This window comes from Nonomuraea sp. WAC 01424, from assembly GCF_003947315.1.
GTDB classification, from domain to species: domain Bacteria; phylum Actinomycetota; class Actinomycetes; order Streptosporangiales; family Streptosporangiaceae; genus Nonomuraea; species Nonomuraea spiralis.
Window position 1 is genome coordinate 1 of the sequence record NZ_QHHZ01000015.1, and the last position, 225972, is coordinate 225972.

At 71.8% G+C, this 225972-nt stretch carries 206 protein-coding genes, 2 rRNA genes and 2 pseudogenes (1 of these 210 only partly in view); 131 read left to right on the forward strand and 79 right to left on the reverse strand.

Going from position 1 to position 225972, the window contains the following annotated elements; genetic code table 11:
* The 4 genes from DMB42_RS35495 to DMB42_RS35505 all read left to right on the forward strand — a co-directional run.
* A 23S ribosomal RNA gene (locus DMB42_RS35495) occupies positions 1-129 on the forward strand; the annotation flags it as partial.
* A gap of 141 nt (positions 130-270) precedes the next feature.
* Positions 271-387, forward strand: a 5S ribosomal RNA gene (gene rrf / locus DMB42_RS35500).
* Positions 388-1177: 790 nt separating this feature from the next.
* Positions 1178-2506, forward strand: coding sequence for a hypothetical protein (locus DMB42_RS53610; protein WP_185845056.1), 1329 nt, complete (start codon positions 1178-1180; stop codon positions 2504-2506).
* Positions 2404-3435 carry a hypothetical protein gene (locus DMB42_RS35505; RefSeq protein WP_260478142.1) on the forward strand — a complete coding sequence of 344 codons (1032 nt, stop codon included), beginning with the start codon at positions 2404-2406 and terminating at the stop codon, positions 3433-3435. The genes DMB42_RS53610 and DMB42_RS35505 overlap by 103 nt, the downstream gene beginning before the upstream one ends.
* 89 nt (positions 3436-3524) lie before the next feature.
* On the opposite strand, the gene DMB42_RS35510 is transcribed toward DMB42_RS35505, so the two are convergent.
* On the reverse strand, positions 3525-4478 hold the full coding sequence (locus tag DMB42_RS35510) for an MBL fold metallo-hydrolase (RefSeq protein ID WP_125642065.1): 954 nt from the start codon (positions 4476-4478) through the stop codon (positions 3525-3527).
* A gap of 83 nt (positions 4479-4561) precedes the next feature.
* Here DMB42_RS35510 and DMB42_RS35515 point away from each other — a divergent pair, with 83 nt between their 5' ends.
* The gene (locus DMB42_RS35515) at positions 4562-4954 is read left to right on the forward strand and encodes a single-stranded DNA-binding protein (RefSeq protein WP_125642068.1); all 393 of its coding nucleotides are present in this window, start codon (positions 4562-4564) and stop codon (positions 4952-4954) included.
* A gap of 285 nt (positions 4955-5239) precedes the next feature.
* Here DMB42_RS35515 and DMB42_RS35520 read toward each other — a convergent pair whose 3' ends face one another.
* The gene (locus tag DMB42_RS35520) at positions 5240-6841 is read right to left on the reverse strand and encodes a DUF1015 family protein (protein WP_260478143.1); all 1602 of its coding nucleotides are present in this window, start codon (positions 6839-6841) and stop codon (positions 5240-5242) included.
* 122 nt (positions 6842-6963) lie between these two features.
* Between DMB42_RS35520 and DMB42_RS35525 the strand changes: the two genes are divergently transcribed.
* Entirely contained in the window at positions 6964-7389 is a 426-nt protein-coding gene (locus DMB42_RS35525; RefSeq protein WP_125642073.1) for a tetratricopeptide repeat protein, read from the forward strand.
* Positions 7390-7896: 507 nt separating this feature from the next.
* On the opposite strand, the gene DMB42_RS35530 is transcribed toward DMB42_RS35525, so the two are convergent.
* On the reverse strand, positions 7897-8334 hold the full coding sequence (locus tag DMB42_RS35530) for a TipAS antibiotic-recognition domain-containing protein (RefSeq protein WP_125642076.1): 438 nt from the start codon (positions 8332-8334) through the stop codon (positions 7897-7899).
* A gap of 124 nt (positions 8335-8458) precedes the next feature.
* Between DMB42_RS35530 and DMB42_RS35535 the strand changes: the two genes are divergently transcribed.
* Positions 8459-9430 (forward strand): HAD-IIA family hydrolase, encoded by a 972-nt coding sequence (locus DMB42_RS35535; protein ID WP_125642080.1) that lies wholly within the window; start codon positions 8459-8461, stop codon positions 9428-9430.
* A 711-nt stretch (positions 9431-10141) separates the two neighbouring features.
* Here the strand turns inward: DMB42_RS35535 and DMB42_RS35540 are convergent.
* The gene (locus tag DMB42_RS35540; RefSeq protein WP_125642083.1) at positions 10142-10489 is read right to left on the reverse strand and encodes an SCP2 sterol-binding domain-containing protein; all 348 of its coding nucleotides are present in this window, start codon (positions 10487-10489) and stop codon (positions 10142-10144) included.
* 127 nt (positions 10490-10616) lie between these two features.
* On the opposite strand from DMB42_RS35540, the gene DMB42_RS53615 reads away from it, so the two are divergent.
* From DMB42_RS53615 to pssA, 12 genes are all read left to right on the forward strand, one after another.
* Positions 10617-10790 (forward strand): hypothetical protein, encoded by a 174-nt coding sequence (locus DMB42_RS53615; RefSeq protein ID WP_185845028.1) that lies wholly within the window; start codon positions 10617-10619, stop codon positions 10788-10790.
* Positions 10787-11599, forward strand: coding sequence for a TlyA family RNA methyltransferase (locus DMB42_RS35545; RefSeq protein WP_125642088.1), 813 nt, complete (start codon positions 10787-10789; stop codon positions 11597-11599). Before DMB42_RS53615 ends, DMB42_RS35545 begins: the two co-directional genes overlap by 4 nt.
* Positions 11596-12498: an NAD kinase gene (locus DMB42_RS35550; RefSeq protein WP_125642091.1), complete on the forward strand. Its 903-nt coding sequence runs from the start codon at positions 11596-11598 to the stop codon at positions 12496-12498. The genes DMB42_RS35545 and DMB42_RS35550 overlap by 4 nt, the downstream gene beginning before the upstream one ends.
* Positions 12499-12589: 91 nt before the next feature.
* Positions 12590-14299: a DNA repair protein RecN gene (gene recN, locus DMB42_RS35555; protein WP_125642094.1), complete on the forward strand. Its 1710-nt coding sequence runs from the start codon at positions 12590-12592 to the stop codon at positions 14297-14299.
* A 73-nt stretch (positions 14300-14372) separates the two neighbouring features.
* Positions 14373-15569, forward strand: a complete 1197-nt coding sequence (gene steA, locus DMB42_RS35560) for a putative cytokinetic ring protein SteA (RefSeq protein WP_125642097.1) — start codon at positions 14373-14375, stop codon at positions 15567-15569.
* Complete coding sequence (locus tag DMB42_RS35565; protein WP_125642100.1) at positions 15566-16540, forward strand: copper transporter; 975 nt, start codon at positions 15566-15568, stop codon at positions 16538-16540. Before steA ends, DMB42_RS35565 begins: the two co-directional genes overlap by 4 nt.
* 1 nt (position 16541) lies before the next feature.
* Positions 16542-17393, forward strand: a complete 852-nt coding sequence (locus DMB42_RS35570) for a hypothetical protein (RefSeq protein WP_125642103.1) — start codon at positions 16542-16544, stop codon at positions 17391-17393.
* Positions 17394-17465: 72 nt separating this feature from the next.
* The gene (gene murJ, locus DMB42_RS35575) at positions 17466-19058 is read left to right on the forward strand and encodes a murein biosynthesis integral membrane protein MurJ (protein ID WP_125642106.1); all 1593 of its coding nucleotides are present in this window, start codon (positions 17466-17468) and stop codon (positions 19056-19058) included.
* Between the two features lie 257 nt (positions 19059-19315).
* Complete coding sequence (locus DMB42_RS35580) at positions 19316-20416, forward strand: glycosyltransferase family 4 protein (RefSeq protein ID WP_125642109.1); 1101 nt, start codon at positions 19316-19318, stop codon at positions 20414-20416.
* A 175-nt stretch (positions 20417-20591) separates the two neighbouring features.
* The gene (locus DMB42_RS35585; RefSeq protein WP_125642111.1) at positions 20592-21575 is read left to right on the forward strand and encodes a TerC family protein; all 984 of its coding nucleotides are present in this window, start codon (positions 20592-20594) and stop codon (positions 21573-21575) included.
* A 108-nt stretch (positions 21576-21683) separates the two neighbouring features.
* Positions 21684-22325: a phosphatidylserine decarboxylase gene (locus DMB42_RS35590; RefSeq protein WP_185845030.1), complete on the forward strand. Its 642-nt coding sequence runs from the start codon at positions 21684-21686 to the stop codon at positions 22323-22325.
* Positions 22312-23139 carry a CDP-diacylglycerol--serine O-phosphatidyltransferase gene (gene pssA / locus DMB42_RS35595; protein ID WP_125642117.1) on the forward strand — a complete coding sequence of 276 codons (828 nt, stop codon included), beginning with the start codon at positions 22312-22314 and terminating at the stop codon, positions 23137-23139. The genes DMB42_RS35590 and pssA overlap by 14 nt, the downstream gene beginning before the upstream one ends.
* 112 nt (positions 23140-23251) lie before the next feature.
* Here the strand turns inward: pssA and DMB42_RS35600 are convergent, their stop codons facing one another.
* Positions 23252-23908 carry an MBL fold metallo-hydrolase gene (locus DMB42_RS35600; RefSeq protein ID WP_125642120.1) on the reverse strand — a complete coding sequence of 219 codons (657 nt, stop codon included), beginning with the start codon at positions 23906-23908 and terminating at the stop codon, positions 23252-23254.
* On the reverse strand, positions 23905-24696 hold the full coding sequence (locus DMB42_RS35605; RefSeq protein WP_125642123.1) for a maleylpyruvate isomerase family mycothiol-dependent enzyme: 792 nt from the start codon (positions 24694-24696) through the stop codon (positions 23905-23907). Before DMB42_RS35605 ends, DMB42_RS35600 begins: the two co-directional genes overlap by 4 nt.
* 216 nt (positions 24697-24912) lie before the next feature.
* Here DMB42_RS35605 and uvrA point away from each other — a divergent pair, with 216 nt between their 5' ends.
* Positions 24913-27753 (forward strand): excinuclease ABC subunit UvrA, encoded by a 2841-nt coding sequence (gene uvrA, locus DMB42_RS35610; protein ID WP_125642126.1) that lies wholly within the window; start codon positions 24913-24915, stop codon positions 27751-27753.
* A 1-nt stretch (position 27754) separates the two neighbouring features.
* Here the strand turns inward: uvrA and DMB42_RS35615 are convergent, their stop codons facing one another.
* Positions 27755-28471: a DUF2306 domain-containing protein gene (locus DMB42_RS35615; RefSeq protein ID WP_125642129.1), complete on the reverse strand. Its 717-nt coding sequence runs from the start codon at positions 28469-28471 to the stop codon at positions 27755-27757.
* 220 nt (positions 28472-28691) lie between these two features.
* On the opposite strand from DMB42_RS35615, the gene DMB42_RS35620 reads away from it, so the two are divergent.
* The 7 genes from DMB42_RS35620 (at position 28692) to whiA (ending at position 35123) form a co-directional block, all read left to right on the forward strand.
* Complete coding sequence (locus DMB42_RS35620; protein WP_260478144.1) at positions 28692-29108, forward strand: Rieske (2Fe-2S) protein; 417 nt, start codon at positions 28692-28694, stop codon at positions 29106-29108.
* A gap of 118 nt (positions 29109-29226) precedes the next feature.
* On the forward strand, positions 29227-29682 hold the full coding sequence (locus DMB42_RS35625) for a Rieske (2Fe-2S) protein (protein ID WP_125642132.1): 456 nt from the start codon (positions 29227-29229) through the stop codon (positions 29680-29682).
* A gap of 76 nt (positions 29683-29758) precedes the next feature.
* Entirely contained in the window at positions 29759-30181 is a 423-nt protein-coding gene (locus DMB42_RS35630) for a Rieske (2Fe-2S) protein (protein WP_260478145.1), read from the forward strand.
* An 82-nt stretch (positions 30182-30263) separates the two neighbouring features.
* Positions 30264-32192 carry an excinuclease ABC subunit UvrC gene (gene uvrC / locus DMB42_RS35635; protein ID WP_396984645.1) on the forward strand — a complete coding sequence of 643 codons (1929 nt, stop codon included), beginning with the start codon at positions 30264-30266 and terminating at the stop codon, positions 32190-32192.
* A 43-nt stretch (positions 32193-32235) separates the two neighbouring features.
* Positions 32236-33102, forward strand: coding sequence for an RNase adapter RapZ (gene rapZ / locus DMB42_RS35640; protein ID WP_125642141.1), 867 nt, complete (start codon positions 32236-32238; stop codon positions 33100-33102).
* Between the two features lie 11 nt (positions 33103-33113).
* On the forward strand, positions 33114-34070 hold the full coding sequence (gene yvcK / locus DMB42_RS35645; protein WP_185845049.1) for a uridine diphosphate-N-acetylglucosamine-binding protein YvcK: 957 nt from the start codon (positions 33114-33116) through the stop codon (positions 34068-34070).
* 72 nt (positions 34071-34142) lie between these two features.
* Complete coding sequence (gene whiA, locus DMB42_RS35650) at positions 34143-35123, forward strand: DNA-binding protein WhiA (RefSeq protein WP_125642144.1); 981 nt, start codon at positions 34143-34145, stop codon at positions 35121-35123.
* A gap of 84 nt (positions 35124-35207) precedes the next feature.
* On the opposite strand, the gene DMB42_RS35655 is transcribed toward whiA, so the two are convergent.
* On the reverse strand, positions 35208-35855 hold the full coding sequence (locus DMB42_RS35655) for a hypothetical protein (RefSeq protein WP_125642146.1): 648 nt from the start codon (positions 35853-35855) through the stop codon (positions 35208-35210).
* A 182-nt stretch (positions 35856-36037) separates the two neighbouring features.
* On the opposite strand from DMB42_RS35655, the gene gap reads away from it, so the two are divergent.
* The 5 genes from gap (at position 36038) to DMB42_RS35680 (ending at position 39800) form a co-directional block, all read left to right on the forward strand.
* A complete protein-coding gene (gene gap / locus DMB42_RS35660) occupies positions 36038-37042 on the forward strand; it encodes a type I glyceraldehyde-3-phosphate dehydrogenase (RefSeq protein ID WP_125642149.1) in 1005 nt (334 codons plus the stop codon).
* Positions 37043-37079: 37 nt separating this feature from the next.
* Positions 37080-38267, forward strand: coding sequence for a phosphoglycerate kinase (locus tag DMB42_RS35665; protein WP_312024782.1), 1188 nt, complete (start codon positions 37080-37082; stop codon positions 38265-38267).
* 1 nt (position 38268) lies between these two features.
* Entirely contained in the window at positions 38269-39051 is a 783-nt protein-coding gene (tpiA, locus tag DMB42_RS35670; protein ID WP_125642155.1) for a triose-phosphate isomerase, read from the forward strand.
* A 99-nt stretch (positions 39052-39150) separates the two neighbouring features.
* Positions 39151-39381 carry a preprotein translocase subunit SecG gene (gene secG / locus DMB42_RS35675; RefSeq protein ID WP_090942947.1) on the forward strand — a complete coding sequence of 77 codons (231 nt, stop codon included), beginning with the start codon at positions 39151-39153 and terminating at the stop codon, positions 39379-39381.
* Positions 39382-39455: 74 nt separating this feature from the next.
* A complete protein-coding gene (locus DMB42_RS35680; protein WP_103961760.1) occupies positions 39456-39800 on the forward strand; it encodes an RNA polymerase-binding protein RbpA in 345 nt (114 codons plus the stop codon).
* A gap of 49 nt (positions 39801-39849) precedes the next feature.
* Here the strand turns inward: DMB42_RS35680 and DMB42_RS35685 are convergent, their stop codons facing one another.
* Both DMB42_RS35685 and DMB42_RS35690 read right to left on the reverse strand, forming a co-directional pair.
* Positions 39850-41454 carry an amidohydrolase gene (locus DMB42_RS35685; RefSeq protein WP_125642158.1) on the reverse strand — a complete coding sequence of 535 codons (1605 nt, stop codon included), beginning with the start codon at positions 41452-41454 and terminating at the stop codon, positions 39850-39852.
* A 25-nt stretch (positions 41455-41479) separates the two neighbouring features.
* Positions 41480-42856 carry an FAD-binding oxidoreductase gene (locus DMB42_RS35690; RefSeq protein ID WP_125642160.1) on the reverse strand — a complete coding sequence of 459 codons (1377 nt, stop codon included), beginning with the start codon at positions 42854-42856 and terminating at the stop codon, positions 41480-41482.
* A 108-nt stretch (positions 42857-42964) separates the two neighbouring features.
* Between DMB42_RS35690 and DMB42_RS35695 the strand changes: the two genes are divergently transcribed.
* Entirely contained in the window at positions 42965-43984 is a 1020-nt protein-coding gene (locus tag DMB42_RS35695; RefSeq protein WP_125642163.1) for a GNAT family N-acetyltransferase, read from the forward strand.
* Positions 43985-44170: 186 nt separating this feature from the next.
* Here DMB42_RS35695 and DMB42_RS35700 read toward each other — a convergent pair.
* Positions 44171-44587 (reverse strand): annotated as a pseudogene (locus DMB42_RS35700) (Clp protease N-terminal domain-containing protein); the annotation flags it as partial.
* A 74-nt stretch (positions 44588-44661) separates the two neighbouring features.
* Between DMB42_RS35700 and DMB42_RS35705 the strand changes: the two are divergent.
* Genes DMB42_RS35705 through DMB42_RS35715 form a run of 3 tightly spaced genes read left to right on the forward strand, consistent with a single transcriptional unit; the run spans position 44662 to position 46959 of the window.
* A complete protein-coding gene (locus DMB42_RS35705) occupies positions 44662-45444 on the forward strand; it encodes a hypothetical protein (RefSeq protein ID WP_125642169.1) in 783 nt (260 codons plus the stop codon).
* 37 nt (positions 45445-45481) lie between these two features.
* Positions 45482-46363: an oxidoreductase gene (locus DMB42_RS35710; protein ID WP_125642172.1), complete on the forward strand. Its 882-nt coding sequence runs from the start codon at positions 45482-45484 to the stop codon at positions 46361-46363.
* Between the two features lie 11 nt (positions 46364-46374).
* Positions 46375-46959 carry a TetR/AcrR family transcriptional regulator gene (locus DMB42_RS35715; RefSeq protein WP_125642175.1) on the forward strand — a complete coding sequence of 195 codons (585 nt, stop codon included), beginning with the start codon at positions 46375-46377 and terminating at the stop codon, positions 46957-46959.
* Here the strand turns inward: DMB42_RS35715 and DMB42_RS35720 are convergent.
* The gene (locus DMB42_RS35720; protein ID WP_185845031.1) at positions 46939-47682 is read right to left on the reverse strand and encodes a class I SAM-dependent methyltransferase; all 744 of its coding nucleotides are present in this window, start codon (positions 47680-47682) and stop codon (positions 46939-46941) included. The genes DMB42_RS35715 and DMB42_RS35720 overlap by 21 nt on opposite strands.
* Before the next feature lie 99 nt (positions 47683-47781).
* Here DMB42_RS35720 and add point away from each other — a divergent pair, with 99 nt between their 5' ends.
* From add to DMB42_RS35740, 5 genes are all read left to right on the forward strand, one after another.
* Positions 47782-48801, forward strand: coding sequence for an adenosine deaminase (gene add, locus DMB42_RS35725; protein WP_125642181.1), 1020 nt, complete (start codon positions 47782-47784; stop codon positions 48799-48801).
* Positions 48802-48942: 141 nt separating this feature from the next.
* Positions 48943-49194: a hypothetical protein gene (locus tag DMB42_RS35730; RefSeq protein WP_125642183.1), complete on the forward strand. Its 252-nt coding sequence runs from the start codon at positions 48943-48945 to the stop codon at positions 49192-49194.
* Positions 49191-49358 (forward strand): hypothetical protein, encoded by a 168-nt coding sequence (locus DMB42_RS53620; RefSeq protein WP_185845032.1) that lies wholly within the window; start codon positions 49191-49193, stop codon positions 49356-49358. Before DMB42_RS35730 ends, DMB42_RS53620 begins: the two co-directional genes overlap by 4 nt.
* A gap of 148 nt (positions 49359-49506) precedes the next feature.
* Positions 49507-51294 carry a hypothetical protein gene (locus DMB42_RS35735; RefSeq protein ID WP_125642186.1) on the forward strand — a complete coding sequence of 596 codons (1788 nt, stop codon included), beginning with the start codon at positions 49507-49509 and terminating at the stop codon, positions 51292-51294.
* A complete protein-coding gene (locus DMB42_RS35740) occupies positions 51287-51874 on the forward strand; it encodes a hypothetical protein (RefSeq protein WP_125642189.1) in 588 nt (195 codons plus the stop codon). Before DMB42_RS35735 ends, DMB42_RS35740 begins: the two co-directional genes overlap by 8 nt.
* Positions 51875-51876: 2 nt before the next feature.
* Here the strand turns inward: DMB42_RS35740 and pgl are convergent, their stop codons facing one another.
* From pgl to tkt, 6 genes are read right to left on the reverse strand one after another with little or no spacing between them, the layout of a single operon-like run.
* The gene (gene pgl, locus DMB42_RS35745; protein ID WP_125642192.1) at positions 51877-52650 is read right to left on the reverse strand and encodes a 6-phosphogluconolactonase; all 774 of its coding nucleotides are present in this window, start codon (positions 52648-52650) and stop codon (positions 51877-51879) included.
* A 27-nt stretch (positions 52651-52677) separates the two neighbouring features.
* Complete coding sequence (locus tag DMB42_RS35750; protein WP_125642195.1) at positions 52678-53592, reverse strand: glucose-6-phosphate dehydrogenase assembly protein OpcA; 915 nt, start codon at positions 53590-53592, stop codon at positions 52678-52680.
* On the reverse strand, positions 53592-55193 hold the full coding sequence (gene zwf / locus DMB42_RS35755) for a glucose-6-phosphate dehydrogenase (RefSeq protein ID WP_229824823.1): 1602 nt from the start codon (positions 55191-55193) through the stop codon (positions 53592-53594). Before zwf ends, DMB42_RS35750 begins: the two co-directional genes overlap by 1 nt.
* A 1-nt stretch (position 55194) precedes the next feature.
* Positions 55195-56811 (reverse strand): glucose-6-phosphate isomerase, encoded by a 1617-nt coding sequence (locus DMB42_RS35760; RefSeq protein WP_125642198.1) that lies wholly within the window; start codon positions 56809-56811, stop codon positions 55195-55197.
* The gene (tal, locus tag DMB42_RS35765) at positions 56808-57899 is read right to left on the reverse strand and encodes a transaldolase (RefSeq protein ID WP_125642201.1); all 1092 of its coding nucleotides are present in this window, start codon (positions 57897-57899) and stop codon (positions 56808-56810) included. Before tal ends, DMB42_RS35760 begins: the two co-directional genes overlap by 4 nt.
* A 7-nt stretch (positions 57900-57906) precedes the next feature.
* A complete protein-coding gene (gene tkt, locus DMB42_RS35770) occupies positions 57907-59937 on the reverse strand; it encodes a transketolase (RefSeq protein ID WP_396984787.1) in 2031 nt (676 codons plus the stop codon).
* Positions 59938-60272: 335 nt separating this feature from the next.
* On the opposite strand from tkt, the gene DMB42_RS35775 reads away from it, so the two are divergent.
* Positions 60273-61217, forward strand: coding sequence for a heme o synthase (locus DMB42_RS35775; protein WP_125642207.1), 945 nt, complete (start codon positions 60273-60275; stop codon positions 61215-61217).
* Positions 61218-61495: 278 nt separating this feature from the next.
* Complete coding sequence (locus tag DMB42_RS35780) at positions 61496-62686, forward strand: PrsW family intramembrane metalloprotease (RefSeq protein ID WP_125642210.1); 1191 nt, start codon at positions 61496-61498, stop codon at positions 62684-62686.
* On the opposite strand, the gene DMB42_RS35785 is transcribed toward DMB42_RS35780, so the two are convergent.
* Positions 62662-63381: a vancomycin high temperature exclusion protein gene (locus tag DMB42_RS35785; protein ID WP_260478147.1), complete on the reverse strand. Its 720-nt coding sequence runs from the start codon at positions 63379-63381 to the stop codon at positions 62662-62664. The two genes, DMB42_RS35780 and DMB42_RS35785, sit on opposite strands and share 25 nt — an antisense overlap.
* 23 nt (positions 63382-63404) lie before the next feature.
* Positions 63405-64391 (reverse strand): heme A synthase, encoded by a 987-nt coding sequence (locus DMB42_RS35790; protein WP_125642212.1) that lies wholly within the window; start codon positions 64389-64391, stop codon positions 63405-63407.
* Positions 64392-64532: 141 nt separating this feature from the next.
* On the opposite strand from DMB42_RS35790, the gene DMB42_RS35795 reads away from it, so the two are divergent.
* Genes DMB42_RS35795 through DMB42_RS35805 form a run of 3 tightly spaced genes read left to right on the forward strand, consistent with a single transcriptional unit; the run spans position 64533 to position 67120 of the window.
* Entirely contained in the window at positions 64533-65501 is a 969-nt protein-coding gene (locus tag DMB42_RS35795; RefSeq protein WP_125642215.1) for a proline racemase family protein, read from the forward strand.
* Positions 65498-66439, forward strand: a complete 942-nt coding sequence (locus DMB42_RS35800; RefSeq protein WP_125642218.1) for an ornithine cyclodeaminase family protein — start codon at positions 65498-65500, stop codon at positions 66437-66439. The genes DMB42_RS35795 and DMB42_RS35800 overlap by 4 nt, the downstream gene beginning before the upstream one ends.
* A gap of 12 nt (positions 66440-66451) precedes the next feature.
* On the forward strand, positions 66452-67120 hold the full coding sequence (locus DMB42_RS35805) for a GntR family transcriptional regulator (RefSeq protein WP_125642220.1): 669 nt from the start codon (positions 66452-66454) through the stop codon (positions 67118-67120).
* A gap of 204 nt (positions 67121-67324) precedes the next feature.
* On the opposite strand, the gene DMB42_RS35810 is transcribed toward DMB42_RS35805, so the two are convergent.
* From DMB42_RS35810 to DMB42_RS35820, 3 genes are all read right to left on the reverse strand, one after another.
* Entirely contained in the window at positions 67325-68248 is a 924-nt protein-coding gene (locus DMB42_RS35810; RefSeq protein WP_125642224.1) for a DMT family transporter, read from the reverse strand.
* Positions 68249-68343: 95 nt separating this feature from the next.
* Positions 68344-69114: an ABC transporter permease gene (locus DMB42_RS35815; RefSeq protein WP_125642227.1), complete on the reverse strand. Its 771-nt coding sequence runs from the start codon at positions 69112-69114 to the stop codon at positions 68344-68346.
* Positions 69111-70019, reverse strand: a complete 909-nt coding sequence (locus tag DMB42_RS35820) for an ABC transporter ATP-binding protein (RefSeq protein WP_125642233.1) — start codon at positions 70017-70019, stop codon at positions 69111-69113. Before DMB42_RS35820 ends, DMB42_RS35815 begins: the two co-directional genes overlap by 4 nt.
* 170 nt (positions 70020-70189) lie before the next feature.
* Here DMB42_RS35820 and DMB42_RS35825 point away from each other — a divergent pair, with 170 nt between their 5' ends.
* The 11 genes from DMB42_RS35825 (at position 70190) to DMB42_RS35875 (ending at position 80972) form a co-directional block, all read left to right on the forward strand.
* Complete coding sequence (locus DMB42_RS35825) at positions 70190-70966, forward strand: VOC family protein (protein ID WP_125642235.1); 777 nt, start codon at positions 70190-70192, stop codon at positions 70964-70966.
* Between the two features lie 93 nt (positions 70967-71059).
* Positions 71060-72286: a multidrug effflux MFS transporter gene (locus DMB42_RS35830; RefSeq protein ID WP_125642238.1), complete on the forward strand. Its 1227-nt coding sequence runs from the start codon at positions 71060-71062 to the stop codon at positions 72284-72286.
* 91 nt (positions 72287-72377) lie between these two features.
* Entirely contained in the window at positions 72378-73076 is a 699-nt protein-coding gene (locus DMB42_RS35835) for a metalloregulator ArsR/SmtB family transcription factor (protein WP_125642241.1), read from the forward strand.
* On the forward strand, positions 73073-74485 hold the full coding sequence (sufB, locus tag DMB42_RS35840) for a Fe-S cluster assembly protein SufB (protein ID WP_125642244.1): 1413 nt from the start codon (positions 73073-73075) through the stop codon (positions 74483-74485). The genes DMB42_RS35835 and sufB overlap by 4 nt, the downstream gene beginning before the upstream one ends.
* Complete coding sequence (gene sufD / locus DMB42_RS35845; RefSeq protein ID WP_125642247.1) at positions 74485-75606, forward strand: Fe-S cluster assembly protein SufD; 1122 nt, start codon at positions 74485-74487, stop codon at positions 75604-75606. The genes sufB and sufD overlap by 1 nt, the downstream gene beginning before the upstream one ends.
* Positions 75603-75920, forward strand: coding sequence for a non-heme iron oxygenase ferredoxin subunit (locus tag DMB42_RS35850; RefSeq protein ID WP_125642250.1), 318 nt, complete (start codon positions 75603-75605; stop codon positions 75918-75920). The genes sufD and DMB42_RS35850 overlap by 4 nt, the downstream gene beginning before the upstream one ends.
* A gap of 4 nt (positions 75921-75924) precedes the next feature.
* The gene (gene sufC, locus DMB42_RS35855) at positions 75925-76671 is read left to right on the forward strand and encodes a Fe-S cluster assembly ATPase SufC (RefSeq protein ID WP_125642253.1); all 747 of its coding nucleotides are present in this window, start codon (positions 75925-75927) and stop codon (positions 76669-76671) included.
* Positions 76668-77924, forward strand: coding sequence for a cysteine desulfurase (locus DMB42_RS35860; RefSeq protein ID WP_125642256.1), 1257 nt, complete (start codon positions 76668-76670; stop codon positions 77922-77924). The genes sufC and DMB42_RS35860 overlap by 4 nt, the downstream gene beginning before the upstream one ends.
* 2 nt (positions 77925-77926) lie before the next feature.
* Positions 77927-78364 carry a Fe-S cluster assembly sulfur transfer protein SufU gene (gene sufU / locus DMB42_RS35865; RefSeq protein WP_125642259.1) on the forward strand — a complete coding sequence of 146 codons (438 nt, stop codon included), beginning with the start codon at positions 77927-77929 and terminating at the stop codon, positions 78362-78364.
* Positions 78365-78420: 56 nt separating this feature from the next.
* Positions 78421-78720 carry a metal-sulfur cluster assembly factor gene (locus tag DMB42_RS35870; RefSeq protein ID WP_229824829.1) on the forward strand — a complete coding sequence of 100 codons (300 nt, stop codon included), beginning with the start codon at positions 78421-78423 and terminating at the stop codon, positions 78718-78720.
* 308 nt (positions 78721-79028) lie between these two features.
* Positions 79029-80972, forward strand: a complete 1944-nt coding sequence (locus DMB42_RS35875) for a DEAD/DEAH box helicase (RefSeq protein WP_125642265.1) — start codon at positions 79029-79031, stop codon at positions 80970-80972.
* A 75-nt stretch (positions 80973-81047) separates the two neighbouring features.
* On the opposite strand, the gene DMB42_RS35880 is transcribed toward DMB42_RS35875, so the two are convergent.
* On the reverse strand, positions 81048-82079 hold the full coding sequence (locus DMB42_RS35880; protein ID WP_125642267.1) for an aminotransferase class V-fold PLP-dependent enzyme: 1032 nt from the start codon (positions 82077-82079) through the stop codon (positions 81048-81050).
* A gap of 150 nt (positions 82080-82229) precedes the next feature.
* On the opposite strand from DMB42_RS35880, the gene DMB42_RS35885 reads away from it, so the two are divergent.
* The 6 genes from DMB42_RS35885 (at position 82230) to DMB42_RS35910 (ending at position 86818) form a co-directional block, all read left to right on the forward strand.
* A complete protein-coding gene (locus DMB42_RS35885) occupies positions 82230-82493 on the forward strand; it encodes a phosphoribosyl-ATP diphosphatase (RefSeq protein WP_125642269.1) in 264 nt (87 codons plus the stop codon).
* Positions 82494-82551: 58 nt separating this feature from the next.
* Positions 82552-83397, forward strand: coding sequence for an ATP phosphoribosyltransferase (gene hisG / locus DMB42_RS35890; RefSeq protein ID WP_185845034.1), 846 nt, complete (start codon positions 82552-82554; stop codon positions 83395-83397).
* A gap of 70 nt (positions 83398-83467) precedes the next feature.
* The gene (locus tag DMB42_RS35895; protein ID WP_125642274.1) at positions 83468-84352 is read left to right on the forward strand and encodes an ABC transporter ATP-binding protein; all 885 of its coding nucleotides are present in this window, start codon (positions 83468-83470) and stop codon (positions 84350-84352) included.
* Positions 84352-85086, forward strand: coding sequence for an ABC transporter permease (locus DMB42_RS35900; RefSeq protein WP_125642277.1), 735 nt, complete (start codon positions 84352-84354; stop codon positions 85084-85086). Before DMB42_RS35895 ends, DMB42_RS35900 begins: the two co-directional genes overlap by 1 nt.
* Complete coding sequence (locus DMB42_RS35905; RefSeq protein WP_125642280.1) at positions 85083-86216, forward strand: sensor histidine kinase; 1134 nt, start codon at positions 85083-85085, stop codon at positions 86214-86216. The genes DMB42_RS35900 and DMB42_RS35905 overlap by 4 nt, the downstream gene beginning before the upstream one ends.
* The gene (locus DMB42_RS35910) at positions 86213-86818 is read left to right on the forward strand and encodes a response regulator transcription factor (protein WP_125642283.1); all 606 of its coding nucleotides are present in this window, start codon (positions 86213-86215) and stop codon (positions 86816-86818) included. Before DMB42_RS35905 ends, DMB42_RS35910 begins: the two co-directional genes overlap by 4 nt.
* Positions 86819-86837: 19 nt before the next feature.
* Here DMB42_RS35910 and DMB42_RS35915 read toward each other — a convergent pair whose 3' ends face one another.
* Positions 86838-87863: an EAL domain-containing protein gene (locus DMB42_RS35915; RefSeq protein ID WP_260478148.1), complete on the reverse strand. Its 1026-nt coding sequence runs from the start codon at positions 87861-87863 to the stop codon at positions 86838-86840.
* A 119-nt stretch (positions 87864-87982) separates the two neighbouring features.
* Here DMB42_RS35915 and DMB42_RS35920 point away from each other — a divergent pair, with 119 nt between their 5' ends.
* Positions 87983-88636, forward strand: a complete 654-nt coding sequence (locus DMB42_RS35920) for an acVLRF1 family peptidyl-tRNA hydrolase (protein WP_125642286.1) — start codon at positions 87983-87985, stop codon at positions 88634-88636.
* Between the two features lie 25 nt (positions 88637-88661).
* Here the strand turns inward: DMB42_RS35920 and DMB42_RS35925 are convergent, their stop codons facing one another.
* Positions 88662-89489 carry an NAD(P)H-binding protein gene (locus DMB42_RS35925; RefSeq protein ID WP_125642289.1) on the reverse strand — a complete coding sequence of 276 codons (828 nt, stop codon included), beginning with the start codon at positions 89487-89489 and terminating at the stop codon, positions 88662-88664.
* A gap of 86 nt (positions 89490-89575) precedes the next feature.
* Between DMB42_RS35925 and DMB42_RS35930 the strand changes: the two genes are divergently transcribed.
* From DMB42_RS35930 to DMB42_RS35950, 5 genes are all read left to right on the forward strand, one after another.
* On the forward strand, positions 89576-90163 hold the full coding sequence (locus tag DMB42_RS35930) for a TetR/AcrR family transcriptional regulator (protein ID WP_125642292.1): 588 nt from the start codon (positions 89576-89578) through the stop codon (positions 90161-90163).
* Positions 90164-90330: 167 nt separating this feature from the next.
* Positions 90331-91929: an ABC-F family ATP-binding cassette domain-containing protein gene (locus DMB42_RS35935; RefSeq protein WP_125642295.1), complete on the forward strand. Its 1599-nt coding sequence runs from the start codon at positions 90331-90333 to the stop codon at positions 91927-91929.
* Positions 91930-92042: 113 nt separating this feature from the next.
* Positions 92043-92258, forward strand: a complete 216-nt coding sequence (locus tag DMB42_RS35940; protein WP_125642298.1) for a helix-turn-helix domain-containing protein — start codon at positions 92043-92045, stop codon at positions 92256-92258.
* Between the two features lie 145 nt (positions 92259-92403).
* Positions 92404-93231, forward strand: coding sequence for an enoyl-CoA hydratase/isomerase family protein (locus tag DMB42_RS35945; RefSeq protein ID WP_125642301.1), 828 nt, complete (start codon positions 92404-92406; stop codon positions 93229-93231).
* A gap of 130 nt (positions 93232-93361) precedes the next feature.
* Positions 93362-95251, forward strand: coding sequence for an ABC transporter ATP-binding protein (locus DMB42_RS35950; RefSeq protein WP_125642304.1), 1890 nt, complete (start codon positions 93362-93364; stop codon positions 95249-95251).
* Here DMB42_RS35950 and DMB42_RS35955 read toward each other — a convergent pair.
* On the reverse strand, positions 95223-96107 hold the full coding sequence (locus tag DMB42_RS35955; RefSeq protein ID WP_125642307.1) for a sulfotransferase: 885 nt from the start codon (positions 96105-96107) through the stop codon (positions 95223-95225). The genes DMB42_RS35950 and DMB42_RS35955 overlap by 29 nt on opposite strands.
* A 100-nt stretch (positions 96108-96207) precedes the next feature.
* Here DMB42_RS35955 and DMB42_RS35960 point away from each other — a divergent pair, with 100 nt between their 5' ends.
* Together DMB42_RS35960 and DMB42_RS35965 are read left to right on the forward strand one after the other, a co-directional pair.
* Positions 96208-97101, forward strand: a complete 894-nt coding sequence (locus DMB42_RS35960) for an LD-carboxypeptidase (protein WP_125642310.1) — start codon at positions 96208-96210, stop codon at positions 97099-97101.
* 44 nt (positions 97102-97145) lie between these two features.
* Positions 97146-98021 (forward strand): hypothetical protein, encoded by an 876-nt coding sequence (locus DMB42_RS35965; protein WP_125642313.1) that lies wholly within the window; start codon positions 97146-97148, stop codon positions 98019-98021.
* A gap of 67 nt (positions 98022-98088) precedes the next feature.
* Here the strand turns inward: DMB42_RS35965 and DMB42_RS35970 are convergent, their stop codons facing one another.
* From DMB42_RS35970 to DMB42_RS35985, 4 genes are all read right to left on the reverse strand, one after another.
* Complete coding sequence (locus tag DMB42_RS35970; protein ID WP_125642316.1) at positions 98089-100404, reverse strand: excinuclease ABC subunit UvrA; 2316 nt, start codon at positions 100402-100404, stop codon at positions 98089-98091.
* A gap of 74 nt (positions 100405-100478) precedes the next feature.
* Positions 100479-100850, reverse strand: coding sequence for a hypothetical protein (locus DMB42_RS35975; protein WP_125642319.1), 372 nt, complete (start codon positions 100848-100850; stop codon positions 100479-100481).
* A gap of 168 nt (positions 100851-101018) precedes the next feature.
* A complete protein-coding gene (locus DMB42_RS35980; RefSeq protein ID WP_125642322.1) occupies positions 101019-104003 on the reverse strand; it encodes an AfsR/SARP family transcriptional regulator in 2985 nt (994 codons plus the stop codon).
* Positions 104004-104157: 154 nt separating this feature from the next.
* The gene (locus tag DMB42_RS35985) at positions 104158-110223 is read right to left on the reverse strand and encodes a phospholipase A2 (RefSeq protein WP_125642325.1); all 6066 of its coding nucleotides are present in this window, start codon (positions 110221-110223) and stop codon (positions 104158-104160) included.
* Between the two features lie 230 nt (positions 110224-110453).
* On the opposite strand from DMB42_RS35985, the gene DMB42_RS35990 reads away from it, so the two are divergent.
* The 5 genes from DMB42_RS35990 to DMB42_RS36010 all read left to right on the forward strand — a co-directional run bounded on the left by DMB42_RS35990 (position 110454) and on the right by DMB42_RS36010 (position 115777).
* Positions 110454-112259, forward strand: a complete 1806-nt coding sequence (locus DMB42_RS35990; RefSeq protein ID WP_125642328.1) for an ABC transporter ATP-binding protein — start codon at positions 110454-110456, stop codon at positions 112257-112259.
* The gene (locus DMB42_RS35995) at positions 112256-114046 is read left to right on the forward strand and encodes an ABC transporter ATP-binding protein (protein WP_125642332.1); all 1791 of its coding nucleotides are present in this window, start codon (positions 112256-112258) and stop codon (positions 114044-114046) included. Before DMB42_RS35990 ends, DMB42_RS35995 begins: the two co-directional genes overlap by 4 nt.
* Complete coding sequence (locus DMB42_RS36000; protein WP_125642335.1) at positions 114043-114423, forward strand: VOC family protein; 381 nt, start codon at positions 114043-114045, stop codon at positions 114421-114423. Before DMB42_RS35995 ends, DMB42_RS36000 begins: the two co-directional genes overlap by 4 nt.
* A gap of 47 nt (positions 114424-114470) precedes the next feature.
* Complete coding sequence (locus tag DMB42_RS36005) at positions 114471-115319, forward strand: NAD-dependent protein deacetylase (RefSeq protein ID WP_185845051.1); 849 nt, start codon at positions 114471-114473, stop codon at positions 115317-115319.
* 170 nt (positions 115320-115489) lie between these two features.
* Positions 115490-115777, forward strand: coding sequence for a YchJ family metal-binding protein (locus tag DMB42_RS36010; protein WP_308427342.1), 288 nt, complete (start codon positions 115490-115492; stop codon positions 115775-115777).
* On the opposite strand, the gene DMB42_RS36015 is transcribed toward DMB42_RS36010, so the two are convergent.
* From DMB42_RS36015 to DMB42_RS36035, 5 genes are all read right to left on the reverse strand, one after another.
* Positions 115747-116811, reverse strand: a complete 1065-nt coding sequence (locus tag DMB42_RS36015) for a DUF917 domain-containing protein (RefSeq protein WP_125642341.1) — start codon at positions 116809-116811, stop codon at positions 115747-115749. The genes DMB42_RS36010 and DMB42_RS36015 overlap by 31 nt on opposite strands.
* Positions 116804-118321 carry a hydantoinase/oxoprolinase N-terminal domain-containing protein gene (locus tag DMB42_RS36020; RefSeq protein ID WP_125642344.1) on the reverse strand — a complete coding sequence of 506 codons (1518 nt, stop codon included), beginning with the start codon at positions 118319-118321 and terminating at the stop codon, positions 116804-116806. The genes DMB42_RS36015 and DMB42_RS36020 overlap by 8 nt, the downstream gene beginning before the upstream one ends.
* A gap of 17 nt (positions 118322-118338) precedes the next feature.
* Positions 118339-119658: a cytosine permease gene (locus DMB42_RS36025; RefSeq protein WP_125642347.1), complete on the reverse strand. Its 1320-nt coding sequence runs from the start codon at positions 119656-119658 to the stop codon at positions 118339-118341.
* A gap of 121 nt (positions 119659-119779) precedes the next feature.
* The gene (locus tag DMB42_RS36030; protein WP_125642350.1) at positions 119780-121096 is read right to left on the reverse strand and encodes a hydantoinase/oxoprolinase N-terminal domain-containing protein; all 1317 of its coding nucleotides are present in this window, start codon (positions 121094-121096) and stop codon (positions 119780-119782) included.
* Positions 121093-122166: a DUF917 domain-containing protein gene (locus tag DMB42_RS36035; protein WP_125642353.1), complete on the reverse strand. Its 1074-nt coding sequence runs from the start codon at positions 122164-122166 to the stop codon at positions 121093-121095. Before DMB42_RS36035 ends, DMB42_RS36030 begins: the two co-directional genes overlap by 4 nt.
* A gap of 89 nt (positions 122167-122255) precedes the next feature.
* Here DMB42_RS36035 and DMB42_RS36040 point away from each other — a divergent pair, with 89 nt between their 5' ends.
* From DMB42_RS36040 to DMB42_RS36060, 5 genes are all read left to right on the forward strand, one after another.
* Entirely contained in the window at positions 122256-123662 is a 1407-nt protein-coding gene (locus DMB42_RS36040) for a CdaR family transcriptional regulator (RefSeq protein WP_125642357.1), read from the forward strand.
* A gap of 86 nt (positions 123663-123748) precedes the next feature.
* Complete coding sequence (locus tag DMB42_RS36045) at positions 123749-124681, forward strand: alpha/beta fold hydrolase (protein ID WP_125642360.1); 933 nt, start codon at positions 123749-123751, stop codon at positions 124679-124681.
* A 71-nt stretch (positions 124682-124752) separates the two neighbouring features.
* A complete protein-coding gene (locus DMB42_RS36050) occupies positions 124753-126792 on the forward strand; it encodes a M14 family zinc carboxypeptidase (RefSeq protein WP_221762509.1) in 2040 nt (679 codons plus the stop codon).
* Positions 126793-127152: 360 nt separating this feature from the next.
* Positions 127153-127749 (forward strand): hypothetical protein, encoded by a 597-nt coding sequence (locus tag DMB42_RS56115; protein WP_125642363.1) that lies wholly within the window; start codon positions 127153-127155, stop codon positions 127747-127749.
* 132 nt (positions 127750-127881) lie between these two features.
* The gene (locus DMB42_RS36060) at positions 127882-132030 is read left to right on the forward strand and encodes a serine protease (RefSeq protein ID WP_260478164.1); all 4149 of its coding nucleotides are present in this window, start codon (positions 127882-127884) and stop codon (positions 132028-132030) included.
* Between the two features lie 3 nt (positions 132031-132033).
* Here the strand turns inward: DMB42_RS36060 and DMB42_RS36065 are convergent, their stop codons facing one another.
* On the reverse strand, positions 132034-132864 hold the full coding sequence (locus DMB42_RS36065; RefSeq protein ID WP_221762510.1) for an SAM-dependent methyltransferase: 831 nt from the start codon (positions 132862-132864) through the stop codon (positions 132034-132036).
* A 130-nt stretch (positions 132865-132994) separates the two neighbouring features.
* Between DMB42_RS36065 and DMB42_RS36070 the strand changes: the two genes are divergently transcribed.
* The 4 genes from DMB42_RS36070 to DMB42_RS36085 all read left to right on the forward strand — a co-directional run bounded on the left by DMB42_RS36070 (position 132995) and on the right by DMB42_RS36085 (position 136208).
* Positions 132995-133645: a nitroreductase family protein gene (locus DMB42_RS36070; protein ID WP_125642370.1), complete on the forward strand. Its 651-nt coding sequence runs from the start codon at positions 132995-132997 to the stop codon at positions 133643-133645.
* Positions 133646-133680: 35 nt separating this feature from the next.
* Entirely contained in the window at positions 133681-134142 is a 462-nt protein-coding gene (locus tag DMB42_RS36075) for an Rrf2 family transcriptional regulator (protein WP_125642373.1), read from the forward strand.
* Positions 134143-134207: 65 nt separating this feature from the next.
* Positions 134208-135356: a globin domain-containing protein gene (locus DMB42_RS36080; protein WP_125642376.1), complete on the forward strand. Its 1149-nt coding sequence runs from the start codon at positions 134208-134210 to the stop codon at positions 135354-135356.
* A gap of 90 nt (positions 135357-135446) precedes the next feature.
* Complete coding sequence (locus DMB42_RS36085; protein ID WP_125642379.1) at positions 135447-136208, forward strand: GNAT family N-acetyltransferase; 762 nt, start codon at positions 135447-135449, stop codon at positions 136206-136208.
* A gap of 6 nt (positions 136209-136214) precedes the next feature.
* Here DMB42_RS36085 and DMB42_RS36090 read toward each other — a convergent pair whose 3' ends face one another.
* A complete protein-coding gene (locus DMB42_RS36090) occupies positions 136215-136649 on the reverse strand; it encodes a MarR family winged helix-turn-helix transcriptional regulator (protein ID WP_125642382.1) in 435 nt (144 codons plus the stop codon).
* 79 nt (positions 136650-136728) lie between these two features.
* Here DMB42_RS36090 and DMB42_RS36095 point away from each other — a divergent pair, with 79 nt between their 5' ends.
* A complete protein-coding gene (locus DMB42_RS36095; protein ID WP_125642385.1) occupies positions 136729-137100 on the forward strand; it encodes a nuclear transport factor 2 family protein in 372 nt (123 codons plus the stop codon).
* A gap of 504 nt (positions 137101-137604) precedes the next feature.
* On the opposite strand, the gene DMB42_RS36100 is transcribed toward DMB42_RS36095, so the two are convergent.
* Complete coding sequence (locus tag DMB42_RS36100; RefSeq protein ID WP_125642387.1) at positions 137605-139608, reverse strand: sigma-70 family RNA polymerase sigma factor; 2004 nt, start codon at positions 139606-139608, stop codon at positions 137605-137607.
* Positions 139608-139922, reverse strand: coding sequence for a YciI family protein (locus tag DMB42_RS36105; protein WP_125642390.1), 315 nt, complete (start codon positions 139920-139922; stop codon positions 139608-139610). Before DMB42_RS36105 ends, DMB42_RS36100 begins: the two co-directional genes overlap by 1 nt.
* A gap of 63 nt (positions 139923-139985) precedes the next feature.
* Here DMB42_RS36105 and DMB42_RS36110 point away from each other — a divergent pair, with 63 nt between their 5' ends.
* The 3 genes from DMB42_RS36110 to DMB42_RS36120 are packed head-to-tail and all read left to right on the forward strand — an operon-like array spanning position 139986 to position 141909.
* Entirely contained in the window at positions 139986-140636 is a 651-nt protein-coding gene (locus tag DMB42_RS36110; RefSeq protein ID WP_125642393.1) for a DUF998 domain-containing protein, read from the forward strand.
* Positions 140637-140677: 41 nt separating this feature from the next.
* On the forward strand, positions 140678-141661 hold the full coding sequence (locus DMB42_RS36115) for a sugar-binding transcriptional regulator (RefSeq protein ID WP_125642396.1): 984 nt from the start codon (positions 140678-140680) through the stop codon (positions 141659-141661).
* Complete coding sequence (locus tag DMB42_RS36120; protein WP_125642398.1) at positions 141658-141909, forward strand: hypothetical protein; 252 nt, start codon at positions 141658-141660, stop codon at positions 141907-141909. The genes DMB42_RS36115 and DMB42_RS36120 overlap by 4 nt, the downstream gene beginning before the upstream one ends.
* Positions 141910-142080: 171 nt before the next feature.
* Here the strand turns inward: DMB42_RS36120 and DMB42_RS36125 are convergent, their stop codons facing one another.
* The 3 genes from DMB42_RS36125 to DMB42_RS36135 are packed head-to-tail and all read right to left on the reverse strand — an operon-like array spanning position 142081 to position 144205.
* Positions 142081-143166: a DUF5685 family protein gene (locus tag DMB42_RS36125; protein ID WP_125642401.1), complete on the reverse strand. Its 1086-nt coding sequence runs from the start codon at positions 143164-143166 to the stop codon at positions 142081-142083.
* A gap of 7 nt (positions 143167-143173) precedes the next feature.
* On the reverse strand, positions 143174-143671 hold the full coding sequence (locus DMB42_RS36130; RefSeq protein ID WP_125642404.1) for a hypothetical protein: 498 nt from the start codon (positions 143669-143671) through the stop codon (positions 143174-143176).
* 3 nt (positions 143672-143674) lie between these two features.
* Positions 143675-144205, reverse strand: coding sequence for a hypothetical protein (locus tag DMB42_RS36135; protein WP_125642407.1), 531 nt, complete (start codon positions 144203-144205; stop codon positions 143675-143677).
* A gap of 475 nt (positions 144206-144680) precedes the next feature.
* Between DMB42_RS36135 and DMB42_RS36140 the strand changes: the two genes are divergently transcribed.
* Complete coding sequence (locus DMB42_RS36140; RefSeq protein ID WP_125642410.1) at positions 144681-145277, forward strand: hypothetical protein; 597 nt, start codon at positions 144681-144683, stop codon at positions 145275-145277.
* Between the two features lie 92 nt (positions 145278-145369).
* Here the strand turns inward: DMB42_RS36140 and rraA are convergent, their stop codons facing one another.
* The 3 genes from rraA to DMB42_RS36155 all read right to left on the reverse strand — a co-directional run bounded on the left by rraA (position 145370) and on the right by DMB42_RS36155 (position 147868).
* Positions 145370-145840 (reverse strand): ribonuclease E activity regulator RraA, encoded by a 471-nt coding sequence (gene rraA, locus DMB42_RS36145; protein WP_125642413.1) that lies wholly within the window; start codon positions 145838-145840, stop codon positions 145370-145372.
* 52 nt (positions 145841-145892) lie between these two features.
* The gene (locus DMB42_RS36150) at positions 145893-146738 is read right to left on the reverse strand and encodes an LLM class flavin-dependent oxidoreductase (RefSeq protein WP_125642415.1); all 846 of its coding nucleotides are present in this window, start codon (positions 146736-146738) and stop codon (positions 145893-145895) included.
* 161 nt (positions 146739-146899) lie between these two features.
* Positions 146900-147868: an NAD(P)-dependent oxidoreductase gene (locus DMB42_RS36155; protein WP_125642418.1), complete on the reverse strand. Its 969-nt coding sequence runs from the start codon at positions 147866-147868 to the stop codon at positions 146900-146902.
* 151 nt (positions 147869-148019) lie between these two features.
* Here DMB42_RS36155 and DMB42_RS36160 point away from each other — a divergent pair, with 151 nt between their 5' ends.
* The 3 genes from DMB42_RS36160 (at position 148020) to DMB42_RS36170 (ending at position 151549) form a co-directional block, all read left to right on the forward strand.
* Positions 148020-148766, forward strand: coding sequence for an SDR family NAD(P)-dependent oxidoreductase (locus tag DMB42_RS36160; RefSeq protein WP_125642421.1), 747 nt, complete (start codon positions 148020-148022; stop codon positions 148764-148766).
* A 16-nt stretch (positions 148767-148782) separates the two neighbouring features.
* Positions 148783-149928: a galactonate dehydratase gene (gene dgoD / locus DMB42_RS36165; protein WP_125642424.1), complete on the forward strand. Its 1146-nt coding sequence runs from the start codon at positions 148783-148785 to the stop codon at positions 149926-149928.
* 85 nt (positions 149929-150013) lie between these two features.
* Entirely contained in the window at positions 150014-151549 is a 1536-nt protein-coding gene (locus tag DMB42_RS36170) for a serine/threonine-protein kinase (RefSeq protein ID WP_125642427.1), read from the forward strand.
* A 63-nt stretch (positions 151550-151612) separates the two neighbouring features.
* On the opposite strand, the gene DMB42_RS53625 is transcribed toward DMB42_RS36170, so the two are convergent.
* Positions 151613-152668 carry a hypothetical protein gene (locus tag DMB42_RS53625; RefSeq protein ID WP_185845035.1) on the reverse strand — a complete coding sequence of 352 codons (1056 nt, stop codon included), beginning with the start codon at positions 152666-152668 and terminating at the stop codon, positions 151613-151615.
* 257 nt (positions 152669-152925) lie between these two features.
* Between DMB42_RS53625 and DMB42_RS36180 the strand changes: the two genes are divergently transcribed.
* Positions 152926-154518, forward strand: coding sequence for a glycoside hydrolase family 27 protein (locus tag DMB42_RS36180; RefSeq protein WP_125642430.1), 1593 nt, complete (start codon positions 152926-152928; stop codon positions 154516-154518).
* A 28-nt stretch (positions 154519-154546) separates the two neighbouring features.
* Here the strand turns inward: DMB42_RS36180 and DMB42_RS36185 are convergent, their stop codons facing one another.
* Positions 154547-155506, reverse strand: coding sequence for an NADP-dependent oxidoreductase (locus DMB42_RS36185; RefSeq protein WP_125642433.1), 960 nt, complete (start codon positions 155504-155506; stop codon positions 154547-154549).
* A gap of 102 nt (positions 155507-155608) precedes the next feature.
* Between DMB42_RS36185 and DMB42_RS36190 the strand changes: the two genes are divergently transcribed.
* Positions 155609-156187 carry a TetR/AcrR family transcriptional regulator gene (locus DMB42_RS36190; protein ID WP_125642436.1) on the forward strand — a complete coding sequence of 193 codons (579 nt, stop codon included), beginning with the start codon at positions 155609-155611 and terminating at the stop codon, positions 156185-156187.
* Between the two features lie 10 nt (positions 156188-156197).
* On the opposite strand, the gene DMB42_RS36195 is transcribed toward DMB42_RS36190, so the two are convergent.
* From DMB42_RS36195 to DMB42_RS36210, 4 genes are all read right to left on the reverse strand, one after another.
* Positions 156198-157046 carry a dioxygenase gene (locus DMB42_RS36195; RefSeq protein ID WP_125642438.1) on the reverse strand — a complete coding sequence of 283 codons (849 nt, stop codon included), beginning with the start codon at positions 157044-157046 and terminating at the stop codon, positions 156198-156200.
* 67 nt (positions 157047-157113) lie between these two features.
* Positions 157114-158127: an NAD(P)/FAD-dependent oxidoreductase gene (locus tag DMB42_RS36200; protein WP_125642442.1), complete on the reverse strand. Its 1014-nt coding sequence runs from the start codon at positions 158125-158127 to the stop codon at positions 157114-157116.
* A gap of 4 nt (positions 158128-158131) precedes the next feature.
* On the reverse strand, positions 158132-158653 hold the full coding sequence (locus DMB42_RS36205; RefSeq protein WP_125642445.1) for an isoprenylcysteine carboxyl methyltransferase family protein: 522 nt from the start codon (positions 158651-158653) through the stop codon (positions 158132-158134).
* A 41-nt stretch (positions 158654-158694) separates the two neighbouring features.
* Positions 158695-159747 carry a type III polyketide synthase gene (locus DMB42_RS36210; protein ID WP_125642448.1) on the reverse strand — a complete coding sequence of 351 codons (1053 nt, stop codon included), beginning with the start codon at positions 159745-159747 and terminating at the stop codon, positions 158695-158697.
* 127 nt (positions 159748-159874) lie between these two features.
* Between DMB42_RS36210 and DMB42_RS36215 the strand changes: the two genes are divergently transcribed.
* Positions 159875-160747, forward strand: a complete 873-nt coding sequence (locus DMB42_RS36215) for a UbiA family prenyltransferase (RefSeq protein ID WP_260478149.1) — start codon at positions 159875-159877, stop codon at positions 160745-160747.
* Positions 160748-160813: 66 nt separating this feature from the next.
* Here DMB42_RS36215 and DMB42_RS36220 read toward each other — a convergent pair whose 3' ends face one another.
* The 3 genes from DMB42_RS36220 to DMB42_RS36230 all read right to left on the reverse strand — a co-directional run bounded on the left by DMB42_RS36220 (position 160814) and on the right by DMB42_RS36230 (position 164458).
* A complete protein-coding gene (locus DMB42_RS36220; RefSeq protein ID WP_125642454.1) occupies positions 160814-161965 on the reverse strand; it encodes an NAD(P)/FAD-dependent oxidoreductase in 1152 nt (383 codons plus the stop codon).
* 52 nt (positions 161966-162017) lie between these two features.
* Positions 162018-163778, reverse strand: coding sequence for a glycoside hydrolase family 15 protein (locus DMB42_RS36225; RefSeq protein ID WP_125642457.1), 1761 nt, complete (start codon positions 163776-163778; stop codon positions 162018-162020).
* Positions 163779-163855: 77 nt separating this feature from the next.
* Positions 163856-164458, reverse strand: coding sequence for a YitT family protein (locus tag DMB42_RS36230; protein ID WP_125642459.1), 603 nt, complete (start codon positions 164456-164458; stop codon positions 163856-163858).
* Positions 164459-164521: 63 nt separating this feature from the next.
* On the opposite strand from DMB42_RS36230, the gene DMB42_RS36235 reads away from it, so the two are divergent.
* Positions 164522-165952 (forward strand): PLP-dependent aminotransferase family protein, encoded by a 1431-nt coding sequence (locus tag DMB42_RS36235; protein ID WP_125642462.1) that lies wholly within the window; start codon positions 164522-164524, stop codon positions 165950-165952.
* A gap of 4 nt (positions 165953-165956) precedes the next feature.
* On the opposite strand, the gene DMB42_RS36240 is transcribed toward DMB42_RS36235, so the two are convergent.
* Together DMB42_RS36240 and DMB42_RS36245 are read right to left on the reverse strand one after the other, a co-directional pair.
* Complete coding sequence (locus DMB42_RS36240; protein WP_125642465.1) at positions 165957-166574, reverse strand: trimeric intracellular cation channel family protein; 618 nt, start codon at positions 166572-166574, stop codon at positions 165957-165959.
* A gap of 11 nt (positions 166575-166585) precedes the next feature.
* Positions 166586-168076 (reverse strand): peptide MFS transporter, encoded by a 1491-nt coding sequence (locus tag DMB42_RS36245; protein WP_125642468.1) that lies wholly within the window; start codon positions 168074-168076, stop codon positions 166586-166588.
* Positions 168077-168223: 147 nt separating this feature from the next.
* Between DMB42_RS36245 and DMB42_RS36250 the strand changes: the two genes are divergently transcribed.
* The 3 genes from DMB42_RS36250 (at position 168224) to DMB42_RS36260 (ending at position 171890) form a co-directional block, all read left to right on the forward strand.
* Complete coding sequence (locus DMB42_RS36250) at positions 168224-170065, forward strand: long-chain fatty acid--CoA ligase (RefSeq protein WP_125642471.1); 1842 nt, start codon at positions 168224-168226, stop codon at positions 170063-170065.
* A gap of 91 nt (positions 170066-170156) precedes the next feature.
* A complete protein-coding gene (locus tag DMB42_RS36255; protein ID WP_125642474.1) occupies positions 170157-171248 on the forward strand; it encodes a hypothetical protein in 1092 nt (363 codons plus the stop codon).
* Between the two features lie 150 nt (positions 171249-171398).
* Positions 171399-171890, forward strand: coding sequence for a hypothetical protein (locus tag DMB42_RS36260; RefSeq protein WP_125642477.1), 492 nt, complete (start codon positions 171399-171401; stop codon positions 171888-171890).
* A gap of 79 nt (positions 171891-171969) precedes the next feature.
* Here DMB42_RS36260 and DMB42_RS36265 read toward each other — a convergent pair whose 3' ends face one another.
* A complete protein-coding gene (locus DMB42_RS36265; protein ID WP_185845036.1) occupies positions 171970-172623 on the reverse strand; it encodes an NAD(P)-dependent oxidoreductase in 654 nt (217 codons plus the stop codon).
* A gap of 117 nt (positions 172624-172740) precedes the next feature.
* Here DMB42_RS36265 and DMB42_RS36270 point away from each other — a divergent pair, with 117 nt between their 5' ends.
* The 3 genes from DMB42_RS36270 to DMB42_RS36280 all read left to right on the forward strand — a co-directional run bounded on the left by DMB42_RS36270 (position 172741) and on the right by DMB42_RS36280 (position 175041).
* Complete coding sequence (locus DMB42_RS36270; protein WP_125642480.1) at positions 172741-173118, forward strand: helix-turn-helix domain-containing protein; 378 nt, start codon at positions 172741-172743, stop codon at positions 173116-173118.
* 140 nt (positions 173119-173258) lie between these two features.
* The gene (gene moaA / locus DMB42_RS36275) at positions 173259-174248 is read left to right on the forward strand and encodes a GTP 3',8-cyclase MoaA (RefSeq protein WP_125642483.1); all 990 of its coding nucleotides are present in this window, start codon (positions 173259-173261) and stop codon (positions 174246-174248) included.
* 1 nt (position 174249) lies between these two features.
* A complete protein-coding gene (locus DMB42_RS36280; protein WP_125642485.1) occupies positions 174250-175041 on the forward strand; it encodes an NTP transferase domain-containing protein in 792 nt (263 codons plus the stop codon).
* A gap of 314 nt (positions 175042-175355) precedes the next feature.
* On the opposite strand, the gene DMB42_RS36285 is transcribed toward DMB42_RS36280, so the two are convergent.
* Positions 175356-175670 (reverse strand): DUF3099 domain-containing protein, encoded by a 315-nt coding sequence (locus tag DMB42_RS36285; RefSeq protein ID WP_125642488.1) that lies wholly within the window; start codon positions 175668-175670, stop codon positions 175356-175358.
* Between the two features lie 99 nt (positions 175671-175769).
* Here DMB42_RS36285 and DMB42_RS36290 point away from each other — a divergent pair, with 99 nt between their 5' ends.
* Positions 175770-175982: a dodecin gene (locus DMB42_RS36290; RefSeq protein WP_125642491.1), complete on the forward strand. Its 213-nt coding sequence runs from the start codon at positions 175770-175772 to the stop codon at positions 175980-175982.
* 155 nt (positions 175983-176137) lie between these two features.
* Here DMB42_RS36290 and DMB42_RS36295 read toward each other — a convergent pair whose 3' ends face one another.
* Positions 176138-177496, reverse strand: coding sequence for a metallopeptidase TldD-related protein (locus tag DMB42_RS36295; RefSeq protein WP_221762518.1), 1359 nt, complete (start codon positions 177494-177496; stop codon positions 176138-176140).
* A 14-nt stretch (positions 177497-177510) separates the two neighbouring features.
* Complete coding sequence (locus DMB42_RS36300) at positions 177511-179004, reverse strand: TldD/PmbA family protein (RefSeq protein ID WP_125642497.1); 1494 nt, start codon at positions 179002-179004, stop codon at positions 177511-177513.
* 77 nt (positions 179005-179081) lie between these two features.
* Here DMB42_RS36300 and DMB42_RS36305 point away from each other — a divergent pair, with 77 nt between their 5' ends.
* Together DMB42_RS36305 and fabI are read left to right on the forward strand one after the other, a co-directional pair.
* The gene (locus tag DMB42_RS36305) at positions 179082-179777 is read left to right on the forward strand and encodes a beta-ketoacyl-ACP reductase (RefSeq protein ID WP_125642500.1); all 696 of its coding nucleotides are present in this window, start codon (positions 179082-179084) and stop codon (positions 179775-179777) included.
* A gap of 1 nt (position 179778) precedes the next feature.
* Entirely contained in the window at positions 179779-180543 is a 765-nt protein-coding gene (gene fabI / locus DMB42_RS36310) for an enoyl-ACP reductase FabI (protein WP_125642503.1), read from the forward strand.
* Between the two features lie 7 nt (positions 180544-180550).
* Here the strand turns inward: fabI and DMB42_RS36315 are convergent, their stop codons facing one another.
* Both DMB42_RS36315 and DMB42_RS36320 read right to left on the reverse strand, forming a co-directional pair.
* Positions 180551-181399, reverse strand: coding sequence for a hypothetical protein (locus DMB42_RS36315; RefSeq protein WP_125642506.1), 849 nt, complete (start codon positions 181397-181399; stop codon positions 180551-180553).
* Between the two features lie 127 nt (positions 181400-181526).
* Positions 181527-182474: an aldo/keto reductase gene (locus DMB42_RS36320; RefSeq protein ID WP_125642509.1), complete on the reverse strand. Its 948-nt coding sequence runs from the start codon at positions 182472-182474 to the stop codon at positions 181527-181529.
* A 145-nt stretch (positions 182475-182619) separates the two neighbouring features.
* Here DMB42_RS36320 and DMB42_RS36325 point away from each other — a divergent pair, with 145 nt between their 5' ends.
* Genes DMB42_RS36325 through mshC form a run of 5 tightly spaced genes read left to right on the forward strand, consistent with a single transcriptional unit; the run spans position 182620 to position 186527 of the window.
* Positions 182620-183306, forward strand: coding sequence for a histidine phosphatase family protein (locus DMB42_RS36325; protein WP_125642512.1), 687 nt, complete (start codon positions 182620-182622; stop codon positions 183304-183306).
* Positions 183307-183315: 9 nt separating this feature from the next.
* Positions 183316-183864, forward strand: coding sequence for a DUF3090 domain-containing protein (locus tag DMB42_RS36330; protein ID WP_125642515.1), 549 nt, complete (start codon positions 183316-183318; stop codon positions 183862-183864).
* Positions 183861-184625, forward strand: coding sequence for an SCO1664 family protein (locus tag DMB42_RS36335; protein WP_125642518.1), 765 nt, complete (start codon positions 183861-183863; stop codon positions 184623-184625). Before DMB42_RS36330 ends, DMB42_RS36335 begins: the two co-directional genes overlap by 4 nt.
* Positions 184626-184656: 31 nt before the next feature.
* The gene (locus tag DMB42_RS36340) at positions 184657-185313 is read left to right on the forward strand and encodes an NRDE family protein (RefSeq protein WP_125642521.1); all 657 of its coding nucleotides are present in this window, start codon (positions 184657-184659) and stop codon (positions 185311-185313) included.
* Entirely contained in the window at positions 185310-186527 is a 1218-nt protein-coding gene (gene mshC, locus DMB42_RS36345; protein ID WP_125642523.1) for a cysteine--1-D-myo-inosityl 2-amino-2-deoxy-alpha-D-glucopyranoside ligase, read from the forward strand. Before DMB42_RS36340 ends, mshC begins: the two co-directional genes overlap by 4 nt.
* A gap of 148 nt (positions 186528-186675) precedes the next feature.
* Here the strand turns inward: mshC and DMB42_RS36350 are convergent, their stop codons facing one another.
* The 8 genes from DMB42_RS36350 to DMB42_RS36385 are packed head-to-tail and all read right to left on the reverse strand — an operon-like array spanning position 186676 to position 194485.
* Positions 186676-187638 carry a UDP-glucuronic acid decarboxylase family protein gene (locus DMB42_RS36350; RefSeq protein WP_125642525.1) on the reverse strand — a complete coding sequence of 321 codons (963 nt, stop codon included), beginning with the start codon at positions 187636-187638 and terminating at the stop codon, positions 186676-186678.
* Complete coding sequence (locus DMB42_RS36355) at positions 187635-188507, reverse strand: glycosyltransferase family 9 protein (protein ID WP_125642538.1); 873 nt, start codon at positions 188505-188507, stop codon at positions 187635-187637. Before DMB42_RS36355 ends, DMB42_RS36350 begins: the two co-directional genes overlap by 4 nt.
* Positions 188498-189055: an SDR family oxidoreductase gene (locus tag DMB42_RS36360; RefSeq protein ID WP_125642541.1), complete on the reverse strand. Its 558-nt coding sequence runs from the start codon at positions 189053-189055 to the stop codon at positions 188498-188500. The genes DMB42_RS36355 and DMB42_RS36360 overlap by 10 nt, the downstream gene beginning before the upstream one ends.
* 13 nt (positions 189056-189068) lie before the next feature.
* Complete coding sequence (locus DMB42_RS36365; RefSeq protein ID WP_396984724.1) at positions 189069-189488, reverse strand: adenylyltransferase/cytidyltransferase family protein; 420 nt, start codon at positions 189486-189488, stop codon at positions 189069-189071.
* A 2-nt stretch (positions 189489-189490) separates the two neighbouring features.
* Complete coding sequence (locus DMB42_RS36370; RefSeq protein WP_125642544.1) at positions 189491-190678, reverse strand: glycosyltransferase; 1188 nt, start codon at positions 190676-190678, stop codon at positions 189491-189493.
* Entirely contained in the window at positions 190675-191823 is a 1149-nt protein-coding gene (locus tag DMB42_RS36375; RefSeq protein WP_125642547.1) for a glycosyltransferase family 9 protein, read from the reverse strand. The genes DMB42_RS36370 and DMB42_RS36375 overlap by 4 nt, the downstream gene beginning before the upstream one ends.
* Positions 191820-192857: a glycosyltransferase family 2 protein gene (locus DMB42_RS36380; RefSeq protein WP_125642549.1), complete on the reverse strand. Its 1038-nt coding sequence runs from the start codon at positions 192855-192857 to the stop codon at positions 191820-191822. Before DMB42_RS36380 ends, DMB42_RS36375 begins: the two co-directional genes overlap by 4 nt.
* Positions 192854-194485 carry a carbamoyltransferase C-terminal domain-containing protein gene (locus DMB42_RS36385; protein WP_125642551.1) on the reverse strand — a complete coding sequence of 544 codons (1632 nt, stop codon included), beginning with the start codon at positions 194483-194485 and terminating at the stop codon, positions 192854-192856. Before DMB42_RS36385 ends, DMB42_RS36380 begins: the two co-directional genes overlap by 4 nt.
* A 172-nt stretch (positions 194486-194657) precedes the next feature.
* On the opposite strand from DMB42_RS36385, the gene DMB42_RS36390 reads away from it, so the two are divergent.
* The 3 genes and pseudogenes from DMB42_RS36390 to DMB42_RS36400 all read left to right on the forward strand — a co-directional run bounded on the left by DMB42_RS36390 (position 194658) and on the right by DMB42_RS36400 (position 196127).
* A complete protein-coding gene (locus DMB42_RS36390; RefSeq protein ID WP_125642554.1) occupies positions 194658-195251 on the forward strand; it encodes an HAD-IIIA family hydrolase in 594 nt (197 codons plus the stop codon).
* Positions 195248-195809, forward strand: a pseudogene (locus DMB42_RS56460) (glycosyltransferase family 4 protein). Before DMB42_RS36390 ends, DMB42_RS56460 begins: the two are co-directional and overlap by 4 nt.
* A gap of 33 nt (positions 195810-195842) precedes the next feature.
* The gene (locus DMB42_RS36400; protein WP_221762519.1) at positions 195843-196127 is read left to right on the forward strand and encodes a WhiB family transcriptional regulator; all 285 of its coding nucleotides are present in this window, start codon (positions 195843-195845) and stop codon (positions 196125-196127) included.
* On the opposite strand, the gene DMB42_RS36405 is transcribed toward DMB42_RS36400, so the two are convergent.
* Positions 196063-196527 carry a peptide deformylase gene (locus tag DMB42_RS36405; RefSeq protein ID WP_229824449.1) on the reverse strand — a complete coding sequence of 155 codons (465 nt, stop codon included), beginning with the start codon at positions 196525-196527 and terminating at the stop codon, positions 196063-196065. The genes DMB42_RS36400 and DMB42_RS36405 overlap by 65 nt on opposite strands.
* 308 nt (positions 196528-196835) lie before the next feature.
* On the opposite strand from DMB42_RS36405, the gene DMB42_RS36410 reads away from it, so the two are divergent.
* Together DMB42_RS36410 and DMB42_RS36415 are read left to right on the forward strand one after the other, a co-directional pair.
* Entirely contained in the window at positions 196836-198011 is a 1176-nt protein-coding gene (locus DMB42_RS36410) for a uroporphyrinogen-III synthase (RefSeq protein ID WP_125642862.1), read from the forward strand.
* Complete coding sequence (locus DMB42_RS36415) at positions 198008-198829, forward strand: sirohydrochlorin chelatase (protein WP_125642559.1); 822 nt, start codon at positions 198008-198010, stop codon at positions 198827-198829. Before DMB42_RS36410 ends, DMB42_RS36415 begins: the two co-directional genes overlap by 4 nt.
* Here DMB42_RS36415 and DMB42_RS36420 read toward each other — a convergent pair.
* Together DMB42_RS36420 and DMB42_RS36425 are read right to left on the reverse strand one after the other, a co-directional pair.
* Positions 198730-199221, reverse strand: a complete 492-nt coding sequence (locus DMB42_RS36420) for a hypothetical protein (RefSeq protein ID WP_125642563.1) — start codon at positions 199219-199221, stop codon at positions 198730-198732. The two genes, DMB42_RS36415 and DMB42_RS36420, sit on opposite strands and share 100 nt — an antisense overlap.
* Positions 199222-199447: 226 nt before the next feature.
* Positions 199448-200302: a PAC2 family protein gene (locus DMB42_RS36425; RefSeq protein WP_125642566.1), complete on the reverse strand. Its 855-nt coding sequence runs from the start codon at positions 200300-200302 to the stop codon at positions 199448-199450.
* Positions 200303-200583: 281 nt separating this feature from the next.
* On the opposite strand from DMB42_RS36425, the gene metH reads away from it, so the two are divergent.
* From metH to DMB42_RS36465, 8 genes are all read left to right on the forward strand, one after another.
* The gene (gene metH / locus DMB42_RS36430; protein ID WP_125642569.1) at positions 200584-204048 is read left to right on the forward strand and encodes a methionine synthase; all 3465 of its coding nucleotides are present in this window, start codon (positions 200584-200586) and stop codon (positions 204046-204048) included.
* Between the two features lie 20 nt (positions 204049-204068).
* Positions 204069-204713 carry an HAD family phosphatase gene (locus DMB42_RS36435; protein ID WP_125642572.1) on the forward strand — a complete coding sequence of 215 codons (645 nt, stop codon included), beginning with the start codon at positions 204069-204071 and terminating at the stop codon, positions 204711-204713.
* A 93-nt stretch (positions 204714-204806) separates the two neighbouring features.
* A complete protein-coding gene (locus DMB42_RS36440) occupies positions 204807-205304 on the forward strand; it encodes a cellulose synthase (RefSeq protein WP_125642575.1) in 498 nt (165 codons plus the stop codon).
* Positions 205305-205580: 276 nt separating this feature from the next.
* Positions 205581-206579: an ABC transporter permease gene (locus DMB42_RS36445; RefSeq protein WP_125642578.1), complete on the forward strand. Its 999-nt coding sequence runs from the start codon at positions 205581-205583 to the stop codon at positions 206577-206579.
* Between the two features lie 63 nt (positions 206580-206642).
* Positions 206643-208412, forward strand: a complete 1770-nt coding sequence (locus DMB42_RS36450; protein ID WP_125642582.1) for an ABC transporter substrate-binding protein — start codon at positions 206643-206645, stop codon at positions 208410-208412.
* Positions 208413-208505: 93 nt separating this feature from the next.
* Entirely contained in the window at positions 208506-209519 is a 1014-nt protein-coding gene (locus DMB42_RS36455) for an ABC transporter permease (protein ID WP_125642585.1), read from the forward strand.
* Positions 209516-210544 carry an ABC transporter ATP-binding protein gene (locus tag DMB42_RS36460; RefSeq protein ID WP_125642588.1) on the forward strand — a complete coding sequence of 343 codons (1029 nt, stop codon included), beginning with the start codon at positions 209516-209518 and terminating at the stop codon, positions 210542-210544. Before DMB42_RS36455 ends, DMB42_RS36460 begins: the two co-directional genes overlap by 4 nt.
* Positions 210541-211572 carry an ABC transporter ATP-binding protein gene (locus DMB42_RS36465; protein WP_185845037.1) on the forward strand — a complete coding sequence of 344 codons (1032 nt, stop codon included), beginning with the start codon at positions 210541-210543 and terminating at the stop codon, positions 211570-211572. Before DMB42_RS36460 ends, DMB42_RS36465 begins: the two co-directional genes overlap by 4 nt.
* Before the next feature lie 37 nt (positions 211573-211609).
* Here DMB42_RS36465 and DMB42_RS36470 read toward each other — a convergent pair whose 3' ends face one another.
* From DMB42_RS36470 to DMB42_RS36480, 3 genes are all read right to left on the reverse strand, one after another.
* Entirely contained in the window at positions 211610-212293 is a 684-nt protein-coding gene (locus DMB42_RS36470) for a response regulator transcription factor (RefSeq protein WP_125642594.1), read from the reverse strand.
* Positions 212290-213465 (reverse strand): sensor histidine kinase, encoded by a 1176-nt coding sequence (locus DMB42_RS36475; RefSeq protein ID WP_125642596.1) that lies wholly within the window; start codon positions 213463-213465, stop codon positions 212290-212292. The genes DMB42_RS36470 and DMB42_RS36475 overlap by 4 nt, the downstream gene beginning before the upstream one ends.
* 73 nt (positions 213466-213538) lie before the next feature.
* Complete coding sequence (locus DMB42_RS36480; RefSeq protein ID WP_125642599.1) at positions 213539-214399, reverse strand: RecB family exonuclease; 861 nt, start codon at positions 214397-214399, stop codon at positions 213539-213541.
* A 116-nt stretch (positions 214400-214515) separates the two neighbouring features.
* Between DMB42_RS36480 and DMB42_RS36485 the strand changes: the two genes are divergently transcribed.
* On the forward strand, positions 214516-215652 hold the full coding sequence (locus DMB42_RS36485) for a site-2 protease family protein (RefSeq protein WP_125642602.1): 1137 nt from the start codon (positions 214516-214518) through the stop codon (positions 215650-215652).
* Positions 215653-215969: 317 nt separating this feature from the next.
* Positions 215970-217487, forward strand: coding sequence for an FHA domain-containing protein (locus DMB42_RS36490; protein WP_125642605.1), 1518 nt, complete (start codon positions 215970-215972; stop codon positions 217485-217487).
* A gap of 219 nt (positions 217488-217706) precedes the next feature.
* Here DMB42_RS36490 and DMB42_RS36495 read toward each other — a convergent pair whose 3' ends face one another.
* Positions 217707-218204, reverse strand: coding sequence for a hypothetical protein (locus tag DMB42_RS36495; RefSeq protein WP_125642608.1), 498 nt, complete (start codon positions 218202-218204; stop codon positions 217707-217709).
* A gap of 182 nt (positions 218205-218386) precedes the next feature.
* A complete protein-coding gene (locus tag DMB42_RS36500) occupies positions 218387-219478 on the reverse strand; it encodes a GNAT family N-acetyltransferase (RefSeq protein WP_125642611.1) in 1092 nt (363 codons plus the stop codon).
* A 55-nt stretch (positions 219479-219533) separates the two neighbouring features.
* On the opposite strand from DMB42_RS36500, the gene DMB42_RS36505 reads away from it, so the two are divergent.
* From DMB42_RS36505 to DMB42_RS36525, 5 genes are all read left to right on the forward strand, one after another.
* On the forward strand, positions 219534-220385 hold the full coding sequence (locus DMB42_RS36505; RefSeq protein WP_125642614.1) for a tRNA (adenine-N1)-methyltransferase: 852 nt from the start codon (positions 219534-219536) through the stop codon (positions 220383-220385).
* A 194-nt stretch (positions 220386-220579) separates the two neighbouring features.
* Positions 220580-222352: a proteasome ATPase gene (arc, locus tag DMB42_RS36510; protein ID WP_221762511.1), complete on the forward strand. Its 1773-nt coding sequence runs from the start codon at positions 220580-220582 to the stop codon at positions 222350-222352.
* A 181-nt stretch (positions 222353-222533) separates the two neighbouring features.
* On the forward strand, positions 222534-224792 hold the full coding sequence (gene hypF / locus DMB42_RS36515; protein ID WP_260478150.1) for a carbamoyltransferase HypF: 2259 nt from the start codon (positions 222534-222536) through the stop codon (positions 224790-224792).
* Between the two features lie 88 nt (positions 224793-224880).
* Complete coding sequence (locus DMB42_RS36520; RefSeq protein ID WP_125642620.1) at positions 224881-225900, forward strand: pyridoxal-phosphate dependent enzyme; 1020 nt, start codon at positions 224881-224883, stop codon at positions 225898-225900.
* A gap of 67 nt (positions 225901-225967) precedes the next feature.
* Positions 225968-225972: the start of an acyltransferase gene (locus tag DMB42_RS36525; RefSeq protein ID WP_260478151.1), read on the forward strand. It continues 1075 nt past the right edge of the window; only the first 5 of its 1080 coding nucleotides appear in the window; it begins with the start codon at positions 225968-225970; the stop codon falls past the right edge of the window.

The following is a 225972-nucleotide window of genomic DNA, read 5'->3' on the forward strand; positions in this document are numbered from 1 at the left end:
CCTTGAGATGAGGTCTCCCACCACGTGAGTGGGTAAGGCTCCCGGTAGACGACCGGGTTGATAGGCCGGAGGTGGAAGCATGGTAACGTGTGGAGCTGACCGGTACTAATAGGCCGAGGACTTGACCACAAAGCATATTGCTTTGGTGTGTGCTGCGCTCTGTTACTCTTCGCCGGGTCCGGAGCTGCGCCACACCAAGGAAATTCTTGCCCGCGTCCACTATGCAATTCTGAAACAGCAAGCGGCACACGCTTGACAGTTTCATAGAGTTACGGCGGTTATTGCGGGAAGGAAACACCCGGTTACATTCCGAACCCGGAAGTTAAGCTTCTCTGCGCCGATGGTACTGCACTCGGGAGGGTGTGGGAGAGTAGGTCACCGCCGGACAATCTTTCAAAGAAGGCCCCACACGGCTAGGTGTGGGGCCTTCTTTGCGTTGGGATGCCAGCCGTCCCGGTGCTGGTCGTGCGCGTCCTAGGGGTAAGACGGTTCGGGTAGTTGCGGCCTGGCGGTCGCTCGGGTGTGAGCGTCCTCTCGCAAGCTTCGGTGTGTTTGGCATTGTCGTTTCGCCTAGCGATGTGAATGGCCGGCCAATCGTCCGGAGGGTGCAACATCATGTCTTCCTCGAAATGCAGCCAAGTGCTCTTCCCGGTAAGTCGTTCGCGAAATCGCGTGCCAAATTCTTGGGCGAGAGTGGTGCGGTGGCGGGTGAGGTTGTTGACCAGGTTCTCGCTGGCCGGAAGGTTTGTGCGGAGGTCTGGTGGGCTCGTGAACGTTCGGGGGCTTGCTAGGCTGGGGGGACCGGGCCACCTCCACGGGTGGCCTTCGTCGCGTAAGGCCCGAGGGCGGGCAGCGACCAGCCACGGTGGACCGCCGTTGTGAGTCCGCTGAGTGAGCCAAGGAAATGGACCAGAAGTGAACAGAGATAACGGATCGGACGGCGGACAGCGCGGGCGCGGCGACTACGGGGACAGGCGCTCTGGCGGCGGCAGGACTGGGGGATACGGCTCTCGCGGGCGTGATTCCGGTGGCGATCGTCCGTTCCGTTCCGAGGGCCGGCCGCGTCCGTACAACCGCGAGGACAGTGCGCCCCGAGGCGGAGAGGGCTCGAGCGGCGAGCGCGGGCCGCGTCGTGAGGGTGGTTCCCGGGACGAGGGCCGCTCCTACCGCGACCGGGATGACCGCGGGCCGCGCCGCGAGGGTGGTTACGGCGAGCGCCGCGAGGGCGGTTTCGGCGAGCGCCGCGAGGGCGGCGAGCGTCGCGAGAGCCGGTACGGCGATCGCGGGCCGCGTAGAGAAGGTTTTGATCGTGGTCCGCGTCGTGAGGGTGACGACCGAGGGCCTCGTCGTGAGGGCTTCGATCGCGGGCCGCGCCGCGAAGGTGACGAGCGTCGTCCCTTCCGGGATCGTGACGACCGCGGGCCGCGCCGCGAGGGCGATGAGCGTCGTCCTTACCAGGACCGCGGGCCTCGGCGTGAGGGCGGCGGTTACGGTGACCGCGGTCCGCGCCGCGAAGGGTACGACCGTGGCCCGCGCAGGGAGGGCTTCGACCGTGGCCCCCGTCGTGAGGGTGACGAGCGTCGTCCTTACCAGGGGCGCGTTCCTCGGCGAGAGGGCGGCGGTTACGGTGACCGCGGTCCGCGTCGTGAAGGTGACGATCGCGGTCCGCGTCGTGAGGGCTTCGATCGGGGGCCGCGTCGTGAAGGTGACGACCGTGGTCCGCGTCGTGAGGGCTTCGATCGTGGTCCGCGCCGCGAGGGCTTCGATCGGGGGCCGCGTCGTGAAGGTGACGACCGTGGTCCGCGTCGTGAGGGCTTCGATCGTGGTCCGCGTCGTGAGGGCTTCGATCGTGGTCCGCGTCGTGAGGGCTTCGATCGGGGGCCGCGTCGTGAAGGTGACGACCGTGGTCCGCGTCGTGAGGGCTTCGATCGTGGTCCGCGTCGTGAGGGCTTCGATCGTGGGCCGCGTCGTGAGGGTGACGACCGTGGTCCGCGTCGTGAGGGCTTTGACCGTGGTCCGCGCCGCGAGGGCTTCGATCGCGGGCCGCGTCGTGAGGGTGACGACCGTGGTCCGCGTCGTGAGGGCTTTGACCGTGGTCCGCGCCGCGAGGGCAGTGGTTACGGGGAGCGCCGTGACGACCGCTTCGGCGATCGTGGTCCGCGTCGGGAAGGCTCCGACCGGGGGCCGCGCAGTGAGGGTTTCGACCGCGGTCCTGGTAGGGAGGGCTTCGACCGTGGCCCGCGTCGCGACAACTCCTACGGGCCTCGTCGTGAGGGCGGTTACCGCGAGTCGCGTCCGTTCTCGCGTGATGACCGTGGGGAGCGTCCGGGCGGGGGCACCCGTGCCAGGTACGGCCGGGACGACCGCGAGTCCGAGGCTCCGCAGCGCGAGAGGCTGCCCGAGGTGGCGCCGGACATCACCGCGGAGGAGCTCGACAAGGAAGTGCGTGAGGAGTTGCGTTCCCTGCCGGGAGACCTCTCCGACCTGGTCGGCAGGCACCTGGTAGCCGCGGAGCGCGCCCTGGAGGAGGACGATCCCGACAAGGCTCACGAACACACCAAGGTGGCGCGCCGGTTCGCCGCGCGCATCGGTGTCGTACGTGAGGCCGCGGGCATCGTCGCCTATCGGGCTGGACACTTCTCGGAGGCGCTCAGCGATCTGCGCGCCGCCAGGAGGATGACGGGGTCGGAGGCGTACCTGCCAGTCATGGCCGACTGCGAGCGCGGTCTGGGCCGTCCGGAGCGGGCCATCGATCTCGTACGTTCGCCGGAGGCGGAGCGCCTCGACCGGGCCGGACGCATCGAGCTGACCATCGTCGAGTCGGGCGCCCGGCGTGACCTCGGCCAGCAGGACGCGGCCGTGATCACCCTCCAGCGCCTGCCCGAGCTGCGCGACCCGCAGCCCAAGCCGTGGTCGGCGCGGCTCGCGTTCGCTTACGCGGACGCGCTGGCCGACGCCGGTCACCAGGAGGCGGCGACCGACTGGTTCGCCCGGGCGATGGCCTTCGACGAGGATGGTGAGACGGAAGCTGCCGAGCGGTACGCCGAGCTGACCGGTGCCGTCATCGAGGACGTCGAGGAGGACTTCGACGAGGAGGACGACTTCGACGACGCCGGCGTCGCCGAGGAGGGCAACCTGGCTGAGGAGGAGGAAGAGGACGCCGAGGCCCTGGCCGAAGCGGGCGACCTCCTGAGCGCCGAGCCTGAGCCTGAGCCTCAGGCGGAGGCCGAGGCTCCGGCTGAGGCTGAAGATTCGCTGGACGAGGATGCCGTCCAGGAGGAGGAGCCGGCGGCGGCCGAAACCGAGGCCGAGGTCGAGGTCGAGGCCGAGACTCCGGGGATCACGCCGGCGTTCATCGAGCCGAACTTCGGTGACGTACTGGACGACGAGACGGATGAATCCGCTCAGGACCAGCCGAAGAAGAAGGACGACTAGGTGTTGCTGCTCCGCCGTACCCCTGCTGGTTTGGGGTGCGGCGGAGCTTTTGTCTTGTCTGGGGTCTGGTCAGTTGGTTGTGCGGGTCGTCATCGTTCGACGCGGTTGAGCCAGTGGAGGATTCCCGCGACGTTGGAAGGCGCGCCACTCAGCAGTTCGAACTGCTCGGCCGTCGCGTCGTCCGACTGCAGGGCGACGTAGCGCTCCTTGGTACGGTCGGCGACCATCGCGACCGCGTGGTCGAGGTCCAGGCCCTCTGAGTGTGCCTGGCGGGTGAAATCCACCCAGACGCGGAGCTCTTCTGCGGATCGCTCAAGCGTCTCCTGTACGGCGCCGACCGGGCCGTAATGGCTGAACAGCAACCGTTGCGGGCCAAGTGCCTTGAACAGTGCGATCGAGTCGAGTGCCGTCTTGAGGTCGAAGTCCGGCGGCGGCGTGGCGGGGCGCAGGTCGCCGGTCTGCGGCAGGTACACGCCCGCGGCGTCGCCGACGTACAGGTCGCCGGTGGCGGAATCGATCAGGCCGACGTGGTGCTTGGCGTGACCGGGCGAGTAGTGGCTGCTCAGCGTGCGGCCGTTGCCCAGGTCGATGGCTCCGGTGTCGCCTAGGGCGACGATGCGCTCGGCTTCGGTGGGGGACAGTTCGCCGAAGAGGGTGTCGAGCTGGTCGCCCCAGACCATTCGGGCGCTCGCCATGAGACGTGACGGGTCTGCCAGATGGCGCGCACCCTTCTCATGTACGACGACCTGCGCCGAGGGGAAGAACCTCGCGATGTCGCCCACACCGCCCGCATGATCCAGGTGGATATGGGTCACGACCACGGTCGCCAGGTCGTCGGGGCCGACACCGAGCGAGGCGAGCGCGTCGCGTACGACAGGCGCCGAAGTCGAGGTGCCCGTCTCCACCAGGCACGGCCGGTCCCCCAGGATCAGGTAGCCGGCGGTGATGCCCGAGTATCCGGCCATCTTGGTGTCGATCTCATAGACGTCGCCGCCTAGTGCGGTGATGTTGTCCACAGGCACTCCCGCGCGTACATCCGTCATCCCCAGAACGACGTTCGTATCGATCCGGGCTTCCCCTCATCGTAGAGAGTGATCTCCACCGGAACACAAACGGGAGGACGACAATGGATCGGAACGAGGTCGTGCTGGTGGGGCGGCTGTCCGCGGCTGTCGAGGAATACGAGATGCCGAGCGGCGACACGGCCACGAAATGGCGCGTCATCGTACGCCGCCGCCGGAGGCACAGGCGAGGCCCGGCCCTCACCGACAGCATTCCGTGCATCACCTTCGATCCCGAAGTGGCGGAGATCGTACGAGGTCTCATGCCTCGCGACTTCATCGAGGTCACGGGGGCGTTCCGCTGCCGCGTCTTCGGCCCGGCCGCCGCCAAGACCTTCCGGTACGAGGTGGAGGTGAGCACCGTAACCCCGGTCGAGGGCGCCATGTCCGAGCCGTCCGAGGAGGCGGTTCCGAGCCGGGGGCCGCGCAAGGTGGCTCAGTTGGCTGCGGCGGGGTGAGTTCGCTCACGGCGCCGGCGCCGGCGATGGCGTTCTGAGCTGTCTCAGGGGACGTGGGCCTGTGCGAGGTGGGTTGCTCACGTCCCCGCGCTGACAGAGGACAGAGGGCGTGAACTCGCTCTGGCCCTCCCCGCGGGTGCTGCGGCATGCGTGGGGAGGGGCGGGAAGACGGAGGGGCCGGTGAGATGGCTCGCCTCCGTGACGGCAGGGCGGGGCGGGGCGGGCAGGCGCTGCGGAGCGGGACGGAGGCGGGTGCGGGGCTAGGGCGCGAGTCAGGGGGGTGGGTCAGTCGATGGCGAAGGTGCGTAGGACGAGGCCGGTTCGTGGCTTCGGGCCGAAGGAGGTGGACTTGCGGGGCACTCGTTCGCCGCCTGCGGCGACCGCGAGCCCGTCGTCGACCTTCAGCGGCTTGAGGATGACCGCTGTGCCGCCCGTACGGATCGCGAGCCGCAGTGCCGCCTCGGTGTCATGGTGGACGATGCGTACGGCCTGGTCGTCGTCCCTCATTCCCCACACCTTCGGCATGATGAACTCCGTGAGGATGGAGGTGTTCAGCGAGTTCCAGCGGTCCGAATGTCGATCGGGCATCGCCAGGTTGAGCTGCACCGGGTCGGGATCGGTGAGCAGGTGGGCGCCGCCTTCTCCAGCGAGCAGGAAGGCGGGTTCGGCGGTGTTCTCAAGCGCCTCCAGGCCCTGCGCCAGGTCGTCGTAGTCGTGCACCTGCCACGAGCCCCTGGCTCTGGCTGTGGCCTCGGTCAGGGGGAGACCGGGGATCACGCGGTGGATGGCCTTGAGGTCCGGAGGGTAGGCGGCGGAGTCGACGATCAGGGCCAGGCCGAAGTCCCACGGGCCCAGCGCCTGGCGGGGTGCGTTCGCCGTGGGCTGGTCGGGGGAGGCCGGCTCATCTGACGGATGAGCCAGGTGGTCGGTCAGCTCGTGGCGGATCGAGGCGACTGGGCTGGGAGAAGGGCTTACGGAGCGTTCTGAGGGGGTGGCGGGTTCGTCCGGCGGCGTGGGGGGCTTGTTGTAGTGCTGGTCTGGGGAGGCCGAGGGCTCGGTTGACGGCTCGCGCAGAGGTTCGTTCTGGGGGGTTCCGTCGCGCAGAGCTTGGCGGGCGGCGTGTTCCTGGCGCTGGAGGACGCGGTAGGTCGCGTATCGGTGGTGGCCGTCGGCGATCAAGGCTTGGCGGTTGCGGAGGTCGGCGTTGATGGCGGCGATCTCGGCCTGGTCGGTGATCGCCCAGAGCCGGTGGGTGAGGCCGTCCTCGGTTTCGGCCGCGATGAGAGGCGGTCGCTTGCCGGCTACCTCGTCCACCAGGCGGGTGGCACTGCCGTGCTCGCCGTTGTAGAGGAGGAAGATGGGTTCGAGGTTGGCTTCGGTGGTGCTCATGAGGGCCAGCCGGTCGGCGATGGGGCCGGGCATGACGTCTTCGTGGGGAAGGATGACCCGCTGGGTGGGGTCGATCAGGCCGACGTCGCCGATCAGGCCGCGCTGAAGGACGTGAGGGCCGCTCTGTTCGTACACGTACAAGGCGGGGGTGTCGTCGGCGACCAGGACGCCGGCATCCAGCCAGGCCCTCAGCGTGTCCCTGGCCTCGGCGTACCGGGCTTCGAGTGGTACGTCGGTCCGGTGGTCGAGCTTGAGCGGGGTACCGGTTGGGCGACCGGGGGCGCTGCCGTCAGCGGAGGGTGTCGCTCCGGGGTTGCAGGGAAGGATGAGGCGGACGACGTTGTTCGGGTGAGAGGCGAGGAGGGATTCGACGTCCGCGTCGCTGATCAGGTCGTACGGTGGGGAGGTCACCTTGGCGGGATCTTCGACAGCGAAACGTACGCCTCGGAAGGGCCGTAGCACCAGCCCGTCCGGCACCGGCAGTTCAGGAATCCCCATACCGGGCATGCTCCCATAAATGCTTGCGCCTTCCGGAAGTTGCCCCAATCGTTCCCTGCCGCGCCCCTCCGCGGCGACGTGGCAGCGTGGTTCGTCGTCCAGCGATGAAGGAGTCCTCACGCATGGTTCAGGGCGGAAATGGTCACGATGAGTCCTTGGGCGGCGCTCCCGGGGGCGGCGTTTACGACTGGTACCAGCGTGGTGTGAAGCTGCTGAAGGAGGGGAGCCCGGCGGCTGCGGCGGCGTTGCTGGAGCGGGCGGCTGCGGCTGAGCCCCAGTCGCGCAGCATCCTTGAGGCTCTGGCACGGGCGCAGTTCAACTCCCGCCAGTACGCGGAGGCCGCGGCCAGCTTTCGGCAGATCGTGGATGCGAATCCGGCTGAGGATTATGCGTACTTCGGGCTCGGGCTGTCGTTGTGGCGTACCGGTGATCTGGAAGGGGCTCAGGAGCCGCTTGCCATCGCGGTGGCCATGCGGCCGGATGAGCGGCACTATGTGTCGGCTTTGAAGAGTGTTCGTGCGACGTTGAGGGCTCGTCGGGAGATGTAGGTGTTGTAGGCCGGGGGCGGGCGCTTGACGGTCCGGGCGATCGTGAGGCGGGAAGGTCTGCGAGGGCCGCCGGGCGATCGGGTGATGTCCGTGACACAACTGCCTTGGATCGAGACAGGGCTGTCCGTCGTTGTTAGCGGCTGTCGGTTGTCGTGATGCTCAGGGGCATACCGTCGCGATCGCTCGGGGGCTTGGGGGACGAGTTCCCGGCCGCGGCGGAAGTGTTCACTGTGGTGGGGCGGTCGTTCAGGGGCCAGAGCGCGCCCCTTTCAGGGGGCCTTGCGATACGAGGCAAGGGGGGCACGGCTGGGTCATGACCGGTGGCTCGAACGCGAAGAAGTTCGTCTGCGGTCGTTGTCACGTGAACCGAGGGCCGGATGCTTCTGTCGGGATCCCTTCTTACCTCTCCTGTCTTGTATGGGGGGGGCCGGATTTGAGCTGTCTCGTTGCCTCCGCGGGAGGGTGGCCGTGGGGGCGGTGTTGCGGGAGAGGCTGCGGTGCGGAGGGTCAGGTGTGGCGGTCGGTGTTGGTGAGGATGGCGGTTCGGAGGTAGGCGGCGAGGCCGGAGGAGGTGCGGTCGAAGGCGGCGGTGAAGCGGGGGTCGGAGACGTACAGGTCGGCCAGGCCGCGGTGGATCTCGTACGTGCAGTCGTAGAACCAGCGGGAGATGTGGGCGCGGTGTTCTTCGGCCAGGTCCATCGCATGGTCGCTGTCGGCGGGGACGCCGGCGTTCATGGCGTCGGAGAGGCGGGCCGAGAGGGCGGACGCTTCCGCCTTGTACCGCTGCCAGTCATCCTTCGTGTACGACGACATGCGGCGCGCGGATTCGGCCCAGGCCTGCGTGCCGCCCCAGCGTTCCTCGGCCTCCGCCGCGTTTGCGTCATGGGCGAAGTCGCCGAAGACTTCTGCGTGTTCCTCGGCTGTGAGGTTGAGCTTGCCGGACATGGTCGTCCTTTCGGTCGGGCAGAGGAAGAGGTTTCCCGCCTTCGGGTGCGAGGGCGACCTGTGGCGGGGTACGAACGCGACGCTAAAGTCTCACGCGGCGTGAGAGTCAACGGGAAGAGGCGCTGTGCTGATTGACGGCTATGACACCCTGCTGCTCGACCTTGACGGCGTGGTCTACCTCGGACGTCATGCGGTGCCCGGGGCCAGGCAGGCGCTGGAGGAGGCGCAGGGCAAGGGGATACGGCTCGCGTACGTGACCAACAACGCCTCGCGGACGCCCGCCGCCATCGCCGCCCACCTGCGGGAGCTCGGCGTTCCGGCTACGGCGGTCGATGTCGTGACCTCGGCGCAGGCGGCCGCGCGACTGGTCGCCGAGCGGGTGGCTCCCGGAGCCGCCGTGCTGGTCGTGGGCGGGTCGGGGTTGCGGATGGCCGTACGGGACCGGGGGCTCAGGCCGGTGTCCACCGCGACCGAGTCGCCTGTCGCGGTGGTTCAGGGGATCGCCCCCGGCTTGTCGTACGGGCTGCTGTCGGAGGGGGCGCTGGCCGTACGGCAGGGGGCGTTGTTCGTGGCGTCCAACGGTGACAGCACCATGCCGACCGGGCGGGGCGAACTGCCGGGAAACGGGGCGATGGTCCGGGTCATCGCCGCTGCCACCGGGGTTGAGCCGGTTTACGCGGGCAAGCCGGATCCGCCGTTGCACCGGGAGTCGATGATCCGTACGGGTGCCCGGCGGCCGCTGGTGGTGGGGGATCGGCTGGACACTGACATCGAGGGGGCGTCCAACGCGGGGGTGGAGAGCCTGCTGGTGCTCACCGGGGTGGCCACGCCGCTCGACGTGCTGACCGCCGCACCTCGGCATCGGCCGACGTACCTCGCCGAGGACCTCGGCGCGTTGCTCCAGCCCTATCCCGAGGTGCGAGAGGGGGCCTGCGGAGGGTGGCGGGCCACGTGGCGGGACGGCGTGCTGCGGCTCGAAGGGGAAGGCGCCCGGATCGACGGGCTGCGCGCGGCCTGCGACGCCGCCTGGACGGCCGCGGGAGAGGGGCAGGTCGAGGAGGATGCGGTCAAGGAGGTTCTGGAGCGCATCGGGTGAACGCTGCCGGGTGTCTGCGGCGTCGAGTGAAGGCTTCCGGGCGTCGGCGGCATTGGGTGAACGCTGCCGGGCCTCTGCGGCATCGGGTAAGGCTGCCGCGTGTCAGCGGCGTCGGGTAGAGGCTTCCGGGCCTCTGCGGCGTCGAGTGAACGCTTCGGGTCGTTTGCGGTATCGGGCGAAGCCACAGGGTGGTGCTCTGTGGGCAGGGTCCTCCGGGCATCGATGGGGGTGCGGGGCTGTTCGGGGGTGGATGAGCGGGGCCGGATCGTCTGCGGTGTCGGGTGAAGGTCGCTGGGGAGCCGCTGTGATGAGAGACGACGCTGGGCAGGTTGAGGGGTCTCTTCGCACCGCCCGAGCTCTTCTGGAGCAATCCGTCGGCCATTTCGCCAGCAGGCCGACGATTGTGGCGACGTGCGGCTTCAGCGTCGGCTGCCGGTAGCACGCGAGAGACGGCTCGTCTCGCTTTCGGGCTCTCTTCTGCCGTTCAGCAGACCGTGGCCTGCACGTACCGGCGTACGTCCGGACCAGCGCATACATGCGGCGTGGCGTGGACGGCGTCCGATCGTCTGCCCTCTGGGGGCGGGCAGACGCGGGAGGAATCGTGAGGGGCGGCGGCCTTTGGCGAGCCGGTCGGTGTTGGTGGCCGGGGCAAGTGTTCGCTCGTCGCCTAATGGTTAATGAACGCATTAAATGGCTCGGGACGTCCGGCTCTCAGATCAGCTTACGCAGGCGCAGCAGGTCGCCGAAGCTCGCGTCGATCTTCACCCGGCCCCCGAGCAGGGCACGGGCCAGGTCCAGTTCGCCGTCGACGAGCGCGATCAGGTCGTCGCTGACAATAGTGATCTTGACGTCGGCCGGTCTGCCGCCCGCGGGCGGGTCCTCGGTGAACGGGTCGAGCCCCCCGTGGTGCAGCCGCCCGTAGAAGATCATGTCGAGGTCGGACACCCGGGCGCTGACCGTGCGCTCGACCACGTGTTTGGCACGATCCTCCGCGCCGATCTCGTCGAACTGGGCGACGAGCCTGGCGAGTGCCGCCCGGCACTCCTCGACGCTTGCCATGTTGGGCATCCTTTCTTTCCCTTTGCGGTCGGTAGCGTTCCACATCACTAGCACCCCCGTATGAGCTTCAACGTGTGACACGCCTGCCAAGGTCCCGGGCGCTCGCCCGAGGCGTTACGGTCGAGTCATGACTGAGCTGCCGGAGGAGACCGGTGACGAGCGGGTCGACGCCATCGTGGCCGATCTCGGTCGTGTGGGCGAGCTGCCGGTGCACGAGCACGTGGCGGTCTTCGACGAGGCTTTCGCCGGGCTGGAGTCCACGCTCGCGGGTGCGGGCGACGAGGCGCTGGGCGAGCGGTGAGCCGGAGGATTCGTCTCGACAGCGAGCTGGTGCGGCGGGGCCTGGCCAGGTCGCGTGAGCAGGCCGCCCAGCTCATCGAGGACGGGCGGGTCAGCGTGGGCGGGCAGCAGGCGCGCAAGCCCGCGACGCAGGTCGACACCGCCTCGGCCATCGTCGTCGCCGAGTCGGCCGACGGGCCCGATTACGTTTCGCGGGGAGCGCACAAACTGCTCGGGGCGCTGGAGGCGTTCAAGAGCCTGTCGGTGGAGGGGCGCAGGTGCCTCGACGCGGGCGCCTCCACGGGGGGGTTCACCGACGTGCTGCTGCGCCGCGGCGCGGCGCAGGTGCTCGCCGTCGACGTCGGCTACGGTCAGCTCGCCTGGTCGTTGCGCACCGACGAGCGGGTGACGGTGATGGAACGCGTCAACGTCCGCGACCTGACCCCCGAGATGGTCGGCGAGCCGCCCACGCTGGTCGTGGGCGACCTGTCGTTCATCTCGCTGCGGCTCGTGCTGCCCGCGCTGGCGCAGGTCGCCGCGCCGCGGGCCGATTTCGTGATGCTGGTCAAGCCGCAGTTCGAGGTGGGCAAGGAGCTTGTGGGCGCGGGCGGGGTGGTGCGCGATCCCGAGCTGCGGGCCCGCTCGGTGCGTGACGCCGCGGCCAAGGCGCGGGAGCTGGGGCTGAGCGTGCGGGGCGTGACCGCGAGCCCGCTGCCCGGCCCTTCCGGAAATGTCGAATATCTGCTCTGGTTGGGCAAAGGAGAGGGTGAGCCGCCCGTCGCCGAGCTCGACGCCGAGATCCAGCGTGCCGTCGCGGAAGGGCCGCAATGAACCGGACCGTGCTGGTAGCCGTCCACACCGGGCGGGGTGCCGCCGTCGAGAGCGCCCGCCTGGTCATCAACCGGCTGGTCGACGCGGGCATCAACGTACGTGTCCTGGACACCGAGGCCGGTGACATCGGCTGCGGCGGGGTGGAGGTCGTGCCCAGCGACGACCCGGGCTCGGCCAAGGACGCCGAGGTCATGATCGTGCTCGGCGGCGACGGTTCGCTGCTGCGCTCGGCCGAGCTGGCCAAACCCGCCGGAACGCCGCTGCTCGGGGTCAATCTCGGTCATGTCGGGTTCCTGGCCGAGGCCGAGGTGGCCGACCTGGCCTCGGCGGTCGACAGCGTGGTCGCCGGGCGCTACGACGTCGAGGAGCGTATGACGATCGACGTCCTGGCCAGGCAGAACGGCCGGATGATCGCAGACACGTGGGCGCTCAACGAGGTCACCGTGGAAAAGCAGGAACGCATGCTGGAGGTGGTCGCCGAGATCGACGGGCGGCCGCTGTCCCGGTGGGGCTGCGACGGCGTGATATGCGCCACTCCTACGGGTTCGACCGCGTACGCGTTCTCGGCCGGCGGGCCGGTGGTCTGGCCGGAGGTGGAGGCGCTGCTCCTGGTGCCGATCAGTGCCCACGCGCTGTTCGCCCGCCCGCTGGTGGTCTCGCCCCGGTCCACGATGGCCGTGGAGATCCTTCCGGACACTCCGGGCGGCGTCCTGTGGTGCGACGGACGCCGCCGTTTCGAGCTGCCCTCGGGTTCACGCGTGGAGGTTCGCCGGGGCGCCGAGCCGGTACGCCTGGCCCGCCTGCACGGCGTGGAGGCCACCGGCGCGCCGTTCACCGACCGGCTGGTCGCCAAGTTCGAACTACCGGTTCAGGGATGGCGCGGGAGAGTGCGACCCTGAATGAATGGGGGGCAGACCGCGTAGGATCACGTGGGCAACAGGTGACCGGAGACACCCCGGCCATCAGGCACGGCAGTGACGGGAGTGGGCAGTGCGACCAAGGGTCGAGGAGGTCCGCATCCAGGGGCTCGGCGTCATCGACGAGGCCGTTCTCGAGCTTTCGCCGGGCTTCAACGTGGTCACCGGCGAGACCGGCGCGGGCAAGACGATGGTCGTCACGGGGCTCGGGCTGCTGTTCGGCGGGCGGGCCGACCCCTCGCGCATCCGTCCGGGAGCCGACCGGGCGACCGTCGAGGGCACGCTCGTCATCGAGTCCGGCGGCCGGGTCGCCCAGCAGGTCGAGGACATCGGCGGTGAGGTCGAGGACGGCGAGCTGATCATCTCCCGCGCCGTCTCCGCCGAGGGCCGCTCCAGGGCCTGGCTCGGGGGCCGTACGGTGCCCGTCGGCACATTGACCTACCTGGCCGACGACCTGGTGGCGGTGCACGGGCAGATGGACCAGCAGCGGCTGCTGCAGGCCGCCAGGCAGCGCGGCGCGCTCGACCGCTACGCGGGCAACGAGCTGGTCAAGCCGTTGCGGGCGTACTCGCAGGCGTACAAACGGCACAAGCAGGTGGGGGCGCTGCTCGACGAGCTGACCACCAAGGCCAGGGAGCGCGTTCAGGAGGCCGACCGGCTGCGGTTCGGCCTGGAGGAGATCGAGAAGGTCGACCCCAAGCCGGGCGAGGACGTCGGCCTGCGGGAGGAGGAGGAGCGCCTCTCCCACGCCGACCCGCTGCGCAGCGCCGCGACCACGTCCCACACCGCGCTGCTCGGCGACCCGATGGAGGCCGCGGGCGGCGCCCGCGACGTGGTCTCGCTGCTCGGCGAGGCCCGCGCGGCCGTCGAGGCCGTGCGCGACTACGACGCCCAGCTCGCGGGCGTGGCCGACCGGCTCGCCGAGGCCGGATACCTCATCTCCGACGTGGCCACCGACCTGGCGGCCTACGCCGAGTCCATCGAGGCCGATCCGGGCCGTCTCGCGGCGGTGCAGGAGCGCCGGTCGGTGTTGTCCAGCCTGATCAGGAAGTACGCCGAGGACAGCGCCGGGGTGCTGGCCTGGGCCCAGCAGGCGGCCACCCGCCTGACCGAGCTCGAAGGCGACGACGAGCGCATCGAGGAGCTCACCCGCGAGTACGAGGAGCTCACCGCCAGGCTCACCACCCTGGCCGCCGAGCTCACCAAGGTGCGCGAGACCGCCGCCGAGCGGTTCGGTCAGGCCGTGACCGAGGAGCTGACCGCGCTGGCCATGCCCCACGCCAGGGTCGTGGTCCAGCTCACCCAGAGCGACGAGTTCGGCCCGGAGGGCGTCGACGAGGTGGAGCTGCGGATGGCCGCCCATCCGGCCGCCCCGCCGCTGCCGCTCAACAAGGGCGCCTCCGGCGGTGAGCTGAGCCGGGTCATGCTCGCCATCGAGGTCGTGTTCGCCGGCGCCGATCCGGTGCCGACGTTCGTGTTCGACGAGGTCGACGCGGGGGTCGGCGGCAAGGCCGCGGTCGAGATCGGGCGGCGGCTGGCCAGGCTGGCGCGCACCGCGCAGGTGATAGTCGTCACCCACCTTCCCCAGGTCGCCGCCTTCGCCGACCAGCATCTGGTCGTCGAGAAGGCGAGCGACGGCAGCGTCGTACGCAGCGGCGTCGTCACGCTCAACCACGAGGGGCGCGTACGCGAACTGTCCCGCATGCTGGCCGGTCTGGAGGACTCCGAGCTGGGCCGGGCCCACGCGGAGGAGCTGCTGGGGCTGGCAGCGGCTGACAGGTGATTCGGTGTGACATAGTGGACACGCCGTGTAGTGCTTGGCCTCCGCGCTGTTTCCCTCTGGCAGGATGGTCTTGATGAAGGTTCCGGGGAGCAAGTTGCCGGGCCTCCGTGGCAGGAAGGTCGGGGACCTTCCCGGTGTAACGGCAGTGGCGAGAATCGACCGGCGTACCAAGAGGCTCACGAAACGCCTCCAGCCCGGGGAAATAGCGATTATCGACCATGTCGACGTTGACCGGGTCAGCGCGGAGGCGCTCGTCGCGTGCGGCGCGGCGGCCGTGGTGAACGTCGCCTCGGGCATCAGCGGCCGTTACCCCAACCTGGGGCCCCAGATTTTGCTGGACGCGAACGTGCCGTTCGTCGACAACGCCAATCCCGAGCTGTTCGAGCGGGTCAAGGACGGCGACGTCATCCGCGTCCACGAGGGCGTGATCTACCTCGACGACGACGTCGTGGGCAAGGGCGACGAGCAGACGACCGAAGCCGTCGAGGCCGCCATGGCCGAGGCCCGCGCCGGGCTGGCCGTCCAGATCGAGGCTTTCGCCGTCAACACGATGGAGTACGTCCGCGGTGAGGGCAAGCTTCTCATCGACGGGGTCGGCGTGCCTGAGATCCGCACCTCGATGGAGGGCAGACACGTCCTCATCGTGGTGCGCGGGTATCACTACAAGGAAGACATCGCCACTCTTCGCCCGTACATCAGGGAATACCGGCCGGTCCTCGTCGGCGTCGACGGCGGCGCCGACGCGCTCCTGGAGGCCGGCTACCTCCCCGACGTCATCGTCGGCGACTTCGACTCCGTCTCGACCAAGGCACTGACCTGCGGCGCCGAGCTCGTCGTGCACGCCTACCGCGACGGGCGCGCGCCCGGCCTGGAACGGGTGCATCAGCTCGGCCGCGAGGCGGTCATCTTCCCGGCCACGGGCACCAGCGAGGACATCGCGATGCTCCTGGCCGACGACAAGGGCGCCGAGCTGAACGTCGCGTTCGGCACCCACGGCACCCTTGAGGAGTTCCTCGACAAGGGCCGTTCCGGCATGGCCAGCACCTTCCTGACCCGGCTGATCATCGGCAGCAAGCTCATCGACGCCAAGGGCGTGAGCAGGCTCTACCGCAGCCGCATCACCACCTCCCAGCTCCTGCTGCTCGTGATCACCGCGCTGATCACCATGGGGGTCGCGCTCTTCCTGTCGCCGCTCGGCCAGACCTGGCTGAACGGCCTGCAAGACGTCTGGAACGCATTCATCTTCTGGCTGGTCGGACTCTTCTCGTGATCGATTTTCGCTACCACCTCGTCTCCATCGTCGCGATCTTCCTGGCGCTCGCCGTCGGGATCGTCCTGGGGACCACGCTGCTGCAGGAGCCCGCGGTCAAGTCCGCACAGGAGCTGACCGCGCAGCTCACCAAGACGAAGGACGAGCTGCGCGTGCAGATCGACCAGTTGCAGGGCCGCGAGGCCGGCAACGACGCCTTCGTCACCAGCGTGACGCCGAAGCTGGTGGCCGGCGAGCTGACCGGCCAGCGCGTGCTGCTGGTCGAGACGCCGTCGTCGAGCACCACGTTCCGCGAGGCCGAGCAGCAGGTGCTGGAGGAGGCGGGCGCCGAGGTGAGCGGGCGCGTCACGCTGACCGAGAAGTTCTTCGACCCCGACCGCAGCGGCGTGCTCGACGGCCTGGTCAACCAGCTCAAACCGGTCGACATGGTCTTCCCGTCCACGGCGACCGTCTGGGGCAAGGCCGCCACGCTGCTCGCGTCCACCCTGCTCACGCCCGACCAGGCGCAGGCGGGCACCCCCAACGCCGCGACCGCGGCCGTGATCAGCGGGTTCGAGACCGGCGGGCTGATCGGCACCGACGGCGACCCCGCCAAACGGGCCACGCTGGCGGTGATGTTCGCGCCGGAGAAGGCGTTCGAGGGCGAGCAGGCCGAGACCCAACTGGCCGCGCTCGTGTCGGTCGCCGACCGGCTCGACGCGGGCGGCAAGGGCGAGGTGCTGGCCGGCACCGCCGCCAACGCCGGCGCCACCGGCGGAACCATCACCGCCCTGCGCGACGATGGCGAGGTCGCCAAGCGCGTGTCCAGCGTCGATACCGTGGATATGCCCGCGGGCCGGGTCGTGGTCGTCTACGCTCTCCGAGAGCAACTGAACGGGCGCGTCGGCCAGTACGGCGTCGGCAGGGGAGCCTCGACCACCCAGCCCGCGTTGCAGACCGCCACACCCTCACCGACCCAGTCTGGGAGCTGACATGGCCCGTGGCCTGCTCTACGCGCTGGCCGGCGCCGCGATCGGCGCCGCCGCCGCCCGCGCCGCCTACTCCGCCTTCACCCGCAACCGGCCGGCCGACCTCGGCGGGCGCTGGACGCGCAAGAACCACCGCGGTGAGCCCATCACCCTGCTGGAGGGGCCCGCGTTCGTGGCGGGCGCCGGGGCGGCGGCCGCGCTCACGCCCGGCCTGACGCCGCGTACCCGGCTGGCCGCGGCGCTGGCCGGCGTCGGCACGGGCGCCCTCGGCGCCTACGACGACCTTTACGGCACCACCTCCTCCAAGGGCTTCAAGGGCCACCTGACGGCCCTGGCCCGCGGTGAGGTCACCAGCGGCGCCGTAAAGATCCTCGGCATCGGCGCCACCGGGCTCGGCGCGGCCGCCCTCGTCTCCGACGGGCCCCTCGACACGCTGGTCAACGGCGCGGCCATCGCGGGCGCGGCCAACCTGGCCAACCTGTTCGACCTGCGTCCCGGCCGGGCGATCAAGGTCGGGCTGCTGGCCGGCGGGCCGCTGCTTGCCGTCTCGCTGCTGCGGTCGTCGCCCTCGGCCGCCGCCCTGGCCGCCGTCCCGCTGGGGGCCGCCGCGGCGCTGCTGCCCGACGACCTCGGCGAGCGCGCGATGCTCGGCGACGCGGGCGCCAACTCCCTCGGCGCCCTGCTCGGGCTGGCCGCGGTCACCAAGCTCGGCAGGCCGGGCAGGCTCGTCCTGCTGGGCACGGTCGCGGCGCTGACCGCCGCCTCGGAGAAGGTCAGCTTCACCAAGGTCATCGCCGCGAACCCGGTGCTCAACCGCATCGACATGCTCGGGCGGCGTCCCGTCGACCACGTGTGACCCTCCGCGCACGATTGTCGGTGGCACCTGCCAGGATGTCGGCGTGACCGGATGCTGGGCGGGGGAGGCCGCGTGCGGGGTGTGACGGCGCGGGGCGTGGCGGGTGGCGCCGTGCTCATCGGGGCGCTCACCGTGCTGGCGCGCATCGCCGGCTTCGCCAAGCAGTACGCCTTCGCCCAGACGGTTGGCACCAACTGCCTGTCCACCGCCTACATGACGGCCAACCAGATCCCCAACATCGTCTTCGAGGTGGTCGTCGGCGGCGCGCTGGCGGGCATGGTGGTGCCGGTGCTCGCCGGGTCCGCCGCCTCGCGCGAGCGCACCGGGCCCATCAGTTCGGCGCTGCTGACGTGGGTGGTCGTGGTGCTGGTGCCGCTGGGGGCGCTCACCGCGCTGTTCGCCGGGCCGATCATCGGGCTGTTCTTCGGCGAAGCCGTCAAGGGGTGCGATACGGCCAGCGTCGTCGCCCTCGCCACGCGGATGCTGGTCGTCTTCGCCCCCCAGATCCCTCTGTACGGCGTGGCCGTGGTGCTCTACGGCGTGTTGCAGTCGCACAAGCGCTTCGCCGGGCCCGCGGTCGCGCCGCTGGTGTCGAGCATCGTGGTCATCGTGGCGTACCTGCTGTTCGTGCCGCTCAGCCTGGGCAAGGTCGATCCGGCCACGGTGCCCGGGCCCGCCGAGCTGGCCCTGTCGGTGGGCACCAGCCTGGGCGTGCTCGCGCTCGTGCTGACCGTGGTCGGGCCAGTGTCGCGGCTGGGGCTGCGCTGGCGGCCCACCTTACGTTTCCCCGACGGTGTGGCCGGGCAGGTGCGCAGGCTCGCCCTGGCCGGGGTCGCGGCGCTGCTGGCCCAGCAGGCCGCCATGATCGTCGTGGTGCTGCTGTCCAACAAGGCGATCGGCAACGGGGCCATCACCGTCTACAACTACGCGTGGGCGATCTACCTGGTGCCGTACGCGGTGCTGGCCGTGCCGATCGCCACCAGCGCGTTCCCCCGCCTGTCGGCACAGGCCGGTGACGAGGTCGCGTTCTCGGCGCTGGCGGCCCGTACCACGCGGGCCGTGGTGCTGGTGAGCGGGCTGGCCGCCGGGGTGCTGGCGGCGGCGTCCGGGCCCGGGGCGGTGGTGTTCCTGGGGGGCAAGACCCAGGTGCCCCCGGCTCAGCTCGCCCTGGCGGTCGCGCTGTTCGCGCCGGGCATCGTCGGCTACGGGCTCATCACCCATCTGAGCCGGGTGCTCTACGCGGCCGGGCTCGGGCGGGCGGCGGCGACCGGGACCGTGGCGGGGTGGCTGGTCGTCATCGTCGCGCAGACGGTCCTCGTGCTGGTGCTGCCCCTGGAGTGGAAGATCGGCGGGATGGCGCTGGGGATGAGCGTGGGCATGACCGCCGGTGGGGTGCTGCTGCTCGCGTCCGTGGTGCGGGCGCGGGGGAGCGGGGCCGCGGCGGGGCTCCTCAGGGCCTCGGGGGCCGCGGTGGGCGGCGGCGTGCTGGGGTATCTGGCCGGGGCGAGGGTGGTGTCCTGGCTCGGCGCTTCGGGCATCTGGCCGAACGTGGGGGCGGCGGTGCTGGCGGCGGCGGTGGCCGTGGTCGTCGGGGTGGTTGTCGTGGCGGTGGTGGACCGGGCCGACGCCAGGGGTGTGGTGGGGCTGCTCCGTAGGGGTGGCTGATCCGCGTAGGGTCCCGGGGGCTGATCCGCGCAGGGCCCTGCTGCGGGCGGGTGGTTTTCCCGGAGGTCTCGTTCTTCTGTGATGGCGGGTGTGGTGGCTTTCGACGGCCCGAAAGCTGACCGGCTTCCTGGGTCCTTCCGTCTCGGGGAGCGGCGGGGCCGATGGGCTTCGGGGGTGGCAGTGAGGGGATCGGGCTACGGTTCTGGTTCGGGCTGCGGGTGTGGCTCGGGGTTCTCGTGAGGGCGAAGGAGCGGGGCGTGCGGGTGGCTTTTGTGGTGGGGACCACATCGGGTGGTACGGGACGGCACGTACGCATGCTGGTCGAGGGCCTGGTACGCCGCGGGCACCAGGTGGCCGTGGTTGGGCCGGGGAGCGTAGAGAAGGCGTTCTCCTATCGGGAGGCCGGGGCCGCGTTCGCCGAGGTGCCGGTCTCCGATCGGCCGCATCCGTTCAACGACCTGCGGGCGGTGTTCGCGATCCGGCGGCTCACGCGGGATGCCGACGTCGTGCACGCCCATGGATTGCGAGCCGGGGCCCTGGCGGGGCTGGCGCTCAGCGGGGCAGGACGCCGGCGGGCGGGCTCTGGGAGATTGGTGGTGACGTTGCACAATGCGTTGACCGCTGGTGGATTTGTCGGGTTCGTCTACGGGGTGCTGGAGCGGGTGGTCGCGCGGCGGGCCGATCGGGTGCTGGTGGTCTCGCCGGACCTGGGGGAGCGGATGACCGCCCTGGGAGCTCGACAGGTGGCGGACGCGGTCGTGCCCGCGCCCGCGTTGCGGCCCGCCCGCCGTACCCCCGACGAGGTCCGGGAGGAACTGGGGGCGGGAGATCGGCCTCTGGTGCTCACCGTCGGCAGGCTCGCCCAGCAGAAGGGGTTCGACACCCTGCTGGAGGTGGCGGCGGGGCCCTGGGAGGCGCCGGTGCCTCTGTTCGCCGTCGCGGGGGAGGGGCCGCTGCGGACGGAGCTCCAGGAGCGGATCCGGGAGCGGGGGCTTCCGGTGCTGCTCCTGGGCGACCGGGACGACGTCCCCGACCTGCTCGCGGCCGCCGCCGTCGTGGTCAACTGCAGCCGGTGGGAGGGGCTGCCGCTCAGCCTCAGCGAGGCGCTGATGGCGGGCAAGCCGGTGATCGCCTCCGCGGTCGGCGGGATCCCGTGGCTGGTCGGCGACGCCGGGACGCTGGTCCCGTACGGAGACGCCGAGGGGATGCGGGGCGCGCTGCGGAAGGTGCTCGCCGAGCCCGGGATCGCGCGGACGATGGCGGAGGCGGCGGCCAGGCGAGGGCGCGAGTTGCCGGACGGTGACGATGCCGTGGAGAGCGTGCTCGGGGTGTACGAGGCCGCAAGATCGATTGGATGAAAGGTCAAGATGTCGGCGTATACTGCGTGGGTTAGGGAGGGGAGTATCCCTTCGCGACAGCCCCGTCATCACGGTGCAGCCCCGATCCACGGGGCCCCCGGGGCTGCCGGTCCGCGTTCTCGGCGGGCGGGAGAGACCTCCGGCAATGAGTCATGCATGCCGGAGGTTGTGAACCGTGACCGTACCCTTGTGGGCCTGGATCGCCGTCATCGGCGGTCTGTTGGTCGTCCTCGCCTTTGACCTGTGGATCGTCGACCGCGGTGAAGCCCGTGAGTTCTCCATGCGGCAGGCCGGATATTGGGTCACCTTCTATGTCGCCCTGGCCGCGTTGTTCGGCGTGGGGTTGTGGGCCACGTTCGGGGCCGACAAGGCGGGGGAGTTCTTCGCCGGGTACATCACTGAATACAGCTTGAGCGTCGACAACCTGTTCATCTTCTTCATCATCATGAGCCGGTTCGCGGTGCCGCGGGCCTACCAGCACAAGGTGCTGCTCGTCGGCATCGTGCTCGCGCTGGTCATGCGCGGCATCTTCATCGCCCTCGGGGCCGCCGCGCTCGAACGGTTCAGCTGGCTCTTCTACGTCTTCGGCGCCTTCCTCGTCTACACCGCCGTCAACCTGATCCGGCAGCACCTCAAGGGCGAGGAAGAGGAGTTCAACGAGAACGTCCTGCTCAGGTGGGTACGCCGGGCGTTCCCGACCACCGAGGGGTACGCCGGCTCCAAGGTCACCGTCAAGATCGACGGCCGCCGCATGGTGACGCCCATGCTGATCGTGATGGTCGCCATCGGGACCACCGACCTGCTGTTCGCCCTCGACTCGATTCCGGCCATCTTCGGGCTCACCCAAGACCCCTACGTCGTCTTCACGGCCAACGCATTTGCCCTGATGGGGCTGCGTCAGCTTTACTTCCTGCTGGGTGGGTTGCTGCAGCGGCTCGTCTACATCAGCTATGGTTTGGCGTTCATCCTCGGGTTCATCGGGGTTAAGCTGATAATGGAGGCGTTGCATGCCAGCGGCGTCTCCTGGGCACCCGAAATTCCCATCTGGGTGTCGCTCACGGTCATCGGCTCCACCATGGCGATCACCACGGTGGCGAGCCTGATCAAAGCCCGCATGATGAGCGGCGAGGGCGAGCAAACGCACCCGGAGCAGGTCTAGCGAAACGGCTATCGAGGGGCTTTGCTTGTGTAGTTGCGCCGTGTAATAGTTGCGAGTTCCGTAACGGCATGGCAAAGCGCCTAGTCCAGTCACCACCAAAGGTTGTACGTGTCAGACGATTCTGCTAAGCCGAGCCGCGTCAGGCTCGCACGCGGGGTCTCCCCGTGGCTCCTCCCGACGGCGGCCGCGGCGGCCGCCACCGCGCTGCTGACGCGCCGAGACCGGCGCTGGGCCCTGGCGGCGGCGCCGCTGGGCGCGCTCACCGGTGGCATGCTCTGGTTCTTCCGCGACCCCGACCGCACTCCGGGCCGGGGGCGCATCCTGTCGCCGGCCGACGGCGTGGTGCAGAGCATCGACCCCTGGCCGGACGGCCGCACCCGGGTCGCGATCTTCATGAGCCCCCTGAACGTGCACGTCAATCGTGCCCCTCTTGCGGGAAATGTCACCTCCGTGCAGCATGTGGCAGGTGGGTTCCTGCCGGCGTTCAACAAGGACAGCGACCAGAACGAACGCGTGGTGTGGCATTTCGAGACCGCGCTGGGTGACATCGAGATGGTGCAGATCGCGGGCGCGGTGGCGCGCCGGATCGTGCCGTACCTGAGCGCCGGGGCCAAGGTGACGCAGACTGAGCGCATCGGTCTGATCCGGTTCGGCTCGCGGGTCGACATCTACCTTCCCGAAGGCATCTCGCCCGCGGTCACCGTGGGCGAGAAGACGGTTGCGGGGGTGACCAGAATTGACCACGGCTGACGCCGGCAGCTGGCAGGCGGGCGAGGACGAGCCGCGCGGTCCCGTGGGCAAGGCGTTCCGCCTGTCCGCCGCCGACTCGCTCTCGCTGGGCAACGCGGTCTGCGGGTTCCTCGCGGTCTGCGTGCTCGCCTATTCGGCGATCCAGCAGCTCACGGTCGCGGACGGCAAGTTCACGCCCACGCCGAGCTACTTCGCCACCGCCATCGTCCTGCTGCTCATCGGCGCGACCTGCGACCTGTTCGACGGTCTCGTCGCGCGGCGCTTCCGCGCCTCGGCGATGGGCGCCGAGCTGGACAACCTGGCCGACGTGATCAGCTTCGGGTTCGCGCCCGCGTTCATGGTCGTGATCTGGGGTGTCGGCGCGCCGCCTTCGGTGCCGTTCATCGCGGTGGTCACCGCCGCCGCGGCCGTGCTGGTCGCCGGTGTCGTACGCCTGGCCCGCTTCGCCTGCGTCAAGACCAAGAGCGGCGACTTCATGGGCCTGCCCATCCCGATGGGCGCCATGACCGTGATCTCGATCGTGCTGCTGTTCCAGCCGAGCATCTGGGCGCTGTTCGCGGTGCTCGGCGTGGCCTGGCTGATGGTCAGTCGCATCGAGTACCCCAAGCCGAAGGGACAGCTCGCGGCGGTCGTCCTCGGGTGGATCATGGTGAACGTGGCGTTCCTCACGTTCTGGGTCGCCTGGCCGGAAGGCGGCGACCTGCCGATCAAGATCGGCGCGAGCATGCAGATCGCGCTCGTGGCGGCGATCCCGCTGCGCATGTTGTTCTACAAGCGGGAGCTGCGCAAGGAAGCCGAGCGGATCGGCAACTAGGCGATTTTTCGTCCATCTTCGGTGTTGATGGACTCATGTCGCCAGGCCGCGTGCGGACACGCCGCGGCGCAGACCGGCCAGGGCGGGATCGCCCTGGCCGCGGGCCGATGAGCTACCAGCCCCTGGCCTTCCATTCCGGCAGTGAGGGACGCTCGGCGCCGAGCGTGGTGTCCTTGCCGTGGCCGGGGTAGACCCAGGTGTCGTCGGGCAGGCGGTCGAAGATCCGCTCGACCACGTCGGTGTAGAGGCGCTCGAAACGTTCGGGGTCCTTGCCGGTGTTGCCCACGCCGCCGGGGAACAGGGAGTCGCCGGTGAACAGGTGGTGGCCGTCGGGGCCGCCGTCGTACAGCAGGGCGATCGAACCCGGGGTGTGGCCGCGCAGGTGGATGACCTCCAGGCTGACCGGGCCGAGCGAGATCGTGTCGCCGTGGCCGACCGTGCGGACCGCCGGGACGGGCAGGGCGGGCGCGTCGAGCGGGTGGGCGATCACCTCGGCGCCCGTGACCCTGGTGACCTGTTCGAGGGCCTGCCAGTGGTCGCCGTGCTGGTGGGTGGTGACGATCGCGCCGAGCGGCTGGTCGCCCACGAGCGCCAGCAGCCGGTCGGCGTCGGCGGCGGCGTCGATCAGCAGCTCGTCGCCGGTCTCGGTGGAACGCAGCAGGTAGGCGTTGTTGTCGTGAGGGCCGACCGCCAGCTTGGAGATGGTCAGGGCGGGCAGCTCGCGCACATCGGCGGGGCCGCCGACCCGGACGTCGCCGGTGTAGGTCATGGATAGTCCTTCGGGGGCGTCGCGGGCAGGTCAGCGGGGGCCGGCATCGTCAGCCACGGTGGCGGCTCGGGGAGGAGCGCGCCACCGTCACCAGGCGTCGACGACTGCCCCGCGGGCACCAGGGTAACGCCCCGGCCATCCGACCTTCCCGTCAACCAGGCCAGCATGTCGGCGGGCGCGCCCCGGACGGCGGGGCCCTGACCGAGGTTGCGCCACCTTTGCCCCGGCTCGCCCGTCAGGACGACCTCGCTCACCGTTCCATGGCCGTACGGCCACGAAAGGCGCAGGTCGTGCAGTTCGCGGCGGACGAACGTCTCCGGCCAGTCGCGGGGGCCGTACCCGGTGCCCAGGTCCACGTGGTGCATGCCGACTTCGCGTAGGCGGCGTATCAGGACGTACCAGGCGGGATGCGTGGGCGGCCGCAGGCCCTGGACCGTCGCGGACCACGCCTCGTACGGCAGGTCGCGGATCGCGGCGGCCAGGCGGTCCGCGCTGTCCTCCAGGTCGGCCAGGTGCCGCGCGGCCGGCCGGGCCGCGGCGGCCCCGATCTCGGCGCTCCGCGCCTCCGGCGAGGGGTACTGCGGGGTCTCGATCCCCGTCCTGGCCCAGGTCGGCAGGTTGAGATGGGAACGGGCGTTGCCCGCCACGTGGGCCAGCACATGGCCCCTGGTCCAGCCGGGCAGCAGGGACGGCGCGGCGACGTCGGCGTCGGACAGGGACGCGGCCGTGGCCAGCAGCCGGTCGGTCGCGGCGGCGAGTTCGGCCTGTACAGCGGGCAGAACGGTCATGTCTTGATATTTCCCATCTAGGGTGTCCGTCGTGTGGGCAGGGCATAAAGCAGCAGGTCAACTGGTTGACTCTCAAAGGGCTCCTGCCGACGCGGGAGATGGCCGTAACCTGTGAGGGACGGTTTTCGGGGGCCGGGAAGCGGGTCGCCGAAAATGTCGGTGCCCCCGTCTACCATCCCCCGTGGACCTATCCGCCTTTCGACCTCCGGGATCGCCGTGGCAGACCGCCTGATCGTGCGTGGTGCACGAGAACACAACCTCAAGGACGTCTCGCTCGACCTGCCGCGAGACTCTCTGATCGTCTTCACCGGCCTGTCCGGCTCTGGCAAGTCGAGCCTGGCCTTCGACACGATCTTCGCTGAGGGGCAGCGGCGCTACGTCGAGTCCTTGTCGGCCTACGCCCGCCAGTTCCTCGGCCAGATGGACAAGCCAGACGTCGACTTCATCGAGGGCCTGTCGCCCGCGGTGTCCATCGACCAGAAGGCCACCAGCAAGAACCCCCGCTCGACCGTCGGCACCATCACCGAGGTCTACGACTACCTGCGGCTGCTGTGGGCGCGCATCGGCAAGCCCCACTGTCCCGCCTGCGGCCGTCCGATCGCGCGGCAGATGCCGCAGCAGATCGTCGACCGCGTGATGGACCTGGAGGAGGGCACCCGTTTCCAGGTGCTCGCCCCCGTCGTCCGCGGCCGCAAGGGCGAGTACGCCGAGCTGTTCCGCGAGCTGCAGACCAAGGGCTTCGCCCGGGCCAGGGTCGACGGCACGGTCGTGCGGCTGGAGGAGCCGCCGACGCTGAAGAAGTACGAGAAGCACGACATCGAGGTCATCGTCGACCGCCTGTCGGTCAAGGAGTCCTCGCGGCGCCGGCTCACCGACTCCGTCGAGACCGCGTTGCAGCTGTCCGGCGGCACGATCACGCTGGAGTTCGTCGACCTGCCGGAAGACGACCCGGGCCGTGAGCGCTTCTACTCCGAGCACCTCTACTGCCCCTACGACGACCTGTCGTTCGAGGAGCTGGAGCCGCGCTCGTTCTCCTTCAACTCGCCCTTCGGCGCCTGCCCCGAGTGCACCGGCCTCGGCACCAAGATGGAGGTCGACCCCGACCTGGTGGTGCCCGACCCCGAGCGCACGCTCGGCGACGGCGCGCTGCACCCGTGGTCGGGCGGCCACACCAGCGAGTACTTCGTCAGGTTGATCGAGGCGCTCGGCCTGACGGTCGGGTTCACCCTCGACACGCCGTGGGAGCGGCTGCCCAAGAAGGCCCAGAAGTCGCTGCTGTTCGGCCACGAGGAGCAGGTGCACGTCCGCTACAGCAACCGCTACGGTCGCCAGCGCTCCTACTACACGACCTTCGACGGCGTCATCCCCTGGGTGCAGCGCCGGCACGCCGAGGCCGAGAGCGACGCCACGCGCGAGCGCTTCGAGGGCTACATGCGCGAGATCCCGTGCCCGGCCTGCAAGGGCGCCAGGCTCAAGCCGGTCACCCTCGCCGTCACGGTCGACGACCGGTCGATCGCCGAGGTCGCGGCCATGTCCATCGGCGAGTGCGCGAAGTTCCTGGCCGAGCTCAAGCTGTCCGACCGCGACATGCAGATCGCCGAGCGGGTGGTCAAGGAGATCAACGCCCGCATGGGCTTCCTGCTCGACGTCGGCCTCGACTACCTCACCATGGACCGCGCCGCGGCCACCCTCGCCGGCGGCGAGGCGCAGCGCATCCGGCTGGCCACGCAGATCGGCTCGGGCCTGGTCGGTGTCCTCTACGTGCTGGACGAGCCGTCCATCGGGCTGCACCAGCGTGACAACATGCGCCTGCTCGACACGCTGATCAGGCTGCGCGACATGGGCAACACGCTGATCGTCGTCGAGCACGACGAGGACACCATCGCCGCCGCCGACTGGGTGGTCGACATCGGGCCGGGCGCCGGCGAGCACGGCGGCCAGGTCGTCGTGTCCGGCACCGTCCAGGAGCTCCTCGCCAGCGAGGAGTCGATGACGGGCCAGTACCTGTCGGGCCGCCGTAGCATCCCGATCCCGCCCAAGCGCCGCAAGCGCGACAAGAAGCGGCAGATCACCGTCAAGGGCGCGCGCGAGCACAACCTCAAGGGCGTCGACATCGAGTTCCCGCTGGGCATGTTCACCGCGGTGACCGGGGTGTCCGGGTCCGGCAAGTCGACGCTGGTCAACGACATCCTCTACAACGCGCTGGCCAAGGAGCTCAACGGGGCCCGCACGGTGCCGGGGCGCCACTCCCGCATCAACGGCATGGACCAGGTGGACAAGGTCGTCCACGTCGACCAGTCGCCGATCGGGCGTACGCCGCGTTCCAACCCGGCCACGTACACCGGGGTGTTCGACCATGTGCGCAAGCTGTTCGCGCAGACGGCCGAGGCGAAGGTGCGCGGCTACCAGCCGGGGCGCTTCAGCTTCAACGTCAAGGGCGGGCGCTGCGAGGCGTGCGCGGGCGACGGCACCATCAAGATCGAGATGAACTTCCTGCCCGACGTCTACGTCCCCTGCGAGGTCTGCCACGGCGCCCGCTACAACCGGGAGACGCTGGAGGTCCACTACAAGGGCAAGACGATCTCCGAGGTCCTCGACATGCCGATCGAGGAGGCGCTGGGCTTCTTCGAGGCGATCCCGGCGATCAAGCGCCACCTGCAGACGCTCAACGACGTCGGCCTGGGCTACGTACGGCTCGGGCAGCCGGCCACCACGCTGTCCGGCGGCGAGGCCCAGCGCGTCAAGCTCGCCTCCGAGCTGCAGCGCCGCCAGACCGGCCGGACGATCTACGTGCTCGACGAGCCCACCACCGGCCTGCACTTCGAGGACATCCGCCGGCTGCTCGGGGTGCTCGGGCGGCTGGTCGACGGCGGCAACACGGTGATCGTCATCGAGCACAACCTCGACGTCATCAAGACCGCCGACTGGATCATCGACATGGGCCCCGAAGGCGGGTCCCGCGGCGGCACGCTGGTCGCCGCGGGCATCCCCGAGGAGGTGGCTCTGGTCAACGAGAGCCACACCGGGCGTTTCCTGCGGAAGATCCTCTCGCTCTGAGTCACACGGCGGCTTGGGCGCGGCGGCGACGTCTGGCGGCGTCGCCGCGCTCCAGCCACCACTCGGCCAGCAGCAGCGGCAGCACCCAGCCCAGCCAGGCGCTCAGCGCGCCCACGGTCCCGGCCAGCAGTTCCTGGTCGCCGTGGAAGGTCGTGTCGAGCTGCGGGGACAGGGTGATCACGAACACCGCGCCCCACAGGCGGTTGGTGATGATGGACATCGTCAGGGCGAAGCTGCGGATCATCCACCTGCGGTGATCGACGAACCTGCGCTGCCTGGCCATCCGCCAGCCCGCCACCGTGCAGCCCAGCCACACCAGGGCCAGCACCACGCCGCTGGCCCTGGTCACCGGGCCGAAGGGCGTGGCCAGGCTGACCACCAGGCCGAGCAGGCCGCCGGGCAGACAGCCGCCGAAGACGTACACACGGCCGATGAGACGGTGGGCGCGGGGGTGGCGGGCGCGGAACCACGGCCAGACCTGCAGACAGCAGGAGATCATCGCGATCGAGCCGAAGATGACATGTAAGGAGAGCACCGCGAAGTGCGGTGGGAAGGAGCCGGGGGCCGGCACCCTGGACCTGCTCGGGTCCAGCGACAGGTAGGGCGGCAGGGAGAAGGCGACGAACGCGATCGCCACCACCACGAGCGGAGCCACCCACGGGCGGCGCCACCAGCGCGGCTTGGACGTGTCGGGCGCGGGGGTCTCGGTGAGAGTCATGCGCCCAGGCTCGGCCGCCGTGCTGACCGCGGGCATACCGCGTGCTGACCGATCGCCGTCCGCTCCTTGACCGGCCCGGCCCTCGCGGCGGTCACCCGATGGGCGGACCGAGGGGTGGGGCCAATAAAGTTGACGCACGGGTAATGGCCTGACCTGCTGGGGGTCGGCGGAGACGCGAAGGGTCGGCTAATTCATGACGGTAACGAATCAGGGCGAAGCCATGCCCGAAAACGACAGCGGGCTCGGCCGCCGCGAGATGCTCGGCGTGGCGGGGATCGCCGCGTGCGGGCTGGCGCTGGCCGGGTGCGGCGCGGGTGACGCCAAGGCGCAGCAGGTGTCGACGATCAAGGGCAAGGTCATCGCCAAGACGGCGGACGTGCCCGTCGGCGGCGGCAAGCTCGTGAACGAGTGGAAGATCGTGGTGACGCAGCCCACGCAGGGCGTCTACAAGGCGTACAGCGCGGTCTGCACGCACAAGGGGTGCATGGTCGGCACGCCCAAGGACAACGTCATCACGTGCGCGTGCCACGGCAGCGAGTTCGCCGCCGACAGCGGCAAGGCCACCAAGGGGCCGGCGACCGCGCCGCTGACCGTCTACCAGGTCAAGGTCGAGGGCGACGGCATCGTCGTGGTCTGAGGACGGATCGCTTCTGGGTAATTGTGCGTGGTTCGCGGGATTCGACTCGTTCAGGCTGAACCGGTGCCGGGGCGCCGGCCGTACCTGGAGATGAGACCGAGACCTGGGAGGACGCACCATGACGGAAACGACGCGCCGGACGGTCATGCTCGGCGCCGGAGGCGCCGGGCTCGCGGCGGTTCTGACGGCGTGCGCGAGCTACGGTTCGCCGACGACGGCCGCGAACGAGGCGCCGGCCGCCGAGGAGCCGTCGTCGGAGCCCACGAAGAAGGCGGCGAAGAAGAAGCCCAAGGCGCTGGCCGACACCGGCGACATCCAGGTCGGCGGCGGCAAGGTCTTCAAGGACCAGAAGGTCGTGGTGACCCAGCCGGCGGAGGGGGAGTTCAAGGCGTTCACGGCGATCTGCACCCACGCGGGCTGCACGGTCGCCGCCGTCTCGAACGGGACCATCAACTGCCCCTGCCACGGCAGCAAGTTCAAGATCGAGGACGGTTCGGTGGCCGACGGGCCCGCCGGCGAGCCGCTCGCCGAGAAGAAGATCACCGTGGCCGACGGCAAGATCAGACTCGCCTAATCCCCATCTCATGAATTTCTCACCTGCCTGCGGTTGGGTGGGACGCATGGGAGATGACCTTCGAAGCCGTAGGGCAGTGATAGCGGGCGTGGGCGCGGCCGGGCTGGCCCTGGCCATCAGCGCCTGCGGCGGGAGCGCCGAGACACCGGCCGCCACGGCCCCCGACGCGGGCGGCCAGTCGAGCGCCCCGCAGTCCAGCGCCCCGCAGGCCGGTGGCGCGCTCGCCAAGACCGCCGACATCCCCGTCGGCGGCGGTACGGTCTTCAAGGACCAGAAGATCGTGGTGACCCAGCCGACGGCGGGCGAGTTCAAGGCCTTCAGCGCGATCTGCACGCACAAGGGCTGCCCGGTGGGCAGCGTCGCCGACGGCGCGATCGTGTGCCCGTGCCACGGCAGCAAGTTCAACATCGCCGACGGCTCGGTCGCCGACGGACCGGCGGACAAGCCGCTGGCCGCCCAGCAGATCAAGGTGGAGGGCGACCAGATCACGCTCGCGTGACCCGGTCGGCCGGTGCGGTCCCGTCGTGCCGCCGGAAGGCTCGGCGGGCCGGCTTGTCGGTGGGGCCGACTACTCTTTGACCGTGGCGAGAGCAGCGGGCAGCCCCTTGAGTTTCCGGCCCATTCCAGGTTCGATCCCCGAGTCGCCGGGGGTCTACCGGTTCAGGGACGCGCACGGCCGGGTGATCTACGTCGGCAAGGCCAAGAGCCTGCGGCAGCGGCTCAACTCCTACTTCGCCGACTTCTCCGCGCTGCATCCGCGCACCCAGTCGATGCTGACCACGGCCGCCGACGTCGACTGGACCGTCGTCGGCACCGAGGTCGAGGCGCTGCAGCTCGAATACTCCTGGATCAAGGAGTTCGACCCGCGCTTCAACGTCAAGTACCGCGACGACAAGTCCTACCCCTACCTCGCGGTGACGATGGGGGAGGACTTCCCGCGGGTGCAGGTCCTGCGGGGCGCCAAGCGCAAGGGCACCCGCTACTTCGGCCCCTACTCGCACGCCTGGGCCATCCGCGAGACCGTCGACCTGCTGCTGCGCGTCTTCCCGGTGCGCACGTGCAGCGCCGGGGTGTTCAAGCGGGCCGGGCAGATCGGCCGGCCGTGCCTGCTCGGCTACATCGACAAGTGCTCGGCGCCGTGCGTGGGCCGGGTGACCCCGCAGGAGCACCGCGAGCTGGCCGAAGACTTCTGCGACTTCATGGCGGGCAACACCACCCGTTTCATCAAGCGCCTCGAGAAGGACATGCGCGACGCCGCCGGCGAGCAGGAGTACGAGCGGGCGGCCCGGCTGCGCGACGACATCCAGGCGCTCCAGCGGGCCCTGGAGAAGCAGGCCGTGGTGCTCGGCGAGGCCACCGACGCCGACGTGATCGCGCTGGCCGAAGACCCGCTGGAGGCCGCCGTCCAGGTCTTCTACGTACGCGGGGGCCGCATCCGGGGGCAGCGGGGCTGGGTGGTCGACAAGGTCGAGGAGAACTCGCCCGGCGAGCTGGTCGAGCAGTTCCTGCTGCAGATGTACGGCGAGGCCGGCCCCGAGTCGATGCCGCGCGAGGTGCTCGTGCCCGCGTTGCCGCCCGACGCCGAGGCGGTGGCCGAGCTGCTGACCGAGCAGCGCGGGGCCCGGGTCGAGGTGCGCGTGCCGCAGCGTGGCGACAAGAAGTCGCTGATGGAGACCGTCGAGCGCAACGCCAAGGAGTCCCTGGCCCAGCACAAGATCCGCCGCGCCGGCGACCTGACCACGCGCAGCAAGGCGCTGCAGGAGATCGCCGACGCGCTCGACCTCGACCAGGCGCCGCTGCGCGTCGAGTGCTACGACGTCTCCCACCTTCAGGGCGAGAACGTCGTGGCGTCCATGGTGGTCTTCGAGGATGGTCTGGCGCGCAAGAGCGAATACCGGCGCTTCGCGGTCCGTACCAAGGAGGGCGACGTCGCCTCGATCTACGAGGTGATCATGCGGCGGTTCCGCCGCTACCTGGAGGAACGTTCGGCCACCGGCGAGCTGGCCGCCGAGGACGACGACGGCCACGGGCCCATCGACCCCGAGACCGGCAGGCCGCGCAAGTTCGCCTACCCGCCCAACCTGGTCGTCGTCGACGGCGCGGGCCCCCAGGCGGCCGCCGCGCAGCGGGCGCTCGACGAGCTCGGCATCGACGACGTCTCGGTGTGCGGCCTGGCCAAGCGGCTGGAGGAGGTGTGGTTGCCCGGAGACGACCAGCCGGTGATCATGCCTCGTTCAAGTGAGGGTCTCTACCTGCTGCAACGCGTGCGCGACGAAGCACACAGGTTCGCCATCACCTACCATCGTTCCAAGAGGTCCAAGACGGTGAAGGAGAGCGCGCTCGACAGCGTGCCGGGCCTCGGGCCGGCGCGCAGGCAGGCGTTGCTCAAGCACTTCGGCTCCGTCAAGAAGCTACGCGAGGCCAGCGCGGCCGAGATCTGCGAGGTGCCCGGCATCGGGCCGTCCATCGCGGAGGTCATCGTGTCGACGCTGAAGGGAGAGACATCGTGAACACCCGCGAGGGAGCGCAGGTGTCGGCGAACGGAGTGAGGCCATGAGCACCGAGCCGGCGTTCGTCATCGTCACCGGCATGTCCGGGGCGGGGCGCAGCACGGCCGCCAAGGCGCTGGAAGACCTGGGGTGGTTCGTCATCGACAACCTGCCGCCGGGGCTGCTGTTCGCGATGGCCGAGGAGGCGGGCAAGGTCAAGCTGGCCGCCGACAAGGTGGCCGCGGTCGTCGACGTGCGCAGCCTGGCCTTCACCACCGACCTCAACGCGGCCATCGAGGAGCTGGAGGGCCGTGGCGTGCGCGTACGGGTCGTCTTCCTCGAGGCCAGCGACGAGGAGCTGGTGCGCAGGTTCGAGAACGTCCGCAGGCCCCACCCGCTGCAGGGCGAGGGCCGCCTGGTCGACGGCATCACCCGCGAGCGCGGCATCCTGCGCGAGGTGCGGGCCAACGCCGACCTGGTGATCGACACCTCGTCCCACAACGTGCACGACCTGCGTAACAAGATCGTCGCCTACTTCGGCGGCGAGGACCGTCCCGGGCTGCGGCTCAACGTCGTCTCGTTCGGGTTCAAGTACGGCCTGCCGGTCGACGCCGACCTCGTCGTCGACTGCCGTTTCCTGCCCAACCCCCACTGGGTGCCCGAGCTGCGGCCGATGAACGGCCTCGACGCGCCGGTCAGCGACTACGTGCTCGGCCAGCCGGGCGCCAAGGAGTTCCTCGACGCCTACGAGGAGGTCCTGCAGGTGGTGGCCAACGGCTACACCCGCGAGGGCAAGAGCTACGCGACCCTGGCGGTGGGCTGCACGGGCGGCAAGCACCGCAGTGTGGCCATGGCCGAGCAGGTCGCCGCCCGCCTGCCCGACCGCGGCATGGAGGTCCAGGTGAGTCACCGGGATGTGGGGCGGGAGTGACCCATGAACGTATGGAGGCGGCCCTTCCCCACCCGCTGAACGGCCCCCGTGTGGTGGCCCTGGGCGGCGGCCACGGCCTGTACGCCTCGCTGTCGGCCTTACGGGTCGTCACCGACCGGCTGACGGCCGTGGTGACCGTGGCCGACGACGGCGGCTCCAGCGGCCGGTTGCGCCGCGAGCTCGGCGTGCTGCCGCCCGGCGACCTGCGGATGGCCCTGGCCGCGCTGTGCGGCGACGACGAGTGGGGCATCACCTGGAGCGAGGTCGTCCAGCACCGTTTCCGCAGTGAGGGCGACCTGCACGGCCACGCCGTGGGCAACCTGCTCATCGTGGCGCTGTGGGAGCTGCTCGGCGACTCGGTGGCCGGGCTCGACTGGGTCGGCCGGCTGCTCGGCGCGCACGGCAGGGTGTTGCCGATGGCCTCGGTCCCGCTCGACATCGTGGCCGAGGTGGAGCTCGACGGCGTCACCTCGACCGTGCGCGGGCAGGTCGCCTGCGCGCTGACCCCCGGCCGGGTGCAGGCCATCTCCCTGGTCCCCGAAGACCCGCCCGCGCGGCCCGAGGCGGTCGCGGCGGTGCAGGAGGCCGACTGGCTCGTGTTCGGGCCGGGTTCGTGGTTCACCAGCGTGCTGCCGCACCTGAAGGTGCCCGAGCTGGCCCGTGCGCTGCACGAGAGCAGGGCCCGGCGGCTCGTCACGCTCAACCTGGCCCCCCAGCCCGGCGAGACCGACGACTTCTCCCCCCAGCAACACCTGGACGTGCTCCGCCAGCACGCCCCCGACCTGGCCTTCGACATCGTGCTCGCCGACACCGGCGTGGTCGACGACCTCGACGCCCTGGACAAGGCCGCGGCCGCCCTCGGCGCCCGGCTCGTCCTGGCCGACGTGGCCGCGGCCGACGGCTCGCCCCGGCATGACCCACGACGTCTTGCCTCCGTCCTGGACGAGATTTTCCTCCAGAAGCGTTGATCCTGGTCGGCGTGGCGCGAAGGTGCGAGAGACTGGCGAGAGCCGGTCTGAATGGGGGAAGGACTAACGCTTATGGCGATGACAGGTGTGGTGAAGGACGAACTGAGCCGCCTGCCGGTGCTGAAGCCGTGCTGCCGCAAGGCGGAGGTTTCCACGCTGCTGCGGTTCGCCAGCGGCCTGCACCTGGTGGGCGGGCGCATCGTGATCGAGGCCGAGCTCGACACCAACGCCACCGCGCGGCGGCTGATCAAGGACATCGGCGAGGTGTTCGGGCACAAGGCCGAGGTGCTCGTGCTGGCGCCGGCCGGGCTGCGCAAGGGCTCGCGCTACGTGGTGCGCGTCTACCGCGACGGTGAGGCGCTGGCCCGGCAGACGGGCCTGATCGACAATCACGGGCGTCCGGTGCGCGGCCTGCCCCGGCAGGTGGTGGCGGGCGCGGCCTGCGACGCGGAGGCGGCCTGGCGCGGCGCCTTCCTGGCGCACGGCTCGCTGACCGAGCCGGGGCGTTCGATGTCCCTGGAGGTCACCTGCCCGGGGCCCGAGGCGGCGCTCGCGCTGGTGGGCTCGGCGCGGCGGCTGAAGATCCACGCCAAGGCCAGGGAGGTGCGCGGCGTCGACCGGGTCGTGGTCCGCGACGGCGACGCGATCAGCGCGCTGCTCACCCGGCTTGGCGCGCACGACAGCGTGCTGGCCTGGGAGGAGCGCCGGATGCGGCGCGAGGCGGCGGCGACCGCCAACCGGCTGGCCAACTTCGACGACGCCAACCTGCGGCGCTCGGCCCGGGCGGCCGTCGCGGCGGGCGCGCGGGTGCAGCGGGCGCTGGAGATCCTCGGCGAGGAGGCGCCGGACCACCTGGTGGTCGCCGGACGGCTGCGGGTGGAGCACAAGCAGGCGTCGCTGGAGGAGCTGGGGCAGATCGCCGACCCGCCGCTGACGAAGGACGCCATCGCCGGGCGCATCAGGCGGCTGCTGGCGATGGCCGACAAGCGCGCCTCCGACCTGGGCATCCCCAACACCGAGGCCAACCTCACCGTCGACATGCTGGCCCCGTAGCCGCCCTGCCGCCGTGCGGGCGCGCGCGACGCCGTTCCGGGACTCCCCCATCCCGTACGGCTGCGCACGCGCCCCTCGCGGCGGTCAGTCCTTGGCGGGCTTGCGCGGTGTGAACAGGTCGCCGCCACCCGCCTGCTGGGCCGGCGCCTGCGCGGGCTCGAACGGCGCCCGGTACTCCTGCTCGGGCTCGTCCGTCGTCTCCGCGGCCGGTTCGGCCCGGTCGGCCCGGCGTACGCGCAGGACGCGCAGCGTGACCAGCAGGAGCGCGGCCACGGCCGCCACCGCGATGTACAACCACATCTGCCACGTCTGCGCCGGCGGCTCACGGTAGACCGCCAGGGCGTGGGGAAGTCCCTCGCCGGCGTTGGCGGCCGTGATGTCACCGAACCGGGGGGAGGAGTGCGTGCCGGACGCGGGTGCGCGCCGGGCGGCGCCGATCATGATGGACGCGCCCGAGATCTGGCCCCCGGCCACGGCGGCGGCCGCGTACAGGGCGGCCACCACCGGCAGCGCCCGGTTGCGTGGCCTGGCCGCGCCCACGGCCAGGGCGACCAGCAGCGCGATCACGAGCGACAGCGTGACCGACAGCGCGTGGCCGTTGCCCAGCGTGGCCACGGCCCTCGGCAGCCGGTCCTGGAAGAGCACCGCGAACCCCAGCCCCGCCGCGCACACCAGCGTGGCGACCAGCCCCGCGATCAGTCCAGGAAGCAGGCCGGACCGCTTATGTGACATCTCAGCCCCCAGAGAATGCACGAATTTACTCCGACGAGTCGGGCACTTTACTCGAAGCTCGCAAATTACGCCGCCCGAACGGGGATACGCAGGGCGGCACCTGCAGTGGTCTAAACCAATTTGGGTCCGATAGTGTTCGTGGTTGAGATTCAACCGCCATCTGTTCGAGGAGATCGGTTTCCGTGAGCATCCGCGTAGGCGTCAACGGCTTCGGCCGCATCGGTCGCAACTTCTGGCGTGCGGTCGCCGCCAGCGGCAAGGACATCGAGATCGTCGCGGTCAACGACCTGACCGACAACGCGACGCTCGCCCACCTGCTGAAGTACGACAGCATCCTGGGCCGCCTGCCGTACGAGGTGAAGTCCTCCAGCGACGAGATCACCGTCGACGGCAAGGCGATCAAGGTGTTCGCGGAGCGCGACCCGGCCAAGCTGCCCTGGGGCGACCTCGGCGTCGACGTCGTGGTGGAGTCGACCGGCCTGTTCACCGACGCCAACAAGGCCAGGGTGCACGCCGAGAACGGCGCCAAGAAGGTCATCATCTCCGCGCCCGCCAAGAACGAGGACGTCACGGTCGTGATGGGCGTCAACGACGGCGACTACGACCCGGCCAGCCACACGATCATCTCCAACGCGTCCTGCACCACCAACTGCCTGGCCCCGATGGCGAAGGTCATCCACGACACCTTCACCATCGAGAAGGGTCTGATGACCACGATCCACGCCTACACCCAGGACCAGAACCTCCAGGACGGCCCGCACAAGGACCTGCGCCGCGCCCGCGCCGCCGCCCTCAACGTGGTGCCCACCTCCACCGGCGCCGCCAAGGCCATCGGCCTGGTCCTGCCCGAGCTCAAGGGCAAGCTCGACGGCTTCGCCATGCGCGTGCCGATCCCCACCGGCTCGGCCACCGACCTCACCGTCGACGTCAGCCGCGAGGTCACCGTCGAGGAGGTCAACGCCGCGGTCAGGGCCGCCGCCGAGGGCCCGCTCAAGGGCATCCTCAGCTACACCGAGGACGAGATCGTCTCCTCCGACATCGTCACCGACCCCCACTCCTGCATCTTCGACGCCGGCCTCACCAAGGTCATCGGCAACCAGGTCAAGGTCGTCGGCTGGTACGACAACGAGTGGGGCTACTCCAACCGCCTCGCCGACCTGATCGAGCTGGTCGGCCGCGGCCTGTGAGCGTGGTCAGGGCCGAGGCGGGAACAGGAGCATGAGCATGCGCACGCTCGACGATCTCGACGTCAAGGGGCGGCGCGTGCTCGTGCGCGCCGACCTCAACGTCCCGCTCGACGGGGAGACGATCACCGACGACGGCCGCATCCGCGCGTCGGTGCCGACGATCCAGGCGCTGGCCGGACGTGGCGCCAAGGTCGTCGTCTGCGCCCACCTGGGCAGGCCCAAGGGCCAGGCCAACCCGAAGTACTCGCTCCGGCCGGTGGCCACCAGCCTGGTCGAGCTGCTCGGCCAGGACGTCGCCTTCGCCGCCGACGTGGTCGGTGACAGCGCGCGCGAGACGGTCGAGGCCCTCCAGGAGGGCCAGGTCGCCCTGCTGGAGAACCTGCGCTACGAGCCGGGCGAGGAGTCCAAGGACGACGCCGCCCGCGGCGCGTTCGCCGAGAAGCTGGCCGCGCTGGCCGAGCTCTACGTCGGCGACGGGTTCGGCGCGGTGCACCGCAAGCACGCCAGCGTCTACGACGTGCCCAAGCTGCTGCCGCACGCGGCCGGCGGGCTGATCGTGGCCGAGGTCGAGGTGCTGCGCAGGCTGACCGAGGACACCGAGCGTCCCTACGTGGTCGTCCTCGGCGGGGCGAAGGTCTCCGACAAGCTCGGCGTCATCGCCAACCTGCTGACCAAGGTCGACCGGCTGCTGATCGGCGGCGGCATGGCCTACACCTTCCTCAAGGCCCAGGGCCACGAGGTGGGCCGCTCGCTGCTCCAGGAGGACCAGCTCGACCAGGTGCGCGGCTTCCTCGCCGAGGCCGGCAGGCGGGGCGTCGACCTCGTGCTGCCGGTCGACGTGCTGGCGGCCACCGGTTTCGCGGCCGACGCCGAGCACGACGTGGTCGAGGCCACGGCGATCCCGGCCGACCGCGAGGGGCTCGACATCGGGCCGAAGACGCGCGAGCTGTTCGCGAGCAAGCTGGCCGACGCCAAGACCGTCTTCTGGAACGGGCCGATGGGCGTGTTCGAGTTCGACGCGTTCTCCGACGGCACCCGTGCGGTGGCCGAGGCGCTGATCGGCTCCGGCGCCTTCACGGTGGTCGGCGGCGGCGACTCCGCGGCCGCCGTGCGCAGGCTGGGCCTGCCCGAGGACGGCTTCTCGCACATCTCCACCGGCGGCGGCGCCAGCCTGGAATACCTTGAAGGCAAGACCCTGCCCGGACTCGCGGCTCTGGAGGACTGAGATGGCCCAGCGCAAGCCGCTCATGGCCGGCAACTGGAAGATGAACCTCAACCACCTTGAGGCCATCGCCCTGGTCCAGAAGCTGGCCTTCGCGCTCAGCGACAAGGACTTCGACCGTACCGACGTCGCGGTGCTGCCGCCCTTCACCGACCTGCGCAGCGTGCAGACGCTGGTCGACGGCGACAAGCTGCGCATCGTCTACGGGGCCCAGGACCTGTCCCAGTACGACGGAGGCGCCTACACCGGCGAGGTGTCGGGCGTCATGCTGGCCAAGCTCGGCTGCACGTACGTGGTCATCGGCCACTCCGAGCGGCGCCAGTACCACGGTGAGGACGACGACCTCGTCAACGCCAAGGTGCAGGCGGCCTACCGGCACTCGCTCACGCCCATCCTGTGCGTGGGCGAGGGGCTGGCCGTACGCCAAGAGGGCGGCCACATCGCGCACAGTCTCGGCCAACTCGACGGCGCCCTGCGCAAAATCAGCGCCGAGCAGGCAAAATCGATAGTGGTGGCCTACGAGCCCGTGTGGGCGATCGGCACGGGCGAGGTGGCCACCCCGGAGGACGCCCAAGAGGTCTGCGGAGCGTTGCGGGTCAGACTCGCGGAGCTCTACGACCCCGAAGTGGCCTCCGCGGTCCGTATCCTTTACGGTGGCTCGGTCAAGTCCGGCAATATCGCGGGGATCATGGCTCAACCCGATGTCGACGGCGCGCTCGTGGGCGGTGCCAGCATCGATGCCGGGGAGTTCGCCAAGATCTGCCGATTCTCCGAATTGCCTGGCTAACTGAGTCGTTCTGAGGGTGCGACTTGACAACAGGCCGTACCCTCAAGAGGCAAGTTTGAATCGTCACGCGTAACAGAGCACTGAAGGAACAGGCATACCGTGGAAATCGGAATCTCCATCGCCCTCATCCTGGCGAGCGGTCTCATGATCCTGCTCGTCCTGCTCCACAAGGGCAAGGGTGGCGGCCTGTCTGACATGTTCGGCGGTGGCTTCTCGTCGAACTTCGGTGGTTCCTCGGTGGTGGAGCGCAACCTCGACCGGCTGACCGTCATCACGGGCACCGTCTGGTTCGTCTGCATCATCGCGCTCGGCCTGCTCATGAGGCCGTAAGACAACTGGTTAACGCGTGACAGTGATTCTCCCCCCGTGTCACGACGCGGGGCGATCGAGCGAGGAGTTCATCCGTGGGTAGTGGCAACGCGATCCGTGGCAGCCGAGTCGGCGCCGGCCCTATGGGGGAGGCCGAGCGCGGCGAGGCAGCTCCGAGAGTGCGGGTCTCGTTCTGGTGCGCCAACATGCACGAGACGCGCCCCAGTTTCGCCAGCGACGCGGCGGTCCCCGAGACATGGGACTGCCCCCGTTGCGGCCTCCCAGCCGGACAGGACGAGGAGGCACCGCCTGCCCCGCCCAAGAACGAGCCGTACAAGACGCACCTGGCCTACGTGAAGGAGCGCCGGAGCGACAAGGACGGCAAGGCGATCCTCGAGGAGGCACTGGAGCGCCTGCGCAACAACAAGTCCCCCTGGTAGGCGAGCCGTCCGAAGGGCCCCGGTGCTGGTCACCGGGGCCCTTCGCGCGTCATCGCCCGTGCACCGCCACGCCGTCGACGAACGTCATGCGCACCCGCGTCGTCCAGATGTCGGCCGGGGGCAGCTCGAAGGGGTCGCGGTCGAGCACGACCAGGTCGGCCGGGCGGCCGGGCTCGATCGCGCCGGCCGGCGAGCGGTTGATCCAGGCCGACCCCTCGGTGTACGCGCTCAGGGCGGTGGCCAGGTCGAGACGCTGGCCGGGCAGGAACGGCGTCTGCGCCGTCGGGTAGCCCGCGTGCACCGAACCACCAGGTTCGGTACGGTTCACCGCCACGTGCATGCCCTGGATCGGGTCCGGGTCGGAGACCGGCCAGTCGCTGCCCGCGCAGAACCGGGTGCCGTGCTCCTGGAGGTCCCTGAAGGGGTACTGCCACGACGAGCGCGGCTCACCCAGGAAGGGCAGCGTCAGCTCGTCCATCTGGGCGTGGTGGGTGGCCCACAGGGGTTGCAGGTTGGCCGTCACGCCCAGCGCGGCGAAGCGCGGCACGTCGGACGGCTCGATGATCTGCAGGTGGGCGATGTGGTGGCGGTTGGCCGGGTCGGTGCCCTCGAAACTGTCCAGGGCCTCGCGTACGGCCCGTTCGCCGATGGCGTGGAAGTGCACCTGGAAGCCGAGCCGGTCCAGCTCGGCCACGTACCCCTTGAGCTTGCCGGGGTCGATGTACGACAGGCCCGTGCCGCCGCACCGGCAGTACGGCTCCAGCGTCGCGGCGGTGAAGTTCTCCGCGATGCCGTCCTGCATGATCTTGATCGAGGTGGCCGCGAACCGGTCCAGTCCCTCGGCGGTGGCCCGCTTGCGGACCAGGTCCTCGATCTGCTCCTCGCCGCGCGTCCTGTCCCACCACAGCGCGCCCACCACGCGGGCGCGCAGCCGGCCCGCGCGGGCGGCCTCGACGTAGGTGGGAAGCTGGTCGTCCGAGCCGGCGTACGAGCCCACGATGGCGTCCTGCCAGCCGGTGACGCCCAGGGAGAACAGGTGCCGCTCGGCCTCCGCGAGGGCGCGCGCCTGGTCCTCGGCGGTGGGGCGGGGGGCCAGCAGGCCGACGAGGTCCATCGCGCCCTCGTGCAGGACGCCGGACGGGGTGCCGTCGGCTTCGCGCTCGATCCTGCCGTCGGCGGGGTCGGGGGTCTCCTTGGTGATGCCGGCCAGGTCGAGGGCGCGGGAGTTGACCCAGGCGGCGTGGTGGTCCCGCTGGATCAGGTAGGCGGGGCGGTCGAGGAAGTCGAGCTGGGAACGGTGGGGGAGGCCGTTGGGGAAGGCCGACATGTCCCAGCCTCCGCCGTCGATCCACGTTTTTTCGGGATTTTTCGTGGCGTAGTCGGAAATCTTGGCTATGTAGGTGTCTAGGCCGAAGATCTCGGACAAGTCGCACTTTGCTCGTTCGAGGCCGGCCTGCACCGGGTGCATGTGCGCGTCGATGAAGCCGGGCGTCAGCAGGCCGCCGTCCAGGTCGACGGTGTCGTGGCCGGGGGCGCTGCGGGACAGCTCGCCCTCCGGGCCCACGGCGGCGATCACCCCGTCCCGCACCAGCACGGCGTCGGGCCGTACGGCGCCGCCGACGAAGGCGCTTCCCCCGCGGAAGAGGATGTTCATGGGGTACTCCCTTTCTCCAAGATCGTCAGTGGCCGGTGATCAGGTCGGCGAAACGGGCCAGGGCCGACGTCCTGGGCATGGAACGCTCCCGGTGGTCGGCCACCCGGTAGAGGCGGTACATGGCGTGCACCCCCATCCAGCGCAGCGGCTCGGGCTCCCAGGGCCGTACCCTGTGGCCCACCCACGGCAGGGACGTCAGCTCCGTCTCCTCCCCGAGTATCAGATCACGCAGCGTGCGCCCGGCCAGGTTCGTCGTGGTCACGCCGTGTCCGGTGTACCCGCCGGCCCAGCCGAGGCCGGTCGCGCGGTCCACGTGCACGGTCGAGCACCAGTCGCGCGGCACGCCCAGCACGCCCGACCAGGCGTGCGCGACCGAGGAGGAACGGGCCGCGGGGAAGAAGTCGACCAGGAGCCGCCACAGGGCCTCGACCGTCCACTCGTGGGTGCGGCCGCGGGCGTCGATGCGGGAGCCGTACAGGTAGGGGCGGCCCCTGCCGCCGAAGGCGATGCGGTCGTCGGCGGTGCGCTGGGCGTACATGTAGTAGTGCGCCATGTCGCCGAGAAGTTCGGCGCCGCGCCAGCCGACCTCGTCCCAGAAGGAGGCGGGGAGCGGCTCGGTGACGATCATCGAGCTGTTCATGGGCAGCCACTGGCGGCGCAGCCCGTGCAGGCGGGCGGTGAAGCCCTCGGTGGCGCGGATCACGTACGCGGCCGTGACCGTCCCGTACGGGGTCACCGCCCGGCCCGGGGCGATCTCGGTGACCGGGGTGCGCTCGTAGACGGGGACGCCGAGGTCGCGTACGGCCCTGGCCAGCCCCTGCGCCAGCTTGGCGGGCTGGATCCTGGCACAGTGGGGGCTCCAGGAGGCCGCCAGCGCCCCCGCCACCCGTACGTGCTCCGCGGGGTCGGCCAGGCGCAGGTCCGCCTCCTCGATGCCCCACGCGCGGGCCGCGGCCACGGAGGCGCGCAGCCGGTCGGCCTGGGCGGGGGTACGGGCCACGTTCACCACGCCGCCCTTGACGACGTCGCAGTCGATGGACTCGGTCTCGCAGACCGCGATGACCTCGTCGATGGAGGCGTACATCTCGCGCTGGAGGCGTCGGGCGCCCGCGCCGTACCGTTCGTGGGAGCCGGCCAGGTCGCCGGTCAGCCAGCCGCCGTTGCGCCCGGAGGCGCCGAACCCGGCGAACTCCTGCTCCAGCAGCACCACCCGCAGTGAGGGACGGGCCTTCTTGAGGTAGTACGCGGTCCACAGTCCCGTGTAGCCCGCACCGACGATCGCCACGTCGGCCTGGAGGTCGCCGTCGAGCCGCGGGCCGGGCGGCGGCACCCCCGACGACCGGTACCAGAAGGACACGTCACCGTTGACGAATCCGGACGACAAGGGAACTCGCGCATTCATGGCCCCATATCCTGCTATATCAGGATTAGGTGGCGCATCTCACGACGAAATTCGTGATGAAACCCGTCGTTAGCGGGCGTGTAACACATCCCAGGCATGCTCCTTCGTATGGGATTCTTGCGCATCCGGACCACGGTGGACGAGCGACCCGGACGGCTGGCCTCGCTGGCCTCGGCCCTGGCCGCCAGGGGCGGCAACATCCTCGGCCTGAGCGTCCAGTCCGACGCCGACGGCACGGTCGACGAGTTCGTGGCCGACATCCCCGCGAGCCCCGAGGCCGTGCGCGAGGCGCTGGAGGCCGTCGGCGGCCGGCGCGTCCAGGTGGTGCCCGCCACGGCCCACGAGCTGACCGACGAGCCGACCAGGGCGCTGCTGCTGGCCTCCCGGCTGCGTACGACGCCCTGGCGGCTGCCGGAGCTGCTGGCCGAGCTGCTGCGCGCGGACGACGCCAGATGGGTCTACGGCGAACCGGTGAGCGATCTGCCCGACCCGACCCTGCTCGTCGTACCGGTCGCGCAGCGGCGCGCGGTCCGGCTGCGCCGCGCCGGGCTGCCGTTCACGCTGACCGAGGCGGCGCGGGCGGCCGGGTTCGCCCGGCTCGCCCAGCCCGCGCCGCGAAGCGCCGCCGAACGCCCGGTGAAGCTGGCCGACGGCGCCGAGGTCACTGTGCGCCCGCTCACCTCGATCTACCGCGAGGCCGTGCGCGACCTGCACGACCGCTGCTCGCCGGAGGCCCGCAGGTTCCGCTACTTCACCTGGCTGCCCGCGCTGCCGCCGCGCACGTTCGACCGGCTCTGCGACCGCGGCAGGGGCTTCTCGCTGGTGGCCGGGCACGACGGGCAGGTCGTGGCCATGGCGAACCTCATGTTCACCCCCGACCCCGGCGTCGCCGAGCTGGCCCTCCTGGTCGAGGACCGCTGGCAGGGGCTCGGCCTGGGCACGACGCTGGCCCGGATGCTGGTGAGGCAGGCCCGCGACCTCGGGTACGCCGAGGTCAGGGCCACCCTGCTGGCCGACAACGCCCGCATGCGCGGCCTGCTGACCACCCTGGGGGCCACGCTCGGCCACACCGAGGACCCCGCGATCGTGGAGGCGCGGCTGCCGGTCGGCGCCCTGGCCTCAGCCTAGGCCCTCCTCGCGGGGGCGCTCCTCGTCCGCGCTCCCGTCTGGCTTGCCGGCGGGACGGCTGATGCCCAGGTGGCGTTCGATGCGTTCCAGGCTCTCCTCGATGCGGGTGAGCCGTTCGCCGAGGACCGGGCCGCCGGAGAAGTACATCTCCGTCGGGCGTTCCTTGGCGCCGCGGCCGACGCGGTCGAGCAGGCGCTGGCGGATGTCGGTCAGGTCGGCGCCGGTGTCCACCAGGGCCTGCGCGGCCAGCCCCTCGCCCTCCCTGATCAGCCCGAGCAGGATGTGCTCGGTGCCGATGTAGTTGTGGCGCAGTTGCAGGGCCTCGCGCAGGGACAGCTCCAGCACCTTCTTGGCGCGCGGGGTGAAGGGGATGTGCCCGGTCGGGGAGCTGGCCCCGCGGCCCACCTCGCGCTCCACGAACACCCGTACGGCCTCCAGTTCCACGCCGCAGCCGCCGAGCACCAGCGAGGCCAGCCCCTCACCCTCGCGGATGAGACCCAGCAGGATGTGTTCCGTGCCGATGTAGTCGTGGCTCATCAGCCGCGCCTCCTCCTGGGCGAGGACGACGACCCTGCGCGCGCGGTCGGTGAAGCGCTCGAACACCGGGGGGCCTCCGTTCGGCTGGGGCTGTCTCCACTATGCGCTACAAACCCCGGCGTGTGGGGTATTTGTCCTGTGTGGATCTTGACGAGGTGGCCGGCCGCCTCTACGCAGTCCCGCCGGCGGAGTTCACCGCCGCCCGCGCGGCCGAGGTCCGCGCGGCCAAGGACGCGGGCGACGTACGGCTCTCGCGCGAGATCGCGAAGCTGCGCAAGCCCACCGTCTCGGCCTGGCCGGTCAACCGGCTGGCCCGCGAGCACCCGGAGGAGCTGGCCGAACTGCTCGCCCTTGGGGAACGGCTGCGCGCGGCCTGGCAGGAGCAGGACGCCGGCGCGCTGGCCGGGCTGACCCAGCGGCGGGGCGAGGTGACCGCCAAGGTGGCCAGGCTCGCCAGGCAGGGCGGCGGCCTGTCGGCGGCGGCCGCCTCGGAGGTGGACCAGACGCTGGACGCCGCCGTCGTGGACGCCGACGCCGCCGGCCAGGTGCGGGCCGGGCGGCTGGCCAAGCCCCTCAGCTACAGCGGCTTCGCGCCCGCCCCCGTCACCGCCGCCCGTCCCGCGCCGCGCGGGCGAACGTCGTCCGCCCGGAAAGCCGCGGACGCGGCGGCCGAGGCGAAGGCACGCGCGGAGGCTGACGCGAAGGAGGCCAGGAAGGCCAGGGAACGGGAGGAGGCCGAGACGGCCCACCGGGAGTGGGCGCAGGCGCTGGAGTCGGTCACCCGCGAGTACGACGAGCGCGCCGACAGGGTCGCCCGGCTGGAAGGCAAGCTCGCCAAGGCGCGCAAGAAGCTGGAGGAGGCCCGCCGGCGACTTGAGGTCACCCGCCGGGAAGAGCGCCACGCGCGGCAACAACTGAGTTAGAGTGTACGAAACGGTTTCGTACACCAAAGGAGGGGTGATGACCCCCTGGACGCCAGCCGACATCCCGGACCTCGCCGGCACGACGGCCATCGTGACCGGCGCCAACAGCGGAATCGGCCTGCCCACCGCCCGAGAGCTGGCCCGCCGCGGCGCCCGCGTCGTCGTGGCCACCCGCTCGGCGGACAAGGGCGAAGCCGCGGTGGCCGAGATCCGGCGGGCCGTGCCGGGCGCCGACGTCGTGCACGGCGGCCTCGACCTGGCCGACCAGTCCTCGGTCCGGAGCTTCGCGGCCACCGTCGGCGACACGATGGACAAGCTGGACCTCCTGGTCAACAACGCCGGCATCGCCATGACCCCCCGCCGGACGACCAAGGACGGCTGGGAGCTGCAGTTCGGCACCAACCATCTCGGCCACTTCGCGCTCACCGGGCTGCTCCTGCCGCTGCTCCTCGCCGCCCCGAAGCCCCGCGTGGTGACGGTCTCGAGCGAGGCGCACGCCATCGGCAGAATCGACTTCGACGACCTCGGACTGGAACGCGGCTACGGCCGGATGAAGGCGTACGGGCGCTCCAAGCTCGCCAACCTGCTGTTCGCCCTGGAGCTCCAGCGGCGTGCCGACGCGGCCGGTACGAGCCTGACCAGCGTCGCCACCCACCCTGGTGCCACCGCGACCCACATCTTCAAGCTGGGGCCCCTACAGCCCCTCCTGGGCGTGTTCCTGCAGTCGGCCGACGCCGGCGCCGTCACCTCCCTGTACGCCGCCACCTCGCCCCTGATCACCGGCGGCGAGTTCGTCGGCCCGAAGCTGAAGCTGCTCACGCCCTCGAAGACGGCCCGGTCCGAGGAGCTCGCCCAGCGGTTGTGGGAGGTGTCCACGCAGCTTACGGGCGTACGATTCGAGGAGATCGCCTATCGCTGAAGGACGTGCCCGTGGCCCCACTCGACCCTGACCGCGCCAGGGCCATCCTCGACGCCACGATGGAGTTGTTGTCCGAGGTGGGCTACGACCGCATGTCGGTCGACCAGATCGCCAAGCGCGCGAAGGCCAGCAAGGCCACCATCTACCGGCGCTGGGCGGGCAAGCCCGAGCTGGTGGTCGACGTCATCTGCCGGCGGCTCGACATGGACGCGCCGCCGGGGGAGGACACCGGCTCGCTCCGCGGCGACCTGCTCTCGATCTTCCGTGGCCTGTGCGAGACGGTCGAACGCAAACACGCGATGGTCATCGGGTTGTCCTCGACGCTGGTGTCCAACCAGGAGCTGGCCCGCACGCTGCGCGCCCACATGCCCGCCCGCAACCTCGGCGACGTGGGCGCGCTCGTCGAGCGGGCCAGGGCGCGCGGCGAGCTGTCCGCCGCGGTCGATCCCGTACGGCTGTTCGGGGTCGCCGAGGCCCTGGTGTGGCATCGCATGATCTTCATCGGGCCGCCCTTCGACGCCGAGTTCGTGGCCGGGTCGGTCGACGGGGTGCTGGTGCCGCTGGTCACGGCCTGGTCAGCGGAGGCCGTGGGCTAGGCGGGCGCAGACGGGGAACCCCGCGGCGGCGTACGGGGCGGCCAGGCGGTCGTAGCAGGCCCGTACCCGTGCGAGGGTCTCCGGCGGCTGCCGGGTGATCACCTCGAAGCGCGGGCCGCCCGCCTCGACGACGCCGGTCCACCAGGCGGCCGGATCGACCCGGTGCCGCCAGCGCAGCGTCCGCACGCCCACCTCCCCGAAGCCCGCCGCCGTCAGCAGCCCGGCGAACCGCTCGGGCCGCTCCACCGCGGTGAAGGGCCGGGCAGGGGGTTCGTACGGGACCCGCGCCGCCGCCAGTGCCTCGGCGAAGACGTTCGTGGCCGTCATCTCCTCGGACTTCCACCAGGTCAGCGCGAGCGCGCCGCCGGGACGCAGCACGCGGTGCAACTCCGCGAGCGTCGCCGGGGTGTCGGCGACGTGGTTGATGACGAAGTTGCCCGCCGCGGCGTCGAAGGAGCCGGCGTCGAAGGGCAGGACGGGCAGGGTGGCCTGCCGTACGGTGGCGCCGGGGTGGCGGCGGGCGACCACGTCCAGCATGGCGGGGCTGGAGTCGACGGCGGTGACCTCGGCGCCGAGCGCGAGCGCCTCGGCCGTGACGACGCCCGTGCCGCAGCCAAGGTCGAGCAGCCTGCGCGGGCGCGGGCCCAGGGCGTCCAGCAGCGGCTCGACGGTGTAGGAGGTGAGCCGTGCGAAGCCGCGGTCGTAGGCCGCCGGGTCTCTCACGGGCCACCAGCATACGCTCAGCGGAATTCTGACATTCTTGCGTGAAATTTCGGCCGTTTCTCTGTTTTATGGGGAAATTTCGGGCTTATGGTCTTCGCCATGACCATCGACGCCTTCATCGACGCGCTTCCCAAGGTGGAGTTGCACGTACATCTGGTCGGCTCGGCCTCGGTAGAGACCGTGCTGGAGCTGTCCCGCCGCCATCCCGGAAGCGAGGTCCCGACCTCGGAGGAGGAACTGCGCCGCTTCTACACCTTCGTCGACTTCCCCCACTTCGCCCGCGTGTACCAGGCCGTCAACGCCCTCGTCCGCGACCCCGAGGACGTCGCCACCCTCGTCCTCGGCCTGGCCAGGGACCTCGCCGGACAGGGCGGCCGGTACGCCGAGCTGCAGGTCACCCCGTACGCGCACCACGTGGTCGGCATGCCCATGCGCGAGGTGACACAGGCCCTCGACCTGGCCGCCCGGCGTTCCCTCGCCGACCACGGCGTGGAGATGGCGTACATCTTCGACATCCCCGGCGAGTACGGCGAGGAGGCCGCCCGGATCACCGTCGAGCACGCCCTCCAGGAACCTCCCGCCGCATTGGTAGGTTTCGGGATCGGCGGCATCGAACAGGAACGCCCCAAGTACCGCGACGCCTACCGCGACGCCTTCACCGCCGCGCGCGTCGCCGGACTGCACAGCGTCCCGCACGGCGGCGAGATGAGCGGCCCCGAGACGATGTGGGAGGTCATCGAGGGCTACGGCGCCGAACGCATCGGCCACGGCATCAACTGCCTGTCCGACCCCCGCCTGGTCGCCCACCTGCGCGAGACCCAGCTCCCGCTGGACGTCTGCCCCACCTCCAACGTCCGCACCGGCCAGGTGCCCGACCTGGCCGCCCACCCGCTGCCCCGCATGCTGGAGGAGGGCCTGTACGTCACCCTCAACAGCGACGACCCGCCCATGTTCGCCACCACCCTGGCCGGTGAGTACCGCGCCGCCGCCCACGTGCTCGGGCTCGGCGCCGCGGAACTGGCCCAGCTCGCCCGCAACGCCGTCAACGCCTCCTACCTCACCACCGACCGCAAACAGTCCCTCCTCAAGGAGATCGACACCCTGACCCCCCTCGCCTGACCGGCCCGCCACGTTCCGTCATGCCGTCCTCATGCCGTCCTCACCGAACGGCATGACGCGGCGGGACTCTCCTGGCATCGTGGAACACGGATTGAGCCTGAGGGGGCGCGTCGTGCGTACCACGGTCGGTGGGAGGTTCACATGACTACTCCGGCGGACCTGCTGGACGCCCAGCGCCGCGTGCAGGCGCTGTCCGACCAGCACTGGCACTGCCTCGACGAGGCCGTGCGCCAGCTGACGGACGGGCGCACCTGGACGGGCCCGGTGACCGGCTCCTTCGCCCAGGATCTCGTGCGCCGCCGGCTGGAGGTGTGGCACGGGCTGCGGGAGGTCATCGAGCAACTGCGCGAGGAGGCCGCCCGCTACTCCCTCGACGAGCGGCGGAACCTGTGACGTCCTCCTCGCTCGACCCGCGCGAGATGCACCGGCTCGGGCAGGGCGTACAGGAGGCGGGCAAGGCCCTGGCCGGCTGCGCGAGCCAGGTGCGCGCGATCCTGGCGGCGGTGCAGCTGAGCCATCCGGGGTCACCGCGATCGACCGGGCGGCGCGCTGGCTGACCGAGCAGGCGCCCGACCTGTACCGGCGGCGCGACCTGGCCTACGAGGCCGAGAAGGTCCGCACCGACGTGTTCGGTCACCCGGTGCCCGGCTCCGTGGTGCCGCCCGGCGCGGTCCGGATCGACGAGGGGCGGCTGATCCGTCCCGGGTGCGCGCCGAGGCCGAGCAGGCCGCCGGACTGGTCGAGGCGGCCGGCCGGGGGGACAAGGACGCCCTCACGAAGCTCGCCGCGTTCAAGGACCGGATGACCGATCCCCGCTTCGCCACGGCACTGCTGGAGAAGCTCGGCCCGCAGGCGCTCACCACGCTGCCCGTGCACCTGTCGGCCCGCGTGCGCAAGGCGCTGGACCAGAGCCCGGAGGCGGCGCGCGGGATGCGCGCCCAGAACCGGGAGCTGCTGTCCATGCTGGCGACGGCCCTCGCCCACGCCACCACCGCCAAGGAGGGCGCCCCCCGCCTCGGCACGCGGTTCCTGGACGAGCTGAACAAACGCGGCCGTGAGGAGACGGAGGCGCCGGGAATGGGCGGGCTCACCGCCCCCGGCTACTGGGCGCTCGGCCAGATCCTCGGCGCCGGGCCGCAGGAGCCGTACAGCTCGTGGTTCATGAGAACGGTCGGGCGCGACATGATCCGCTGGGACCGCGACTACCTCAAGGAGCACGGGGTGCGCTTCCTGCCCCGCGACACCGACGTCTACAACCTGCCGGCCCCGGCCGACTCCCAGCCGTTCCAGGACACCGACGAGATCGGGGCGGCCGACCCCGTCGGCGCGCTGCTGGCGGCCGCGGCCCGGGGCAGGGAGCCGGCCCAGGCGCTGCTCGCCGACCGTGACCTGCTGACGTACCTGATGCACGACCGCCGCCCGCAGTGGGCCATGGGCGACCACGGCGAGTCGCTCGGCCGGGCCATGGAGGCGGCGATGAGCGGCCAGGACGACCTGTCCAAGACGCTGGCCGTAATGGCCACCCAGATCTACGCCGACGACGTACGGCCGCACGTGTCGCTCGACGAGGACGGCAAGGTCGCCTTCGCCGACCCCTCAGAACTCGACGACCTGTCAGGCATCCGCGACAACATGGGCCACATCCTGGGCGACCACGCCGACGACATCGCCGCGGCGTTCTACAAGAACGCCCCCCGGGCCGCGGACGGCGAACTCACCAGCAGCAACGAAGGGCACTACATCGCACGTTTCGGCGCCGCGGACCTCGACCTGGTCGTACTCGACCTGGCCGCGGACGACGGAGCCTACAACAACCTGCTCATGGGGGAGATCGGGCACATGCGCCGCGATGTCGATGAAGCGATCATGACAGGCAACGAAACCATGCTGAAGAACGTCGTGACCAACGACGCCCGAAGCCTGGGGCACCTCATGGAGGCGCGCAAGCAGACCTTGATCGCCCGAGGTCAGGAGGCGGACGCCGCGGACGCGAAGCTCATGGAACTGGTGGAGACGGGGATCGGCGAGATCCCCATTCCCGGCGCGAACCTTGTCGGGAAAGTGGGCATAGAGGCGGCGAAGGCGGCGTACGAGAACTTCGTGAAGGACGGCTACACCAGCGCGGGGAAGTGGATGCTCGATCAGGCCGGTCACGGCGGCGGGCACACCACCAGGAACGTCGCCGAAGGGGCCAAGAACGAGGAGGCCATCGACGAACTGGTGAGACAGATGCTCGAATCGTCGGCGGTGGCGCATGAGCACTACGACCACGGGAAGCTGGACGGACGGCCCTTCGTGGTGGGGGACCCACCGCGCATCAAGCCGCCAGCCTCGATGAACAACGACGAATATGACGCGTTCCTGGAGTGGATGGAACGGCACACCACGATTCCCAGTGACTTCGGCGACGCGCAGGGGATGACCAGGGTCGGGATCGGCGAGTTCACCAACCACATGAGGAAGCCCGAGCCGCCCGGGGCGCGCCATGAGTAGGCCGCTGCCGGCGCTGCTCTGCCTGCTCCTGGCCGTCTCGGTGGCCGCTGCGTGCACGCCGGACCGCACGGTCGCACCGACCCAGCCACCGACACCGTCACCGGTGCGGCAGCCGGTCACCGACGCGCCGCCCTACCTGTGCAACTTCGTACCGCGTGCCGCGCTTGCCGAGCTGACCGGCTACACGGGCTCGTACAAGGCAGGCCCCAACAGCCGGCATCGCGTGGGGAACACGTGTGTGGTCTCGAACGACGAGCGCAGCATCGTCATCACGAGCTATGACGTGTCGGCTCGCCGGGAGACCTTCGAGACGTTCGCCGGCAACGGGAAGGCGGGCTCTCCCGTGGACCTGCCGGCCGAGCTGGGCAAGGGGCAGATCCACGACTTCGAGGCCCGGTTGTACCCGTTCCGCAGCGCGGGTGCCTGGTTCCGGTGCGGGGAGAGGAGTCCGTTCATCGGCGTCACGGTCATGAAGAACCCCGCACGGGACCAGAACTACGATCTCGTCCAGCTTGTGGGGATCGCTGAACGGCGGTTCGGTGAGATGTTCGGGTGCGCGCCCACCCCCGATCCGCGCTGACCTCAGGGGGAGGCCAGGCGGCCGAGTTCTGGGGGGATCTTGGTGGCGGCCGCGCGGTCGAGGAGGAACAGGGTGCCGGCTCGGCCGGGGGCGCCCGCGGCCGGGACCTGGACCGGGCCCGAGTCCGACAGGGCCAGGCGTACCGCGCCCGACTTCTCCTCGCCGGCCGCCACGACCCACACCTCGCGCGCCGCCTGGATGGCGGGCAGGGTCAGGGAGATGCGGGTGGGGGGCGGCTTGGGGGAGCCGTGGACGGAGACGACCGGGCGGGTGTCGTACAGGGCGGGCATGCCGGGGAACAGGGAGGCCACGTGCGCGTCGGGGCCCATGCCGAGGAGCATGATGTCGAAGGCCGGCACCGGGCCGTGGTCCTCGGGGCGGGCCGCGGCGCGCAGTTCGGCGGCGTACGCCTCGGCGGACTCCTCGGCCGTCAGGCCCGAGTCGGGGCCGCGCATGACGTGGACCCGGTCGGGGTCCAGGTCCACGTGGTCGAGGAGCGCCTGACGGGCGCCGGTCTCGTTGCGTTCCTTGTCGCCGGTGGGCACGAAACGTTCGTCGCCCCACCAGACGTCGAGGCGCCGCCAGTCGACGGCGTCGCGGGCGGGCGTGGCGGCGATGGCGGCCAGCGTGGCGATGCCGACCGTGCCGCCGGTCAGCACGATCGAGGCCGACCCCTTGGCCGACTGGACGTCGACCAGGCGCGTGATGATGCGTGCCGCCACGGCCTTGGCCAGGACGTCGGCGTCGCGGTGCACGACAACGTTGGGAACGCTCACAGCTCTTCTTTCTGGAGTGGAGGGCGGTCAGCCCTTGTAGGTACGGGCGAACCGCTTGACGGCGGCCTCGTAGACCTCGTCGCTGTCCAGCCGGCGCAGTTCCTCGGACATCAGCTCGGAGGTGTGCCGCCGGGCCAGGGCCACGTTCCGGTCGGGCTGGCCGGGACGTGAGAGCGTGGCCAGCCGCGCGTCGCTGCGCGTGACCGACAGTTCGCCGTCGGTGGTCTGGAGCCGTACGCAGGTCAGGCCGGGACCGGCCGAGTCGGTCACCTTGACCGGGGCGCCCAGCCGCTCCGACAACCAGGCCGCCAGCAGCGACGCGCTCGGGTGGCCGGGGCTGGCCTCCACCACGCCCTTGCGCACCTTGCCCACCGGCTGGTCGAACGCGGCGGCCAGCAGGCTGCGCCACGGCGTCAGCCGGGACCACGACAGGTCGGTGTCGCCGGGGGCGTAGCCCTTGGCCCGGGTCACCAGCGACTTGGGGCCGCCGTCCTCGAAGCCCTTGGCGTCGGTGATGCGCCGCTGGGCCAGGGCGCCGATCGCGTCCTTGGACGGCACGTCGGGGGCCGCGCCCGGCCACCAGGCCACCACGGGCGTGTCGGGCAGCAGCGGCGGGCTGACCACGGAGTCGGCGTGCTGGGTGAGCTCGCCGTACAGGCGCAGGACCACGACCTCGCCGGGTGTGTTCTCGCCGATGCGCAGTTCGGCGTCGAGCCGGTTGGGCTCGGCCTCCTCGCGCTTGATCACCACGATGATGCGCGAGGGGTGCTCGCGGGCCGCCTCGGTGGCCTCGCGCAGCGCGTCGTACTGGTGGCGCTCCTCGGAGATCACCACCAGGGTCAGCACCATGCCGATGGCGGGCGCGCCCATCTGGTGGCGCAGCAGCATGAGCTGCGCCGAGATCTTGCCGGCCGTCGTGTCCGACAACATGAACGTGGTCACTAGAGTCTCCTCCACACGCGGCCGTCGCGCGCCATCATCGCGTCGGCCGACTCCGGCCCCCACGAGCCCGACTCGTACCCCTCGGGCTGTCCCTGCGTGGCCCAGAAGTCCTCGATCGGGTCGAGGATCGTCCAGGACAGCTCGACCTCACGCTGGTGCGGGAAGAGCGGCGGGTCGCCGATCATCACGTCGAGCAGCAGGCGTTCGTACGCCTCGGGCGAGGACTCCAGGAACGACTCGCCGTAGGCGAAGTCCATGGACACGTCGCGCACCTCCATGGCGGTGCCCGGGACCTTCGACCCGAACCGCACGGTGATGCCCTCGTCCGGCTGAACCCGGATCACCAGGGCGTTCTGCCCCAGGATCTCGGTGTCGGTCTTGCTGAAGGGCAGGTGCGGCGCGCGCTGGAACACCACGGCCACCTCCGTGACCCGGCGGCCCAGCCGCTTGCCGGTACGCAGGTAGAACGGCACCCCGGCCCACCGCCGGTTGGCGATCTCCAGCTTGATCGCCGCGTACGTCTCGGTGATCGACTCGGCGGGGATGCCGTCCTCCTGGAGGTAGCCGACGACCTTCTCGCCGCCCTGCCATCCGGCCGAGTACTGGCCCCGGGCCGTGTTGAGCCCCAGGTTGGACGGCAGCCGTACGGCCTTGAGCACCTTCTCCTTCTCCCGGCGCAGCGCCGAGGCGTCGAAGGAGGTCGGGTCCTCCATGGCGACCAGCGCGAGGAGCTGGAGCAGGTGGTTCTGGATCACGTCGCGGGCCGCGCCGATGCCGTCGTAGTAGCCGGCGCGCCCCCCGATGCCGATGTCCTCGGCCATGGTGATCTGCACGTGGTCGACGAAGCTGCGGTTCCAGATGGGCTCGTACAGGTTGTTGGCGAAGCGCAGCGCCAGGATGTTCTGGACGGTCTCCTTGCCCAGGTAGTGGTCGATCCGGAAGATCGAGCTCTCCGGGAAGGCGGAGGTGGTGATCTCGTTCAGCTCGTGGGCCGACTTCAGGTCGTGGCCGAACGGCTTCTCGATGACCACCCGCCGCCAGGAGCCCTCGGGCGCGTCGGACAGGCCGGTGCGCTTGAGCTGCTCGACGACCACGGGGAAGAACTTGGGCGGCACAGACAGGTAGAAAGCGTAGTTTCCGCCCGTGCCGCGCGTCTGGTCGATCTCCGCCAACGCCATCGCCAGGGCGTCGAAGGCCCCGTCGTCGGAGAACTCGCCCGGCACGAAATGGATGCCCTCAAGGATCTGCTTCCAGACCTCCTCGCGGAAGGGCGTACGCGCGTGCGCCTTGACGGCGTCGTGCGTCAACTGGGCGAAGTCCTGGTCCTTCCAGTCGCGCCTGGCGAAACCGACCAGCGAGAAACCGGGCGGCAGCAGGCCGCGGTTGCCCAGGTCGTAAATGGCCGGCAGCAGCTTGCGCTTGGCCAGGTCGCCCGTCACGCCGAACAGCACCAGCACACACGGCCCCGCCACCCGCGGCAGCCGCTTGTCACGCGGGTCGCGCAAGGGGTTGGCCTCGGCGACCTCCAATGTCGTGGCGGTGTTCGCCACGGCCGCCGCCACCGCGACGACCTCCTCCTCAGGAGATGCTTCGTCAGTCATCTCAAACCTCCTGTGCGGCTGCGAGCAAATGCGCGACACCCGTCGCGCGGTCCGTCAAATGCAGGCGTACGGCGGGCCGCCCGCGGGTCTCCAGCGAGGCCAGGTCGCCCAGCGCCTGCGCGAGCTGGAGCCGCCCCAGCGTGTACGGCCGGCCCGGGACCGGGACGTCCTCGGTCACCGCCCCCGTGATCTGCAGGAACACGCCGTTCTGCGGCCCGCCCTTGTGGTACTGGCCGGTCGAGTGCAGGAAACGCGGCCCCCACCCGAACGTCACCGGCCGGTTCGTACGGATGGCGAGCAGGGCGCGCAGCGTGGCGGCGTCGGCCATCATCCACGCGTCGGTCATCTGCTCGAAGTCGGCCCCCTCGGGCATCGGCGCGTCGAAGGCCGCCAGCCGGTCGAGGTAGGCCATGACGGCCAGGTAGCCGCCGTGCGGGATGGCCTTCAGCAGCTCGGCCAGCACGCCGGGCAGGTCGTGCGACCGGACCGCGCCGTAGATCTCGACGGGCCCGTCCACCAGCGTGGGCGCGCCGAGCGGCAGGTCGGGCAGGGCCAGCAGGGTCGCGGTGTTCTCCTTGGACTCGGCCACGTTGGGCTGGTCGAAGGGGTCGATCTCCAGCAGCAGCCCGGCCACGGCGGTCGCGTACTCCCAGACCAGGAACTGGCCGCCGAGCGGCCCGTCGACGCGTACGGCGCCGTCGTCGGACTCGATCGCGACGATCAGCTCGTCGTGGGTGTGGTTGGGGTCGGAGTTGACGACGGGCAGGATGCCCCTGCCCTGCTTGCCGGTGGACTCGGCGACGAGCTGCTCGATCCAGTCGGGCAGCCCGTTGATGCCCGAGAGCTGGTCTTCGAGCACCAGCTTGTCGCGCCCGGCCAGCGCCGCGCCGCCGAGGGCCGCGCCCAGGTCGAGCCCGGGGTTGCCGGTGTCCTGCGACAGCAGCGGCAACACCTCTTCGGCGTCGTCCAGCAGCCGCTCGACGTCGGCCCCGGCCAGCGCGCTCGGCACCAGCCCGAACGCCGACAGCGCCGAGTAGCGGCCCCCCACGTCGGGAACGGCCAGCACCAGGTGGTAGCCGCCGTCGATCGCCCGCTGCTCCAGCGGCGAGCCCTGGTCGGTGACGACCACGATCCGGTCGGCGGGCGAGATGCCCGCCTCGGTGAAGATCTGTTCGTAGATGCGCAGGTGGCAGTCGGTCTCGACGGTCGAGCCGCTCTTGCTGGCCACCACCACGACGGTGGACTCCAGCAGGTCGGCCAGGGCCCGGCGGACCTGCGCCGGGTCGGTCGTGTCGAGCACGGTCAGCGGTACGTCGGCGGTCTGGCAGATCACCTCGGGAGCCAGCGACGAGCCGCCCATCCCGACCAGCACCACGTTCGTCAGGCCCTCGGCGCGGGCCCGCTCCACGAGCTTGCCCAGCTCAGGGAGGAGCTCGCGGGAGGTACGCGGCAGCGTCAGCCAGCCGAGCCGGACCGCCGCCACCGCCTCGGCGTCCTCACCCCACAGCGTGGGGTCGCCGCCGGCCAGCCGCGCGGGCACGCCGTCGGCGACGAGGCGCCCCGCGACGGAGGAGGCGGCCGCGGCCACCCCCTCCTCGCGGTAGGACACCTCGATCATGGCACCAGATTCTTGGTGACGCTTTCGAGCAGTTCGTTCCAGGACGCCTCGAACTTCTCCACGCCCTCGTCCTCCAGGACGCGTACGACGTCGTCGTAGTCGATGCCGGCGTCCTTGAGCGCGGCCATGGTGTTCCAGGCCTGCTCGTAGAAGGGGCGCACGGTGTCGCCGCTGATTTGGGCGTGGTCGGCGGTGGCGTCGAGGGTCTTCTCCGGCATCGTGTTGACGGTGCCGGGGGCGACGAGCTGGTCGACGTACATGGTGTCGGAGTAGTCGGGGTTCTTCACCCCGGTCGAGGCCCACAGCGGGCGCTGCGGGCGGGCGCCCGCCGCGCGCAGGCGCTGCCAGCGCTCGGAGCTGACGACCTCCTCGTACGCGGCGTAGGCCAGGCGCGCGTTGGCGATGCCCGCCTTGCCCTTGAGCTCCGGCTTGCCGAGCTTGTCGAGCCGCTTGTCGATCTCGCTGTCGACACGGCTGACGAAGAACGAGGCCACCGACTCGATCGAGGCCAGGTCGAGGCCCTTGGCCTGCGCGGCCTCCAGGCCGGCCAGCCAGGCGTCCATGACCGCGCGGTAGCGCTCAAGGGAGAAGATCAGCGTGACGTTGACGCTGATGCCCTCCGAGAGCGCCTGCGTGATCGCGGGCAGGCCCTCAAGGGTGGCCGGGATCTTGATGAACAGGTTGGGCCGGTCGACCATCCACCACAGCGCCCTGGCCTCGGCCACGGTCTTCTCGCTCTCGCGGGCCAGACGCGGGTCGACCTCCAGCGAGACGCGGCCGTCGACGCCGCCGGTGGAGTCGTAGACCGGGCGCAGCACGTCGGCCGCCCAGCGGATGTCGTACGTGGTGATCGCGCGTACGGCCTCCTCCACGGTGACGCCGCGTACGGCCAGGTCGTGGAGCTGGGCGTTGTAGGCGTCGCCCTTGCTGAGCGCACCCGCGAAGATCGTCGGGTTGGAGGTGACCCCGACGACGTTCTTCTCGCGGATCAGCTGCTCGAGGTTGCCCGTGCGCAGGCGTTCGCGGCTGATGTCGTCGAGCCAGATGGAAACGCCCTGGCCGGACAGCTTGTTGAGGTTGTCGCTCATCTTCTTCTCAGTTTCCCGTCGTCTCGCCTTTTTCCTGACCCAGCTTGGCGAGGCTCGCCCTGGCCGCGGCCGCCACACGCTCGGCCGTGAGCCCGAACTGCTCGTACAGCGTCTTGTACGGCGCCGAGGCGCCGAAGTGCTCCAGGCCGACCACTTCGCCGCACTCGCCGACGAACTGGTGCCAGCCGAGCGCGACGCCGGCCTCGACCGCGACCCGGGCCCGGATGGCCGAGGGCAGGACCGTCTGCCGGTAAGCGGAGTCCTGCCCGTTGAACCACTCGACACACGGCATCGACACCACGCGTGTGGAGATGCCCTGCGCCTCCAGCAGCTCGCGGCCCTGCACGGCGACCTCGACCTCGCTGCCGGTGGCGATGAGGATCACGTGCGGCTGGCCGTCGGAGGCCTCGCGCAGCACGTAGCCGCCACGGGCCACGCCGTCGGCGCTCGTGCCCTCGTAGACCGGCACGTTCTGCCTGGTCAGAGCCAGGGCGGCGGGACGGTCGGTGTGCTCCAGGATCGTCTTCCACGCATGGGCGGTCTCGTTGGCGTCGGCCGGGCGGACGACGTCGAGGCCGGGGATCGCGCGCAGCGCCCACAGGTGCTCGATCGGCTGGTGGGTGGGGCCGTCCTCGCCGAGGCCGATGGAGTCGTGCGTCCACACGTAGGTGACCGGCAGCTTCATCAGCGCGGCCAGGCGCACCGCGGGGCGCATGTAGTCGGAGAAGACCAGGAACGTGCCGCCGTACGGGCGGGTGCCGCCGTGCAGGGCGATGCCGTTGAGGATGGCGCCCATGGCGTGCTCGCGGATGCCGAAGTGCAGCGTGCGGCCGTAGGGGTTACCGGGGAAGTCCTTGGTCTGGTACTCCTCGGGGATGAAGGACGGCTCGCCCTTCATGGTCGTCAGGTTCGACTCGGCCAGGTCGGCCGAACCGCCCCACAGCTCGGGCAGCACCGGGGCCAGCGCGCCCAGCACCTCGCCGCTGGCCTTGCGGGTGGCCATCGAGGAGCCGGTCTCGAACTCGGGCAGGGCCGTGGCCCAGCCGGCGGGCAGCTCGCGGTGGGAGATGCGGTCGAACTCCTTGGCGCGCTCGGGGTTGGCCAGGCGCCAATCGGCGTAGCCCTTGTCCCACTCGGCACGATCGGTACGGCCGCGGGGGACCACCTCGCGGGCGTGCTGGAGCACCTCGGCCGGCACGTCGAAGGTCCTGGCCGGGTCCATGCCCAGGATCTCCTTGGTCGCGGCGATCTCCGCCTCGCCCAGGGCCGCGCCATGGATCTTGCCGGTGTTCTTCTTGTTGGGCGCCGGCCAGCCGATGATCGTGCGCAGCCGGATGAAGGAGGGCCGGTCGGTCTCGGCCTTGGCCGCCTCAAGGGCCTCGAACAGGGCCTGGACGTCCTCTTCGTACTCGCCGCCGGCGGTCCAGTCGACGCTCTCGGTGTGCCAGCCGTAGGCCTCGTAGCGCTTGACGACGTCCTCGGACTTGGCGATGAGGGTGTCGTCCTCGATGGAGATGTGGTTGTCGTCGTACAGGACGACGAGGTTGCCCAGCTTCTGGTGACCGGCCAGGGCGCTGGCCTCGTGGCTGATGCCCTCCTCGATGTCGCCGTCGCTGACGAAGCACCAGATGTGGTGGTCGAACGGCGAGGTGCCACGCTCGGCCTCGGGGTCGAACAGGCCGCGCTCGCGGCGGGCCGCCATCGCCATGCCGACCGCGTTGCCGAGGCCCTGGCCGAGCGGACCGGTGGTGGTCTCAACTCCGGCGGTGTGCCCGTGCTCGGGGTGGCCGGGGGTGAGGCTGTCCCACTGCCGCAGGCGCCTCAGGTCGTCGAGCGTCAGGCCGTAGCCCGACAGGTAGAGCTGGATGTAGAGCGTCAGGCTGGTGTGGCCGCACGACAACACGAACCGGTCGCGGCCCGCCCAGTTGGGGTCGCTCGGGTCGTGGCGCATCACGCGCTGGAACAGCAGGTATGCGGCGGGGGCCAGGCTCATGGCGGTGCCGGGGTGACCCGAGCCCGCCTTCTCCACTGCGTCCATCGCCAGCGCCCGGACGACGTCGACCGCCTTCTTGTCGAGGTCGGTCCATTCAAGGGCTGGCACGAGTTCGGTGCTCAAGTGCTCGATCTCCGGAATCTAGTTGTCATTTGGCAGTACCTGTTGGCTATCCCGCCCACACGGGACCCTAACCGAGTGGAGCTGGCGATCGATTCCCATTCCACCCTTGCGTGTCCATGAATGGCTCAAGCCCCCCATTGGCCGGACCGTCCGCCCCTGCGACTACAGTTTGGTTGTTCGCAGAGGCGTCACGGCGCCACTCATCGATCCGCTCTAATCAGAGGTTACGCGTTGACTCCGCACAGGCTGGAAGCGCCTTGACGGTGCTGACCAACAGGCAGGCCACGGCCCCCTCGACCGAGTCCGGGGCGCCGCGCACGTTCGGCATGGTCGTGAAGGCCTACGTCGCGCTCACCAAGCCGCGGATCATCGAGCTGCTGCTGATCACGACCCTCCCGGTGATGTTCCTGGCGGCCGGCGGCCTGCCGCCGCTGTGGAAGTCGATCGCCGTCATGGTCTTCGGCACCCTGTCGGCGGGCAGCGCCAACGCGCTCAACTGCTACGTCGACCGCGACATCGACCAGAAGATGCGGCGCACCCGCCGCCGCCCGCTGGCCCGGCATCAGGTGTCGCCGCGCGGCGCGCTGGTTTTCGGCATCGTTCTGGGGATTTTGTCCACTGTCGGCCTGTGGGTCACCACCAATTGGCTGGCCGCCGTGCTGTCCACCGCGGCGATCCTGTTCTACGTGATCGTCTACTCGATGATCCTGAAGCGGCGTACCGCCCAGAACATCGTGTGGGGCGGCATCGCGGGCTGCATGCCGGTCATGATCGGCTGGGCGGGCATCACCGAGCGGCTCGACTGGGCGCCCCTGGTGCTGTTCGGGGTGGTGTTCTTCTGGACGCCGCCGCACACCTGGACCCTCGCCATGCGCTACAAGGAGGACTACGCGGCGGCCAAGGTGCCGATGTTGCCGGTGGTGGCCACCGAGCGGCGGGTCATCCTGGAGTCCGTGGCCTACACCTGGGCGACCGTGCTGTGCTCGCTGGCCCTGTGGCCGGTGGCGCACACCACGCTGTTCTACCCGGTCGTCGCGGTCGTGCTCGGCGTGGTCTGCCTGTGGGAGGTCCACCGCCTGCTGGCCCGGCTCAACGCCGGTCGGAGCGGCGTCGACCTGCGCCCGATGCGGTTCTTCCACTGGTCCAACGCCTACCTCGCGCTGCTCTTCCTGGCCGTCGCGATCGACCCGCTGCTGGCCTGACCCGGCGGGCCTCCCGGCCGGGGACGGCGAAGCGGCCGGGGCGTACGACCCCCCCCATGTCCGGACGGTGACGAGTGACTATCCCAGGCGGCCGGTTCACGTGATCGTTCCCGAGGGCGCCGGCCGCCGCCGGACGCGTACCCGGCTGCCGGACCTGCCCCACGACCGCCTCGCGATCGGCCGTACCGTCGGGCGGGCCGGTCGCGGTGGGTCCGACCTCGACCGGCAGTGCCCGAACCGGCACGGACCCCGTCACTCTGATCCGTTAAAGTCACGGTATGGCGTCCCGTGATCCACGCTGGGTGTTGAAGGACCGCCCGTCGTTCGCGTTGATCACCGGGCTGGTCCTCACCGGCATCTGCGCCCTGGTCTCGTTCTCCTTCGACGTGCTCAACGGCGAGCCGGTGCAGTTCTTCATCGCGCTCGTCCTCGCGCTGGCGCCGGTGCCGCTGCTGCTGGCCGCCGTGCTGGCGCTGGACCGCATGGAGCCCGAGCCGCGCAGCAACCTGATCTTCGCCTTCGCGTGGGGCGCGGGCATCGCCGTGCTGATCGCGGGCGCGATCAACTCGCTCAACCTCCACTACTTCATCGACACCGCCAAGCTCTCGCCCACCAGCGCGCGCAACCTGGCGGCCACCTTCGGCGCGCCCGTCGTCGAGGAGACGATGAAGGGCCTGGTGCTGCTCGGGCTGCTGAAGTTCCGCCGGGCCGAGCTCGACGGGCCCACCGACGGCATCATCTACGCCAGCATGGTCGGCCTCGGCTTCGCCATGAGCGAGAACGTCAGCTACTACCTGTCGGCGCTCAACGGCAACGGCGTCAGCAGCCTGGCGGTCACCGTGGTGCTGCGCGGCGTCCTGTCGCCGTTCGCCCATCCGCTGTTCAGCTCGATGATCGGGGTGGCCGTCGCGTACGCGGCCCAGCGCCAGGGGCCGGAGCGGGCCTTCCTGGTGCTGGCCGGCTGGTCCGGGGCGATGATCCTGCACGGCCTGTGGAACGGCCTGGCCTCCTACGGCGGTTTCCCCGGGCTCGTGGTGGCCTACCTGGCGCTGCTGGTGGTGCTCGTCGTGCTGATCGGCGTGGTGTTCAGGGACCGGCGGCGCATCGTCGCGCTCATCCAGACCTACCTGCCGCCGTACGAGCCGACCAAGCTGGTCGGGGCCGCCGACATCTACATGTTGTCCACGTTCGCCCGGCGGCGTCAGGCCAGGCAGTGGGCCAGGGCCTACGGCGGCAAGAAGGGCGTGCGCGCGATGCGCGACTACCAGCTCGCCGCCACCGAGCTCGGCCTGCTGCACGAGCGGGCGGCCCGCCACATGGTCGACGAACAGGCCTTCCACGAGGAGCAGCGGGCACTCCTGGAGTGCATGAGCACGGCCCGCGCCGACTTCCCGGTGCCGGCGGTGCACGCCCGCTCGGTGGCCAGGGGCACGCCGCCGCCCGGCTACGCGCCCGGCGCGCCCCGCTGAGCGAGGATCTTGGTCAGCGAGACCTCGCGCGGCCCGGGGTAGACCGGCTCGGAGCGCAGCACGAGCGCGTCGGCGACGGCCTTGGCCGTGGCTAGCAGCTCCCTGGTGGCGTAGACGTACGTGGTGGCCGCCCACTGCCGGGTGGAATCGTCGCCCACGCCGAACGTCTCCAGACCGGCCGTCCGGCACAGCGCCACGGCCCTCGGCAGGTGGAAGACCTGGGTGACGACGGTGACCCGTTCGGCGCCGAACACCTCGCGGGCCCGTACGCACGAGTCCCAGGTGTCGAACCCGGCGTAGTCCAGCACCATCACCGCGGCGGGCACGCCCCGGCGCAGCAGGTAGTCGCGCATGGCGGTGGGCTCGTCGTACTCCTTGCGGCTGTTGTCACCCGACAGCAGCAGCGCGTGTACCTTGCCCGCCCGGTAGAGCTCGGCGGCGACGTCGAGCCGGCGGGCCAGCATGGGCGTGGGCTGCGTGTGCCACAGGCCCGCGCCGAGCACCAGCGCGGCCTGCGCGGGCGGCACCCGCGTCAGCCAGCCGCCGCTGTCGGCGACCACGCGGTGCGGCGAGCTGTCGAGCCAGGCCCACGTCATGGGCGCGAGGGCGAGCACGCTGACCAGCACCAGCCCCTGGTACGCGCGCCGCAGCGCCGTACGCGAGAGCAGTCCCTTCCGGGCCCGGAGTTCCAGCACACCCCATACCCTGACACAAGGGATCAGACAGCGGCGGGCGCTTCCGCGGGAACGGCGGCGGCGGCGGACTCCAGCGGGTCGCGGGTGCGCAGCGAGGTGACCACCCGCAGCGCGGCGATCCACACCAGCGAGGCGCCGAGCACGTGCAGCAGCACCAGCGCGGCCGGCACGGCCAGGAAGTACTGGGTGTAGCCGAGCACGCCCTGGGCCAGCTCCACCGCGAACAGCCCGAGCACGGCCCGGACGGCCGCCCGCGGCGCGCCGGTGACGTGCAGCGCGAACAGCAGCGCGAACGTCAGCCCGACGACGAGGTAGACGATGTCGGCGTGCAGCCGGGCCACGGCCTCGATGTCGAAGTCGAAGCGGGAGGCGATCGCGTCGCCCGAGTGCGGGCCGGTGCCGCTGACCACGACGCCCGCCACCAGCAGCACGGCCGTGGCCGCGAGCAGCGCGTAGCCCAGCCGCCGCACGTCGCGGTGGGCGATCCGGACGGCCGGGCCGTCGCCCTCGCCGGCGCGGGCGTAGAGCATCCAGCAGGCGGCGATCAGGGCCATGGAGATCAGGAAGTGCATGCCGACCGTGAACGGGCTGAGCGCGCTCCTGACCACCAGGCCGCCCCACAGCGCCTGGGCCAGCACGCCCGCGGGCTGCAGCAGCGCCAGGCGCACCAGCACCCGCCTGCGCGGGACCAGTCGCAGCGCCGCGAGCACGCACGCCGCGCCCACCGCCAGCACCAGGAACGTCAGCAGCCGGTTGCCGAACTCGATGAGCATGGTCAGCATCGACATCTCGGGATGGGCGATCGGCACGAAGCTGTCGGGCGTGCACCTCGGCCAGGTCGGGCAGCCGAGCCCGGAGCCGGTCACCCGGACGCCGGCGCCGGTCACCGCGATGCCCGCGTTGGCCACCACGGACGCCAGCGCCCAGCCGCGCATCGAGCGCGTGGTCGGCGCCCAGAAGGTGTTCAGGGCGCGGACGAGGACGTTGGAGCGGTCCGTGGATGGTTTCACGTCATCGATGGTACGGGCCGGGTGGGACGGTCCCGTCAGGGGCTTCTCAGCGCGAGCCGCCATGTGACATATTACCGAGAGGCGTATCCTTGGAGGCTCCCGGACGCCCCCGCTCGCCCCGTTCCCCGAAGGGCTCGAACCGTGATCAGTACTGTCGACTACCACACCGGCGGTGAGCCGTTCCGGATCGTCACCGGCGGCGTGCCCGAGATCCCCGGGCGGGACGTGCTCACCCGGCGGGAGAACGCGCCCGGCCACGCCGACCACGTCCGGCGGCTGCTGTGCCACGAGCCGCGCGGGCACGCCGACATGTACGGCTGCTTCCTGGTCCCGCCCGACGACGCCGGGGCGCATCTCGGCGTGCTGTTCTGGCACAAGGACGGCTTCTCCACCGCCTGCGGCCACGGCACGATCGCCCTGGGCGCGTACGCCGTGCACGAGGGGCTGGTCGAGGCCGATCCCGACGGGGAGACCGACGTGGTGGTGGACGTGCCGCCGCGGCGGGTCACGGCCCGGGTGCGCTGCTCGGGCGGGCGGGTGGAGGCGGTGACGTTCGTGAGCGTCCCGTCGTACGTGCTGGCCCGGGACGTGGCCGCCGCCGGTACGCGGGTCGACCTCTCGTACGGCGGCGCGATCTACGCCTCCGTACCGGCCGGGGCGCTGGGCCTGTCCGTCGAGCCCCGGCACCTGACCGCGCTCGTCGAGCACGCCCGCCGGATCAAGGCCGCCCTGGCGGGCCACCCCGCCACCCGGCACCCGGCCGACGACCGCCTGTCCGGCGTGTACGGCGTGATCTTCTACGACGAACTGCCGGACGACGACGAGGGGCATGCCCGCCAGCGCAACGTCACCGTCTTCGCCGACGGCGAGGTGGACCGCTCGCCGTGCGGCTCGGGCACCGCCGCCCGGATGGCGCTGCTGCACGAGGCGGGCCTGCGCGGCACGCTGGTGCACGAGAGCGTCGTCGGGTCCGTCTTCAGGGCGCGCGTGGCCCGGGTGTCCGGCGAGGGGATCGTGCCGGAGATCGAGGGCATGGCATACCGCACTGGCAGGCACGTCTTCGAGCTCGATCCGGCCGACCCGATCGGAACGGGGTTCACGCTGCGATGAGCACGCTGCCCTACCTCGACGGGGCCGCGCTGGAGCGGCTGGTGCCGGTCGGCCGGGCCGTGGGCCTGCTCGAAGAGGCCCTGCGCGCCGGGCTCGACCCCGAGCTGACGCCCCCGCGGACCGGCGTGGACCTGCCCGCCGGTCAGCTCCTGCTCATGCCCGCCGCCGCCGGCCGTTACGCCGGGGTCAAGGCCGTCAGCGTCGCGCCCGGCAACCCCGGGCGCGGGCTGCCCCGGATCCAGGGGACGTACCTGCTGCTGGACGGAGAGACCTTGGCGCCGCTCGCCGCGCTCGACGGGATCGCGCTCACCTCCCTGCGCACGCCCGCGGTCTCGGCGCTGGCGGTCGCGCACCTGGCCGAGCCGGACGCGCGGCGGCTGGTGGTGTTCGGCAGCGGGCCGCAGGCGTGGGGCCACGTCCTGGCCCTGCGCGAGGTACGGCCCGTCGAGCACGTCACGGTCGTCGGCCGAGACCCCGCCCGCGCCGGAGCCCTGGCCGCCCGCTGCCGCGCCCTGGGCCTGACCGCCGAGGCGCTGAACGCCGGGGAGCCGGCGACGGCGGCGGCGATCCGCGCGGCCGACCTGGTCGCCTGCTGCACCACCGCCAGAGAACCGCTGTTCCCCGGTAAGCTCGCCCGCGACGGCGTCACCGTCGTCGCGGTCGGCTCGCACGAGCCCGGGGCCCGTGAGCTCGACGGTGACCTCGTCGCCCGCGCCACCCTGGTCGTCGAGGCCAGAGCGGCCGCCCTGGACGAAGCCGGTGACGTGATCATCCCGATCCGCCACGGTACGATCACCTCTGGTCATCTCGCCGGAAACCTCGCCGAGCTGATCGCCGGAAGGGTGGTGACCGGTCCTGGCCCGCGGGTGTTCAAGAGCACGGGCATGGCGTGGGAGGACCTGGTGGTCGCCGCGGCCGCGTACGAGGCGTGGATGTAGGAGGGAAGGCGGATGGCTGCCGAGGACCGGCTCGACCTGCCGATGGTGGGGGAGCGGCAGAGCCTGCGCGAGCAGGTCGCGCACGCGCTGCGGGCCGCGCTGATCACCGGCGAGATGCGGCCGGGGGTGGTCTACTCCGCGCCCGTGCTCGCCGCGCAGTTCGGCGTCTCGGCCACGCCGGTCCGCGAGGCCATGCTCGACCTGGCCAAGGAGGGCCTGGTCGAGGCCGTGCGCAACAAGGGCTTCCGGGTGACCGAGCTGTCCGACCGCGACCTCGACGAGCTCACCCAGATCCGGGAGCTGATCGAGGTGCCCACGGTCTCGCGGCTGGCCGACAGCGCCCGCGCCGAGGAGTTCGAACGGCTGCGCCCGGTCGCCCAGGAGATCGTCTCGCCCGCCGACCGCGCCGACCTGCTCGCCTACGTCGACGCCGACCTGCGTTTCCACCTGGAGCTGCTGGCGCTGTCGGGCAACGTCCACCTGGTGGAGGTGGTGCGCGACCTGCGTAACCGGGCCCGCCTCTACGGCCTGTCCCAGCTCGCCGAGCGCGGTTCCCTGACCGACTCGGCCAGGGAGCACCTGGCCCTGCTCGACGCGCTCAAGAGCGGCGACGCCGCGGCGGTCGCCCACCTCATGGCCGAGCACATCGGGCACGTACGCGGCATCTGGGCCGAACACTGACACGGGCCGCAGGCTTTACTGTCCGAAATTGGAAGATTTGTCCGTTTTGCGGTAATCTTTGGGCACGCTGACATTCAGCCGCACAGGCCCGGTCAAGCGGAAGCCCGCTCCGCTGGCCTTCCCGGGCTCGGCGACCGCCCACCTGACGCCGAGCCCTCCGCCGCGCGCCCGAGAGAACCCCATCCCACGGGCGCGCGGCGGCACCTACTTCCGCCCGGTCGTCATCCGGGTCGAGCCCAGGCTGGCGGCCACGATGCACACGATCGCCGTCCACTGCTGCACGTGCAGCACCTCGCCCAGCAGCAGCACGCCGGCCATCGCCGCCACGGCCGGCTCCAGGCTCATCAGGATGCCGAACACGTGCTTGGGCATGCGCCGCAGCGCCTGAAGCTCCAGCGAGTACGGGATCACCGACGACAGCAGCCCGACCCCCAGCCCGATCAGCAGCAGGTGCGGCTGCAACAGGTCGGCCCCGCCGCTCGTGACGCCCACCGGCGCGATCACCACGGCCGAGACGATCATCGCGAACGACAACCCGGTCGTGCCGGGGAAACGCCGACCGGCCGCCGCCGACAGCAGGATGTAGCCGGCCCAGCCCGCGCCCGCCACCAGGGCGAACCCGATGCCGAGCCACCAGCCCGCCGACACCGGCTCGCCCCAGGGTGCCAGCAGCGCCACGCCGAGCCCTGCCAGGCCGATCCACACCAGGTCGAGCCGGCGTCGCGAGGCCGCCACGGCCACGCCCAGCGCGCCGAGGAACTCGATCGCCACCGCGACGCCCATCGGCAGCCGCGCCAGGGCCTCGTAGAACGACAGGTTCATCAGGGCGAGCGTCACGCCGAAGCCGACCCCGACCGCCCAGTCGCGCCAGCTCAGCCCCTTCAACTTGGGCCGGGCGACGGCCGCCATGATCAGGCCGCCGGTCGCGATGCGCAGGAACACCACGGCGCTCGGCGGCAGCGTGGCGAACAGATCCTTGGCGAACGCGGCGCCGATCTGCACCGAGACGATGGCCAGCAGCACGAGCGACGAGGGCGGGATCGAGTCCGCGGCCTGGCGCAGCAGGCGTCCTGGCCCGGGCAGCGCCGGGCGGCGATCGAAGGGATCGTCCAGGGCGAATTCGGTCAAGGGGAACACCTCGGGAGAAGCTTGAGCAGTCGTCAGAGCGTACTGACCTCGGAGGACTTCTCCGCATCCGGGGTGCTACGCCTGACCTGGGCCGCTCACTCCCAGCGGAACAGGCGGGAGACCAGGGCGAGGGTCACCACGGCCCAGCCGGCCAGGACCAGGACGGGCCCGACCGGCAGCGCCGCCCCCTGGGCCAGCACCGTACGCAGCCCGCCGGTGAGCGCCGAGATCGGCAGGAGCTCCAGGAACGGCCGCGCGCCCTCGGGGAACTTCGACAGCGGGAACACCACCCCGCCCGCCCCGAGCAGCACCAGGTAGACCAGGTTGGCCCCGGCCAGCGTCGCCTCGGCCCGCAGCGTGCCGGCCATGAGCAGCCCGAGCCCGCTGAAGGCCGCCGTGCCGAGCACGATCAGCAGCGCCGCGGCCAGGAACGACCCGTGCGGACGCCACCCCAGCGCCAGCCCCACGCCGACGATCACCACGGCCTGGATGACCTCCACTGCCACCACCGCGGCCGTCTTGGCCAGCATGAGCCCGGCCCTGGACAGCGGCGTCGCGCCCAGCCGCTTCAGCACGCCGTAGCGGCGCTCGAAGCCGGTGCCGATGGCCTGCCCGGTGAAGGCCGTGGACATGACGGCCAGCGCGAGCACGCCCGGCACGAGGAAGTCGACCCGCCGGCCGCCGCCGACGTCGACCAGCGGCGCCAGCGAGAAGCCCACCAGCAACAGCACCGGGATGATCAGCGTGAGCAGGAGCTGCTCGCCGTTGCGCAACATCGTGCGGATCTCGGCGCCGGCCTGCGCGAGCACCATGCGCGGGAACGGCGCGGCGCCCGGCGTGGGCGTGAGGTCGAGCGCGGCGGTCATCGCAGCTCCCTGCCGGTCAGTTCGAGGAAGACGTCTTCGAGGGTACGGCGCTCGATGCGCAGGTCGTCGGCCGTGACGCCCTCGGCCGCGCACCAGGCCGTGACCGTGGCCAGCAGTTCGGGCCCGACCTGGCCCTCGATGATGTAGTGGCCGGCGGGCGACTCCTTGGCCGCGCTGCCCGCCGGGAGCGCGTTGAGCAGCTCCTCCAGCGTGAGCCCCGGCCTGGCCCTGAACCTGAGCTGCCGCTCGGCCCCGGTCAGCGAGGCGGGGCTGCCCTCGGCCACCACGCGCCCCCTGTCGATGATCACGACGTGGTCGGCCAGCCGTTCGGCCTCGTCCATGTGGTGGGTGGTCAGCACCACCGACACGCCCGCGCCGCGTAGCTCGCCGACCAGCTCCCAGCAGGCGTGCCGGGCCTGCGGGTCGAGACCCGCCGTCGGCTCGTCGAGGAAGACCAGCTCCGGCCGGCCGATCACGGCCGCGGCCAGCGAGAGCCGCTGCTGCTGCCCGCCCGACAACCGCCGGTAGGCGGTGCGCGCGTGCTCGGCCAGCCCGAGCCGGGCCAGCAGCGCGTCCGGGTCGAGGGGACGGGCGTAGAAGCGGGAGACCAGGCGCAGCCACTCGGCGCAGCGCATCGCCGGCGGCACCCCGCCGGCCTGGAGCATCACCCCGACACGCGGCCGCAGCTCGGGCAGGGTGGGCGCCAGACCGAGCACCCGGACCGTGCCGGAGTCGGCCTTGCGGAACCCCTCGCAGATCTCGACCGTGGACGTCTTGCCCGCGCCGTTGGGCCCGAGGACGGCGGTGACCGCGCCGCGGCCGGCCCGCAGGGTGAGGCCGTCGAGGGCGGTCCTGCCGCCGTAGCGTTTGACCAGGTCGACGATCTCGACGGCTGGGGAATCCATGGCCACGAGTTTAGGGACTGCGCCGGGCGGTCCGCCCCTCAGGTACGGGCCCGGCGGGCGGCTGCCGGGCGCCCTGTCCGGAAATGGACGGCCCTTGACCGGACCGTTCCCCGGAAAGGCGTGAGAACGGGGGGAAGTCCGGCGATGAGCCTCACGTCTGAGGAGGTTGCATGTCGCGACGCAGTGGATATGACCCTGGAGTCCCGTGCTGGGTGGACCTGGCCAGCACCGACGTCCCCGGCTCGACCCGGTTCTACGGGGAGCTGTTCGGCTGGCAGGCCGACATGGTGGACGACCCGCAGGCCGGCGGGTACGGGATGTTTCTCCACGACGGCAAGAAGGTCGCGGGCGTCGGCCCCGCCAGGAACGGCCGCCCGGTCTCGCTCTGGAACACCTACGTCGCCACCGACGACATCGCCGCGCTGGCCGCCCGGCTGAAGGACGCCGGCGGCACCGTCGTGGCCGAGCCCATGGAGATCTTCGACGAGGGCAGCATGACCGTCTTCCAGGCCCCCGACGGCTCCTACGCCTGCGGCTGGCAGGCGGCCGCCCACCCGGGCGCCGAACTGGTCAACGAGCCCGGCACGTTCTGCTGGAACGAGTTGTACACGCGCGACGTACCGGCCGCCGAGCGCTTCTACGCGCAGGTCTTCGGCTGGACCGCCCGTACGTCGGACATGGGCGGCATGCCGTACACCGAGTGGCTGGCGGGCGAGACGAGCGTCGCGGGCATGATGGCGATGCCCGAGGAGGCCCCGGCGGAGCTGCCGTCGTTCTGGCTGACCTACTTCGCGGTCGAAGACCTCGACGCCGCCCTCCGCAGCGCCGAGGACGTGGGCGTGAACGTTCTCGTGGGCGTGACCGAGGCCCCTCCCGGCCGGTTCGCGCAGCTCATCGATCCGCAGGGCGCGGCCTTCGGCGTCATCCAGCTCAACGAAACGGCCTGAAATATCTGATAAGCGGGAATTAGGAGGACCGAATCCCGGTTGGATCTCTCGGCCCTCGTGGGTCATCGGCCTGCGAGGGAGAGGGGTTCACGCATGTCCGTGGCAGAAGCCACGTCCACCGCCGTCGAGCGCAAGGGCGGGGGGAGCAGGGGGCTGCTCCTGGTCATCCTGGGCGCGCTGTCGGCGATCGGCCCGCTGTCCATCGACATGTACCTGCCCGCGCTGCCCGCCATCACCGAGGAGATGCTCAGCGCCCCGGCGCAGGTCCAGCTCACCCTCACCGCCTGCCTCATCGGCGTGTCCGTCGGCCAGGTCGTCGCCGGGCCGGTCAGCGACGTACGCGGGCGCAGGGGCCCCTTGCTGGTGGGCGTCTCCGGGTTCATGGTGGCCTCGCTGCTGTGCGCGTTCGCGCCGTCGGTGCCCGTGCTCATCGTCCTGCGGCTGCTCCAGGGCGTCCTGGGCGGGGCCGCGCTGGTCATCGTCCGCGCGGTCGTGCGCGACCTGTACGACGGCGCCGCCATCGCCCGCATCTTCGCCACGCTGATGCTGGTCAGCGGCCTGGCCCCGATCCTGGCCCCCATCGCGGGCGCCCAGCTGCTCTCCTTCACCTCCTGGCGCGGCGTGTTCGTGGCGCTCAGCGTGGCCGGGCTCGTGCTGCTGCTGGCCGTACTGCCGGGCGTGCGCGAGACGCTGCCCGCCGAGCAGCGCGAGAGCGGCGGGCTCGGCCACACCGTACGCATCTTCTGGCAGCTCCTGCGCGACCGTTCGTTCATGGGCTGCGCGCTCACCGCCGGGCTGGCCTTCGCGGCGATGTTCGCCTACATCTCCGGCTCGCCGTTCGTGCTCCAGCAGGTGTACGGCGCCACCCCGCAGCAGTACTCGCTCATCTTCGGGCTCAACGCGCTCGGCCTGACCGCGATGGCCCAGCTCGGCGGCCGGCTGTCGGGCCGCGTGGAGCCCGCCCGCCTGGTCGTCCTCGGGCTCGTCACCGGCCTGGTCGGGGCGGGGGTGCTGCTGACCGCCGCGCTCGCCGGGCTCGGCCTGGCCGGCATCGTGACGGGCCTGTTCGTGATCATGCTGGGTCAGGGGCTCGTCCTGCCCGGCACCGGCGCGCTGGCGCTGGCCGGACAGCCCGCGCAGATCGCCGGCAGCGCCTCGGCGCTGCTCGGCGTGCTCCAGTTCGCGCTGGGCCGCGTCGCGGCCCCGCTGGTCGGGCTTGCGGGCGAGGGCACGGCCCTGCCGATGGCCGTCGTGATGCTCGGGCTCATCGCCTGCTCGGCGCTGGTGTTCGCGATTCTGGGACGCCGAAAGGTTAGGTAAGCCTTACCTGCGTGAGGAATTCCATTGCCGGCCTGCTCCGATTCGTTTGTGGAGCGGGAAGGAATTACGGCACACTGATGTTGTGAAAAACATGCCCACGATCGAGCCCGGCAGCGAGCGCAGCACACGCGCCCGTGTCGCCAGGCTGATCCTTGAGCATGGTCCCGTGACGGCCGCCTCGCTCGGCGAGCGGCTGGGGCTGACGCCCGCCGCGGTGCGCAGGCACCTCGACGCGTTGCTGGCCGAGGGAATGATAGAGCCTCGCACGGTCAGGCCGCGCGGTCAGCGCGGACGCGGACGGCCCGCCAAGTTGTTCGCCATCACCGACGCGGGGCGCAGCGCTTTCGAGCACGCCTATGACGATCTCGCCGGGAGCGCGCTGCGCTTCCTGGCCGAGCGCATGGGACGAGAAGCGGTGACCGACTTCGCCCGTTCGCAGGTGTCGAGCCTGCTGAAGCGGCTGGAGCCGGTCATGCGGACGGTGCCGGCGGACCAGCGCGTACAGGTGCTGGCGCAGGCGCTGTCGGCAGACGGATACGCCGCCTCGGCCAGCAAGGCCAAGTCGGGTGGCGACCAGCTCTGCCAGCACCACTGCCCGGTGGCTCACGCGGCCGCGGAGTTCCCGCAACTCTGCGAGGCCGAGACGGAGGCGTTCGCGCAACTGCTCGGCACCCCGGTGCAGCGCCTGGCCACGATCGCGCACGGCGACGGGGTGTGCACGACGCACGTGAGCCCCAAGTCGCTGGCTGAATCCGCACACAGAGACAAGAGCAAGGAGACCGGAAGGTGACTGTCACCGACCGCCCGGAGCTGGAAGGCCTCGGGAATTACAAGTTCGGCTGGGCCGACCCGGATGCCGCGGGCGCGGCGGCCAAGCGTGGCCTGTCCGAGGAGGTCGTCCGCGACATCTCCGCGCTCAAGAACGAGCCGGAGTGGATGCTCGACCTTCGCCTGAAGGGCCTCCGTCTGTTCGGCAAGAAGCCGCTGCCCACCTGGGGCTCCGACCTCACCGGCATCGATTTCGACAACATCAAGTACTTCGTGCGCTCGACCGAGAAGCAGGCCGCTTCCTGGGACGAGCTGCCCGCCGACATCAAGAACACCTACGACAAGCTCGGCATCCCCGAGGCGGAGAAGCAGCGCCTCATCGCCGGCGTCGCGGCCCAGTACGAGTCGGAGGTCGTCTACCACAAGATCCGTGAGGACCTTGAGGAGAAGGGCGTCATCTTCGTCGACACCGACACGGGCCTGAAGGAGCACGAGGAGCTCTTCAAGGAGTACTTCGGCTCGGTGATCCCGGTCGGCGACAACAAGTTCGCCGCGCTCAACACCTCCGTGTGGTCGGGCGGCTCGTTCATCTACGTGCCGCCGAACGTCGAGGTCGAGATCCCGCTGCAGGCCTACTTCCGGATCAACACCGAGAACATGGGCCAGTTCGAGCGGACCCTGATCATCGTGGACGAGAACTCCTACGTCCACTACGTCGAGGGCTGCACCGCGCCGATCTACTCCTCCGACTCGCTGCACAGCGCCGTCGTCGAGATCATCGTGAAGAAGAACGCCCGCTGCCGTTACACGACCATCCAGAACTGGTCGAACAACGTCTACAACCTGGTCACCAAGCGCGCCGTCGCCTACGAGGGCGCGACCATGGAGTGGATCGACGGCAACATCGGCTCCAAGGTCACGATGAAGTACCCGGCCGTCTATCTGATGGGCGAGCACGCCAAGGGCGAGACGCTGAGCGTCGCCTTCGCCGGCGAGGGCCAGCACCAGGACGCCGGCTCCAAGATGGTGCACCTGGCGCCCAACACCAGCTCCAGCGTCATCTCCAAGTCGGTGGCGCGCGGCGGCGGCCGCACCTCCTACCGCGGTCTCGTGCAGATCGAGGAGGGCGCCCACGGCAGCGCCAGCACCGTCAAGTGCGACGCGCTCCTGGTCGACCAGATCAGCCGCTCCGACACCTACCCGTACGTCGACGTGCGCGAGGACGACGTCTCGATGGGTCACGAGGCCACGGTCTCCAAGGTCAGCGAGGACCAGCTCTTCTACCTCATGAGCCGCGGGCTCGGCGAGGACGAGGCGATGGCGATGATCGTGCGCGGCTTCGTCGAGCCGATCGCCCGTGAGCTGCCCATGGAATACGCGCTCGAGCTCAACCGGCTGATCGAGCTGCAGATGGAAGGAGCCGTCGGCTGATGGGCCTGAACGAGAAGCCCCTGTCGACCCTGCACGAGAAGGCGTCCTTCGACCTGGGCGACTTCGAGGTCCCGAACGGGCGTGAGGAGTCGTGGCGTTTCACGCCGCTCTCCCGCCTGAAGGGCCTGCACAACGGCAAGGCCGAGCCCGTGGGCCACGTGCGCCTCGACGTCGAGGCCGCGCCCGAGGTCGTCGTGGAGACCGTGGGCCGCGACGACGCCCGCGTCGGCAAGGCGTTCACGCCCACCGACCGGGTCAGCGCCCAGGCGTGGAACAGCTTCGAGAAGGCGACCGTGATCACGGTGCCGCGCGAGGCCGTCACCTCCAGGCCGACCGTCCTCACCCTGACCGGTGAGGGCGACGGCGCCGCCTACGGCCACATCGTGGTCAAGGTGGAGCCGATGGCCGAGGCCGTGGTCGTGCTCGACCACAAGGGCAGCGCGGTCTACGCCGACAACATCGAGTTCGTCGTCGGCGACGGCGCCGACCTCAAGGTCGTCAGCCTTCAGGACTGGGACGACGACGCCGTCCACGTCTCCCACCACCACGCCCAGCTCGCCAAGGACGCCACCTTCCGCAGCTTCGTGGTGACGCTCGGCGGCGACCTGGTCCGGCTGTCGCCCAGCGTGGCCTACACCGCGCCCGGCGGCGACGCCGACATGTCGGGCGTCTACTTCGTGGACGCCGGCCAGCACCTGGAGCACCGCCTCCTGGTCGACCACTCCCAGCCCAACTGCAAGAGCAACGTCGACTACCGCGGCGCGCTGCAGGGCCAGGACGCGCACGCCGTCTGGATCGGCGACGTGATCATCCGGGTCGAGGCCGAGGGCACCGACACCTACGAGCTCAACCGCAACCTCATCCTCACCGACGGCGCCCGCGCCGACTCGGTCCCCAACCTGGAGATCCTCACCGGCGAGGTCGCCGGAGCCGGGCACGCCTCGGCCTCGGGCCGCCTCGACGACGAGCACATCTTCTACCTCCAGGCCCGCGGCATCCCCTACGACGAGGCCCGCCGCCTGGTCATCAGGGGCTTCCTCGGCCAGCTCATCGAGAAGATCCAGATCGAGGAGATCCGCGACCGCGTGTTGTCGGCGGTGGAGGCGGAGCTCGCGCGATGAGTTTCGAGAAGGTCTGCCAGGTCGCCGACATCCCCGACGGCGGTGTCATCGGCGTCGAGGTCGGCGAGACCCCGGTGGCGCTGGTGCGCAAGGGCGACGACGTCTTCGCCCTGCACGACGTCTGCTCCCACGCCGAGGTCAAGCTCAGCGAGGGCGAGGTCTACGACGGCACGCTGGAGTGCTGGCTGCACGGATCGTGCTTCGACGTACGCACCGGCAAGCCGACCGGCCCGCCCGCCATCAAGCCCGTGAACGTCTACACAGTCAAGATCGACGGCGATGACGTCCTCGTCTCGCTCTCGAAGGAGTCATAACAACATGTCCACCCTAGAGATCCGTGACCTCAAGGTCGCCGTCGAGGACAAGGAAATCCTGCGCGGCGTCAACCTGACGGTGAAGTCCGGCGAGACGCACGCCATCATGGGCCCCAACGGCTCGGGCAAGTCGACGCTCGCCTACGCGATCGCCGGTCACCCCAAGTACACGATCACCGGCGGCCAGGTGCTGCTCGACGGCGTCGACCTGCTGGAGCTGTCGGTCGACGAGCGCGCCCGCGCCGGCCTGTTCCTCGCCATGCAGTACCCGGTCGAGGTCCCCGGCGTCTCGGTGTCCAACTTCCTGCGCTCGGCCGTCACCTCGGTCCGCGGCGAGGCGCCCAAGCTGCGCGAGTTCGCCAAGGACCTCAAGGCCGGCATGGACGCCCTGTCCATCGACGCCGCCTTCGCCCAGCGCAACCTCAACGAGGGCTTCTCCGGCGGTGAGAAGAAGCGCCACGAGATCCTTCAGCTCGAACTCCTCAAGCCGAAGATCGCCGTGCTCGACGAGACCGACTCCGGCCTCGACGTCGACGCGCTGCGCGTGGTCTCCGAGGGCATCAACCGCTTCCGCGACTCGGGCGAGACCGGCGTGCTGCTGATCACCCACTACACCCGCATCCTGCGGTACGTGAAGCCCGACTTCGTGCACGTCTTCGCCGGCGGCCGGATCGTCGAGGAGGGCGGGCCGGAGCTGGCCGACAAGCTCGAGGCCGAGGGCTACGAGCAGTACACGAAGGCGTCTGCATGACTTCCACCAGCTTTGACGTGGAGAAGATCAGGAAGGACTTCCCGATCTTCTCCCGCGAGCTGCCCGACGGGCGCCCGCTCGTCTATCTCGACTCGGGCAACTCCTCGCAGAAGCCCAACCAGGTCATCGACACCATGCGCGACCACCTGGCGCTGCACTACAGCAACGTCGGGCGGGCCATGCACGTGCTCGGCTCGGAGTCGACCGAGGCGTACGAGAGCGCGCGCGACAAGGTGGCGGCGTTCGTCGGGGCGGGCTCGCGCGATGAGGTGATCTTCACCAAGAACGCCTCCGAGGCCCTCAACCTCGTGGCCTACTCCTTCGGCAACCCCGCCAACACCGACCCGCGCTTCACCCTCGGCCCCGGCGACGAGATCGTCATCTCCGAGATGGAGCACCACTCCAACATCGTGCCCTGGCAGCTGCTCGTGCAGCGTACGGGCGCGACGCTGAAGTGGTTCGGCGTCACCGACGAGGGCCGGCTCGACTTTGACCCGGCCGTCATCACCGAGCGCACCAAGATCGTCTCGATCGCCCACCAGTCGAACGTGCTCGGCACGGTCAACCCGGTCGCCGCCGTGGCCGCGCGGGCCCGCGAGGTCGGCGCGCTCGTCATGCTCGACGCCTCCCAGTCCGTGCCGCACCACCCGGTGAACATGGCCGAGCTGGGCGCCGACTTCGTGGCCTTCACCGGCCACAAGATGGTCGGTCCCTCGGGCATCGGCGTGTTGTGGGGCCGTACCGAGCTGCTGGAGGCCATGCCCCCGTTCCTGGGCGGGGGCGAGATGATCGAGGCGGTCTGGATGGACCACTCGACGTACGCGCCGATCCCGCACAAGTTCGAGGCGGGCACGCCGCCCATCGTCGAGGCCATCGGCCTGGGCGCGGCGGTCGACTACCTCACCGAGGTCGGCATGGAGGCCATCGAGGCGCATGAGCGCTCGCTGACGGCCTACGCCCTCGACGCCCTGCGCGAGGTGCCGTCGTTGCGCCTCATCGGGCCCGACTCCCTCGACCAGCGCGGCGGCACGTTGTCGTTCACGCTGGAAGGCATACACCCCCACGACGTGGGGCAGATCCTTGACGACCAGTTCGGGGTGGCCGTACGCGTCGGGCACCACTGCGCGCGCCCGCTGCACCTGCGGTTCGGAATACCGGCGACCACACGGGCGTCGTTCTACCTGTACAACACCACGGGCGAGATCGACGCCCTGGTGCGCGGCCTCCATCACGTTCAGAAGGTGTTCGCATAGCCATGATCGGCGAGTCGATGTACCAGGAGCTGATCCTGGAACACTACAAGCACCCGCAGGGGCGGGGGCTGCGCGAGCCGTACGACGCCGAGGTTCACCACGTGAACCCGACGTGCGGCGACGAGATCACGCTCCGGGTCAGGGTGGGCGACGCCGGTAAGATCGAGGACGTCTCCTACGACGGCCAGGGCTGCTCGATCAGCCAGGCGGCCGCCTCCGTGCTGCACGAGCTGACCACCGGCTCGACGGTCGAGGAGTCGTTGTCGGTGGTCGACGAGTTCACCCGGCTCATGCAGGGCAGGGGCCAGGTCGAGGCCGACGAGGAAGTGCTCGGGGACGCGGTGGCGTTCGCGGGCGTGGCCAAGTTCCCGGCGCGCGTCAAGTGCGCGCTGCTGTCCTGGATGGCCTACAAGGACGCTGTTGTGAGGAGTGCCCAGTGAGCAAGCCAGTGGAGACTCCGACCGGCTTCGACGGTGACACGACCGTCGAGGAGGTCATGGAGGCGCTCAAGGACGTCGTCGACCCCGAGCTCGGCATCAACGTCGTCGACCTGGGGCTGATCTACGGGCTCAACCTCGACCCGACCGACGGCGGTCAGCCGGTGGCCACCATCGACATGACGCTGACCAGCGCGGCCTGCCCGCTGACCGACGTCATCGAGGACCAGGCCCACTCGGCGCTCGACGGCATGGTCTCCGACGTGAAGATCAACTGGGTCTGGCTGCCGCCATGGGGCCCGGACAAAATCACCGACGAGGGGCGTGAGCAGCTCCGTATGCTAGGCTTCAACGTCTGATCTTTCTGGCTGTTACGGCTGGCGTTCGGACGTCAGCCGTTTCAGTGTGCCAAGGAGGGGTTACGGAAGGTCCGTACCCAGCCAGGGAATATCCGATAACATCCCGGCGTTGGCACCCGGTATACACCAGACGCCTCATCTCGCGTCATCGCGCCGCCTGCGGCCGGTGCCCCGGTGTATCCCCCCTGTGAAGTCCCGCCCATATGGCGGGCGTACTGCAACGTGTACGGCATTAGGCCGTATGTCCCGGCTCGTCCTTTCGCAGAAGTGACGCGCCACTTCGACTGAAAGGCACGAATTTCGTGACCATGCTTGACTCTGTCATGCCCTCGTTCGACGAGACCGCCCCCGAGACGGGCCCGTCGGAGTTCGAACTGCTCGGCCTCCCCAAGCCGCTCATCAGCGGCCTGGCCAAGCAGGGCATCGACAGCCCTTTCCCCATCCAGAGTGCGACGATCCCCGACGTGCTGGCCGGCCATGACGTCCTTGGCCGTGGCCAGACCGGCTCGGGCAAGACCCTGGCCTTCGGTTTGCCGACCATGGCGCGCATCGCGGGGGTGAAGCCCGCCGCGGGCCATCCGCGCGCGATGATCCTTGTGCCCACCCGTGAGCTCGCGCTCCAGGTGCATGACGCGCTCGAACCGCTCGGACGCGGTCTCGGGTTGCGGATGAAGGTCGTCGTTGGCGGCATGTCCATGGGCAAGCAGATCGAGGCGCTGCGCCGCGGCGTCGACATCGTGATCGCCACCCCCGGCCGCCTGGGCGACCTGATCCGGCAGGGCGAGTGCTCGCTGTCGCAGGTCCAGGTCTCCGTCCTGGACGAGGCCGACCACATGTGCGACCTCGGCTTCTTCCCCGTCGTCACCGAGCTGCTGGCCCAGACCCCGACCGACGGGCAGCGGCTGCTGTTCTCGGCCACCCTCGACGGCGACGTCGACAAGCTGGTGCGCCGCTTCCTCAAGGACCCGATCACCCACTCCGTGGCCCCGGCGACCTCGCCGGTCGACACCATGGAGCACCACGTGATGCAGGTGACGCGCGACGACAAGTTCGACGTCACGGCCGAGATCGCCAACCGCGAGGGCCGTACGATCATCTTCGTCCGCACCCAGCACGGCGTCGACCGGCTGTGCAAGCAGCTCGCCCGGGTCGGCATCAAGTCCGGCGGCCTCCACGGCGGCAAGCGCCAGAACCAGCGCACGCGCATCCTGGCCGAGTTCCGCGAGGGCTCGATCAACGTGCTGGTCTGCACCGACGTCGCGGCCCGCGGCATCCACGTCGACAACATCAGCCTGGTGCTGCACGTCGACCCGCCGCAGGACCACAAGAGCTACCTGCACCGCGGTGGCCGTACCGCCCGCGCGGGCGAGAAGGGCACCGTCGTCACCCTGGTGCTGCCCAACGAGCGCCGCTCGACCGACGCGCTGACCAGGCGCGCCGGGATCCACCCGTTCCGGCTCAAGGCCACCCCGGGTCACCCCCGGCTGGCCGAGGTGACCGGGGCCAGGATGCCGAGCGGCGAGGCCATCCCGGTCTGGGAGCCCGACGTGCGCAAGCCGCTGCGGCCCCGCCACGTCGGCGGTCACGGCGGCGCCGAGCGCCGGGGCGGACGTCGTCCGCGCCGTGAGTTCGACGGTGAGCGTCGTCCGCGCCGGCACGAGGAGGGTTCCTTCGCCGGTGGCGACGACCGCCGTCCGCGCCGGCACGAGGAGTCCGGCGGCGAGGACCGGCGTCCGCGCCGGCACGCCGAGGGCGAGCGGCCGTTCGGCGGCGGGCAGCGTTCCTCCGAGCCGCGCACGTTCGGCGACGACCGCAGGCGTGGTGACCGTCCGCGTGGCGGCTACCGTTCCTCCGACGACCGCGGTGGCTTCCGCTCCTCCGAGGAGCGGCCGGCCCGTCAGGACGACCGCGGTGGGTTCCGCTCCGAGGAGCGTCCCTTCCGTCAGGACGACCGTGGTGGGTTCCGCTCCGACGACCGGCCGTTCCGTCAGGACGACCGTGGGTTCCGGTCCGAGGGGCCGCGTGGTGGCGGTTTCCGTGACGGCCAGCGCGGTGGCGGGTTCCGTTCCGAGGACCGGGGCCGCTTCGGCGCCGACCGCGGCCGTCCGTTCTCGGGCGACCGTGACCGGAGCGCCCGCCCCGACGAGCGCGCCCCCCGCGACGGCTTCCGCTCCGGCGGCGGCTTCCGCTCCGAGGAGCGCGGCAACGGCGGCGTCCGCCGCAACAACGGTGGCCGCCGCTTCGAGCGCTGACCCCACCTGAACGACGACCGCCCGCCGCACCTCCCACCGTGGAGGCGCGGCGGGCGTCGCCGTTTCCGGGGGATGTCAGGGTGTCAGGGCGTTCAGGGCGTTCAGGGCGCGGTCGACGTCGTCCGGGGTGTTGTAGACGTGGAAGCCCGCCCGGACGCGGCCCGCGCGTACGGCGGCGCGGATGCCCGCCGCGGCCAGCCGCTCGCCCGGCGCCTCCACCGACCCGGTCGCCGAGTCGGACGGCTCCAGCCCGAGCCCGGCCCTGAACCGGTTGGCCAGGTCGACGTCGTGCTCGTGGATACGCTGGACGCCGATCTCGTTGAGCAGTTCGAGCGCCGGCGCCGCCCCGACGTAGCAGAACCAGGCCGGTGACAGGTCGAAGGCACGGGCGTCGTCGGCCAGGCGCAGCGGCGGGCCGTAGAAGGAGCCGCCGGGGTCCTCACCGGCGTACCAGTTGGCGGCCAGCGGGCGCATCCGTTCGCGCACCCGGGGCGACAGGTAGCCGAACGCGGCCCCGCGCGGCGCCATGAGCCACTTGTACGCGGCACACGCCAGCACGTCGATCCCGTCGGCCACCGACACCGGCAGCCACCCGCACGCCTGGGAGCCGTCGGCGATGACCAGCGCGTCGTGGGCGCGGGCGGCGGCGACGACGTCGTGCAGCGGCGTGACGTACCCGGTGGCCGACTGGACAAGGCTGAAGGCCACCGCGTCGAAGCGGCCCGTCACGGCGTCGGCCAGCCGCTCGGCGGGCACGGTCTCGACCTCGGCCGCCACCACCCAGGGGAACAGGTTGCTGGTGAACTCGATCTCCGGCACCAGCACCCGCGACCCCGGCGGCAGCGCGGTCGCCACCGTGGACATGATCTGCGACACGGTCGAGCCGATCGTCACGTCGGCCGGATCGGCGTCGACCAGGTGCGCGAACGCCGTACGGGAGCGGCCGACGGAGGCGTCCCAGGGCGTCCAGTCGCTGCTGCCGTGCCGCCACTGGGTCAGCACGGCCTGCAACTCCTCGAAGGCGGTACGCGGGGGAAGGCCGTACGAAGGGGTGTTGAGCCAGCCGGGGTCGGCGTCCCAGAGCTTGCCCACGGTCGCGAGGTCCATGACCACCAGCCTAGGACGGCGTCCCGGAGATCAAGGGCCGCCCCTGGCGCGGGCATGAGGGCGTCGTCTCGCGTGGCGGACTACGGGCGGCGTCATCGCCGTGCGCAGACTAGGCTTGTCAGGCACGCCAACCGACCGACGAGAGAGACCATGAAGACCTTCGAAGAGCTGTTCGCCGAGCTGTCAGACAAGGCGCGTACCAGGCCCACGGGCTCGGGCACCGTGGCCGCGCTCGACGCCGGCGTGCATGCCATCGGCAAGAAGGTCGTCGAGGAGGCCGCCGAGAGCTGGATGGCCGCCGAGCACGAGTCGAACGACAGGGCGGCGGAGGAGATCTCCCAGCTCCTCTACCACGTGCAGGTGCTCATGATCGCCAAGGGCATCGGGCTCGACGAGGTGTACAAGCATCTCTAGGGCGCTCCGCGCCCGCCCCGGCGTCCCGTCGACCATGAGTGAGGAAGAAGACCCCAACATGCTGCGTCTGGCAGTACCGAACAAGGGCGCGCTCAGCGAAGCCGCCCAGAACATGCTGAAAGAGGCCGGCTACCGGTCCCGCAGGGACAGCAAGGAGCTCGTCGTCGTCGACGAGGACAACGGCTGCGAGCTGTTCTTCCTGCGTCCCCGCGACATCGCCGTCTACGTCGGGGAGGGCACCCTCGACCTCGGCATCACCGGCCGCGACATGCTGATCGACTCCGGCGCGCCGGTCGAGGAGATCATGCCGCTCGGCTTCGGCGGCTCCACCTTCCGCCTGGCCGCCAGGGCGGGCACGATGTCGTCGGTCAAAGACCTCGACGGGCAGCGCATCGCCACCTCCTACGCGGGCCTGCTCGACAAGTACCTGTCCGACCAGGGCGTCGACGCGCGCGTGATCAAGCTCGACGGCGCGGTCGAGACCGCGATCAGGCTCGGCGTGGCCGACGCGGTCGCCGACGTCGTGGAGACCGGCACCACGCTGCGCAACGTCGGCCTTGAGGTGTTCGGCGACCCGATCATGCGCTCCGAGGGCGTGCTGATCAAGCGCCAGAGCGTGCCGGAGACGCCGGGCATGGGCCAGTTCGTCCGCCGGTTCCAGGGTGTCGTGCACGCCCGCGACTTCGTGATGATGGACTACGACATCCGCGCCGAGCGCATCGAGGAGGCCATCGCCCTCACGCCCGGCATGGAGGGCCCCACGGTCTCGCCGCTCCACCGCGAGGGCTGGGTCGCCGTACGCGCGATGGTCCGGCGCAAGGGCCACCAGCAGGTGATGGACCAGCTCTGGGACATCGGCGCGCGGGCCATCCTGGTCACCGACATCTACGCCTGCCGCCTCTGACAAATGTCACGGTCAACCCCGGAAGGATCGCACTAACGGGGGAAATGCCGTCCCCGTAGCGTTTGCTGACATGAACGCCATCGTGTTCGACCAGGTCAGCAAGCGCTACGGGGACGTGCTTGCCGTCGACGACCTCTCGCTCGCCATCGAGCCGGGCAAGACCGTGGCCCTGCTCGGCCCCAACGGCGCCGGCAAGTCCACCTCGATCAACATGCTGCTCGGCCTGCTGCGTCCCACCGGCGGCACGGTCACCATCCACGGCCGTACGCCCGACCAGGCGGTACGGGCCGGCGAGATGGGCGCGATGCTCCAGAACGGCGCCCTCATCCCCGAGCTGTCCGTCAAGGAGCTCATCGACCTGGTACGCAGGCTCTACCCGAACCCGATGCCGCTGGAGGAGATCCTCAAGCTGGCCGACCTGTCGGACCTGGTCAAGCGGCGCGCGAACAAGTTGTCCGGGGGCCAGAGCCAGCGGGTCAGGTTCGCCCTGGCCATCGCGGGCGCCCCGAAGATCCTGCTGCTCGACGAGCCGACCGCGGCCATGGACGTGGAGTCCAGGCTGCGGTTCTGGGCCAGCATGCACGACTACGCCGCCGGCGGCAGGACCGTGCTGTTCGCCACCCACTACCTGGAGGAGGCCGACGAGCACTCCGACCGGGTGATCGTCATCGCCCGCGGCAGGCTCGCCGCCGACGGCACCGCCGCCGAGATCAAGGCGGGAGTGGGCGGGCAGGTCGTCCGCTTCACGCTGGGCGAGCAGCCCGCGGCCGGGCTCGACCGGCTGCCCGGCGTCACCGCCGTCGAGGTCGCCGCGGGCAAGGCCACGCTGCACACCTCCGACGCCGACGCCACCGTGGCCGCCCTGTTCCGGGCCACCACGCTGGACGTACGCGGCCTCCAGCTCACCGGCGCCGACCTCGAAGACGCCTTCCTCGCGCTCACCAGGGAGTCCTGATGCTCTTCTACGCCAAGACCGAGGCGCTGCGCATGCTGCGCAACCGGCGCTACATCGTCTTCGTGGTGATCTTCCCGGTCGTGCTCTACCTGATCAACGCCAACATCTACGGCAAGCAGACCGACGGGGGCGGCCTGCGGTACAGCGTCGTGCTGATGGTCTCCATGGGCGCCTACGGGGCGCTGGCCTCGTCCATGATGAGCTCGGCGGTGCCGTGGGCGACCGAACGCCAGTCGGGCTGGCTGCGCCAGCTCCAGATCACCCCGCTGCCGAGCTGGATGATCATCGCCACCAAGCTCGGCACCGCGATGTTGCTCGTCCTGCCCTCGCTGGTGCTGGTGGCCGTCGTCGGGGTCGTCCAGCAGGGTGTGTCGATGCCGGTCGGCCAGTGGGTGCCGCTGCTGCTGGCCATGTGGCTGGGGACGATCCCGTTCATCGCGCTCGGCCTGGCCATCGGGTCGCTGCTGTCGGCCGACGCCGCGCAGCCGGCCGCGATGATCAGCATGTTCGCCCTGGCCATCGCGGGCGGCCTGTGGTTCCCGCCGGAGATGTTCGGCGACACCATGAAGACGGTCGCCGACGTCATGCCCTCCTACCACTACGCGCGCCTCGGCTGGAGCATCGTCGCAGGTGACGGCGTGGCCATGACGGACGTGCTGGTCGTGGCCGGGTGGGCGGTCGTCCTGGGCGGGGCTGCCGCCTACCTCTACCGGCGGGCTACTGTTCGGGCATGAGTTTCGCCGACAAGCTGCACTTCGGGGAGGGTACGGCCTCCCCCAGGCGGCGCCTGCTCGGGATGTCCGTCGGCATGGTCTACCTCGTCTTCCCGATCGCCTCCCTCGTCTCGGGGGAGGTCACGGGCGTACGGGCGGTCTGGGCGGGGGCGGCGCTGTTCGGCTTCATCGCCTTCTTCATCGCCACCGTGGTCAGCGCCAAGAGCTTCGACAAACGCGGACGCGCCACCTTCCCCCTGCTCGGCGTCACCACGGTGATCGCGCTGGTCAGCTCATTCGCGTTCGGCGGCGCCTGGCTCACGCTGCCCGTCTACACGGTGGTGCTCTTCGGCTTCACGCTGCCGCCCACCTGGGCGCTGGCGGGCGTGGCGATGAACCTGGTGGTGGTGGTGACGGCCGGGCTGCTGACCGGCGACGAGGCGCCCGGCGTCATCGTCCTGGCCCTCCAGGTCGTCACGCTGGGCGTGTTGTTCATCAGCATCCGCAACAGCAGGGTGCTGACGAGGCAGCTGCATGAGGCGCAGGGCGAGGTGGCCCGGCTGGCGGCCACCGAGGAACGGCTGCGCATCGCCCGCGACCTGCACGACCTGCTCGGCCACAGCCTGTCGCTGATCGTGCTGAAGAGCGAGCTGGCCGGCCGGCTGGCGGAGGGGTCGCCACAGGTGCGGCGGGAGATCGGCGACATCGAGTCGGTCGCCCGGCAGGCGCTGGTGGAGGTGCGCGAGGCGGTCACCGGCTACCGGCAGCGCAGCCTGTCGGAGGAGCTCGACGGCGCCCGGTCGGTGTTGCGGGCGGCGGGCGTACGGGCCGAGGTACGGGTGTCGGGCACGCCGCTGCCCGACCTGCTCGACGGGCTGTTCGGCTGGGCGGTGCGCGAGGGCGTCACCAACGTCGTCCGGCACGCGCGGGCCGCCGGTTGCGAGATCCAGGTGACGTACGACGGCGAACGCGCCACCCTGGAGATCATGGACGACGGACGCGGCGGCGAGCCGCGGGGAACCGGCAGCGGGCTCAGCGGCCTGCGCGAACGGGTGGCGGGCGCGGGCGGCACGATGGAGGCCGGCAGTGCGCCGAAGGGCGGGTTCCGGCTGCGGGTGCTGGTCCCGGCCGGGGTGGGGACGGCGGCATGATCCGGGTGATGCTGGCCGAGGACCAGGGCATGATCCGCGGGGCACTGGCCTCGCTGCTGGGCCTGGAGCCCGACATCGAGGTCGTCGGCGAGGCGGCCGACGGGCAGGAGGCGGTCGCCGTCGCGCTCGCCGAGCGTCCCGACATCGCGCTGCTGGACATCGAGATGCCGGTCAAGGACGGGCTGACCGCCGCCGCCGAGATCGCCGCCCAGGTTCCGGGCTGCCGGGTGATGATCCTGACCACGTTCGGGCGGCCCGGTTACCTGCGTACCGCCATGGAGGCCGGGGCGGTGGCGTTCCTGGTCAAGGACAGCCCGGCCAAGGAGCTGGCGGCGGCCATCCGGCGGGTGCAGGCGGGGGAGCGGGTCATCGATCCCGGGCTGGCCGCGGCGGCGCTGAGCGCGGGGCCCAACCCGCTGTCGGCGCGCGAACGCGACGTGCTGGCCGCCGCCGCCGACGGCTCCACGATCGTGGACATCGCCCGGCGCCTGCACCTGTCGGAGGGCACGGTGCGCAACTACCTGTCCTCGGCCATCCACAAGACGCACGCGCGCAACCGCATCGAGGCCGTACGGCGGGCCAAGGCCCAGGGCTGGGTGTAGCCGGTCCGCGCCCGCCGGCTCAGGTACGGATCGCGGCGATCTGCCGGATCAGGTCCGCCACCCGGACGATGCCCAGGCAGCGGTTGAGCTCGTCGGTGACCACCAGGTCGTCGTAGACGCGGGCCGCGTCCCGGCCGGCGGCCTGCATCGCGGCGATGGCCGGGGTCGTCCTCGGGACCGTGCGCGGCGGGTCGGCCAGGCGCTGGGCGGGTTTGGAGCCGTGCAGGGCGTGGCCGTACCGGGCCGCGAACGACAGCAGGAAACGGCTGCGGTCGAGGCTGCCCTTGGGGCGCTGGTACTCGTCCACCAGGATCACGCTGGTGATCGTCGGCTCGTGCCCGAACGCCGCCACGACCTCCTCCGCCTTCGCCCCGGCGGGCAGCGTCACCGCGGGCAGCAACATCTCCTGCACGCGCGGGCCGAGCATCAGCGTGTCCGGCGACTCGTCGGCCACCGGCACCACCACCCGGATCTTGCCGTCGGGGCCGGGGGCCAGCAGCGGGCCGTGGCCCAGGCGTACGCCCAGGCCGCGGGCCACCGCGACCTGCGCCTCGCGTTCGACGCCCGGCGCCAGCACGTGCGCGCCGATCCCGCGGGCCAGCGTCACCACCGCCCGCGCCACGGCCGCCGCCCGGTGGTCGCCGGGCAACCTGTTCACCAGCTCGGCGTCCAGCCCGAGCAGGTACGGCGCGGAGTCGGTGACGGCGTCCAGCGCCGGGCCGCCCGCGCCCACGTCGGCGAAGCCCAGCAGGTAGCCGATCGTGCGCAGGCCGTCGAGGCAGACCTTCAGCAGGGGGCGTTCCGACTCCTGGCACGATCCAGTGAGCATGAGGATCGCCTCCCGCGGATGCCGGCCGGCTCTGCGGAGGGATTCGTGGAGGGGTGCCAGCGCCCCGGCGCCCGAGAGCACCACATGCAGGGGCAGTTCCAGCACCATGGGCAGCGGGGCCGCCCGGAGAGTGCCCGTCGGATCGACGACCGCGGGTTGCGCGATGACGGCCCCGGTGTCGAGATCCACCATGGGGCTGGTGAGCAGGGAGGACACGTTCAGATGATCCGGGTGGCGCTGGTGTGGCAGAAGCCCCTCGAAACGAAGTTCACCGACATTTCCGCTATAGTTCCCCACTTGCCGTGAGGGGAATGCCGTTCGGTTACCCTTCCGGCATGAGCGCGCGTCCGGCCAGAGGCGGCGGCCGGTGGGTCACGGTGCCGCCGGAGCGCGTGCATCCCTGGATCGACGGGTTCGCCGGCCGTCACGGGTCCTTCGAGGCCGCCGGCGACGACCGCGTGGTGCGCCTGACCGCCGCCGACGGCGCGCTGGCCGAGCTGCACGTGCCGTTCCCGCCCATGACCCCCGGCCCGCCGCACGTGACCAGGCTGGTCACGCACGCCCAGGCCGCGCGGCGGGTGGGGGTCCTGCTGGTCCGGCTCGGGGGGTACGCGGCCGGCGTGTTCCACGGCGCCGAGCTGGTTGACTCCAAGGTCGGGTCCCGGCTGGTGCAGGGGCGTACCGCGGCCGGCGGGTGGTCGCAGCAGCGCTTCGCCAGGAGGCGGCAGAAGCAGGCGGCCCAGGCGTTCGACAGCGCGGCGGACACGGCGGTGCGGGTGCTCGTGCCGCGGCTGGGGGAGCTGGAGGCGGTGGTGCTCGGCGGCGACCGGCGGGCGGTCGACGCGCTGCGCGGCGACCGGCGGCTCGCGCCGGTGTTCGCGCTGGAGAGCGAGCCGTTCCTGGTGGTGCCCGACCCGCGGCTCGCGGTGTTGCGCGACGCGCCCGCCCGGTTCCGGGCCGTACGGGTGCGCGTGGTCGATCCGTCCTGACGCCTGGACCGTGCTCAGGAGGCCGTCAGCCGGCCGGGGCGAAGGCGGCCGCGTGGTCGGCGAGGAAGTCGGCCAGGGTGCGCGGCGGCCGGCCGGTCACCTCCTCGACGGTCGTGGTGATCTCCGCCCAGCCGGTCTCGCTCAAGGTCGCGTGGGCGGTGGCCAGTTCGGTGGCGAACGGCTCGGGGACACCCTGTTCGGCCAGCCGCGCGGCCATCTCGGGCACCGGCAGGTCGACGTAGGCGATGGGACGCCCGAGCACCGAGGTCATCGTCGCGGCGATCTCCTCGTGCGTGGGCGACTCCGGACCGGTCAGCAGGTACGACTCCGACGCCCCCACCGGACGGGTCAGCAGGGCGGCGGCGACCGCGGCGATGTCCCTGGCGTCGATGTAGTTCATCCGGCCGCCGCCCCACGCGCCGTGGAAGCGGTCGCCGCCGCGCAGGTCGCCGATGAGGTTCTGCATGAAGCCGGTCGGCTGGAGGATCGCGTGCGGCACGCCCGAGGCCCGCAGGTGCTCGTCGATCTCGCCGTGGGGACCGGCGCTGAGCGAGGCGCCCGGGGCGGCGTCGCGTACCGACACCGAGACGATCTGGGCCACGCCCGCCTTCGCCGCCCGGTCGATCACCTCGTTGAGCCTGTCGGCCCAGCCGGGGAACGGCGAGCTGTTGAGGAACAGCCGGTCGCCGGGGGACAGCAGCCCGCCGATCGTCTCCGGGCTGGTGAAGTCGCCGACGGCGTGCCGTACGCCCAGGTCGGCGGGCTTGCGTGAGACGGCGAGCACGTCCTGGCCGTGGAGCTGGGCGACCAGGGCCCGCCCGATGGAGCCGGTCGCGCCGGTGATGACGATCATGATGGCCTCCTAAGTGGAATCTCATCTTCCGCTTGTCGGGACGGTACACTAACCGGAAACCGTTCGTCCACTTAGGAGGTCGCAGGGTGCGCGCGGATGCCAGAAGGAACCTGGTCAAGATCCTCGACGCGGCCGCCCAGGTGATGGCCGAGCGCGGGGTCAACGCGCCCATGGAGCTCATTGCGCGCCGGGCGGGCGTCGGTGTCGGCACGCTCTACCGCCGCTTCCCCGACCGGGACGCGCTCATCACGGCGCTCGGCGAGCACTACGTCCAGTCGCTGGCCGACGCCCTGGAGGAGGCCACCGCAGGCGAGCGGGACGCCTGGAACGCGCTGCGCGGGTTCGTCCTGTGGGCCGCCGCGCCCGGCCGCGTCGCGCTGGCCGCCGTCCTGGCCCACGTGCCGCAGGAGGCCGTCGCGGGCACGGCGGAGTTCGCCGAGAGCAAGGAACGCTGGCTCGGCCTGCTCGACGGGCTCGTCCGCCGGGCCCAGGCCGAGGGCGGCATGCGTATGGACGTGACCCGCGAGGACGTCGTCAGCCTGCTCAACGTCTTCACCTGTCACCCCTCCGGGCTGCCCGACCCGATGGCCGCCCGCCCGGAGAAGTATCTGCATCTCATGCTCGACGGAATGGCCGCCCACGCCGCCACCCCGCTCCCGGGCGACCGCCTCTGAGGCCCTGGAACGCACCACCCGCCCCGCCCTGCCCGAAGGGCACCTGGAGCCCCATAACCAGAGGTAGCGCCTGGCACAGGGGCCCTACACTGATCTGTATGCATACTCCCGATTGACCGGCGTCGCACGCCCAATCCTCGTTTCCTAGCTCGGGAGTGTCCGCCAACATGATCATCGCCAGTGACATCGAGCTGCGCGCGGGAGCGCGCCTGCTCATCGAGAACGCCTCCTTCCGGGTCAACCCCGGCGACAAGATAGGTCTGGTCGGCCGTAACGGCGCGGGCAAGACCACGCTCACCAAGGTGCTCGCGGGTGAGGCGCTGCCCGCCATGGGCTCCGTCACCTCCTCCGGCAGCATCGGCTACCTGCCCCAGGATCCGCGTACGGGCGACCTCCAGGTCCTGGCCCGTGACCGCATCCTGTCCGCGCGCGGCCTCGACGAGGTCCTGCGCAAGCTGCGCGAGGCCGAGGCCGGCATGTCCTCGGCCGACGAGCGCACCCGCGAGAAGGCCGTCAGGCAGTACGGCAGGCTCGAGGACCAGATGCACGTGCTCGGCGGCTACGCGGCCGAGTCCGAGGCCGCCTCCATCGCCTCCAGCCTCGGCCTGCCCGACCGGGTCCTCGGGCAGACGTTGCAAACGCTTTCCGGCGGCCAGCGGCGCCGCGTGGAATTGGCGCGAATTCTTTTCAGCGGAGCGGAAACTCTCCTTCTGGACGAGCCGACAAACCACCTAGATGCGGACTCAATCGGGTGGCTTCGTGATTTTTTGCGCTCTCATCAAGGTGGCTTGGTGATCATCAGTCACGACGTCGGCCTTCTTGAAGCCACGGTCAACAAGGTCCTCCACCTCGACGCCAACCGCTCGATGATCGACCACTACAACGTCGGCTGGAAGGCCTACCTGGCCCAGCGCGAGACCGACGAGAAGCGCAGGAAGCGCGAGCGGGCCAACGCCGAGAAGCAGGCGGGCGCGCTGCTCGCCCAGGCCGACAAGATGCGCGCCAAGGCCACCAAGGCCAAGGCGGCCCAGGACATGATGCGCCGCGCCCACCGGCTGCTGGCCGGCACCGAGGAGGAGCGCCAGAGCGACAAGGTTGCCCGCCTGCGCTTCCCCGAGCCCCTGCCCTGCGGCCGTACACCGCTCATGGCCGAGGGCCTGTCGAAGTCCTACGGCTCCCTGGAGGTGTTCACGGACGTCAACGTGGCCATCGACCGAGGTCACAGGGTCGTCATCCTCGGCCTCAACGGCGCGGGCAAGACCACGCTGCTGCGCATACTCGGCGGCATCGAGTCCCCCGACACCGGCGACCTCAAGCCCGGCCACGGCCTGAAGGTCGGTTATTACGCCCAGGAGCACGAGACCCTCGACCCTTCTCGTACGCTCCTGGAGAACATGCGTTCGGCGGGCGGGGAGTTCACCGACACCGAGTTGCGCAAGGTCCTCGGCTCGTTCCTGTTCTCCGGGGACGACGTCGACAAGCCCGCCGGAGTCCTGTCCGGCGGCGAGAAGACCCGGCTGGCGCTGGCCATCCTGGTGCTCTCCAGTGCCAATGTCCTCCTGCTCGACGAGCCCACGAACAACCTCGATCCGGTCAGCCGCGAGCAGGTTCTCAACGCTCTGAGGTCGTATTCAGGAGCAATCGTCCTCGTCACCCATGACGAGGGTGCCGTTGACGCCTTGTCACCGGATAGGGTGATCTTGCTACCTGACGGAACTGAAGACGCGTGGAGCGACGAATTTTCCGATCTTGTGGCACTTGCCTGATCTTAATTTGAGTGGGTACGGATCTTTTCCCGTGGAGTAGGTAGCCGATCCCGCTGAAATGACTGATCATGGCGGAGTAACGCTGCGGAAGTCCGGCACTACAGGAGGTACTCGTGGCCGAGACACTGAAGAAGGGCACCCGGGTCACCGGGGCCGACCGGGAAAAACTGGCCGGCGATCTCAAGAAGCGCTACGCGCAGGGCGAGAGCATCCGCGCCCTGGCCGCTTCGACCGGTCGGTCCTACGGGTTCATCCACCGCATCCTTAGCGAGTCCGGAGTGACTCTGCGCGGGCGCGGCGGGGCGACTCGAGGCAAGTCCAAGCGCTGACGGCCGCCTCGGAACGTGCGACCGCAGCCGCCCGTCCCTAGTCAGCCGCTGTCGCGCCCGAGCCAGAATCATATTCTGTAAGCTCGGGCGCGACGGTCAGCCTTGGTGGCGCACCCCGTGCGCGACCGGACACAGGGAGCAGGCGATGGCGGAAGCACAGGCGCGACAGCGCGGGGGGAACGCGGAGGACGTCTCTGCCGAAAGACTGGCCGAGATCGGGCTTCGCCACGAGGTGGACGGTGAGATCGCGACGATCACGCTGGACCGGCCGGAAAAGCGCAACGCACAGACGTTCGCGACATGGTCGGCACTGGCTCGCATCGGCGAGAACCTGCCCGAGCAGGTGCGCGTCGTCGTCGTGAAAGGTGAGGGACCGTCCTTCTCAGCGGGAATCGACCTACGGATGTTCACACCGGAGGGAGTGCCCGGACAAGGCTCGTTCAGCTCGGCCGCCACAACCGACGGCGAGACCTTCGAGCAGCGCGTACGCCAGGCCCAGGACGGGTTCCTGTGGCTGCGCCGCCCGGAGATCGTCTCCATCGCCGCCGTGCACGGGCACGCGATCGGCGCGGGATTCCAGCTCGCGCTCGCCTGTGACCTGCGCATCGTGGCCGACGACGTCACCTTCTGCATGAAAGAGCCCGCACTGGGCCTGGTCCCGGATCTGACGGGGACCAAACCACTGGTGGAGCTGGTCGGACTGGCCAAGGCGATCGACATCTGCCTGACCGCCAGGAACGTGTACGCCGACGAGGCCATGCGCATCGGCCTCGCGGAGCAGGTGGTCGCCCGTGGCGACCTGGGCAAGGCCGTACAGGACAAGATCGCGGAGCTGCTGTCGACGAATCGGGACGCGGCGGTGGCGACGAAGCGCCTCCTCCAGGGGGCGCGGGCGCGCACCCTGGAGGAGCAGAGTGCTGCCGAAGGGGCCGAGCAGGCCAAGCGCATCAAAGCGCTGTTCGGTTCGCGGTAGGGCCGGTCGGGGGCCGGGTCTCAAGGGCGCCAGGGTACGTTCTGGTGTGTTCTGGTTCGCCATGAGCTGATTGTGGAATCGCCCGGTGTCCTCGTGGCGCTGACTCCGGGGGAGGAGGAGGTATCCCCCGATGGCGATGATGGGAGGGGGCTTCGGCCCTCAGGTCTGGACGTCGCTGCGCCGTGACGGCTCGGTGACCAAGCAGCGCATCGCGCCGGGCACGGTCCGGCGCATAGCCCGGCACGCGCGTCCGCACACCAGGAAGATCGTGGCGTTCCTGCTGCTCGTGGTGGCGGGGGCGGTGATCGTGGTCGCCAACCCGCTGCTGATGAAGGCGATCATCGACGACGGCATCCTGACCGGGCGCACGGGCGTCGTGATCGGGCTGGCCGTGGCCATCGCCGCGCTCGCCGTCCTCGACGCCGCCCTGACGCTGGCGCAGCGCTGGTTCTCTTCGCGTATCGGCGAGGGGCTCATCTACGACCTGCGCACCGAGGTGTTCGACCACGTGCAGCGCATGCCGGTGGCCTTCTTCATGCGGGCGCGGACCGGCGCGCTGGTCAGCAGGCTCAACAGCGACGTCATCGGCGCCCAGCGGGCGCTGACCAGCACGCTGTCGTCCGTGGTGTCCAACGTGGTCAGCCTGGTCCTGGTGCTGGCTGCGATGCTGGCGCTGTCGTGGCAGGTGACGCTGGTCGCGCTGGTGCTGCTGCCGATCTTCGTCGTGCCCGCCAAGTACGTCGGCCGGCGCATGTCCGCGCTGACCCGCGAGCAGATGCAGCTCGACGCCGAGATGAGCTCGGTCACCACCGAGCGCTTCAACGTGGCCGGCGCCATGGTCGCCAAGCTCTACGGCCGTCCCGAGGACGACGCGGCCACCTACTCCGCCCGCGCCGCCCGCGTCCGCGACGTCGGCGTGACCGTCGGCATGTACGGCACCGTGTTCCGGGTCGCGCTCGGCCTGGTCGCCGCCCTGGCCACCGCGCTGGTCTACGGCATCGGCGGCGTGCTGGCCGTGGACGGCGTCTTCGAGCTGGGCACCCTGGTGGCCCTCACCGCCCTCCTGATGCGCCTGTACGGCCCGCTGACGTCCCTGTCGAACGTGCACGTGGACGTGATGACGGCGCTGGTCAGCTTCGACCGCGTCTTCGAGATCCTCGACCTCCAGCCGATGGTGGCCCAGCGGCCCGGCGCGCGGCCGGTGGCCAAGGGGCCGGTCACCATCGAGTTCGACGACGTGCGCTTCCGCTACCCGTCCGCCGAGGAGGTCTCCCTCGCCTCGCTGGAGTCGGTGGCCCGCCAGGAATCCGGCGGTCCCTCGCAGGAAGTGCTCAAGGGTGTGTCCTTCACCGCCCGGCCCGGCGAGATGATCGCCCTGGTCGGCCACTCCGGCGCGGGCAAGACCACGATCACCTCCCTGGTCTCCCGCCTCTACGACGTCGACGCCGGCGCCGTCCGGATCAACGGGCTCGACGTGCGCGAGGCCACGCTCGACTCGCTGCGCGACACCGTGGGCGTCGTCATGCAGGACGCCCACCTCTTCCACGACACGATCGGGGCCAACCTCCGCTACGCCAGGCCCGGCGCGAGCGATGAGGAGATCTGGGAGGCGCTGCGGGCCGCGCAGATCGGCGACCTGGTCGAGGGGCTGCCCGACGGGCTCGACACCGTCGTCGGCGACCGCGGCTACCGGCTGTCCGGCGGCGAGAAGCAGCGGCTCGCGCTGGCCAGGCTGCTGCTGAAGGCGCCGCGCGTGGTCGTGCTCGACGAGGCCACCGCGCATCTCGACTCCGAGTCCGAGGCGGCGGTGCAGCTCGCGCTCAAGACGGCGTTGCTGGGCCGTACGTCGCTGGTCATCGCCCACCGGCTGTCCACGATCAGGGAGGCCGACGAGATCCTGGTCGTGCACGACGGGCGCGTGGCCGAGCGCGGGCGGCACGAGGAGCTGCTGGAGCACGACGGCCACTACGCCGAGCTCTACCGCACCCAGTTCAGGTCGGGAGGTAGCCCAGCCGGGTGAGCTCCTGCCGGGCGACCTTCTCCACCAGCTCCAGGTCCGCGGGCCTGAGCCGGGAGCGCCAGACGCCGACCTCGGGGGCGCGGGCGCCGTACAGCGCGACCTTGGACACGCGCGTCTCCAGGAAGCCGGTGAGCGCGGAGACCGTCTCGGCCGGCTTGGCCGCCAGGTCCTCGTAGCGGACGGTGAGAAGCTGCTGCTCGGGCAGCTCGCGGCGCAGCTCGGCGCTCAGCCGTACGGCGCTGCGCCAGCGCAGCGCCGCCTTGCCCGCCGTGGGCATGCCCTTCCAGCGCTCGAAGTGCTCGTCCTTGTTGACGCCGAGGAAGGCGTTGGGGAACTCGGTGATCTCGGACAACATCGCGGGCTTGAACCAGGCCAGGCACGCCGGGTCGGCGAGCATGCCGGTGACGGCGTCCCTGCCGTCCCTGATGAGCTGGACGAACCGGGCGTCGGGGAACGCCTGGAGCAGCACGGGCGCGCTGTAGAGCAGGTCGGGGCTGCCGTCGCCGAAGCGTGTCACCTCGTCCGCCGCCACGCACGGCCCGTTGCCCGTCACGCCGCCCGCCTCCCGGCACGGCTCGGCGCACTGGCCGCACGAACGCGGGGTGACCTGCCACGACTCGGCCAGCGCGTCACGCAGCACGCGGACCGCGCCGGACGTACGGCTGATGGTGGGTTTGCGGGCGAAGGCGTACACGACGTGGGTCACGCTCGCGCGGCCCGTCGTGACGTGGAAGCCGGGCGACCGTTTCAGGGCGCGGGCCAGCAGGTCCGCGCCGGAATGCGGGGCGCCGAGCAGGAAGACGGGCCTGCGGACCTTGATGCCGTTGACCACGAGGATGTGGGGCGGAAGTCGCATACTGGACCACAAGTGTGACACCGTTTGGCAGGAGAACGAGCCAAGCCGGGCCTCGGTGCTCACCGTGGCCCTGCGCTCCCCGGCGTCCAGGAGTTGAGCGATGCAGCAAGGTGACACCGTCGCGATCGTCATGCCGTCAGGGCCGCCCCGCGCCGACCAGCTCGGGCGGGGCGTCGAGCGGTTGGCGGCCCTGGGGCTGAAGGTGCTGGTCGGGACGCACGCGCTCGACCGTCAGGGGCTCGACTACCTGGCCGGCGAGGACGCCGCCCGCGCCGCCGACCTCCAGGCCGCCTGGTGCGACCCGGCCGTCTCGGTGGTCTTCTGCGGCAGGGGCGGCTACGGCGCGGCCCGGCTGCTCGACCTGCTCGACTGGGACGCCATGCGCGCGGCCCGGCCGAAGGTGCTCATCGGCTCCAGCGACATCACGGCGCTGCACAACGCCTTCGCGATCGAGCTGGGCGTGCCGACGCTGCACGGTCCGATGCCGGCCTGCGACCTCATGGCCGCCGAGCAGGGCCCCGAGCCGCTCACGTGGGAGAGCCTGCGGGCGGCGCTGGCGGGGGAGAGCGCGATCGTGCGGGGCGACCGGGTGTTGTCGCCCGGACGGGCCGAGGGCGTGCTCACCGGGGGCAACCTGTCGCTGCTGGCCTCGATGTGCGGCACCCGCTACCAGCCCTCGTTCGACGGCAAGCTGGTGTTGCTGGAGGACATCGGGGAGGAGCCGTACCGGATCGACCGCATGCTGACGCAGTTGTTGCAGGCGGGGGCGTTCGCGGGGGTACGGGGGATCGCGCTGGGGTCGTGGGTGGACTGCGGCGATCCGTACCCGGTGCTGGCGGACCGGCTGGCGCCGCTCGGGGTGCCCGTGGTGGCCGGGCTTCCGGTGGGGCACGGGGCACCACAGATGAGTGTGTGGCTGGGCGAGCTTGGGGTTATCGATACCGAATCGTGCTCCCTGGCTGGTCCGTTCCGCGACGGTGAGCAGGCAAGGTAGGAAGACACGCAAAGGGACGAATCCGGCAGAGGGGACACGGTGGCGTGAGCTTTTTCAGGCGTGACCGGGAGCCCCCTCGCCGGCCGATCGAGGACGTCGACCTCGACTCCCTGCTCGGCCTCGTCGCGGAATCCATGGGGTTCCTGTGCGAGTTCGCCCGCGACGGCGCGTCCCTGACCCTGCGCGGCGACGGCGTCATCGCGCTGGTCGTGAAGCTGACCGGGCTGCGCCGCGAGGCCGGACGGCGGGCCAGGGAGGACTGGCCGGTGCTGGTCTCCGAGCACCTCGCGCACGCCCTCGCCACCGCCGGCGAACGCTACGACGCCTGCGACCTCGACCAGGCCGGACCCCTGCTGCGCACCCGGGTGGAGTCGGTCGACGAGGTCGCCGACCTGACCCGGGTGGTGGGCCGGCACCTCAACGCCGACCTGGTGGAGCTGCTGACCATCGGCACCCGGCTGGTACGGCCCGAGGAGGCCGGCTGCTGGCCCGTGCCGACGGCGCGGGCGCTCGACCTGGCCGTCGCGAACGTCCGGCGCGAGGAACGACTGCGGACCGAGAACATCGAGCTGGGCGGCACGCCGGTGACCCGGCTGACCGGCCGGGGGCCCTCGGCCGCCACGCATCTGCGCTGGCTCGGCGACTACCGCCCGGTGCCCGCCGACGGCGTGCTGGCGGTGCTGCCGGATCCGTACACGGTGCTGGTGCACCCGGTGGACGGGATCGGGGTGGTGCGGGCCATCGAGCGGCTGCGGGTGCACGCGGCCCGTACGGGCGGGCTCAGCCCGCAGGTCTACTGGTGGCACGCCGGGCGGCTGACCCTGATCAAGGCCGACATCGTGCTGCAGCGGGGGCAGACCAGGCTCGTGGTCGCGCCGCCGCCGGAGTTCGCCCGCATCCTGGCCCGCCTGGCCGTCTGACCCGGCGGCGAGTGTCCCCCCGTGGCGGGGGACCTCCCGAGCCCGGTGGCCCGGGAGGTCCGGCCCGTTACGGGGCCTCGTGTCCTACGTAGTCCCGCAGGTGTACGGCGGTGAGCGAGGTTCCCTCGGCGACGAGCCGTTCCGGGGTGCCGGTGAACACCACCTGGCCGCCGTCGTGGCCGGCGCCGGGACCGAGGTCGATGATCCAGTCGGCGTGGGCCATCACCGCCTGGTGGTGCTCGATGACGATGACGGTGTTGCCGTCGTCCACGAGACGGTCGAGCAGGCCCAGCAACTGGTCCACGTCGGCCAGGTGCAGACCGGTGGTGGGCTCGTCCAGCACGTACGTGGTGCCGTTCTTGGCCATGTGGATGGCCAGCTTGAGCCGCTGGCGCTCGCCGCCCGACAGCGTGGTGAGCGGCTGACCGAGCCCGAGGTAGCCCAGGCCGACCGAGTCGAGGCGGTCGAGGATCGTCCTGGCCTGGCCGGTGGTGAAGAACTCGCGCGCCTCGGCCACCGGCATCTCCAGGACCTCGCTGATGTTCTTGCCGCGCAGCCGGTACGTCAGCACCTCCGGCGTGAACCGCCGGCCCTCGCACGCCTCGCACACCGAGGCCACGTCGGCCATCATCGCCAGCTCGGTGTAGATCAGGCCGATGCCCTTGCACGCCGGGCAGGCGCCCTCGGAGTTCGCGCTGAACAGGGCCGGCTTGACCCCGTTGGCCTTGGCGAACGCCGTACGGATGGGGTCGAGCACGCCCGTGTACGTGGCCGGGTTGCTGCGCCTGGACCCGCGGATCGGCGACTGGTCGGCGACCACGACGCCCTCGCGGCCGGAGACGTACCCGTGGATGAGGGAGCTCTTGCCCGAGCCGGCCACGCCGGTGACGACGGTGAGCACGCCGAGCGGGATGTCCACGTCCACGCCGCGCAGGTTGTGCAGGGTGGCGCCGCGGACCTCCAGGTGGCCCTTGGCCGCGCGGGCGCCGGTGCGCAGCGCGGCCCGGTGGCCGAGGTAGCGGCCGGTCAGGGTGCCGGAGCCGCGCAGCCCGTAGAGGTCGCCGGCGTAGCAGATGCGGCCGCCCGCGGTGCCCGCGCCGGGGCCGAGGTCCACGACGTGGTCGGCGATCTCGATCACCTCGGGCTTGTGCTCGACCACGAGCACGGTGTTGCCCTTGTCGCGGAGCTGGAGCAGCAGGTTGTTCATCCGCTGGATGTCGTGCGGGTGCAGGCCGGCGGTCGGCTCGTCGAAGACGTAGGTGACGTCGGTGAGGCTGGAGGTCAGGTGGCGCACCATCTTCACGCGCTGGGCCTCGCCACCGGACAGCGTGCCGGACTCGCGGTCCAGGCTCAGGTAGCCGAGGCCGATCTCGACCAGCGACTCCAGCGTGTCGCGCAACCCCTGGAGCACCGGGCCGACGCTCGGGTCGTCGACGCCCTTGACGAACTCGGCCAGGTCGTTGATCTGCATGGCCGAGCAGTCGGCGATGTTGCGGCCGGCGATGAGGGAGGAGCGGGCGGCCTCGTTCAGCCGGGAGCCGCCGCAGGCGGTGCAGCCGGTCAGCTTGAGCGCGCGGTCGGCGAAGGCCCGCGCCTGCGTCTGCATCGACTCGCGGTCCTTGGCCAGGAACTGCCGCTTGACCTTGGTGACGAGTCCTTCGTAGGTGAAGTTGTTGGAGCCGTACTTGATCTTCGTGGCGGGCTTGTCGAGGAGGTCCTCCCATTGCTGGGGGGTGAAGTCGCGGAGTTTGGTGTCGGGGTCGTACAGGCCGGAGCCGGCCATGATCTGCCAGTACCAGGTGTCGACCGCGAAGCCGGGGACCTTGATCGCGCCCTCGTTCAGGGTCTTGTCCCGGTCGACCAGCTCGTCGATGTCGATGCCGGCGACCTTGCCGAGCCCCTCGCACTCGGGGCACATGCCCTCGGCGCGGTTGAAGCTGAACGCGAACGGCGGCCCGACCTGCGGCGAGCCGATCCGGCTGAACATGATCCGCAACATCGTGTACGTGTCCGTCGCGGTGCCCACGGTCGAGCGGGCGTTGGCCCCCATCCGCTCCTGGTCCACGATGATCGCCGCGCTCAGGTTCCGCAGCGAGTCGACGTCGGGACGGGCGAGGCTCGGCATGAAGTTCTGGACGAACGTCGTGTAGGTCTCGTCGATCAGCCGCCTGGACTCGGCCGCGATCGTGTCGAAGACGAGCGAGGACTTCCCTGAGCCGGACACGCCGGTGAACACGCTGAGGCGGCGTTTGGGCAGGTCGAGGTCGACGCCGGTCAGGTTGTTCTCGCGGGCGCCGCGTACCTGGATGACGTCGTGGCTGTCGGCGGCGGTGTGATCGGAGGAGCGGGCGCGGGCGTCGCCCGTCTGAGCGCTGAAGGCCACGGAATCCCTTCTTTTCACATCAAATGGAAGGCGGGAGAGGCGATCGTACCGTACGCCATACGGTGGGCGTGGGCTCAGCGGGACCTGGCGACCAGCGACGTGACGAGCGAGGCGGCCAGCGGCAGCAGCGTGAGGACGATCAGGAACATCAGGCCGACCGGCCACATGCCCTGCCCGCCCTCCCGCAGCTCGCCGACCACCCCGGCGGCGAAGTACACGAAGAACGGCGCGGCGGCGACGGCGCCCCACAAGGGGTGCGGGGCGGCCCAGGCGGCCAGCCCGGCCAGGACCGCCAGCGCGGCGCAGGCCGGCAGGAGCGCGGGGGAGTCCAGGATGTCCCGCGGCGCGCCGGGGGCGACCGCGGGCGCGGTCAGCACGCACACGGCCACGGCGGCCACGCCCGCGGCGATCAGGATCACGGCCCACAACAGGGCGGAACGCGGCATCTCACTCCTCAGCGACATCTCACTCCTCAAGGACATCTCACTCATCGCGGCATTTCGCTTCTCGGGCCTCTCGCTTCTCGGAGGCGGTTCCCTCCTCGCGGTACGCCCCCAAGCGGTCCTGGCGACCAGCATGCCCACGGCCGGGCCCCGGACACAGCGCTCAGGTACTCAACCCGCCTGAGGAGAACCGGCAAGCGTCTCGGCCTCCAGCCGGGCCGCGGCCGCCGCCACCGGGTCCCCCGCCGCCGTGTACGCCTCGGCCAGACTCCCGAGCGCCCCCGCCAGGAACTCCCGCCACCCCCGCGTACGCCACAGCCGCACCGACTCCTCCAGGTGCGCGACCGCCTCGGCCACCCGCCCCTCGGCCAGGTCCACCCCGCCCAGCACCCACAGCGCGTCGGCCTGATGGTGGGCCAGCCGGTGGGAACGGCTCATCAGCTCGGCCGCCTCGGCCACCGCCCTGGCCCGCGCGTCGTGGTGCCCGGCGTACAGCTTGGCCAGCGCGACCAGGCCCATCGCCTCCAGCAGCGGGTCGCGGATCTGCCGGTAGATGGCCAGCGCCCGCACCATGTACTCCAGCCCGGCCTCGAACTCCTTGGCGTGGGCGTGCGCGAGGCCGAGGAACTGCAGGGTCGTGGCCTCGAACCGCGGGTTGCCGAGCTTCGTGGCCAGGTCGAGGCCGCGCAGCAGGTGCACGATGGCCATCTTGATGTCCCTGGTGCCGTAGGCCACCGCCATGCACACGTGCGCCCTGGCCACGCCGCCCTGGTGGCCGCTGCGTTCGGCCAGGTCCAGCGCGATCCGGCCCGATCGCAGGCCGTGCGCCATGTCGCCCCTGGCCGCCTCGCCCCAGGCGCGCAGCACGTACGCGTCCGACAGGCCGCGCCGCTCGCCCAGCTCGGTGAACATGGCGATCAGCCGTTCGGCGCCGTCGTACTGGGCGGCCATGGCGCCGCCGGTCTCGGTCCAGGTGGTGGCGTGCATGAGGCCGCGCCTGATCACCGCCTCGCCGAGCCGGTCGCCCGCGGCCAGGCAGGCGGCCAGCACCCGCTCGTGCAGCGCCCGCCAGTCGTCGAACAGGCCGCTCACGTCGAAGTAGCGCTCGGCGCAGCAGGCGGTGTCCCAGGCGACCTCGGCCAGGCCGAGCGCGCACGCCTGCCGGATCGCCGCGACCAGCGCCGTACGCTCGGTGTCGAACCAGGCCGTCGGGTCCTGCCGGATCTCCCACGGCGTGCCGTCCGGCGGGCTCCAGCGCGGGGCCGAGCCGTGGATGATGGCCGACGAGCTGCCCTGGACCCGTTCGGTCGCCTGCTCGGCCAGCGCGAGCCAGCCGCCGAACGCCCGCCCGAGCGCCGCCGCGACCGCCTCGGGCCGGTCCTCCAGCTCGGCGCGCTCGCGGGCGTACAGGCGGACCAGGTCGTGGAAGCGGTAGCGCGGCTGCCCGGCCGGATCGACGCCGCTCATCAATACGAGCTGCGTGTCCACCAGCGACTCCACCAGCTCCTCGCCCACCGGTACGGGCAGGTCGAGCAGCGCCGCCGCCACCCACCCGGCGAAGTCGGGCACCTCCAGCGCGCCCAGCAGCCGGAAGGCCCGCCGCGCGGCCGGCTCCAGCCCCACGTAGCTGAGCGCCAGGCTGGCCCGGACCGCCAGGTCGCCGGTCGCGAACTGGTCGAGCCGCCGCCGTTCGTCCTTGAGCTGCCCGGCCAACCGGGTCAGCGGCCAGTGCGGCCGGGCCACCAGCCGGGCCCCGGCCACCCGTACGGCCAGCGGGATGCCGTCGGAGAGCCGGACGATCTCCGCCGCCGCCTCCTGCTCCGCCGGCACCCGCCCGATGCCGGCGATCCTGCTCAGCAGGCGTACGCCCTGCCGCAGGTGCAGCACCGACAGCTCGATCAGGGCCGCGCCGGACAGTCCGCTCAGCCTGGCCCTGCTGGTGACGATGACCGCGCAGCCGGACGTGCCCGGCAGCAGCGGGCGCACCTGCTGCTCGGAGGCGGCGTTGTCGAGCACGATCAGCATGCGCCGCTCGGCCAGGCTGCTGCGGAACAGCGCGGCCCGCTCGTCCGTACCCTCGGGCAGCGTGGAGCGCGGCACGCCGAGCGCGGTGAGGAAGGCGGCCAGCACCTGGCCGGGGTCGGCGGGGCTGGCCTCGGCGCCGTGCAGGTTCGCGTGGAGCTGGCCGTCGGGGTAGCGGCGGGCGATGCGGTGGGCGGCGTGCACGGCCAGCGTGGTCTTGCCGACGCCGCCCATGCCCGCGATCACGCACACCCGTACCTGGCCGGGCCCCGGCGGGGGTTCGTCGCCGAGCAGGGCCGTGAGCTGGGCGAGCTGCTCGTCGCGGCCGGTGAAGTCGGTGATGTCGGTCGGGAGCTGGGCGGGGGAGCGCGCGACGGGCGGCGCGGCGCCGTCCGGGGCCGGGTCGAGGGTGCCGGTGAGGATGGCCTGGTGCACGCGGTTGAGCTCGGCCCCGGGATCGAGGCCCAGCTCGGCGGCGAACACCCGGCGGGCCTCGCGGTAGCTGGCCAGGGCCTCCGCCTGCCGTCCCGACCTGGCCAGGGCCAGCATGAGCTGGCGGCGCGGGCGCTCGCGCAGCGGGTGCTCGGCGACCAGCTCGGTCAGCTCCGCGATCAGCGCGGCGTCCAGGCCGCGGGCCAGGTCCGCCTCGATCCGGTGCTCCAGCGCCGCCAGGCGCTCCTCCTCCAGGCGGCGGGCGTGGTCGCGGAGCCCGGCGGTGAGGTTCAGCCCCGCGTACGCGGCCCCGCGCCACAACTCCAGCGCCTGCCGCCCGAGCGTGGCGGCGCGTTCGTGGTCGCCGTGGGACAACGCGGAGCCGCCCTGGCCGGCCAGGGTCTCGAAGCGTTCGGCGTCCAGCTCGCCCGGGTGCACGGCCAGCACGAACCCGGCGTCGGTTCGGGTGATGCGGTCCTGGCCGAGCGTCCTGCGGAGCTGGTGCACGTACAGGCGGAGGTTGTCGGCGGCGGTGCGCGGCGGGCGCTGCTCCCACAGGGCCTCGACGAGCGTGGCGGGGGAGACCGGGCGGCCGGCCCGGCACAGGAGCTCGGCCAGCAGGATGCGCTGCTTGCCGCCGCCGAGCGGCAGCGGCCCTCGCTCACCCGAGACGTGAAGCGGCCCGAGTACGGCGAACTCCATCGCGCTCCCGCCAAGGACGTGTGTGCACAAGGAAGATCAAAGCTGCTTCAATGTGCATCAACGTCCGACTTCCGTCAACCCATCGGTCGGACCGGGAGAAAGGGGCACCGGCGGGAGCCCTTCGTGGTGGCTCCCGCCGGTGGCTCATCCTAGGTCACGGGTGGCCGAAGGCGACCACCGAAAGGAAGTACGCGTACGCGATGCGGCGACATGTCCCCTTGAAGAAGTAGTGGGAGCAGACGCCCCAGTACAGGACGTAGTAGAAGATGTAGTCCACCTGGTACTTGCTATGGACATACCCCATATTTCGCAGGGCGTACCCGTAGTCGTGCATCATGCACGCCTGCCGGAAGTCGTAGCCGAGCGGCTTGTCGGGGGACTTGGTGCAGTAGTCGTAGTACACGCCGCGCACCCACCAGCCGGCCGGCGTCTTCTTCCACTGCACGTAACGCCAGCTCCCGTGGTAGTAGGCGTAGCTGACGCCGCAGTGGTTGAAGGCGAAGTGCCAGAAGTTGGTGCACCAGTACCACTTCTTGCCGTCCAGGTCGGCGTTGGAGGTCGGTGACTGGTTGGCGTAGTCGTAGGCGTTGGCGCTGCCGCCCTCCACCGGGTCGGTCTGCAGGAAACGTCCCAGCTTGGGCTGGTAGAGCCGGACGCCCATGAGGATCGTGCCGTCGGGGGTGTCGGCGGCCCGCTCGGCGGCGCCGTGCCAGCCGTACCGCATCGCCGGCTGGCCGGCGCGCGGGTTGCCGAACTCGTCGAAGTCCAGCGCCAGCGGCACGCCGCCGGCGTAGACGACGTTGATGTCGTCGTGCAGGTTGGTCAGCTGGAGCCGCACGTCCCCGGTGGCCGAGGTGACCGCGGCCAGGCCGCCGGAGATGGAGTGCACGTTCCTGGTGACGGCGCCGCCCTCCACGACCCAGGCGGGCGTGTCGTCGTCGGCGTCGAAGTGCTCCACCCGCCTGCCGGTCTGGCTCCACGTGCCGCCGCTGAGCTGCTCCAGCGTGGTGGTGTCCCGCCGCAGCTCCGGGTCCAGCGTGTACGACTGCCGCACCGTCCCCGACGTCATCTGCCGGACCAGGTCGGTGTTGTAGTACTCCACCTTCAGCCCGGCCGGCGTGCCCGTGGTACGGCCGTAGGCGTCGTACTCGTAGCCCGCGTCGGCCAGCCGGTCGCCGCCGTCGTAGGCGTGGTTCTCGGTGACCGCGCCCGAGCCGTCGCAGGCACTCGACGTCAGCCCCGTCCTGTTGGAGTTGGCGTCGTAGCCGTAGGCCCGGCGCGCGCAGGTCCCGCTCACGGTGTCGTCCACCGTGGCGATCCGGCCCAGCCGGTCGTAGCCGATCTTCTGCGCGGACAGCCCGTTGTGCGTGACCTGCTGGCCGTGGATCGACCAGGTCACCGAGTCGTCCAGCAGCTTCACCCCGGCCGTGGTCCGGTACACGCGCGTGGCCGGCGCGCCCGACGGGTCCCTGGACAGGTCGTAGGACACTCCTCCCGGCAGGTTCTCGTGGGTGATCGAGCCGTCGACGTTGTACGTCGCCGTGAACGTCCCGGCCACCGAGTCGGTCATGGTGGCCAGCGCGCCGCGCACGTCGTCGTAGGCGTAGGTGACCGTCGAGGGCGCGCCGTCGGTCTTCTTGGTGATGCGGTCGAGGGCGTCGTACTCGACCCTGGTCACGCCGCCGTCGGCGTCGGTGTAGGACGTCTGGCGGCCCAGCGCGTCGTACTCGCGGGTGATCACGGTCCCGTTGGAGGCCGTGGTCCTGACCGCGCGGCCGGCCGCGTCGTAGACGGTGCTCACCTCGGGCACCACCGTGCCGGCCCCGCCGCCGACGACGGTCTTCACGATGTCGCCCGCCGGGTTGTACGTCGTGGTCGTGGTCCTGGTCACCCCGTTGGCCGTCTCGGTCACCGACGACAGCCGGCCGCCGGGCTCGTAGGCGTACACCTTGGTGACCAGCTCGGCCGGGCGGGTGCCGTTGTCGGAGACGCCGCTCCCGGCCTTGGTACGGCAGAGCTGCCCGGCCCACTCGGCCTTGCCGCCGCACGTGCCGGTGCCGTCGGCGGTGTAGTACTCGCTGGTCGTGGTGCCCGCGTCGGCGCCGGACGACTTCGGCATCGTCGTGGCGACCACCCGGCCGTCGGAGTCGTACGCGGTCGTCTTGGTGATCGCCAGGCCGCCGGGGTCCTCGACGGTCTTGACGCTCCTGCCAGTGTTCCAGTCGTAGTACGTCCGGTTCGTCCGCACGTCGGCGTCGGCGGCGGCGCCGGGCACGTACGCGCCCACCGCGACCGTCGTGGCCAGGTTCGACACCTTGGCGGCGGCCGGCCGGCCCTCGTCGAAGGTGTTGACCGTGTGCTTCCTGGCCGCGACCTGCGCGCCGTTCAGCGTGACCAGGTGCAGCGGGCCCAACTCGGAGACCATGCGCTGCCCATCGGAGCTGTAGGCCGACTCCTCGGCCAGGGCCCGCGCCCGGTCGGCGGTCGAGGCGTTGAGCAGCCCGATCCGGGCCAGCTCGGTGCCCGCGTCCGGCGTCTGCGCGAGGGCGAGGGCCCGGTTGCCCGCCGAGAGCGTGAGCACGGTGTTGCCCTGCGCGTCGTACTGGCTGGTCGAGACCGCGCCGCCGGGCTCCACCCGGTTGACCGTCTGCCCGGAGGCGTTCAGGTACGTGAGCGTGGCGCGGCCGTAGTCGGAGGCGGCCAGGCCACCCCGCCCGGTGTGGTTGGCCGGCACCTGGTCGGCCGGGAAGATCGCGGTCGCGTCCACCGGGGCGTCGCCCTGCCCCCAGGTGGCCGTGGCCGTCCCGCTCAGCGTGTACGGCGCCCCGGTCCCGCTGATCGGCACGTCGTAGACCACCGACGTGACCGCGGTGCCGTTCGTCTCGCTCGGCGTGCCGGGCCGCAGCGTCGGCCGGGAGACGGCCAGCAGCATGCCGTCGGAGGCCGTGTCGGCGTTGCCCGCCTTGCCGTAGGCGAACGTCCACGGCAGCTCGCCGGGCGGGGTGTAACGGTTGACCCGGCCGCCGAGGTCGTAGTCGTAGCGCGTCCTGATGTCCGGGGTGGCCGGGTTCCACTGCTCGCGCAGGCGGCCCAGGTCGTCGTAGCGGTACTCCGACAGGCCGAGCGGCGCGCTCGCGCCGCCCTCCCACAGGCTGATCGCCTTGACCTGCCCGGCCACGTCGCCGAGCTGCGCGCCCGCGGTCGTGGTCGTGGCGTAGTCCAGCTTGATCAGGCGGCAGCCCTGCGGCAGGCTCGCCAGCGTGTCCACGTCGCAGTCCGCCTGCGTGTACGACGGCGCGATGATCTTGACCGGCAGGGCCAGCGCCTTGCCGTCGGAGCCGGTCACCGACTGCCACACGAAGGCCGTGCTGCCCTTGCCGCTGGCCGGGTAGACCGCCCGCACCAGGTAGATCGGCGCCGCCGCGTCCACCTTGGCGAACACCGTGCGCTCGGCCGAGCTCGTGTCCGACAGCGTGTACCGGTCGGCCGCGGCGTCGAAGGTCAGCTTCAGGCTCGCCGCGTCCTGCTGCGGCTCGTAGGAGCCGTCGGCGTTCTTGGTGAAGGCCAGCGTCGAGCCCTCGCCGCTCAGCTCGACCGAGGTGGTCGAGGTGGCCCTGAGCTGGGCGAACGTGCCCTGACCCGACTGGGCGAGCCCGGTCGGCGTCCACTCGGTGCCGAAGATGGCCGCCACGCCCGGCAGCGCCGAGCCCTTGCGCGGGTCACGCGAGGAGAACGAGCGCATCAGGCCGACGCCGTACACGTTCGCGTCCGTCGCGGCCATCCTGAAGTCGCCGGTGAGCGTGTTGACCGAGCCGGGGCCGACCGGCTGGGTGGAGGCGCCCTCGGCGTCCCGGTCCACGATCAGGTCCACCGGCTGGGAGGCGGCCGTGCCCGACGAGGTGACGAACTCGGCCCTGATCTCGATCGAGCCGTCCTCGGCCAGCGAGTGCGTGGCGTCCCAGACCAGCTCGGGCGAGGCGCCCGCGCTCATCGCCACCGGCCAGGTGACCGCCGACCCGTCCGCCTTCCCGCGTACGTCGGCCGCCGGCACCTGGTGCCAGTCGTCGGCCTCGCCGCGCCGGTAGGAGAAGGTGACCGCGCTCAGCCCCGCGCTGCCCGTGGCCGAAAGGACCGTCCGGCGGGCGGTGGACTGCCCGTCCTTGGGCGAGGTGACCGCCGAGGCGCCCACGTTGAAGGCGTACGTCGTGGCGGCCGACAGATTGCCCGCCTTGTCCTTGACCCACGCCTTGAGGGTGTGCGGGCCGTCGGCGGGCGGCGTCCAGCTCACCGTGTGCGGCGCGCCGGAGTTGGCGGCGGACTGCTGCGTGCCGCCGTCGAAGGACCACGACACCGACGACACGTCGGCCGAGGCGGGCGTGATGGTGAACTGCCCGGCCTGCCCGGAGCCCTTGGCCCAGGCGTCCTCGGGGTAGTCGCCGGAGGACACCTCGGGCGAGGGCGGCGGCGTGGCGTCCACGGTGAAGGCGAACCAGGACGACCAGGCGCCGTAGTCGGTGCCGTCGTGGGTACGCACCCGCCAGGAGTAGGAGGCGCCGGCCAGCGCCGTGGCCGTCTTCCAGGAGGCGGTGGCGCCGTTCGCGACGTTCGCGGCCGAACCGCCGGTCACCTTGGTCGCGTGGTCGGACGTCCACACCTCGAAGTCGGCCCGCTGCGCCTGCCCGTCGGCGTCGCTCACCTTGGCCGACAGCGTCGGCTGCGCCGCGCCCACCGTGGCCGGGCTGGCGCACACCGAGCAGGGCGCGACGGCCAGGGCCGACGGCGTGCCCGGCAGCGAGTTGTAGGTGATCGAGATGTTCGGGTTGTTGGCGAAGCGCTTCCAGTAGTAGTTGTCGGTCTCGCTCCCGGCCTTGACCATGAAGGTGACCGACGTGCCGTTCGCGCTCACGACGCTCTGCACGGCGCTGGTGACGTCCCAGCCGACCCAGGCCGCCGGGCAGGTCGAGGCGCCGCCCTGACCGGCCGACGACCAGCCGTAGGCGACGTTCTTGGCGCCGACGTTCAGGTTGGAGGCGGGCTGGTTGTTCCACGTCGTGCCCGAGCCGACGGCCGCCGTCCGGTGCAGTTCGACGTTCCGCGCCGAGCAGGACCAGGCCCACGTCTCCTTGATGTTGAACGTGGCCGCCGTGATGTGCTTGCCCGCCAGGCCCGACAGGCCCATGTTGAAGAACGAGCGCCGCTTGTAGCCGCCGCCGTTGCTGGTGCCGGCCGTCGCGTCGCTCGTGGAGTTCCAGTACGCGCTGCTGGGATAGGCCGAGTCCACGTACGTCCAGCCGGACTTGGCCGAGGTGAAGCTCGGGTCGATCGTCACCGGGTAGACGGTGGCGGGGTCGGCCAGCAGGGCGGCGTCGGGGGTGACGCGCAGCTCGCGGCCCGACAGCCGGACGCCCATCCTGGCCCGCCGGCCCGCCCGGGCGGCCAGCGCCGGGGTGGCCGGGTTGCGGGTCATGGCCGACTCGGTGGCGGCGTCCCACATCTCCGGCGCCGCCGAGCCGAACACCGGCTCGCCCGCGGCGTCCACGACGGAGACGTTGCCGTGCTTGTCGGTCCTGGCCTCGCCCTTCTTCACCGAGGTGGCGAACGTCAGCTCCTTCAGCGCCGGGTTCGCCGCGGCCTGGCGGGTCTTGACCACGAGCTTCTCGGCGAAGCCGTCCACGTCGGCGGTCAGCACCAGGTCCACGCCCGGCAGCACCTCGGCGTAGGTGGCGGTGGCGCCGTCCAGCACCGGCTTGGGCAGGGCGCCGAGCGGCGCGCCCAGGGTGAGCCGGGTGCCGCGCTCGGACGCGGTCACCAGCGGGCCGTCCCCGCCGCCGGAGAAGCTGTACGACACCGCGGCGGCCTTCGGCGCGACCGAGCCGTCCCCGGCCGCGGCCAGCGTCGGGTCGGCGGCCACCCACGCCTCGCCCCGCTTGACCCGGACCGGGCGGTAGCGGTGCTCCTGGGTGATCGTGCCGGCGGGGTTGACGAAGAACTCGTCGGTCTCGGTGGTGAGCGAGACCGCCTTGACCCGCTTGCCGCAGACCGCGGCGGCCAGGCGGGCGGAGATCTCGGTGGGCATCTCGTCCGGGCAGGCCACCGCGGCCTGGGCCTTGACGGGCGCGGGCGGGGCCGACCGCGCGGGGATCGGCACGAGTGCCGTGGACGTCAGCAACAGGACGACGAGCGGCGGTAAGGGAGTCAGCCGCCTGGGTTTCTTCAACACCGTCCAACCTCCGCGGGGGGTGTAAGGCCGTTCGGTGCTCAGCGTGATCAGCGGGTGTATAGGCGGCGTATAGATCGCGTAGGCGGCCGAAAACCGGTTGCGGCGCGGCGCGGGCGGCTGTTGTACTTCCCGGCGGCACCAGTCACCGGCCGGAGGAGCGGCACCGATGAGAACAGCGTTCATGACCTTTCAGCACAGGAATCCCACCTATTCAGAGGGCATGACGCTTCTTGATATCTCCGCTCACCAGGACGTTTCCGCATGTAGATAGACCGGCGAGGCAGGCGCTGCGGCACCTGCGCCCCGCGCCGCGCACCGCGTTCGCGCTGGCCGCCGCGACCGCCGCGGCCACGGCGCTGCCGCTGGCCGCGCCCCAGATCACCCGCCGCTTCGTCGACGACGCGATCGGCGGCGCCGGGCCGCGCCACCTGATCCTGATCGCGCTCGGCTACCTCGGCCTGGCCGCCGCCGGGCAGGCCGCCCGCATGGTCACCGCGTGGCTCTCCGGCCGCCTGGCCTGGGACGGCACCAACCGCCTGCGCGAACACCTGACCGGCCACGCGCTCGGCCTCGACCTGGCCTTCCACGCCCGCCACACACCCGGCGAGCTGATCGAGCGCGTGGACGGCGACGTGGTGGCCGTGGCCGACTTCGTCGTCGCGTTCGTGCTCGACGTCGTGGCCGGGCTGTTGTTGCTGGCCGGGGTGCTCGCCGTCGTGTTCACCGTCGACTGGCGGCTCGGCGCGGCGCTGCTGGCGTACTGCGTGCTTGCCGGGCTCGGCATGGCCGGGGCGCAGCGGCTCGCCGTACCGTCGGCCACCCGGTCGCGGGAGGCGAGCGCGGCGCTGTACGGCCACCTCGAAGAGCGGCTGGCCGGGGCCGAGGACCTGCGGGCCAACGGCGCCGGCCGGCACGCCGTCGGCCGCTTCCACGAGGTCGCCGGAGCCTGGTTCCGCGCCGAGTGGTACGGCTCGCGCATCGCGGGCGGCCTGCTCGCGGCCACCGGGGTGGCGTTCGCGGCCGGGACCGCGCTGATGCTCGGCCTGGCCGCCTGGCTGCTGGACGCCGGGGCGGTCACCGTCGGCACCGCCGTGCTGCTCTTCCAGTACACGCTGATGATCCGCACGCCGTTCGAGCGGCTGATCGACCAGCTCAGGCAGTTCCAGGGGGCGCTGGCCGGGTTCGCCCGCATCGGCACCCTGCTGGCCGAGCGGCCCGCGCTGCCCGCGCCCGCCGTGCCCCGGCCGCTGCCCGCTGCCGGCGCGCTCGGCCTGCGGCTGGCCGACGTCGGCGCCGCCTACCCCGACGACGGCGAGCCCGCGCTGTCCGGCATCACCCTCACCCTCGCCCCCGGCGAACGCCTCGGCCTGGTGGGACGCACCGGCAGCGGCAAGACCACCCTGGCCAAGCTGCTGCTGCGCCTGTACGACCCGACCGGCGGCACGGTCGAGATCGGCGGCCTCGACCTGCGCGAGGCGGACCCGGAGTCGCTGCGCCGCCGGGTCGCCGTGGTCACCCAGGACGTACGGCTGTTCGCCGGCAGCGTCCGCGACAACCTCACCCTGTTCGGATCCCTGTCGAGCACCCGGTCCAGCACCGGGTCCGACTCCCGGTCCGGCGCCGGTCACGGCGACGACCGCCTGCGTGCCGTGCTGGACGGGGTGGGCCTGGGCGGCTGGCTGGCGGCCCTGCCCGGCGGGCTCGACGGCGAACCCGGCGAGTTGTCCGCCGGCGAGGCACAACTTCTCGCGTTCGCGCGGGCATTCCTGGCCGACCCCGGCCTGGTCATCCTCGACGAGGCGTCCAGCAGGCTCGACCCGGCCACCGAACGGCACGTCGAGGACGGCGTACGGCGGCTGCTGGACGGGCGTACCGGCGTGCTCATCGCGCACCGGCTCTCCTCCCTGGCGCACGTCGACAAGATCGCGGTGCTGGAGCGCGGCAAGCTCGTCGAGTACGGCCGCCGCGCGGACCTGGCCGCCGACCCGAACAGCAGGTTCGGCAGGCTCCTGGACGCCGCGGGGGTGAGCCGATGAGCTCCCGCCGCGCCCTGGCCGTGACCGGCCGCCTGATCGGCTTCGACGTGCGCCTGTACGTGTCGCAGATCCTGTTGTGGTTGCCGGTCCACGTGATCCCGCTCGGCGGCGGGCTCGTGCTGCGGCAGCTCTTCGATCAGATCAGCGGGCACAGCCCGGCGACGCTGCGGCAGTCGTTGTGGTTGTGCGCGGCCTTCGTGGGCGTCGAACTCGTCCGCGGCGTCGTCCTGGTGTTCGCCTGGGCCTACGGCTCCTACTGGTGGGACGCGGCGGCCACGCTGCTGCGCGCCAACGTGCTGGGTTCGGTGCTGACCGCGCGCGGCCCGGTCGCCGCCCGGCTGCCGCGCTCTTCGGGCGAGTCGCTGGCCCGGCTGCGCGACGACGTGCGCGAGCTGGTGGAGCTGGCCGACGAGTCGGTGCCCCTCGCCGGGAACCTGCTGTTCGGCGGGGTGGCGCTGGCGATCATGGTGTCGATCGATCCCGTCGTCACCGTGGCGCTGGTCGTGCCGATGCTCGCCGCCGGCCTGCTGAGCAGGCTCATGGGACGGGTGATCGGGCGGCGGCACCAGCGGGCCAGTGAGCTCGGCGCGGGCGTGACGGCCTTCGTCGGCGAGCTGTTCGGCGGCGTGCTCACGGTCAAGACCGCCGGGGCCGAGCGGGCGGCGCTGGAGCGGCTGCGCGCGCTCAACGGCCGGCGGCGCGACGCGGCCGTACGCAGCCGCCTGGCCACCGACCTGCTGGAGGCCGCCACGGGCACCACGGTCGAGCTGGGCGTCGGCATCGTCCTGCTGCTGGCCGCCGGGGCGATGCGCCGCGGCGAGTTCACCGTGGGCGACCTGGCGCTGTTCACCAGCTACGTCGGCTGGCTGACCGCGCTGCCGCGCACGGTCGGCTCCGTCCTGTACCGCCTGCCCAGAGCCGGGGTGTCGGCCGGGCGGCTGACCGAGCTGCTCGCCCCGTACCAGGACGCCGCCGACCTGACCCGCGACCGCACCCTCCACCTCCGCGCCGCCCCGCCGTCCGCGCCGCGGCCGTCCCCGCCCGGTGAGCCGCTGGAGGTGCTGGAGGCACGCGGCCTGACCGTACGCCATCCCGGCGGGCGCGGCGTGCACGGCGTCGACCTGACGCTCGCGCGCGGCACGTTCACCGTCGTCACCGGGGCCGTCGGGGCGGGCAAGACCACGCTCGTACGCGCCCTGCTCGGCCTGCTGCCCCTCGACGACGGGACGATCTCCTGGAACGGCCGCCCGGTGCCCGACCCCGGCACGTTCCTGGTGCCCGGCCGGGCGGCCTACGCGGGCCAGATCCCCCGCCTGTTCTCGGAGACCCTGCGCGAGAACCTGCTCCTCGGCCTGCCCGCCGACGACGACGCGGTCGCCCGCGCGCTGGAGCTGGCCGCCCTCGAGGACGACCTGGCCGCCATGCCGGACGGCCTGGAGACCGTCGTCGGCCCCCGGGGCGTACGCCTGTCCGGCGGCCAGGTCCAGCGCGCCACCGCCGCCCGCGCCCTGGTACGCTCCCCCGGCCTGCTCGTGGTGGACGACGTGTCGTCCGCGCTCGACGTCGCGACCGAGAACCTGCTGTGGGAGCGGATCGCCCGGCACGGCCCGGCCACGCTGCTCGTGGTCTCCCACCGCCGGGCCGCGCTCGAACGCGCCGACCAGATCGTCGTCCTCGACCGGGGCCGCGTCGCGGGCCGCGGACCGCTCGGCGAACTGCTGCGCACCTGCCCCGAGATGCGCAGGTTGTGGAACGGGGAACCGATCGAGGAAAGAGGGGCCACATGAGGATCGACCGTCTGGACCACCTGGTGCTGACCGTCGCCGACGTCGAGGCCGCGGTGCGCTTCTACACCACCGTGCTGGGGATGGAGGCGGTGACGTTCGGCGCGGGGCGGCGGGCGCTGGCGTTCGGCCAGAGCAAGATCAACCTGCACCAGGCGGGCCAGGAGTTCGAGCCGAAGGCGGCCCGGCCCGCGCCGGGCAGCGCCGACCTGTGCCTGATCACCGCCGACCCGATCGAGTCCGTCGTCGAGGAGCTGGCCGGCCACGGCGTCGCGCTCGTCGAGGGCCCGGTGGAGCGCACCGGCGCGCTCGGGCCCATCAGGAGCGTCTACCTGCGCGACCCCGACGGGAACCTGGTCGAGCTCAGCAACTACCTCTGACCGGGCATGATGGAGGAGTGGGAGAAACTGCGACAGCGCCCGTGACGATGCCCCTGACCGGGCCCGCGACCGCACCCTTGACCGGGCCCGCGATGGTGCCGCTGACCGAACTGGTGGCCGGCGGCGACGTCGTGGTGCTCAGCGGCGCCGGGTTGTCCACCGAGTCGGGCATCCCCGACTACCGGGGCCCGAGCGGGCAGGCCCGGCGCGCTGAGCCGATGACGTACCAGCGGTTCACCGGCAGCGCCGAGGCGCGCCGGCGCTACTGGGCGCGCAGCCACGTCGGCTGGCGGCAGATCGGGCAGGCCGCGCCCAACGCCGGCCACCGCGCGGTGGCCGGCCTGGAACGGCGCGGCCTGCTGTCCGGCATCGTCACCCAGAACGTCGACGGCCTCCACCAGGCCGCCGGCGCCCGCCGGGTGATCGAGCTGCACGGCGGCCTCGACCGCGTCGTCTGCCTGTCGTGCCGCGAACGCACCCCGCGCGCCGAGCTGGAACGCCGGCTCAGCGCGGCCAACCCGCGCTGGGCCGCCGAGGGCCGGATCAACCCCGACGGCGACGCCGCCCTCACCGACGCGCAGGTCGCCGGGTTCCAGGTGGTCGACTGCGACTCCTGCGGCGGGCTGCTCAAACCCGACGTGATCTTCTTCGGCGAGAACGTGCCCCGCGAGCGCGTGGACGAGTGCTTCGCGCTCGTGGGCCGGGCGCGCTCGCTGCTCGTCCTCGGGTCGTCGCTGGCGATCAGGTCGGGGCTGCGCTTCGTCACCAGGGCCGCCGAGCTCGGCCTGCCCATCGCCATCGTCAACCAGGGCCCGACCGGCGGCGACGCCGACGCCGCGCTCCTGCTCGACGCCCCGCTCGGCGCGACGCTGACCGAGCTGGCCGCCCGGCTCTGACGCCCCTTCCAGACCCGCCCTGCCTCGCCCCGCCCCCGGCGCGCCGCCGGGGCGGCACAATGGAGGGCATGCCTCCTCGTCCATGCCCCTGCGGTCTGCCCGCGTCCTACGCGGACTGCTGCGGGAGATTCCACCGCGGTGAGGGGTCGGCCCCCACCGCGGAGTCGCTCATGCGGTCCAGGTTCAGCGCGTTCGCCGTGGGCGACGAGGCCTATCTCATGGCCACCTGGCACCCGACCGACCGCCCGGCCCGCCTCGACCTCGACAGGAAGGTCGCGTGGGTGGAGCTGGAGGTGCTGGAGAGCACCGGCGGCAGCCCGGTCCACACCGAGGGCACCGTGCGCTTCCGCGCCCACTTCGTCAACCGGCGGGTGCCGGGCGTGCTCGACGAGCACAGCCGGTTCGTCCGGCTCGACGGCCGCTGGGTCTACGCCGGGGTCGTCGCGAGCGGCCGGTAGTCGCAGTCGTAGCCGAAGTACCTCGGCCCGGCCAGCTCCAGCCCGCCCGGCGACGTCCAGCGCGGGTCGCACGGCACGGCGACGACCGTGACGCGCAGGCCGTAGCGCATGGCCTCGGTGGTGACCGGCTCGCCCGAGTCGGTGTCCAGCACGCAGATCAGGTCGGGCGTGGTGGCCACGATCTCGCCGTCCCGGCGGGCCAGCAGGTGCTCGTTCTGGAAGCTGAGCTCCAGCGTGCCCGTGCCCTCCAGGCGGGCCTGGCCGCGGGCGAAGCCGCCGGTCGTACGGCGTTCCACGTCCACGACCTTGCCGGTGAACAACGTCAGGCCGCCCAGGACGTCCAGGGCCGCCGCCACCGGGTCGGCGTGACCGGCGCGGGCCAGCCGCACGGCCCGGCCCAGGTCCTCGGCCAGCGTCAGCGTGGCCGGCACGAGCCCGTCGCGCAGCTGGTCGCCGCGCATGACGGTGTCGGCGCAGGAGACCTGGCAGCCCATCTGCACGCACGCCGACCTGGCCAGGCGCTCGGCCCACACGTTGGACACCGTCTCCAGCACCAGCGTGTTGCCCTTGTCGTCGGCCAGTGCCATGGGCGTGTTCGGCACGCCGATCAGCGTCGGCAACACCATCTGCGCCTCGGGGAAGGCGCGGCCCATCGCGTCGCCGTCCACGATCGGCAGGCCCGCCTGCGCGGCGGCGGCGATCGGGATCATCGAGTTCACGCCACCGACCTCGATGGGCACGATGTGCGTGGCCGGACGCCCGAGCACCGCCTCCAGGGCGCGCAGCGCGGTCAGCTCCTCGGTGCCCGCCGGCAGCTTCTCCAGCAGCACGGTCGGCGCCCCCATGCCCGACACCGCGACGACGGTCGCGTCCGCGGGCACCTCGTCGATGGCGACCAGCGGCACGGGACCGTGCCTGCGGATCGCCTCGCGGGCCAGCAGCTTGCCCACGTACGGGTCGCCGCCGCCGCCGGTGCCGAGGATGCCGGCGCCGCGGGCCATGTCGTCGAGCCGGTCGATTCCGATCTCACGCATCGATCTTCTCCAGGTCCAGGTCGCCGACCGCCTTCACCCTGATCCTGGTGGCGTCACCGGGCAGGTAGGCGAGCGGCAGTTCTTCCACGTCCACGATCCGCACGCTGCCCGCGCGGGCGCCGCCGCGCTCGGCACGGATGATCGCCTCGCTCTTGGCCTCCTCCAGGATGCGTTCGCGGGGACCGGAGAAGACCCGGTCCACCTCGCCGCCGACCTGGGCGATGGCCGCGCCGACCGCGTTGGCCACCTCGAAGTGCGCGGGGCGGCGTACGTCGTCGAAGCCCGGCAGCTCCTCGATGAGCACGCTGCCGCCGCCGACCAGCACGACGGGCAGCGGCGCGGACGAGGTGCGCATGCGGTCGACCGCCTCCGAGACGCGCTCGGCGATGAGCTTGAGCGCGCGCTGCGGATCGACGTGGGCGACCTTGGCGCGGTCGCCGATGTCGGCCAGCCCGGCGGCCACGGCCAGGTCGGTGGCGGTCAGCGTGCCGCCGCCGAACACCAGCGCCTCCTCGGTCAGCCGGTAGCCGACGCTGCGCGGGCCGGTCGTGCCGTCCTCGGCGACCAGCGAGCCGCCGCCGATGCCGATCGACAACACGTCCGGGATGCGGAAGTTGGTACGCACCTCGGCGACCAGCGCCTCCCCGGCGGCCTCGCGCGGGAAGCCGCCGACCAGGATGCCCACGTCGGAGGTGGTGCCGCCGATGTCCACGACCGCGCAGTCCGTCAGCCCCGACAGGTACGCCGCGCCGCGCATCGAGTTCGTCGGCCCCGACGCGAACGTGGCCACCGGGTAGCGGCGGGCCTGGTCCACGTCCATCAGCGTGCCGTCGTTCTGGGACAGGAACAGCGGCGCGTCGATCCCGGCCACCCGCAGTGCCTCACTGAACGCGGCCACGGTACGGCCGGCCAGCGGGCGCAGGGCCGCGTTCACGATCGTGGCGTTCTCCCTGGCCAGCAGGCCGACCCGGCCGATCTCGCAGGACAGCGACAGGTGCACGTCCGGGCCCAGCTCGGCGGCCAGGAGCTCCGCCGCCAGCCGCTCGTGGGCGTCGCTGACAGGGGAGAAGACCGAGGAGATCGCGACCGTGCGCAGGCCGCGCCGCCTGATGTCGGCGGCGACCTCGCGCAGCTCGTCCGGGTCGGGCTCGGAGATGGGGGCGCCGTCGTACTCGCAGCCGCCGCGGCACAGGTAGACCGCGCCCTCGACGGCCTGGCGCAGCCGGTCGGGCCAGTCCACCAGCGGCGGCAGCGCGGCCGTGGCGGGCAGGCCGAGCCGTACGGCTGCGACCGGCTCCAGCCGGGCTGCCTCCACCAGGGCGTTGACGAAGTGGGTGGTGCCGATCATCACCGCCGACACCCGGGTCGCGCCCAGGCCGGCCAGGGCCGCGGCGACGCCGCCCGTGACGTCGGCGGTGGTGGGGGACTTGACGGTGGCCAGCACCTGGCCGTCGTCGCCGATGAGGGCGGCGTCGGTGTTGGTGCCGCCCACGTCGATGCCGATACGCATGAAGGAGGACTTTCTTCTCAGACGGTGAGCGCGGGCCGCTCGACGGGGACCTCGCGGGTGCCGCGGACCAGGCCGAGCCGGCCCGCGACGACGTAGCCCACGCCCGCGAGGATCAGGGAGTTCAGGGCCGGGATGCCGTACCACTGGTAGTGGTCGCTGAGCCAGCCGATCAGCGCGGCGGCGGTCCAGATGACCAGCGTGGCGGGCACCCAGGTCGGCTCGGTCTCGGGCAGCGTGCCCGTGGCGCGGGAGGCGTCCAGCGCCGGGCGCCAGCGGCGCACGATGAAGTACTCGGCGACCATGATCCCGGCCACCGGCGGCGTGATGACACCGAGGATCAGCAGGAAGTCGGTGAACCGCTCCAGGATCCCGGCGGCGGCCAGCACGCTGCCCAGCACGCCGATGCCGACCGTGACGGCGACCCGGTTCAGCCGCCGGCCGATCGTCGACTCGACGGCGTTGAGCAGGCCGAGCGCGGCCGAGTACAGGTTCCAGTTGTTGATCTTCACGGTGGCCGAGATGAGGATGACGACGCCGACCACGCCCGAGGAGGCGGTGATGATCGCGATCACGTCCGAGGACTTGACCGCGTAGGCCAGGAGCACGCCGGCCAGGCCGAGGACGTACTCGCCGAGGGAGATGCCGACGAGGGTCTGCTTGACCACGTCGCCGGTGTTGCGGTTGAACCTGGTCATGTCGGGCGTGGTCACCGCGCCGATGATGTACGACCCGGCCACGATGGTGGCGCCGGTCGCGATGCTGATCGGCTCGCCGAACGGCGGCGAGGCCACCAGCGTGCCCAGGTCGTGCCGGGAGATCTCCACCCACATCGCCCACCCGGCCAGGCCGAGGAAGGCGGGCACGGTGATGAACGCCGTCATTCCCATCGCCTTGAAACCCCGTACGACCAGCAGCGTCACGCCGATCCCGGCGATCATGGCCCACACCCACAGCGGCAGCCAGGACATGATCGAGTGCAGGCCCGCGGCGAAGACCGCGGTCTGTACGCCGAACCAGCCGAACAGGCTCAGCGCGATGATCACGCCGATGATCGTGGAGCCGTACCGGCCGAAACCGGTCCAGCGGGCCAGCAGGGACGTGGACAGGCCCTCGCGCATCCCGGCGATGCCGACGAAGATGCAGACCACCTCCAGGATCACCGAGCCGAGCGTGAACGCCCAGAACGCACCCCAGAACGACAACCCCGCGCCGAGCGTGGCGCCCAGCAGGAACTGCGTCAGGTCGGAGAGCTGGCCGAACCGCTGCACGGCCACGTTGAACCAGGAGTAGCGGGCCGCCTGTGGCACCCGCTCCAGCGGGTAGTCGGAGTCGGTCATGGTGGGATTTCCTTTACCTCGGGGGGTCTTGCGGGGGCTCACGGGTGGGGGCTGGGCTCACGAATCGGGGCTCACGGGCGGACGGGCTTTCACGGGCGGGCTTTCACCGGCGGACGGGCCTTCACAGGAGTGAGGGCGGGCCGGCGGCCGGGGCGCGCAGCCGGACGAACGGACCGGGCAGGTAGGCCAGCGGGATCTCCTCCACGCTGATGACCCGTACCTGTCGCGGATCGGCCCCGGCGCGCACTGCCGCCGCCCTGGCCTCCTCGGCCACGGGTTCGAGCGCCGCCGGCAGCGCCGAACGGTCGGGCAGGCGGACGATGCGCTCGTACTGGCCGCCGACCGGGCTGACCGCCGCGCCGATGGCGCCCGCGGTGGGCCCGTGCTCGGGATGCAGCCCCTCCGGTACGGAGTGCGCGCCGCCGCCCACGACCACGAGCGGCAGCAGCCCCGCGCCCGGCTGCAACCGGTCCACGGCCTCGGCCAGCTCGGCGGGGTCCACCGGCCTGGCCACCCTGATCAGCCCGGGGATGCGCAGCCCGACAGGCACGCCCCCGATGTCCGCGCCGCCCACGGCCTCCTCGGGATAGCCACCGGCCAGCACGCCGACGCGGACCCGCGTGGCGCCCACGTCGGCGACCACCGCGTCGCCGAGCCCGGTCAGCGCGCCCGCGCCGCGCAGCACGCTGGCCGGGCCGCTGCCCAGGCTGAGCCCGGGATGGCGGGCCAGGTGCTCCAGGCTCATCAACGTGCCGTCGCCGCGGGTCACGAACGCCGCCGCCCCCGGGCACAGGCCGTCCAGGGCGGCCGCCAGCCCGCCGGAGACCGCGCCGGCGAACCCCGACAGGGCGGCGTCCAGCACGGTCGCGTTCTCGCGTTCCAGCAGGCCGAGCGAGCCGAGGTCGGCCGACAACGCGATCGGCACGCCCTCGCCCAGCTCCGCCCTGACGATCTCGGCGGCCTCGCGTTCCTGCTCGCCGTCCAGGGGCGAGAACAGGCCCGCCACGGCCACGGCCTGGGCGGTGCCCGCCACGCTCGCGGCGAAGCGGGCCACGGCGTCGCGGTCGAGCGGCGTGCGGTCCTCGCGGTCGAGCCCGCCGCCGCCGTCCACGACGGCGGTGCCCGCGTTCACGGCGTCGCGCAGGTCGGGCGGCCAGCCGGACAGCGGGCGCACCGCGGTCGCCGACACCCCGGCGATGCGCAGCACGGCGACCCGGCGCAGCCCGGACCGCCTGGTCACGGCGGTGGCGGCGCCGCGCAGACCGACGGCGACCTGGGTCGGCACGCCGTCCAGGGGCAGGCGTTCCAGCGCGGCGCGCACTCCGGCCACCGGGTCGCCGGGGATCGAGGCGATCTTGACGGTCGCGCGCACGGTCCCGTCGTCGGCGACGACGGCCGCGTCGGTGTTGGTCGGCCCGACGTCCACCCCGGCCCTCATGTCCCGGCCTCCGGCCGCTCGCCGGAACCGGTGGGGGAGGGGCTCAGGCCCGTGCCCGCCGGGCTTTCCGTCGTCACGGGAGTGGCCGGCGCCGGTGGGGGAGGGGTGAGGCCGGTGAGACCGAACGCGGCCGGCCCCGCCAGCTCCAACCCCTCAGGCGTGTGCCAGACGGGATCGCAGGGGACGCGCACCACGCTGACCCGCAACCCGTACCGGACCTGCTCGGCCTGCACCACCTCGCCGGTACGCGTGTCCAGCATCGCGATCACGTCGGGCACGACGGCCAGCGGCACGCCGTCCTCGACGACGGCGACGAACTCGCTGGCCGCCTGGATCCGTACCAGCCGTCCCTGGTCGGCGCCGAGCCCTTCGACCAGGATCGACCCGGCCGTCTCGGCGACCTTGCCGGTGACCAGCGGGTCCGGCAGCCGCGTCCCCAGGCGCACGGCCCGGGTGACCGAACCGAGCGCGGTGGAGGCGGCCACCTGGTCGCCGCGCATGATGTACTCGCTGGTCGCGACCTGGCCGCCGAACGCCTCCAGCGAGGCGCGTACCAGCCGCTCCAGCCAGCCGCCGGTCACGTGGTCGACGACGACGGTCCGGCCGCGCTCGTCGCACAACACGGCCGGGGTGGGCGCGATGCCGCGCAACTGCATCACCGTCTGGTCCATACGGGGGAAGGCCCGGCTCATCCCGTCGGCGTCCACCAGCGGCAGTCCGACGCGGGCCGCCCACGCCACCGCGAGGCAGCCGTTCGCGCCGCCGATCTCGCTGGCCAGCACCGCGCCGACGCGGGCGCCGTACAGCTCCTCGATCTTGTCGCGCAGGTAGACGGGCTCGTCGGTGCCGCCGACGCGCTCGGACATCACGGCCGAGGAGCCCGCGGTGCCCACGGGCATCACCAGCAGCGCGGGGTCGAGCTCGGCGGGCTGGACGACGCGTACGGGCCCGTGGTCCTCCAGCGCCTGCAACGCCGCGGCGCGGGCGATGGTCACGGGACCGCCGCCGCCCGAGCCGAGCACGGCGCAGCCGCGGGCGAAGGCGGGCAGCAGCCCGGTGTCGATGTCCACCCTTCCGAGGTTACGAAGCCGCAGGTCGAGCCGGATGTTCCCACAGCACCTTTTTGGCGGGCTTCGTGTGCCGATGGCACACTGATGGCATGTACCTGCTGGAAGAGCTGCGTCCGCTCGCCGGTCCGGACACGCCGGCGGCGGCCTCGGGCGTACGCCTGGTGGAGGACCTGGGCGGGATCGCGGGGCAGCCGCCGGGCTCGGTGCTCGTCCTGACGGGCGCGGCCTCGCGGCAGGCGGCCGGGTACCGGCTCGACGTCGCGCTGCGGGACGCCGCCGCGGCCGGGGCGGTGGCGCTCGTCCTCACCGCCGAGACCGAGGTCGACCGCAGCGCCGCCGCGCTGGCCGAACGCGGCGGCGTCGCGCTGCTGGCGGCCGGGGGCGACCTGGCCGAACTGGTGGTGGCCATCGACCGGGCCATCGCGGGCGACGCGGCCGACGCGCTGGTCCGCGCCGCGCGCGCCGCCGAGGCCGTGACGCACGCGGGCGGCGCGCCCGAACGCATCGCCGAGGCCGCCGGCGCCGCCCTCGGCCTCACCGTGCACGCCGACGGCACCACCTTCACCACCAGCCCCGTACGCTCCGACACCGGGCCGGGGCGGGGCGGGACGCACCTCGACCGGGCGGCCGGGATCGTGCTCAGGCTCGCCTCGCTGGCCGCCGCCGCGGGCCCCGCCGACGAGCTGCCCGGACGTTCGCGCGCCCAGCTCCTCACCGAGCTGCTGGTCGCCTCCGAGAACCAGGCGCAGGAGCTGGCCCCCCGCGCCAGAGCCCTTGGCCTGCCGATCGACGACTGGCACGTCGTCCTACGCCTCGAACCCGCCGACCCCGCGTCCACGTCCGCCGCCGACCCCGCGCCCGACGGCGGTCAGGAACGCTACGCCCTGCTGGAGACCGCCGCGTCGCGGGCCGTGCGCGCGGCCCGCGAGCTGGGCGGCGCCGCCTGGAACGCCGCGCTCGCCGGCGACGCGCTGATCGTGGTCCGCAGCCAGCGCCGCGACCAGGGCAGGGCGGGCCTGCGCGAGGCCGTACGCGACGCCGCCCGCCTGCTCGAACGGGTCCGCCCGGCGGGCGCCGACCTGCGTTGCGGGGTGAGCACCGCCCGCCAGGGCCTGCTCGGCCTGCGCACCTCCGCCTCCGAGGCGCGTACGGCCCTGCGCCGCAGCCCCCTGCCGCTGGTCACGTACGACCTGGCCGGCCTGGACCGGATGCTGGAGGAGTGGTACGCCTCCGACGCCGCCCGGCCCGCCGTCGGGGAGCTGCTGCAACCCATCCTCGACCTCGGCGGCGAGCGGGCCGGCCACCTCCTGGCCATCCTTCGCGCCTACCTCGACCACAACGGCTCGCCCGCCCGCGCCGCCGAGGAGCTCCACCTGCACCGCAACGCCGTCAGCCGGAACGTGCGCCGCATCGAGACCCTGCTCCATGCCGACCTCGACGACCCGCAGCAACGGCTGGCCCTCCAGCTCGCCTGCCGCGCGGCCTCCTTCCGCTGAAGGACGTCCCTCCGGGACCCTGCTCCCAGCCCGCGTTCGCCCGCCAGGACGAGGAAACCCGCGGACCGGATCCCTAGATTCGGGACATGATGCGAAAAGCGCGGCGCCTGCTCGCCTGGTGCGCGGGCCTGGTGCTGGTGGCCACCTGCGCGGGCCTCGGCTACGAGACCGCCGCCCGGCGCGGCGACGCCGCGCGCTATCCGCCGCCCGGCCGCCTGGTGGACGTGGGCGGCCACCGCCTCCACCTGCGCTGCACCGGGTCCGGCGGCCCGGTGGTCGTGCTCGAAGCGGGCCTGGTCGAATCCAGCGCGAGCTGGGAGGTCGTCCAGCGGCGGTTGTCCGCCGGGCTGCGGGTGTGCTCCTACGACCGGGCCGGCTACGCCTGGAGCGAGCAGGGCCCGGGGCCGCGCACCGCGGGCCGGGCGGCCGCCGAACTGCGCGCGCTGCTCGCCGCCGCGGGCGAACCCGGCCCGTACGTCCTGGCCGGTCACTCCTACGGCGGCGAGATCGTCCGCCTGTTCGCCGCCCGGTACCGGGACCTGACGGCCGGCCTGGTGCTGGTCGACGCCACCGACGAGGGGGCCGCGGCGGCCATGCGGGTGTCCAGGCCGCTGGTGGCCGCCCAGCTCACCGTCAACCAGGCGCTGGCCAGGATCGGCCTGCTCCGGCTGGCCGGGGACCTCCTCGTGCCCGGCGACGCCACCGCCGCGGCCCGCGCCGCCGCCCCCGTCGTCTACGGGCCGGGCAGCATGGCCGCCGCCAGGGCCGAGGCGTGGGCCTCGCTCGACAGCGCGCGGGAGGTCGCCGACGCGGTGCGGGAGCCGGCCGGGCCGCCGGTCGTGGTCGTCATCCCGTCCGGCGGGCCGCCGAGCGCCCTCGACCAGGCCCGGCGGGTGGCCGCCGGGTCGACCCGCGGGCGGGTCGTCGTGGCCGCAACCTCCGAGCACTACGTGCAGTACTGGCAGCCCGATCTCGTCGTCGCCGCGATCCGGGAGATCGCCGCCTTCACGAAACGCTGAAACTGGGTCTTGCCCGTTCGGTCAAGTCGGCTTTCAATGATCGAGGTACCGGTGATCCTTGGAGGAGACCGATGCGTGGCTCACGGGCGTCCGCCGTCATCCTGATGATCGTCGTCTCGACGTTCCTGGCCTCCGGGCCGTCGTCGTTGCCGGCCGTGGCCGGACCGGGCGATCCGGAGCCCGCCTCGCTGGTCACGCTCTCCGTGCCGGACAAGGCCGCGATGGAGCGCCTGGTCGCCTCCGGCGCCGACCTGACCGAGCGGGTACGCCCCCAGGCCGACGGCAGCGTCCAGGTGGACGCCGTTCTCACGCCCAGCGCGCTGGCCGGGCTGAAGTCGATCGGCGTGGGCCTCGCGCCCGGCACGCCGCCCGCCGCCAAGAAGACGCCGAGCGCCACCGCCGCGCAGGACCAGATCGTCATCGAACGGGCCGTCTGGTACAAGTCCCGCGACGGGTACTTCCTGTCGGTCGAGGCCAGCAGCAGCGCGGGCGAGACGGCCGCGCTCACCGCCACCTGGACGGGCCGCCGCGGGGCCACCGGGCAGGTCGCGATGGTCCCGTTCGTGGACGCCGGCGCGTACATGGGCCACCAGTTCAGCACGCCGTCGCCGGTGACGGCCGAGCCGCAGCGCGTCACGGTCACCTCGGCGACCGGCGGCAAGGCGGAGGCCCGCGTACGCGAATGGCCCGACGGCGAGCGCCCCGACCGCCAGGCGCCGGGCTACCAGAAGGACTTCGTCACCCAGTACATGCCGCCCGCCCAGCTGAACGAGCGGATCCAGGCGCTGCACCGCCGCTACCCGGCGCTCACCGACATCATCCAGCTGCCCAACCTCACCAACGGCTACCGCCGCCACGCCCAGGCCCTGATCGGCACGCCGCCCGGCGCCGCGATCGTGGTCACCTCCGACGCCTACGGCTCCGAGGGCGGCAACGACGTCTCCGTCGAGCTGGCCGCCCCCGGCGCGCCGGACCGGCCGCTCCAGGTGGGCGTGAACGGCAGGCAGGTGACCGTGAGCCTGGCCACCGACGGCTCCGGCACCCCGGTCAGCACCGCCGCCCAGGTCGTCGCCGCGGTCAACGCCACGGCTGGCACGGGCGTCAAGGCCGCCGCGTACCGCACCGACCCCGGCGCGGGCGTCATCGCCGCGGCCGCCGCCACCCGGCTCACCGACTCCCTCAAGGCGCCCGCCGACGTCTCCCGCGCGCCCATGCGGGTGCTGGCGCTGCGCGTCGGCGTCCACCGCGACGGCTCGCGCACCGGCGTGCTGGCCTACGCCCAGGAGCACGCCAGGGAATGGGTGCCGCCGCTGGTCACCGTCGAGGCCGCCGAACGCCTGCTGCGCAACTACGCCCGCGACCCCGCCACCCGCAAGCTGCTCCAGCGCACCGACATCTTCATCGTGCCCACGGTCAACCCCGACGGCGCGAACTACAGCTTCTACGACTTCAACAGCCAGCGGAAGAACATGACCAACCACTGCCCGGCCGCGCAGTCGGACCCGGCGCAGCGCAACACGTGGGGCGTGGACGTCAACCGCAACTACGCCGTGGGCTCCCTGACCGACGGCTACTTCGGGGCCTCGGCCAACTGCCAGAGCGGCACGTACGCCGGACCGGCCGAGCACTCCGAGCCGGAGAGCCGCAACGTCGTCTGGCTGGCCCAGAAGTACCGCAACATCAGGTTCGCCATGAACGTGCACAGCTACGGCGGGTACTTCATGTGGCCGCCCGGGGCGTACAAGCTCGACGGCCGGGTCGCACTGCCCAGGCCCAGCGCCGACCAGGAGGCGTACTTCATGCGCTCGGCCCGCACGATCGAGCAGGCCATCGCCGCCGAGCGCGGCACGGTCATCTGGCCGCAGCAGACGGGACCGGTGACCGACGTGTTGTACTCGGCGGCCGGCAACTCCGCCGACGAGCTCTGGTACGACTACGGCATCTACGGCTGGGACTTCGAGGTCGGCGCCGACCTGTGGAACTCGTCGACGCGGACGTGGGAGGGCGTGGGCTTCCAGCCGCCGTTCGAGGAGGGGCACGCCGAGGCCATGGAGTTCGCCTCGGGCCTGATCTCGCTCGTCGGCGTGGCGGCCGGTTTCCGGGAGCGGTGACGCTCCGGAAAAGGCGCAGGTCATGGGGGGAATGCCGGGTCGTTGCCGGTGGTTTACATAGTCATACCCCGTGGGCTTTGGCTGTGGTTGATGCTGTTTGCCTGGGGTTTGCGGTTCAAGGGTAGATCATTGCCCGTTTTGGGGTGTTTGGTTTGCGTTTGTCCGTTTCTTGGGTTAGTGTTGTATCTATCCAGCCGGTGAACGACCCGGACACCATCACGTCCGCGTCAACCACCCGCATCTGTTTGCGCTCCACGTAGCGACCTGAGGCCCTTGTGCCCGGCTACGACCTTTTATGTCTTGTCTGAGTCATGCGAGCGCACGCCCCCTCGTGATCGATGTCACCTAGGAGATTGCCTGATGACTGCTGTTCGCCTGCGTTCGTTCGCCATGCTTTCGGCCGCTGCGCTGTCCGCGCTGACCATCGGCGCCGCGGCCCATTCCGCCAACGCCGACGCCGACACCACCACCACCGCCGCCGCCAAGACGGCTGCCGCCAGTAGTCAGGGTGTGCTGGCCGGGGCTACTACCGCGTCGTATTTCTGGGACGACTCTTCGGGTCGTGCTGGTGACACGGGTCTGCCGGCTGCTGGTAAGCCGATGCAGAAGGGTCTTGCCGCTTCGCCGTCGTGGCCGCTGATGACCGAGGGGTATGTGGTCTATCAGGGTAAGAAGCTGCCGTTCTTCGTGGGTGACCGTGGTCCTGGTGACCCCTCCAGTCGTGGGGTGATGCTGGACCTGGATGCCAAGACGTTCGCGGAGCTGACTGGTGGCCGGTTCAATCCGGACACGCTGGGTGTGGATGGTGTGTCGGGTGAGGGTCACATCAAGATCCAGTACGTGATCACCAAGTGGGGCGACGGGGTCGGTAAGAAGGCTGCTCCGGTGCCGTTCGAGACCGGTGCGTGGCGGCAGAAGGATGCTGCCAGCACGGCCACGGTGTCGGTGAAGAAGTAGGAAGACGTGTGAGAAGGGCGTTCCCTGCGGGGGACGCCCTTCTCGCGTGTCAAGGAACGGCAAACAGCACCCGTGCCCAGCCGTCATACTGACTCACCGGACGACCCGGTGACGAGGCGGTGACCGTACGTGATGGATCGAGGGCCCGACGAGGCGCTGAATCTCGCCGTCCTGCGCGTACGCGGCCCTGACGCGGCCGTGGCGGGCGCGGGTTTCCTCATCGCGCCCGACCAGGCCCTCACCTGCGCCCACGTGGTCTCCGGCGCCCTCGGCCACCCGGAGGGCCCGCCGCCGCCCGACGCCTGGGTCACCGTGGAACTGCCCTTCGCCGGTGCCCTCTCGCCCGTGCGCGCCCGCGTCGAACACTGGGTCCAGACCGCCGGCGACGGCTCGGGCGACATCGCCGTCCTGCGCCTGGACAGCGCCCTGCCCGGCGGGCGCCCGCTGCGCATGGCCGAGCCGCGCAGCCTGTGGGGCCACCGCGTCGTCGTCGCCGGGTTCCCCCACGGCCTGCGGGGCGGCGGCTGGCACACCGGGCGGCTGCTCGGCGGCACCCAGCAGGGCTGGCTCCAGTGCGCCCCCGACGACGGCGTGCCGATCGAGAGCGGCTTCAGCGGCAGCCCCGTCTGGGACGTCGAGCTCGGCGACGTCGTCGGCATGGTGGTCGCCGCCCAGCCGGGCGGCCCCCGTCAGGCGTTCGTGATCCCCACCCGCTCGCTCACCCGCGCCGTCCCGGCCCTGGCCGCGACCGTACGGCCCGCCTCGCCGTTCCGCGGGTTGTCGGCCTTCCGCGAGGGCGACGCGGCGGTCTTCTTCGGCCGGGACGCCGAGGCCGCCCGGGTCGAACGCCTCCTCCAGGCCCACTCCCAGGTCACGCTGACCGGGCCGTCCGGATGCGGCAAGTCCTCGCTCGCGCTGGCCGGGGTCGTGCCCGCCATGCGCCGCCACGGTTGCGAGATCGTCGTCCTGCGGCCCTCCGCCGTACGCTCCTGGCCGGACGCGCTGGCCGCCGAGCTGGCCGCGCTGTCGTACCCGGGGCTGGCCGGGGCCGAGGCGCTGGTCAGGGCCGACGCGCTGAGCGAGCCGCTGGGCAACGGGAGGATGGCCGACGTCGTCGGCCAGATGCTGCGTGACACCGGCGCCACCGGGCTGCTGCTCGTCGTCGACCAGGCCGAGGAACTGCTCGTCGGCGCACCCGAACGCGCCGATGAGGCCGCCGAGGTCCTCGACGCGGCCCGCGCGTGCCCCGGCGTCCGGGTGTTGTTCACGCTGCGGGCCGACTTCCTGCCCGCCGCCCTGTCCCACCCCCGGCTCGGCGGCGCGCTCGGCCGCGAGACCTACGGGCTCACCCCCATGACCCGCGACCAGCTCCGGCAGGTCGTCGAGGAGCCGCTGGCCGCCGTCCCCGCCGTCACCTACGATCCCGGCCTGGTCGACCGCATCCTGGGCGACGCCGGCACCGCGCCCGGCGCCCTGCCGCTGATCGGCTTCCTGCTGGACCGCCTCTGGCACGAGCAGCAGGGCGGCCGCATCAGCCACACCTCCTACGAGGCGTGCCGCGGCGTACGCGGAGCCCTGGGCGCGCGGGCCGAGCGGGTCTGGGCGGCGTGCGTGCCCGAGCAGGACGCCGCCGCGGGCGCGGAGTTGTTGTCCCGGCTCGTCCGGGTCGCTGCGGGCGCGCACGCGCCGCTGCGCAGGCAGGTGAGTCGTGAGGAGGCGGGGGAGGAACGCTGGCTGCTGGCCGGTCGGCTCGCGGCCGGGCGGCTGCTCGTCATGGACGCCGGCGAGGACGGCCGCCCGATCGTGGAGCTGGCCCACGAGTCGCTGATCGCCGAATGGCCCCGGCTGGCCGGGATCGTGGCGGAGGACCTGCGCTTCCTGGAATGGCGCGACCTGCTCCACCAGGACATGGGCCGCTGGCGGCAGGCCGGGCAGGCCCCTGACCGGCTCCCCGGGCCGCCCGAGCTGGCGGCCGCCGCACGCTGGCTCGCCGAACGGCCCGGCGACCTCACCCAGGACGAGCACGACTACCTGCGCCAGGGGTTCCGCCGCCGCCGCGCCCGCACGCTGCGCCGCCGGGGCGCGATCACCGGCGGCGTGGTCATGCTGCTGACGGTCCTCTCGCTGGTCGCCTGGTCGCTCTACCAGGGCCGGGTCGGCGAGCAGCGGGCCGCCGATGCCCGTTCCCGCGCCCTGGCCGGGGCCTCGGCCGACCTGGCCGAACGTGACCCCGAGCTGTCGTCCCTGCTCGCCGTCGGCGCCTACCGCTCGGCCCCCACGCAGGAGGCCAGGACCCAGCTCCTCCAGCGCTACGTCGAGCACCGCTACACCAGGGGTGTGGCCACGGGCGCGCTCGGCTCGCTGGCCGCCGCCGACGCCAGCGACGACGCCCGCGTCCTGCTGGCCACCGCCGGCTCGATCTCGGGCCGCGCGACGTTGTTCACCCGCGGCGCCGACGGGCGCTACAGGCGCACCCACCTGCCCGACCGGGGCAGCGCCGGCCAGCCCGCCGTCTCCGCCGACGGCAGCCTCATCACGTACGCGCTCGACGACGGCAGCATGGTCTGGCACCGCGTCGACCCGGCCGACGGCGAGCTGCTGGACCAGGGCCACGTCCTGGAACGCCAATACCGGCAGGCCCGGCCCGACGAGCCCGGCGCCGACATCCGGGCGGCCGGCGACGACGGCTGGATCGTGACCACCGGCCCGAAGAAGCTCGTCCTGCAGTCGCTCGGCACCACCGGCACGCCCCGCACCTGGCTGTACGACCTGCCCGCCGACCTCGTCCGCTTCGGCCCCGACGCCACCACCCTGGTCGTCCGGGAGAAGGGCATGGCCAAGGTGTTCACCAGCAAGGGCAGCCCGGTGTGGCGGCAGCTCACCATCCGCGTCCTCGGCCCGGCCGCCGGCGGGGCCGTCTCCGGCGACGGCGCCACCGCCGTGACCTGCCGGGACGGCGAGGACGGGCGTAGCGCCACGTACACCGGGTTCGTGGTCCGCGACGGCAGGAAGCTGGGCGGCTTCCGCGCCGGACGGCCGTGCGGTCCCTTCGTCGTGGACCGGGAGGGGCGGCGGGTGGCCGAGCAGGGCGCCGCCGGCTGGGAGCTGGTCGACCTGGCCAAGGGCGCCACCCTGTCCCGTACCTGGATCGACGCCCAGGCGAGTGCGGCCCCGGTCGCGCTGCTCGGCCGGGCGGGCGCGCAGGAGCTGCTCACCAGGTCGCCGGAGACCCTGGTGCTGACCGCGCTGCGGGACGGGGAGCAGCGCATCGGCAACCCGGCGCTGCTCCAGGGCGGCCGCCGGATGGTCGCCCAGGTCGACGGCGGCGCCCGGCTGCGGCTCATGGAGACCGGCGAGCCGCAGCGCACCCTGGCCGACGTCGCCCGTACGAAGAGCCCGAAGGGCCTGAACACAGACGGCGGGATCGTCGTGGACGACGCCGAACGCTACGTCGCCGACGCCGTCGCGCCCGGCCGGGTCGCCGTCCGCGCGTTGCCCACGCTCGCCCCGGTCACCGAGATCACCACCGCGAAGCCGCCGGAGGGCGAGCGCCTGACGTACTTCTTCAAGGACGGCGACCTGTTCACCTTCGCCGGCCGCCGCCTGGAGCGCTGGGAGCCCGCCACCGGCCGCCGCATGCGCGCGGCCGACGTCGCCGGGCCCGGCACGGTCGTGACGGAGGTGCAGGTCAGCCCGTGGAGCGCCGACCACTTGATGATCGCGACGCGCGGCGCCGATCACCTGCGCACGATCGACCTGCGCACCGGTACGGAGGTCAAGGACCGGCGCCTGACCGTGGGCGCGGACGTCGTCAGCGGGTTCGTCTTCGACCGCTCCGGCACCCACCTGCTGCTCTACCGCAGCGGCTGGCTGCCCGAGGTGTGGCTCACCCACCCGCTCAGGAAGGTGCTGGGCCCGCTGCGCTCGTCGGGTGAGAACATCCGCGGCGGCGAGCGCATGACCTCGATGATGCCGGAGAACGCGGGCAGGCTGTTCCTGTTCAGCGAGCGGGAGATCCGCGTCTTCGGGCTCGGCGAGACCCAGGTGTCCTACGAGGAGGGCTACTCCTTCCGGCAGGTCCAGGACTTCATCGACATCTCACCCGACGGCTCGCTGCTGCTTCGGCTCAAGGGCGGCGACAGCGGCGCGGGCTACTCCACCGACCTGCTCACGCTCGACGTGGCCACCTGGGAACGGCGGTTGTGCGAGGTGTTCGGCCGCCCCCTGACCCAGGACGACCGGCAGCAGGTGCCGATCGCCCTGCCGGACGCGGTCTGCTGACCCTCACGGCTTGCGGCCGACCCCGCCCAGGAACGTGTGGTACGTGATCCCCAGCCTCGGGTGGTAGCCCGGCTCGGGCCGCCACTCGGCCAGCGGCACCAGCCCGGGTTCCAGCAGCTCCAGGCCGTCGAAGAAGGCGCTGATCTCCGCGCGGGTACGCCACCGCCCGGTGCCCATGGTGTCGTTGAAGAGCCGTTCGGCCTCGAACGCCTGCCGTGACACCTCCGGGTGCTCCTCCATCGGGTTGTGGAAGTGGGAGATCGCGACGTGGCTGCCGGGCGCCAGCCGCCGGACGAGGCGCGCGGCGAGGCCGGCCGGGTCCTCCTCGTCGGACAGGTGGTGCAGGATGCCGAACAGCAGCAGGCCCACCGGCTCGTCGAGGTCGATGAGCTGCCGGGTCTCGGGATGGTCGAGGATGTCGTCCGGCTCGCGGATGTCGGCCTTGATGACCGTCGTACCGTCGTCCACGGCGAGCAGCGCCCGGGCGTGGACCAGCACGATCGGGTCGTGGTCGACGTAGACGACGCGGCAGCCGGGGGCGGCCGTCTGGGCGATCTCGTGCACGTTGCCCTGCGTGGGCAGGCCCGAGCCGAGGTCGAGGAACTGGCGGATGCCCGCCTCGCCGGCCAGGTCGCGGACGACGCGCGCGAGGAAGTCCCGGTTGGAGCGGGCCGCCTCAGGGGCGTCGGGTGCGATCTGGAGCGCCATCTGGGCCACCTGGCGGTCGATCTCGAAGTTGTCCTTTCCGCCGAGCATGTAATCGTAGACGCGGGCGACGCTGGGCTTGGTCGTGTCCACGTCCGCGGGGGACCGTACCTGCTCGCTGTCGGTCACGGTCGGCTCCTTCGGTTGCCTCGGGCGAGTCCGGCTGGCGCGATCATACGTCCAGATATGCCGGAAATCAGACCCAGCGGGGCCGTACGGGCTACGGGCTTCCGGGGGCGCGCGTTGACATGATGCATGCATGACGATCGAACCACTGGCCCCGGACACGCTGCTGACCACCACCCGCAGCGTGCGCAGGCGTCTCGACCTGTCCCGCCCGGTCCCGGCGGAGCTGGTCCGCGAGAGCCTGGAGGTCGCGCTCCAGGCGCCCTCCGGCGGCAACCGGCAAGGATGGCACTGGATCCTGGTCACCGACCCCGAACGGCGCAAGGTGATCGGCGACTACTACCGGCGATCGTGGAACGCCTACTCCACCTCGGGCGGCTCGGCCCGGTCGATGTTCCGGGACGACCCGGCGCGGGCGGCGACGCAGGAGCGCGTCAGCGACAGCGCCGCGTACCTGGCCGAGCACATGGGCGACGTCCCGGTGCTGGTGATCGGCGCGATCGAGCTCCCCGGCGGCGGCCTGCCCGAGGGCAACCAGGCCGGGCTGTGGGGCTCGCTGCTGCCCGCCGCGTGGAGCTACATGCTCGCCGCCCGCGCCCGCGGCCTCGGCAGCGCGTGGACCACCCTGCACCTGGAGTACGAGAGCGAGATCGCCGAACTGCTGGGCATCCCCGCCGAGGTGCGCCAGGGCGTGCTGCTGCCCACCGCGTACTACACGGGGGAGACCTTCGGTCCGGCCGCCCGGCAGCCGCTCGACGAGGTCCTGCATCTCGACCGCTGGTGACGCGATGACCCCCGCGGTGCGCCTACCGTGAATCCATGCGCCTGACCGCCTTCACCGACATCTCCCTGCGCATCGTCATGCGCCTGGCCGTCGCGCGGGAGGAGGAGCTGCTGACCACCCGGGCAATCGCCGGCATGCTGGCGGTGCCGTACACGCACGCGGCCAAGGCGGTGGCGCGGCTGGGCGAGCTGGGCGTGGTGGAGGCCAGGCGTGGGCGGGGCGGCGGGTTGCAGCTCACCGCGCGGGGGCGGGACGCGTCCGTGGGCTTCCTCGTCCGTTCCCTGGAGTCGGCGGGCGACGTGGTCGGCTGCGCGGACGACCCGCCGTGCCCGCTGCGTGCCGCCTGCCGCCTGCGTACGGCGTTGCGCCAGGCGCAGGAGGCCTTCTACGCCTCGCTCGACACGGTGACCGTCGCCTCCTTGATCGACGCCCCCACGGGCCCCGTCCTGCTGTCGCTGACCACCCCCGCGGAGAGGGCCGCCGCCGGGGCTCCTTAATATGTATCTCAGATACCAATTATCTGAGCGGCGGCTTCGTGCTGCCTTCCCTCTGGAGGTCCCCCATGCTGTCAGGTGAATCGGCGGCGGTCGTCCGCGCCACCCTGCCCGTCGTCGGAGCGGCCCTCGACGACATCACCGCCCGGTTCTACGACACGATGTTCGCCGACCGTCCCGAGTTGCTCGACGGCCTGTTCAACCGGGGCAACCAGCGCAACGGCGAGCAGCGCAGGGCGCTGGCCGGCTCGATCGCCGCCTTCGCCACCATGCTCCTGGAACACCCCGACGAGCGCCCCGACGACCTGCTGGCCCGCGTGGCGCACAAGCACGCGGCCGTCGGCGTGACCGACGACCAGTACGTCATCGTGCACAAGTACCTGTTCGGCGCGATCGCCGAGGTGCTGGGCGACGCCGTCACGCCCGAGGTGGCCGCCGCCCAGGACGCCGTCTACTGGCTGATGGCCGGCGCGCTGATCGCCATGGAGGCCCGCATCTACGCCGAGGCCGGCGCCCGCGACGGCGGCACCTGGCGGCAGTGGCGGGTGACCGGGCGCCGAGAGGAGACCGCCGACACGGTCTCGCTGGTCCTGGCCCCGGTGGGCGACGAACCCGTGCCGCCCGCCCTGCCCGGCCAGTACGTCAGCGTCCGCGTCCGCATGCCCGACGGCGTACACCAGCTCCGCCAGTACACGCTGTCCGGCTCCGGCGCCGACGGCCTGCGCCGCATCACCGTCAAGCGCGACGGCGAGGTGTCGGCGCTGCTGCACGACACCGTCCGGCCGGGCGGCGAGCTGACCCTGTCCGCGCCGTTCGGCGAGGTGACCCTGGCCGGGGGCCGGGCGCCGCTGGTGTTCGTCTCGGCGGGCATCGGCTGCACCCCGATCGTCGCCATGCTGGAGCACCTGGCCGGCGCCGGCGACGACCGCCCCGTCCTCGTCCTGCACGCCGACCGCTCGCCCGACCGGCACGCCCTGCGCGCCGACATGGAACGCCTGGCCGGCCCCGGCGGCCTGTTCTGGTACGAGGAGGGCGAAGGCCCCCGTACCGGCCGCATGGACCTGACCGGCGTGGCGATCCCCGAGGGCGCCGTCGCGTACATGTGCGGCCCGCTGGCCTTCATGCGCGCCGCCCGCGCCCAGCTCATCGAGGCCGGCGTCGCGCCGCGCGACATCCACTACGAGGTCTTCGGCCCCGACCTCTGGCTGGCCGCCTGACCCCGCCCGGCCTTCGCCAGGAAACCCGGTTGCCCGGCGGCGGGCGCGGCCCTACCGTGTGACGGTCGTACGCCGAGGAGAGGATTTCACGTGCTGGGTGCCCGCGTGCATGCGTACCTGCGAGCCGCGGCCGGGCCCCGGGGCCACCGGGCCGGGCCGTTCCTGATCCGCTTCGACGAGCACGACGACGCGCTCCCCTTCAACTACGCCGTCCCCGACGACGACCTCGCCCCCACCCCCGAGGACGTCGCCGCCCTGGTCACCGCCTTCCGCGAGCGCGGCCGGACACCCCGCCTGGAGTACGTGCCGCAGGTCGCCCCCAAGGTGGAGGACGCCCTGCTGGCCGCCGGGTTCGCCGCCGAGGGCCGCTACCCGCTGCTGGTGTGCCCGGCCGGGCCGCCCGCCGGGCCGCCGGCCGACGTGCCGGCCGACGCCGGCGTACGGGTCGCGCTGGTGACCGACGAGCCCGGGTTGTGGCAGGTCGCGCGGGTGATGAACGAGGCGTTCGACGCGCCGGAGGCCACCGTGCACGACGTCGCCCGGCTGCGCGGCGTACTCGACCGTGGCGGCCTGGTCGCCGCGGCCCATGACGCCGCGACCGGCGAGGTCGTCGGCGCCGGCCAGCTCGGCGGCCCGCAGGACGGCGTGGCCGAGGTCGCCGGCATCGCCGTGCGCGTCACCCATCGGCGGCGCGGCGTCGGGGGAGCGGTCACCGCCCTGCTGACCAGGGCCGGCGCGGGCGCCGGGATCACCATGCCGTTCCTCACCCCGGCCGACGACGCGGCGGGCCGGGTCTACGCCCGCGTCGGCTATCACAAGGCCGGCGAGGTCCTGCACATCTCCGCCCGCTGACCCTCCTCACCGCTGCCGGGAGTTCTCCAGGAGGCGGGCGAGCACCCGTTCGAACGCCGCCAGCTCCTCCTCGCCCAGACCGGCGCGCAACTGCCGGTCGAAGGCCGTCACCACCTCCCGCAGCCGGTGGAACAGCCGCTCGCCCTCCTCGGTGAGCTCCACCACGTGCACCCGCCGGTTGTCCGGATCGCGGCGCCGCGTGAGCAGCCCGTCGCGCTCCATCGTGTTGAGATGGTGGGTCAGCGTCGCCCCCTGGATGCCCATGGCCTCGGCCAGCTCCCGCTGGTTGCCGAGCTTGCGCGACTTGAGCGAGACCAGCACCTGCCAGGCGGGCGTCGAGCCGCCCGCCCGCGCCAGCGCGTCGTCGAACGCCCTGCCCACCTGCCTGGCCGTGCCGGACAGCCGCAGACCGATCGGCGGGCCGGAAGGACGTACCGTCATGGCCTCATCGTAGCATTGACATCTAATCGTTTGACATCTAACGCTTAGATGTCTAGCTTCGGGAACGAGGAGGTTCATCATGAACATCGACGAACTCAACCGCGCATGGGTGGCGGCACAGCGGGCCGGGGACGGCCACGCCCTCGCCGACCTGCTCGCCGACGACTTCACGCTGGTCGGCCCGCTCGGCTTCGTCCTGGACAAGAAGCAGTGGCCGGCGGGCTACGCGAGCGGCGCCCTGGTCATCCGGTCGATGACCTGGGAGCAGCTCAGCGCCCGCGTCTACGGCGACACGACCGTCGTCGTCGGCCAGATCACCCAGGAGGCGGCCTACCAGGGCACCCCGGCCGACGGCCGCTTCCGCGTCACCCAGATCTGGGTCCGCGACGGCGACCGCCTCCTGCCCGCCGGCCTGCACTACAGCCCCATCGCCGCGCCCGCCCAGGGGTAGCCGTACCTGACCTTCGTCAGGTACGGCGGTTGACCTTCGGGGGATGGCGGCGCCCGGCCCGTCCGTCATCGTCGGTCCCATGCCTTTCCCCGGCCGTCTCATCGGCGGCGTCACTCTGATCCTCGGGCCGCTGGTCTGGCTGGCCGGATTCGTCCTGCGGTACCTGGCCACCCAGACGGTGTTGCCGCCGCCGCAGCGGGAGTGGGCGGCGCGGCAGGAGTTCGCGGCGCCCGGCCAGCTGGCCTCCTACGTGGCCGACCCGGCGCTTATGACGGCCGCCTTCGCGGTGTTCGTGGCGGGGGCCGTGCTGCTGTTTCCCGCCTTCGTCGCCTTCGGGCAGCTCGTCGGCACCCGTCTGGCGTTCTGGGGGAGCACCCTCGTCGTCGTGGGGCTCTTCGCCCGGCTGTACTTCGCCGGGGCCGACCAGACGGCCTTCCGGCTGACCGAGACGCTCGGCCTGGACACCACCACCCGGGCCGTCATGGCCGGATACGTCGACATCTCCTACGGGCCGTGGTTGTTGCCGGTCGCCTGCTCGGTCGGCCAGTACGCCGGGACCCTGCTGCTCGCGGTGGCGGCCTGGCGCTCGGGCCGCCTCGATCGGCGTGCGGACGCTGCGAGCTGGCTCAGGGTGTAGCCGCCCGAAGCCTGCTTGAACAGGTACTCGGCGCGTTCGTAGGACAGGCGGCGCCTGCCGGTCTGCTGGCACAGGTCGGCCGGGTCCGGCCGGCGGGCGGGGGCGGGCCGGCGGTCGGCCAGGAAGAGCGGGCCGCCGGTCCGGTCCGCGACCAGTTCCTCCAGCAGGGCCGCGGCGCCGTCGCCCCAGGCGATCGCGGCGGCGCGGCGGGCGGGCAGGTCGAGGTCCTCGACGTCGAGCGCGAGGACGGCGGCGGCGGGCGCGCCCGACTCGTGCACCAGCCGCCACAACGCCCGCTCCCGCGGCGACGGGTGCCGCCAGAGCGCGGCCAGGGCCCGATCGTCCACGGCCGGGCGCGGCGTCCGGTCGTCGTGTTTCCTGTCCAGCCCGGCCGACAGGTCATCCAGGCCCGCCCACACGCTGAACGACCGTACGGCCGCGCGGTGGCGGTTCCAGGTCCTGGGCGCGGCCGTGCCCCAGGCGGCGGCGAAGACCCTGGCCACCAGGGCGGCGGTGATCTCCGCCAGAGGTGTGGCGGCCCCCAGGTCCAGCCGTAGCCGCCGCAACGTCTGCCCGTAGGACCGGATCGTGCCCGCGTCCAGGTCGTCCCGCGCCAGGAACCGGTCCGCCGTCTCGCCGAGCGCGGCGGCGACCTGCGGGCCGTCGGCGCGGTGGCGGGCGGCGCGGGCCAGGAGGAAGGCACGCTCGGCGGCGTTGCGGGTCAGGGCGGCGGCCCGTTCGAACGCCGTCGCGGCCTCGGCATCGCGCCCCGCCCGTGCCAGCAGGTCGCCGTGGACGGCCGGCAGCGGATGGTAGTCCCGCAGCGCGGGGTCCGACAGCAGCGAGTCCACCAGCGCCAGCCCCGCCTCGGGCCCGGCCGCCATGCCGACGGCGACCGCCCGGTTGAGCCGTACCACCGGGGAGGGGGCCAGCCGGACCAGCGCGTCGTAGAGCGTCGCGATCTGCGTCCAGTCGGTGTCGGCCGCGCTGGGCGCCTGGGCGTGGCAGACCGCGATCGCCGCCTGCAACACGTACGGCCCGAGCCCCCCGCCCGCCTCCCGCGCCCTGAGCATGGAGGCGAACCCGCGCGCGATCAGCGGCCGGTCCCACCGCGCCCGGTCCTGCTCGTGCAGCCGCACCGGCTCCCCGGACGGCCCGGTACGGGCGGCCGAGCGCGACTGCTGGATCTCCATGAGCGCCACCAGCCCGTGCACCTCGGCCTCCGCCGGAGCCAGCCCGGCCAGCAGCCGCCCGAGCCGCAACGCCTCCAGCGCCAGGGCGGGCCGGGTCAGGTCGTCGCCCGCCGTGGCCGAGTAGCCCTCGTTGAAGATCAGGTAGATGACCTCCAGCACGGACGCCAGCCGTCCGGCCAGCTCGGCCCCCCGCGGCAGTTCGAACGGCACCCCCTCCTCGGCGAGCGTGCGCCTGGCCCGCGCGAGACGTCCGGCCACGACCGCCTCCCGCACCAGGAACGCGCGGGCGATCTCCGCCGTGGTCAGCCCGCCGAGCAGCCGCAGCGTCAGCGCGGTCCGCTCCTCGGCCGGCAACACGGGATGGCTGGAGACGAACATCAGCCGCAGCACGTCGTCCCCGGGCCGCTCGTCCTGGCCGGGCTGCTCCGGCCGGAGCTCGCGGATCGCCCGCTCGTGCCGCCGGTCGCGGCGCAGGTGGTCGAGGGCGCGGCGTTTGGCCGTGGTCATCAGCCAGGCGCCGGGGTTGTCCGGTACGCCGTCCCGAGGCCAGGTCTCCAGCGCGGCGGCCAGCGCGTCCTGGGCGAACTCCTCGGCCAGGCCCACGTCGCCGGTCATCCTGGCCAGCCCGGCGACGATCCGCGCGGACTCCTGCCGCCAGACCGCCGTGACGGCGTCCATCAGTAGATCTGGCGCATGTGGCACTCGCCGTCGCCGGTGATCGCGAAGAAGCGCCGCGAGATCTCCAATGCCTCCTCCCGTGAGGCGACCTCGACCAGGGCGAACCCGCCCGCCAGCTCCTTGGCCTCGGCGTACGGCCCGTCGGTCACGGTCAGCTCGCCGCCGGTGGACCGCACCATCGTGCCGCCCAGTTCCATGCCGCCCGAGGCGAGCAGCACGCCCGCCTCGGTGAGCTCCTGGATGAACCTGCCCATCTCCACGTGCAGGGTCTCGTCGTCGCGCGGCTCGTTCGCGTTCGTCAGCAGAAATCTCATGTGCGTTCCCTGTCACATCGCTCGTTCGTCGCGTATGCAGTAGAACACGAAAGGACACCCACCATGACCGCCATCACCACCACCGCGTCCCCCGGCTCGACCCGCACCCTGCTGACCGCCGGTGCCCTCGCCGCCCCCCTCTGGACGGTGGTCAACCTGGCCCAGGTGCTCACCCGCGAGGGCTTCGACATCCTGCGCCACCCGCTCAGCCAGCTGGCCACCGGTTCGCTCGGCTGGCTCCAGGTGGCCGACTTCCTGGTCGTCGGCGCCCTGATGATCGCCGGCTCGTACGGCCTGCGCCGGGCCGTCGACAGCAGATGGCTCCCGCGCCTCGTGCTGGTCGAAGGCATCGGGATGATCGCCGCGGGGATCTTCCGGATGGACCCCGGCGACGGCTTCCCCGCCGGCACTCCCATGGGCCCGCCCACCACGATGAGCTGGCACGCCGTGCTGCACATGGTCTCGGGGTCGATCAGCTTCGTCGCGCTGACGGCGGCCTGCTTCGTGCTCGCCCGCCACTTCTTCCGGGCGGGCGCCCGCGGCCCGGCGGTCGCGTCCGTCCTGGCGGGCCTGGCCGTGATCGCCGGGAACGGCTGGGCGATGAGCGGCGGCCAGGGTGGTTCGCTGACGCTGGCCGTCGGCGTCACCGGCGCGATGTGGTGGATGTCCGCCGTCGCCTTCCGGCTGCGCCGCCGGGGCTCTCTCACCTGGTAGGACGCTTGCTGATCCGCGGTCCTCGGCTGTAGGAAGGCCGTATGTCCGTCGAAGGCGAGCGCCCGGCCGCGGGCCACAGGGTGGAGGACGCCCTGTGGGCGGCCCGGAAGTACTACCTGCACGGTGTCACCATGGACACGATCGCCCGGGAGCTCGGCGCCTCCCGGTCGACGGTGTCCCGGCTGCTCGCGTACGCGCGGGACGTGGGCCTGGTCGAGATCCGCGTGATGCCGCCGCGCTCGCGCTCCACGCGCAGCGAGGCGGATCTCGCCGGCCGCTACGGCGTGCACGCGCACGTGGTGCCGGTGCCCGCCACGGCCTCGACGGTCGAGCGGCTGGAACGTTGCGCCGTCTACACGGCACGGCTGCTCACCTCGGTGTTCGACTCCGACATGATCATCGGCCTGTCGTGGGGCACGATGGTCAACGCGATCAGCCGCTGCCTGGTCCCCAAGCAGACCGCCAACTGCCAGATCGTGCAGCTCAACGGCCTCGGCAACGCCCGCACGACGGGCATGCACTACGCGGGCGCCGTGCTGACCGCGTTCGGGGCGGCGTTCGGCGCGTACGTCCAGCAGTTCCCGCTGCCGCTGTTCTTCGACTCGCCGCGTACCAAGGAGCTGCTGCTGGCGGAGCGGAGCGTGCGGCGGGTCGTCGAGCTGCAGCAGAGCGCCGACGCCGTGCTCTTCAGCGTCGGCACCGTGACGGACGGCGTGCCCAGCAGCCCCTACCTGAGCGGCTACTTCCTCGACGAGGCCGACTTCGCCTCACTCAGGCAGGACGGCGCCGTGGGCGACATCGCCACCACGTTCTACCGCCTGGACGGATCGCACGAGGGCGTCAGCTTCAACGCCCGGACGAGTGGACCCGACCTCGACCAGCTCCGGCAGGTGAAACACCGGATCTGCGCGGTGTCGGGTGACCACAAGATCGACGCCCTGCACGCGGCCCTCACCGGCGGTTACGTCACCGACCTCGTCATCGACGAGATCACCGCGCACGTTCTGCTGGAGCGCCATCCGTGAGCGCGGACGACGCCTCGCCGCCCTCGGCGTCCCCGCCGCCGAGGGGGACGTCGCGGCCGTCCTTGACGCCCAGCGCGCCGGCGCCGCAGAAGTTCGGGTTCGCGCTGGTCATGGTGGGGCTGAGCTTCGTGGTGATGGCGCTGGCCGCCTCGCTGGCGACCGGCGGGCGGGTGTCGGTGTGGCGGCGACGGCCGCGGCCTGCTCGCCGGGGCCGCCGCCCACGACGAGCACGTCGGTGGCATCACTGATCGGGATGTCGCGCGTATATAGCGGAGGGTAGTCACAGGCACTCCTTGAGTCAGTGCTGGGGTGTCGCGCCACTGTGACGTGCCTGTGAACGGATGGTCAACAGACCTGCACGAACGTGCACGATGCACGTTTCGCACCTTTTGTCGGTACGGCCTGAAGACGGGGGCGGGTCAGCTTCCGCAGTCGCAGCCGTTGCAGCAGTCGGGGCAGTCGCAGCAACTGCCGTCGCCCAGGTAGCAGCGGTCCTCGCAGGGCCGTCCCGCCTTCTTGCTCCACCTCGGCCGCCAGACCCCGCAGGTCAGGAACGTGGCCACGCCCGCCGCCGACTTGCGCACCCACCCGGGCCGCCGGTAGGAGGCCGAGGTCGCGCCGAACGTGCGCTCGACCGCCTGGCGCACCTCGACGCCGAGCAGCCGGTCCACCAGGTGCCGTTCCTCCAGGTCCAGGTCCGCCAGCGCGAGGGAGAGCCCGTGCGCGGCGTCGTCGCAGAGCCGCCGCGCCGCCTCCCGGCCGGTGCCGGTGACGGTCAGCGGGTTGAACGCGCCCCGCTCGTCGTCGTCCGCCTGGTCCTCGACGGCGTCGAGGAGGTGCGCGATCCGGCCGAAGAACGTGCCCGCCTCGGCCAGGGCCGCCGCGTTACCGGGCCGCCCGGCCAGCACCGCCGTATGGGCGAACGCCGCCGCCACCGCCTCCTCGGCCGGGGCCGTGAGTTCGAGCAGCCCTAATGGGGGAGCGGGGGGCTCGGCGGGTGCGTCGGGCTCGGCGGTGAGGGCGGCGACCGCGCGGCGCTCGCGTTCGAGCTGGCGGTCGACCGTCGCCGACAACACGGCGATGTCGAAGCCGGCGCCGGACGCCAGCCGGGCGCCGCCCTCCTCCCAGCGGGCCGCGAGCAGGCGGCGGGCCGGACCCGTACCGGGGGCGGCGTCGCCGTCGGCCACCTGGTCGCGCAGCTTGCCCGCGGCCAGGACGAGCGAGACCCCCGCCGCCAGCCTGGCCCCGCGTGCCCGCGCGTCCACCACGTCGGCGGAGCGGAACCCGCGCAGCGCGCACGGCCCGGCGGTCCGGTGCGGCACGGCGGCCGGGAACTGGGCCTCGGTGAGCACGGACAGGATCAGCGTGTCGTAGTTGGTGGCCAGCCGGGCGGCGTGGCCGTGCCCGTCCCGCAGCGTCAGGCAGAGCCCGCACAGGTGCGCCCGCCATGCCTCACGTACCGCGGCGCACCCGTGCTCACCGCACGGACGGATGATTCCGAACACGCATACCTCACAAAGATCCCGAAAGGCTGGAGGAATCGTACGGGTCGCCGCTCGCCTCCACCGCCCGCGTACGGGATCCGGCGGCGGGCCGCCTCGCCCGCCTGGCGGCGACCGTCAGCACGGCGGCCCCGGCCAGCATCAGCAGCCCGGTGAACAGCCACTCGTCCGAGCCGTCCGGGCCGTAGACGCGGGTCTCGCGTCCCGTGTCCACGGCCGCCGTGGCCTGGCCGGCCGTCAGGGTGCCGCGGTCGCTGCCGTACAGCTCGACGTCGCGCCGCCGGACGCGGCCGTCGCCGGAGGTGAAGTCCCCGGCCCAGACGCAGGACTCGTGCCCGGGATGCCGTACGCACCGCAGTTCCCCGGCCGTGAACACGCCGCTCACCCCGTCGGCGCGGGCCGCCCGTACGACGGGCCCGATCTCGGGGACGGACACGAACAGCAGCGCCAGCCCCACCAGGGCCAGCGCCACCGTGAACCCGCTCGGACGTCGCCTGGTGACCGCCATGACCTAGTGCGCCACCGCGCAGGTGCAGGCGGCCCCGGCGTGCTCGGAGGCCCGGCGGTGGAGCACCATCGCCACCACCATCGGCGCGAAGACGACGGCGTTGTAGAACAGGTGCAGCTCCATCCTGGGCAGGAAGAGCTGCAGGACGCTGGTCGGGACCGGCCGTCCCATCAGGTTCAGCCCGCTGAGCTTCTGCCCCAGCAGCAGCAGGTGCTCCATGTGGTGCCAGACCTGGATGCCCAGGGAGATGTTCCACCACGTGCGCGACCGGCCGGCGAACCCCTTGCGCAGCAGGACGAGCCCCACGAGCATGAGCAGCGCGTACCCGTAGTGCATCCACTCCGAGGTCACCAGCCACGGGAAGGGCAGGCCGAGCACCCCGCGCGCCTCGCTGAGCGGCCACCCCCAGACGTAGACCTGCACGGCCTGCACCAGGTGCTCGCCCCAGTGGGCCACCACGATCACCATGAAGACCGTGAGTGCCGCCTTGTGATGACGCCCGTTGAGAGTGGACGCGCTGACCGTCGTCGCCATTCCTCACCTCGTGTCCGTTGCGCTGACGCTGGTGAGAACGATCTCGGACGGCACTGGCAACGGGCTTGGATCGCCTTGCAAACGGCTGGGAGCCCCTGTGGGCGGGGCATGCGCGTCCTGGGGAGAATGTCCAGGTCATGGGGGGAATGCCGGGTCGTTGCCGGTGGTTTACATAGTCATACCCCGTGGGCTTTGGCTGTGGTTGATGCTGTTTGCCTGGGGTTTGCGGTTCAAGGGTAGATCATTGCCCGTTTTGGGGTGTTTGGTTTGCGTTTGTCCGTTTCTTGGGTTAGTGTTGTATCTATCCAGCCGGTGAACGACCCGGACACCATCACGTCCGCGTCAACCACCCGCATCTGTTTGCGCTCCACGTAGCGACCTGAGGCCCTTGTGCCCGGCTACGACCTTTTATGTCTTGTCTGAGTCATGCGAGCGCACGCCCCCTCGTGATCGATGTCACCTAGGAGATTGCCTGATGACTGCTGTTCGCCTGCGTTCGTTCGCCATGCTTTCGGCCGCTGCGCTGTCCGCGCTGACCATCGGCGCCGCGGCCCATTCCGCCAACGCCGACGCCGACACCACCACCACCGCCGCCGCCAAGACGGCTGCCGCCAGTAGTCAGGGTGTGCTGGCCGGGGCTACTACCGCGTCGTATTTCTGGGACGACTCTTCGGGTCGTGCTGGTGACACGGGTCTGCCGGCTGCTGGTAAGCCGATGCAGAAGGGTCTTGCCGCTTCGCCGTCGTGGCCGCTGATGACCGAGGGGTATGTGGTCTATCAGGGTAAGAAGCTGCCGTTCTTCGTGGGTGACCGTGGTCCTGGTGACCCCTCCAGTCGTGGGGTGATGCTGGACCTGGATGCCAAGACGTTCGCGGAGCTGACTGGTGGCCGGTTCAATCCGGACACGCTGGGTGTGGATGGTGTGTCGGGTGAGGGCCACATCAAGATCCAGTACGTGATCACCAAGTGGGGCGACGGGGTCGGTAAGAAGGCTGCTCCGGTGCCGTTCGAGACCGGTGCGTGGCAGCAGAGGGATGCTGCCAGCACGGCCACGGTGTCGGTGAAGAAGTAGGAAGACGTGTGAGAAGGGCGTTCCCCGCGGGGGACGCCCTTCTCGCGTTTCTCAGAGCGCAGAGCCTGACGGCCCAGGTCGGCGACCGGGGGTCAGGCCGGGACGCGGGTGACGAGGATGCCGTCGTCGTCGCTGAACAGCTCGGCCCCCGGCGAGAACGTGACGCCGCCGAACGTCACCGGCACGTCCCGCTCGCCCGCGCCCGTCTTGCCGCCCTTGCGCGGGTTCGAGCCGAGCGCCTTGACGCCGAGGTCGAGCTCGCGCAGCGCGACGACGTCCCGGACGGCGCCGTGGATCACCACGCCCGCCCATCCGGCCGCGACCGCCTCGCCCCCGATGACGTCGCCCACCAGCGCGGCGTGCAGCGAGCCGCCGCCGTCCACCACCAGGACCCGTCCCTCGCCGGGCTCCGACAGGATCGCCTTGAGCAGGGCGTTGTCCTGGTGGCAGCGTACGGTGGCGATCGTGCCGTGGAAGGCGCGGCGGCCGCCGTACTGGCGGAGTTGCAGGTCGCAGGAGTCGAGCTCGTCGCCGCGCTCGTCGTACAGGTCCGCGGTGTTCATATGGGCCTTTCCTCGCGGGGTCAGCGGTCGCGTTCATGCTGCCACGCCGGGATCACACGAGGTCGGCCAGCCGCTCGGCGTGGCCGGGGTCGCGGCCCCAGCAGTAGAGCATGACCTCGTCCGCGCCCAGGTCCCGGAGCCGGGCGAGGGCGTCGCGGATCGCGGCGGGCGTGGTGTGCAGCCCGGACAACATGTAGTCGGACGCGCCCGAGGTCGCGTAGTAGGCGCCCATGGAGGCGCGGGCGTCCTCGATCACCTCGTCCGGGCCGAGCGCCACGGTGATCTGGGAGACCAGGCGCGGCGCGCCCTCGCGTCCGTGCTCCTTCCAGGACGTGCGTACGGCGTCGAACAGCGGGCCCACCCAGGCGGGCGGCGCGGCGGCGAGGAAGCCGTCGCCCCACCGGGCGACACGTTCGAGCGCGACCGGCTTGAACCCGCCGAACAACAACTCCGGGCCGCCGGGACGGGCGGGCGCGGGCCCGACGGGCCCGGCCTCGTCGCTGAACGGGCCGCCCGACCACAGCCGCCGCAACACGGGAAGCTGCTCGTCCATACGCCGCCCCCGGGTACGCAGGCCGGTCCCGGCGGCGGCGTGGTCGTCGGCGCGGCCGCCCACGCCGAGGCCGAGCACCAGCCGGCCGCCGCTCAGCCGGTCGAGCGTCGCGGCCTGCTTGGCCAGCAGCGCCGTCTCACGCAGCGGCGGCAGCAGCACCTCGGTCTGCAGCCGGACCCGGCTGGTGGCGCCCGCCAGTACGGCGAGGGTGACGAGCGGTTCGGGGTTGTCGTAGACGAGCCGGTCGAGCAGGCCCAGCGTGCTGAACGGGCCCGCGTCGGCGCGAGCGGCCCAGTCGAGCAGAAGGGCGGGGTCGGCGATGGGCAGGCCGAGGCCGACGTTCATGGATGCCTCCGAAAGAAGAGAACGGCAAAGGAACGTGCCGCCCCTCCATGCACCTCGATGGGTGTCGCGTTCCCGCTCTGCGGCGTGCTTCCGGGGAAACGCAGGTTCAGAGTGATCTCATCGTAGGGCATGCCCCTGGCGGCACATGCGCGCCGGGGTCGTCAGCGGGCGTTTCCCGCGCGCAGCCAGGAGACGTAGTCCGCGATTCCGGACGCGGTGTCGTAGGCGGGCTCGAAGCCGGTGTCCTCGCGCAGCCGGGTGATGTCGAGGTGCAGGTCGCGGCCGGGGCCGGCGGGGTCACGGCCCTCGCGCAGCTCGACCCGCGCGCCGGGCACGGCCCGCCCGATCGCCTCGGCGACCTCGCCGTTGGTGGTCATCCGCCCTCCGGTGACGTTGTACGTACGGTGCCGCAGCTGATCGGCCACCTGGAGCAGCGCGATCGCCCGCCCGCAGTCCTTGACGTAGCACAGGTCGCCGCCGTCCTCCGCGTACGCACCCCACGCGGGGCTCGTCAGGTCGGGCACCTCGTCCCGTACGGCGGCATGCACGAGCTGCGGCAGGAGGAAGAACGGCGAGCGCGGGTGGCCGAGCGGCCCCCAGATCGCGCCGATGCGCAGGTTGACCACGTCCAGGCCGGTGGCCCCGGCCAGATGGTCGGCCACCAGCTCGCCGATCTTCTTGAACGTGGGGATCGGGTGGTGGGCCGTCATCGGCAGCGGCAGGTCCTCGGTCAGCGGGCTCGGGGCCTCGACGCCGCCGTACACGCCGATGGTGCTGGCCAGGCCGAGCCGCGACACCTGCCATTCGGCGGCGGCGTGGAAGACGTTGAGCAGGCCGGCGACCGACTTCCGTGCGCCCTCGACCGGTTCGTCCGCGGCGGGCGGCCACGGCACCGAGCCCGCCAGGTGCACGATTCCGGTGATCTTGTGCCGGTCGCCCAGGCCGAGCAGGGCGGCCCGATCGGTGAGGTCGGCCTGCTCGACGACGAGCCGCCCGTCCGCCTCGCCGACCAGCTGCGCGGGCACCTCGGGGGCCCGGCGCTGGACGAGCACGACGGATTCGCCCAGGTCGAGCAGCGCCCGCGCGGTGTGGGTGCCGATGAAGCCGAGCCCGCCCGTGATGAGGATCATTCCCTCAACTCCTTTTCGTCAGTGCCGCTGATCGTCAGTAGCGCTGATGGTTAACGTAGTGCGAGGGGCTGCCGCCTGTCCAATGGGGGAGAAATCTCGACAACTAAGTATAAAATAGTATTTATTAGGAAGCCGATCTCAGAGGAGTCGCATGAAGGGCCGTTTCGAGGGCATGGCCGCGCTGTTCACCGGCGCCGCCTCGGGCATCGGCGCGGCCACCGCCGCCCGGCTGGCCGGCGAGGGCGCCCGCGTCCTGCTCGCCGACGTGGCCGACGAGCGCGGCGCGCGGGTGGCGGAATCCGTCGGCGGCGCGTACGTCCACTGCGACGTCGCCTCCCCGGCCGGCTGGGCACGGCTGAAGGAGGAGGTGCTGTCCCGCTTCGGCCGCCTCGACGTGCTGCACGCCAACGGCCCCGGCCGGGTCGTGCCCGCGCGGCCGGTCCACGAACTGCCCGAGTCCGACTGGGACCTGCAGATCGACGTCACGCTGAAGGCGGCCTACCTGGCCGCCCGTACGTTCTGCCCGCTGCTGGCCGAGGGCGGGGGAGCGCTCGTCATCACCTCCTCGGTGCACGCGGCGACCGGCATCCCCGGCTGCGCCCCCTACGCCGCCGCCAAGGGCGGCCTGCAGTCGCTGACCAGGCAGCTCGCCGTCGAGTACGCCCCCGCCGTACGGGTCAACGCCGTCGTACCCGGGCCGATCATGAGCCCCGCCTGGGACGGCATCGGCCCGGCCGAGCGGGCGGCGACCGTCGCCGAGACGCCCGCGGGCCGCTTCGGCACCCCCGAGGAGGTGGCCGCGGCCGTCGCCTTCCTGGCCGCGCCCGAGGCGTCGTTCATCACCGGGGCCTGCCTCAACGTCGACGGCGGGTGGAGCGTTTCCACCACGTCCTCCTGAGCGAAAGCGAAGCCGCATGAAGATCGTGTCCATGGACACCTTTCTCGTCCCCCCGCGCTGGCTGTTCCTGCGGGTGCGCACCGACGAGGGCATCACCGGCTGGGGCGAGCCGGTGGTCGAGGGACGGGCCGAGACCGTCCGGGCGGCGGTCGCCGAGCTGAGCGACCACCTCGTCGGCGAGGACCCGCTGCGCATCGAGGACCACTGGCAGGTGCTCACCAAGGGCGGCTTCTACCGGGGCGGTCCCGTGTTGTCCAGCGCGGTCGCGGGCATCGACCAGGCGTTGTGGGACATCGCCGGCAAGGCCGCCGGGTTGCCCGTGCACGCGCTGCTCGGCCAGCCGGTGCGCGAGCAGGTCCGCATGTACGCCTGGATCGGCGGCGACCGCCCGGCCGAGGTCGCCGAGCTGGCCGCGGCGCAGGTGGAGGCCGGGTTCACCGCCGTCAAGATGAACGGCTCGGCCGAGCTGACCGCGATCGACACCCCGGCGCGCACCCGCGAGGTGGTCGACCGGGTGGCCGCCGTACGCGCGGCGATCGGCGAGGACAACGACCTGGTCGTGGACTTCCACGGGCGCATGTCCACCGCCATGGCGCGGCGGCTGCTGCCGCTGCTGGAGCCGTACCTGCCGCTGTTCGTGGAGGAGGCGGTGCTGCCCGAGCACTCGCGCAACCTCGCCGCGCTGGCCGCCGCCACGTCCATCCCGCTGGCCACCGGCGAGCGCCTGTACTCGCGCTGGGACTTCCGCGACGTCATCGGGCACGGCATCGCGGTCGCCCAGCCCGACGTCAGCCACGCGGGCGGGATCTCGGAGGTACGCAGGATCGCCGCCATGGCCGAGACCTACGACGTCTCCATGGCCCCGCACTGCCCGCTCGGCCCGATCGCGCTGGCCGCGAGCCTGCAACTCGCCTTCGCCGTGCCCAACTTCCTCATCCAGGAGCAGAGCGTCGGCATCCACTACAACCGGGGCAACGACGTGCTCGACTACCTCGTGGACCCGGGGCCGCTCACGTTCGAGGGCGGCCGGGCCGTCCGCACCGACCGGCCCGGCCTCGGCATCGAGGTGGACGAGGCCGCCGTGGAACACGCGGCCCGGCGCGGGCACCGGTGGCGCGGGCCGATCTGGCGGCACGAGGACGGTTCCTTCGCCGAATGGTGAGGTGAACCCAGGGGCGGCGGATCCGGAATCATCCCGCTAAAGTTCTTGATCCGGTCCGCCGCTGTCTCCAGGGAGCCACGCCCTCATGCCGAACGCAGAGCCCTTACGCCCCGGAGATCCCACGTCCTTGGGAGCCCACCGGATCACCGGATGGCTGGCCTCCGGCGGCCAGGGCGTCGTCTACCTGGGCCAGGCGCCCGACGGGCGGCCGGTGGCGGTCAAAGTCCTGCACGGGATCGTGCCCGGCGACCGGTTCGCCGCCCTGACGGAGGCGGCCCGCCGGGTGGAGCCGCAGGGCGTCGCGCGGGTGCTCGACGCGGCGTGGGGACGGTTGTCGTACATCGTGAGCGAGTACGTGGAGGGGCCGTCGCTGGCGGAGGCGGGCCGCATCGGCGGCGGGCACCTGCGGCACCTGGCCGTCGGCACCGCGACGGGACTGGCCGCGGTGCACCGGGCCGGGCTCACGCACGGCGACCTCAAACCCTCCAGCGTGCTGCTCGGCCGGGACGGCCCGCGCCTGGTCGGGTTCGGCGCCGCCGGCACCGGCCCGGGCTCCGGCCGGGCGGGGGCGGGGACCGGGCCCGCGGACGCCTCCGACGGCGGGGCGGTGGCGTACAAGGCGCCCGAGCAACTGGACGGCGGCCCGGCCGGGGCGGCGGCGGACGTCTTCGCGTGGGCGTCGGTGATGGTGTTCGCGGCGACGGGACGGCCGCCGTTCGGCGACGACGCCCCGCTCGCCGTCGCGGGGCGCGTCCTGCGCGGCGAGCCCGAACTCGGCGACCTGCCGGACCCGCTGCGCCCGATCGTCCGCGCCTGCCTGGCCAAGGACCCCCAGGCCCGGCCGCCCATGTCCGCCGTCCTGCCTCTCCTCCTGGGCGAACCTCAGCCCGGCCCGCCCGCCGCCGCACCTCCGCATCCGGCTCCCCCCGTCAAGGCGGGTGGCGTGGCGGGCGCCGCCGGCGGTCCCGGGCGGTCCGTGTGGGCGAGCGGGCACCGGTTGCCGGTGATGGCGCTGGTGGCGGGGGTGGTGACGGTGTCCGTGGCGGCCGGGGTCGTGGTGTGGAACTCCGGCAAGCGGCAGGCGGACGCCGAGGTGCGCGCCGCCCACGAGAGCGTACGGACGTCCGCGGCGGGACCGTCCAGGCGTGGTACGGCCGAGCCGCGGACCGCGAGGACGCCCCGGCAGCGCGTGGCCCGCCCGCGCCCCACCCCCTCGGCCACCCTGCCGGGGGAACGGTCCACACCTTCCGCCACCTCCACGACGGGCGGCCCCACGCCGACCCCGAGCGCGACACGGGCGGCCTCGTTCACCCTCGCGTACGTGCGCGTCCAGGGCTCGTCGAAAATCAACAGCGCGGGTGTCACCTGCTACACCGGCTCGCTGAACTTCGCCGCCGGTGTGGACGCCAGCCGCCCCGGCGCGCCCTTCTCCTACCAGTGGATCTACGACGGCCGGGTCGTCGAGCGCGGCTCGTCCCACCTGCAGGCCGGCAGCCGCAGCGACTACGTGCACTCCAGGAGGCTGGTCACCCCGGCGGGCGGCCGGCACACCGTCACCTACCGGATCCTCGGCCCGTCGCCCAGGGCCAGGTCCGTCGCGTTCACCATGTGCGGCCCGTAGGGGAACACGAAAAGGGCGGTCCCGCGTGAAGCGGGCCCGCCCTTGTGAAACAGGTTGTTTTCGTCACATGCCGTAGCGCGTCACCCAGTCGCCGTTGTACCGGCCGCCGTAGCAGCTGAGGTCGGTCGGGCTCTGGAAGTTACGGAACACGAAGCCGCCGCCGACGCGGCACCGCAGCGAAGAGACGTAGTAGCTGTGCGGACGCCCGTCCCACTCGCGGTCCTCGTCCCAGTTACGGTCGCCGTCCCACTCGCGGTCCTCGTCCCAGTTGCGGTCGCCGTCCCAATCACGGTCGCCGTCCCACTTGTGGTCGTCCCCCTTGTGGTCGTCCCCCTTGTGGTCTTCGTGCCGGTTGTGGTCGTTGTCCCAGTCGCGGTCGCCGTTCCACTCGCGGTCGCCGTCCCAGTCGCGGTCCCCGTCCCATTCGCGGTCGCCGTCCCAGTTCTGGTCGCCGTCCCACTTGTGGTCACGGTCCCCCTTGTGGTCGTCGTCCCCCTTGTGGTCCTTGTCCCAGTCGCGGTCGCCGTCCCACTTGTGGTCGTCGCCCTTGTGGTCGTCGCTCTTGTGGTCGCTGTCCCAGTCGCCGTCTACCCAGCCCCAGTCGCCGACCCAGTCGTGCTCGTCGTCGCCCTTGCGGTCGTCGCCCTTGTGGTCGTCGCCCTTGTGGTCGTCGCCCTTGTGGTCTTCGTGCCGGTTGTGGTCGTTGTCCCAGTCGCGGTCGCCGTCCCACTGACGGTCCCCGTCCCATTCACGGTCGCCGTCCCACTCGCGGTCGCCGTCCCATTCACGGTCGCCGTCCCAGTCGCGGTCGCCGTCCCACTGACGGTCGTCCTTCCCGGGCTTGTGGCCGTGCTGGTCGTGGTCCTCGTGCCTGTTCTGGTCGCCGTTCCAGTCACGGTCCCCATCCCAGTCGCGGTCCCCTTCCCACTGACGGTCGCCGTCCCAGTTACGGTCGCCGTTCTCCGAACGGTCACCGTCCCATGGGTTCCCGGCGGCGTAGCCGCCGGGCGTGTAGGCGAGCGCGTCCGGACGCGGTTCGGCGGCGGCCTGACCGGCTGTGACGAGTGGGACGGCGCCGAACGCGGCGCAAGAGACAAGTGCTGCGATGAATCGTCGCATTACACCGATCCAATCACTCTCGATGACCTAACCGCTACAGATAGTAGCCATCGTCCCGAGATTTGAAACGTAAGTGGTTACGTACAGTGACATCGCCCGAAGCGCCCCGATCCGCAAGCCCTTGTACGTCGGCGTTCTTACTAAAAAGCAACAGAATCCATCAGCACCTCTTGACTGCACACGAAAACCGACGGACGATCCCGTTTGATTTAGTCGGATCATGTTGGATCCTCACCCCCCGGTGTTGAAGGAGTCCCATGCGTGCGATCCTTCGAACAACCCTCCCCCTGGCCCTGGCCGCCACCTGCCTCACGGCCGCCGCCGCCACCCTGGCGCCCCCCGTCGCCGCCCTGGAGAACGGCCTGGCCAGAACGCCTCAAATGGGGTGGAACGACTGGAACAGCTTCGGCTGCTCGGTCAGCGACACCCTCGTCAGGCAGACGGCCGACGCCATGGTCGCCTCCGGTATGGCCGCGGCCGGCTACACGTACGTCAACATCGACGACTGCTGGTCCACCAAGACCCGGAACGCGGCCGGCGACCTCGTCCCCGACCCGCAGAAGTTCCCCGGCGGCATCAAGGCCGTGGCCGACTACGTGCACGGCAAGGGGCTCAAGCTCGGCATCTACTCCTCGGCCGGCACCACGACCTGCGCGGGCTACCCGGCTAGCCTCGGCAACGAGCGCAGGGACGCGACCCTGTGGGCGTCGTGGGGCGTGGACTACCTCAAGTACGACAACTGCGGCGACCACCTCGGGCAGAGCGCGCAGCAGCGCTACACCGCCATGCGCGACGCCCTCGCCGCGACCGGCCGGCCGATCCTCTACAGCCTGTGCAACTGGGGTCAGGACAGCGTCTGGACCTGGGGCATGCCGGTCGGCAACTCCTGGCGCACCACGGGCGACATCCAGGCGAACTGGGGCTCGGTCATGGGCATCCTGGACAGCCAGGCCGGGCTGGAGGCATACTCGGGGCCGGGCGGCTGGAACGACCCTGACATGCTGGAGGTCGGCAACGCGGGGCTGACGGCCACCGAGTCGCGGGCCCACTTCAGCCTGTGGGCGCTGCTGAACGCGCCGCTCGTCGCCGGCAACGACCTGCGTTCGATGAGCGCCGAGACCCGGACGATCCTCACCAACACCGAGGTCATCGCCGTGAACCAGGACTGGGGAGGCAGGCAGGGCCACAAGATCGCCGACAACGGGAACCTGGAGGTCTGGCGCAAGCCGATGGCCGCGACCGGCACGGGCGCCGGCTCGGTCGCCGTCGTGCTGCTCAACCGGGGGAGCGCCGCGGCCACCGTCTCCACCACCGCCTCCGCGCTGGGGCTCGGCGCCGCGGCCTCCTACTCCGTACGCGACCTGTGGGCCCACACGACCGGCTCCTCGACGGGCACGGTCAGCGCCTCCGTGCCCGCCCACGGCGCCGCCATGTACGTCGTCACCGGCGGCGGCACGCCCCCCGCGGCCACCGCGATCAAGGGCGCCGGCTCAGGCAGGTGCCTGGACGTGCCGGGCGCGTCCCAGACCGGCGGCACCCAGGTCCAGATCTGGGACTGCAACGGCGGCCCCAACCAGCAGTGGACCCCGACCACCACGGGCGAGCTGCGCGTCTACGGCGGCAAGTGCCTGGACGTGTACGACCGCGGCACCGCCGACGGCACCCGCGTGATCATCTGGGACTGCAACGGCCAGACCAACCAGCAGTGGCGGCTCGGCACGGACGGCTCCATAACGGCCGTCGGCGCGGGCAAGTGCCTCGACGTGCCGAACAACGCCACCGCCAACGGTACGAAGCTGGTCATCTGGACCTGCAACGGCGGGGCCAACCAGCGGTGGTCGCGGACCTGACCCCCGCCCGGCCCCGCTCGGGCACCGGTCAGACCACGCGCAACACGATCTTCCCCTGGATGTGGCCCCGCTCGGCGCGCTCGTGCGCCCGCGGGGCCTCCTCCAGGGAGAAGACGCTGTCGACGCCGACGCGCAGCCGTCCCGCGTCGATCAGCTCGGCCAGCGCGGCCATCCCCGGCCCGTCGGAGCGCACCTGGCCGCCCCGGCGCACGATGCCGCGCCGTGCCGCCTCCTCGTCGTGGTATTCGCCGTGGAAGACCGGGCTGAGTGTGCCGCCGTCCTTGAGCACCGGCAGGAACCGGTGGCCCGCCGGGCCGCCCACGGTGTCGATCAGGCAGTCCACGTCGCGTACGACGTCCTCGGGCGCGACCTTCGTGTAGTCGAGGAACTCGGCCACGCCCAGCTCCTTCAGGAAGGTCTCGTGACGGCCCGAGGCCACGGCGATGACGTACGCGCCGAGGTCGGCGGCCAGCTGGGCGGCGAAGTGGCCGACGCCGCCGGCCGCGCCGTTGACCAGGACCCGCCTGCCGGGCCGCAGGCCGATGATGTCGTGGACGTACTGGTAGGCGGTCAGTCCGGCCATCGGCACCGCGCCCGCGGCGACGTGGTCCACCGAGGCGGGCTTGCGGGCCAGGTGGCCGACGGGGGCGGTGGTGTACTCGGCGTACCCCCTGCCGCCCAGGTCGCCGACGCGGGGGAAGCGGACGAGGCCGTAGACCTCGTCGCCCTCGGCCCACTCGGTGACGCCGGGGCCGAGGGCGGCCACGACGCCCGACACGTCCGAGCCGGGGGTGAAGGGCAGGTGGATCTCCGGGCGCATGGACGCCGGGATGTTCGCGAAACCCCGCCGAGCGTACCAGTCGGGCGGGTTGATCGCGGCGGCGTGCACCCGGACCAGGACCTCGCCGGGACCCGGTTCGGGCAGGGGCACCTCCTCCAGCTTCAGGACCTCGGGGCCGCCGACCTCGTGCACGCGGATGGCCTTCATCGTCGATTCTCCTCAGGGAGCCGGGCGCCGCTATGATGCGGAGCAGTGTTCCGGATCATAATCGGAGCACTGCTCCGCTTGTCAATCTCCGGAAGGTACCGGATGACCGAAACACCCCGTAACCGGCGCGCGGACGCCCAGCGCAACCGCGAGCGCATCCTGGCCGTGGCCGCCGCCGTCATCGAGGAGCAGGGCACCGAGGCGTCCCTGCGCGACGTCGCCCGCCGCGCCGAGGTCGGCCTGGGCACGCTCTACCGGCACTTCCCGACCAGGGAGGCGCTGCTCGAAGCGCTGCTGCGGCAGCGCTTCGACCGGCTCGCCGAACGCGCCCAGGCGCTGGACGGCGCCGCCGAGCCGCACGAGGCGCTGGTGGAGTGGCTGCGCGCGTTCGTCGCGGGCGCGGGCGCCTACCGGGGGCTGGCCGCCTCGATGATGGCCACGATCAACGACGAGGGCTCACCGCTGCACGCCTCCTGCCACGCCATGCGCCAGGCGGGCGGCCGGTTGCTGGAACGCGCCCAGGCCACCGGCGACGTCCGCGCCGACGTGACGGGGCTCGACCTGTTCGCGCTGGCCAGCGCCGTGAGCTGGATGCTCGACCAGGCGCCCTCGCTGGCCGCCCGCGGCGACCACCTCTTCGGGCTGGTCATGGACGGCCTGCGCCCGCCACCCGGCGGCTGACCGGCGGGTCTCAGCCGGCCCAGCCGATCGGCACCAGCCGCACGTCGAACTCGATCTCCTCGTACGGCCGGTCCATCCCCCACCCCCCGGTACGCGGCACCGGACGCCGTACGAGCTCCTCCTTGACCGCGAACGCGGCGTCGGAGCCCAGGTAGGGGTCGCCGGCCAGGAACACGTGCGTGGTCAGCGGCCGATGGCCGGGCGCGGTGACCTGGTAGTGCAGGTGGGCGGGACGCATGGGGTGCCGCCCGGACGCGCGCAGCAGCCGTCCCGCGGTGCCGTCGGCGGGCACCGGGTAGCTGCTCGGGCGGATCGTACGGAACCAGTAACGGCCCTGCTCGTCGGTGGTGAACAGGCCGCGCAGGTTGCCGGGCTCCTGGGCGTCGTCCTGGCTGTCGTACAGGCCGTTGTCGCCGGCCTGCCACAGGTCGACGGCCGCGCCGGGCAGCGGGACGCCGTCGCAGTCGAGCACCCGCCCGTGCACCACCATGGGCACGCCGCGCCCGCGTTCGGGCCCGTGGCTGAGCCACGCGCCGGGCTCGCGCGCCGGGGCGGGGGAGTGGAAGGGGCCCTCGACGGAGGAGGGCGTCATGTTCTCCGGGCCGGCGTGGTTGACCTCGTCCACGGCGGAGGTCAGGCCGAGCATGTCCGACAACAACACGAACTCGTCGCGGTCCGGCGTGCACCACCGGCCGGTCTCGGCGAGGAAGGCGAGCCCGGCCCGCCACTCGGCCTCGGTGGGGCGCACCTCCGCCACGAACGCGTGCAGGTGGGCGACCAGCGCGGAGACGATCTCGTTCACCCGCGGGTCGGGGCCGTCGACCTGGGCCAGCACCTGCCGTACGAGCTTGTCCGTCATGGCGACCGTCCTTCGGGGGGACCGTGTGTGTTCATTATCGGCACACCGCCGGGCCGGCGGGGAAGGCTCAGGCCAGCACCCTGACCACGCCGGTGAACAGGCGGGGCAGCCGGCGCGCCGCGGGCACCACCAGGCGGGCCGTGCCGGGGCGGCGGGCGGCCTGGACCAGTGCGCCCGTCAGCAGCCTGTGCGTACGCGACAGGCGCAGCCACGCGCCCTCGTAGTCCTCCGGACGCCCCGCCGCCAGGCACCCGACCAGCACCTCCGCCGAGCGCACGGCCAGCGAGACGCCCTCGCCGGTGAGCGCGTCCACGTAGCCGGCCGCGTCGCCGACCAGCAGGACCCGGCCGGCCCGGCGGGCCCGTACGGCCTGGCGCAGCGGGCCCGCGCCGCGCACCGGCGTGACGGCCGGGCCGTCCAGGCGGCGGGCCAGGCCGGGGAAGCCGCGCAGGTGGTCCTCGAAGCCGCGCCGCGCCGAGCTGAGGACCGCGACGCCGACCAGGTCGTCGCCGACCGGCGTGACGTACGCCTCGCCCGCGCCCGACCAGTGGACCTCGACGAAGTCGCTCCACGGCTCGATCCGGTAGTGCCTGCGCAGGCCGTACCGGCGGGGGCCGCGTACCGGCAGGTCGAGGCCGAGCGAGCGGCGCAGCGGGGAGTGCAGGCCGTCGGCGGCCACCAGCCAGCGGGCCCGCAGCCCGCCCGCGGACACGCCGTCCCGGTCCTGCTCGGCGCGGGCGATCCGGCCGGTGACCGTCTTGACGCCCAGTTCGGCGGCCCGCTGCGACAGCGCCGCGTGCAGGCTCGTACGCCGGACGCCGAGCCCCGGCCCGGCGGCGAAGGCGGCCCGCGCCTCCCGCCGGCCGTCGAGGTAGTGGATGCCGCGGAACCCCCGCCCGGCGACCGGCACCCCCATCGCCGCCAGCGCGGCCACCCCGCCCGGCATGACACCCTCGCCGCACGCCTTGTCCACCGGCCCGGCACGCGGCTCGACGACGACCGCCTCCATCCCGGCCAGCGCCGCGTGGATGGCCGTCGCCAGCCCCGCCGGTCCGCCGCCCGCGACCAGTACGTCGATCACCGGCTCACCCCCTGGCCACGAGGGCGAGCGCGGCGTTCTCGCACCGGATGCGCACCACCATCAGCGCGGCGTTGAGCAGCGTGAACGCCAGCGCCGTCAGCCAGGCCGTGTGCACCAGCGGCAGCGCCAGCCCCTCGGCCGCCACCGCCACGTAGTTGGGGTGCCGCAACCACGGGAACCGGTACGGCCCGCCCGTCACCAGCGGCAGCCCCGGCACCACGATCACCTGCGTGTTCCACCGCGGCCCGAGCGCGGTGACGCACCACCACCGCAACCCCTGGGCCGCCACGACCAGCACGAGCATCGGCCAGCCCAGCGCGGGCAGGAACGGCCGTCCGGCCAGGGCCACCTCCAGCGGCGCGCACACCAGCACCCCGGTGTGCAGGGCCACCATCCACGGATAGTGCCCCCGCCCGGTCACGACGCCGCCGCGCGCCATGCTCCAGGCGGCGTTGCGCCTGGCGACGACCAGCTCGGCCAGGCGTTCCAGGCCGACGAGCACGATGAGCACCAGATACCAGGTCACAGGTCAACCACCAGCGGAGTCGAGGGATCGTGGACGGGCGCCTACCAGCGCAGCATGACGAGCTCGGAGCAGAATCCGGGGCCCATCGCGATGACCAGCCCCCACGTCCCCGGGGCCCGCGGCCCGGCGGCCAGGGTCTCGCCGAGCACGTGCAGGACCGAGGACGACGACAGGTTGCCGTGGGCGGCCAGCGAGCGCCACGTCACGTCGAGCGCGCCCACGGGCAGCTCCAGCGCCTCCGAGACCGCCTCCAGCACCTTCGGACCACCCGGATGGCACACCCACGCCGTCACGTCCCCGGCCGTGATCCCGTGCTCGGCCAGGAGCCCGTGCACGTCGTCGGCCAGGTAACGGCGGACCACGTCGGGCACGCTGGCGTCCAGCATCACCCGGAAGCCGGTGTCGCCCACCTGCCAGCCCATGACGTGCTCGGATCCGGGATACAGGTGGCTGCGGGTGGCGACCACCGAGGGCCCGGCCGTGGCGCGTTCGCCGCCGCAGGCCACGACGGCCGCCGCGCCGTCGCCGAACAGCGCGCCGGCGACCAGGTTCGCCGGTGAGGAGTCGCCACGCTGCAGGGTCAGCGAGCACAACTCCACCGACAGCAGCACGGCCACGTGGTCCGGCCAGCCGCGCAGGTAGTCGTGCAGCCTGGCGATGCCCGCCGCGCCGGCCACGCAGCCCAGGCCGAAGACGGGCACCCGCTTGACGTCGGGCCGCAGGCCCAGCGCGGCGGCCAGCCGGGCGTCCACGGACGGCGCGGCGATGCCGGTCACCGACGTGAACATGATCATGTCCACGTCGGCCGGTTCCAGGCCGGCGGCGTCCAGGGCCGCCTTCACGCTCTCCAGTCCCAGCTCGACGGCCACGGAGACGAAGGCGTCGTTGGCGGCGCCGAAGCCGTCCAGCTTCTCGTACCGGTCGATCGGGAGGGCGAGGTTGCGGTACTCCACGCGCGCGCCGCGGTGCAGGCGGTCGATGAGGCGGCGGTCGGCGTTGTCGGGGAGGCACAGGCGGGCGGCCATGTCGGTGAGCTCGGACTGTGGATACCGGTGAGGAGGGAACGCGCAACGGACTGCGGAGATTCGGGTCATGCAGTGCTCCCTCGACAGGTCGCCCACAACGTCTCACTCCCCGCACGCTTCCCGCCCCGATGGTCATTTAAGCCATACGCGGCGTGTGGGAATTCTCGCCGGGTATCTCCGGGTCTACGATCGCGGTGTGACCGACCCGGACCCCGCGGGCGTCACCGTCGTACGCGGCGGGCCGGTCCGTACGGCCGTCGCGCTGGCGCTGGCCTGCCATCCGGGCCCCACCGTGGCCGTGACCGCCCTGGTCACCGCGCTGGCCGTGGCGTCGGGCCGGGACGCGGCCGGCTGCGTGCTGGTGGCCGCCGCCGTGCTGGCGGGTCAGTTGTCGGTCGGCTGGTGCAACGACGCCGTGGACGCCGCCCGGGACGCCGCCGCCGGGCGCGCGGGCAAACCGGCCGCCGACGGCACGGTGAGCGTGACCGCCGTACGGGTGGCCGCGCTGGTGGCGCTGGCCTGCTGCGTGCCGCTGTCGCTGGCCTCGGGCCGGTCGGCGGGCCTGCTGCACCTCGCGGGCGTACTGGGAGCCTGGGGGTACGACCTGGGGCTCAAGGCCACCGTCCTGTCGTGGGCGCCGTACGCGGCCGGGTTCGGCGTGTTGCCGGCGTTCGTGACGCTGGGGCTGCCCGGGGAGCCGTGGCCGGCGTGGTGGGCCGTGGCCGCCGCGGCGCTGCTCGGCGTGGGGGCGCACCTGGCCAACGTGCTGCCCGACATCGAGGGCGACCTGGCGACCGGCGTACGCGGGTGGCCGCAGCGCCTCGGGGCGGCGCGGGTGCGGCTGCTGGTGCCCGTGCCGCTGCTGGCCGCCACCTGCCTGCTCGTCCTCGGGCCCGCGGGGGACCCCGGCCTCGCGGGGTGGCTCGCCATGGCGGCCGCCGCCGTGCTCGCGGCCGGGGGAGTGCTGCTGGCGGGCCGGTCCGCGCGGGCGCCGTTCGCCGCCGCCGTGGCCGTGGCGGCCGTGGACGTCCTCCTGCTGCTCGCCAACGGCGCCGTACTCACAGCCTGACGGCGGCCGGGCGCGCCGAACAGGCGGCACGGCCCGGCGACCCCCGCCGACCTGGCCACCGGGGGGTCAGCGGGACAGGCCGGTCGCGCCGCGGAGCCAGCGCAGTCCCACCGCCAGGGCCAGCGGCGCGGGCACCGTCCCGGCCCCGAGCCCCACCTCCACCAGCAGGTCGAACACCTCCTTGCGGCGCGCGGCGGTCGCGATCGCCGCGTCGATGAACCCCGGCGACTGCGCCAGCCTGGCCAGTACGTCGGTCGTGCGCAGATGCCGCCCGAGCGCGCCACGCAGCTTGCCCCGGTAGCGCGTCAGCGGGTCGTCCGGCGACTCCAGCGCCGCCTCGGCCGCCAGCCGCCCCGACAGCAGCGCGTAGTAGATGCCCTCGCCGGTGAGCGGGTTGATCAGCCCCGCCGCGTCCCCGGCGAGCAGGACGCGCCCGGCCCCCGGCGCGGGCCGCCCGGTCGACAGCGGCAGGTGGTGGGCGCGCAGCTCGCGGGCGGGCCGGTCGGGCAGCAGCTCGGCCAGCCGCCCGTGCAGCACCTGGCGGCCGGGCGCCCCCGCCGCCCGCAGCCGGGGCAGCAACATGCCGAACCCGACGTTGGCGGTGCCGTCGCCGATCGGGAACGACCACGCGTAGGCCGGCCAGCCCGCCCGCTGCATGGCGATGAGCTGCACGTCGTCGGACTCGGGCACGTCGGCGTAGCCCCGTACGGCCAGGGCGGTGTGCCGTTCGGCCGCCGCGGGCAGCCCGATCAGCCGGCGCACCGCCGAGTTGGCCCCGTCGGCCGCCACCACCGTACGGGCCCGCAACCGCCCGTCGAGGACCACCCAGGACCCGTCGGGCACCAGCTCCCTGACGCGGTGGCGGCGTACCTCGACGCCCCTGGCCCGGGCGGCCTCGACCAGCCGCGCGTCGAACACCCGGCGCGGCACCACGTGGTTGGGCCGCGCGGCCTCGGCCGAGACGCGCAGCCCGCCCGGCGAGACCACGGTCAGCCGGGGCGTGGGCCGGTAGTCGTCGATGAGCGCGGGCAGCCCGAGCAGCGCCAGCTCGTCGCGCCCGTGCGCGGCGATGCCGTCGCCGCACGGCTTGTCGCGGGGGAAGCCGGACCGGTCGAGCAGGAGCACGCGCAGGTCCGGCCGTAGTTGCGCGGCCCGTAGCGCCGCCGCCGAGCCCGCCGGTCCCGCGCCCACGCCGGCCAGGTCCCACTCCTCACCCATGCGAGGTCTGTCCCACTCCGCGCGGGGCCGGAAACCCGTTCCGGCCCGCGCGTCACGCCCGTGACAGGGCGCGGGCGGCGTGGATCAGCGGCACGTGGCTGAACGCCTGCGGGAAGTTGCCCACCAGCCGTCCGTAGCGGGGGTCGTACTCCTCGGCCAGCAGGCCGACGTCGTTGCGCAGGCCGAGGAGGCGTTCGAACAGCTCCTCGGCCTCCTCCTTGCGCCCCTGCATCGCCATCACCTCCACCAGCCAGAAGCTGCACGCCAGGAACGCGCCCTCCCCGCCGGGCAGGCCGTCGACGTCGTTGTCGGCGGCCAGCGGATACCGCAGGACGAACCCGTCGGACATGAGCTCCTTCTCGATCGCCGCGACCGTGCCCACCACGCGGGGGTCGTCGTGCGGCAGGAAACCCACGACCGGGATCATCAGCAGCGCCGCGTCCAGCTCCGACGACCCGTACGACTGGGTGAAGGTGTTGCGCCGCGGGTCGTAGCCCTTGTCGCAGATCTCGGCGTGGATCACGTCGCGCAGCGTGCGCCACTTGTCCACCGGCCCGGTACGGCCGAACCTCTCGACGTACTGGACGGCCCGGTCGAGGGCGACCCAGCACATCACCTTGGAGTGCACGAAGTGCCGGCGTGGGCCGCGCACCTCCCACAGGCCCTCGTCGGGCTCGTCCCAGTGGTCCTCCACGTAGTCGAGGAGCTGGCGCTGGATCGTCCAGGCGCGGTCGTCGGCGGCCAGGCCGCGGGTGCGGGAGACGTACAGGCAGTTCATCACCTCGCCGTAGACGTCGAGCTGGAGCTGCTGGACCGCCTCGTTGCCGATGCGGACCGGGCGGGAGCCCTCGTAGCCGTCCAGCCAGTCGAGGCGCAGCTCGGGCAGGCGGCGCTCGCCGGCGACGCCGTACATGATCTGCAGGTCCTGGGGGCGTCCGGCGATGGTGCGCAGCAACCAGGAACGCCAGTCGGCGGCCTCCTCCAGGTAGCCCGAGCTGATCAGCGCGTCGAGCGTCATCGTCGCGTCGCGCAGCCAGCAGAACCGGTAGTCCCAGTTGCGCACGCCGCCGATGTCCTCGGGCAGCGACGTGGTCGGCGCGGCCACGATGCCGCCGGTCGGCGCGTACGTCAGGCCCTTCAGCGTGATCAGCGACCGCGTCACCGCCTCCCGGTACGGGCCCTCGTAGGCGCACCGGGCCACCCACCCGGTCCACATCGCCTCGGTCTCGGCGAGCTGCTCGGAGGCGTCGATGCGCGGCGGCATCGGCTCGTGCGAGGGATGCCAGGTGAACACGAACGGCAGCCGGTCGCCCGCCTCGACGGTGAACGTGGCCCGGTGGGCGTAGTCGCCGCCCTTGAGCGGGACGGGGGAGTGCAGCCACACCGAGTCGGGGCCGCCGACGGCCTGGAGGTGGCCGTTCGTGCGGCGCACCCACGGCACGATGCGCCCGTAGTCGAAGCGCACGCGGAGCTGGGTGGAGACCTCGACGCTGCCGGAGACCCCCTCGACGATGCGCACGACGTCGGGGTTGCGGTCGCGCGGCGGCATGAAGTCGATCACCCGTACCGTGCCGGTCGGGGTGTCCCACTCGCTCTCCAGGATGAGTGTGTCGGGCCGGTAGCGGCGGCGGGTGGCCGGACTCCGGCCCGTCGGACCCAGCCACCAGTGGCCGTTGCGCTCGCTGCCGAGCAGGGCCGCGAAGCACGAGGGGGAGTCGAACCTGGGCAGGCAGAGCCAGTCGATCGAACCGTCCCTCGCCACCAGCGCGGCCGACTGCATGTCTCCGATCAGCGCGTAGTCCTCAATCCGCATGCCGAAGACGCTACTCGCGCGGCGGTGATCCCGCGCCGGGTCCGCTCCTGTCGCGTCAGGACGGGCCCGGCGCCGGATCACGACAGGGGGAACCAGCGCATGAACAGCTGGGTCAGCGGCCCGATGGCCAGGCCGAAGACGAGGGTGCCGACGCCGACCTGGCCGCCGAGCAGCCAGCCCGCGGCCAGGACGGTGATCTCGATGAGGAAGCGGCCGAGCCGTACCGACAGGCCGAGTCGTACCAGGCCGGTCATGATGCCGTCGCGCGGGCCGGGGCCGAGGCCGGCGCCGATGTAGAGCACGGTGGCCAGCGCGATCGAGACGACGCCGAGCGCCACGTACAAGGACTGCAGGGCCAGGTGCGACGGCGTGGGCAGGACGAAGATCGCGGCGTCGGCGAACAGGCCGAGGAACACGACGTTGCTGATCGTGCCGAGGCCGGGCCGCTGGCGCAGCGGGATCCACAGCAGCATGACCAGGGCGCCCACGCCGATGATGACCGTGCCGATGGACACGCCCGCCCTGAGCGCCAGTCCCTGGTGGAAGACGTCCCAGGGGTCGTTGCCGAGCCCGGACTCGACCTGGAGGCCGATGCCGGCTCCGTACAGGGCCAGGCCACCATAGAGACGTACGAGCCGGGCGGGCAGGGAACCCGGGCGTGGGAGGCTTGCTTCACTCATGATGGCCCCACAGTGGCATGCAGTGAAGTTGTCAAAACAGGGCCAATCAGGGAAAGTGGCCTTATGAGGCATTTGTCGGCAGGACAAGTGGCCCGGCTGGCCGACATCGATCCGGCCGCCCGGCCGTACTACCGCGCCCTCGCCGACGGCGTACGCGCGCTCATCATGGACGGCCAGATCCCGGTACGCGTCCGCATGCCCGCCGAACGCCACCTGGCCGAGACCCTGGGCGTCAGCCGTACGACCGTCACCTCGGCCTACGACCTGCTGCGCGAGCGCGGCTACCTGGAGAGCAGGCAGGGCTCGGGCAGCTGGACGACCCTGCCCGACCCGGCCACCGCCGGCGAGAACCCGTGGCTCAGCACCGGCGACGACGGCCTGATCCAGCTCCACTGCGCCGCCCCGTCCGCGCCGTCCGCGCTGCGCGAGGCCATGACCGAGGCCGTGGACGACCTGCCCAGGTACGGCATGGGCAACGGCTACGACCCCATGGGCCTGCCGGTCCTGCGCGAACGGATCGCCGCCCGCTACACCGAGCGCGGCCTGGCCACCAGGCCCGAGCAGATCGTCGTCACCACCGGCTCCCAGCACGCCATCCAGCTCGTCGCCGGCCTGCTGATCAGGCCGGGCGAGGCCGTCATGGTCGAGTCGCCGACCTACCCGCACGCCATCGACGTGGCCCGCCGGCACGGCGCCCGGATCGTGCCCTTCGGCATCTCGAACGAGGGCTGGCAGCCCGACCTGATGTCGGCCGCCATGCGGCAGTCGGGCGCCCGCCTGGCCTACCTCATGCCCGACTTCCACAACCCCACCGGCGCCCTAATGGACGACGCCACCCGCGCCGCCGTCACCGGCGCGGCCCGCCGCAACGACACCATCCTGCTGGTGGACGAGACCTGGAGCGAACTGGCCATCGACGAGGTGCCGCGCACCGCGCCCATGGCCGCCTTCGACAACGACAGCCGGGTGATCAGCATCGGCTCGGCGTCCAAGCTGTGGTGGGGCGGCCTGCGCATGGGCTGGATCCGCACCACCGCGGCCCTGGCCCGGCGGCTGGCCCGCCACCGCGCGGCCGTCGACATCGCCAGCCCGGTCCTGGAGCAACTGATCACCGCCCGCCTGTTCGACAGGCTGGAGGAGACCCGCGCCGAACGCCGCCGCCGGCTGCGCGCCTCGCGCGCGGCGCTGGTCACCGCGCTGGCCCGGCACCTGCCGGAGTGGACGTACACGATGCCGGGCGGGGGCGGCTCGTTGTGGCTGCGGCTCAACGGCGACACCTCCACCTCGCTCGCCGAGGCCGCCGCCTCCCATGGCGTACGCCTGGCGCCCGGGCCCTGGTTCGGCCTGGAAGGCACCCTGGAGGGCTACCTGCGGGTGCCGTTCACCCTGCCGCCCGAGACCGTGGCCGACGCCGTCGCCCGCATCTGCCAGGCCCGCGCCCACGGTCCCACGGGCGTGGGCCCGCAGCCCGACTCCCTCGTGCCGATGGTGTGAGGCCCTAGGCGGCGGGGTCCTCGGCGCCCTTGGCGACCGGGGCCCGCCAGCCGCGGCGCATCGCGGTGATGCGCAGCCCGAAGGCCACCACCGCCGCCGCCAGCGTGGCCGGCCAGCCGTGCAGGCCCGCCGTCGACAGGCCCGCCATCACGGCCGAGCCCAGCAGGGCGGGCACGGCGTAGAGCTGGCGGTCGTACAGCAGCGTAGGGATCGCGCCGGCCAGCACGTCGCGGATCACGCCGCCGCCGACGGCCGTCGTGACTCCGAGGACGGTGGCGTGCAGGGGGCTGAGGCCGTACTCCAGGGCCTTGGCGGTGCCGACGGCCGAGAACAGGCCGAGGCCCGCCGCGTCGAGCACGAGGATGACGGGCATCACGCGGGCCACGTGCGGATGCCAGTAGAAGACGATCACCGTGGCGGCCACCGGCACGAGCACGTAACCCAGGCTCTGGAACGCGGCCGGCCGCACGTTGAGAATCAGGTCGCGGACGATGCCGCCGCCGAGCGCGGTCATCTCGGCCAGCACGCCCATCCCGACCACGTCGAGCCGCTTGCGCACACCCATGAGCGCACCGGTCAGTGCGAAAACAAAAATACCGACAAGGTCGAGGATTTCAGACACGATGGAGATTTTTACCGTATCGGAGGCATGGCCGCCGCATGGTAGTGCTCGGCCATGAGCACCCGCAGCTTGCGCGTGAACAGGAACAGCGCCAGCCCGGCCACGATCGCCATGATCGCCAGCACCAGGTAGTACGCCGGGTCGGACAGGTAGTGGCTGAGCCGCCCGGTCTGCCCGCCGACCGCGTCGCCCACCGACACCGCGATGAACCAGATCCCCAGCATCTGCCCCTTGAACGCCTCGGGCGCCAGCTTCGTCGTCACCGACAACCCGACCGGGCTCAGCGACAACTCGCCGAACACCTGGATCAGGTAGACCAGCACCAGCCACCACACCGACACCCGCCCGCCGGTCGCCAGCGAGGCGGCCAGCGCCATCACCACGAAGCTCAGCCCCACCATGACCAGCGCGAACCCGAACTTCTGCGGCGTGCTCACCCGCACCCCCAGCTTCACCCACAACGCCGCGAACACCGGTACGAAGATCATGATGAACAGCGGGTTGAACGACTGCGTCGTCGCGGCCTGGATCGGCAACCCGAACAACGACAACTGCGTGTGGTCGGCGGCGAAGAACAGCAGCTTGCTCGGCGCCAGGTCGTAGATCATCCAGAAGATCGAGGCCGCCACGAACAACCAGACGTAGGCCTTCATCCGGCCGCGTTCCTCGCCGGTGAGGCTGTGGCTGCCCATGAGGATGTAGGTGAAGTACGCCACGGGCACGATCAGGATGACGATCGTGATCGCCAGGGCCAGGCGGTCGATCGTGAGCATGCCGGTGGCCGCCCACGGGCCGAGCGCCGCGGCCGTCACGGCCGCGCCCAGCCCGGCCAGGCGGCCGAACCGGCGGCGCTCGGGCGGGGTCAGGCGGATGCCGGGCCGCTCGCCGATGCCGCGCAGGTTGCGCCCGCCCCACACGTACTGGAGGAGGCCGAGGGCCATGCCGACCGCGGCGGCGCTGAAGCCCAGGTGCCAGCGGTCGCCGGCGGCCAGCCAGCCGACGACCAGGGGCGCGAAGAAGGCGCCCAGGTTGATGCCCAGGTAGAACAGGGAGAAGCCGGCGTCCCTGCGGCCGTCCTCGTCCTCGTTGTAGAGGCGGCCGACCATGACCGAGATGTTCGGCTTGAGCAGGCCGGTGCCGCTGATGATCAGCAGCAGCCCGAGCCAGACGAAGAACGAGGTCGTCACCGGGATCGCCATGCTGATGTGGCCCAGCATGATGACGAACCCGCCCCAGAACACCGACCTGCGCGCCCCCAGGATGCGGTCGGCGATCCAGCCGCCGGGCAACGCCACCAGGTAGATCAGCGCGCCGTAGACGCCGACCACCGCCTGCGCGGTCTCCTGCGACATGCCGAGGCCCTTGTGGGCCGGCGAGGCCGCCATGAACGTGGCCAGGATCGCGCGCAGGCCGTACCAGCTGAAGCGCTCCCACATCTCGGTGGAGAACAACGTCGCCAGGCCCCACGGATGCCCGAAGAAGGTCCTTCCGCCCTTGCTCATCGCACCCTCCCGCGACACGTACGGCATCTGGTCGATCACTCTACGTGAACGGGCCCGTCGTTTCCCGCCAAGGTCTTGCCGCTGCCCAGAGGGTGTGGTGCGATGCATGCCACCTGTGCAAGTGATTACTGACTGGAGGCGGGTGCCATGGCCGAAGTCCTCGAGGTGCGGGCCGGGATCGAGCGCGAGATCGCCGGTCGCACGGTCTGCGAACAGCTCAGGCAGGTGGCCGACCGGCACCCTGACGCACCCGCCTACTCCGACCCCGACGGCGACGGCTGGTCCACCCTGACCTACGGCCAGGCGCGGCGGCGCATCCTGGAGATCGCGGCCGGCTTCGCCGCCCTCGGCCTGGAACGCGGCGAAGCCGTGGCGATCATGATGGTCAACCGGAGCGAACACGTCCTCGCCGACCTCGGCGCGGTGCACGCCGGCGGCGTGGGCTGCACGGTCTACTCGACGTTCGCGCCCGAGCAGATCGTGTTCGTGGCCGGTGACGTGGGCGCCCGCTTCGCCGTGCTCGGCGGCCCGGCCGAGCTGGCCCGCTGGGAGCCGGTGCTCGACCGCCTCGACGGCCTGCGCCGGATCATCATGCGCGAGGGCGCCCCCGACGACGACCGCTTCATGTCCTGGGCCGACTTCCTCGACCTGGGTCGCGCCCGCCTGGCCGAGGACGAGGCCGCCGTCGAGGCCCGCTCACGGCAGGTCGCCCCCGGCGACGTCGTCACCGTGCTCTACACCTCCGGCACCACCGGCATGCCCAAGGGCGTGCCGCTCACCCACGTCAACGTCTTCTACGAGGTCGCCGCCACCGACCGCCTCACGGCGCTGCCGGTCCACGGCACCCAGATCTCCTACCTCACCTACGCCCACATCGCCGAGCGCATCCTCAGCCTCTACCTCCCACTGGTCAAGATGTCGCACGTGCACTTCTGCACCGACCTGGCCAACCTCGGCGCCACGCTCGGCCAGGTCAGGCCGATGATGTTCTTCGGGGTGCCGCGCGTGTGGGAGAAGATGATGGCCCGGCTGCTCGCCGTGCTCGCCACGCAGCCGGAGGAGCAGCAGGCGGCCGTACGTGAGGCCATGGCCGCCGGCGCCGCCCACGTCGAGGCCGGCCAGTACGGCGGCACGATCACCCCCGAGATCCAGGCCGCCTACGACAAGGCGGACGCGTCCCTGCTGTCGGTCATCCGCGGCATGATCGGCTTCGACCGCGCCGAATGGACCGCCACCGGCGCCGCCCCCCTGCCCGCCGAGGTGCAGCACTTCTACGCCGGCCTCGGACTCAAGGTCATCGACGTCTACGGCATGACCGAGACCACCGGCGCGTTCACCGGCAACAGCCCCTCCTGCTACCGCCTGGGCACCGTCGGCAGGGCCGAGCCCGGCGTCGAGGTCCGCATCGCCGAGGACGGCGAGATCCTCACCCGCAGCCCGCTCAACACCGGCGCCTACCTCAACCGCCCCGAGGCCACCGCCGAACTGCTCGACGCCGAGGGCTGGCTGCACACCGGCGACATCGGCACGGTCGACGACGACGGCTTCTACCGCGTCGTCGACCGCAAGAAGGAGCTCATCATCACGGCGGGCGGCGAGAACGTCTCGCCCGCTGAGATCGAGAACCACCTCAAGGAACACCTGCTCGTCGGCCAGGCCCTCGCCTACGGCGACAACCGCCCCCACCCGGTGGCCGTGCTGACCCTCGACGGCGAGACCGCGCCGGGCTGGGCGCGGGCCCGCGGCATCGCCTTCACCTCACTCGCCGAACTGGCCGGGCACCCCGACGTGCTCAAGGAGGTCACGGCCGCCGTCGAGGCCGCCAACGCCAAGCTGGCCAGGGTGCAGCAGGTCAAGCGGTGGGCCCTGCTCGGCACCGAGTGGACCGCCGAGACCGAGGAGCTAACCCCCAGCCTGAAGCTGAAGCGCCGCGTCATCCACGCCAAGTACGCCGACGTCATCGACTCCCTCTACGGCGAGCCGCGCTGACCCCCGCCGACCCCCGGGCCCCGGTGGCTTTGCCATAAGGGGTGCGTGTCGCGGTCCTGGTCATGACCGGGCGGTTCCTAGCGTCTGGCTCATGACCAGAAGTCTTCTTCTCGTCTCGCTCGCGGCGGGGACGCTCACGGTGCCCGTGCCCGCGTATCCCGCCGCGACCGAGCTCGCCATCCGCGCCATCACCGTACGGCCCGCGTATCCCGCCGCGACCGAGCTCGCCATCCGCGCCATCACCGTACGGCCCGCGGACCCGGTCGTCGGGGCCCACGACTCCGTGAGCCTCGTGATCGACGTCATCGCCCGGGGTGCGCGCGGCAAGAACGGCGTCACCGTCAAGGTCGAGCCCGGCGTCCCGCCCGGCCCGCTGCTGTCGGCCAAGCCCCCGGTCGCGGACGCGCCCGCCGCCGATCCCGCCCTCCAGCCTCCCGGCCGTCCCGAGCCCCCGTCCTCCTCGGACGCCGCGCAGGAGGCCGAGCCGGGGATCGCGCCCGAGACCTCGACGGGCGCCGCGTACGACACCTCGGGGAGCGGCGCGCCCGGGGCCCCGGCTCCCGGCGGTGCCTCGGAGGCGCCGCCGCTGTTGCGGGCCCCGCTGCTGGAACTGCCGCCGTCCCTGGGGGTCGGCGCCCAGCTGGAACTCCAGCGGGCCCCGGCGGCCAAGCCGTTCCCGGCGCGGCAGGACTGGCGCAGGACGGAGGTTCCGCCGGCCCGCATGGCGGGCGACTGGGAGACCTGGCGTTTCCTGCCCGACAAGAAACTGAACCGCTTCTACCCGACCGGCACCTGGACCATCACCGCCACCGCCGGCGGCGCGAACGGCGCCACGGTCACCGAGTACGCCTCCTTCCAGCTCCGCCGGGCCACCCAGCTCTCGTCGGTACGGGTGGAACGATCGCCGAAGTCCGCCGCCGGCGTACGGCTGCGCGGCTCGCTGACGAGAATCGACCCGCGCGGCTTCATCGACTTCGGCCCGTACGCCAAGCAGCGGCTGGAGCTCCAGTGGCGCGCGGAAGGCTCGGCGACCTGGGAGGACGTGGGGGAGACGACGACCGACGCGGCGGGCGCGTTCATCCGGACGGTCCCGTTCCGCAGGGGAGGCCTCTGGCGCGTCCGTTTCCCCGGAAACACCCACTACGCCCCAGACGCCACAAAACCCCGACAAATCGCCATGTAAGGCGATAAAACGCCTAACAATTGGCGTTGGCGTATTTGTCGTTATCCGATCGTGATCAACCTTGTCGCAACTTTTCTTTACCGTGGGGCGTCATTAGGCGTTGACGTGCCTCGTTCCTGGGGCGCGTTCCAGACGGGGAAGGATTGTTTGATGATGCGACGTCTAGCCGCCGCACTGGCCGCGGCAGCCGTGGGCGCCACCATGGTGGCCACCGCCGCCACGCCCGCCCTGGCGGACCCGGACCCGGACCCCGACTTCGCGGGCGGCCGTACGAGCCTCCAGCTCGACGTCAACCCGGAGCCGGCCCGGCGCGGCAGGCCCGTCACCATCGAGGGCAAGCTGTCCGTGGCCTGCGACGAGGACTACATCAACGGGTTCGTCTCGGTGCTCCACGCCGACTACTGCAAGGACAGCGAGCGCTGGCACCGTCTCGGCTGGAAGCGGGTCGAGATCCTCTTCCAGGCCGACGGCAGCAACAAGTGGGAGTACGTCGAGTCGGTGCGGACCAGCCGTGACGGCTCCTTCCGCACCGGTGAGCGGGCCTACACCTCGGGCACCTGGCGTGCCGTCTTCGAGGGCTCCCGGTACCTGGCCCCCTCCGAGGCCAAGGACTGGGTGAAGGTCTACGGCGGGCGCCACTAAGCGCCACCACCCCGGAAGCCCGGCCTCCCGGCCGGGCTTCCGTCATGTCCGGCCCCCTTCCGGCCCCCGTCCGGCGGCCTCAGTAGCCCACGGCGACCTGGACCCGGTGGTGCCGCGGCTGCTCGATCTCGTCCACCAGCGCCACCGCCAGATCGGCGTACGAGAACACCGGCCCGCCCTCCTCGGCGGCCATGACCTCACCCCCGCCGAACCGGTGCCCCCCGGTCCGCTCCGCCCGGTCGTCGAGGACCACCGGCGGCGGCGCGATCACCACCCAGTCCAGCGCCCCGCCCTCCTCCTGGAACACCTCCAGCTCGGCCGCGTGCCCCAGCGAGAACGCCCGCGCGTCCTCCGGGAAACCCGGCGTGTCCACCAGGCGCGTCCCCGGCGCGACCTCCAGCAGGGTGCCGATGCCCAGCGCCGCCAGCCTGGCGACACCCGCCCGCGCCAGCCCGCCGATCAGCGCCCGCGCCGCCGCCGGGTAGAACTCCGCCGACGGCACGTCCATCCGGGCGCTCGCCTGAACGGCGGCGTCGTGCCCCGCCGCGGCCTGCGTCACGCTCCCCGGATCGGTCACGTCCCCCTCGACCACCGACACGCCGTCGCCGGACGGCCCGGCGTACCGGCCCGGGTCGCGCACCACGGCCGTCACCTCGTGCCCGCGCCGTACGGCCTCGGCCACCACCCGCGTCCCGGCCCGCCCCCCGGCGCCGAACACCACGATCCTGCTCATCGTCGATCACCTCGTTCACCTGGCCGGCCGGCGAACCCGGCCGCGCCCGGCAGACGGTAGACGCCCGGGGGTCACTTCCCGCAACGTAAGCGACCCCGCCCGCCTACGATGGTCGTCATGGCCGAGCCCCTGGACCCCGACATGTTCGCCGACTGCGGCCCCGCCACGCCCGTCCGCGTCGGCGACAAGTGGACCGCCAAGATCATCCGTTGCCTGGAGCAGGGCCCCAGACGCTTCACCGAGCTGCAGGCGCCGCTGCGCGGCATCACCCCGAAGGTGCTCACCGAGTCCCTGCGCGCCATGGAACGCGACGGCCTGCTCACCCGCACCGCCTACGACGAGATCCCGCCCCGCGTCGAGTACGCCCTCACCCCCCTCGGACGCAGCCTGCTCGTCCCCATGGCGGCCGGCTGCGAATGGTCCAGACGGCACCTGGGCGAGCTCATCGACGCCCGCGAGTCCTGGCACGCCGCCCACGCCGTCCCCGCCCCCTGACCGCGGCCGAGGAATCGATGACTCTCGCGGGGCGTTGCCGCGGACGTAGGCGCGAGGCGGTTTTGAGAGCCACGCGACGGGCGTCGTAGTCTGGCTCTGCGGCGAAATCTGCGGCGAAAACGGACAGGAGGTGACGCCCCATGTTGCGAGACTCGTTCGGACGGGTGGCGACTGATCTGCGGGTGTCCCTCACGGACAAGTGCAACCTGCGCTGTACGTACTGCATGCCGCCCGAAGGGCTCGACTGGCTGCCCAGGGCCGAGCTGCTCACGGCCGACGAGATCGTCCGGCTGGTGCGCGTCGGCGTCGAGCGGCTCGGCATCAGCGAGGTGCGCTACACCGGCGGCGAGCCGCTGCTCAGGCGCGAGCTGGTCGACATCGTCACCCGCACCACCGCGCTCGCCCCCCGCCCCCAGGTGTCGCTGACCACCAACGGCATCGGCCTCACCAAGCTCGCCGGGCCGCTGGCGCAGGCCGGGCTCGACCGGGTCAACGTCTCGCTCGACACGCTCGACCCGGCCACGTTCAAGCGGCTGGCCCACCGCGACCGGCACGCCGACGTCGTCGAGGGGCTGGCCGCGGCCGAAGCGGCGGGCCTGCTCCCGGTCAAGGTCAACACCGTCCTCATGCGCGACGTCAACGACCACGAGGCCGTTCCGCTGCTGCGCTTCTGCCTCGACCACGGCTACGAGCTGCGCTTCATCGAGCAGATGCCGCTCGACGCCCAGCACGGCTGGACCCGCGAGGGCATGATCACCGCCGACGAGATCCTGGAGCGCCTGTCGGCCGCGTTCGACCTGACGCCTGACGACCTGGAGCAGCGCGGCAGCGCCCCGGCCGAGCGGTTCCTGGTCGACGGCGGCCCGGCCCGGGTCGGCGTGATCGGCTCGGTGACGCGGCCGTTCTGCGGCGCCTGCGACCGGGTCAGGCTCACGGCCGACGGCCAGGTGCGCAACTGCCTGTTCGCGACCGAGGAGTCCGACCTCAAGTGCGCCATGCGCGCCGGCGCCTCCGACGACGAGCTGGCCGCGCGGTGGATCGCGGCGGTGGCCCGCAAGCGCGCCGGCCACGGCATCGACGACCCGTCCTTCCTCCAGCCGTCCAGGCCGATGTCGGCCATCGGCGGCTAGCGTGCGCTTCGACGCGGTGATCCTGGCCGGGGGAGCGGCCCGCCGGCTCGGCGGGGCGGACAAACCCGGTCTCGCCGTCGGCGGCCGGCCGCTGGTCCAGCGTGTGGTCGCGGCGGTGTCCGGCGCGCGCCGCACGGTCGTCGTCGGCCCGCGCCGCGATCTGCCCGGAGTCGTCTTCACCCGCGAGGACCCGCCGGGCGGCGGCCCCGTGCCCGCGCTGGCCGCCGGGTTGCGCGAGGTCGGCGCGCCGTGCGTGGTCCTGCTCGCGGGCGACCTGCCGTTCCTGACGGCGGACCACGTACGCGAGCTGCTTTCGGCGGCCCGTCCCGGAGCCGGGTCGGTCATGGTCGACGACGACGGCCGCGAGCAGTGGCTCGTCGGCGTCTGGCCGGCGCCGGAGCTGCGGGCGGCGCTCGACGCCTACACCGGGCGCTCGCTCAAGGGCCTGCTCGGCCCCCTGACCGGAACGCGGCTGGCCCTGCCGGGCCGGCCGTGGTTCGACTGCGACACGATGGACGATCTGAAGGAGGCTCGCATGAACGTACTGGCCGAGTGGACCGCGCTGGTCTGCCGGGAGCTGGGCGTCGACCCGGCCCGCGTGGACCGCGACCTGGTCCTCGACCTGACCAAGGAGGTCGCCCACGGGGTGGCCAGGCCCGCCGCGCCGCTGACCGCGTACCTGCTCGGGCTGGCGCAAGGGGCGGGAAGTGCCCCTGAGGACGCCGTGGCGAAACTGATCACATTGGCGAAGAACTGGGAGCAGGCGACCACTGAGACGTTGACTGACAGCTGACACTCGAACGAACTCTTGAAGTCAAGCCGTCCCCTTCCTCCAGATTTCCTGGGAATTACGAGGAGGAGGGCGGTGTAAACGATTTCGGGAAAGCGGTCCTATCGGACTCCGGCCGCAGCGTGGGACTGATCGTCCGAGGCAAAGGGCTGGCCAGGAAAAGGGCGACGCCGGGTGGTTACGGGGGCAAACCACCCGGCGTCGCTTCATCGGCGTTCCGACGGGGGCCCGGAACGCCGGCACCAGCACTCCGACGGGGGACCGGAGCGCTTGCCTAAAGCGTACACCTACAACCCATGGGATGCGTCAAGACTTAGTCACGACCCGATCTCGCGTCGATGCAGCGGTATCTCGGTTTGGTTAGCTTCGGGGGACTGAAAGTCCGGCGGCGGAGCGGGCTCACCCCGCTCATTGGCCCCGATTACGGCTATGTATGGCAAAAATACGGCCGCGGCGATGAACAGCAGCCGGTACGGCCACGGCACCGGCACCACGACCGCCAGGATCAGGCAGATCGTCCGGATGCCCATCTTGATCAGGTAGGCCACCTCACGCTTGCGGATGTCGGCCGTCAGCGACGGCTTGGCGTCCGTGACCTGGTGAACGGCCTGCTTCTTCCGCAACCCCTTCATACCTTCCACGGTAGACCTCGGGCAGGCAGGGCGCGACGACGCGTCCGGACGGTGACGGGGGTCATGCGATCATGGCCTTCGAGTAAGGAGGATGGGGAGATGACGGATCGAACGTATCGGGTCACTGAGATAGTCGGCACGTCGGGGGAGAGCCTTGACCAGGCCATCCGCAACGGCCTCCAGCGGGCCTCGCAGACCCTGCGCCACCTGGACTGGTTCGAGGTCACCGAGATCCGCGGCCACCTCGACGGAGGCGAGATCGCGCACTACCAGGTGGGCATGAAGGTGGGCTTCCGCCTGGAGGACTCCTGACCGTCCCTGGACGCCCCCGGCGCCGGCTGTCCGGCACCTGACGTCCCGCCCGCCCCCGGCACGCCCCAGCGGCGCGCTGGGGGCCGGCGCGGGGCGGAACGACGACGCCCGCCGCCGGACGTTGACCGTCCGGGCGGCGGGCGCGCGCCGGTGGGTCAGCTCGCCTGGCTGACCGTCGACATGTTGAAGTCGGGCACCCGCATCGGCGGCATCACCGTGCGCTGGAAGTAGTCGTTCCACTCGCGGGGCAGCGTGCGCTCGGCCGCCCCCACCTCCGTGACGCGCCCCAGCAGGTCGACCGGGCTCTCGTTGAAGCGGAAGTTGTTCACCTCGCCCACGACCTCGCCGTCCTCGACCAGATAGACGCCGTCGCGGGTGAGCCCCGTGACCAGCAGCGTCTGCGGGTCGACCGCGCGGATGTACCACAGGCACGTGACCAGCAGCCCGCGCCGCGTCGAGGCGATCATCTCCTCCAGCGAACGCGCGCCCTGCGCCGGGCCCGACACGAGGAGGTTGTCGATGCCCGGCGTCACCGGCAGCCCGCTCAGCTCCGCCGAGTAGCGGGTCTGCAGCAGCGACTCCAGCCTGCCGTCCCTGATCCAGTCGGTCGGGGCCAGCGGCAGCCCGTTGTCGAACACCGAGCTCTCCCGGCTGGAGGCGTGCGCGGTCACGAACGGCGCGCACGAGACACCCCCGGCCCCGGGGTCGCTGGACAGCGTGATCGGCAGCGTGGCCAGCTGCTCGCCCACCCGCGTGCCGCCGCCCGCCTTGGAGAACACCGAGCGGCCGTCGAGCGCGTCCCTGGCCCCCGCCGACCAGAACAGGTAGATCATCAGATCGGCCACCGCGCTCGGCGGCAGCAGCGTCTCGTAGCGGCCGGCGGGCAGGTCGACCCGGGTCTTGGCCCATTCGAGGCGCCGGGCCAGCGAGGAGTCGAGCGCGGCGACGTCGACGTCGGTGAAGCCGGGGGTGGACACGCCGGTCCAGGCCGAACGCTTGAGGTCGGCGGACTTGGCGTTGAGCTCCAGGCGGCCGGTCGGCTGGTCGTGCCGCAGCCGCACGCCGGTGGAGGTGCCGAGGAAGGTCGAGGTGAGGGAGTGCTCGGCGAAGCCGTAGAGCCTCCGGCCGCCGGCCTCGGCGGCCGAGAACGCCTCGCCGAGCGCAGGCGCGAACCCCTCGAACACCCCGATGTCGGTCGGGCGCACCGCGTCGTCCCAGCCGGGCGACGCGGGGCCGGCCTCGACGAGCGGGCGGGCGTCCTCGGCGGGCTGCGCCTCGCGGGCCGCCCGGTCGGCCGCCGCGACCACGTCGGCGAGCTGGTCCGCGCGTACGGCCGAGCGCGAGACCACCCCCACACCCTGCCCCGCGACCGAGATCACGGTCAGCCGGGACGAGCGGGCCACGCCGTTGGTGGTCAGCGTGTTGCCCGCGAAGCGCAGGTTGGCCGTGGACCCTTCGTCCACCAGCACCACGCAGCCGTCGTTCGCGGAGAGCTCCAGGGCCCTTTCCACCATCTCCTGCGGAGTAGTCACTTCCCGCCCTCCTGCACGGTGTTGAGGATGCGCACGCCTCTGAACAGCGCCGACGGGCATCCGTGGCTCACCGGCGCGACCTGCCCCGGCTGCCCCTTGCCGCAGTTGAAGGCGCCGCCCAGCACGTACGTGCCCGGCCCGCCGACCGCCTCCATCGACTGCCAGAAATCGGTCGTGGTGGCCTGGTAGGCGAAGTCGCGGACCTGCCCGGCCAGCTTCCCGTGCGAGATCTTGTACGCCCGCTGCCCGGTGAACTGGAAGTTGTAGCGCTGCATGTCGATCGACCAGCTCTTGTCGCCCACGATGTACAGGCCGCGCTCGACGCCCGCGATCAGCTCCTCGGTGGAGGGCCCGCCTGGCGCGGGGGCCAGCGACACGTTGGCCATGCGCTGGATCGGCATGTGGCCGGGGGAGTCGGCGAACGCGCACCCGTTGGAGCGCCCGAAGCCCTTCATCAGCGCCATCCGCCGGTCGAGCTGGTAGCCCACCAGGACGCCGTCCTTGACGATGTCGAAGCTCTGGCCCTGGACGCCCTCGTCGTCGTAGCCGACGGTGGCCAGGCCGTGGGTGACCGTGCGGTCGCCGGTCACGTTCATCAGCGGCGAGCCGTAGACGAGCTCGCCGAGTTGGTCGAAGGTGGCGAAGCTGGTGCCGGCGTAGGCCGCCTCGTAGCCGAGCGCGCGGTCGAGCTCGGTGGCGTGGCCGATCGACTCGTGGATGGTCAGCCACAGGTTGGACGGGTCGACCACCAGGTCGTAGTCGCCCGCCTCGACCGAGGGCGCGGCCAGCTTCTCGGCCAGCAGCTCCGGCAGGCGGGCCAGCTCGGCCGCCCAGTCCCAGCCCGTGCCGGTCAGGTACTCGTAGCCGCGGCCGACCGGCGGCGCGATCGTGGACATGTCGTCGAAGCCGCCCTCGTACGCCTTCATGGCGTTGAGCGACGGATGCACGCGTACGCGCTGCTGCGTGGTCACCGTGCCCGCCGTGTCGGCGTAGAACTTCTGCTCCTTGACCTGGAGCAGCCGGGCCGAGACGTGGTCGGCGCCCTTGAGCAGCCCCGCCGACCAGTCGGCCAGCAGGGCCACCTTGTCGGACGAGGCCACCTCGAACGGGTCGACGTCGTAGTCGGAGACCCACACCGCCTCGCCGTGCACGGGCTCGGGCGCCAGCTCGATGGGCTCCCGGTTGATGGGGGCGCTCACCTCGGCCACCCGCACCGCCTGCTCGGCCACGGCGGCGGCCGCCTGCGGGGTCAGGTGGATGCCGGCCGCGAAGCCCCATGTGCCACCCTTGACCACGCGGACCGCGTATCCCAGGTCGTCGGCGTCGAGGGCGCCTTCGAGGCGGGCGTCGTACAGGCTCAGGGTCTCGGCCCTGACCCGTTCGAGGCGGAAGTCGGCGTGCTCGGCGCCCAGGTCGCGAGCGCGTTGCAAGGCGGCGTCCGCGAGCTGCCGCAGCGGCAGCTCCAGGAAATCGGCATCGATCTGGCGCATGTCCACGATCCTAACCCTGTGATCTTGTACCACCCGGACAAGGGGATACTCGCGAGTAAGAGATAGCGTCAGATGCCATGGCACGCTCTGTACTCGTCACCGGAGGCAATCGCGGCATAGGCCTCGCGATCGCCCGTGAACTCGCCGCGGCCGGCGACGCCGTCGCGGTCACCTACCGATCGGGGGAGCCGCCGGAGGGCCTGTTCGGCGTCCGCTGCGACGTCACCAGCACGGCCGAGGTGGAGGCCGCCTTCGACAAGGTCGAGGCCGAGCAGGGGCCGGTCGAGGTCCTCGTCTCCAACGCGGGCATCACCAAGGACACCCTGCTGGCGATGATGAAGGAGGAGACCTTCACCGACGTCATCGACGCCAACCTGACCGGGGCCTACCGCGTGTCCAAGCGCGCCATCAGGCCCATGATGAAGCTCAAGCGCGGCCGCATCATCCTCGTCTCCTCCGTGGTCGGCCTGTCCGGCCAGGCGGGCCAGTCCAACTACGCCGCCTCCAAGGCCGGCCTGGTCGGCTTCGCCCGTTCCCTGGCCCGCGAGTACGGCTCGCGCAACATCACCGTCAACGTGGTCGCGCCCGGTTTCGTGGCCACCGACATGACGGCCGGCCTCGACCAGGAGGCCATCGTCAAGAACATCCCCCTCGGGCGGCAGGCGGCCCCCGCGGAGGTCGCGCGCGTCGTCCGGTTCCTGGCCGGGGACGACGCCTCTTACATCACCGGGGCCGTGATCCCGGTCGACGGCGGACTTGGAATGGGGCACTGACGTGGGAATTCTCGAAGGCAAGCGGATCCTCGTGACCGGTGTGCTCACCGACGCCTCGATCGCCTTCTCGGTGGCCAAGCTGGCCCAGGAGGAGGGCGCCACGGTGGTGCTCACCGGGTTCGGCCGGCTGAGCCTGGTCGAGCGCATCGCCAAGCGGCTGCCCCAGACCCCGCCGGTGCTGGAGCTCGACGTCGCCGACACCGACCAGCTCGACACGCTGGCGGCCCGGGTGGGCGAGCACGTCGACGGGCTCGACGGCGTCGTGCACTCGATCGGGTTCGCGCCGCAGAGCGCCCTGGGCGGCAACTTCCTCAACACGCCGTGGGAGGACGTCGCCACCGCCCTGCAGATCTCCACGTACTCGTTCAAGTCGCTGGCCGTCGCGTGCCTGCCGCTGATGAAGGAGGGCGGCGCGGTCGTCGGCCTCGACTTCGACGCCTCCAGGGCGTGGCCGGTCTACGACTGGATGGGCGTGGCCAAGGCCGGCCTGGAGTCGTGCAGCCGCTACCTCGCCCGTGACCTTGGCAAGCACAACATCCGGGTCAACCTGGTCTCGGCCGGTCCGCTGCGTACGATGGCCGCCAAGTCGATCCCGGGCTTCAAGGAGTTCGAGGAGAGCTGGCCGGAGCGTTCGCCGCTGGGCTGGGACCTCACCGACACCGTCCCGGCCGCCAAGGCGTGCGTGGCCCTCATGTCCGACTGGTTCCCGGCCACCACGGGCGAGATCGTGCACGTCGACGGCGGCGCCCACGCCATCGGCGGCTGAGGGCGCCTCACGCCAGGCGGTGCCGCCCGCTGCCCGCCGGGGCCGGCTCGAACGGGATCGACTCGCTCGGCTCGGCCCGGTGCCGCCGCTGCTGCACGATCCGGGTGGCCAGCACCGCCGATCCCAGCAGGACGATCGTCAGCACCGTGCCCAGCACGTCGGAGGCCGGCGGGCTGGGCCGCACCACCCGCTGATCGCGCAGCGGCACGGCCAGCTCACGCGCGAACGGGTTGGGCCACAGCAGCTCCACCCGCGAGTCGTCGGGGTCGGCGGTCGGCTCCTCGGCGGTGACCGGCCGCTCGTCGTCCATCATGTACGGCCTGTTCCGCGGTGGCGTGGGCGGCTGCGTCGGCAGCGGCGCGGTCTCCTGCTCGGTGCGCTCGCGGGGCCGCCCGGACCGCTCCGGGCGCCCGGCCTCGGGCGAGATCGTGGGGGTGGGCCGCGGGGCCAGCGTCTGGAGCACGCCCTGGTCGTCGCAGGCCAGCACCGGCAGGCACACGTCCTTCAGCGTCTCGGGCACCAGACCGGTGCCGGTGGGGCTGGGGGAGGGCCGGGCCGGGTCGGAGGATTTGCCGGGCCGGCCCGTCGGCACGGCGTCGCCGACGGTGCCGAGCACGTCGCCGGTGGTGTCCTCGACGCCCTTGGTCACCCCCTCGGTCGCGCCGCCGGTCAGGTTGTCGACCGTGCCCGTGAGCGCGCCGACGACGTCGCACAGGGTGTTGGTCACCCCCGAGAGCAGGCCGCCGTCGCGCGTGCAGTCCTGGGCGGCGGCGGCGGACGCGGCCGGCGCCCCCGCCGGGATCGCCCCCAGCGCCACCGCGAGCACTCCGGCCGAGATCGCGGTCCTGCTCCCCATCCGTCCCCTCCTGCGTTGCTTACGGAGGAAATCTTTATGGACAACGCTCGTCAGACGCAGGCTTTTTCCCGGTAAAGTTGCGATTCGGTATCGACTAGTGATACGCGAGACTGTCTCTCGTTCGGCGTCAGTCGAGTGAGGACACGTCATCGAGCGCCTCCCTGATCTCGATCGGGAGCACGACGTCCTCGGCCGACAGGATGCCCTTGAGCTGGGCGTGCGTACGCGCCCCGACGATCGCCGAGGCCACCCCCCGCTGGTCGCGCACCCACGACAGCGCCACCGCCAGCGGCGAGACGCCGAGCCCGTCGGCGGCGGTCATGACCGACTCGACCACGCTGCGGCCGCGATCGTCGAGGTAGGGGCGGACGAAGTCGGCGAAGTGCGGCGTCGCGGCGCGGGAGTCGGCCGGGATGCCGGTGCGGTACTTGCCGGTCAGCACGCCCCGGCCGAGCGGCGACCAGGCCAGCACGCCGACGTCGAGGTGGGCCGCGGCGGGCAGCAGCTCGCGCTCGGGCTCGCGGGCCAGCAGGGAGTACTCGACCTGGGCCGAGGTGATGGGGATGCGGCCGGGGACCGACTTCTGGGTGACCGCGGCGGCGGCGAGCTGCCAGCCCGCGTAGTCGCACACCCCGGCGTAGACGGCGCGGCCCGAGGAGACGATCGCGTCGAGGGCGGCCAGGGTCTCCTCCAGCGGCACCTCGGCGTCGTAGGTGTGGAGCTGCCACAGGTCGACGTAGTCGAGGCCGAGCCGGTTGAGCGAGTCGTCGACGGCGGCGATCAGGTGGCGCCTGGAGGCGTCGCGCGGCCGGCGGCCGTTGGGCGTCACGACGGCCTTGGTCGAGATCACCAGCTCCGAGCGCGGCACCGAGTCGCGCAGCATGCGGCCGAGCAGCCGCTCGGAGTCGCCGCCGGTGTAGACGTCGGCGGTGTCGACGAGGGTGCCCCCGGCGTCGAGGAACGCACGGAGCTGGGCGGCCGCCTCGTCCGCGTCGGTGTCACGGCCCCAGGTCATCGTGCCGAGCCCCAGCCGGGACACCGACAGGCCGCTGCGGCCGACGTAGCGCTGCTCCATGATCCCGCCAGGTTACCAAGAACACGCCCGCCCGCCAGTCCGCCGCACCAATGTCCTGCCTGGTGAGGACCATGAAAGCGGGCGGAGGTGAAGATTTCTCACAGGTTGGTGAAACATGGTGATCCGCGCCTGCGACACTTGCTGGGTGACGACCCTTCTGCTGGCCCGCCACGGGCTGACCGACCTCACCGGGCCGGTGCTGGCCGGGCGCACCCCGGGGGTGCATCTCAGCGAGGCGGGGCGGGCGCAGGCCGAGGCGCTGGCCGGGCGCGTCGCCGGCGTCCGGCTCGACGCCATCGTCTCCAGCCCGCTCGAACGGTGCCGCGAGACCGCCGAGGCTGTCGCCAAGGGACGCGGGGCGCAGGTGCGGGTGGACGAACGGCTCATCGAGTGCGGCTACGGCACCTGGACGGGGCGGCCGCTCAAGGAGCTCGCCGAGGAGCCGCTGTGGCAGACCGTGCAGGCGCATCCGAGCGCGGTGACATTTCCGGAAGGGGAGGCGCTGGCCGATATGCAACATCGGGCGGTCGCCGCGGTCCGGGAGTGGAATCAACGCCTCGGGTTGAAGGGTGTCTACCTGGCGTGCACCCACGGAGACGTCATCAAGGCCATCGTGGCGGACGCGCTGGGCCTCCACCTCGATCATTTTCAGCGGATAACGGCCGATCCTGCGGCTCTCACCGTCATTCGCTATGCCCCCTTGCGTCCCTTTGTTCTCAGGGTTAACGATATGGGGGAATTGCGGTTGCCCGAGGATTCGGAGGAGAAAGACGGGGGAGAAAACATCACCGGGAGCGATGCCGCCGTCGGCGGTGGACCCGGGACCACGTAAGGTCAGGCTATGCCGGTCTTCGACTACGACCCACCGGAGAGGTTCGTCGCCGGCGCCCTGGGGCAGCCGGGCGCGCGGGTCTTTTTTCTGCAGGCCAGGGCCGAGGGCAGACTGACCACCGTGGCGCTGGAGAAGCTGCAGGTGGCCGCGCTCGCAGGCAGGCTCGACGAGCTGCTCGACGAGGTCCTGCGCCTCAGCGGGGGCACCGCGCACGTGCCCGCGCTGGCCCCGGCCGACCTGGCCGACGACGCTCCCCTCGACGTGCCGGTCTCGGAGGACTTCCGGGTCGGCACCATGGCACTGGCCTGGGACGCCGACAAGTCCCAGGTGGTGATCGAGGCCCAGGAGGTCATCGACGAGGACGACCTCGACAGTCCCGACCCGGCCGTGCTGCGGGTGCGGATCAGCGCCGGGACCGCGCGCGCCTTCACCCGCAGGGCGCTCCGGATCGTGGCGGCGGGCCGGCCTCCCTGTCCCCTGTGCGGGCAGCCCCTCGACGCCGAAGGCCATGTCTGCGTCCGACTCAACGGCTACCACGGGGGTGAGGCGGCTTCATGACCGCTCCTGAGAGCGAACCGGCCGTCAAGCCGCCACATGCGCCCGTGATGCAGGAGGAGGAGGCGCTCACGCTGCTGCGCGACGGGCGCCTGGAGGTGGCCGGCCGCCTGGTCGAGGCGACCAACATGACCCTCTACTGCTCGATCAAGCTCGGCGGGCGCAACGCGGCCTGCGTCTACAAGCCCGTACGCGGTGAGCGTCCGCTGTGGGACTTCCCCGACGGCACCCTCGCCGCCCGTGAGGTGGCCGCGTACGAGGTGTCCCAGGCGACCGGCTGGCGCATAGTGCCGCCGACCGTCTACCGCGAGGGCCCGTTCGGTCCCGGCATGTGCCAGCTCTGGATCGACACCGAGCGCGAGATCGACCTGATGCGGCTGGTCAAGAGCCGTAATCCGGTGGTGCGCCGGATGGCGGTGTTCGACGCGGTGGTCAACAACGCCGACCGCAAGGGCGGTCACCTGCTGCCGCTGCCGACCGGCCACGTCTACGGGGTCGACCACGGCGTCTGCTTCTCGGCCGAGGACAAACTGCGTACCGTGTTGTGGCAGTGGCGGGGCAAGCCGCTGGCCCGCGAGGCGGTGGCGGTGCTGGCCAAGCTGCAGCGCGACCTGGAGTCCGGCTCGCTGGGGCGCAGGCTGCGCGAGCTGCTCACGCTGGCCGAGGTGGAGGCCACCTGGCGGCGGGTCAGGCGGCTGCTGGACACCGGCGTCCACCCGTATCCGTCGGAGGGGTGGCCCGCCGTTCCCTGGCCCCCGATCTGAGGACTCGCGGGGGTTTTATACCCTTTGCCGCATGTGCACGTTGATCGTGAGAACCGGGGAGCCGCTGACCCTCATGGGCGTGCGGGACGAGCTCACCGACCGCCCCTGGGAGGCGCCGGGGGAGCACTGGCCCGACCACCCCGGTGTGATCGGCGGACGTGACCTCAAGGGAGGCGGCACCTGGATGGCCGTCTCCCCGACGGCCCGCCGCGCCGCCGCCCTGCTCAACGGCCGCGGCCGGGAGGCCCCCGAGACCACCAGGATCTCCCGCGGCGACCTGGCCCTGCACGCGGTGTCCACGGGTGCGGTGCCGGACGTCGACCTGACCCGCTACGACCCCTTCCACCTCGTCCTCGCCGACCTGGCCGGGGTGCGCCTGTTCAGCTGGGACGGCGACCGCCTCACGGACTCGGCGCTGCCCGAGGGCACCAGCATGGTCGTCAACACCGGCCTCGACCCGGACGCCGAGCGGGTGCGGGCGTACCTGCCGCGTTTCGCGAGCGCGGCCGACTGGGGAGAGCTCATCACGGGCGCCCACTCCGCGCGGCCCGACGCCCTCCTGATCCGTCACACGCTGCCCGACGGCCGGGTCTTCGCCTCGCTGTCGGTGATGCGGGTCACCCTCGCGCACGACGACGCCGCCTACGAGTTCACGGACCTTACGGCACGGATAGGCTCAAAGGCATGAGATCGTGGTCTGCCCAGAACATCCCCAAGCTCCCAGGTGAGAGCGTTCCGCTGCGTCTCTTCGACACGACGACCAAGCAGGTGCGGCAGACCGACCCCGGTCCCACCGCCAGGATGTACGTCTGCGGCATCACCCCCTACGACGCCACCCATCTCGGCCACGCCAACACCTACCACGCCTTCGACCTGGTGGGCCGGATGTGGCGGGACGCCGGGCACGAGGTGCATTACACCCAGAACGCCACCGACGTGGACGACCCGCTGCTGGAACGGGCCGCCCAGACCGGCGTCGACTGGCAGGACCTGGCCGAGCGCGAGATCGAGTTGTTCCGCACCGACATGGAGGCCCTGCGCATCCTGCCGCCCCGCGAGTACGTGGGCGTCACGGAGGTCGTGGGCCACGTGGCCGACCTGATCACCCAGCTCGCCGCCAAGGGCTACACCTACGATCTCGACGGCGACGTCTACTTCAACGTCGCCGACGCCCCCAAGTTCGGCCAGGTGTCCGGCTACGGCGAGGCCGAGATGCTGGCCCTGTCCGCCGAGCGCGGCGGCGACCCCGACCGGCCCGGCAAGCGCCACCCGCTCGACTGGCTGCTGTGGCGGGCCGAGCGGCCGGGCGAGCCGTCCTGGGAGTCGAGCCTCGGCCGGGGGCGTCCCGGCTGGCACATCGAGTGCACCGCGATCGCGCTGCGCAACCTGGGCGCCGGCTACGACGTCGCGGGCGGCGGCTCCGACCTGATCTTCCCCCATCACGAGTGCGGCGCCTCCGAGGGCCACGCGGCGACGGGGGAGTGGCCGTTCGCCAAGTTCTACACGCACGCGGGCATGGTGGCGCTCGACGGCGAGAAGATGTCGAAGTCGAAGGGCAACCTGGTCTTCGTCAGCCGCCTGCGGCAGCAGCACGACCCGATGGCCGTCCGGCTCGTCCTGCTGGCCCACCACTACCGCGAGGACTGGGAGTACACGCCCGGCCAGCTCGCCGACGCCGAGCGCCGGCTCGCGCTGTGGCGCTCGGCCGTCTTGCTGGACGGGGCGCCCGGGGCCGACGAACTGCTGGCCACGGTACGCGAGCGGCTGGCCGACGACCTCGACTCGCCGGGGGCGCTGGCCGCGATCGACGCCTGGGCCGAGCGGGCCCTGGCCGAAGGGGGATCCCGGTCCCCCGGCCTGGTGAAGGACCTGGCCGACGCCCTGCTCGGCGTCGCACTCTAGACCCACCGCAGACCCACCGCAGAACCACCGCCGTCCTCGGCCGGCGAGCGCCGGACCCGGCGGGCACGGCGGGCACGGTCGTGGGCCGGGCCTTTCGCGGCCCGGCCCACGACCTCCCGTGGAGCCGCCGATCCCTCGGCACCCTCCGTCACACGCGCAGCGCCTCCAACCGCTCGTCCGCCGCCAGTTCCGCGGCGAACCACTCGATCGTGCGCCGCAAGCCCTCCTGGGCGGGCACCTCCGCCCGCCACCCCAGCCGCTCGGCGGCCAGGGTCGTGTCCGGCCTGCGCACCTTCGGGTCGTCGGCGGGCCGGTCGATGAACTCGATCTCCGAGGCCGATCCGGTCAGGTCGCGGACGAGGCCGGCCAGCTCCAGCATGGTCAGCTCGTCCGGGTTGCCGATGTTGACCGGGCCGGGGAAGTCGCTGCGGGCCATGGCCAGGATGCCCGAGACGGTGTCGTCGACGTAGCAGACGGACCTGGTCTGGGAGCCGTCGCCGGTGATGGTGAGCGGCTCACCCTTCAGCGACTGCCGGATGAACGTGGGGATCGCCCGCCCGTCGAACGGGCGCATCCGCGGGCCGTAGGTGTTGAAGATCCGTACGATCCCGGTGTCGGTGCCGCGCGAGTGGCGGTAGGCGGTGGTCAGCGACTCGGCGAAGCGCTTGGCCTCGTCGTACACGCTGCGCGGGCCGACCGGGTTGACGTTGCCCCAGTACGTCTCCTTCTGCGGGTGCTCCAGCGGGTCGCCGTACACCTCGCTGGTGGACGCCAGGACGAACCGGGCGCCCTTCTCCCTGGCCAGCCCGAGCGCGTGCAGGGTGCCCACGCTGCCCACCCGCAGCGTCTCGATCGGGTAGCGCAGGTAGTCGGCCGGCGAGGCGGCCGAGGCGAAGTGCAGGACGAGGTCCACCCGGCCGGGCACGTGCACGTACCCGGTCAGGTCGCTCTCGATGAGCCGGAAGGCCGGGTTGTCCAGCAGGTGCTCGACGTTGCGCGGGCCACCGGTCAGGAAGCTGTCCATGCAGATGACCTCGGCGTCCTCGGCCAGCAGGCGTTCGCACAGGTAGGAGCCGAGGAAGCCGGCCCCGCCGGTGACCAGAGCCTTCATGACGTGACCTCCAGAGCTGCGTCGACGACCTCGGACACCTCGATCTTCAGCAGGCCGGGGTCCGGGCGCTGGCCGTGCGGGTCGCCCTTGTGGCCGGCCCACAGGGCCACGTGCCGCCATCCGGGCGGCGGGCCCCACTCCGACGGCGGGACCGGGCCGAACAGCACCACCGACGGCACGCAGAACGCCGTCGCCAGGTGCGCGACCCCGGTGTCGCCGCAGACCACCAGCCTGGCCCTGCTGACCAGGTCGATCAGGTCGGCCAGGCAGGTGCGCCCGGCCAGCACGCGCTCCTCGGGCAGCCCGGCCAGCTCGGCGACCCTCCTGGCGATCGGCACCTCCTCGGCGTTGCCGGTGACGACCACGTCGTCCAGCGCCGCCGCCACCTCGGCGAACCGTTCGGGCGGCCAGCGCCGCGCCGGGTAGGCGGCGCCCGGATGCACGATCACGGGCCCGGTCCGGTCGGAGATGCCGAGCGTCAGGTCCGCCGGGTCGGCCGGGATGCCGTGCCACTCCAGCAGGCCGCACCAGCGTCGCACCTCGTGCACGCCGTCCTGCCAGGGCGGGCCGACGCCGAAGCTGATCAGCCGGCCCGGGTCGCCGGCCCGCAGCGCCTCGATGCTCTGCGGCCCGCTGCCGTGCAGGTTGACCGCGATGTCGGCCCGCTCGAACGGCACCGGCCCCGGCCCGCACACGTCCACCTGGTCGTCCACCGCGCCGGTCAGCGGCAGCAGGGCCGCGAGGGACCGGGGCGCCGCCAAGGTGATGCGGTGCCGGGGGAACGACTGGCGCAGGGCCCGCAGCGCGGGGACGGCCGTGAGCAGATCGCCCAGGCCGAGCCCGCGCAGCGCCAGCAGTTCTAGGGCCATGACGTCTCCGTGGAGGGGCGGACGACCAGCTCCCTGACCTCGCAGTCGGCCGGCTGCCGCAGCGCGAACACGACGGTCTGGGCGACGTCGGCGGGGTCGTTCAGCCCCGCCTCCGGGCCCGGTTCGTACTGGTCGGGACGGCCGTCGAAGAAGCTCGTCCGCATGCCGCCCGGGATCAGCAGGGCGCAGGTGACCACCTTGCCGCGGCTGCGCTTCAGGTACGGCAGCGCCGCCCGTACGACGGCGGCCGTGCCGAGGTGGTTGACCTGGATCACCCGCTCCCAGTCGTCGGCGGGCACGTCCTCCAGCCGTCCGCAGGCGTCGATCCCGGCCGCGGTCACCACGGCGTCCAGGCCGCCGGCCCGCTCGGCCAGCTCGCGCACCGCCCGTTCGGCCTGGCCGCGGTCGGCCAGGTCGGCAGTGACGTGGTCGAAGCGCTGGTCCGGCTCGCGTACGTCCACCACGAGCGCGCGCCAGCCCTCCTTCTCGACCGCTTCGGCGGTGGCCAGGCCGAGTCCCGAGGCTCCCCCGGTGATCAGAACATTCACTGGATCTCCCTGATCAGATTGCTGGTCGAACGTCCCGGCAGCGTGCTGAGCGCGACGAACTCCGCGCCCAGCCGCTGCAGGGCCCGTGACTCGGGCAGGACCTCCCCTCCTCGAACACCAGGACCGCGTCCACGCAGCTCAGCGCCCGCAGCACCTCGACCCGGTCACGCGCGTCGACGACGGGCCTGGACGAGCCCTTCAGCCTGCGCACCGAGTCGTCGGAGTTGACGCAGACGACGAGAGCGTCGCCGAGCGCCCTGGCCCGTCGCAGGAGGCTCACGTGCCCCGCGTGCAACAGGTCGAAACAGCCGCCCGTGGCGATCAGCCGGCCGCCCTGCGCGCGGGTGAGCTTCCCGCCCCGGACGCGGATGGTGGCCGCGTGGTCATCGACCTTCTCCAGTGTGTTCCAGAGCCTTTCGAGATGACTGTCCATGATCAACCCCCGAGAGCCGCCAGTCGGCAGAGCTTGCCGTCGATGACCTGCGTGTACACCGCCTCGGTGCGCTCGGCGATATGGGACCAGCCGTACCGCTCACGGGCGCGCCGGGCCCCCGCGGCCCCCAGCGCCGCGCGCCGGTCCGGGTCGCCGAGCACGTCGCGCAGCGCCCTGGCCAGCGCCCGCGGGCGGCGCGGCGGGACCAGCACGCCGCAGCCCGCGACCGTGTCCAGGTGGCCGCCGACCGCCGAGGCCACCACAGGTACGCCGCAGGCCATCGCCTCGAGCGGGACCATCCCGAACGGCTCGTACCAGGGCACGGTCACTAAGACGTCGGCCGCGCGCATCAGCGCGGGCACCCGCGCGCGCGGCACGCTGCCGATCAGGTGCACCCGGTCCTGGAGCCCGTACGCCGCGGCCAGCTCGCGCAGCCGGCCGGTCTCCTCGTCGTCCTGGCCGCCGCCGGCGATCACCAGGTCGGCGTCCGGGAGCTGGCGCAGCGCGGCGATCACGGTGTCCACGCCCTTGCGCGCCACCATGCGGCCGATGCTGAGCACCACCTTGGCGCCCGCGCGCGGCGCGACCGGCCCCTCCGGGCAGAACGACGTCAGGTCCACCCCGCAGGGCACCACCGTGACGCGCCGCTCCGGGACGCCCATCGCGCACAGCTCGCCCACCTCGTCGCCGCAGGTGGCCAGCACCGCGTCGGCCCGCTTGCCGATCTCGCGCTCGGTCTCGACGCGATGGGCCGGGCTGGTGTCGGCCTCGCCCTGCCAGCGCCGCTTGACGGTCCCGAGCGCGTGGAAGGTCTGCACCACCGGCACGCCATCGGCGGCCTGCAACGCCGCCTGGCCGCTCATCCAGAAGTGCGCGTGGGCCACGTCCGGCGGGTTCGCCGCCCACCGCTCGGCCAGGCGTTCGGTGAACTCGGGCATGTACGGCGGCAACTCGTCCTTCGGCACGACCGCGGCCGGCCCCGCCCTGACGTACTCGACCGTGACGCCGGGCGCCATGGTCACCGTGTCCGGCTGCGACTCCGACGAGCGCCTGGTGTGGACGACGACCGTGTGCCCTCGCTCGGCCAGGGCGACGGCCAGGTGCGCGACGTGGACGTTCTGCCCGCCCGCGTCCACGCCGCCGATCGCCGCCAGCGGGTCGGCGTGCTCTGAGATGAGATCGACCTTCACTGCGCCAGCTCCCTCACTGCCTTGACCACCTGCTCACTGGTCACCATGGACAGGCACGGGTGCCCGGCCACCGGGCAGGTGCGCGCCCTGCTTCCTCGACAGGGCGCCTGCTGGTCGCCGAGCAACACCGTTGGCACGCCGTACGGGGCCCATCGAGCGGCGGGGACGACCGGGGCGAACAGGCTCACGACCGGTGTGCCGACCGCCGCGGCCAGGTGCGCGGGACCGGTGTTGCCGGCCACGAGCACGCTGGCCCGTTCGAGCACGGCGGCCAGTTCGGCGAGCGTGGTCCCGCCTCCGAGGTCGGCTGCCACGTCGCCGGCCACGTAGGCGGTGAGGTCACGTTCTGTGCCGGTCACGACGACCCGGTGCCCGTCGTCCACCAGCTCCCTGACGGCCTGCCGACACCTCTCGGCCGGCCACGTTCTGGCGGGGGCTGACGTCCCTGGATGCACCACGACGTACGCGCGTTCGTCGGCAGCGGCGCCGACGCCTAGAAGGTGCCCGGTTTTCGGGCCTATATCCGGCAAGGGCCGCCGAACAGCCAGTTTGCCGTCATCGCCGGGTGCCAGATCGAACCCGGCCGCCCGCGCGACGGCCAGCATGCGCTCCGGCTCCGGCACGTCGAGCGTCTCGTCCACGACGTGCCGCACGTCCAGGAGGGCGCCGGGGTAGTCGTTGCTGATCGCGGAGATCCGCCGTACGCCGGCCAGCCGCAGCAGCAGGGCCAGCGGCAGCGCCGACTGGTGGAAGGAGGTGAGGATCAGCGCCTCGTCCACGCCCTTGACCCGGGCGACCAGGTCGGCCACCTGGGCGTTGGACACGGGCGCGGGGGAGTGGCCGATCCACGGCGCCCGCCACTCGATCACCCGGTCCACGCCGGGCAGCAGCTCGGCGGCCGCCCTGCCGTTCGGGCCGGCCAGGAAGACCAGCTCGCCGGCGAGCGTGCGCACGGCACGTGTGGCGGGACCGGCCAGCAGGACGTCCCCGGCGTCGTCGAGCCGCGCCACCAGGACGCGCCCGCGGCCGCCGCCGCTGCCGGCCTTCTCCTCCGGGGCGGCCTCGGCGGCCTTGCCGTGCTTACGTCCCTTCCCGGCGTTCGTACGGGCCCGGCCGCACGGCGGCGCCGGCCTGCGACGTCTCATCGCCGCCACTTCCATTCCTCCCGGAGCCGGTGCACGCAGGCGACCGGCGGGATCACCAGGCTGGTGACGACCATGCGCCACACCTCGCGCGCCGTACGCGGCCCCGGGGCGATGCGCCGCCAGGCGAACTCGGCGGTCATCGCGGCCCACAGAGCCCCGGCGACCGCGGCCAGCACCGGCAACACCCGCCACCCGCCGTGCTCCCGCCAGCCCCCGTCGAGCACGCGGGTCCGGGGCATGGCGAGCAGGCGGGCCGAAGCGGGTGGGCGGGGCGTGGCGGGGGCGCGGGTCAGGGGCGCGGCCAGGACGAGGGACGTCGCCGCGAGCCCGGCGGCCGAGGTGACGGCGTGCCGCCGCAGCCTGCCGCCGGAGCCGCCGATGTCGCGCCGCCACCGCGGCCCGTGCAGCCGCCGCATCAGCGCGTCGTCGGCGTTGCCGCGCTGGAAGCGCACGCCGGCCCAGAACCCGTCCTCGCGCACCGGATGCGCCGTCACCCGCTCGCCCACGACCAGCCGGTGTCCCGCCCGTTCCACCCGCAGCGCGATGTCGGCGTCCTCCCGGTAGGCCCTGGGGAACCGTTCGTCGAACCCGCCGATCCGCTCCAGCGCCGAACGCCGGTAGGCCATGTCGGCCGTCACCCACGACGCCCTCGACAACCCCGCCGTGTTCCGCTCGGCGTCGGTGGGCCGCCGCCCGCCCGGCAGCGGCACCTCGATGCGGCCCTGGCTGCCCGCCACGTCGTCGGGCAGGTCCGCCAGGTCCTTCCTGACCGCCTCGGCCCACCCGGGCCCGGGGACGACGTCGTCGTCGAGGAACACCACCCAGGGTGTCCCGGCGGCCCGCCAGCCCGCGTTGCGCGCCGCGGCCGGGCCACGGCCGCCGGAGCGCACGACCCGTACGTGACCGGGCAGCTCCAGCTCGCCGGCGCCCGCCCGCCGGTCGTCGACCACGATCACGGGCGCCGCCGAGCCCACGGCCGCCAGCGTCCTGCGCAGCGTGGCACGGCCGACGGTGGGGATCACCACGGTGATCACGAGCCGAACACCTCCCCGCGCCGCACCAGGTACGGCCCCAGCGCCAGCACGTCCACCGGCGAGGAGCCGAAGCACTCCAGCGCGTCACGGGGATCGTCGGCCATCGGCCGGCCGGCGGTGTTCAGGCTGGTGTTGACCACGACCGGCAACCCCGTCCGCGCCTCGAACTCGGTCAGCACCCGCGTCATCAGCGGATCGGCGTCCGGCGAGATCGTCTGGATGCGCGCCGTGCCGTCCACGTGCACCACCGCCGGGATCCGCTCCCGCCACGGATCGCGTACGTCGTGCACGAACAGCATGTACGGCGAGGGCACCGGCCCCCGCCCGAAGATCTCCGGCGCCCTGGACTCCAGCACCATGGGCGCGGTCGGCCGGAACTGCTCGCGCCCCTTGACGTCGTTGAGCCGCTCGGTGTTGCGCGCGTGCCCCGGATGGGCCAGCAGCGACCGTTGCCCGAGCGCCCGCGGCCCGTACTCGGCCCGGCCCTGGAACCAGGCCACGATCCGGTCGGCGGCCAGCTCGGCCGCCACCGCCGCGCCCAGGTCCGCGGGCCGCGTGTACGGCACCCGCGCCACGTCCAGGAAGGCGGCCAGCTCCTCGTCGGTGAACCCCCGCCCGAGCGCCGCGCCCGGCATGGGACCGGCCGGCTCGCCGTGGGCCTGGGCCAGGTGCAGCGCGCCGCCCAGCGCCGTGCCGGAGTCGCCGGCGGCCGGCTGGGCCCACACCTCCTCGAACGGCCCCTCGGCGAGCAGCCTGGTGTTGGCCACGCAGTTGAGCGCGACGCCGCCGGCCAGCGCGAGCCGTCGTTCGCCGGTGCGCTCGTACAGCCAGCCGGCCAGCTCCAGCAGCACCTCCTCCAGCCGGGCCTGCACACTGGCGGCCAGGTCGGCGTGGTCGGAGGTCCAGGGCTCGCCCGCGGCCAGGGCCTTGACGTAGACGTTCCAGTCGACCGGTTCGACGCGGAAGCCGCCGTCGCCGGTCGTGTGGACGATCTCGCGCAGCGACTCCAGGTGGCGCGGCCGGCCGTAGGAGGCCATGGCCATGACCTTGTACTCGTCGCTGGAGCGCGGGAAGCCCAGGTGCTGGGTGACGTCCTCGTACATGAGGCCGAGCGAGTGCGGCAGCTCCTGCGTGGCCAGCACCTCCAGCTCGCCGTCACGGTAGCGGCCGGCGAGGTGGGAGACGTTCTCGCCGCGCCCGTCGCACACCAGCACCGCGCAGTCGCGCCAGGGCGAGGCCAGGCCCGCCGAGGCGGCGTGGGCCACGTGGTGCGGCACGTACGAGACCTGCCCGGGGTCCAGGCCCGGCAGGGCGGTCGCCAGGAACGCCGGCGCCCGGACGGCGTACTCGGTGCGCAGGTCCTCCCAGTCGCACTCGGGCCGCTGGACCACCAGGGCCGGGTCGTAGGAGTAGGCCACGGCGTCCAGGTCCTCCGGGGCGAGGCCCGCCTCCCGCAGGCACCACGCGGCGGCCTGCTCGGGCAGCTCCCACGCCGAGAACGCCAGCGGCCGCTTGCCGTGCTTCCGGCGGCTGAAACGTTCCTCCTCCGCCGCGGCCACGATCTTCCCGTCGACGACCAGGGCCGCCGCCGGATCGTGGAAGATCGCGTTGATGCCGAGAAACTTCATCGATTCCTCCCCCGCAGATGCCGGGAACCGCTACCGAGAGAAGCGGCTCTCAAACCTGCCTCCACCTTGGGAGACGCGAAAACGGGCAAATCAACCCAGATATGGTCACTCTGTGTAATTGTTTGCCGGTCGGAGGGCCGGGTAGCTGCCGGACACGCGACGGAGGTGAGAGGTGTTCGAAAAGCGACGTCCCGGGGCCGTCCTCTTCGACCGGGACGGAACCTTGATCAAAGACGTGCCGTACAACGGAGACCCCCGCCTCGTGGAGCCCATGCCGGGCGCGATCGAGGCGCTGGGCAGGCTCCGCCGGGCCGACGTGCCCGTCGCGGTGGTCACCAACCAGTCCGGAGTGGCCAAGGGCCTGCTCTCGCCGGACGAGATGGACCAGGTGAACGCCAGGGTCGAGGAACTGCTCGGGCCGTTCGACGCGTGGGCCATCTGCGTGCACGACGACGCCGACGGCTGCACCTGCCGCAAACCGGCGCCGGGGCTGGTGATCCGGGCGGCCGCCGTCCTCGACGTCAGCCCGCGCGACTGCGTCGTGGTCGGCGACATCGGCCGGGACATGGAGGCGGCCAGGGCCGCGGGGGCCCGGGGCATCCTCGTACCGACCCTGCAGACGCTGGAGGCGGAGATCGCGCAGGCCGTCGAGGTCGCCGAGGACCTGGCCGACGTGGTCGAGCGGGTGCTGAGCGCGCCCGAGGCGCCCGTGGCGGCGGCCGCGTCCGCGCCCTGGGCCAGGGCCATGGGCTGGAGCCGTTGGTGAACATCCTCATCTGGCACGTCCACGGATCGTGGACCAGTGCCTTCATCAGGGGAGGTCACGACTACACACTTCCGCTCGTCCCCGGACGAGGTGCCGACGGCCGCGGGCGCGCGGCCACCTACGACTGGCCGGACAACGTCCGCGAGGTCCCCTACGACCGGCTCCGCGACGAGCCGGTCGACGTGGTCGTCCACCAGCGTCCGCACGAGATCGACCTGCTGCCGCGCTTCGCCGGGCGCGTGCCGCTGGACGTGTTCGGCATGAAGGTGGCGGGCCTGCCGTACGGCGCCTACGAGGACCTGCCGCAGCACGTCATGCACGCCGCGCCGGCCCGCAGGCGCGCCTACCTGCACCCCTACCGCTGGACGTCGCTGGGCCTGGCCCTCGTCGAGGCCATGACCCTCGGCATGCCGGTCGTCGCGCCGGCCACGACCAAGGCACGTCGCCGATCCCGAACGCGCCGCCCAGGCGGGCAAGGCCGCGCGCGCCGCCGCCCTGGCCCGGTACGGATTGCCCAGGTTCCTGAAGGACTGGGACCGGCTGCCGGCGGAGGTATGACGCCGGAAGGCATGGGTAGGCGCGATGAGCATGATGATGATGCTCAGCTGGTCACGCAGGGCCGCCTGCCTGGAGCAGGACCCCGAACTGTTCTTCCCGATCTCGGTCGAGGGCCCGAGCCGCTCGCAGGTCGAGCAGGCCAAGACGGTGTGCGGCCGATGCCCCGTACGACAGCCGTGCCTGGAGTACGCGCTGGACACCAGGCAGGCGCACGGAGTGTGGGGTGGCACCGACCCCGAACAGCGGCGTGAGCTCAGCTCGGCTGGAGGACCTCGGCGAGGAAGCGTTCCCGCTCCTCAGCTTCGAAGTGGTCGCTGAACAGCACCCCGTCGAGATGGTCGGCCTCGTGTTGCAGCACCCTCGCCAGCACGCCCAGCGCCCGTAGTGTCACCGGCTTGCCGAACATGTCCCGGCCGCGCGCCGTGACCATGTAGGAGCGTTCCAGCGGACGCCAGACGCTCGGCGCCGACAGGCACGCCTCGTCGGCGGTGATCCGCCGCTCCGACAACTCCAGCCGCGGGTTGACCAGGTGGCCCGACCGGCCCTCGTAGGAGTAGACCAGCACCCGCACCGGCTCGCCGATCTGCGGAGCCGACAACCCGGCCCGGCCGGTTCCCGCCCGCAGGGTGAGCGTCATGGACTTCACCAGGCGCCGCAGCTCCCGGTCGAAGTCGTGGACCGGCTCCGACACCACACGGAGCACCGGATCGTCGAACACACGAATAGGCCGGACCGTCACCCGCAACTCCCCGAAACGCCGTGATCGTCATGCGGAACGGTTCCCGTCGCCGTGTCCCCTCAACCCTGAAGCGCGGGCCTTGTAGCACAGCGGTAACAGAGGAGACCCAGAGGTGAAACCCCCCGAAAGCAGTATCGGAGGGTGATCTCACTCGTGTCGTACGCGCCTGTGATGACCGGCCGGGCGCTCGGGGCCCGGCCGGGCCGGGCCGACCACCTGGAGGTACCGGCATGACCGCACTTCCCCCGGACGAAGACCCGCCTCCTGGTACGTCCCCGGCCAGGCCCATGGCGGCCCGGCGGCTCACGGAGGGCACGTCCCCGGAGACGGCGCCCGACGCGCTGGCGGGGTTCACGATCGGGGTGACGGCCACCCGGCGGCGTGAGGAGTTCGGCGCGCTGCTCGAACGGCGCGGGGCCCGCGTCGTCAGCGCCCCCGCGATCCGCCTGGTGCCCCTGGCCGAGGACGCCGACCTGCTCGCCGCCACCCGGCTCACCCTCCAGGCCCCCCTGGACGACGTGGTCGTCACCACCGGCGTCGGCTTCCGCGGCTGGATGGCCGCCGCCGAAGGATGGGGTCTGTCCGCCGACCTCGGCGACCACCTCACGCGGGCCCGCCTGCTCACGCGCGGCCCCAAGGCCAGGGGAGCCGTACGGGCCGCCGGGCTGACCGACCACTGGACGCCCGCCACCGAGTCCTGCGACGAGGTCAAGGAGTACCTGCTCGCCCAGGACCTGCGCGGCCGCCGCATCGCGGTGCAGCAGCACGGCGAGCCGCTCACCGATTTCGTCGCCGACCTGCGCGGGGCCGGGGCCGAGGTGATCGAGATCCCGGTCTACCGGTGGCTGCCCTACCGCGACATCTCGCCGCTGCGCCGGCTGATCAGCCAGACCGTCTCCGGCGCGGTGGACGCCGTGGCGTTCACCAGCGCGCCCGCCGTCCACGCCATGCTCGCCACGGCCCGGTCCGACGGGCTGGAGGACGCGCTGCTGGCGGCGTTCTGCGGGCCCGTCGTGGCCGCGTGCGTGGGTACGGTGACGGCCGAGCCGCTGGCCTCCCGGGGCGTACGGACCCTGCTGCCGGACCGCTCCCGCCTGGGCGCGCTGGCCCGCGTCCTGGCCCGGCACCTGCCCGAGCACGGCGTCACCCGGCTGACGGCGGGCGGGCACCGTCTGGAGATCCGCGGCCACGCCGCCGTCGTGGACGGCGAGCTGCGCCCGCTGCTGCCCGCCCCGATGGCGGTGCTCAAACGCCTGGCCGACAAGCCCGGTCACGTGGTCTCCCGCGCGGACCTGCGTACGGTGCTGCCCGGCACCACCACCCGCGACTCGGCCGAGCACGCCGTGGAGATGGCCGTCACCCGCCTGCGCCGCGCCCTGGGGCCGGGCGGCATCGTCGAGACCGTCGTCAAACGCGGCTACCGCCTGGCCTGCCCCCACGAGCCTTTCCCAGCGGCCCGGTGAGCGTCCTCCCGCCTTCGCTGGTGCTGGCCGCGCACGGCACGCGCAGCGCCGCGGGGGAGCGGACGTTGTCGGCGCTGCTCCGCTCGGTCCGCCGGGCCCGTCCCGGGCACCGCGTCGAGCTGGGCCACCTGGAGATCAGCGCCCCGCTCCTCGCCGACGTCCTGCCGGAGGTGCCCGGCCCCCTGGTGGTCGTGCCGCTGCTGCTGGCCGGTGGCTACCACGTCCACGTGGACCTGCCCGAGGTGATCGCCGCCCGCCGCCCGGACGCGCTCGTCGCCCCCTGGCTGGGCCCGCACCGCCTGCTCACCTCGGCGCTGGCCCGTGCCCTGGACCGCGCGGGGCTGCGCGGGACGGACGCGGTCGTCCTGGGCGCGGCGGGCTCGTCCGACCCGGCGGCGCTGGCCGACGTACGCGCCGCGGCCCGTCGTCTCGCGGTACGGCTGTCGCGTCCCGTCACGGCCGCGTTCGCCTCGGCGGGCACGCCGTCCCTGTCCGAGGCGGTGGCGGCGGTTCGTACGACCAGGGGACGGCCCGGCGGCCGGGTGGCGGTCGCCTCGTACGTGCTGGCGCCCGGCTTCTTCCACGACCGTCTGGCTGCCGCGGGCGCCGACCTGGTCAGCGGCCCGCTCGGCCCCGACCCCGCCGTGGCCACCCTGATCTGGCACCGCTTCGAGCAGGCACTCGAACGTCAGAGGCAGAACCGCCGGACTTCCGGAGGTCAGGCGTGGACGGGCTCCAGCCGCAGCTCCCGGACGATCTCCACCGCGCACGGCGCCCGCGAGGGACCGGCGTCCGCGCCCACGAACATCTCGATGTAGGCATGGTGGAAGCAGCCCGCGATCAGCAGCCGGGCGCTCGCCTCCGGGTCGACCTCGGGCCCCACCCGGCCCAGCCGCTGCTCGGCGGCCAGATAGGCGGCCAGCGGCGCGACCTCGGTGCTCGGCCCGAGCCCGGTGTCGCGTACGGCCGCGCGGAAGCGCACCGTCACATCAGGGGAGGTGAACGCGGGCAGCGCCGCGCCCTGCACCTCCATGTAGTAGTCGATGCCCGCCCGGGCGACGGGCAGGAGGTTGTCCGCCACGCGTCCTTTCCCGACGCGGTGCGACAGATCGTGCAGAATGCTCAGCCAGAACGGCAGACGGTCCTGCAGCAGGGCGAGGAAGCGGTCCACGGAACCGCCGGTGCGGTCCTCCCTGACGGATCGGGCCATCTCCAGGATGCGACGTCTGGTGTCCTGACTTCTCTGGTGCGGATCGACTTGCGAAGTCGCCATGGCGTGCCTAACGTGCGCGGTCGATAGGACAGGCATCACGGTACGAAGCCGGTGGTCCAGGTCTCACGGAGACCTGGAGTCGGAGCGCCAGCTTGAGGAAATCTTGTACGAACCCTGATTATGACTCGAAATTTCCGAAAATGTGGGGTTTAGCGGTGGAGAGTCAGCTGTCGGTGTCGCGGTCCCGGCGCCGCAGGTAACGCTCGAACTCGGCGGCGATGGCGTCTCCGCTGGCCTCCGGCAGCTCGGCCGCGTCCTTGCGCTCCTCCAGCTCCTTGACGTACTCGGCCACCTCGCTGTCCTGCGAGGCGAGCTCGTCGACGCCGCGCTCCCAGGCCCGCGCCTCCTCGTCGAGGTCGCCGAGGGGCATCGGGATCTCCAGCACGTCCTCCATGCGGCGCAGCAGCGCGAGGGTGGCCTTCGGGTTGGGCGGCTGGGCGACGTAGTGGGGGACCGAGGCCCACAGGGAGATCGCGTCGAGCCCGGCCTCGCCGAAGGCGTGCTGGAGCACGCCGACGATGCCGGTCGGCCCTTCGTAGCGGCTCAGCTCAAGGTTGGTCGAACGGGCGAGCGCCTCGTCGGTGGCGCCGCCGAGGATCGGCACGGGGCGGGTGTGGGGCGAGTCGTTGAGCAGCGCCCCCAGCATCACCGCCAGCTCGACGCCCAGCTCCCGGCAGACTGCGATGATGTCGGCGCAGAACGAACGCCAGCGCATGTTGGGCTCGATGCCGCGCAGCAGCACGACGTCGCGCTCGCTGCCGGGCGGGCGCGCGTGGAACAACCGCGTCGTCGGCCACACGATGGACCGGGTCAGCCCGTCGCCCATCTCCACGACGGGACGGGTGACCTGGAAGTCGTAATAGTCGTCGGGGTCGAGTGAGATCAGCGGCTCGGCCTTCCAGGACGACTCGAGATGGGCGATCACACCGCTGGAAGCCTCGCCCGCGTCGTTCCAGCCCTCGAACGCGGCAATGAGCACCGGGTCGACGAGCTCGGGGAGCCCTTCGAGCTCGATCACGTGTCGCCTCCTCTCTCCCTCATCGCGCTAAGCCTATGCGGTAAGCAGGCGTCGGCGTCACCGATCTCCCCGCGAACGAACCGAGCCACCCGCGCCACCCCTTTCGCCCAGCCCACCACGCCACTATCCCCCCGTACCACCCCTCTCACCCCTCCTGCTCGTTCGCCCCCAGCGGATCATCGTGAAAGGCGCCGCCCCGCCCCCCCGATCCCTATTGGACGCGGTGTCAATTGACAGGACGAAGAATAAGCCGTCGAGGCGCAGCCGATAAGCTCTACGGCATGAGCATCTCCCCGTCCTTCCGAGAAGTGTTGTCCCAGCGCGTGATCGTGGCCGACGGGGCTATGGGCACGATGCTCCAGGCCCAGGACCCCACGCTCGACGACTTCGAGGGTCACGAGGGCTGCAACGAGGTCCTCAACGTCACCCGTCCCGACATCGTCCAGGGCGTGCACGACGCCTACTTCGCCGTCGGCGTCGACTGCGTCGAGACCAACACCTTCGGCGCCAACCTGGCCGCGCTCGGCGAGTACGACATCGGCGAGCGCGTCTTCGAGTACTCCGAGGCCGGCGCCCGCATCGCCCGCGAGCGGGCCGACCACTGGTCGACGCCCGACCAGCCGCGCTTCGTCCTCGGCTCGATGGGCCCCGGCACCAAACTGCCGACCCTGGGCCACCTGCCCTACCGGAGCCTGCGCGACGCCTACCGCGACAACGCCGCCGGCCTGATCGCGGGCGGCGCCGACGCGCTGATCATCGAGACCTGCCAGGACCTGCTCCAGGTCAAGGCCGCCGTCATCGGCGCCAAGCGGGCCGTCGAGGCGGCCGGCCGGGACGTCCCGATCATCGCCCAGGTGACCATCGAGACCAACGGCGCGATGCTGCTCGGCTCCGAGATCGGCGCCGCGCTCACCGCGATCGAGCCGCTCGGCGTCGACATCGTCGGCCTCAACTGCGCCACCGGCCCGGCCGAGATGAGCGAGCACCTGCGCTACCTCGCCCGCCACTCCCGGCTCAAGTTGTCGTGCATGCCCAACGCGGGCCTGCCGGTGCTCACCTCCGACGGCGCGTACTATCCGCTGTCGGCGCAGGAGCTGGCCGACGCGCACGAGACCTTCGCCCGCGACTACGGCCTGTCCCTGGTCGGCGGCTGCTGCGGCACCACCCCCGAGCACCTGCGCCAGGTGGTCGAGCGGGTGCGCGGTAAGGAGGTCGCCGCCCGGCGCCCCCACCCCGGGCCCGGCGCCTCCTCCCTCTACCAGACGGTCCCCTTCCGCCAGGACACCTCCTACCTGGCCATCGGCGAGCGCTGCAACACCAACGGCTCCAAGGCCTTCCGCGAGGCGATGCTGGCGGGCCGCTGGGACGACTGCGTCGAGACCGCCCGCGACCAGGCCCGCGACGGCGCCCACATGCTCGACCTGTGCGTCGACTACGTCGGCCGCGACGGCGTGGCCGACATGAAGGAGCTGGCCTTCCGCTTCGCCACGGCCTCCACGCTGCCGATCATGCTCGACTCCACCGAGCCCGCCGTGCTCAAGGCCGGCCTGGAGATGCTCGGCGGCCGCGCGGCCGTCAACTCCGTCAACTACGAGGACGGCGACGGCCCCGACTCCCGCTTCCAGAAGATCATGCGCCTGGTGCACGAGCACGGCGCCGCGGTCGTCGCGCTGACCATCGACGAGGAGGGCCAGGCCCGCACCGCCGACTGGAAGGTGCGCGTGGCCTCCCGCCTCATCGAGGACCTGACCGGCAACTGGGGCATGCGCGTCGAGGACATCATCGTCGACTGCCTGACCTTCCCCATCGCCACCGGCCAGGAGGAGACCAGGCGCGACGGCCTGGAGACCATCGAGGCCATCCGCGAGCTCAAGCGCCGCTACCCGGGCGTGCAGACCACGCTGGGGTTGTCCAACATCAGCTTCGGCCTCAACCCGGCCGCCCGCATGGTGCTCAACTCGGTGTTCCTCAACGAGTGCGTCAACGCCGGCCTCGACTCGGCCATCGTGCACGCCTCCAAGATCCTGCCGATGGCCCGCATCCCCGACGAGCAGCGCCAGGTCGCGCTCGACATGGTCTACGACCGCCGCCGCGAGGGCTACGACCCGCTGCAGCGTTTCATGGACCTGTTCGAGGGCGTCGACGCCGCGGCGATGCGCGCCGGCAAGGCCGAGGAGCTGGCCGCGCTGCCGCTGTGGGAGCGGCTCAAGCGGCGCATCATCGACGGCGAGCGCAAGGGCCTGGAGGCCGACCTCGACGACGCCCTCTACCAGCGGCCCGCGCTGGAGATCATCAACGAGGTGCTGCTCGACGGCATGAAGACGGTCGGCGAGCTGTTCGGCTCCGGCCAGATGCAGCTGCCGTTCGTGTTGCAGTCGGCCGAGGTGATGAAGGCCGCCGTGGCCTACCTCGAGCCCCACATGGACCGCCTCGAGGGCGAGACCAAGGGCCGCATCGTGCTGGCCACGGTCAAGGGCGACGTGCACGACATCGGCAAGAACCTCGTCGACATCATCCTGTCCAACAACGGCTACCAGGTGGTCAACCTCGGCATCAAGCAGCCGGTGTCGGCCATCCTGGAGGCCGCCGACGAGCAGCGGGCCGACGTGATCGGCATGTCCGGGCTGCTGGTGAAGTCGACGGTCATCATGAAGGAGAACCTGGAGGAGATGAACTCCAGGGGCCTGTCGGAGCGTTATCCGGTGCTGCTCGGCGGCGCCGCGCTCACCCGCGCCTACGTCGAGCAGGACCTCGCCGAGCTGTTCGAGGGCGAGGTGCGCTACGCCCGCGACGCGTTCGAGGGGCTGCGGCTGATGGACTCGTTCATGGCCGTCAAGCGCGGCGTCGAGGGCGCCACGCTGCCGCCGCTGCGCGAGCGTCGCGTCAAGACCGGCGCGGTGCTCCAGCGCACCCCGGTCGAGGAGCTGCCCGCGCGTTCCGACGTGGCCGCCGACAACCCGGTGCCGGCCGCGCCCTTCCACGGCGACCGCGTCGTGAAGGGCATCTCGCTGGCCGAGTACGCCGCCTTCCTCGACGAGCGCGCCCTGTTCCTGGGCCAGTGGGGCCTCAAGCCCACCAGGGGCGGCGACGGCCCAGGCTACGACGAGCTGGTCGAGACCGAGGGCCGGCCCAGGCTGCGCATGTGGCTGGAGCGCATGCAGACCGAGGGCCTGCTGGAGGCGGCCGTCGTCTACGGCTACTTCCCGTGCGTCAGCGACGGCGACTCGCTGATCATCCTCGGCGACGACGGCAACGAGCGCACCCGCTTCACCTTCCCGCGCCAGCGCCGCGACCGCCACCTGTGCCTGGCCGACTTCTTCCGCGCGAAGGGCTCCGGCGAGGTCGACGTGGTCGGCTTCCAGGTGGCCACCATGGGCGCCAAGATCTCCCAGGCCACGGCCGAGCTGTTCGCCAAGGACGCCTACCGCGACTACCTGGAGCTCCACGGCCTGTCGGTGCAGCTCACCGAGGCGCTGGCCGAATACTGGCACGCCCGGGTGCGCGCGGAGTGGGGCATCGGCGGCCAGGAGTCGCTCGACGACATGCTCAAGGTCAACATCAAGGGTTGCCGCTACTCCTTCGGCTACCCGGCCTGCCCCAACCTGGAGGACCAGCGGCAGCTGTTCGAGCTGCTCGACCCGGGGCGCATCGGCGTCAGCCTGTCGGAGGAGTTCCAGCTCCACCCCGAGCAGGCCACCTCGGCGCTGGTCGCCCACCACCCCGAGGCCAAGTACTTCAACGTCTAGATCGTCATCGGGGGCTCAACGTGGAAGCGGTCTTCTTCGACATGGACGGCCTGCTCGTCGACAGCGAGCGGGTCTGGCTGGAGATCGAGACCGGGGTGATGGCCAGGCTCGGCGCCCAGTGGACGCCGCAGCACCAGGCCCACCTCGTCGGCGGGTCCATGGAGCGCACGCTCGACTACATGCTCGCCGTCTCGGGGGCCGACGTGCCCCCGCTGACGGTGCAGGAGTGGATGGTCTCCGGCATGGTCGAGCGCCTGTCCCAGGGCGTTCGCGTCATGCCGGGGGCCGCCGAGCTGCTCGACGCCCTGCGTGACGAGGGCGTGCCGGTCGGGCTGGTGACCTCCTCGATGCGGGAGATCGCCGAGGCCGTGCTCAAGGGCTTCGGGAAGGACCGCTTCGACGTCATCGTCACCGCCGGCGACGTCGAGCGCACCAAACCCGACCCCGAGCCCTATCTCAAGGCCGCCGGGCTGCTCGGCGTCGAGCCGGTGCGCTGCGTCGTGCTCGAGGACTCACCCAACGGCGTCGCGGCCGCCACGGCGGCGGGCTGCGCGGTGGTCGCCGTCCCGAGCCTGCTGCCGGTCGAGCCGGCTCCGGGCCGCCTGGTGGTCTCCTCGCTGGCCGAGGTCGGCGTGGACGATCTGCGGGCGTTGATTCCCGGTTGATCCCCTAGGGGGCGTCTGGTCCTCCCGGAGGAGGGGCGCCCCGCGTTTCGCGTGCCAGGATGGAAGGCGTAGTCGAGACGAGGGGCGGCCGTAATGTTCGAGCAGATCGCCTGGTTGCCGCTGTGCGGCGGGGTGACGGCGGTAGGGCTGGTGCTGAGCTTCCTGGCCTTCAGGCGCAGGGGCGCGGCGGCGGGGATGAGGCTGGCGGCCTGGTCGCTGCTGCCGGTGGCGGCCTATCTGACGGGCGCGCTGGGCGCGCTGTGGACCATCGGGGCGACCGCGGTGGGGTTCGTCACCGGGCTGGTGCTCAACCCGATGGTGTGGGCCGGGGTGGCCGTGGCGGGTCTGGCCGCGGTGTTGTTCGTGGTGTCGGGGTTCATGCGCGGCCGGAGGTTGTCGACGGGCCGTAGGAAGAAGGCCGATCCGGAGCGGCAGGCGACGGAGCAGCCGGGCACCGGGCGGCCGGGAGCGAAGCCGCCGGTTCAGCCCGTAGCGAACAAGACCCAGCCCGCGGTGGCCCCGAAGACCCCCAAGAACGACGATGACTTCTCCGACATCGAGGCGCTCCTGAAGCGCCGCGGCATCAGCTGATTTCGGACAGAATCGGCCTGGGATCGGCATTGTCACAGTTCCGAGACCCAACCGGGACGGCCCGTAGACATTCACATCAAGATCGATACGAATAAGTTTCGCGTCAATCACAGTTAAGCCACATCGAGCTCTGAGGGACTGGTCATACCAGCTCAGGCCATAGATTCTGCCTCCTGGGGCCGCGACTCTGCGGACTCGCCTTGCACGGGCGCACTACCCTGACCCGGGACCGCGCCACACGGACGACAGTCGTCTGGAATCCAGGGGGCCACTGGCATGACCGCACCGCTCGATGTTCCTGGCTCGGCCGTCGAGGCCGGACCGGAGACCGTTCTTGAGGGGGCGGAGTCTTCAGTCATCCGGGGGCGTTCCCTCGGGCAGATCGCCTGGATGCGCCTCAAGCGCGACCGCATCGCGATGATCGGCGGCATCGTCATCATCCTGCTGATCCTCGTGGCGATCTTCGCGCCGCTGCTGGTGTCGTGGTTCGGCCACGACCCGGCCGAGTGGCACCGCGAGAAGATCGATCCGGCGATTCAGGCGCCGATCGGCTCCTTCGGCGGCATGAGCTGGGACTTCCTGTTCGGTGTCGAACCCACCACGGGCCGCGACCTGTTCAGCCGCATCCTGTACGGCGCCCGCATCTCGCTGCTGATCGCGTTCTTCGCGACCCTGCTCTGCGTGGTCATCGGCACCGTGCTCGGGATGATCGCCGGCTTCTTCGGCGGCTGGATCGACACCGTCATCTCCCGCCTGATGGACATCTTCCTCGCCTTCCCGCTGCTGGTGTTCGCGCTGGCGCTGGCGGGAGTCATCCCCGACAAGGCGTTCGGCATGTCGGGTGACACCCTCAGGATCAGCCTGCTGGTCTTCATCATCGGCTTCTTCAACTGGCCCTACATCGGGCGCATCATCCGCGGGCAGACGCTCTCCCTGCGTGAACGGGAGTTCGTCGACGCCTCAAGGAGTCTCGGCGCGCGCAGCCACACCATCCTGTTCAAGGAGATCCTGCCCAACCTGCTCGCGCCGATCCTCGTGTACTCGACGCTGCTGATCCCGTCGAACATCCTGTTCGAGGCCGCACTCTCCTTCCTCGGCGTGGGCGTGCGGCCGCCGACCCCCACGTGGGGAGGCATGCTGGCTGAGGCGGTCCACAACTACGACGTGGCGCCCAACTTCATGATCTTCCCCGGCCTCGCGATCTTCATCACCGTGCTGGCGTTCAACCTGCTCGGTGACGGCCTCAGGGACGCCTTCGATCCCAAGGCCCGATAAGGCCTCGTGAGTAGTTATCCGCAAGTTCTCTCAACTCCTAGATACAAGGGGTGTGTCAGGTCGATGAAGATGAGATCTAAGGCGTCGGCGGTCGCGGTCACCGCGGCTCTCGCCGTGGTCGTCTCGGCGTGTGGCGGTGGCGGTGGTGGCAGCAAGAGCACCAGCGGCTCCGGCAACGACGCGAAGCCGTCCAGCAAGTACAACGCCGGTGTGACCGAGATCATCAACCCGTCGGAGAAGACCGGCGGCACGCTCCACATGGGCATGCCCGGCGACTTCGACTCGGTGGACCCGGGCGACATGTACTACGGCTACGCCTGGAACTTCGCCCGCCTCTACACGCGCGCGCTCACCATGTTCAAGCCGGTCCCCGGCGAGGAGGGCCTGCAGCTCGTCGGCGACCTGGCCGAGGGCCTGGGCACGCCGAGCGACGGCGGCAAGACGTGGACGTACAAGCTGCGCAAGGGCGTCAAGTTCGAGGACGGCACCCCGGTGACCTCGAAGGACGTCAAGTACGGCGTGGCGCGCTCGCTGGACAAGGACATCCTGCCCAGCGGCCCGACGTACTTCAACGACTGGCTCGACGTCGGCAGCTACACCGGCCCGTACAAGATGAAGGGCAAGCTCGACGACTTCAAGGCGATCGAGACGCCCGACGACCAGACGATCGTCTTCCACCTGAAGAAGGCGTACGGCGGTTTCGACTACTTCGCCATGCTCCCGCAGACGGCCCCCGTGCCCGAGGCCAAGGACACCGGCTCGAAGTACAAGGAGCACCCGGTCGCGTCCGGCCCGTACATGTTCAAGGCGCACGAGCTCACCAAGCGCATCGAGCTTGTCAAGAACCCCAACTGGGACGCGGCGACCGACCCCAACCGCAAGCAGCTCAACGACTCGATCGAGGTGCTGCTCGGCCAGAACGAGGACGACCTCGACCAGCGTCTGCTCTCGGGCAAGATCGACGTCAAGGTCAACAGCACCGGTGTGGCGGCCAACGCCCGCAAGACGGTCCTGACGGACGAGAAGGTCAAGCAGTACGCCGACTCGGCCCCGATCGACCGCACCTGGTTCACCAACATCAACGGTGACGTGCCGCCGTTCGACAACATCCACTGCCGCAAGGCCGTGCTGTACGCGACGGACCGCTCGGCCATCCAGGGCGCCTACGGCGGCCCCGACGCCGGTGGCGACGTGGCCCTCAGCCTCATGCCGGCCAAGATGACCGGTTACGAGAAGATCGACCCCTACGGCGTCGAGGCCAACCCGACCGGTGACGTCGCCAAGGCCAAGGAAGAACTGGCGGCCTGCGGCCAGCCCAACGGCTTCAGCACCACCATCTCCTTCCGCAACGAGCGTTCGGCCGAGAAGCAGACCGCCGAGGCGCTGCAGCAGTCGCTCAGCCGCGTGGGCATCAAGCTGGAGCTCAAGGGCTTCCCGCAGGGTGACTACTTCAAGCTGTACGCCGGCAAGCCCGACTTCGCCAAGAAGAACAACCTGGGCCTCATGGTCTACGGCTGGGGCGCCGACTACCCCGAGGGCTTCGGCTTCTTCCAGCAGATCGTCGACAGCCGGGTCATCCGTCCCGCCGGTAACACCAACCTCGGCGTGAAGGACCCCAAGATCGACGAGCTGATCGACCAGGCCGCGGGCGAGACCGACGCGAGCAAGCGCAACGCCATCTGGGCCGCCGTCGACAAGGAAGTCATGGAGTCGGCGTTCATCCTCCCCTACGTCTGGGCGCACGGCCTGTTCTACCGGCCGCCGACGCTGAAGAACGTCTTCGTCTCCCAGAACTGGGGCATGTACGAGTTCCTCACGCTGAGCACCCAGTAGCAACGGCGCATACTGCCGGAACGTCACGTACCGAAAGCAGGTGAAGGCTTCGGCGGCCGGGCCCACAAGGCCCGGCCGCCATGGCCGAGATCAGTGTTCACATACATTCTCAGACGGTTGATAGCGGCCGTCATGCTGCTCTTCGTGGTGAGCATCGCGACGTTCGCCATCTTCTTCCTCGTGCCTCGGCTCGCTGGGATGTCCGCTGACGACCTGGCCTCCCGGTACGTGGGCAAGGCGGCCAACGCCGAGGTGATCCACGACACGGCTCTGCGCCTGGGCTTCTACGACCCGATCCTGGTCCAGTACGGCCGCTTCGTGCAGGGCATCTTCGTCGGCGTCGACCGCAACTACGGCCCCGGCATCGAGCACTGCCCCGCGCCCTGCTTCGGCTACAGCTACGTCACCCAGAACCCGGTCCTGCCCGACCTGCTCAACCGCCTGCCGATCACGTTGTCGCTGGCGCTCGGCGCGGCAGTCGTCTGGGTCATCTTCGGTGTGGCCACCGGCGTGTTGTCGGCGCTGCGCCGCGGCAGCTTCTTCGACCGCCTGTCCATGGGCATCGCCCTGGCCGGCGTCTCGCTGCCGATCTTCTTCACCGGCATCGTCTCCCTGGCCATCTTCCGCGACCAGCTCGGGCTGGTCGGCGACGTGGCCGACTGGGTGCCGATCAGCGAAGACCCGCTCACCTGGGCCAACAACCTCATGCTGCCCTGGGTGACGCTCGCCTTCCTGTACGCCGCCGGCTACGCCCGGCTCACCCGGGCGGGCATGCTGGAGACCATGTCGGAGGACTACATCCGCACGGCCAGGGCCAAGGGCCTGGCGGAGCGGAAGGTGGTGCTCAAACACGGGCTGAGGGCCACGCTCACCCCCGTGCTCACCATGTTCGGTCTCGACCTGGGGCTGCTGCTCGGCGGCGCCGTCCTGACCGAGAGCACCTTCTCGCTGCCCGGCATCGGCAAGTACGCCGTCGACGCCATCAGCAACAACGACCTTCCCCAGGTGATGGGCGTCACGATCGTCGCGGCGACCTTCATCATCCTGGCCAACCTGATCGTCGACCTGCTCTACGCGGTCGTTGACCCGAGAGTGAGGCTGGCGTGAGTCCCTTTCTCGACGTCAAGGACCTGAAGATCCACTTCCCGACCGACGACGGCCTGGTCAGGTCGGTCGACGGGCTCACCTTCAGCCTCGAACGCGGCAAGACGCTCGGCATCGTCGGGGAGTCCGGCTCGGGCAAGTCGGTGACCAGCCTCGGCATCCTCGGCCTGCACAAGGGCAAGGGCGCCAACGTCTCGGGCGAGATCTGGCTCGACGGCGAGGAGCTCGTCGGCGCCTCCCAGGAGCACGTACGCGGGTTGCGCGGCAAGAAGATGGCGATGATCTTCCAGGATCCGCTGTCGGCGATGCACCCGTTCTACACGGTCGGCGACCAGATCATCGAGGCGTACCGGATCCACCACAAGGTGTCCAAGGCCGTCGCCAAGAAGCACGCCATCGACATGCTGGGCCGCGTGGGCATCCCCGAGCCGCGCAGCCGCGTCGACTCCTACCCGCACGAGTTCTCCGGCGGCATGCGCCAGCGCGCCATGATCGCCATGGCTCTGTCGTGCGACCCCGAACTGCTCATCGCCGACGAGCCGACCACCGCGCTCGACGTGACCGTGCAGGCCCAGATCCTCGACCTCATGGTCGACCTGCAGCGCGAGTTCAACTCCGCGCTGATCATCATCACCCACGACCTGGGTGTGGTGGCCGAGCTGTCCGACGACATCCTGGTCATGTACGGCGGCAAGTGCATCGAGTTCGGCACGGCCGACGACATCTTCTACCGTCCCGAGCACCCCTACACATGGGGTCTACTGGGATCGATGCCCCGCCTCGACCGTGAGCCCACCGAACGGCTGATGCCGATCAAGGGCTCACCGCCCTCGCTCATCAACGTGCCTCCGGGCTGCGCCTTCCACCCCCGCTGCCCCTACGTCGAGCGCACCGCGGGCAAGGCCAAGAGCGAGGTGCCCGGCCTGATCGAGACCGAGGGCGGCCACCTGGTGCGCTGCCACATGAGCAGGACGGAGCGGCGGGAGCTGTGGGAGAACGAGATCAAGCCAGTGCTGGAGAACCAGTGAGCGAGACGGTGACCGCGAACGAGCCGCTTCTTTCCGTCCAGGGGCTGGAGAAGCACTTCCCTGTGACGAAGGGCCTGCTCAAGCGGCAGGTCGGCGCCGTCAAGGCGGTCGACGGGGTCAGCTTCGACGTCTTCAAGGGTGAGACGCTCGGCCTGGTGGGCGAGTCCGGCTGCGGCAAGTCCACCACCGGCCGCCTGGTCACCCGGCTCCTGGAGCCGACCGGCGGCAAGGTCGTGTTCGAGGGCCAGGACATCACGCACATGGGGCAGGGCAGGCTCAGGCCGCTCCGCCGCGACATGCAGATGATCTTCCAGGACCCGTTCTCGTCGCTGAACCCCCGCCACACCGTGGGCACCATCGTCGGCGCGCCGTTCCGCATTCAGGGCGTGCAGACCGAGAACGGTGTCAAGAAGGCGGTCCAGGACATCCTCGCCCTGGTCGGGCTCAACCCCGAGCACTACAACCGCTACCCGCACGAGTTCTCCGGCGGCCAGCGGCAGCGCATCGGCATCGCCCGTACGCTCGCGCTCAAGCCCAAGCTCATCATCGCCGACGAGCCGGTCTCCGCCCTCGACGTGTCCATCCAGGCCCAGGTCGTCAACCTGCTGGAAGACCTGCAGAACGAGCTCGACCTGACCTACGTCGTGATCGCCCACGACCTGTCGGTGGTGCGCCACATCAGCGACCGGGTCGCGGTCATGTACCTGGGCAAGATCGTCGAGATCGCCGACCGCAAGAGCCTCTACAGCTCGCCGATGCACCCCTACACCAACGCCCTGCTGTCGGCCGTGCCCGTGCCCGACCCCAAGGCGCGCAAGGAACGCGAGCGCATCAGGCTCACCGGCGACGTGCCGAGCCCGCTCAACCCGCCGCCCGCCTGCCGCTTCCACACCCGCTGCTGGAAGGCGCAGGAGATCTGCAAGACGGTCGAGCCGCCCCTGGAGACGGTGGCCGGCGGCCACCGCGTGGCCTGCCACTTCCCGGAGAACGCGCCCGCCGCCGCGACCGCCGCGGTCACGCAGGCCTGAGGGCTCCCGGCCGCCGCCCTCCTGCCGGGGCGGCGGCTCAGGACAGCGCGCCCGGCGTGATCAGCCCGGTCTCGTACGCCAGCACCACGGCCTGCACCCGGTCGCGCAGCCCCAGCTTGGTCAGCACGTTGCCCACGTGCGTCTTGACCGTCGTCTCGCTCACCACGAGCTTGGCCGCGATCTCCGCGTTGGACATGCCCTTGGCGATCAGCCGCAGCACCTCAAGCTCCCGCTCGGTCAGCCGGTCGAGGCGGGCCGGCGTGGCCTGCTCGTAGGGCGAGGGCAGCCGCTTGGCGAACCGGTCGAGCAGCCGCCTGGTGACGCTCGGCGCCACGATCGCATCGCCGGCCGCCACCACCCGGATCGCCTGTACCAGCTCGTCGGGCGGCACGTCCTTCAGCAGGAACCCCGAAGCCCCCGCCCGCAGCGCCTCCACGATGTACTCGTCGAGGTCGAACGTGGTCAGCACCAGCACCTTCGGCACGTGCGCCGTGGGCGCGGCCTCCCGCACGATCCTGCGGGTCGCCTCGATGCCGTCGACCCCGGGCATGCGGACGTCCATGAGCACGACGTCGGGCAGCAGCGCCCTGGTCTGCTCCATCGCGGCCTTGCCGTCGCCGGCCTGGCCGACCACGGTGATGTCGGACTCGGCCTCCAGAATCAGGCGGAATCCCGTGCGCAGCAGCGGTTGGTCGTCCACCAGCAACACTCTGATCGTCATTGGCCGTCCTTCAACGGGAACTTCGCCCGCACCTCGAAACCGCCCCCCGGTCGCGGACCGATGTTCAGAATTCCACCATAGAGTGCGACCCGCTCGCGAATGCCGACCAGCCCGTGGCCCGTCCGGTCGGGCGCCGGGGTCGCGCCCTTGCCGTCGTCCTCGACGCGTACGTCGAGACCGGTGGGCGCGTGGCAGACCGTGACCACCGCCTCGGCCCCCGCTCCGGCGTGCCGCAGGCTGTTCGTCAGCCCCTCCTGGACCAGCCGGTAGGCGGCCAGGTCGATCCCGGCGGGCAGCGGCCGCGGCTCGCCCTCCACCCGCAGCCGCGTGGGCAGCCCCGCCTCGCGCATCTGCTCCACCAGGCCGGGCAGATCGCCCACGCCGGGCTGCGGCCCCAGCTCGGCCCGCGCGTCGGTACGCAGCACGCCCACGATGTTGCGCATCTCCGTCATGGCCAGCCGCCCGGTGTTCTCGATCGCCGACAGCGCCTCACACGCCAGGTCGGGATCGGAGGCCAGCACCCGCCGCGCCGCGGCCGCCTGCACCGTCATCACGCTCACGTGGTGGGCCACGACGTCGTGCAGTTCGCGGGCGATGCGCGAACGCTCCTCGGCCCGCGCGGCCCGTGTGTCGGCCGCGTGCGCCCGTTCCAGCCTGGCCGCTCGGTCGCGCAGCTCCTCCAGGTACGCCCGCCGCAGCCGCAGGCTCCTGCCCGCCCCCCAGACGGCGCTCAGCACCACGACCGCCACCACGTGCCCGCTGGGCCCCGGCAGTGTCACCGGCCCCGCCAGCGCCCCCACCAGGTACGTCAGCAGCGAGACGATCAGCCCGCCCAGGGCCACCGCCAGCCCCCGATTGGAGGCCACCGAGTACAGCAGCACCAGGCCGGAGACGCCGGACACCCCCGACCCGTAGCCGAAGGCGGTCAGCAGCGTCTCGGGCACCAGGCCCGCGCACAGCGCCGCCAGCGGCCAGCGCCTGCGCACCGCGACCGGCGCGGCGGCCAGCACCAGCAGCGCGGCCCCGAGCGCGTCGGGCGCGCGCATGCCCTCGGGAACCAGCTCCGGCGTCTCCAGGCTCTCGGGCCCGTAGAGCAGGAAGAGCGTCACCGAGGCCGCGGCCACCACCACGGCCAGGACCGTGTCGTGGAACAGGGTTCGGTCGATCCGCACCGCTTCACTGTAGGCCCAGGTGAGAGCCTGGAACCTCCTCCCTCGGGAGGATAAGGAACGGCCTGCCGGAGGGCTACAGCTCGTCGGTGGCCGCGCGCCGGTTGCTGCGCACCGTGTCGCCGGGCTGACGGTCGGGCACCGGCGGCGGGGTGCCGCCGAACTCCGGGCACAGCGCCTGGTGGTCGCACCAGTCGCACAGGCGGCTGCGGCGCGCCCGCCACTCACCCGTCTCCAGCGCCCGCTCGATCGCCGTCCACAGGGCCATCACCTTGCGCTCGGTGGCCAGCAGGTCGGCCTCGTCGGGGGCGTAGCGCAGCACCTCGCCGCGCCCGCCCAGGTAGACCAGCTGCAACAGCCTGGGGACCTCCCCGCGCAGCCGCCACAACACCAGCGCGTAGAACTTCATCTGGAACAGCGCCTTGGCCTCGAAGTCGGGGCCGGGCGCGCTGCCCGTCTTGTAGTCGACCACCCGGACCTCGCCGGTCGGCGCGACGTCGAGCCGGTCGACGTAGCCCCGCAACATCAGGCCGCCGTCGAGCACCGCCTGCACGTAGAGCTCGCGCTCGGCCGGCTCCAGCCGGGTCGGGTCCTCCAGCGTGAAGTAGCGCTCCAGCATGCCCCGCGCCTGCGCCAGCCACTCGGCCTGCTCGGCGTCGTCGGCGAACATCCGCGAATACTGCGCGTCCTCCTCCAGCAGCCGCTGCCACTGGGGCTCCAGCAGCTCCAGCGCCGCCTGCACCGAGCGACGCGGGGCCGGGAGGTCGTAGAGCCGCTCCAGCACCGCGTGGACCACGGTGCCGCGCACGGCCGCGGGGGAGGGTTTCTCGGGCAGCTGGTCGATGACCCGGAACCGGTAGAGCAGGGGGCAGGTCATGAAATCGCCTGCCCGGGACGGGGAGAGAGCTCCGATGATCACCGGTTCGGTCAACGTCATGCACCGCACTCTAGGTCAAGACCCCGACAGAATAACTCTCTCGGGGACGAGGAACACGTGATCGGGCGCGTAGCATCGAGGCAGCAACAGCACGTAATGGACGTACGAGGAGTGCGGTGAGCGAGCAGAGCCCGCGTCAGGAGTTCCCCGGCCTTCGGATGGGGCGGCCCTTCGGGATCCCGGTGTACGTCTCGTGGACGTGGTTCATCGTCGCGGCCTTCATCACCGTCATGTTCGGCCCCCGGATGCGCGACATGCTGCCCGAGCTGGACAACACCGTCGCCTACGCGGTCGCCTTCGTCTTCGCCGTGCTGCTCTACGTCTCGGTGCTGCTGCACGAGCTGGCCCACAGCGTGCTGGCCAAGGCGTTCGGCCTGCCGGTGCGCCGGATCACCCTCTACTTCCTCGGCGGCGTCTCGGAGATCGAGAAGGAGCCGCCCACGCCGGGCAAGGAGTTCCTGGTCGCCGCGGCCGGGCCGGCGTTGTCGCTCGGCCTGGCGGGGCTCGGCCTGCTCGCCGACACGTACCTGATCAACGACGGCGGCATCGCCGAGGTGCTCATCTGGCAGCTCTGGGTGGCCAACCTCATCGTCGGCGTGTTCAACCTGCTGCCCGGGCTGCCGCTCGACGGCGGCCGGATGTTGCGCGCCGGGGTGTGGAAGCTGACCAGGAACCCCGGCTCCGGCACCGTCGTGGCCGCCTGGGGCGGCCGGGTGCTGGCCGTGCTCCTCGTCGTCCTGCCGTTCGCGACGTCGATGGCGAGCGGGCAGGAGTTCGACCCGGTCGAGCTGCTGTGGCCGGTGGTGCTGGCCTCCTTCATCTGGATGGGCGCCACGCAGTCGCTGCGCGTGGCCCGCATCCGCGCCCGCATCCCGCAGGTCAACGCGCGGGCCCTGGCCCGCAGGGCGATCCCGGTCGCGGCCGAGACGCCGCTGGCCGAGGCGCTGCGCCAGGCCACCGAACGCCGGGCGGGCGCCCTGGTGGTGGTCGACCACGAGGGACGTCCGGTCGCGATCGTCAACGAGGCCGCCGTCCACGCCGCCCCCGAGCACCGCCGCCCGTGGGTGGACGTGGGCTCGCTGGCCAAGGCGATCGAACCGACCACGGTGCTCCCCGCCGACCTGGTGGGCGAGCCGCTCATCGACGCCATGCGCTCGGCCCCGGCGGGGGAGTACCTGCTGGTGGAGCACGGCGGCGAGATCTACGGCGTGCTCGCCACCGCCGATGTCAACCGCGTCTTCAGCGGCGTCTGACATGATCGGCGCGTCAGCGGCTAGGGTCTTGTCCGGCCACTTCCCGTAGCCCGGCGATTTCGATGCCAGGACGGCTGGCCGATAGTGTTCTGTTTGGCCAAACTTGCACACTTGAAGGGTTCGTCGTGGTCCGCCGGTTCACCGAATCGAGACGACTCGGCCGCGACACCGGCTCGTGGTCTGGGTATGCGTATGGCTGGTGGCCGGCACGGCAGTGCGGGTGCCGTGACATCGCCGGTTTCCGGGGAGGAGAATTGAGTGACCGAGCGCAGCGAGGGCACCGATGAGCGCAGCACGGTCGTCATGAGGGAGGGCGCATGAGCGGCCAGGGCTTCGGAGTGGTGCGTCCCCTTCCTGGGAACGGGCTGGTCGCCTACGTGGGCGGGCTGCTGCGGGTGTGCGACGCGGGCGAGGCGGCCGCCGACGGCCTGCTGGAGGCGCTGCGCGAGACGGCCGCCTCCGGCGGCGACGGCCGGGCCCTGGCCCGCCGCGCGGCGCAGGTGCTGGCCGCCAACATGGCGGGCGACCCGGCCACCTGCGCGGTCGCCGGTCCCGTGGGCACCGGCGTGGCCGTGCTGGTCAGCGGCTCGGCGGCGGCCTCCGTCAGCACCTCCGGCGGCGAGACGCGCCTGGCCGGCAGCGACTCGCTGACCTGGGCCGACCGGCTGATCAGCGGCCCGGTCGAACGCGTCGAGCTCACCCTGCCCGGCGCCGGCAGCCCGCACCCGGCGGTCGGCTTCGACGGCGGCGTCGTCCACGGCGGCGGCCTGATCGGCGACCTCACCGACCAGCCGTTCCAGGCCCGTCCCCATAGGCAGGCGCCCGCCCAGTCCAGGCCGCTCACCAGCGAGATGCCCAACACGGCCCTGCACATGGAGCCCGACCTGGCCCCGCCGCCGGAGCGGCCGGTCGAGCGGCCTCCCTACCCGCTGGCCGACCAGCCGCCGCTCGTCCAGGGCGCGTCCTCGGGCCCGCAGGGCGGTCTCCCGCACTCCGGCGCCCATCCCGGCCCGCCGCCGCTGGAGCAGCCGCCGTTCGGCCAGGAGCAGCCGCCGTTCGGGCACGAACAGCCGCCCTACGGCCACGAGCAGCCGCCCTTCGGGCACGAACAGCCTCCGTTCGGGCACGATTCGCAGCCGCCCTACCTCCCGCCGCACGAGCAGCCCCACCCCGAGCCCCAGCAGCAGTTCCCGTCCTACGACGAGCTGCCGCCGCCCGGCACCGGCATGGCCGACCAGCAGCAGCACATGGGCCCGCCCGAGCACTTCGACCAGCCGGCCCCGCCCGTGCTCGGCCCGCCGGAGCACTTCGACCACCCGGGTCCGCCGCCGCAGCAGCAGGAGCAGGGCGACCACGGCGACCGCCCGCTGGTCTACGGCGTCGACTGCAAGAACGACCACTTCAACGACCCCAGGGTGCCCTACTGCGCCGTCTGCGGCATCGCGCTGGTGCAGCGGACGCTGGTGCCGTACAAGGGGCCGCGGCCCTCGCTCGGGGTGCTCATCCTCGACGACGGCACGGCGCTGCCGCTGGAGAGCGACTACCTGCTGGGCCGTGACCCGGAGCGCGCGCCCGAGGTGGCGGGCGGCTCGGCGCGGCCCGCCAAGGTCACCAGCCCCGACGGCTCGGTCTCCCGCCGCCACCTGCGGGTGGCCCTCGACGGCTGGGACGTCAACCTGGTCGACCTGGGCTCGGTCAACGGCACCCAGATCCAGCCGCCCGGCGACCCGAACTTCTACGACATCCCGCCCAACGAGCCGGTCACCATCGCCCCCGGCACGACGGTCCGCGTCGGCGTCTCGCGCACCCTGCGCTTCGAGGCCCACCGCGGCTGACCCCCTTCCCGAAGCCCGTACCCCCTTTCCGGAGGGAGTGCGGGCTTTTACGGAAAGCGCTTCCAGCGGGCCTGGCGGAAATCCCGCATTAAATGCCCTGCCCGCCCCGACTTCACGGCGAAAAGGGAAATGTCATCTTTAATGCATGACGTTTCCGGAAAAATTCGGATCGGCAATCACGGCCCCGCGCAACCCCGGATCCGGGCCGTCCCGAAAAGGTCAGCGGGACCGGAACGAACGTACGCCGCGCAGCAGCCGTACGGCCGCCTCCAGCCCGCCCGCCCCCTCCAGCGCCCGCCCGCCCGCCGTGGCGAACCGGCTCAGCAGGTGCTCGTCGCCCTCCTCGAACCCCCGCCCGGCCACCCACAGGAACGGATGGTCCCGCGCCCACGCCGGCACGGGTACGGCCAGGAAGCCCGGCTCGTCCATGGCGTCGTCGGGCGCCAGCCGTACGGCCTCGTCGGCGGCGGCCAGCTCCTTCAGCACCCCGGACCCGGTCAGCCACGGCCGCACCCGCAGCGGGTCGCCGGGCGGCGCGTGCATGTGGACCGGACGGGCGTCCCGCCGCAGCGCGTCCACGTGCACGAACCCCGCGTAGGCGGTGCCCGCCACGGCGGGCGCAGCGCGCGCCAGCCGTTCGATCACGTCCGCGACTTCCAGGCAGGAGAACGCGGTGATGAGTTCGCGCATGGCGATATCGACACGGTTGTTTGGCATCGGGGTGATTCCCTGCTGGAGGGGGTGAGATCGCGCGGCTCGATCACGCGAAACTCCGAGCGGTGCCCGGAGTATCATCCTCGATGCGGCCTTTGACTACCCCTTCAGAGGAAATTGCGATTTTTCCGTATTTCGGGCGCTGTCCCGGTCCGGTCCCTTACGACGGCCTCAGGGCGAGCGCCTTATGACGGGCGCAGGCGTACCCACTCGATGTCGTCCGCCCGGGTGCCGTCCGGCTTCGGGAACAGCTCCCGGTGCAGGCTCTCCCTGCTGAACCCGGCCCGCTCCAGCACCGCGTGCGAGGCCGCGTTGTCCACGTCGGTGCCCGCCACGATCCGGTGCAGGGCCGTACGCGCGAACGCCCAGTCGACCAGCAGCCGCACCGCCCGCGTCATGAACCCCCTGCCGCGGAAGTCCGGCACCAGCGAATAGCCGATCATCGCCTGCCCGAGCACGGGGACGACCTGCATGAGCTGCAGGTGCCCGGCGAAGTCGCCGGTCGCGGCGTCCCTGACCGCCAGCTCGATCCGCTGCCCGGTGGCCCACCAGTAGCCGGTGCGGCGGCAGCGCCGCTCGTCCTCTTCCAGGGAGGCGGGCGGGGTCAGGGAGTAGGCCGTCACGCTCGGGTCGCCCATCATCCGGTTGTAGGCCGGGGCGTCGTCCGCCGTGAGCGGCGCCAGCCGCACCACGCCGTCGCTCAGCTCGCCGCCGTCGAAGAAGGGCAGGTACGGCTCGTCGGCCTGCGCCGACTCCCCGGCGATCCTGGCGAAGGCCACCAGGTCGACCCAGCGCCCGTCACGCGCCCGCTTGGCCTGACGCCGCCGCCCCTCCTCAAGGAATCCGGCCTTGAGCGCGACCCTCAGACCGGCCACGTTCTCCACCTCGGTCTGCAACTCCACCCGGTGCACGCCCTGGTCGGCCAGCCAGTCGCCGACCGCCCTCGCCGCCCGGCTCGCCACGCCCCTGCCGCGCGCCCACGGCGCCACCACGTAGCCCATCTCGACCACGCCCCAGCGGGTGGGCGGCCGGACGCCGATCGAGCCGCAGTAGCGGCCGTCCTCGGTGATCGCCCATTCCGCGCCGCCCGAGCGCCATTTGTCCTCGGCGTGCTTGAGGTAGTCGTGCGCGTCCTCCAGCCGGTACGGGGCCGGCAGCAGCGGCAGATACCGGGCGGTGACCGGGTCGTCGAACGCCCGCACGATCGACTCGGCGTCGCCGTCGGCGGGGGTTCGCAGGATCAGGGGGCCGGTGGAGATCACGTCGCGCGGGAGCATCCCCCATAGATACCGCGCGTCCGGAGGCACGAGAAACCCATATAACCTTGCCGCCATGGGTTTCCGCAGGCATGGGCCGTTCCAGGCAGGGGATCAGGTGCAGCTCACCGACCCCAAGAACAAGCGCCACACGATCACGCTCAAGCAGGACGGCGTCTTCCACACACACAAGGGCGCCATCCCGCACAGCGATCTGATCGGGCAGCCTGAAGGCTCGGTCGTGCGTTCCTCCGGCGGCACCGCCTACCTCGCCTTCCGCCACCTCCTGCAGGACTACACGCTGGCGATGCCGCGCGGCGCGGCCGTGATCTACCCCAAGGACGCCTCGATGATCGTCGGCATGGCCGACGTCTTCCCCGGCGCCCGGGTGATCGAGGCCGGCGTCGGCTCCGGCGCCCTGACCTGCTTCCTGCTGCGCGCCGTCGGCCCCGAGGGCCACGTGACCTCCTACGAGCGCCGCGAGGAGTTCGCCGAGGTGGCCCGCAAGAACGTGGAGAAGTTCTTCGGCGGCCCCATGGACGACAACTGGCGCCTGGTCCTCGGCGACCTGGTCTCCTCGATCGACGAGGCCGACGTCGACCGCGTCATCCTCGACATGCTCGCCCCCTGGGAGTGCGTCGACGCCGCCGCCAAGGCCCTCACGCCGGGCGGCGTCATCTGCTGCTACGTCGCCACCACCACCCAGATGTCCAAGACCGTGGAGGCCATTCGCGATCACGGGTGTTTCACCGAGCCTCATGCGTGGGAGACCCTGGTTCGCGACTGGCATGTCGAAGGGCTCGCGGTTCGTCCCGATCACCGGATGATCGGCCACACCGGTTTCCTCGTCAGCGCCCGCCGCATGGCAGACGGAGTGACGCCGCCACCGCGACGCCGCCGACCGAAGGGAACCACCGAGGAACTATGACAATTTGGCCACGAGGGTGCGTTGGTGCGTAACACGGGAACAGATCGCCGTGTTCATATGCTGGGAGTATTAAACGCACCATTGGGGATAATTCACCGAACACTGAATGTCACTCGACGAACACTGCCCGGCCAGGTTACGGAGGGGCCCGAGATAGGTAAGGTCCTTAGTAGTCGCCCTCGACTGGGAAGGAGGTGACGGGCGTGGCAGCTCGCGATGATGCTGAGGCTCGAGCCGCGCAGCGCGAACGGGAGGTCGCTGATCTTTCAACACAGGTCTCCTTCCTCCAGGAGGAGATCACCGCGCTGAGGCGGAAGCTGGCCGAGTCACCCCGTCAGGCCAGGGTCCTCGAAGAACGTCTCCACGAGGCACAGGCGAATCTCGCGGCCGTGACCGGCCAGAACGAGCGCCTGGTGGCAACACTCAAGGAGGCCAGGGACCAGATCGTCGCTCTCAAGGAGGAGGTCGACCGGCTGGCGCAGCCGCCGTCGGGCTTCGGCACCTTCCTTGAGGCCCGAGAAGACGGCACGATCGAGGTGTTCACCGGAGGGCGCAAGCTCCGCGTGAACGTCAGCCCCGCCGTCGACGTCGACTCGCTGAGCCGTGGCCAGGAGGTCATGCTCAACGAGGCACTCAACGTGGTCGAGGCGCTCGGCTACGAAGAGGTCGGCGAGATCGTCATGCTCAAGGAGCTGCTGGACGAGGGCAAGCGGGCCCTGGTCATCTCGCACGCCGACGAAGAGCGCGTCGTGCGACTGGCCGACTCGCTGGTCGGCCAGCCCATCAGGGCCGGCGACTCGCTCCTGCTCGAACCCCGCTCCGGCTACGTCTACGAGCGCATACCCAAGTCCGAAGTCGAAGAGCTCGTCCTCGAGGAGGTCCCCGACATCTCCTACGAGGAGATCGGCGGGCTCATGCGGCAGATCGAGCAGATCAGGGACGCCATCGAGCTGCCCTACCTGCACGCCGACCTGTTCCGCGAGCACAAGCTCCGTCCCCCGAAGGGCGTGCTGCTCTACGGCCCGCCCGGCTGCGGCAAGACGCTCATCGCCAAGGCGGTCGCCAACTCCCTGGCCAAGCAGGTCGCGGAGAAGACCGGCCAGTCCGGCAAGAGCTTCTTCCTCAACATCAAGGGCCCCGAGCTGCTCAACAAGTACGTCGGCGAGACCGAGCGGCACATCCGCCTGGTCTTCCAGCGGGCCCGCGAGAAGGCCTCCGAGGGCACCCCGGTGATCGTGTTCTTCGACGAGATGGACTCGATCTTCCGCACCCGAGGCTCGGGCGTGTCCTCCGACGTGGAGAACACCATCGTCCCTCAGCTCCTGTCGGAGATCGACGGCGTCGAGGGCCTGGAGAACGTCATCGTGATCGGCGCCTCCAACCGCGAGGACATGATCGACCCCGCGATCCTGCGGCCCGGCCGCCTGGACGTGAAGATCAAGATCGAGCGGCCCGACGCCGAGGCGGCCAAGGACATCTTCTCCAAGTACCTGCTGGCCGAGCTCCCCCTGCACCCCGACGATCTGTCCGAGCACGGCGACTCTCGCGAGGCGACCATCCACGGCATGATCCAGAGTGTGGTCGAGCGCATGTACACCGAGAGCGAGGAGAACCGCTTCCTCGAGGTGACCTACGCCAACGGTGACAAGGAAGTGCTCTACTTCAAGGACTTCAACTCCGGCGCGATGATCCAGAACATCGTCGACCGGGGCAAGAAGATGGCCATCAAGCAGTTCCTGGAGAGCGGACAGAAGGGCCTTCGGGTCCAGCACCTGCTCACCGCCTGCGTCGATGAGTTCTCCGAGAACGAAGACCTGCCCAACACCACCAACCCCGACGACTGGGCCCGCATCTCCGGCAAGAAGGGCGAGCGGATCGTCTACATCCGCACGCTGGTCTCCGGCAAGCAGGGCACCGAAGCCGGCCGTTCGATCGACACGGTCGCCAACACCGGCCAATACCTGTAGTGGAACCACATGGAAAGGGCCGCGCGGCCGTCCGCGCGGCCCTTTCCATGTCCGCCCCCGCCCGCCCCCGCCCGCCCCCGCCCGATCCCGGCCGCCCCGGGCGGGCCGTCCGCGCCGGAAGGGCCCGCGACACGCGCCATACGGCATGCAAGGTGCCCCGATGAGGCGCACACTGGGGCCTGTGACAGTCTGCAAACGGGTGGACGTGCACGTCGAAGGCGTCGTCCAGGGAGTGGGCTTCCGCCCCTTCGTGTATTCGCTGGCCAACAGGCTCGGCCTGGCCGGGCGGGTGCGCAACGACGTCGACGGGGTGTTCATCGAGGTCGAGGGCGCCCTGGCCGGGGTCGAGGAGTTCCTGACCGCGCTGGAGCGCGACGCGCCCGCCCTGTCGGAGATCGAGAGCGTCACCGTCGTCAGCGGCGAGCCCGCCGGTCACAGCGGCTTCACCATCACCGCCGGCGACCCGGCCGGCCCGCGCCGCACCCTCGTCTCGGCCGACACCGCCACCTGCGACGACTGCCTGCGGGAGCTGGCCGACCCGGCCGGCCGCCGCCACCGCTACCCGTTCATCGCCTGCGCCAACTGCGGGCCGCGTTTCACCATCGTGCGCGGCGTGCCCTACGACCGGCTGCTGACGACCATGGCCGGGTTCGCGATGTGCGCCGCCTGCGCGACCGAGTACCACGATCCCGCGGACCGCCGATTCCGCGCCGAGCCCATCTGCTGCCCCGCCTGCGGCCCGGACCTGCGCCTGCTGGACGCCCGCGGCGCCGACCTGTGCGGCGACCCGATCGCCGGCTGCGCCACCCTGCTGCGGGCCGGCCGCGTCGTCGCCGTCAAGGGCCTGGGCGGCTTCCACCTGGCCGTGGCCGCCGCCCACGCGGAGGCCGCCGCCGCCCTGCGGGCCCGCAAGCACCGGGCGGAGAAGCCGTTCGCCGTCATGGTCGCGGGCCTCGACCAGGCCCGCCGGCTGTGCGCGGTCGACGAGCAGGCCGCCGCGCTGCTCACCGGCCGCGCCCGGCCGATCGTGCTGCTGCCCCGGCTGCCGGACGCGCCCGTCGCCGCGGCGGTCGCACCCGGCCGCCGCGATCTCGGCCTGATGTTGCCGTACACGCCGCTGCACCACCTGCTGCTCGGGGAGCTGGCCGAGCCCCTGGTGCTGACCGGTGGCAACGTCGGCGACGAGCCCATCGCCCACGAGGACGCCGACGCGGTCACCAGGCTCGGCGGCATCGCCGACGCCTTCCTCGTGCACGACCGGGCCGTCCACGTCCGTACCGACGACTCGGTGCTGCGCCCGTGGTCCGGCGGCCACACCGAGCTGCGCCGGGCGCGCGGCCACGCGCCCGAGCCGCTCACGCTGCGCCGGCCCGCGCCCCGCCCGGTGCTGGCCTGCGGCGCCGAGCTGAGCGGCACCTTCTGCCTGGTACGCGGCCGGCGCGCCTTCCTGTCCCAGCACATCGGCGACCTGGACGACCACGACACGCTGCGCTCCTTCGTCGAGGGCATCGACCACTTCTGCGGCCTGTTCGACATCCGGCCCGAGGTCGTCGCCCACGACCTCGACCCCGCCTACCTGTCCACCCGGCACGCCCTGGAGCTGACCGGCGTCGAACTCGTCGGCGTCCAGCACCACCACGCCCACATCGCCTCCTGCCTGGCCGACAACGGGGAGACGGGCCCGGTGATCGGCGTGGCCCTCGACGCGCCCGGCCGCGGCCTCGACGGCACACTGTGGGGCGGGGAGTTCCTGCGCGCCGACCTGACCTCCTGCCACCGGCTCGGCCACCTGGCTCTGGTGCCCATGCCCGGCGGCGCCGCCGCGACCCGCCAGCCGTGGCGCATGGCCGCCGCCTACCTGCGCGACGAGCACCCCGGCCTGGACGTGGTCCGCCGCAACGCCGCCCACTGGCCCGACGCGCTGGCCCTGGCCCGCGCCGGGGTCGACGCCCCCATGACCTCCAGCGCGGGCCCCCTGTTCGACGCCGTCTCGGCGCTGCTCGGCATCCGGGACACGATCACGTACGAGGGGCAGGCGGCCGCCGAGCTCGAACAGCGTGCCGACCCGTACGAGACCGGCTCCTACGCCGCCACCATCACCGAGGGCGACCTGCTCGTCGTGCACGCCGCCGACCTCGTACGGGCCGCCGCCGCCGACGTCGCGGCCGGGACCGGCACCGGCACGATCGCGGGCCGCTTCCACAACGGCGTGGCCGACGCCGTCGTACGCTGCTGCGTCATGCTCAGGGACGACACCGGCCTGAACACCACGGCGCTGTCGGGCGGCGTCTTCCAGAACGCGCTGCTGCTCGAACGGACCGTCGAACGCCTGCGCGCGGCCGGTTTCCGGGTGCTCACCCACACCCGGGTGCCGCCCGGCGACGGCGGCGTCAGCCTCGGCCAGGCCGCCGTCGCCGCCGCCCGCGACCGTCCGTCCTGATCCCGTCCTGGACCCCGGCGGGAACGCCGCACGTCGGCGACGGCCCCGGCAGCCGGGGTCGGCGGCCGGCCCGGCCTAGCATGCGATCATGCACTTCTTCAACCCCGGCCGCACGCCCTACACCCAGCGCGACCGCGAGCTGATCGGCGCCGAGCACGCCCGCCGCGCCCGCGCCCACTTCGCCCGCCACCCGGCCTACCGGCCCACCCCGGTGCACACCCTGACCGGTCTGGGCGGAGCGGGCACCGTGCACGTCAAGGACGAGAGCGGGCGCATGGGCCTGGGCAGCTTCAAGGCGCTCGGCGGGGCCTACGCCGTGCACCGGCTGTCCGAACGGGACGGCGGCGGCACCACGTACGTGTGCGCGAGCGCCGGCAACCACGGCATCTCGGTCGCGGCCGGGGCCCGGGAGCTCGGCGCGCGCTGCGTCGTCTACCTCAGCCACGGCGTCCCCGAGCCGTTCGCGCACCGGCTGCGCGCCCTGGACGCCGAGGTGCGCCGCGAGGGCGACGACTACGACGCCAGCCTCGCCGCCGCGCTGCACGCCTCGCAGGAGCACGGCTGGCGCCTGGTCGCCGACACCTCCTGGGAGGGCTACAGCGACATCCCCCTGGACGTGATGCGCGGCTACACCGTCCTGTTCGACGAGATCGAGATCCCGCCCACCCATCTGTTCGTCCAGGCGGGGGTGGGCGGGCTGGCGGCCGCGGCGGCCGGGTATGCCCGCGACCGGTGGGGCGAGCGGCCGACGGTCGTCGTGGTCGAGCCTGAGGGCGCCCCCTGCCTGCTGGAGAGCGCCCGCGCGGGCGAGCCAGTGCACGCGACCGGCGCCCCCACCCGCCTGGGCAGGCTCGACTGCCTCGAACCGTCCCTGCTCGCCTTCGACCTGCTGCGCCGCCAGGCCGACCTGTTCGTCACCGTGGCCGACGAGCAGGCCGCCGAGGCCGCGGCCCTGCTCGCGGGGGAGGGCGTGGCGCTGTCGGAGTGCGGCGCGGCGGGGGCCGCGGGGCTGCTCGCCCTCGACCCGGGCACCCGCGAGGCCCCGGCGCCCGGCCCCGCCGCGCGCGTGTTGCTCGTGGGAACGGAGGGACCTGTGGAACCAAAGTGATCAGCAGGTCGTCAAAAAGGGCGTGCACCAAGCTAACCGGCCAAAGCATGCTCGGGGAGACGGCCGGTTGGC

Excerpts from the sequence above, each read along its gene's own strand:
- DMB42_RS36290 (WP_125642491.1), top strand. The coding sequence starts at position 175,770 with ATGACGGATCGAACGTATCGGGTCACTGAGATAGTCGGCACGTCGGGG.
- DMB42_RS36490 (WP_125642605.1), top strand. The coding sequence starts at position 215,970 with ATGAGCGGCCAGGGCTTCGGAGTGGTGCGTCCCCTTCCTGGGAACGGG.
- DMB42_RS36470 (WP_125642594.1), bottom strand. The coding sequence starts at position 212,293 with ATGACGATCAGAGTGTTGCTGGTGGACGACCAACCGCTGCTGCGCACG.
- DMB42_RS35620 (WP_260478144.1), top strand. The coding sequence starts at position 28,692 with ATGCCCGAAAACGACAGCGGGCTCGGCCGCCGCGAGATGCTCGGCGTG.
- DMB42_RS36350 (WP_125642525.1), bottom strand. The coding sequence starts at position 187,638 with ATGAAGGCTCTGGTCACCGGCGGGGCCGGCTTCCTCGGCTCCTACCTG.
- DMB42_RS35860 (WP_125642256.1), top strand. The coding sequence starts at position 76,668 with ATGACTTCCACCAGCTTTGACGTGGAGAAGATCAGGAAGGACTTCCCG.
- rraA (WP_125642413.1), bottom strand. The coding sequence starts at position 145,840 with ATGAACACCGCGGACCTGTACGACGAGCGCGGCGACGAGCTCGACTCC.
- DMB42_RS36195 (WP_125642438.1), bottom strand. The coding sequence starts at position 157,046 with ATGACGGACAAGCTCGTACGGCAGGTGCTGGCCCAGGTCGACGGCCCC.
- DMB42_RS36130 (WP_125642404.1), bottom strand. The coding sequence starts at position 143,671 with ATGGCGGTCACCAGGCGACGTCCGAGCGGGTTCACGGTGGCGCTGGCC.
- DMB42_RS36285 (WP_125642488.1), bottom strand. The coding sequence starts at position 175,670 with ATGAAGGGGTTGCGGAAGAAGCAGGCCGTTCACCAGGTCACGGACGCC.
- DMB42_RS35975 (WP_125642319.1), bottom strand. The coding sequence starts at position 100,850 with ATGCCGCGTTCCGCCCTGTTGTGGGCCGTGATCCTGATCGCCGCGGGC.
- DMB42_RS36010 (WP_308427342.1), top strand. The coding sequence starts at position 115,490 with ATGCGGTCCAGGTTCAGCGCGTTCGCCGTGGGCGACGAGGCCTATCTC.
- DMB42_RS35815 (WP_125642227.1), bottom strand. The coding sequence starts at position 69,114 with ATGACCGCCGCGCTCGACCTCACGCCCACGCCGGGCGCCGCGCCGTTC.
- DMB42_RS35850 (WP_125642250.1), top strand. The coding sequence starts at position 75,603 with ATGAGTTTCGAGAAGGTCTGCCAGGTCGCCGACATCCCCGACGGCGGT.
- DMB42_RS35885 (WP_125642269.1), top strand. The coding sequence starts at position 82,230 with ATGAAGACCTTCGAAGAGCTGTTCGCCGAGCTGTCAGACAAGGCGCGT.
- DMB42_RS36075 (WP_125642373.1), top strand. The coding sequence starts at position 133,681 with ATGCGCCTGACCGCCTTCACCGACATCTCCCTGCGCATCGTCATGCGC.
- DMB42_RS36420 (WP_125642563.1), bottom strand. The coding sequence starts at position 199,221 with ATGGCCCGATCCGTCAGGGAGGACCGCACCGGCGGTTCCGTGGACCGC.
- DMB42_RS35895 (WP_125642274.1), top strand. The coding sequence starts at position 83,468 with ATGAACGCCATCGTGTTCGACCAGGTCAGCAAGCGCTACGGGGACGTG.
- DMB42_RS36000 (WP_125642335.1), top strand. The coding sequence starts at position 114,043 with ATGAGGATCGACCGTCTGGACCACCTGGTGCTGACCGTCGCCGACGTC.
- sufD (WP_125642247.1), top strand. The coding sequence starts at position 74,485 with ATGGGCCTGAACGAGAAGCCCCTGTCGACCCTGCACGAGAAGGCGTCC.
- moaA (WP_125642483.1), top strand. The coding sequence starts at position 173,259 with ATGTTGCGAGACTCGTTCGGACGGGTGGCGACTGATCTGCGGGTGTCC.
- DMB42_RS36115 (WP_125642396.1), top strand. The coding sequence starts at position 140,678 with ATGTCCGTCGAAGGCGAGCGCCCGGCCGCGGGCCACAGGGTGGAGGAC.
- DMB42_RS36295 (WP_221762518.1), bottom strand. The coding sequence starts at position 177,496 with ATGGTGGAAAGGGCCCTGGAGCTCTCCGCGAACGACGGCTGCGTGGTG.
- DMB42_RS35665 (WP_312024782.1), top strand. The coding sequence starts at position 37,080 with ATGCGCACGCTCGACGATCTCGACGTCAAGGGGCGGCGCGTGCTCGTG.
- DMB42_RS36355 (WP_125642538.1), bottom strand. The coding sequence starts at position 188,507 with ATGGCCCTAGAACTGCTGGCGCTGCGCGGGCTCGGCCTGGGCGATCTG.
- DMB42_RS36495 (WP_125642608.1), bottom strand. The coding sequence starts at position 218,204 with ATGCCAAACAACCGTGTCGATATCGCCATGCGCGAACTCATCACCGCG.
- DMB42_RS36070 (WP_125642370.1), top strand. The coding sequence starts at position 132,995 with ATGACGATCGAACCACTGGCCCCGGACACGCTGCTGACCACCACCCGC.
- DMB42_RS35900 (WP_125642277.1), top strand. The coding sequence starts at position 84,352 with ATGCTCTTCTACGCCAAGACCGAGGCGCTGCGCATGCTGCGCAACCGG.
- DMB42_RS36045 (WP_125642360.1), top strand. The coding sequence starts at position 123,749 with ATGATGCGAAAAGCGCGGCGCCTGCTCGCCTGGTGCGCGGGCCTGGTG.
- DMB42_RS36190 (WP_125642436.1), top strand. The coding sequence starts at position 155,609 with ATGACCGAAACACCCCGTAACCGGCGCGCGGACGCCCAGCGCAACCGC.
- DMB42_RS36375 (WP_125642547.1), bottom strand. The coding sequence starts at position 191,823 with ATGAGACGTCGCAGGCCGGCGCCGCCGTGCGGCCGGGCCCGTACGAAC.
- DMB42_RS36080 (WP_125642376.1), top strand. The coding sequence starts at position 134,208 with ATGCTGTCAGGTGAATCGGCGGCGGTCGTCCGCGCCACCCTGCCCGTC.
- DMB42_RS36305 (WP_125642500.1), top strand. The coding sequence starts at position 179,082 with ATGGCACGCTCTGTACTCGTCACCGGAGGCAATCGCGGCATAGGCCTC.
- DMB42_RS56115 (WP_125642363.1), top strand. The coding sequence starts at position 127,153 with ATGACTGCTGTTCGCCTGCGTTCGTTCGCCATGCTTTCGGCCGCTGCG.
- DMB42_RS36110 (WP_125642393.1), top strand. The coding sequence starts at position 139,986 with ATGACCGCCATCACCACCACCGCGTCCCCCGGCTCGACCCGCACCCTG.
- DMB42_RS35835 (WP_125642241.1), top strand. The coding sequence starts at position 72,378 with ATGCCCACGATCGAGCCCGGCAGCGAGCGCAGCACACGCGCCCGTGTC.
- DMB42_RS35820 (WP_125642233.1), bottom strand. The coding sequence starts at position 70,019 with ATGGATTCCCCAGCCGTCGAGATCGTCGACCTGGTCAAACGCTACGGC.
- DMB42_RS35960 (WP_125642310.1), top strand. The coding sequence starts at position 96,208 with ATGCAGCAAGGTGACACCGTCGCGATCGTCATGCCGTCAGGGCCGCCC.
- DMB42_RS36270 (WP_125642480.1), top strand. The coding sequence starts at position 172,741 with ATGGCCGAGCCCCTGGACCCCGACATGTTCGCCGACTGCGGCCCCGCC.
- DMB42_RS35945 (WP_125642301.1), top strand. The coding sequence starts at position 92,404 with ATGGCGGAAGCACAGGCGCGACAGCGCGGGGGGAACGCGGAGGACGTC.
- tpiA (WP_125642155.1), top strand. The coding sequence starts at position 38,269 with ATGGCCCAGCGCAAGCCGCTCATGGCCGGCAACTGGAAGATGAACCTC.
- DMB42_RS35690 (WP_125642160.1), bottom strand. The coding sequence starts at position 42,856 with ATGAATGCGCGAGTTCCCTTGTCGTCCGGATTCGTCAACGGTGACGTG.
- DMB42_RS36105 (WP_125642390.1), bottom strand. The coding sequence starts at position 139,922 with ATGAGATTTCTGCTGACGAACGCGAACGAGCCGCGCGACGACGAGACC.
- DMB42_RS36440 (WP_125642575.1), top strand. The coding sequence starts at position 204,807 with ATGTTCGAGCAGATCGCCTGGTTGCCGCTGTGCGGCGGGGTGACGGCG.
- DMB42_RS36100 (WP_125642387.1), bottom strand. The coding sequence starts at position 139,608 with ATGGACGCCGTCACGGCGGTCTGGCGGCAGGAGTCCGCGCGGATCGTC.
- DMB42_RS53610 (WP_185845056.1), top strand. The coding sequence starts at position 1,178 with ATGACCGCGGGCCGCGCCGCGAGGGTGGTTACGGCGAGCGCCGCGAGG.
- DMB42_RS36095 (WP_125642385.1), top strand. The coding sequence starts at position 136,729 with ATGAACATCGACGAACTCAACCGCGCATGGGTGGCGGCACAGCGGGCC.
- DMB42_RS36160 (WP_125642421.1), top strand. The coding sequence starts at position 148,020 with ATGAAGGGCCGTTTCGAGGGCATGGCCGCGCTGTTCACCGGCGCCGCC.
- DMB42_RS35730 (WP_125642183.1), top strand. The coding sequence starts at position 48,943 with ATGACTACTCCGGCGGACCTGCTGGACGCCCAGCGCCGCGTGCAGGCG.
- DMB42_RS36185 (WP_125642433.1), bottom strand. The coding sequence starts at position 155,506 with ATGAAGGCCATCCGCGTGCACGAGGTCGGCGGCCCCGAGGTCCTGAAG.
- DMB42_RS36335 (WP_125642518.1), top strand. The coding sequence starts at position 183,861 with ATGACCGCTCCTGAGAGCGAACCGGCCGTCAAGCCGCCACATGCGCCC.
- DMB42_RS36060 (WP_260478164.1), top strand. The coding sequence starts at position 127,882 with ATGGATCGAGGGCCCGACGAGGCGCTGAATCTCGCCGTCCTGCGCGTA.
- DMB42_RS36255 (WP_125642474.1), top strand. The coding sequence starts at position 170,157 with ATGACCAGAAGTCTTCTTCTCGTCTCGCTCGCGGCGGGGACGCTCACG.
- DMB42_RS36500 (WP_125642611.1), bottom strand. The coding sequence starts at position 219,478 with ATGCTCCCGCGCGACGTGATCTCCACCGGCCCCCTGATCCTGCGAACC.
- DMB42_RS35950 (WP_125642304.1), top strand. The coding sequence starts at position 93,362 with ATGGCGATGATGGGAGGGGGCTTCGGCCCTCAGGTCTGGACGTCGCTG.
- DMB42_RS35800 (WP_125642218.1), top strand. The coding sequence starts at position 65,498 with ATGAGCACGCTGCCCTACCTCGACGGGGCCGCGCTGGAGCGGCTGGTG.
- DMB42_RS35695 (WP_125642163.1), top strand. The coding sequence starts at position 42,965 with ATGGGATTCTTGCGCATCCGGACCACGGTGGACGAGCGACCCGGACGG.
- DMB42_RS36385 (WP_125642551.1), bottom strand. The coding sequence starts at position 194,485 with ATGAAGTTTCTCGGCATCAACGCGATCTTCCACGATCCGGCGGCGGCC.
- tal (WP_125642201.1), bottom strand. The coding sequence starts at position 57,899 with ATGAGCGACAACCTCAACAAGCTGTCCGGCCAGGGCGTTTCCATCTGG.
- DMB42_RS35615 (WP_125642129.1), bottom strand. The coding sequence starts at position 28,471 with ATGACTCTCACCGAGACCCCCGCGCCCGACACGTCCAAGCCGCGCTGG.
- DMB42_RS35905 (WP_125642280.1), top strand. The coding sequence starts at position 85,083 with ATGAGTTTCGCCGACAAGCTGCACTTCGGGGAGGGTACGGCCTCCCCC.
- DMB42_RS35655 (WP_125642146.1), bottom strand. The coding sequence starts at position 35,855 with ATGTCACATAAGCGGTCCGGCCTGCTTCCTGGACTGATCGCGGGGCTG.
- DMB42_RS36330 (WP_125642515.1), top strand. The coding sequence starts at position 183,316 with ATGCCGGTCTTCGACTACGACCCACCGGAGAGGTTCGTCGCCGGCGCC.
- DMB42_RS35920 (WP_125642286.1), top strand. The coding sequence starts at position 87,983 with ATGAGCGCGCGTCCGGCCAGAGGCGGCGGCCGGTGGGTCACGGTGCCG.
- DMB42_RS36410 (WP_125642862.1), top strand. The coding sequence starts at position 196,836 with ATGGCGGCCCGGCGGCTCACGGAGGGCACGTCCCCGGAGACGGCGCCC.
- DMB42_RS36445 (WP_125642578.1), top strand. The coding sequence starts at position 205,581 with ATGACCGCACCGCTCGATGTTCCTGGCTCGGCCGTCGAGGCCGGACCG.
- DMB42_RS35685 (WP_125642158.1), bottom strand. The coding sequence starts at position 41,454 with ATGAACATCCTCTTCCGCGGGGGAAGCGCCTTCGTCGGCGGCGCCGTA.
- DMB42_RS35530 (WP_125642076.1), bottom strand. The coding sequence starts at position 8,334 with ATGTCCGGCAAGCTCAACCTCACAGCCGAGGAACACGCAGAAGTCTTC.
- DMB42_RS36450 (WP_125642582.1), top strand. The coding sequence starts at position 206,643 with ATGAAGATGAGATCTAAGGCGTCGGCGGTCGCGGTCACCGCGGCTCTC.
- DMB42_RS36250 (WP_125642471.1), top strand. The coding sequence starts at position 168,224 with ATGGCCGAAGTCCTCGAGGTGCGGGCCGGGATCGAGCGCGAGATCGCC.
- DMB42_RS36090 (WP_125642382.1), bottom strand. The coding sequence starts at position 136,649 with ATGACGGTACGTCCTTCCGGCCCGCCGATCGGTCTGCGGCTGTCCGGC.
- DMB42_RS35515 (WP_125642068.1), top strand. The coding sequence starts at position 4,562 with ATGGATCGGAACGAGGTCGTGCTGGTGGGGCGGCTGTCCGCGGCTGTC.
- DMB42_RS36340 (WP_125642521.1), top strand. The coding sequence starts at position 184,657 with ATGTGCACGTTGATCGTGAGAACCGGGGAGCCGCTGACCCTCATGGGC.
- metH (WP_125642569.1), top strand. The coding sequence starts at position 200,584 with ATGAGCATCTCCCCGTCCTTCCGAGAAGTGTTGTCCCAGCGCGTGATC.
- DMB42_RS36260 (WP_125642477.1), top strand. The coding sequence starts at position 171,399 with ATGATGCGACGTCTAGCCGCCGCACTGGCCGCGGCAGCCGTGGGCGCC.
- DMB42_RS35870 (WP_229824829.1), top strand. The coding sequence starts at position 78,421 with ATGGAGGCGCTCAAGGACGTCGTCGACCCCGAGCTCGGCATCAACGTC.
- DMB42_RS36210 (WP_125642448.1), bottom strand. The coding sequence starts at position 159,747 with ATGACCCGAATCTCCGCAGTCCGTTGCGCGTTCCCTCCTCACCGGTAT.
- DMB42_RS35980 (WP_125642322.1), bottom strand. The coding sequence starts at position 104,003 with ATGGAGTTCGCCGTACTCGGGCCGCTTCACGTCTCGGGTGAGCGAGGG.
- DMB42_RS36040 (WP_125642357.1), top strand. The coding sequence starts at position 122,256 with ATGTACCTGCTGGAAGAGCTGCGTCCGCTCGCCGGTCCGGACACGCCG.
- DMB42_RS36225 (WP_125642457.1), bottom strand. The coding sequence starts at position 163,778 with ATGCGGATTGAGGACTACGCGCTGATCGGAGACATGCAGTCGGCCGCG.
- DMB42_RS35830 (WP_125642238.1), top strand. The coding sequence starts at position 71,060 with ATGTCCGTGGCAGAAGCCACGTCCACCGCCGTCGAGCGCAAGGGCGGG.
- DMB42_RS36180 (WP_125642430.1), top strand. The coding sequence starts at position 152,926 with ATGCGTGCGATCCTTCGAACAACCCTCCCCCTGGCCCTGGCCGCCACC.
- DMB42_RS35875 (WP_125642265.1), top strand. The coding sequence starts at position 79,029 with ATGCTTGACTCTGTCATGCCCTCGTTCGACGAGACCGCCCCCGAGACG.
- DMB42_RS36020 (WP_125642344.1), bottom strand. The coding sequence starts at position 118,321 with ATGCGTATCGGCATCGACGTGGGCGGCACCAACACCGACGCCGCCCTC.
- DMB42_RS35925 (WP_125642289.1), bottom strand. The coding sequence starts at position 89,489 with ATGATCGTCATCACCGGCGCGACCGGCTCCATCGGGCGGGCCCTGGTC.
- dgoD (WP_125642424.1), top strand. The coding sequence starts at position 148,783 with ATGAAGATCGTGTCCATGGACACCTTTCTCGTCCCCCCGCGCTGGCTG.
- DMB42_RS36150 (WP_125642415.1), bottom strand. The coding sequence starts at position 146,738 with ATGAACGTCGGCCTCGGCCTGCCCATCGCCGACCCCGCCCTTCTGCTC.
- rapZ (WP_125642141.1), top strand. The coding sequence starts at position 32,236 with ATGAGCACCGAGCCGGCGTTCGTCATCGTCACCGGCATGTCCGGGGCG.
- DMB42_RS36140 (WP_125642410.1), top strand. The coding sequence starts at position 144,681 with ATGACTGCTGTTCGCCTGCGTTCGTTCGCCATGCTTTCGGCCGCTGCG.
- DMB42_RS53625 (WP_185845035.1), bottom strand. The coding sequence starts at position 152,668 with ATGCGACGATTCATCGCAGCACTTGTCTCTTGCGCCGCGTTCGGCGCC.
- DMB42_RS36520 (WP_125642620.1), top strand. The coding sequence starts at position 224,881 with ATGCACTTCTTCAACCCCGGCCGCACGCCCTACACCCAGCGCGACCGC.
- DMB42_RS35880 (WP_125642267.1), bottom strand. The coding sequence starts at position 82,079 with ATGGACCTCGCGACCGTGGGCAAGCTCTGGGACGCCGACCCCGGCTGG.
- DMB42_RS36025 (WP_125642347.1), bottom strand. The coding sequence starts at position 119,658 with ATGACCGACTCCGACTACCCGCTGGAGCGGGTGCCACAGGCGGCCCGC.
- DMB42_RS36015 (WP_125642341.1), bottom strand. The coding sequence starts at position 116,811 with ATGCGTGAGATCGGAATCGACCGGCTCGACGACATGGCCCGCGGCGCC.
- DMB42_RS35935 (WP_125642295.1), top strand. The coding sequence starts at position 90,331 with ATGATCATCGCCAGTGACATCGAGCTGCGCGCGGGAGCGCGCCTGCTC.
- DMB42_RS35540 (WP_125642083.1), bottom strand. The coding sequence starts at position 10,489 with ATGGCAAGCGTCGAGGAGTGCCGGGCGGCACTCGCCAGGCTCGTCGCC.
- sufC (WP_125642253.1), top strand. The coding sequence starts at position 75,925 with ATGTCCACCCTAGAGATCCGTGACCTCAAGGTCGCCGTCGAGGACAAG.
- DMB42_RS36315 (WP_125642506.1), bottom strand. The coding sequence starts at position 181,399 with ATGGGGAGCAGGACCGCGATCTCGGCCGGAGTGCTCGCGGTGGCGCTG.
- DMB42_RS36050 (WP_221762509.1), top strand. The coding sequence starts at position 124,753 with ATGCGTGGCTCACGGGCGTCCGCCGTCATCCTGATGATCGTCGTCTCG.
- tkt (WP_396984787.1), bottom strand. The coding sequence starts at position 59,937 with ATGGACGCAGTGGAGAAGGCGGGCTCGGGTCACCCCGGCACCGCCATG.
- whiA (WP_125642144.1), top strand. The coding sequence starts at position 34,143 with ATGGCGATGACAGGTGTGGTGAAGGACGAACTGAGCCGCCTGCCGGTG.
- DMB42_RS36365 (WP_396984724.1), bottom strand. The coding sequence starts at position 189,488 with ATGGACAGTCATCTCGAAAGGCTCTGGAACACACTGGAGAAGGTCGAT.
- DMB42_RS35710 (WP_125642172.1), top strand. The coding sequence starts at position 45,482 with ATGACCCCCTGGACGCCAGCCGACATCCCGGACCTCGCCGGCACGACG.
- DMB42_RS36135 (WP_125642407.1), bottom strand. The coding sequence starts at position 144,205 with ATGGCGACGACGGTCAGCGCGTCCACTCTCAACGGGCGTCATCACAAG.
- DMB42_RS35600 (WP_125642120.1), bottom strand. The coding sequence starts at position 23,908 with ATGACCTACACCGGCGACGTCCGGGTCGGCGGCCCCGCCGATGTGCGC.
- DMB42_RS36300 (WP_125642497.1), bottom strand. The coding sequence starts at position 179,004 with ATGCGCCAGATCGATGCCGATTTCCTGGAGCTGCCGCTGCGGCAGCTC.
- DMB42_RS35740 (WP_125642189.1), top strand. The coding sequence starts at position 51,287 with ATGAGTAGGCCGCTGCCGGCGCTGCTCTGCCTGCTCCTGGCCGTCTCG.
- DMB42_RS35510 (WP_125642065.1), bottom strand. The coding sequence starts at position 4,478 with ATGACGGATGTACGCGCGGGAGTGCCTGTGGACAACATCACCGCACTA.
- DMB42_RS36400 (WP_221762519.1), top strand. The coding sequence starts at position 195,843 with ATGATGATGCTCAGCTGGTCACGCAGGGCCGCCTGCCTGGAGCAGGAC.
- DMB42_RS35995 (WP_125642332.1), top strand. The coding sequence starts at position 112,256 with ATGAGCTCCCGCCGCGCCCTGGCCGTGACCGGCCGCCTGATCGGCTTC.
- DMB42_RS35550 (WP_125642091.1), top strand. The coding sequence starts at position 11,596 with ATGAACCGGACCGTGCTGGTAGCCGTCCACACCGGGCGGGGTGCCGCC.
- DMB42_RS35760 (WP_125642198.1), bottom strand. The coding sequence starts at position 56,811 with ATGATCGAGGTGTCCTACCGCGAGGAGGGGGTGGCCGCGGCCGCCTCC.
- yvcK (WP_185845049.1), top strand. The coding sequence starts at position 33,114 with ATGGAGGCGGCCCTTCCCCACCCGCTGAACGGCCCCCGTGTGGTGGCC.
- hisG (WP_185845034.1), top strand. The coding sequence starts at position 82,552 with ATGCTGCGTCTGGCAGTACCGAACAAGGGCGCGCTCAGCGAAGCCGCC.
- DMB42_RS36030 (WP_125642350.1), bottom strand. The coding sequence starts at position 121,096 with ATGAGGGCCGGGGTGGACGTCGGGCCGACCAACACCGACGCGGCCGTC.
- mshC (WP_125642523.1), top strand. The coding sequence starts at position 185,310 with ATGAGATCGTGGTCTGCCCAGAACATCCCCAAGCTCCCAGGTGAGAGC.
- DMB42_RS35910 (WP_125642283.1), top strand. The coding sequence starts at position 86,213 with ATGATCCGGGTGATGCTGGCCGAGGACCAGGGCATGATCCGCGGGGCA.
- DMB42_RS36230 (WP_125642459.1), bottom strand. The coding sequence starts at position 164,458 with ATGAGTGAAGCAAGCCTCCCACGCCCGGGTTCCCTGCCCGCCCGGCTC.
- DMB42_RS53615 (WP_185845028.1), top strand. The coding sequence starts at position 10,617 with ATGACTGAGCTGCCGGAGGAGACCGGTGACGAGCGGGTCGACGCCATC.
- DMB42_RS36220 (WP_125642454.1), bottom strand. The coding sequence starts at position 161,965 with ATGGGTGAGGAGTGGGACCTGGCCGGCGTGGGCGCGGGACCGGCGGGC.
- DMB42_RS36265 (WP_185845036.1), bottom strand. The coding sequence starts at position 172,623 with ATGAGCAGGATCGTGGTGTTCGGCGCCGGGGGGCGGGCCGGGACGCGG.
- sufU (WP_125642259.1), top strand. The coding sequence starts at position 77,927 with ATGATCGGCGAGTCGATGTACCAGGAGCTGATCCTGGAACACTACAAG.
- DMB42_RS35625 (WP_125642132.1), top strand. The coding sequence starts at position 29,227 with ATGACGGAAACGACGCGCCGGACGGTCATGCTCGGCGCCGGAGGCGCC.
- DMB42_RS36155 (WP_125642418.1), bottom strand. The coding sequence starts at position 147,868 with ATGATCCTCATCACGGGCGGGCTCGGCTTCATCGGCACCCACACCGCG.
- DMB42_RS36505 (WP_125642614.1), top strand. The coding sequence starts at position 219,534 with ATGGGTTTCCGCAGGCATGGGCCGTTCCAGGCAGGGGATCAGGTGCAG.
- DMB42_RS36235 (WP_125642462.1), top strand. The coding sequence starts at position 164,522 with ATGAGGCATTTGTCGGCAGGACAAGTGGCCCGGCTGGCCGACATCGAT.
- DMB42_RS36320 (WP_125642509.1), bottom strand. The coding sequence starts at position 182,474 with ATGGAGCAGCGCTACGTCGGCCGCAGCGGCCTGTCGGTGTCCCGGCTG.
- zwf (WP_229824823.1), bottom strand. The coding sequence starts at position 55,193 with ATGACTGACGAAGCATCTCCTGAGGAGGAGGTCGTCGCGGTGGCGGCG.
- DMB42_RS35805 (WP_125642220.1), top strand. The coding sequence starts at position 66,452 with ATGGCTGCCGAGGACCGGCTCGACCTGCCGATGGTGGGGGAGCGGCAG.
- DMB42_RS35525 (WP_125642073.1), top strand. The coding sequence starts at position 6,964 with ATGGTTCAGGGCGGAAATGGTCACGATGAGTCCTTGGGCGGCGCTCCC.
- DMB42_RS35570 (WP_125642103.1), top strand. The coding sequence starts at position 16,542 with ATGGCCCGTGGCCTGCTCTACGCGCTGGCCGGCGCCGCGATCGGCGCC.
- DMB42_RS35955 (WP_125642307.1), bottom strand. The coding sequence starts at position 96,107 with ATGCGACTTCCGCCCCACATCCTCGTGGTCAACGGCATCAAGGTCCGC.
- DMB42_RS36245 (WP_125642468.1), bottom strand. The coding sequence starts at position 168,076 with ATGAGCAAGGGCGGAAGGACCTTCTTCGGGCATCCGTGGGGCCTGGCG.
- DMB42_RS35825 (WP_125642235.1), top strand. The coding sequence starts at position 70,190 with ATGTCGCGACGCAGTGGATATGACCCTGGAGTCCCGTGCTGGGTGGAC.
- DMB42_RS35605 (WP_125642123.1), bottom strand. The coding sequence starts at position 24,696 with ATGACCGTTCTGCCCGCTGTACAGGCCGAACTCGCCGCCGCGACCGAC.
- DMB42_RS36170 (WP_125642427.1), top strand. The coding sequence starts at position 150,014 with ATGCCGAACGCAGAGCCCTTACGCCCCGGAGATCCCACGTCCTTGGGA.
- DMB42_RS35520 (WP_260478143.1), bottom strand. The coding sequence starts at position 6,841 with ATGGGGATTCCTGAACTGCCGGTGCCGGACGGGCTGGTGCTACGGCCC.
- DMB42_RS36005 (WP_185845051.1), top strand. The coding sequence starts at position 114,471 with ATGCCCCTGACCGGGCCCGCGACCGCACCCTTGACCGGGCCCGCGATG.
- steA (WP_125642097.1), top strand. The coding sequence starts at position 14,373 with ATGAAGGTTCCGGGGAGCAAGTTGCCGGGCCTCCGTGGCAGGAAGGTC.
- DMB42_RS36480 (WP_125642599.1), bottom strand. The coding sequence starts at position 214,399 with ATGACGTTGACCGAACCGGTGATCATCGGAGCTCTCTCCCCGTCCCGG.
- add (WP_125642181.1), top strand. The coding sequence starts at position 47,782 with ATGACCATCGACGCCTTCATCGACGCGCTTCCCAAGGTGGAGTTGCAC.
- DMB42_RS35780 (WP_125642210.1), top strand. The coding sequence starts at position 61,496 with ATGGCGTCCCGTGATCCACGCTGGGTGTTGAAGGACCGCCCGTCGTTC.